229 protein-coding genes, 5 tRNA genes, 13 pseudogenes, 1 riboswitch and 2 other annotated features (1 of these 250 only partly in view) are annotated in these 230,686 nt (G+C 34.9%); of the genes and pseudogenes, 53 read left to right on the top strand and 194 right to left on the bottom strand.

The annotated features are described in order from the left end of the window. Positions 1 to 289 precede the first annotated feature (289 nt). Positions 290 to 1,744 carry a hypothetical protein gene (locus MHB48_RS09395; protein ID WP_342601182.1) on the bottom strand — a complete coding sequence of 485 codons (1,455 nt, stop codon included), beginning with the start codon at positions 1,742 to 1,744 and terminating at the stop codon, positions 290 to 292. Between the two features lie 332 nt (positions 1,745 to 2,076). Between MHB48_RS09395 and MHB48_RS09390 the strand changes: the two genes are divergently transcribed. After that, positions 2,077 to 2,265 carry a hypothetical protein gene (locus MHB48_RS09390; RefSeq protein WP_342601181.1) on the top strand — a complete coding sequence of 63 codons (189 nt, stop codon included), beginning with the start codon at positions 2,077 to 2,079 and terminating at the stop codon, positions 2,263 to 2,265. Between the two features lie 233 nt (positions 2,266 to 2,498). Here MHB48_RS09390 and MHB48_RS09385 read toward each other — a convergent pair whose 3' ends face one another. Together MHB48_RS09385 and MHB48_RS09380 are read right to left on the bottom strand one after the other, a co-directional pair. Continuing rightward, positions 2,499 to 2,657, bottom strand: coding sequence for a hypothetical protein (locus MHB48_RS09385; protein ID WP_342601180.1), 159 nt, complete (start codon positions 2,655 to 2,657; stop codon positions 2,499 to 2,501). A gap of 45 nt (positions 2,658 to 2,702) precedes the next feature. Further along, positions 2,703 to 3,173: a DinB family protein gene (locus tag MHB48_RS09380; protein WP_342601179.1), complete on the bottom strand. Its 471-nt coding sequence runs from the start codon at positions 3,171 to 3,173 to the stop codon at positions 2,703 to 2,705. A gap of 1,002 nt (positions 3,174 to 4,175) precedes the next feature. Here MHB48_RS09380 and MHB48_RS09375 point away from each other — a divergent pair. Continuing rightward, positions 4,176 to 4,712, top strand: coding sequence for an HXXEE domain-containing protein (locus MHB48_RS09375; RefSeq protein WP_342601178.1), 537 nt, complete (start codon positions 4,176 to 4,178; stop codon positions 4,710 to 4,712). A gap of 161 nt (positions 4,713 to 4,873) precedes the next feature. Here MHB48_RS09375 and MHB48_RS09370 read toward each other — a convergent pair whose 3' ends face one another. Together MHB48_RS09370 and MHB48_RS09365 are read right to left on the bottom strand one after the other, a co-directional pair. Next, positions 4,874 to 5,332: an NUDIX hydrolase gene (locus MHB48_RS09370; protein WP_342601177.1), complete on the bottom strand. Its 459-nt coding sequence runs from the start codon at positions 5,330 to 5,332 to the stop codon at positions 4,874 to 4,876. A gap of 202 nt (positions 5,333 to 5,534) precedes the next feature. After that, positions 5,535 to 6,020 (bottom strand): NUDIX domain-containing protein, encoded by a 486-nt coding sequence (locus tag MHB48_RS09365; protein WP_342601176.1) that lies wholly within the window; start codon positions 6,018 to 6,020, stop codon positions 5,535 to 5,537. A gap of 477 nt (positions 6,021 to 6,497) precedes the next feature. On the opposite strand from MHB48_RS09365, the gene hpaB reads away from it, so the two are divergent. Next, positions 6,498 to 7,952, top strand: a complete 1,455-nt coding sequence (gene hpaB, locus MHB48_RS09360) for a 4-hydroxyphenylacetate 3-monooxygenase, oxygenase component (protein WP_342601175.1) — start codon at positions 6,498 to 6,500, stop codon at positions 7,950 to 7,952. 323 nt (positions 7,953 to 8,275) lie between these two features. Here hpaB and trpA read toward each other — a convergent pair whose 3' ends face one another. The 11 genes from trpA to MHB48_RS09305 all read right to left on the bottom strand — a co-directional run bounded on the left by trpA (position 8,276) and on the right by MHB48_RS09305 (position 20,630). Beyond that, positions 8,276 to 9,064 carry a tryptophan synthase subunit alpha gene (trpA, locus tag MHB48_RS09355; RefSeq protein ID WP_342601174.1) on the bottom strand — a complete coding sequence of 263 codons (789 nt, stop codon included), beginning with the start codon at positions 9,062 to 9,064 and terminating at the stop codon, positions 8,276 to 8,278. Continuing rightward, positions 9,057 to 10,262: a tryptophan synthase subunit beta gene (gene trpB / locus MHB48_RS09350; protein ID WP_342601173.1), complete on the bottom strand. Its 1,206-nt coding sequence runs from the start codon at positions 10,260 to 10,262 to the stop codon at positions 9,057 to 9,059. The genes trpA and trpB overlap by 8 nt, the downstream gene beginning before the upstream one ends. Positions 10,263 to 10,266: 4 nt before the next feature. Beyond that, entirely contained in the window at positions 10,267 to 10,881 is a 615-nt protein-coding gene (locus MHB48_RS09345) for a phosphoribosylanthranilate isomerase (protein WP_342601172.1), read from the bottom strand. Next, a complete protein-coding gene (gene trpC / locus MHB48_RS09340) occupies positions 10,878 to 11,669 on the bottom strand; it encodes an indole-3-glycerol phosphate synthase TrpC (RefSeq protein ID WP_342601171.1) in 792 nt (263 codons plus the stop codon). Before trpC ends, MHB48_RS09345 begins: the two co-directional genes overlap by 4 nt. Further along, complete coding sequence (gene trpD / locus MHB48_RS09335; protein WP_342601170.1) at positions 11,666 to 12,697, bottom strand: anthranilate phosphoribosyltransferase; 1,032 nt, start codon at positions 12,695 to 12,697, stop codon at positions 11,666 to 11,668. The genes trpC and trpD overlap by 4 nt, the downstream gene beginning before the upstream one ends. Positions 12,698 to 12,827: 130 nt before the next feature. Further along, positions 12,828 to 13,045: a binding site (T-box leader), on the bottom strand. A gap of 332 nt (positions 13,046 to 13,377) precedes the next feature. After that, complete coding sequence (locus MHB48_RS09330; RefSeq protein ID WP_342601169.1) at positions 13,378 to 14,454, bottom strand: Xaa-Pro peptidase family protein; 1,077 nt, start codon at positions 14,452 to 14,454, stop codon at positions 13,378 to 13,380. Between the two features lie 52 nt (positions 14,455 to 14,506). Further along, complete coding sequence (locus MHB48_RS09325; RefSeq protein WP_342601168.1) at positions 14,507 to 14,875, bottom strand: DUF3899 domain-containing protein; 369 nt, start codon at positions 14,873 to 14,875, stop codon at positions 14,507 to 14,509. Between the two features lie 25 nt (positions 14,876 to 14,900). Continuing rightward, positions 14,901 to 16,877 (bottom strand): ABC transporter ATP-binding protein, encoded by a 1,977-nt coding sequence (locus MHB48_RS09320; protein ID WP_342601167.1) that lies wholly within the window; start codon positions 16,875 to 16,877, stop codon positions 14,901 to 14,903. An 11-nt stretch (positions 16,878 to 16,888) separates the two neighbouring features. After that, entirely contained in the window at positions 16,889 to 17,905 is a 1,017-nt protein-coding gene (gene opp3C / locus MHB48_RS09315; protein ID WP_342601166.1) for an oligopeptide ABC transporter permease, read from the bottom strand. Continuing rightward, positions 17,892 to 18,830 carry an oligopeptide ABC transporter permease gene (gene opp3b / locus MHB48_RS09310; RefSeq protein ID WP_342601165.1) on the bottom strand — a complete coding sequence of 313 codons (939 nt, stop codon included), beginning with the start codon at positions 18,828 to 18,830 and terminating at the stop codon, positions 17,892 to 17,894. The genes opp3C and opp3b overlap by 14 nt, the downstream gene beginning before the upstream one ends. A 111-nt stretch (positions 18,831 to 18,941) precedes the next feature. Beyond that, positions 18,942 to 20,630 (bottom strand): peptide ABC transporter substrate-binding protein, encoded by a 1,689-nt coding sequence (locus MHB48_RS09305; protein ID WP_342601164.1) that lies wholly within the window; start codon positions 20,628 to 20,630, stop codon positions 18,942 to 18,944. Positions 20,631 to 21,153: 523 nt separating this feature from the next. On the opposite strand from MHB48_RS09305, the gene MHB48_RS09300 reads away from it, so the two are divergent. Then, positions 21,154 to 22,257 (top strand): Xaa-Pro peptidase family protein, encoded by a 1,104-nt coding sequence (locus tag MHB48_RS09300; RefSeq protein ID WP_342601163.1) that lies wholly within the window; start codon positions 21,154 to 21,156, stop codon positions 22,255 to 22,257. A 230-nt stretch (positions 22,258 to 22,487) separates the two neighbouring features. Here the strand turns inward: MHB48_RS09300 and MHB48_RS09295 are convergent, their stop codons facing one another. The 12 genes and pseudogenes from MHB48_RS09295 to MHB48_RS09240 all read right to left on the bottom strand — a co-directional run bounded on the left by MHB48_RS09295 (position 22,488) and on the right by MHB48_RS09240 (position 36,467). After that, positions 22,488 to 23,471, bottom strand: a complete 984-nt coding sequence (locus tag MHB48_RS09295) for an ABC transporter ATP-binding protein (protein WP_342601162.1) — start codon at positions 23,469 to 23,471, stop codon at positions 22,488 to 22,490. After that, positions 23,461 to 24,435 carry an ABC transporter ATP-binding protein gene (locus MHB48_RS09290; protein ID WP_342601161.1) on the bottom strand — a complete coding sequence of 325 codons (975 nt, stop codon included), beginning with the start codon at positions 24,433 to 24,435 and terminating at the stop codon, positions 23,461 to 23,463. The genes MHB48_RS09295 and MHB48_RS09290 overlap by 11 nt, the downstream gene beginning before the upstream one ends. A 16-nt stretch (positions 24,436 to 24,451) precedes the next feature. Next, positions 24,452 to 25,309, bottom strand: a complete 858-nt coding sequence (locus tag MHB48_RS09285) for an ABC transporter permease (RefSeq protein WP_342601160.1) — start codon at positions 25,307 to 25,309, stop codon at positions 24,452 to 24,454. Positions 25,310 to 25,360: 51 nt separating this feature from the next. Next, positions 25,361 to 26,326 (bottom strand): ABC transporter permease, encoded by a 966-nt coding sequence (locus MHB48_RS09280; RefSeq protein ID WP_342601159.1) that lies wholly within the window; start codon positions 26,324 to 26,326, stop codon positions 25,361 to 25,363. A 72-nt stretch (positions 26,327 to 26,398) separates the two neighbouring features. Continuing rightward, entirely contained in the window at positions 26,399 to 27,979 is a 1,581-nt protein-coding gene (locus tag MHB48_RS09275; protein ID WP_342601158.1) for an ABC transporter substrate-binding protein, read from the bottom strand. 1 nt (position 27,980) lies between these two features. Beyond that, positions 27,981 to 30,032, bottom strand: a complete 2,052-nt coding sequence (locus MHB48_RS09270; RefSeq protein ID WP_342601157.1) for a prolyl oligopeptidase family serine peptidase — start codon at positions 30,030 to 30,032, stop codon at positions 27,981 to 27,983. Between the two features lie 543 nt (positions 30,033 to 30,575). Continuing rightward, entirely contained in the window at positions 30,576 to 32,066 is a 1,491-nt protein-coding gene (locus MHB48_RS09265; RefSeq protein WP_342601156.1) for an aldehyde dehydrogenase family protein, read from the bottom strand. A 19-nt stretch (positions 32,067 to 32,085) separates the two neighbouring features. Beyond that, positions 32,086 to 32,979, bottom strand: coding sequence for a 4-hydroxy-tetrahydrodipicolinate synthase (gene dapA, locus MHB48_RS09260; protein ID WP_342601155.1), 894 nt, complete (start codon positions 32,977 to 32,979; stop codon positions 32,086 to 32,088). A 78-nt stretch (positions 32,980 to 33,057) separates the two neighbouring features. Continuing rightward, a pseudogene (locus tag MHB48_RS09255) lies at positions 33,058 to 33,252 on the bottom strand (Na+/H+ antiporter NhaC family protein); the annotation flags it as partial. 94 nt (positions 33,253 to 33,346) lie between these two features. Then, positions 33,347 to 34,255 carry a proline racemase family protein gene (locus MHB48_RS09250; RefSeq protein ID WP_342601154.1) on the bottom strand — a complete coding sequence of 303 codons (909 nt, stop codon included), beginning with the start codon at positions 34,253 to 34,255 and terminating at the stop codon, positions 33,347 to 33,349. Further along, complete coding sequence (locus MHB48_RS09245) at positions 34,256 to 35,296, bottom strand: proline racemase family protein (RefSeq protein ID WP_342601153.1); 1,041 nt, start codon at positions 35,294 to 35,296, stop codon at positions 34,256 to 34,258. After that, positions 35,265 to 36,467 (bottom strand): FAD-dependent oxidoreductase, encoded by a 1,203-nt coding sequence (locus MHB48_RS09240; RefSeq protein ID WP_342601346.1) that lies wholly within the window; start codon positions 36,465 to 36,467, stop codon positions 35,265 to 35,267. Before MHB48_RS09240 ends, MHB48_RS09245 begins: the two co-directional genes overlap by 32 nt. Positions 36,468 to 36,632: 165 nt before the next feature. Here MHB48_RS09240 and MHB48_RS09235 point away from each other — a divergent pair, with 165 nt between their 5' ends. From MHB48_RS09235 to MHB48_RS09220, 4 genes are all read left to right on the top strand, one after another. Further along, entirely contained in the window at positions 36,633 to 38,363 is a 1,731-nt protein-coding gene (locus MHB48_RS09235) for a sigma 54-interacting transcriptional regulator (RefSeq protein ID WP_342601152.1), read from the top strand. 78 nt (positions 38,364 to 38,441) lie between these two features. Then, positions 38,442 to 38,711 carry a (2Fe-2S)-binding protein gene (locus MHB48_RS09230; RefSeq protein WP_342601151.1) on the top strand — a complete coding sequence of 90 codons (270 nt, stop codon included), beginning with the start codon at positions 38,442 to 38,444 and terminating at the stop codon, positions 38,709 to 38,711. Then, a complete protein-coding gene (locus MHB48_RS09225; RefSeq protein ID WP_342601150.1) occupies positions 38,708 to 39,046 on the top strand; it encodes a (2Fe-2S)-binding protein in 339 nt (112 codons plus the stop codon). The genes MHB48_RS09230 and MHB48_RS09225 overlap by 4 nt, the downstream gene beginning before the upstream one ends. Then, a complete protein-coding gene (locus MHB48_RS09220; RefSeq protein ID WP_342601149.1) occupies positions 39,039 to 40,265 on the top strand; it encodes an FAD-dependent oxidoreductase in 1,227 nt (408 codons plus the stop codon). The genes MHB48_RS09225 and MHB48_RS09220 overlap by 8 nt, the downstream gene beginning before the upstream one ends. A 453-nt stretch (positions 40,266 to 40,718) precedes the next feature. On the opposite strand, the gene MHB48_RS09215 is transcribed toward MHB48_RS09220, so the two are convergent. Continuing rightward, on the bottom strand, positions 40,719 to 41,729 hold the full coding sequence (locus MHB48_RS09215; protein WP_342601148.1) for a proline racemase family protein: 1,011 nt from the start codon (positions 41,727 to 41,729) through the stop codon (positions 40,719 to 40,721). Between the two features lie 381 nt (positions 41,730 to 42,110). Continuing rightward, positions 42,111 to 45,200 (bottom strand): isoleucine--tRNA ligase, encoded by a 3,090-nt coding sequence (ileS, locus tag MHB48_RS09210; RefSeq protein WP_342601147.1) that lies wholly within the window; start codon positions 45,198 to 45,200, stop codon positions 42,111 to 42,113. 51 nt (positions 45,201 to 45,251) lie between these two features. After that, positions 45,252 to 45,495: a binding site (T-box leader), on the bottom strand. 168 nt (positions 45,496 to 45,663) lie between these two features. On the opposite strand from ileS, the gene MHB48_RS09205 reads away from it, so the two are divergent. Beyond that, positions 45,664 to 46,089: a hypothetical protein gene (locus MHB48_RS09205; protein WP_342601146.1), complete on the top strand. Its 426-nt coding sequence runs from the start codon at positions 45,664 to 45,666 to the stop codon at positions 46,087 to 46,089. 452 nt (positions 46,090 to 46,541) lie between these two features. On the opposite strand, the gene MHB48_RS09200 is transcribed toward MHB48_RS09205, so the two are convergent. Further along, complete coding sequence (locus MHB48_RS09200; protein WP_342601145.1) at positions 46,542 to 47,105, bottom strand: GNAT family protein; 564 nt, start codon at positions 47,103 to 47,105, stop codon at positions 46,542 to 46,544. A 164-nt stretch (positions 47,106 to 47,269) separates the two neighbouring features. Here MHB48_RS09200 and MHB48_RS09195 point away from each other — a divergent pair, with 164 nt between their 5' ends. Continuing rightward, positions 47,270 to 48,022, top strand: coding sequence for a MerR family transcriptional regulator (locus MHB48_RS09195; RefSeq protein ID WP_342601144.1), 753 nt, complete (start codon positions 47,270 to 47,272; stop codon positions 48,020 to 48,022). 1 nt (position 48,023) lies between these two features. Next, on the top strand, positions 48,024 to 48,683 hold the full coding sequence (locus tag MHB48_RS09190; RefSeq protein ID WP_342601143.1) for a VC0807 family protein: 660 nt from the start codon (positions 48,024 to 48,026) through the stop codon (positions 48,681 to 48,683). Between the two features lie 100 nt (positions 48,684 to 48,783). Here the strand turns inward: MHB48_RS09190 and MHB48_RS09185 are convergent, their stop codons facing one another. Both MHB48_RS09185 and MHB48_RS09180 read right to left on the bottom strand, forming a co-directional pair. Further along, positions 48,784 to 48,915 carry a hypothetical protein gene (locus MHB48_RS09185; protein WP_342601142.1) on the bottom strand — a complete coding sequence of 44 codons (132 nt, stop codon included), beginning with the start codon at positions 48,913 to 48,915 and terminating at the stop codon, positions 48,784 to 48,786. Continuing rightward, a complete protein-coding gene (locus MHB48_RS09180; protein WP_342601141.1) occupies positions 48,916 to 50,217 on the bottom strand; it encodes a helix-turn-helix domain-containing protein in 1,302 nt (433 codons plus the stop codon). 630 nt (positions 50,218 to 50,847) lie between these two features. Here MHB48_RS09180 and MHB48_RS09175 point away from each other — a divergent pair. From MHB48_RS09175 to MHB48_RS09165, 3 genes are read left to right on the top strand one after another with little or no spacing between them, the layout of a single operon-like run. Beyond that, the gene (locus MHB48_RS09175; protein WP_342601140.1) at positions 50,848 to 51,366 is read left to right on the top strand and encodes a sigma-70 family RNA polymerase sigma factor; all 519 of its coding nucleotides are present in this window, start codon (positions 50,848 to 50,850) and stop codon (positions 51,364 to 51,366) included. Continuing rightward, positions 51,356 to 51,520 (top strand): YvrJ family protein, encoded by a 165-nt coding sequence (locus MHB48_RS09170; RefSeq protein ID WP_340920388.1) that lies wholly within the window; start codon positions 51,356 to 51,358, stop codon positions 51,518 to 51,520. Before MHB48_RS09175 ends, MHB48_RS09170 begins: the two co-directional genes overlap by 11 nt. 9 nt (positions 51,521 to 51,529) lie before the next feature. Beyond that, positions 51,530 to 51,727 carry a hypothetical protein gene (locus MHB48_RS09165; protein ID WP_342601139.1) on the top strand — a complete coding sequence of 66 codons (198 nt, stop codon included), beginning with the start codon at positions 51,530 to 51,532 and terminating at the stop codon, positions 51,725 to 51,727. Between the two features lie 337 nt (positions 51,728 to 52,064). Here MHB48_RS09165 and vanY read toward each other — a convergent pair whose 3' ends face one another. The 3 genes from vanY to MHB48_RS09150 form a co-directional block, all read right to left on the bottom strand. Beyond that, positions 52,065 to 52,946 (bottom strand): VanY-A/VanY-F/VanY-M family D-Ala-D-Ala carboxypeptidase, encoded by an 882-nt coding sequence (vanY, locus tag MHB48_RS09160; RefSeq protein ID WP_342601138.1) that lies wholly within the window; start codon positions 52,944 to 52,946, stop codon positions 52,065 to 52,067. Positions 52,947 to 53,105: 159 nt separating this feature from the next. Then, positions 53,106 to 53,783 carry a M15 family metallopeptidase gene (locus MHB48_RS09155; protein WP_342601137.1) on the bottom strand — a complete coding sequence of 226 codons (678 nt, stop codon included), beginning with the start codon at positions 53,781 to 53,783 and terminating at the stop codon, positions 53,106 to 53,108. Between the two features lie 1,147 nt (positions 53,784 to 54,930). Continuing rightward, positions 54,931 to 55,551 carry a cyclase family protein gene (locus tag MHB48_RS09150; protein ID WP_342601136.1) on the bottom strand — a complete coding sequence of 207 codons (621 nt, stop codon included), beginning with the start codon at positions 55,549 to 55,551 and terminating at the stop codon, positions 54,931 to 54,933. Between the two features lie 783 nt (positions 55,552 to 56,334). On the opposite strand from MHB48_RS09150, the gene zwf reads away from it, so the two are divergent. Beyond that, a complete protein-coding gene (zwf, locus tag MHB48_RS09145; protein ID WP_342601345.1) occupies positions 56,335 to 57,780 on the top strand; it encodes a glucose-6-phosphate dehydrogenase in 1,446 nt (481 codons plus the stop codon). A 178-nt stretch (positions 57,781 to 57,958) separates the two neighbouring features. Beyond that, complete coding sequence (gene gndA / locus MHB48_RS09140) at positions 57,959 to 59,374, top strand: NADP-dependent phosphogluconate dehydrogenase (protein WP_342601135.1); 1,416 nt, start codon at positions 57,959 to 57,961, stop codon at positions 59,372 to 59,374. Between the two features lie 137 nt (positions 59,375 to 59,511). On the opposite strand, the gene MHB48_RS09135 is transcribed toward gndA, so the two are convergent. After that, positions 59,512 to 60,042 (bottom strand): dihydrofolate reductase family protein, encoded by a 531-nt coding sequence (locus tag MHB48_RS09135; RefSeq protein ID WP_342601134.1) that lies wholly within the window; start codon positions 60,040 to 60,042, stop codon positions 59,512 to 59,514. Positions 60,043 to 60,462: 420 nt separating this feature from the next. On the opposite strand from MHB48_RS09135, the gene MHB48_RS09130 reads away from it, so the two are divergent. Continuing rightward, entirely contained in the window at positions 60,463 to 60,879 is a 417-nt protein-coding gene (locus tag MHB48_RS09130) for a DUF1284 domain-containing protein (RefSeq protein ID WP_342601133.1), read from the top strand. 110 nt (positions 60,880 to 60,989) lie between these two features. Here the strand turns inward: MHB48_RS09130 and MHB48_RS09125 are convergent, their stop codons facing one another. The 5 genes from MHB48_RS09125 to MHB48_RS09105 all read right to left on the bottom strand — a co-directional run bounded on the left by MHB48_RS09125 (position 60,990) and on the right by MHB48_RS09105 (position 63,700). Next, positions 60,990 to 61,250 carry a hypothetical protein gene (locus MHB48_RS09125; protein WP_342601132.1) on the bottom strand — a complete coding sequence of 87 codons (261 nt, stop codon included), beginning with the start codon at positions 61,248 to 61,250 and terminating at the stop codon, positions 60,990 to 60,992. A 31-nt stretch (positions 61,251 to 61,281) separates the two neighbouring features. Next, a complete protein-coding gene (locus MHB48_RS09120) occupies positions 61,282 to 61,515 on the bottom strand; it encodes a hypothetical protein (protein WP_342601131.1) in 234 nt (77 codons plus the stop codon). A gap of 92 nt (positions 61,516 to 61,607) precedes the next feature. Further along, complete coding sequence (locus MHB48_RS09115) at positions 61,608 to 62,594, bottom strand: NAD(P)-dependent alcohol dehydrogenase (protein ID WP_342601130.1); 987 nt, start codon at positions 62,592 to 62,594, stop codon at positions 61,608 to 61,610. A gap of 161 nt (positions 62,595 to 62,755) precedes the next feature. Continuing rightward, entirely contained in the window at positions 62,756 to 63,088 is a 333-nt protein-coding gene (gene csaA, locus MHB48_RS09110) for a chaperone CsaA (protein ID WP_342601344.1), read from the bottom strand. A 369-nt stretch (positions 63,089 to 63,457) separates the two neighbouring features. After that, positions 63,458 to 63,700: a penicillin-binding protein gene (locus tag MHB48_RS09105; RefSeq protein WP_342601129.1), complete on the bottom strand. Its 243-nt coding sequence runs from the start codon at positions 63,698 to 63,700 to the stop codon at positions 63,458 to 63,460. Positions 63,701 to 63,869: 169 nt separating this feature from the next. Here MHB48_RS09105 and MHB48_RS09100 point away from each other — a divergent pair, with 169 nt between their 5' ends. After that, positions 63,870 to 64,049, top strand: a complete 180-nt coding sequence (locus MHB48_RS09100; RefSeq protein ID WP_342601343.1) for a tyrosine-type recombinase/integrase — start codon at positions 63,870 to 63,872, stop codon at positions 64,047 to 64,049. A 75-nt stretch (positions 64,050 to 64,124) separates the two neighbouring features. Next, positions 64,125 to 64,330 (top strand): annotated as a pseudogene (locus tag MHB48_RS09095) (winged helix-turn-helix transcriptional regulator); the annotation flags it as partial. Positions 64,331 to 64,452: 122 nt separating this feature from the next. Here MHB48_RS09095 and MHB48_RS09090 read toward each other — a convergent pair. From MHB48_RS09090 to MHB48_RS09060, 7 genes are all read right to left on the bottom strand, one after another. Continuing rightward, positions 64,453 to 65,019, bottom strand: coding sequence for a DUF4256 domain-containing protein (locus tag MHB48_RS09090; RefSeq protein ID WP_342601128.1), 567 nt, complete (start codon positions 65,017 to 65,019; stop codon positions 64,453 to 64,455). 276 nt (positions 65,020 to 65,295) lie between these two features. Continuing rightward, positions 65,296 to 66,018 carry a UDP-N-acetylmuramyl pentapeptide phosphotransferase gene (locus MHB48_RS09085; RefSeq protein WP_342601127.1) on the bottom strand — a complete coding sequence of 241 codons (723 nt, stop codon included), beginning with the start codon at positions 66,016 to 66,018 and terminating at the stop codon, positions 65,296 to 65,298. Positions 66,019 to 66,244: 226 nt separating this feature from the next. Further along, positions 66,245 to 67,030, bottom strand: coding sequence for a DUF4085 family protein (locus tag MHB48_RS09080; RefSeq protein WP_342601126.1), 786 nt, complete (start codon positions 67,028 to 67,030; stop codon positions 66,245 to 66,247). Between the two features lie 125 nt (positions 67,031 to 67,155). Then, entirely contained in the window at positions 67,156 to 67,416 is a 261-nt protein-coding gene (locus MHB48_RS09075; RefSeq protein ID WP_342601125.1) for a hypothetical protein, read from the bottom strand. An 85-nt stretch (positions 67,417 to 67,501) separates the two neighbouring features. Further along, on the bottom strand, positions 67,502 to 67,858 hold the full coding sequence (locus MHB48_RS09070) for a hypothetical protein (RefSeq protein WP_342601124.1): 357 nt from the start codon (positions 67,856 to 67,858) through the stop codon (positions 67,502 to 67,504). A 783-nt stretch (positions 67,859 to 68,641) separates the two neighbouring features. Continuing rightward, complete coding sequence (locus MHB48_RS09065; RefSeq protein WP_342601123.1) at positions 68,642 to 69,529, bottom strand: hypothetical protein; 888 nt, start codon at positions 69,527 to 69,529, stop codon at positions 68,642 to 68,644. A gap of 66 nt (positions 69,530 to 69,595) precedes the next feature. Next, the gene (locus MHB48_RS09060) at positions 69,596 to 70,108 is read right to left on the bottom strand and encodes an HAD-IIIA family hydrolase (protein ID WP_342601122.1); all 513 of its coding nucleotides are present in this window, start codon (positions 70,106 to 70,108) and stop codon (positions 69,596 to 69,598) included. A 233-nt stretch (positions 70,109 to 70,341) separates the two neighbouring features. Here MHB48_RS09060 and MHB48_RS09055 point away from each other — a divergent pair, with 233 nt between their 5' ends. Continuing rightward, positions 70,342 to 70,785, top strand: a complete 444-nt coding sequence (locus tag MHB48_RS09055; protein ID WP_342601121.1) for a carboxymuconolactone decarboxylase family protein — start codon at positions 70,342 to 70,344, stop codon at positions 70,783 to 70,785. Positions 70,786 to 71,014: 229 nt separating this feature from the next. Here the strand turns inward: MHB48_RS09055 and MHB48_RS09050 are convergent, their stop codons facing one another. The 7 genes from MHB48_RS09050 to MHB48_RS09020 form a co-directional block, all read right to left on the bottom strand. After that, entirely contained in the window at positions 71,015 to 71,251 is a 237-nt protein-coding gene (locus MHB48_RS09050; protein ID WP_342601120.1) for a hypothetical protein, read from the bottom strand. 100 nt (positions 71,252 to 71,351) lie between these two features. After that, positions 71,352 to 72,362: a DUF4179 domain-containing protein gene (locus MHB48_RS09045; protein WP_342601119.1), complete on the bottom strand. Its 1,011-nt coding sequence runs from the start codon at positions 72,360 to 72,362 to the stop codon at positions 71,352 to 71,354. Next, positions 72,359 to 72,934, bottom strand: a complete 576-nt coding sequence (locus MHB48_RS09040) for a sigma-70 family RNA polymerase sigma factor (RefSeq protein WP_342601118.1) — start codon at positions 72,932 to 72,934, stop codon at positions 72,359 to 72,361. The genes MHB48_RS09045 and MHB48_RS09040 overlap by 4 nt, the downstream gene beginning before the upstream one ends. A 309-nt stretch (positions 72,935 to 73,243) precedes the next feature. After that, a complete protein-coding gene (locus tag MHB48_RS09035) occupies positions 73,244 to 73,741 on the bottom strand; it encodes a hypothetical protein (RefSeq protein ID WP_342601117.1) in 498 nt (165 codons plus the stop codon). A gap of 106 nt (positions 73,742 to 73,847) precedes the next feature. Next, entirely contained in the window at positions 73,848 to 74,351 is a 504-nt protein-coding gene (locus tag MHB48_RS09030) for a hypothetical protein (RefSeq protein ID WP_342601116.1), read from the bottom strand. 180 nt (positions 74,352 to 74,531) lie between these two features. Beyond that, on the bottom strand, positions 74,532 to 75,368 hold the full coding sequence (locus tag MHB48_RS09025; RefSeq protein WP_342601115.1) for a DUF4037 domain-containing protein: 837 nt from the start codon (positions 75,366 to 75,368) through the stop codon (positions 74,532 to 74,534). 93 nt (positions 75,369 to 75,461) lie between these two features. Beyond that, complete coding sequence (locus MHB48_RS09020; RefSeq protein ID WP_342601114.1) at positions 75,462 to 76,229, bottom strand: GNAT family N-acetyltransferase; 768 nt, start codon at positions 76,227 to 76,229, stop codon at positions 75,462 to 75,464. Between the two features lie 325 nt (positions 76,230 to 76,554). On the opposite strand from MHB48_RS09020, the gene MHB48_RS09015 reads away from it, so the two are divergent. Next, complete coding sequence (locus tag MHB48_RS09015) at positions 76,555 to 77,493, top strand: sigma-70 family RNA polymerase sigma factor (RefSeq protein WP_342601113.1); 939 nt, start codon at positions 76,555 to 76,557, stop codon at positions 77,491 to 77,493. 129 nt (positions 77,494 to 77,622) lie between these two features. Continuing rightward, positions 77,623 to 77,913 carry a VOC family protein gene (locus tag MHB48_RS09010; protein ID WP_342601112.1) on the top strand — a complete coding sequence of 97 codons (291 nt, stop codon included), beginning with the start codon at positions 77,623 to 77,625 and terminating at the stop codon, positions 77,911 to 77,913. Between the two features lie 290 nt (positions 77,914 to 78,203). Here the strand turns inward: MHB48_RS09010 and MHB48_RS09005 are convergent, their stop codons facing one another. From MHB48_RS09005 to MHB48_RS08905, 21 genes and pseudogenes are all read right to left on the bottom strand, one after another. Next, positions 78,204 to 79,070, bottom strand: a complete 867-nt coding sequence (locus MHB48_RS09005; RefSeq protein ID WP_342601111.1) for an RNA polymerase sigma-70 factor — start codon at positions 79,068 to 79,070, stop codon at positions 78,204 to 78,206. Positions 79,071 to 79,087: 17 nt separating this feature from the next. After that, a complete protein-coding gene (locus MHB48_RS09000; RefSeq protein WP_342601110.1) occupies positions 79,088 to 80,251 on the bottom strand; it encodes an FAD-dependent oxidoreductase in 1,164 nt (387 codons plus the stop codon). Between the two features lie 942 nt (positions 80,252 to 81,193). Beyond that, on the bottom strand, positions 81,194 to 81,988 hold the full coding sequence (locus MHB48_RS08995; RefSeq protein ID WP_342601109.1) for a hypothetical protein: 795 nt from the start codon (positions 81,986 to 81,988) through the stop codon (positions 81,194 to 81,196). Between the two features lie 68 nt (positions 81,989 to 82,056). Further along, positions 82,057 to 82,632: a hypothetical protein gene (locus MHB48_RS08990; RefSeq protein WP_342601108.1), complete on the bottom strand. Its 576-nt coding sequence runs from the start codon at positions 82,630 to 82,632 to the stop codon at positions 82,057 to 82,059. A 184-nt stretch (positions 82,633 to 82,816) separates the two neighbouring features. Further along, positions 82,817 to 83,536, bottom strand: a complete 720-nt coding sequence (locus MHB48_RS08985; protein ID WP_342601107.1) for a hypothetical protein — start codon at positions 83,534 to 83,536, stop codon at positions 82,817 to 82,819. A gap of 16 nt (positions 83,537 to 83,552) precedes the next feature. Continuing rightward, complete coding sequence (locus MHB48_RS08980; RefSeq protein WP_342601106.1) at positions 83,553 to 85,004, bottom strand: LXG domain-containing protein; 1,452 nt, start codon at positions 85,002 to 85,004, stop codon at positions 83,553 to 83,555. Continuing rightward, positions 85,001 to 85,303 carry a YwqI/YxiC family protein gene (locus MHB48_RS08975; protein ID WP_342601105.1) on the bottom strand — a complete coding sequence of 101 codons (303 nt, stop codon included), beginning with the start codon at positions 85,301 to 85,303 and terminating at the stop codon, positions 85,001 to 85,003. The genes MHB48_RS08980 and MHB48_RS08975 overlap by 4 nt, the downstream gene beginning before the upstream one ends. Before the next feature lie 21 nt (positions 85,304 to 85,324). Further along, entirely contained in the window at positions 85,325 to 85,684 is a 360-nt protein-coding gene (locus MHB48_RS08970) for a DUF5082 family protein (protein ID WP_342601104.1), read from the bottom strand. 18 nt (positions 85,685 to 85,702) lie between these two features. Next, entirely contained in the window at positions 85,703 to 86,209 is a 507-nt protein-coding gene (locus MHB48_RS08965) for a type VII secretion EssA family protein (RefSeq protein ID WP_342601103.1), read from the bottom strand. After that, the gene (gene esaA, locus MHB48_RS08960) at positions 86,199 to 89,054 is read right to left on the bottom strand and encodes a type VII secretion protein EsaA (protein ID WP_342601102.1); all 2,856 of its coding nucleotides are present in this window, start codon (positions 89,052 to 89,054) and stop codon (positions 86,199 to 86,201) included. Before esaA ends, MHB48_RS08965 begins: the two co-directional genes overlap by 11 nt. Continuing rightward, positions 89,051 to 93,529, bottom strand: coding sequence for a type VII secretion protein EssC (gene essC, locus MHB48_RS08955; RefSeq protein ID WP_342601101.1), 4,479 nt, complete (start codon positions 93,527 to 93,529; stop codon positions 89,051 to 89,053). Before essC ends, esaA begins: the two co-directional genes overlap by 4 nt. Before the next feature lie 50 nt (positions 93,530 to 93,579). Continuing rightward, positions 93,580 to 94,962 carry a type VII secretion protein EssB gene (gene essB / locus MHB48_RS08950; protein WP_342601100.1) on the bottom strand — a complete coding sequence of 461 codons (1,383 nt, stop codon included), beginning with the start codon at positions 94,960 to 94,962 and terminating at the stop codon, positions 93,580 to 93,582. A 13-nt stretch (positions 94,963 to 94,975) separates the two neighbouring features. Further along, positions 94,976 to 95,215, bottom strand: a complete 240-nt coding sequence (locus MHB48_RS08945) for an EsaB/YukD family protein (protein ID WP_093494092.1) — start codon at positions 95,213 to 95,215, stop codon at positions 94,976 to 94,978. A gap of 78 nt (positions 95,216 to 95,293) precedes the next feature. Then, entirely contained in the window at positions 95,294 to 95,587 is a 294-nt protein-coding gene (locus MHB48_RS08940) for a WXG100 family type VII secretion target (protein WP_090565261.1), read from the bottom strand. 723 nt (positions 95,588 to 96,310) lie between these two features. Continuing rightward, a complete protein-coding gene (locus MHB48_RS08935) occupies positions 96,311 to 96,652 on the bottom strand; it encodes a hypothetical protein (protein WP_342601099.1) in 342 nt (113 codons plus the stop codon). Between the two features lie 241 nt (positions 96,653 to 96,893). Further along, positions 96,894 to 96,967, bottom strand: a tRNA-Cys gene (locus MHB48_RS08930). An 11-nt stretch (positions 96,968 to 96,978) separates the two neighbouring features. Then, positions 96,979 to 97,053, bottom strand: a tRNA-Gly gene (locus MHB48_RS08925). Positions 97,054 to 97,060: 7 nt separating this feature from the next. After that, positions 97,061 to 97,132: transfer RNA gene (locus MHB48_RS08920), tRNA-Gln, on the bottom strand. Position 97,133: 1 nt separating this feature from the next. After that, positions 97,134 to 97,209, bottom strand: a tRNA-His gene (locus MHB48_RS08915). Positions 97,210 to 97,243: 34 nt separating this feature from the next. Then, positions 97,244 to 97,319: transfer RNA gene (locus MHB48_RS08910), tRNA-His, on the bottom strand. 29 nt (positions 97,320 to 97,348) lie between these two features. Further along, positions 97,349 to 97,516: pseudogene (locus MHB48_RS08905) on the bottom strand (alpha/beta hydrolase); the annotation flags it as partial. 914 nt (positions 97,517 to 98,430) lie between these two features. On the opposite strand from MHB48_RS08905, the gene MHB48_RS08900 reads away from it, so the two are divergent. From MHB48_RS08900 to MHB48_RS08885, 4 genes are all read left to right on the top strand, one after another. Further along, positions 98,431 to 98,661 carry a hypothetical protein gene (locus MHB48_RS08900; protein WP_340921061.1) on the top strand — a complete coding sequence of 77 codons (231 nt, stop codon included), beginning with the start codon at positions 98,431 to 98,433 and terminating at the stop codon, positions 98,659 to 98,661. Positions 98,662 to 98,819: 158 nt separating this feature from the next. Continuing rightward, a complete protein-coding gene (locus MHB48_RS08895; RefSeq protein ID WP_340921063.1) occupies positions 98,820 to 99,023 on the top strand; it encodes a hypothetical protein in 204 nt (67 codons plus the stop codon). Between the two features lie 19 nt (positions 99,024 to 99,042). Further along, a complete protein-coding gene (locus tag MHB48_RS08890; protein ID WP_342601098.1) occupies positions 99,043 to 99,330 on the top strand; it encodes a spore coat protein in 288 nt (95 codons plus the stop codon). Positions 99,331 to 99,754: 424 nt separating this feature from the next. Beyond that, positions 99,755 to 101,115 (top strand): IS3 family transposase gene (locus MHB48_RS08885; RefSeq protein WP_342598924.1). Its coding sequence is split into 2 segments (ribosomal slippage): positions 99,755 to 100,211 and positions 100,211 to 101,115, totalling 1,362 coding nucleotides; the frame shifts between segments, so codons are not numbered across the junction. A 90-nt stretch (positions 101,116 to 101,205) separates the two neighbouring features. Here the strand turns inward: MHB48_RS08885 and MHB48_RS08880 are convergent. The 7 genes and pseudogenes from MHB48_RS08880 to MHB48_RS08850 form a co-directional block, all read right to left on the bottom strand. Next, positions 101,206 to 101,757 (bottom strand): hypothetical protein, encoded by a 552-nt coding sequence (locus tag MHB48_RS08880; RefSeq protein WP_342601097.1) that lies wholly within the window; start codon positions 101,755 to 101,757, stop codon positions 101,206 to 101,208. A 98-nt stretch (positions 101,758 to 101,855) separates the two neighbouring features. Further along, on the bottom strand, positions 101,856 to 102,944 hold the full coding sequence (locus tag MHB48_RS08875; protein WP_342601096.1) for a M50 family metallopeptidase: 1,089 nt from the start codon (positions 102,942 to 102,944) through the stop codon (positions 101,856 to 101,858). 162 nt (positions 102,945 to 103,106) lie between these two features. Next, entirely contained in the window at positions 103,107 to 103,307 is a 201-nt protein-coding gene (locus MHB48_RS08870; RefSeq protein WP_342601095.1) for an ATPase, read from the bottom strand. Positions 103,308 to 103,424: 117 nt separating this feature from the next. Next, positions 103,425 to 103,634: pseudogene (locus MHB48_RS08865) on the bottom strand (HIT domain-containing protein); the annotation flags it as partial. A 150-nt stretch (positions 103,635 to 103,784) separates the two neighbouring features. Continuing rightward, on the bottom strand, positions 103,785 to 104,087 hold the full coding sequence (locus tag MHB48_RS08860; protein WP_342601094.1) for a hypothetical protein: 303 nt from the start codon (positions 104,085 to 104,087) through the stop codon (positions 103,785 to 103,787). A gap of 797 nt (positions 104,088 to 104,884) precedes the next feature. Then, positions 104,885 to 106,156: an MFS transporter gene (locus MHB48_RS08855; RefSeq protein WP_342601093.1), complete on the bottom strand. Its 1,272-nt coding sequence runs from the start codon at positions 106,154 to 106,156 to the stop codon at positions 104,885 to 104,887. A 112-nt stretch (positions 106,157 to 106,268) separates the two neighbouring features. Continuing rightward, complete coding sequence (locus MHB48_RS08850) at positions 106,269 to 107,207, bottom strand: YafY family protein (RefSeq protein WP_342601092.1); 939 nt, start codon at positions 107,205 to 107,207, stop codon at positions 106,269 to 106,271. A 109-nt stretch (positions 107,208 to 107,316) separates the two neighbouring features. Between MHB48_RS08850 and MHB48_RS08845 the strand changes: the two genes are divergently transcribed. After that, positions 107,317 to 107,922: a type 1 glutamine amidotransferase family protein gene (locus MHB48_RS08845; protein WP_342601091.1), complete on the top strand. Its 606-nt coding sequence runs from the start codon at positions 107,317 to 107,319 to the stop codon at positions 107,920 to 107,922. Positions 107,923 to 108,218: 296 nt separating this feature from the next. Here MHB48_RS08845 and MHB48_RS08840 read toward each other — a convergent pair whose 3' ends face one another. The 11 genes from MHB48_RS08840 to MHB48_RS08790 all read right to left on the bottom strand — a co-directional run bounded on the left by MHB48_RS08840 (position 108,219) and on the right by MHB48_RS08790 (position 117,896). After that, positions 108,219 to 109,421: an IS110 family transposase gene (locus tag MHB48_RS08840; protein ID WP_342598258.1), complete on the bottom strand. Its 1,203-nt coding sequence runs from the start codon at positions 109,419 to 109,421 to the stop codon at positions 108,219 to 108,221. Between the two features lie 646 nt (positions 109,422 to 110,067). Further along, complete coding sequence (locus MHB48_RS08835; protein WP_342601090.1) at positions 110,068 to 110,547, bottom strand: hypothetical protein; 480 nt, start codon at positions 110,545 to 110,547, stop codon at positions 110,068 to 110,070. 458 nt (positions 110,548 to 111,005) lie between these two features. Beyond that, on the bottom strand, positions 111,006 to 111,167 hold the full coding sequence (locus tag MHB48_RS08830; RefSeq protein WP_342601089.1) for a tRNA U-34 5-methylaminomethyl-2-thiouridine biosynthesis protein: 162 nt from the start codon (positions 111,165 to 111,167) through the stop codon (positions 111,006 to 111,008). A gap of 126 nt (positions 111,168 to 111,293) precedes the next feature. Next, positions 111,294 to 111,674, bottom strand: coding sequence for a hypothetical protein (locus tag MHB48_RS08825; protein ID WP_342601088.1), 381 nt, complete (start codon positions 111,672 to 111,674; stop codon positions 111,294 to 111,296). Positions 111,675 to 111,822: 148 nt separating this feature from the next. After that, positions 111,823 to 112,191: a DnaD domain protein gene (locus tag MHB48_RS08820; RefSeq protein ID WP_342601087.1), complete on the bottom strand. Its 369-nt coding sequence runs from the start codon at positions 112,189 to 112,191 to the stop codon at positions 111,823 to 111,825. Positions 112,192 to 112,821: 630 nt separating this feature from the next. Next, positions 112,822 to 113,316: a DinB family protein gene (locus MHB48_RS08815; RefSeq protein ID WP_342601086.1), complete on the bottom strand. Its 495-nt coding sequence runs from the start codon at positions 113,314 to 113,316 to the stop codon at positions 112,822 to 112,824. A gap of 185 nt (positions 113,317 to 113,501) precedes the next feature. Further along, a complete protein-coding gene (locus tag MHB48_RS08810; RefSeq protein WP_342601085.1) occupies positions 113,502 to 113,948 on the bottom strand; it encodes a hypothetical protein in 447 nt (148 codons plus the stop codon). Positions 113,949 to 114,164: 216 nt separating this feature from the next. Next, positions 114,165 to 114,545 carry a hypothetical protein gene (locus MHB48_RS08805; protein ID WP_342601084.1) on the bottom strand — a complete coding sequence of 127 codons (381 nt, stop codon included), beginning with the start codon at positions 114,543 to 114,545 and terminating at the stop codon, positions 114,165 to 114,167. A 339-nt stretch (positions 114,546 to 114,884) separates the two neighbouring features. Next, positions 114,885 to 115,199 carry a hypothetical protein gene (locus MHB48_RS08800; protein ID WP_342601083.1) on the bottom strand — a complete coding sequence of 105 codons (315 nt, stop codon included), beginning with the start codon at positions 115,197 to 115,199 and terminating at the stop codon, positions 114,885 to 114,887. Positions 115,200 to 115,589: 390 nt separating this feature from the next. Then, positions 115,590 to 116,363: an HAD-IIB family hydrolase gene (locus MHB48_RS08795; protein ID WP_342601082.1), complete on the bottom strand. Its 774-nt coding sequence runs from the start codon at positions 116,361 to 116,363 to the stop codon at positions 115,590 to 115,592. 618 nt (positions 116,364 to 116,981) lie between these two features. Further along, positions 116,982 to 117,896, bottom strand: coding sequence for a DMT family transporter (locus tag MHB48_RS08790; RefSeq protein WP_342601081.1), 915 nt, complete (start codon positions 117,894 to 117,896; stop codon positions 116,982 to 116,984). Between the two features lie 140 nt (positions 117,897 to 118,036). Between MHB48_RS08790 and MHB48_RS08785 the strand changes: the two genes are divergently transcribed. Together MHB48_RS08785 and xerA are read left to right on the top strand one after the other, a co-directional pair. Then, the gene (locus MHB48_RS08785; protein WP_342601080.1) at positions 118,037 to 119,371 is read left to right on the top strand and encodes a PLP-dependent aminotransferase family protein; all 1,335 of its coding nucleotides are present in this window, start codon (positions 118,037 to 118,039) and stop codon (positions 119,369 to 119,371) included. A 1,002-nt stretch (positions 119,372 to 120,373) separates the two neighbouring features. Next, on the top strand, positions 120,374 to 121,213 hold the full coding sequence (gene xerA, locus MHB48_RS08780; RefSeq protein ID WP_342601079.1) for a site-specific tyrosine recombinase/integron integrase: 840 nt from the start codon (positions 120,374 to 120,376) through the stop codon (positions 121,211 to 121,213). A 100-nt stretch (positions 121,214 to 121,313) separates the two neighbouring features. Here xerA and MHB48_RS08775 read toward each other — a convergent pair whose 3' ends face one another. The 3 genes from MHB48_RS08775 to MHB48_RS08765 form a co-directional block, all read right to left on the bottom strand. Continuing rightward, on the bottom strand, positions 121,314 to 121,877 hold the full coding sequence (locus tag MHB48_RS08775) for a hypothetical protein (protein WP_342601078.1): 564 nt from the start codon (positions 121,875 to 121,877) through the stop codon (positions 121,314 to 121,316). A 244-nt stretch (positions 121,878 to 122,121) separates the two neighbouring features. Next, positions 122,122 to 122,442 carry a hypothetical protein gene (locus MHB48_RS08770; protein ID WP_342601077.1) on the bottom strand — a complete coding sequence of 107 codons (321 nt, stop codon included), beginning with the start codon at positions 122,440 to 122,442 and terminating at the stop codon, positions 122,122 to 122,124. A gap of 98 nt (positions 122,443 to 122,540) precedes the next feature. After that, positions 122,541 to 122,696 carry a hypothetical protein gene (locus MHB48_RS08765; protein ID WP_342601076.1) on the bottom strand — a complete coding sequence of 52 codons (156 nt, stop codon included), beginning with the start codon at positions 122,694 to 122,696 and terminating at the stop codon, positions 122,541 to 122,543. 619 nt (positions 122,697 to 123,315) lie between these two features. Here MHB48_RS08765 and MHB48_RS08760 point away from each other — a divergent pair. Genes MHB48_RS08760 through MHB48_RS08750 form a run of 3 tightly spaced genes read left to right on the top strand, consistent with a single transcriptional unit; the run spans position 123,316 to position 125,064 of the window. Beyond that, positions 123,316 to 123,786: a hypothetical protein gene (locus MHB48_RS08760; protein ID WP_342601075.1), complete on the top strand. Its 471-nt coding sequence runs from the start codon at positions 123,316 to 123,318 to the stop codon at positions 123,784 to 123,786. Between the two features lie 16 nt (positions 123,787 to 123,802). Next, the gene (locus tag MHB48_RS08755; RefSeq protein WP_342601074.1) at positions 123,803 to 124,855 is read left to right on the top strand and encodes a serine/threonine-protein kinase; all 1,053 of its coding nucleotides are present in this window, start codon (positions 123,803 to 123,805) and stop codon (positions 124,853 to 124,855) included. A gap of 23 nt (positions 124,856 to 124,878) precedes the next feature. After that, positions 124,879 to 125,064 carry a hypothetical protein gene (locus MHB48_RS08750; protein ID WP_342601073.1) on the top strand — a complete coding sequence of 62 codons (186 nt, stop codon included), beginning with the start codon at positions 124,879 to 124,881 and terminating at the stop codon, positions 125,062 to 125,064. Positions 125,065 to 125,896: 832 nt separating this feature from the next. Here MHB48_RS08750 and MHB48_RS08745 read toward each other — a convergent pair. The 7 genes and pseudogenes from MHB48_RS08745 to MHB48_RS08715 all read right to left on the bottom strand — a co-directional run bounded on the left by MHB48_RS08745 (position 125,897) and on the right by MHB48_RS08715 (position 130,766). Beyond that, positions 125,897 to 126,217, bottom strand: a complete 321-nt coding sequence (locus MHB48_RS08745; RefSeq protein ID WP_342601072.1) for a hypothetical protein — start codon at positions 126,215 to 126,217, stop codon at positions 125,897 to 125,899. 614 nt (positions 126,218 to 126,831) lie between these two features. Then, positions 126,832 to 127,269: a hypothetical protein gene (locus tag MHB48_RS08740; RefSeq protein ID WP_342601071.1), complete on the bottom strand. Its 438-nt coding sequence runs from the start codon at positions 127,267 to 127,269 to the stop codon at positions 126,832 to 126,834. Positions 127,270 to 127,426: 157 nt separating this feature from the next. Continuing rightward, a complete protein-coding gene (locus MHB48_RS08735) occupies positions 127,427 to 127,678 on the bottom strand; it encodes a hypothetical protein (protein ID WP_342601070.1) in 252 nt (83 codons plus the stop codon). A gap of 405 nt (positions 127,679 to 128,083) precedes the next feature. Further along, positions 128,084 to 128,470, bottom strand: a complete 387-nt coding sequence (locus MHB48_RS08730) for a hypothetical protein (RefSeq protein ID WP_342601069.1) — start codon at positions 128,468 to 128,470, stop codon at positions 128,084 to 128,086. Between the two features lie 159 nt (positions 128,471 to 128,629). Then, a complete protein-coding gene (locus MHB48_RS08725; protein ID WP_342601068.1) occupies positions 128,630 to 129,349 on the bottom strand; it encodes an SDR family NAD(P)-dependent oxidoreductase in 720 nt (239 codons plus the stop codon). 155 nt (positions 129,350 to 129,504) lie between these two features. Continuing rightward, positions 129,505 to 130,013: pseudogene (locus tag MHB48_RS08720) on the bottom strand (hypothetical protein). A gap of 264 nt (positions 130,014 to 130,277) precedes the next feature. Further along, the gene (locus MHB48_RS08715) at positions 130,278 to 130,766 is read right to left on the bottom strand and encodes an Lrp/AsnC family transcriptional regulator (RefSeq protein WP_342601067.1); all 489 of its coding nucleotides are present in this window, start codon (positions 130,764 to 130,766) and stop codon (positions 130,278 to 130,280) included. Positions 130,767 to 131,007: 241 nt separating this feature from the next. Here MHB48_RS08715 and MHB48_RS08710 point away from each other — a divergent pair, with 241 nt between their 5' ends. Beyond that, a complete protein-coding gene (locus MHB48_RS08710; RefSeq protein WP_342601066.1) occupies positions 131,008 to 131,925 on the top strand; it encodes a DMT family transporter in 918 nt (305 codons plus the stop codon). 404 nt (positions 131,926 to 132,329) lie between these two features. Here the strand turns inward: MHB48_RS08710 and MHB48_RS08705 are convergent, their stop codons facing one another. From MHB48_RS08705 to MHB48_RS08685, 5 genes and pseudogenes are all read right to left on the bottom strand, one after another. After that, a complete protein-coding gene (locus MHB48_RS08705) occupies positions 132,330 to 132,905 on the bottom strand; it encodes a MepB family protein (protein WP_342601065.1) in 576 nt (191 codons plus the stop codon). A 79-nt stretch (positions 132,906 to 132,984) separates the two neighbouring features. Further along, a complete protein-coding gene (locus MHB48_RS08700) occupies positions 132,985 to 133,758 on the bottom strand; it encodes an HAD-IIB family hydrolase (protein ID WP_342601064.1) in 774 nt (257 codons plus the stop codon). A 438-nt stretch (positions 133,759 to 134,196) separates the two neighbouring features. Beyond that, positions 134,197 to 134,616, bottom strand: a complete 420-nt coding sequence (locus tag MHB48_RS08695) for a VOC family protein (protein WP_342601063.1) — start codon at positions 134,614 to 134,616, stop codon at positions 134,197 to 134,199. Positions 134,617 to 134,706: 90 nt separating this feature from the next. Beyond that, positions 134,707 to 135,123, bottom strand: a complete 417-nt coding sequence (locus MHB48_RS08690; RefSeq protein WP_342601062.1) for a flavoprotein — start codon at positions 135,121 to 135,123, stop codon at positions 134,707 to 134,709. 189 nt (positions 135,124 to 135,312) lie between these two features. After that, a pseudogene (locus tag MHB48_RS08685) lies at positions 135,313 to 135,444 on the bottom strand (DNA mismatch repair protein MutT); the annotation flags it as partial. 78 nt (positions 135,445 to 135,522) lie between these two features. On the opposite strand from MHB48_RS08685, the pseudogene MHB48_RS08680 reads away from it, so the two are divergent. Continuing rightward, a pseudogene (locus MHB48_RS08680) lies at positions 135,523 to 135,673 on the top strand (MFS transporter); the annotation flags it as partial. A 122-nt stretch (positions 135,674 to 135,795) separates the two neighbouring features. Continuing rightward, positions 135,796 to 136,140: an ATPase gene (locus tag MHB48_RS08675; protein WP_342601061.1), complete on the top strand. Its 345-nt coding sequence runs from the start codon at positions 135,796 to 135,798 to the stop codon at positions 136,138 to 136,140. 296 nt (positions 136,141 to 136,436) lie between these two features. Here the strand turns inward: MHB48_RS08675 and MHB48_RS08670 are convergent, their stop codons facing one another. The 11 genes from MHB48_RS08670 to MHB48_RS08620 all read right to left on the bottom strand — a co-directional run bounded on the left by MHB48_RS08670 (position 136,437) and on the right by MHB48_RS08620 (position 145,007). Then, positions 136,437 to 136,850, bottom strand: a complete 414-nt coding sequence (locus MHB48_RS08670) for a VOC family protein (RefSeq protein WP_342601060.1) — start codon at positions 136,848 to 136,850, stop codon at positions 136,437 to 136,439. Between the two features lie 73 nt (positions 136,851 to 136,923). Then, entirely contained in the window at positions 136,924 to 138,030 is a 1,107-nt protein-coding gene (locus tag MHB48_RS08665; protein WP_342601059.1) for a hypothetical protein, read from the bottom strand. 129 nt (positions 138,031 to 138,159) lie between these two features. Beyond that, positions 138,160 to 138,720 carry an AAA family ATPase gene (locus MHB48_RS08660; RefSeq protein ID WP_342601058.1) on the bottom strand — a complete coding sequence of 187 codons (561 nt, stop codon included), beginning with the start codon at positions 138,718 to 138,720 and terminating at the stop codon, positions 138,160 to 138,162. 231 nt (positions 138,721 to 138,951) lie between these two features. Beyond that, a complete protein-coding gene (locus MHB48_RS08655; RefSeq protein ID WP_342601342.1) occupies positions 138,952 to 139,620 on the bottom strand; it encodes an HAD family hydrolase in 669 nt (222 codons plus the stop codon). A 297-nt stretch (positions 139,621 to 139,917) separates the two neighbouring features. Then, positions 139,918 to 140,268 carry a VOC family protein gene (locus MHB48_RS08650; protein ID WP_342601057.1) on the bottom strand — a complete coding sequence of 117 codons (351 nt, stop codon included), beginning with the start codon at positions 140,266 to 140,268 and terminating at the stop codon, positions 139,918 to 139,920. Between the two features lie 493 nt (positions 140,269 to 140,761). Then, positions 140,762 to 141,007 carry a hypothetical protein gene (locus tag MHB48_RS08645; RefSeq protein ID WP_342601056.1) on the bottom strand — a complete coding sequence of 82 codons (246 nt, stop codon included), beginning with the start codon at positions 141,005 to 141,007 and terminating at the stop codon, positions 140,762 to 140,764. A gap of 178 nt (positions 141,008 to 141,185) precedes the next feature. Beyond that, positions 141,186 to 141,797 (bottom strand): hydrolase, encoded by a 612-nt coding sequence (locus MHB48_RS08640; RefSeq protein ID WP_342601055.1) that lies wholly within the window; start codon positions 141,795 to 141,797, stop codon positions 141,186 to 141,188. 98 nt (positions 141,798 to 141,895) lie between these two features. Beyond that, complete coding sequence (locus MHB48_RS08635) at positions 141,896 to 142,825, bottom strand: aminoglycoside phosphotransferase family protein (protein WP_342601054.1); 930 nt, start codon at positions 142,823 to 142,825, stop codon at positions 141,896 to 141,898. Between the two features lie 219 nt (positions 142,826 to 143,044). Beyond that, positions 143,045 to 143,281, bottom strand: coding sequence for a hypothetical protein (locus tag MHB48_RS08630; RefSeq protein WP_342601053.1), 237 nt, complete (start codon positions 143,279 to 143,281; stop codon positions 143,045 to 143,047). 88 nt (positions 143,282 to 143,369) lie between these two features. Beyond that, positions 143,370 to 143,936 carry an NADPH-dependent FMN reductase gene (locus MHB48_RS08625; RefSeq protein ID WP_342601052.1) on the bottom strand — a complete coding sequence of 189 codons (567 nt, stop codon included), beginning with the start codon at positions 143,934 to 143,936 and terminating at the stop codon, positions 143,370 to 143,372. Between the two features lie 12 nt (positions 143,937 to 143,948). Then, complete coding sequence (locus MHB48_RS08620; protein ID WP_342601051.1) at positions 143,949 to 145,007, bottom strand: LLM class flavin-dependent oxidoreductase; 1,059 nt, start codon at positions 145,005 to 145,007, stop codon at positions 143,949 to 143,951. 282 nt (positions 145,008 to 145,289) lie between these two features. On the opposite strand from MHB48_RS08620, the gene MHB48_RS08615 reads away from it, so the two are divergent. Beyond that, on the top strand, positions 145,290 to 145,658 hold the full coding sequence (locus MHB48_RS08615) for a helix-turn-helix domain-containing protein (RefSeq protein ID WP_342601050.1): 369 nt from the start codon (positions 145,290 to 145,292) through the stop codon (positions 145,656 to 145,658). A gap of 720 nt (positions 145,659 to 146,378) precedes the next feature. Here MHB48_RS08615 and MHB48_RS08610 read toward each other — a convergent pair. The 3 genes and pseudogenes from MHB48_RS08610 to MHB48_RS08600 all read right to left on the bottom strand — a co-directional run bounded on the left by MHB48_RS08610 (position 146,379) and on the right by MHB48_RS08600 (position 148,388). Then, a complete protein-coding gene (locus MHB48_RS08610; protein WP_340920263.1) occupies positions 146,379 to 147,005 on the bottom strand; it encodes an FMN-dependent NADH-azoreductase in 627 nt (208 codons plus the stop codon). Positions 147,006 to 147,076: 71 nt separating this feature from the next. Beyond that, complete coding sequence (locus MHB48_RS08605) at positions 147,077 to 147,661, bottom strand: DUF3238 domain-containing protein (protein ID WP_342601049.1); 585 nt, start codon at positions 147,659 to 147,661, stop codon at positions 147,077 to 147,079. A gap of 142 nt (positions 147,662 to 147,803) precedes the next feature. Next, positions 147,804 to 148,388: pseudogene (locus MHB48_RS08600) on the bottom strand (DUF3238 domain-containing protein). Between the two features lie 151 nt (positions 148,389 to 148,539). Between MHB48_RS08600 and MHB48_RS08595 the strand changes: the two are divergent. Further along, positions 148,540 to 149,013, top strand: coding sequence for a MarR family transcriptional regulator (locus MHB48_RS08595; protein WP_340920257.1), 474 nt, complete (start codon positions 148,540 to 148,542; stop codon positions 149,011 to 149,013). 198 nt (positions 149,014 to 149,211) lie between these two features. Here MHB48_RS08595 and MHB48_RS08590 read toward each other — a convergent pair whose 3' ends face one another. The 7 genes from MHB48_RS08590 to MHB48_RS08560 all read right to left on the bottom strand — a co-directional run bounded on the left by MHB48_RS08590 (position 149,212) and on the right by MHB48_RS08560 (position 156,717). Beyond that, on the bottom strand, positions 149,212 to 150,000 hold the full coding sequence (locus MHB48_RS08590; protein WP_342601341.1) for a lipid II flippase Amj family protein: 789 nt from the start codon (positions 149,998 to 150,000) through the stop codon (positions 149,212 to 149,214). A gap of 284 nt (positions 150,001 to 150,284) precedes the next feature. After that, positions 150,285 to 151,046 carry a glycosyltransferase gene (locus MHB48_RS08585; protein ID WP_342601048.1) on the bottom strand — a complete coding sequence of 254 codons (762 nt, stop codon included), beginning with the start codon at positions 151,044 to 151,046 and terminating at the stop codon, positions 150,285 to 150,287. 174 nt (positions 151,047 to 151,220) lie between these two features. Then, the gene (locus tag MHB48_RS08580; protein WP_342601047.1) at positions 151,221 to 151,355 is read right to left on the bottom strand and encodes a hypothetical protein; all 135 of its coding nucleotides are present in this window, start codon (positions 151,353 to 151,355) and stop codon (positions 151,221 to 151,223) included. A gap of 440 nt (positions 151,356 to 151,795) precedes the next feature. After that, a complete protein-coding gene (locus tag MHB48_RS08575; RefSeq protein WP_340920253.1) occupies positions 151,796 to 152,236 on the bottom strand; it encodes a cell wall hydrolase in 441 nt (146 codons plus the stop codon). Positions 152,237 to 152,652: 416 nt separating this feature from the next. After that, the gene (locus tag MHB48_RS08570) at positions 152,653 to 153,594 is read right to left on the bottom strand and encodes a ring-cleaving dioxygenase (protein WP_342601340.1); all 942 of its coding nucleotides are present in this window, start codon (positions 153,592 to 153,594) and stop codon (positions 152,653 to 152,655) included. A gap of 184 nt (positions 153,595 to 153,778) precedes the next feature. Beyond that, the gene (locus tag MHB48_RS08565) at positions 153,779 to 154,375 is read right to left on the bottom strand and encodes an NADPH-dependent FMN reductase (RefSeq protein WP_342601046.1); all 597 of its coding nucleotides are present in this window, start codon (positions 154,373 to 154,375) and stop codon (positions 153,779 to 153,781) included. Between the two features lie 1,088 nt (positions 154,376 to 155,463). After that, positions 155,464 to 156,717 (bottom strand): MFS transporter, encoded by a 1,254-nt coding sequence (locus MHB48_RS08560; RefSeq protein WP_342601045.1) that lies wholly within the window; start codon positions 156,715 to 156,717, stop codon positions 155,464 to 155,466. 919 nt (positions 156,718 to 157,636) lie between these two features. Here MHB48_RS08560 and MHB48_RS08555 point away from each other — a divergent pair. Next, positions 157,637 to 157,915, top strand: coding sequence for an integrase (locus MHB48_RS08555; RefSeq protein WP_342601044.1), 279 nt, complete (start codon positions 157,637 to 157,639; stop codon positions 157,913 to 157,915). Positions 157,916 to 158,247: 332 nt separating this feature from the next. On the opposite strand, the gene MHB48_RS08550 is transcribed toward MHB48_RS08555, so the two are convergent. From MHB48_RS08550 to MHB48_RS08420, 27 genes and pseudogenes are all read right to left on the bottom strand, one after another. After that, positions 158,248 to 158,706, bottom strand: coding sequence for an SAM-dependent methyltransferase (locus MHB48_RS08550; RefSeq protein WP_342601043.1), 459 nt, complete (start codon positions 158,704 to 158,706; stop codon positions 158,248 to 158,250). A 350-nt stretch (positions 158,707 to 159,056) separates the two neighbouring features. Next, positions 159,057 to 160,334 (bottom strand): MFS transporter, encoded by a 1,278-nt coding sequence (locus MHB48_RS08545; protein WP_342601042.1) that lies wholly within the window; start codon positions 160,332 to 160,334, stop codon positions 159,057 to 159,059. A 730-nt stretch (positions 160,335 to 161,064) separates the two neighbouring features. Next, positions 161,065 to 162,060 (bottom strand): phosphotransferase, encoded by a 996-nt coding sequence (locus MHB48_RS08540; protein ID WP_342601041.1) that lies wholly within the window; start codon positions 162,058 to 162,060, stop codon positions 161,065 to 161,067. A gap of 602 nt (positions 162,061 to 162,662) precedes the next feature. Next, positions 162,663 to 163,254 (bottom strand): annotated as a pseudogene (locus tag MHB48_RS08535) (GNAT family N-acetyltransferase). A 251-nt stretch (positions 163,255 to 163,505) separates the two neighbouring features. Continuing rightward, positions 163,506 to 164,018 carry a GNAT family N-acetyltransferase gene (locus tag MHB48_RS08530; protein ID WP_342601040.1) on the bottom strand — a complete coding sequence of 171 codons (513 nt, stop codon included), beginning with the start codon at positions 164,016 to 164,018 and terminating at the stop codon, positions 163,506 to 163,508. Positions 164,019 to 164,226: 208 nt separating this feature from the next. Continuing rightward, on the bottom strand, positions 164,227 to 164,409 hold the full coding sequence (locus MHB48_RS08525; RefSeq protein WP_342601039.1) for a PspC domain-containing protein: 183 nt from the start codon (positions 164,407 to 164,409) through the stop codon (positions 164,227 to 164,229). 224 nt (positions 164,410 to 164,633) lie between these two features. Then, entirely contained in the window at positions 164,634 to 165,071 is a 438-nt protein-coding gene (locus MHB48_RS08520; RefSeq protein WP_342601038.1) for a hypothetical protein, read from the bottom strand. 17 nt (positions 165,072 to 165,088) lie between these two features. Beyond that, positions 165,089 to 165,910: an aminoglycoside adenylyltransferase domain-containing protein gene (locus MHB48_RS08515; RefSeq protein ID WP_342601037.1), complete on the bottom strand. Its 822-nt coding sequence runs from the start codon at positions 165,908 to 165,910 to the stop codon at positions 165,089 to 165,091. A 395-nt stretch (positions 165,911 to 166,305) separates the two neighbouring features. Further along, positions 166,306 to 166,725 (bottom strand): DUF1131 family protein, encoded by a 420-nt coding sequence (locus MHB48_RS08510; protein ID WP_342601036.1) that lies wholly within the window; start codon positions 166,723 to 166,725, stop codon positions 166,306 to 166,308. Positions 166,726 to 167,070: 345 nt separating this feature from the next. Beyond that, a complete protein-coding gene (locus MHB48_RS08505) occupies positions 167,071 to 167,838 on the bottom strand; it encodes a DUF817 domain-containing protein (protein ID WP_342601035.1) in 768 nt (255 codons plus the stop codon). A 68-nt stretch (positions 167,839 to 167,906) separates the two neighbouring features. After that, positions 167,907 to 168,185 (bottom strand): annotated as a pseudogene (locus MHB48_RS08500) (DUF2975 domain-containing protein); the annotation flags it as partial. 386 nt (positions 168,186 to 168,571) lie between these two features. After that, entirely contained in the window at positions 168,572 to 169,027 is a 456-nt protein-coding gene (locus tag MHB48_RS08495; protein ID WP_342601034.1) for a GNAT family N-acetyltransferase, read from the bottom strand. A gap of 33 nt (positions 169,028 to 169,060) precedes the next feature. After that, a complete protein-coding gene (gene fosM / locus MHB48_RS08490; protein ID WP_342601033.1) occupies positions 169,061 to 169,483 on the bottom strand; it encodes a FosM family fosfomycin resistance protein in 423 nt (140 codons plus the stop codon). Next, entirely contained in the window at positions 169,480 to 170,211 is a 732-nt protein-coding gene (locus MHB48_RS08485; RefSeq protein ID WP_342601339.1) for an alpha/beta hydrolase, read from the bottom strand. The genes fosM and MHB48_RS08485 overlap by 4 nt, the downstream gene beginning before the upstream one ends. Positions 170,212 to 170,554: 343 nt before the next feature. Beyond that, positions 170,555 to 171,100, bottom strand: a pseudogene (locus tag MHB48_RS08480) (histidine phosphatase family protein); the annotation flags it as partial. Positions 171,101 to 171,116: 16 nt separating this feature from the next. Next, positions 171,117 to 171,647, bottom strand: coding sequence for a GrpB family protein (locus tag MHB48_RS08475; protein WP_342601338.1), 531 nt, complete (start codon positions 171,645 to 171,647; stop codon positions 171,117 to 171,119). A gap of 170 nt (positions 171,648 to 171,817) precedes the next feature. Next, positions 171,818 to 172,834, bottom strand: a complete 1,017-nt coding sequence (locus tag MHB48_RS08470; protein WP_342601032.1) for a S66 peptidase family protein — start codon at positions 172,832 to 172,834, stop codon at positions 171,818 to 171,820. Beyond that, positions 172,827 to 173,663, bottom strand: coding sequence for an MBL fold metallo-hydrolase (locus MHB48_RS08465; protein ID WP_342601031.1), 837 nt, complete (start codon positions 173,661 to 173,663; stop codon positions 172,827 to 172,829). Before MHB48_RS08465 ends, MHB48_RS08470 begins: the two co-directional genes overlap by 8 nt. A gap of 148 nt (positions 173,664 to 173,811) precedes the next feature. Then, complete coding sequence (locus MHB48_RS08460) at positions 173,812 to 174,456, bottom strand: alpha/beta hydrolase (RefSeq protein ID WP_342601030.1); 645 nt, start codon at positions 174,454 to 174,456, stop codon at positions 173,812 to 173,814. A gap of 410 nt (positions 174,457 to 174,866) precedes the next feature. After that, positions 174,867 to 175,775 (bottom strand): homoserine O-succinyltransferase, encoded by a 909-nt coding sequence (metA, locus tag MHB48_RS08455; RefSeq protein WP_342601029.1) that lies wholly within the window; start codon positions 175,773 to 175,775, stop codon positions 174,867 to 174,869. A gap of 80 nt (positions 175,776 to 175,855) precedes the next feature. Continuing rightward, positions 175,856 to 175,964, bottom strand: a riboswitch (SAM riboswitch). A 532-nt stretch (positions 175,965 to 176,496) separates the two neighbouring features. Then, positions 176,497 to 177,036, bottom strand: coding sequence for a 5'-3'-deoxyribonucleotidase (locus MHB48_RS08450; protein WP_342601028.1), 540 nt, complete (start codon positions 177,034 to 177,036; stop codon positions 176,497 to 176,499). Then, the gene (abc-f, locus tag MHB48_RS08445) at positions 177,033 to 178,901 is read right to left on the bottom strand and encodes an ABC-F type ribosomal protection protein (protein WP_342601027.1); all 1,869 of its coding nucleotides are present in this window, start codon (positions 178,899 to 178,901) and stop codon (positions 177,033 to 177,035) included. Before abc-f ends, MHB48_RS08450 begins: the two co-directional genes overlap by 4 nt. 113 nt (positions 178,902 to 179,014) lie before the next feature. Further along, the gene (locus MHB48_RS08440) at positions 179,015 to 179,149 is read right to left on the bottom strand and encodes an RAxF-45 family protein (protein ID WP_342601026.1); all 135 of its coding nucleotides are present in this window, start codon (positions 179,147 to 179,149) and stop codon (positions 179,015 to 179,017) included. Between the two features lie 70 nt (positions 179,150 to 179,219). After that, positions 179,220 to 179,447 (bottom strand): hypothetical protein, encoded by a 228-nt coding sequence (locus MHB48_RS08435; protein WP_342601025.1) that lies wholly within the window; start codon positions 179,445 to 179,447, stop codon positions 179,220 to 179,222. Positions 179,448 to 179,543: 96 nt separating this feature from the next. Next, positions 179,544 to 179,939: a sporulation protein gene (locus MHB48_RS08430; RefSeq protein ID WP_342601024.1), complete on the bottom strand. Its 396-nt coding sequence runs from the start codon at positions 179,937 to 179,939 to the stop codon at positions 179,544 to 179,546. A 5-nt stretch (positions 179,940 to 179,944) separates the two neighbouring features. Beyond that, complete coding sequence (locus MHB48_RS08425; RefSeq protein WP_342601023.1) at positions 179,945 to 181,138, bottom strand: AI-2E family transporter; 1,194 nt, start codon at positions 181,136 to 181,138, stop codon at positions 179,945 to 179,947. 71 nt (positions 181,139 to 181,209) lie between these two features. Next, positions 181,210 to 182,151 carry an LCP family protein gene (locus tag MHB48_RS08420; protein WP_342601022.1) on the bottom strand — a complete coding sequence of 314 codons (942 nt, stop codon included), beginning with the start codon at positions 182,149 to 182,151 and terminating at the stop codon, positions 181,210 to 181,212. 118 nt (positions 182,152 to 182,269) lie between these two features. Between MHB48_RS08420 and msrA (MHB48_RS08415) the strand changes: the two genes are divergently transcribed. Together msrA (MHB48_RS08415) and MHB48_RS08410 are read left to right on the top strand one after the other, a co-directional pair. Continuing rightward, positions 182,270 to 182,788: a peptide-methionine (S)-S-oxide reductase MsrA gene (gene msrA / locus MHB48_RS08415; protein ID WP_342601021.1), complete on the top strand. Its 519-nt coding sequence runs from the start codon at positions 182,270 to 182,272 to the stop codon at positions 182,786 to 182,788. 341 nt (positions 182,789 to 183,129) lie between these two features. Continuing rightward, positions 183,130 to 184,725, top strand: coding sequence for an ATP-binding cassette domain-containing protein (locus MHB48_RS08410; protein WP_342601020.1), 1,596 nt, complete (start codon positions 183,130 to 183,132; stop codon positions 184,723 to 184,725). A 387-nt stretch (positions 184,726 to 185,112) separates the two neighbouring features. Here the strand turns inward: MHB48_RS08410 and MHB48_RS08405 are convergent, their stop codons facing one another. Both MHB48_RS08405 and MHB48_RS08400 read right to left on the bottom strand, forming a co-directional pair. After that, on the bottom strand, positions 185,113 to 186,393 hold the full coding sequence (locus tag MHB48_RS08405; RefSeq protein ID WP_342601019.1) for an S-adenosylmethionine decarboxylase related protein: 1,281 nt from the start codon (positions 186,391 to 186,393) through the stop codon (positions 185,113 to 185,115). Between the two features lie 182 nt (positions 186,394 to 186,575). Then, positions 186,576 to 187,064 carry a DUF1232 domain-containing protein gene (locus MHB48_RS08400; RefSeq protein ID WP_342601018.1) on the bottom strand — a complete coding sequence of 163 codons (489 nt, stop codon included), beginning with the start codon at positions 187,062 to 187,064 and terminating at the stop codon, positions 186,576 to 186,578. Positions 187,065 to 187,168: 104 nt separating this feature from the next. On the opposite strand from MHB48_RS08400, the gene MHB48_RS08395 reads away from it, so the two are divergent. Then, positions 187,169 to 187,816: a hypothetical protein gene (locus MHB48_RS08395; protein ID WP_342601017.1), complete on the top strand. Its 648-nt coding sequence runs from the start codon at positions 187,169 to 187,171 to the stop codon at positions 187,814 to 187,816. Between the two features lie 201 nt (positions 187,817 to 188,017). Here the strand turns inward: MHB48_RS08395 and MHB48_RS08390 are convergent, their stop codons facing one another. Together MHB48_RS08390 and MHB48_RS08385 are read right to left on the bottom strand one after the other, a co-directional pair. Beyond that, complete coding sequence (locus MHB48_RS08390) at positions 188,018 to 188,218, bottom strand: cold-shock protein (protein WP_340919961.1); 201 nt, start codon at positions 188,216 to 188,218, stop codon at positions 188,018 to 188,020. A 190-nt stretch (positions 188,219 to 188,408) separates the two neighbouring features. Beyond that, a complete protein-coding gene (locus MHB48_RS08385) occupies positions 188,409 to 188,684 on the bottom strand; it encodes a DUF1033 family protein (protein WP_342601016.1) in 276 nt (91 codons plus the stop codon). A 160-nt stretch (positions 188,685 to 188,844) separates the two neighbouring features. Between MHB48_RS08385 and MHB48_RS08380 the strand changes: the two genes are divergently transcribed. The 3 genes from MHB48_RS08380 to MHB48_RS08370 all read left to right on the top strand — a co-directional run bounded on the left by MHB48_RS08380 (position 188,845) and on the right by MHB48_RS08370 (position 191,032). Then, entirely contained in the window at positions 188,845 to 189,126 is a 282-nt protein-coding gene (locus MHB48_RS08380) for an acylphosphatase (protein ID WP_342601015.1), read from the top strand. Between the two features lie 72 nt (positions 189,127 to 189,198). Continuing rightward, positions 189,199 to 189,870, top strand: coding sequence for a 5-bromo-4-chloroindolyl phosphate hydrolysis family protein (locus MHB48_RS08375; RefSeq protein WP_342601014.1), 672 nt, complete (start codon positions 189,199 to 189,201; stop codon positions 189,868 to 189,870). Then, positions 189,848 to 191,032 (top strand): toxic anion resistance protein, encoded by a 1,185-nt coding sequence (locus MHB48_RS08370; protein ID WP_342601013.1) that lies wholly within the window; start codon positions 189,848 to 189,850, stop codon positions 191,030 to 191,032. The genes MHB48_RS08375 and MHB48_RS08370 overlap by 23 nt, the downstream gene beginning before the upstream one ends. Positions 191,033 to 191,045: 13 nt before the next feature. Here the strand turns inward: MHB48_RS08370 and MHB48_RS08365 are convergent, their stop codons facing one another. From MHB48_RS08365 to MHB48_RS08355, 3 genes are read right to left on the bottom strand one after another with little or no spacing between them, the layout of a single operon-like run. After that, a complete protein-coding gene (locus tag MHB48_RS08365; RefSeq protein WP_342601012.1) occupies positions 191,046 to 192,929 on the bottom strand; it encodes a VWA domain-containing protein in 1,884 nt (627 codons plus the stop codon). A gap of 14 nt (positions 192,930 to 192,943) precedes the next feature. Beyond that, a complete protein-coding gene (locus MHB48_RS08360; RefSeq protein WP_342601011.1) occupies positions 192,944 to 193,804 on the bottom strand; it encodes a MoxR family ATPase in 861 nt (286 codons plus the stop codon). Between the two features lie 48 nt (positions 193,805 to 193,852). Then, entirely contained in the window at positions 193,853 to 194,050 is a 198-nt protein-coding gene (locus MHB48_RS08355; RefSeq protein ID WP_342601010.1) for a DUF6501 family protein, read from the bottom strand. Between the two features lie 491 nt (positions 194,051 to 194,541). On the opposite strand from MHB48_RS08355, the pseudogene MHB48_RS08350 reads away from it, so the two are divergent. Both MHB48_RS08350 and MHB48_RS08345 read left to right on the top strand, forming a co-directional pair. Beyond that, positions 194,542 to 194,830, top strand: a pseudogene (locus tag MHB48_RS08350) (transposase); the annotation flags it as partial. A 181-nt stretch (positions 194,831 to 195,011) separates the two neighbouring features. Then, positions 195,012 to 195,196: pseudogene (locus MHB48_RS08345) on the top strand (IS5/IS1182 family transposase); the annotation flags it as partial. A gap of 126 nt (positions 195,197 to 195,322) precedes the next feature. Here the strand turns inward: MHB48_RS08345 and odhB are convergent. The 5 genes from odhB to MHB48_RS08320 all read right to left on the bottom strand — a co-directional run bounded on the left by odhB (position 195,323) and on the right by MHB48_RS08320 (position 203,388). After that, positions 195,323 to 196,549 (bottom strand): 2-oxoglutarate dehydrogenase complex dihydrolipoyllysine-residue succinyltransferase, encoded by a 1,227-nt coding sequence (gene odhB / locus MHB48_RS08340; protein WP_342601009.1) that lies wholly within the window; start codon positions 196,547 to 196,549, stop codon positions 195,323 to 195,325. Between the two features lie 29 nt (positions 196,550 to 196,578). Continuing rightward, a complete protein-coding gene (locus MHB48_RS08335; RefSeq protein ID WP_342601008.1) occupies positions 196,579 to 199,383 on the bottom strand; it encodes a 2-oxoglutarate dehydrogenase E1 component in 2,805 nt (934 codons plus the stop codon). A 265-nt stretch (positions 199,384 to 199,648) separates the two neighbouring features. Beyond that, the gene (locus tag MHB48_RS08330; RefSeq protein ID WP_342601007.1) at positions 199,649 to 201,022 is read right to left on the bottom strand and encodes a HAMP domain-containing histidine kinase; all 1,374 of its coding nucleotides are present in this window, start codon (positions 201,020 to 201,022) and stop codon (positions 199,649 to 199,651) included. After that, positions 201,019 to 201,693: a response regulator transcription factor gene (locus MHB48_RS08325; protein ID WP_342601006.1), complete on the bottom strand. Its 675-nt coding sequence runs from the start codon at positions 201,691 to 201,693 to the stop codon at positions 201,019 to 201,021. Before MHB48_RS08325 ends, MHB48_RS08330 begins: the two co-directional genes overlap by 4 nt. Positions 201,694 to 201,720: 27 nt before the next feature. Then, a complete protein-coding gene (locus tag MHB48_RS08320; RefSeq protein ID WP_342601005.1) occupies positions 201,721 to 203,388 on the bottom strand; it encodes a diguanylate cyclase in 1,668 nt (555 codons plus the stop codon). 359 nt (positions 203,389 to 203,747) lie between these two features. Between MHB48_RS08320 and MHB48_RS08315 the strand changes: the two genes are divergently transcribed. Further along, a complete protein-coding gene (locus tag MHB48_RS08315) occupies positions 203,748 to 204,293 on the top strand; it encodes a GNAT family N-acetyltransferase (RefSeq protein ID WP_342601004.1) in 546 nt (181 codons plus the stop codon). Between the two features lie 140 nt (positions 204,294 to 204,433). Here MHB48_RS08315 and MHB48_RS08310 read toward each other — a convergent pair whose 3' ends face one another. Next, on the bottom strand, positions 204,434 to 205,510 hold the full coding sequence (locus MHB48_RS08310) for an undecaprenyldiphospho-muramoylpentapeptide beta-N-acetylglucosaminyltransferase (RefSeq protein WP_342601003.1): 1,077 nt from the start codon (positions 205,508 to 205,510) through the stop codon (positions 204,434 to 204,436). 45 nt (positions 205,511 to 205,555) lie between these two features. On the opposite strand from MHB48_RS08310, the gene MHB48_RS08305 reads away from it, so the two are divergent. After that, the gene (locus MHB48_RS08305; protein ID WP_342601002.1) at positions 205,556 to 206,917 is read left to right on the top strand and encodes an MATE family efflux transporter; all 1,362 of its coding nucleotides are present in this window, start codon (positions 205,556 to 205,558) and stop codon (positions 206,915 to 206,917) included. Positions 206,918 to 206,965: 48 nt separating this feature from the next. Here the strand turns inward: MHB48_RS08305 and MHB48_RS08300 are convergent, their stop codons facing one another. From MHB48_RS08300 to MHB48_RS08270, 7 genes are all read right to left on the bottom strand, one after another. Then, positions 206,966 to 207,811, bottom strand: coding sequence for a CAP domain-containing protein (locus MHB48_RS08300; RefSeq protein WP_342601001.1), 846 nt, complete (start codon positions 207,809 to 207,811; stop codon positions 206,966 to 206,968). Between the two features lie 1,037 nt (positions 207,812 to 208,848). Further along, positions 208,849 to 209,673 carry a CAP domain-containing protein gene (locus MHB48_RS08295; RefSeq protein ID WP_342601337.1) on the bottom strand — a complete coding sequence of 275 codons (825 nt, stop codon included), beginning with the start codon at positions 209,671 to 209,673 and terminating at the stop codon, positions 208,849 to 208,851. A 163-nt stretch (positions 209,674 to 209,836) separates the two neighbouring features. Next, the gene (locus MHB48_RS08290) at positions 209,837 to 210,097 is read right to left on the bottom strand and encodes a hypothetical protein (protein ID WP_342601000.1); all 261 of its coding nucleotides are present in this window, start codon (positions 210,095 to 210,097) and stop codon (positions 209,837 to 209,839) included. Then, complete coding sequence (locus tag MHB48_RS08285) at positions 210,090 to 210,995, bottom strand: GTP-binding protein (RefSeq protein WP_342600999.1); 906 nt, start codon at positions 210,993 to 210,995, stop codon at positions 210,090 to 210,092. The genes MHB48_RS08290 and MHB48_RS08285 overlap by 8 nt, the downstream gene beginning before the upstream one ends. Positions 210,996 to 211,140: 145 nt before the next feature. Beyond that, positions 211,141 to 212,628, bottom strand: coding sequence for a S41 family peptidase (locus MHB48_RS08280; RefSeq protein ID WP_342600998.1), 1,488 nt, complete (start codon positions 212,626 to 212,628; stop codon positions 211,141 to 211,143). Positions 212,629 to 212,722: 94 nt separating this feature from the next. Further along, complete coding sequence (deoD, locus tag MHB48_RS08275; RefSeq protein WP_342600997.1) at positions 212,723 to 213,427, bottom strand: purine-nucleoside phosphorylase; 705 nt, start codon at positions 213,425 to 213,427, stop codon at positions 212,723 to 212,725. 71 nt (positions 213,428 to 213,498) lie between these two features. Continuing rightward, positions 213,499 to 213,720 (bottom strand): YozE family protein, encoded by a 222-nt coding sequence (locus MHB48_RS08270; protein WP_342600996.1) that lies wholly within the window; start codon positions 213,718 to 213,720, stop codon positions 213,499 to 213,501. A gap of 223 nt (positions 213,721 to 213,943) precedes the next feature. Between MHB48_RS08270 and MHB48_RS08265 the strand changes: the two genes are divergently transcribed. Then, the gene (locus tag MHB48_RS08265) at positions 213,944 to 215,668 is read left to right on the top strand and encodes a methyl-accepting chemotaxis protein (protein WP_342600995.1); all 1,725 of its coding nucleotides are present in this window, start codon (positions 213,944 to 213,946) and stop codon (positions 215,666 to 215,668) included. 223 nt (positions 215,669 to 215,891) lie between these two features. Here MHB48_RS08265 and msrB read toward each other — a convergent pair whose 3' ends face one another. The 10 genes from msrB to MHB48_RS08215 all read right to left on the bottom strand — a co-directional run bounded on the left by msrB (position 215,892) and on the right by MHB48_RS08215 (position 223,160). After that, entirely contained in the window at positions 215,892 to 216,302 is a 411-nt protein-coding gene (msrB, locus tag MHB48_RS08260; protein ID WP_342600994.1) for a peptide-methionine (R)-S-oxide reductase MsrB, read from the bottom strand. After that, the gene (msrA, locus tag MHB48_RS08255; protein ID WP_342600993.1) at positions 216,292 to 216,783 is read right to left on the bottom strand and encodes a peptide-methionine (S)-S-oxide reductase MsrA; all 492 of its coding nucleotides are present in this window, start codon (positions 216,781 to 216,783) and stop codon (positions 216,292 to 216,294) included. Before msrA (MHB48_RS08255) ends, msrB begins: the two co-directional genes overlap by 11 nt. Positions 216,784 to 216,831: 48 nt before the next feature. After that, positions 216,832 to 217,404, bottom strand: a complete 573-nt coding sequence (locus MHB48_RS08250; RefSeq protein ID WP_342600992.1) for a YpmS family protein — start codon at positions 217,402 to 217,404, stop codon at positions 216,832 to 216,834. Between the two features lie 12 nt (positions 217,405 to 217,416). Then, complete coding sequence (locus tag MHB48_RS08245; protein ID WP_342600991.1) at positions 217,417 to 218,223, bottom strand: GDSL-type esterase/lipase family protein; 807 nt, start codon at positions 218,221 to 218,223, stop codon at positions 217,417 to 217,419. Positions 218,224 to 218,280: 57 nt separating this feature from the next. Next, the gene (locus tag MHB48_RS08240) at positions 218,281 to 219,120 is read right to left on the bottom strand and encodes a DegV family protein (protein WP_342600990.1); all 840 of its coding nucleotides are present in this window, start codon (positions 219,118 to 219,120) and stop codon (positions 218,281 to 218,283) included. 471 nt (positions 219,121 to 219,591) lie between these two features. Beyond that, positions 219,592 to 220,083 carry a dihydrofolate reductase gene (locus tag MHB48_RS08235; protein WP_342600989.1) on the bottom strand — a complete coding sequence of 164 codons (492 nt, stop codon included), beginning with the start codon at positions 220,081 to 220,083 and terminating at the stop codon, positions 219,592 to 219,594. Positions 220,084 to 220,106: 23 nt separating this feature from the next. Next, positions 220,107 to 221,057 (bottom strand): thymidylate synthase, encoded by a 951-nt coding sequence (locus MHB48_RS08230; protein ID WP_342600988.1) that lies wholly within the window; start codon positions 221,055 to 221,057, stop codon positions 220,107 to 220,109. 35 nt (positions 221,058 to 221,092) lie between these two features. After that, positions 221,093 to 221,668, bottom strand: a complete 576-nt coding sequence (locus MHB48_RS08225) for a YpjP family protein (RefSeq protein WP_342600987.1) — start codon at positions 221,666 to 221,668, stop codon at positions 221,093 to 221,095. 278 nt (positions 221,669 to 221,946) lie between these two features. Continuing rightward, the gene (locus tag MHB48_RS08220) at positions 221,947 to 222,726 is read right to left on the bottom strand and encodes a class I SAM-dependent methyltransferase (protein ID WP_342600986.1); all 780 of its coding nucleotides are present in this window, start codon (positions 222,724 to 222,726) and stop codon (positions 221,947 to 221,949) included. Beyond that, entirely contained in the window at positions 222,723 to 223,160 is a 438-nt protein-coding gene (locus MHB48_RS08215; protein ID WP_340919886.1) for a BrxA/BrxB family bacilliredoxin, read from the bottom strand. Before MHB48_RS08215 ends, MHB48_RS08220 begins: the two co-directional genes overlap by 4 nt. 405 nt (positions 223,161 to 223,565) lie before the next feature. On the opposite strand from MHB48_RS08215, the gene MHB48_RS08210 reads away from it, so the two are divergent. Continuing rightward, positions 223,566 to 223,829: a hypothetical protein gene (locus MHB48_RS08210; protein ID WP_342600985.1), complete on the top strand. Its 264-nt coding sequence runs from the start codon at positions 223,566 to 223,568 to the stop codon at positions 223,827 to 223,829. 181 nt (positions 223,830 to 224,010) lie between these two features. After that, complete coding sequence (locus MHB48_RS08205; RefSeq protein ID WP_342600984.1) at positions 224,011 to 224,649, top strand: cupin domain-containing protein; 639 nt, start codon at positions 224,011 to 224,013, stop codon at positions 224,647 to 224,649. 279 nt (positions 224,650 to 224,928) lie between these two features. Here the strand turns inward: MHB48_RS08205 and MHB48_RS08200 are convergent, their stop codons facing one another. The 3 genes from MHB48_RS08200 to MHB48_RS08190 form a co-directional block, all read right to left on the bottom strand. Further along, entirely contained in the window at positions 224,929 to 225,312 is a 384-nt protein-coding gene (locus MHB48_RS08200; protein ID WP_342600983.1) for a hypothetical protein, read from the bottom strand. A 185-nt stretch (positions 225,313 to 225,497) separates the two neighbouring features. Further along, positions 225,498 to 225,935, bottom strand: coding sequence for a hypothetical protein (locus MHB48_RS08195; RefSeq protein ID WP_342600982.1), 438 nt, complete (start codon positions 225,933 to 225,935; stop codon positions 225,498 to 225,500). A 106-nt stretch (positions 225,936 to 226,041) separates the two neighbouring features. Beyond that, entirely contained in the window at positions 226,042 to 226,743 is a 702-nt protein-coding gene (locus MHB48_RS08190; RefSeq protein ID WP_342600981.1) for a DUF421 domain-containing protein, read from the bottom strand. A gap of 202 nt (positions 226,744 to 226,945) precedes the next feature. Between MHB48_RS08190 and MHB48_RS08185 the strand changes: the two genes are divergently transcribed. After that, on the top strand, positions 226,946 to 227,416 hold the full coding sequence (locus tag MHB48_RS08185; RefSeq protein WP_342600980.1) for a DinB family protein: 471 nt from the start codon (positions 226,946 to 226,948) through the stop codon (positions 227,414 to 227,416). Positions 227,417 to 227,527: 111 nt separating this feature from the next. On the opposite strand, the gene MHB48_RS08180 is transcribed toward MHB48_RS08185, so the two are convergent. Further along, positions 227,528 to 227,779: a hypothetical protein gene (locus tag MHB48_RS08180; RefSeq protein WP_342600979.1), complete on the bottom strand. Its 252-nt coding sequence runs from the start codon at positions 227,777 to 227,779 to the stop codon at positions 227,528 to 227,530. Positions 227,780 to 227,936: 157 nt separating this feature from the next. Continuing rightward, a complete protein-coding gene (locus MHB48_RS08175; RefSeq protein WP_342600978.1) occupies positions 227,937 to 228,686 on the bottom strand; it encodes an alpha/beta fold hydrolase in 750 nt (249 codons plus the stop codon). A gap of 135 nt (positions 228,687 to 228,821) precedes the next feature. Between MHB48_RS08175 and MHB48_RS08170 the strand changes: the two genes are divergently transcribed. Next, entirely contained in the window at positions 228,822 to 229,709 is an 888-nt protein-coding gene (locus MHB48_RS08170) for a LysR family transcriptional regulator (protein WP_342600977.1), read from the top strand. A gap of 591 nt (positions 229,710 to 230,300) precedes the next feature. Here MHB48_RS08170 and MHB48_RS08165 read toward each other — a convergent pair. Next, positions 230,301 to 230,686, bottom strand: the end of a protein-coding gene (locus MHB48_RS08165) for a nitronate monooxygenase (protein ID WP_342600976.1). The gene runs 694 nt beyond the window's last position; 386 of the gene's 1,080 nt are visible here — the last part of the coding sequence; the start codon falls outside the window, past its right edge — the gene reads right to left on this strand; the stop codon is at positions 230,301 to 230,303.

The raw sequence follows: 230,686 nt of genomic DNA, 5'->3' as shown, positions 1-230,686 counted from the left end.
TAGTTGTTGTCTAACATTTACGGGGCAGTTCAAAATGATGGTCTTGTTTAACTTAAGCACTAGTTAGTTAAAGAAGAATTACTAATCATTTATCTCTAAAAAGATATTTGCCTCATTGTTAATCCTTGATCTTACACAGTCTTCATTAAACTCTATAGGTATATCATCATATCGTATGGGGAATCCCACCCGCTATATTAAACGATCTAGGCTCGGCCGCACAAGCACTCCTTTAGTTGAAGTAAAATGTTTCACAATATATTTTTTTATGGATATACACTTGAAATTTTTATCGTCTCTGCTGAATCGTCATTTCTTCCCACGAATAATTTGGTATGGTTGCAATCCATAACGTATCACCCGTGATATCCACATCCATAACGATGGAATCCCTCGCATCAAACACTTTTTCAGATTTTCTTTCATCTTTCGTGTTGATGGAATAAATAGCCTCATCTCTATGTGTGTATCCGAATAATTTCTCTCCTTTTTTTATAAGTTTAACTACCATTTCATCAACTTGAATTTTTCTCCAATTTCCCTCTTGAAGATTTCGGGTCCAAATTCCACTTTGTGTGGTAATGAATAGCCTATTATTGATCACTTTCATATCCTTAGGTATATCATTACTATTCGGCATGGTTATCTCGTTCCACCCATCAATTGTCTTTTGCAAAATCTTGCTTTCTTCTGTGAGTCCTACCAAATCACCATTATCCGATATTTGAACCACATAAAATGGTTTAGGAACAATAGCTTGCTCCCAACTCTCCCCTTGATTGGTCGTATAGTAAATATTTCCATTTGATACCACAGCTATATGGTTGTTGATTGAATAATCGATGTTCTCAATCATATGATCTAATGAAAGAATTTTCGTTCCTTTACTTTTTGAGGTAATACCTGCCCATAATTCTTTTTCCGTAGCTACATATAATTGATCCTTCCTATCAAACCACGCGTGTGTTACATAATCATTTGCTTGGAGCTCTGTCCATGTTTTCCCATTATTCTGGCTCCATTCAATAAAAGGATGCTTGGTTGTACTAAATTGTGTTGGCTTTTTGTCTCCCCATACCACTAAATTGTTGTTTTCAGCGACAACCCCCGTAATCGCCATCCCTTTTTTGGTAAGGTTATCGGTACCCATACGTTTGGATATTAATCCTCCACCGTATGGTAATTTATGAATGGCACTGACCACATCTCCGTTTTGAGCATTGAATGAAATTCGAGTAAAACGATTATCTCGATCATTTCCAACCACTGTTAGAATGGGCTTACCATCGATATTATCAAGTGTAAAATGATATCCTGTTGCCCAATCTTTTCCTTGTTTTAGTCCGTATTTATCCTTTGCTAGTTGGAGAACATCAGAGCTATCCAACTTAATCTCATCGTAGGGTATTGTTGGACCCGGAGTTTGCTTACTCGGTCTAAACACGGTAATTTTCTTTTCTGAGATACCAATTAGCACATAATCTTCTGTACCTGGAACTATAAAGATCATAAACCATTTAAAGCGTTTCCCAGTTTCTCCTCTCGAGCCTACCATCTTTTCATCCACACTGTTTACACTTGTAAGTGTTGCGTTTACATTCCATTCTTTTGCTCTCTGGAGTCCAATGTTAATCGCTTCTTTTAGCGTAATTTCACCATCTGAAGCGATTGTTTCATCACCAATCAAATTTACAAAAACTAAAAAAATAACTAACAAACAAGAGATTTTTTTTAAGAAGCTCAAAATTCCCACCATCCCATAACTAAGTAAGCACATTAATCACAGGATTAATGTGCTTATTTAGGATGGAGTAAATACTTCGCTATATTCTCTCTTAGATCCAATATAACAAACAAAATACCCCTTTTATCAGAGAATCCTTCTTCCACTAACCTGATGCGTCAGTGGAAGAGGCATCTTTTCTTCTACTGTACATTTTGGTCGTACTATGTCTTAAACTAACCTCTTTGCAATCTCAAACAATTTCTATTTTCAATAGACTAGATATAAATTACTTTTAATTTATCCAACCTAGCCATATAATTAAGAAACTAATTGTAAAGGAGGTTAAAAAAATGAAACCTAATCCTTTGCACCAATGGGAAAAAGATCATAATAAACGTGTATTAGATTTCCATAAAAATCACGCATTAGAATTAGAGCGTGGCGAGAATGGAAACGGGTTGTTAGCTAAATGGGAAAGATTTGTCTACAACAAGGGAAAAGCTCTTTTTAAAGCTGTCAAAAAAAGTTTTATAAATTAACTGTTCCTCTTGGGACAGTTCTTTTTTTCCATTATTGTTGTATGAATTGTTACGCATTTTGTGTCAAAAGCGACATAAACATTCGTTCTCTTATAGCACTAATCCGCCCTGTTAGCCATCCATGAAGCTCAGCTTCACCATAAAATATGTAAGAAAATTACGTTCTTCCATGGTAGTCAATAAGAAAGGGTGCTATTTCTTCTTGAAGGAATGCACAATGTAGCCCCTCTTTTTTAACTTTCATCTTCTACACCTTCAAACTTGGCGCAGTAATTACTCTTGTCAAATTCTAAAAAAGTTATATCTTCCAGCCTTTCACCGCCTACAATTACGTCTACATCTGTTTCTGGTTCCAACATACTTAGTTGATCGCATATACATTTATCACACATATTTCCGTTACTTCAACAAGTTTTTGTAAATATGAATACTTCACATCATACCTGTCTCTGCCTATACGCCTTCTTCAAAAGTTCAATCTGTGCAAGGTGTCCTCGTATATGCTCAACGCGGTATTCCAATAATTGCTTGAAGGTGAAGCGTCCAGCGTCAGCATATACCCCTACTCTTTTTACTTGTTCAGTTGTTAACTGGGCAAGAATTGGCAGCATACTGGAACGAAGCAATTCGAACAGGAGTAGATATTGTTCACGGTCCAACCGGTCATACCCTAATGCATTCGCCCAGGCGTCCTGGTCAGGAGATGTCAAAAGAGGCTCCTCCTCTGATAAGACCTTTTTCAATCTCTGTGTTGAAACTAATTCAGAATCCGCTATGTGGATTAAAACTTGATGGATACTCCATTTATTCGGTGCAGGCTTAAACCTAAGCTCTTCCTCAGATAAACAATTTATGGCTTCTCGCAACATCTTATATCCAAGACCATACTCTTCAATTAACGCTTCCATATTGGGTTCCTCCTAATAAATTTATTACTCAGAAGTATATGTACTTCTTTTTGCAAATATCATTTTATCCTTCACTTATACAATATTGAACTAGTCGAGTAGAAGGGAACCTCTCTACCTTACGGTAGATTGTGTTCCTCCCCCTCACAGAACCGTGCTTCCACTATTTACGCACACGGCTCCTCCAAGTCATCATTCACAAAATGTAACTAATCACCTTTTTTCAGCCATATATATTCACCTTAACTCTTCGTGAAGGGAACGAATATTTATGAATAAAGAGTCTGAAGTTATCCCGAGTAAGGGATTTCCTTTTTGCTTATTCTGCTATCCTCAATAGTTTTGTTTACGTTTATTTTCTCTACCTCTGTGTGTAATGTGTCCCTAGTAAGGGTGATAACGAGTGCACTGAAAAACTCTATTACAGAATTTTTTATGAAAAATATTTGATGTGACGATACTGTGTACTATAGGATTTAGCACGGCGGAGTGAGACTCCTGTGGGAAAGCGAGACCGCCGAGACCCCGCACGAAGCGTTAAAGAGGAAGGAAGGCTAAGTACGCCTCATCCAATGGAAGGCAATCTAAGTTCGCCGCGTCCTGCGGCAACGATTGCATGACCCACATCCTGTGGGCCTCAAAGCCTTCATGACCAACATCGTGTTGGCCCGAGGAGGCTCGGCGCTCGCCCACGGAAAGAAAACAGAGCCGTGCTAAATCCAATTAGCGGATATTTATTAGGAATTTTATTAGAATACCACTTTTTCAGTGCCCTCGATGATAACTGGTAGCTAGCCCTCGACGGGAATTCCACCCGCTATATGATACGACCTAGGCTCGGCCGCACACCTGCTTGTTAGTTGAACAAGAACTTTCTCTTCTATTACACATTTTGGTCGTAGTGTTCAGTATATAATTAACCTAAATAAGTAAAAATTGGTATAATAGTTATAAAACATCATATTTTAGACTAAGAAAAATAATATTGAAAGAGGTAGAAGTATGGATATATGGATAAACGTTCAAACACTTATTTGGTTGTTTCCTATTTTATTTATTTTTCATGACTTCGAAGAAATTATTATGGTAGAAAATTGGCTAAATAAGAATAGGCACGAAATTTTTAAAAGATTACCCCAAAAATTAGCCGATCGAGTAGTTAAACAATTTTCTATGTCCACTGCACAATTTGCTTTTGCAGTATTAATTATATTTTTATTTGTTAGCATTTCTACAATTATGGCCAACCAATACTTAACTCACGGAGCATTTGCTAATATCTATCTTTTTACAGCAGTAACATTAACTTTTTTCATCCATGCATTTACCCATATTGGACAAGCAATATTTTTCCGTTCCATAACTCCAGGAGCGATAACGTCGTTAATAATCATACTTCCATACAGTTTAGTGTTATATAAAGCTTTGTTAGTAAATGAAGTCATAACGTGGAAGATTATTATGATAAGTCTACCTTTTGGTTTTCTTATAATTCCTCTTGTTTTATTTGCTCATTGGTTAGGGAAAAGAGTTATATAAAATATATAATTATTATAAAGTGAATTAATTCTTAAAAGTCACCTTAGAGTGGCTATTTTATTTAGAAAAATTATTAGTTTTCATATACCTACCCTACTGCGTTAGTTCAATAAGAAAATAGAGCTGCATTGCAACTCAATGATCTTCCGCTAAAGCATCCGTTAGTTGAAGAAACACTTTTGAATATATTCTTGAATTATTGGTAAATCGGGCGGACTAATGTTCGAGGGTATTTCGGTAAAGTGAAAGAAACATAGTTCTTGAACTTCACTTTCTTCTTTTTTCAACTCTCCTTCAAAATCATTACATATGTAAGCTGTTACCACATTATAAACCTCATCCCCATGCGGATATTTATAATAGAATTTTTCGCCAGAATAGACATTGAATAGCTCTAATTTATTTGCGACCAAACCTGTTTCTTCAAATAATTCTCTTTTAGCTACTTGTTCTAAAGATTCACCCATTTCTAAAGAACCACCAGCTAATCCCCAACAGTTATTATCCTTGCGAAGTTGCAATAGTATCCTATTATCTTTATTTAATACAATTACACACGCCCCAGCCATAATTAGCGGACTACTGCCTACTATCTTTCTTAAATCCATAATATAGCCCATATATTACCTCCACAATTAAGTTATCTAATTAATTTTGCATCTTATTCATATCTCTTCACACTTCTTAAACTATCCTGTTGCATTAGCTGAACAAGAAAAAAGTGCTGTTATAACAACGCATCGATCTTCCTACTAGAGCCAACGTTAATTCTATAAAAAAATATCACTTGACTTAAGAAATAAAAATCGTGGATTTTAATTATTATTTCATTGGAATAATCTGATTTAGTTTATGTTCTTCAATCAAATCAATATTTCTCTTGTTGAGAGTATAATCCTGTAAATAAATTCCGATATTGGCATAAAGCTCAACAGTATGTAACTCTGATATTGGTAGCCATTTAACCCCTATTTGATTGGGGTCTGGTTTTTCAGGAAGTCTTGGAATAGAGTGGTTAATTAATTTACATTCAAACATCATAACTAATGTGTGCGTATTCCCGAACTTTTCAAAATTAAGATGTGGTGTATATTCATATACAAAGGCTAATGGACCAACCTCTACATCAATACACGCTTCTTCTTTCGCTTCTCTTATTACTGCTTCCATAATAGATTCATTTGGTTCGGTTCCGCCTGCAGGTAAATCGTAGACAATACCCCTAACAGGGTCATTATATTCTGTTAATAATATTTTATTATCTTCAATGATTATTGCACCTGCACGTACCCTTATATGAAATTGCATTTAGTCTCACTTCCTATGATTGTTCTTCAATTTTTTGCATCTCAAATGTAAAATCTATTGTTTAATTAATAAAATTCAACGTTATTTAATAATATCCTTTATTTATTCATTTCTTATTGAACTAACCTGCCCCGTTAGCCATCCATGAAGCCCTGCTTCAAAATTTGCAAGAAAATTATGTTCTTCCATGGTAGTTCAATAAGAAAGTATGTTTTAACTCTTTTCGAAACCATCCGTTATCTTAAAATTACTTTCTAATTTTCTAAAGTCCCCCCCTACATTATGTGAAATGTGTGGTGGTTTTGCTCTCATACTACCAATCTTCTACAATCCCTTCATTTAATTTATTTGCTGCTTCATCAGCTTTAGGTATCTCCTTAATTATTAAATAATAAATTTTCCCTTTTTAAGAACAATAGAACCTCCTAAGCAATAATATAAAAATAATTACTTTATTCTTTATAATGGAGTGTGAACATGGGCGCTATAGATGGAGAAAATTTTATTAACCGATTAAATGGTTTAAATTCTGAAATTTGGTTTGACGGTGAAAAAGTGGAGGGAATGATATCTGAACACTCAGCCTTCAAAGGCCTTATTCATACAAAAGCTTCTCTTTATGATCTGCAACATGACCCAAAAATAAAAAATGAGATGACTTTTAAATCACCAATATCAGGAGAACCGATTGGACTTTCCTATTTGCAACCCAAAACGAAAGAGGACTTAATTAAAAGACGGAAGATGTTCGAACACTGGGCAAGACAGACCAACGGTATTATGGGAAGAAGCCCTGACTATTTGAACTCTGTTTTAATGAGTTTTGCCTCTTCAGCATCTTTTTTGGAAGGCAAAGAAAAATGTTTTCCAAATAATCTCCTAGCACTTTATGAAATGGCAAGGGAAAAGGACCTATCGTTTACACATACATTTATTTCTCCACAAGTGAATCGTTCTCAAATCTATTTTGAAAATTCCAACGAGGAACCAATCACTGCAAAGGTTATTGATGAAAATGAAGAAGGAATCGTCATTAAAGGTGCACGGCTTCTAGCTACGCAAGGTGGTTTAACCGATGAGGTATTAGTTTTTAGTGTTGCTCGATTTCTCTTTAAAGTCGATGAAGCTTTTGCTTTTTCGATTCCGTCTAATACAAAAGGGTTAAAGTTTATTTGTAGGGATACCCTAATCGGAGGCGAATCTTCTTTTGATCACCCATTAAGCTCACGATACGAGGAAATGGATTCCATTGTTGTCTTTGACAATGTATTAGTTCCTTGGGATCGAGTTTTTTATTATAACAACGTTGAAGTAGCCGAAGACTTCGTCACGCAAAGCTCTTTCCACCCTTTTGCTAAACACCAAGTATTGACTAGACAAATTGAAAAAACAAAGTTTATTTTAGGGATTGCTGAGCTACTTATTGAAACGATTAACATTAGTGAGTTTCAACATATACAAGAAAAAATGTCGGAAATCATCATTGGTCTTGAAACAATGAAGGCTTTGTTAGAAAAATCGGAGAATGACGCAACATTAGACGAATGGGGCTATATGCGGCCCGATATTGTTCCGCTTAAGGTTGCCAGTAATATTTTCCCGAAAATTTATCCTCGTTTCAGTGAAATTGTTCAAATATCGGGAGCAAGCGGAATGATATCTTTACCAACAGAAAAAGCATTTCATTCTAGTATTAGAAAAGAATTAGATCAGTACCTTCAAGGTGCAACTAAAACAGCCGAGGAACGAGTGAAAATATTTCGATTGGCCTGGGATCTAACAATGAGTTCATTTGGAACAAGACAAACCCAATATGAGAGGTTTTTTTATGGCGACCCGGTTCGATTATCAAGCGATTTATATAAGAGCTATCCCAAAAATGATTATGTAAAAACAGTTAGAAATTTTTTAGATTCAAAAGCGAAGGACTAACAGAACAAAACCTGAGTACCTAAGATGTTAAGAATATCCCATCTCAAAGTGTTTCCTCATTTCCTCAATGGACCCATTTAATCGCAAAAGAGTCGTTCAAAAAGTAAATTTTGAACGACTCTAATGTTTTATTCTTGTATACTAAAAACAACTTGCCCGACGGCTTTTGCTGCAACTAAGAGTGCATCTTCTTCAACATCAAATTTTGGGTACATTCCAAAGCAACCGGAAACGTCTGCGAACAGTTTTGCACTTAATGGACGCTATATGCTTACCTTACAGTATAGCCATTTAGTTTTGGACGCCCAATTTCACTTAACTTATTAGTTAAATACTTTCTTTTTGGAGGCTTGAATAAGCTCTTGGATTTTATTTAAATCATTTTGATGAAAAGCATCAACAATGGCACTACCTACGATTACCCCATCTGTTAATGTAGCAATACTTTCTACTTGTTCTGGAGTAGAAATACCGAATCCAGCAAGCACTGGTATAGTACTATGTTCTTTTAACTTTGTTAAATGCTGCTCTAACTGTTCATCAAAACCAGCTCGAACACCTGTAATGCCATTTACAGTTACTGCATAGATGAACCCTTCACCTGCAGCGGTAATTTTAGCAATACGTTCAGGAGGACTTGTCAATGAAACAAGTGGAACTAACGCTACATCTGTCTTTGCCAGTACAGCTCGAAGAATATCACTTTCCTCCAATGGTAGGTCTGGTACGATTATTCCGGCAATTCCAATACGCTCACAATCCCCTACAAACTTCTCTATCCCATAACATAGCACTGGATTATAATACGTCATGAGAACAAGCGGTACTTTAACCACTTCATGAAACGATTCAATTTCCTGCATAATTAAACGAAGTGTTGTTCCAATTGCAAGTGCCCGTTCTCCTGCTTTTTGAATTGTCGGCCCATCGGCGACTGGATCTGAAAATGGAATCCCTACTTCAATAGCCGTAGCTCCCGCTTCTTGTAGAAAAAGAATGTTCTTTTTTAGCGTTTCAAGTCCACCATCTCCAGCCATTATATATGGAATAAATGCCTTATGCCCATTATGAAGTACAGATTCTATCGCATCGGTTAATTTAGTTTTAGCCATTTATCTTCACCCCTAACGCATCTCTTACTGTTTGCACATCTTTATCCCCGCGCCCTGATAAGCAAATAACTAAAATCTCCTTTGGACGCATCTCTTTTGCCAAACCGACTGCAAAATGGATTGCGTGGGCACTTTCCAAAGCAGGAATTATACCTTCTTTCTTCGACAGTAGTTGCAAACCTTCTAGTGCCTCTGAATCTGTAACCGATGTATATTTCACTCGGCCAATATCATGTAAATAACTATGTTCAGGTCCTACCGCAGGATAATCAAGTCCGGCTGATATAGAGTGAGCCTCTTGAATAAAGCCATTGTCGTCTTGCAAAATATACATATATGCGCCGTGGAGAACACCTTCTTTTGCCTCAGCAACAGCAGCTGCATGTAAGCCCGTAGAAATTCCACTTCCTCCAGCCTCTACCCCATACAATCTAACCTCTTCATCTTCAATAAATGGATGGAACATACCGATTGCATTACTTCCTCCCCCTACACATGCAACAACTGCATCGGGCAATCTGCCTTCTTTTTCAAGGATTTGCTTCCTTGTTTCTACACCAATTACTCGCTGGAAGTCGCGGACGATTCGAGGAAATGGGTGAGGGCCAAGCGCCGAACCTAAAATATAATGCGTATCTTCCACATTGGATACCCAATAACGGAGTGCTTCATTAACAGCATCTTTTAGCGTTCCTGAACCCTGATCTACAGAAACAACTGTTGCACCAAGAAGCTCCATTCGGAACACATTCAATTCCTGTCTTCGTACATCTTCTTTCCCCATGAAAACAACACATTCCAGGTCAAATAATGCACAAATAGTTGCTGTTGCCACTCCGTGCTGACCTGCTCCAGTTTCCGCAACAATTTTCTTTTTGCCCATTCTCATCGCTAGTAAGGCCTGACCAATCGTATTATTAATTTTATGTGCACCTGTATGGTTCAAATCTTCTCGTTTTAAGTAAATTTTCGCTCCGCCAAGTTCTGCTGTTAAGCGTTCTGCAAAATACAAAGGAGTTTCACGACCAACATAGTCTTTTAAATAGTAATTTACTTCCTCGATAAAAGCAGGATCAGCAATTGCTTCTTCATATGCCTGCTCCAGTTCAATAAGTGCTGTCATCAATGTTTCCGGCACATACTGACCGCCAAATCTTCCGTATCTGCCAGCTTTTGACTCATCGATTGTTTTTACCATATGCTTATCTCTCCCCGTCTTTGACAGTACGAATAAACGTACGAATCAATTCTTTATCTTTTCTTCCATCCACTTCTACACCACTGGATACGTCTACCATATAGGGTTTAACACGTTGTATTGCTTCTCTCACATTTGTAGAATTCAATCCCCCAGCTAAAATAACTTTATCTGCTGGAATGCTGTGCCCTTTCATTAACTGCCAATCGAACGTTAGTCCGCTGCCCCCCTGGTAATCTGTACCTGGAGCATCGAATAAGTAATAATCCGTTTGGAACTGCTTAGCATGCTCTACATCGTCTTCACTCTTTACGGATAATGCTTTAACGGATGGATAAGCATTGGTTTGGATAAATGCTGGCGTTTCATTGCCATGGTATTGCACTAAATCTAAAGGGACTTCTCGAAAAGCTGTTTCTATCTCTTGTTCACTTGGATTTACAAATACGCCTATTTTCAAAACAGTAGGAGGGACTTCTTTTGCAAGCTCCTTGGCTTGTTCAACGGTCAATTTCCGTTTACTCGGTGCAAATACAAAACCAATGGCATCTGCTCCAGCATCGACTGCCATTTGTACATGTTCTTTTTCCATCAGCCCGCAAATCTTTACTTTTGTCATAAGGTGATGGCACCTCGCTTCACTTGTAATGCACGCAATGCAGTCTCTACATCTCCACTACGCATGAGTGATTCTCCTACCAGTACGCCACTTGCTCCATATTCTGCTACACGAGCGGCATCTTCCGCATTCCAAATTCCACTTTCACTAATTAATACACGTTCCTCCTGGAAAGGGAAAAGAGCCGCAATTTCAGCTGTACGAGCTAAATCCACTTCAAAGGTTCTCAAGTCGCGATTATTAACACCTATTAATTTTGCATTAAGTTGTAAAGCACGATCTAACTCTTGTGCATCATGTACTTCTACTAACACTTCTAAGCCTTGGTCTGTAGCATACGTATACAATTTTGTTAGCTCTTCTTGAGTGAGCGCAGCAACAATTAATAAGACGACAGATGCTCCCGCATGTTTTGCATGATCAATTTGAATGGTGTGTATAACGAAATCTTTACATAGTATTGGAATTGGAACTGTCTGAGCAACATCCTGTAAGTCGGCAAATGTTCCCTGGAAAAACGGAGTGTCTGTTAATACCGAGATACAAGCTGCTCCAGCTTTATAATAGTTCATTGCTTGTTCTACAGGATTGACTCCATCTGCGATCAATCCTTTGGAAGGAGAAGCACGTTTTATTTCCGAAATGATTTGCAAGTGCTCGGAATGAAACATTAGGTCAAAAAGGGAAGGTCTTTGATAAGTTGTTTCATGTACCAGTAACGGCGTACTCAACATCACTTCAATTTGACTTTTTTTTGTCTGAAGTATTTTATCTAAAATCGTTGTCATGATACTACCTCCTGACCAATTGCTCTTTTACTAAAATTGATCACTGCTTCTAATTTCTCTAATGCTTTTCCAGAGAGTATAGAATCTGTCGCTAGTTTAACTCCTTCAGGAATGGAACTGACGATTCCACTTGCAAATAAACCAATTCCACTATTAAAGATGACAGTATCAAAATAAGGACTTCTTTCTCCATTCAGGACTTTTCGCATGATTTTTGCATTTGCAACGCTATCTCCGCCACGTATTGCAGAAACGGGAGCAGCAGATAGACCGACTTCATCTGGTGTCAACGTGAAAGGAATAAGATCTCCCTTCTCCACAAGAACAAGCTTATTTTTACCAGCAAGAGATGCCTCATCCATTCCTCCAGCGCCACATACGACTATTGCTCTATCTCTTCCAAGTAATCGTAAAACTTCTCCATATTCCATTGTAAAATCTATTCTATTTATACCCGTATATTGTGTTGTAAGGGATACTGGATTTGTTAGTGGCCCGACTATGTTAAAAATAGTTGGTTTGCCAATTTGTTTTCTTGCTAAACTAATTCGTTTTAATTTAGGATGCACATTTGGTGCATATAGGAAAGTAAGACCTTCTTGCTTCAGCAAATCAATCGAAGCATCCGGCCAAATAGAAGTATGAATCCCTAATGCTTCCAATACATCCGAACTCCCTGCTGCACTTGAAATTTTCCGATTTCCATGTTTAGCAATGGTTACGCCAGCACCTGCAAGCACAAAAGCGGATGTTGTACTTATATTGAAACTGTTTACTCCGTCTCCACCTGTACCGCAATTGTCCATATAATTACCAGCTGGTTCATTCAGCTTGATAGCAAAAGACTTCATCACTGTCGCAAGTGCAGCCACTTCATTGGCAGTTTCTCCTTTTTTCGATAAGGCTACCAAGAAATCCACGATCTGTTGAAAATCTGTTTTGTCATTTAACAAGAGCAGTGAAGCTTCCACCATTTCGTCATACAATAAATGCTCGTGCATCTCTACTTTTCCAATAAACTCTCTCATCTCAGCCTCTCCTCTGCTCATCTCAACTATTTTCTTTATGCCATAGTATCTAGGTGACATCCGCAGTAGCCTTTGATTTCTAAAAGAAATAAAAAAAGCCCTCTTCAAAGGAATTCAGAAAAATCCCTTTGAAGAGGACGGTATCGACCGCGTTGCCACCTCTTGTTGGAGTGTATCCACTCCCACTTCATATCCTGTAACGTAGGAAACACGTCTATCTCTAAAACGACTCATCGTTCTCAAGATAGCTCTCATAAGTCCATTCACATTAGCTACAAATCAGTTCTCACCAACCACTGACTCTCTTCCTTGCATACTAATGCTACTCTTCTTATTCAAACAATTTCTCAGCTATGCTCATCTATTCTCAGCTCGTCTGTTCAATGGGCGAAACCGCTCTCGGTTCCTTCTACCCGTATCCGAACATAAAAGTTACTACTATGATAGTAGGAAGACTTCTAATTGTCAAACTATTTTTATGTGTTAGTTGTTATTGTTTTGGTGGCTCTTATTTAGGGTCTAAAGCGGTAATTGACGCTTTATCTACGCCTTTTCAGAAACCAAATGAATTAGAAGTAATTTTTGCTGGATATTTTGTTAGTAGCTTCTATCCTTTGAAGCCTTACTTTGATTCTTTCAGAAGAGTTACAATCATCATGGGCTTATTTTGCAACTTATACTTACAAAATTACCAATTCTTTCGTTGATGGTGATAATACCTCACAACCTTCTTCCGTGATAATTAGCATATCTTCTAAACGGGCACCTCCAATGTCCTTCAAATAGACACCTGGCTCAATTGTAACAACCATGTTTGGTAACAAAATTTTCTCAGAGTCTACTGAAAAGAGTGGTTTTTCATGAACTTCCAACCCAATTCCATGTCCTGTGCCTGTTCCAGAAACTTCATTAAATCCTGTTTCTATTAATATATCCCTCATATATTTATCCACTTCCTGATCCGTCATTCCGGCTTTTATATGATTGGCACAGTTAGTAAACGAACGGTAGACAGCTTGTTGAACTTCTTTCATTTTTTCGTTAGGTTCTCCTAATGCTACAACTCTCGAAATGTCAGACCAATAGCCATTGTAGTTTGTCCCAAAATCGATGGTGATCATATCGCCCTTTTCTAAAATCTTATCACTAGCCCGACCATGCGGTAGGGATCCCCTAGTTCCAGATGCCACAATCGGGCTGAAAGTCGAAGTCATTCCACCATTCTTTTTAATAAAGTTTTCCAATTCCCCTGCTACCTCTAATTCAGTCAACCCTGGGCGGATAATATTCAAAATATATACAAATGCATCATCCGTAATCTTAGAAGAAATTCTTATGCTTTCTATTTCATCAGGAGACTTTACCATACGCATATTTTCCACTAAATCATATGTCGGAATCAGCTCCGAGTTAATAAGGGCTTTCAATTTGACGTAATTTCCAAAATTGAGATGCTGTTGTTCAAAGCCAAGACGTGTAATACCCATATCTTTGATTTGTTTCGCCACTTCATCATAAATTTTATGCTTATGTCCAGTATGATCCTTGTGCAAAACAACAGCCATATCGGTTTGAATAGTCGCCTGCTCAAAATAGCGGTAATCAGTGATGAATCTCACATCTTTTTTTGTTATAAGGACAATACCATTACTTCCAGTAAAGCCAGAAACGTATCTTCTATTCCAATCTCCGTTAATCATCATTCCATCAATATTTAATTCATCTAATTCTTTTTGTATTTTTTCTACACTATTCATTTTTCTCCTCCAATGTTTAAGTATTTTTTTATATTTCAACATTCATAGTTACTTAGAAAAGATAGTATGGAAAAATCGTTGAAACAATTATGATCACGATACCTGTTAAAAGTATAAATAAAGTGAACGACGATTTCTTCAAAGGTTGCCCTTTGTAGTTACTCTCTCTATTCACTTCTGACACAAACCTTTCAACTTTTGAAGATATTTGCAAAAACTTTCTAAAACTATAAAAGAAAAAATTGAACACTCCATTTTCTAATAGAAGAAGCACACCCCCAACCATAAATAATAGTAAACCAATGAGAAAGAAAACATCCCAATAAGCAACACCTACATTTAAGATAAAAAATAGCATTACCACTTGTGCAATTAGCAAAATAGTCCATGAATATCCTTTATTCACTTCAATTGCTCTCACTTTCACCAATCCTTTCCTAGAATAGTTAAAGGACATGCAAATGCTTTAATGCAAACTTTGTATACTTCTTATATTGTGCTTCATTGCATGCAACCCAATGTCCCTCAGTCACCTCTCGTAACTGGTAATCTTCTGAGGTAGTATCCCATTGTTCTTTCTCTATTTTTTTTCTAGTTTTCTCCACTTTCGGATCCGGAACTGGGATGGCAGATAATAGAGATTTCGTATAAGGATGAAGCGGATTATTATACAACTCGTTGCTCTCTGCTACTTCAACCAATTTCCCTTGGTACATGACACCAACACGATCGCTAATATACTTGACCATTGACAAATCATGGGCAATAAATAAATACGTCAGATTTTTTTCTCTTTGCAGCTTTTTCAGTAAATTTGTAATTTGTGCTTGAATGGAGACGTCCAAAGCTGAGATTGGTTCATCTGCAATAATAAGTTCAGGGTCGACGGCAAGTGCTCTTGCGATACCAATGCGCTGCCTTTGACCGCCACTGAATTCATGAGGATAACGGTTTGCATGTTCTTTTGATAGACCGACAGTTTTCAATAAATCATAAACTTTTTCCATCCGCTCTTTCTGGGAAGTATATAATCCGTGAATATCCATCCCTTCTGCTATAATGTCTGTAACAGTCCATCTAGGATTTAGTGATGAATAGGGATCTTGAAAAATCATTTGGATATTTTTATTCAGATTTAGTTTATTACTTTTTTGAATATCGACACCTTTAAAGTAGACTTTACCGTCTGTCGCATTGTATAAACGTATCAACGTTCTTCCGGTCGTTGATTTCCCGCAACCTGATTCTCCAACTAGACCAAATGTTTCCCCTTTGTAAATTTCGAAAGATACCCCATCTACTGCTTTAATAACCTTATTTTTTCCACTATTAAAGTGCTGTTTTAACCCTTTCACTTCCAATAGTTTTTCAGTAGAAATTTCTCGAACAATATTGCTTGTCTTTTGCTTTTTTTCCTTGTGATTAACACGAATTATTGCTGCCGTTGGTGATGCTTTTTCATGTAATAGCCATGTAGATGCATAATGTGTATCTGATACCTTGAACATCGGAGGCTCATGAATGAAGTCAATTTTTAATGCATTCTCATTCCGCTGTGCAAAAGCATCACCAGCAGGTGGGTAAAGTAGATTCGGAGGAGAGCCCGGAATCGTATGCAACTCATCTTGACTTGTGTTTAAATCAGGCATTGCAGCCAACAACCCCTTTGTATAAGGATGTTGTGAATTATAAAAAACTTCTTCCGTTTTCCCAATCTCTACTATTTTACCTGCATACATAACAGCTACTCGGTCAGCTATGTTAGCAACAACCCCAAGATCATGCGTAATAAAAATAATCGATGTCCCCATTTTCAATTGAATATCCTTCAACAAGTCCAAAACTTGCGATTGGACTGTTACATCAAGTGCAGTTGTCGGCTCATCTGCGATTAATATTTCTGGATTACAAGCAAGGGCCATTGCAATGACAACACGCTGTTGCATACCACCAGAGAATTGATGTGGGTACTGCTTAGCTCTTTCCTCTGGATTTACAATGCCAACTAAACCAAGCAATTCTATCGCTTTCTTTCCCGCTTCTTTTTTCGAGAGTTTTTGATGCGCCAAAATCCCTTCAATGATTTGATTTTTGACAGTCATTGTAGGATTCAGAGATGTCATCGGATCTTGGAATATAATCGAAATATCTGATCCCCGGATGTTCATCAACTCTTTTTTCGAAAAAGTAGTAATATCATGTTTTTTATACCAGATATTCCCCTTTACTACTCTTCCAGAAGGTTTAGGTATAAATCCCATGATGCTTTTAGACATAACCGATTTACCAGATCCTGATTCCCCAACAATCGCCAAAGTTTCACCTTTATATAAATCGAATGTAACACCTCTAACTGCTTTTACTTCCCCATCATACGTATCGAATGAAATATGCAAATCGTCTACGGATAAGATTTTTTCCACTATATTCACCTCTATTTTTTCATTTTCGGGTCAAAGGAATCTCGTAGACCATCGCCTAGTAGGTTAAAACTAATCATGGTTAAACTGATAATAATTGATGAAAACAAAAGCATATGTGGATATATTTTCAGCATCTTAAACCCATCATTTACAATCGTTCCTAATGAAGCGATTGGAGGTTGTAGCCCTAATCCAATAAAACTCAGAAACGCTTCAGTAAAGATTGCTGTTGGAATAGTAAACATTGTCGTGATAATGATAGGTCCCAATGAATTTGGAATAAGGTGACCCCAAATGAGCCGCTTATCATTTGCACCCAAGGTTCTGGAGGCAAGAACAAATTCTTGACCTTTTAATTTTAAAACCTGGCCTCTTACAATCCTGGCCATATTGACCCAACCGGTAATTACCATCGCTAATGTAATAGATAATATTCCTGGCTTTAGTACTAAGATTAATAGAATTACTACTATCAAGTTAGGAACACCCATAAGTACTTCTATAATTCGTTGCATTATATTGTCAATTCTTCCACCGTAATAGGCAGAAATACTGCCGTATGCAACGCCAATTACTAAATCCAATGCAGCTGCTAAAAAAGCGATGTATAACGAGATTCTCGTTCCTTGCCAAATACGAGTCCATAAATCACGCCCCAAATCATCCGTTCCAAACCAATAGTATTCAGAAACACCTTTTGCTTCGTATTGATCTGTCCCTCGGATGTCGACTCCATTCATTCCTAAGAATGAAACGTGTTCCAACACAGGAATTTTTGGTGGTAAGTTTGCTCTTGTTAAATCTTGATCGTCGAATCCGTGTGAATTCATCATTGGGCCGAATATTGCGAGAGTAATGATGGTAATAATAAGGATTAAGCCCATAATGGACCCATTATTTTTACGCAAACGAGTCCAGGAATCTTTCCAAAAAGTTGATGAAGGGCTACTGTCGTTTTTCTCTACTATAAATTCATTCCCAGCTTCTTCAAATAAGTCATCGGACAGTTCAAATTCATTTACCTTCACGCTGCCCACCTCCTGCAAGCCGGATTCTCGGATCTATAACGGTATATAGTAAGTCCACTATTAGGATAACTAATATAAATAAAAAACTATAAAAGAGCGTAACACCCATAATAACTGGATAATCATTTGTTAAGATAGATTTTACAAATTGGTCACCTAAGCCAGGAACACTAAATATTTTTTCTACAACTAATGTTCCAGTCATTAATCCAACAGTTAATGGGCCCAATATCGTGACTATGGGAATCATGGAATTTCGTAAACCATGCTTCCAGATAACTGCAAAATCACTAATACCTTTCGCACGGGCAGTCGTAATGAATTCATGCCCTAGTACTTCAAGCATTTCCGTTCGCATAAATCGAGCCATCGTTGCGACAACAAATGCAGATAAAGCAATTGTCGGTAGAATGGAATATTCAAATCCTTCCCAAAATGCAACTGGTAACCATTGAAGGCGAACTCCTATCCAGTATTGGAGCAAACCAGCTAGTACAAAGCTAGGTATTGACAGTCCTAAAACGGCTATCACCATAGCTCCGTAATCAATCAATGTGTTATGCCTCAGTGCTGCAACAATTCCTAAAAAGAGTCCAATAATTGTACCCACAATTAGTGATTGTGCTCCGAGTATTGCCGACACGCCAATTCTTTCTCCAATAATGCTTGAGACAGATCTACCATCAAATTGAAATGATACTCCGAAATCACCTTTAACTATATTTCTCAAATACTTAAAGTATTGAACAGACATTGGCTCATTTAAGCCATATCTTTCATACATTATTTCTTTTTGTTCTGTCGTCATTCGTTCATCATTGAATGGGGAGCCCGGTAACGTTTGCATTAAAAAAAATGTGAATGTTGCAATAAGTAGGAATGTAAATAGCATATACATGACTCTGCTTCCAATATATTTTTTCACGCAAGTCACTACCTTTTTCATGATTTATATTGTCATTAAAGTAATCTGCTATATCTCGCATAATTAATTCTCATATGGGAGACATAGCAGGAAGATTTTATTAAACATTAATTACTTTTCGATTGATACCCACTGATATGAAGATGTCGAATTGGAATGTGCTGTGAGGCCTTTCACATAAGGCTTGATGAGCCGCGCTGAACCTGCTTGGTACATTGGAGATATTGCCGCTTCCTGTCCAATCAATATATCCTCAGCTTCCTGTAATTCCTTGATACGTTGTTCATTATCCGAAAAATCAACCATTGCTTTCTTTACAAACAAATCAAATTGTTCGTTCTTGAAACTTTGCCAATTATAAGGTCCATCTGATAAAAACACAGATAAAAACTCAACGGGATCTGCAACATCATTTCTCCAACCGGAGTGGGACAAATCATAGTCCTGTGCATCTTCCAACGCCAATTTTTGTTTATTCGGTTGTTGGTTAATAGTAATCTTTAATCCAGGTAGATTTTTTTCCAATTGATTTTTCATAAACTCCGCTACTGATTTTCGTTGACCGTCATCGTAACTAAGTAGTTCTAACGAAATTTCACTTACCCCAAGTTCTTTAAGACCTGTATTCCAAAGTTTTTGCGCTTCTTCAACTGTTCCTTTGTTCAATTCACCGAAGGTATCTCTAAAATCCTCACCATTTGGTGTATCAACAAAACCAGGGAATACTAGCCAATGAGCAGCTTTAGAACCGTTCTTTAAGATGGCATTTGCAACTTGTTCTTTATCCCAGCCCATATCTATTGCTTTACGGATATTAACATTTGCTAATTGTGGATTTTTTTGATTCATACGTAAAAAATATACTTCTGATTTGAGTGTAGTTGTATATTCCTTATGATCCTTGTATACATCCACAAACTCTGAAGACAAGTTGACAACGTCAATTGTGTTAGTCTCATACAGGTTAACTTCAGTCGCAGTGTCTTTGGCCACTTTGAAATTGACTTCATCAAGTTTTACATTGTCTGCATCCCAGTATTTCTGGTTCTTTTTCAAAATCCATTTTTGATCATGATCCCAAGTTTCCAAGATGAATGGTCCATTAAAAATCAAATTCTCTGGCTCTAGGGCATATTGATCACCTTCTGCCTCTACAAATTCTTGATTTTGTGGATAGAAAACAGGATTTGTCAAGAGTTCTACGAAATAAGGCACAGTATTGTCCAATTCCACTTCTAAAGTAGAGGCATCAACTGCCTTAACTCCTAGTTCATCTACTTTTCCATAAAGGGCATTTTCAGGATCTTGGATAGCAGAGGCATTTTTCATAGGACCCATTAAATAGGCATGTGCTGAAATAGTATCCGGATGTAAATTTCTTTTCCACGCATAAACAAAGTCATCTGCTGTCACTGGTTTATCGTTACTCCATACTGAATCTTTTTTCAAGTGGAACGTGTATTTTTTCCCATCCTCACTAATGTCATAAGTATCCACAACACCTTCGATAATATTGTCATTAGCATCCATTCTGAATAGACCCTCAAAAATATTCTGAATTATTGTTTGTGAAAGTCCATCCATCTGACCGTTTGTTTTAAGTGTCGGAATTTCTCCAGCAACTGCTAGATGAAGGACACTCGGATTTGCAGTTTCTTCACTCGTATTTGCAGTTTCTTCACTCGAATTCTCACCTTTTTTCACTTCTGTTGTTTCTTTCTTTTCACCGCCATAGCATCCAGCTAATACAACTAAAATAGTTAACATGAATGTTAAAAGTAGTTTCAAATTTCTTTTCATTGATTCCGCCTCCTAAACTATTAGTATGGTTTACAAAAGACAAAGAATATTAATGTTAAAATTTAGCACAAACGTTAATATAGTGTATATTTTTTACCGAATGTAAAATTATTTATACAGTTGATAAAAGAGTGTATTTTTTTTATTAATTGTATAGATATTTATACAGTTATTACTTGTAAACTAGAAATGTTTTTTGTCTTCAGAATGGAGTGCCAAAACACACTACATTTATAAGGTGTAATAAATCGAAAAACACCTTTACACACAAGCAGAGCAGATTTAAATTTCCGATACCCCTCTCATCCTTGTTACTTCTAAATCAACTTTCTACGAAATTTCCTTAAAAGAACTCACTATGCCTTCTTATCTTCCCCCTTCTTCTTTAGTAATATTTAATGCAATATCCATGCCAACTTAACAGAAAACTCAAAATTATCCGAACTAATGAATTGTCGTTACTATATTATTGGGCACGATTCTTGCAAGTGTATAAGTATTACATCTCTAGGAGGCCATCATTATGAACAAACTGTTTGAACAAAGACGAACGCTTTTGAAAAATTATCTCCTTGAACAGGAGATATTTGCGGTGATGATTACCGATCCTGCAAACGTCTTTTACTACACTGGTTTTAAATCTGACCCACATGAAAGATTCATGTCTTTAATAATGAACACACTTAGCAATAATACTTATCTATTCGTCCCTGCTTTAGATAAAGAAGCGGCTGCACAAGCATCCGATATTAAAAGTATTATTCCTATTTCCGATGAACAACTTCCTTTCGAAGTAGTAAAAAATACAATCGGAAATATTTCAAAATCAATTGGCATTGAGGCCAAAGCACTTAGTTACTACCGATTCAAGAGTTTTAGTGATCATTTCCCATTTGTACAAGTCGTTGACGTACAACCATTTATTAATAAACAACGAAAGAAAAAATCAACCGAAGAAATTGGCCACTTAAGAAAGGCAATTGAGATTATAGAAAAAGTGTTGGAGGAAGGCATTAAGAAAGTAAAAGTAGGCATGACAGAAGCGGAATTAACTGGGGAACTAGAATTTCTCATGCGAAAATTCGGAGCAGATGGACCATCCTTTTCAACAATAGTCCTATCAGGAGAAAAGGCTGCATTACCACACGGTTCTCCAGGCGCGCGCAAAATTCAGAAAGGCGACTATCTTTTAATTGATTTCGGGGTTATCAAAGATGGCTATTGTTCTGATATTACAAGAACATTCATCATCGGCGAAGCATCTGAAAAACAAAAAGAAATTTACGATATCGTTCTCAAGTCAAATGAAGCGGGAATAAATGCAATTCAAGCGGGGATACCAGTAAATGCATTCGACATCGCAGCAAGAAAGGTCATTATTGACCATGGTTACGGGCAATACTTCAATAACCGTGTTGGCCATGGCTTAGGAATAGAGATCCATGAAGAACCTTCGATTCATGAGAAGAATATGGAGATCGCTGAAACAGGTTTAGTATTCACCATTGAGCCTGGTATTTATATTCCTGAAAATGGAGGTGTACGCATTGAAGATATCGTGTACATCAATGAAGAAGGTAAAGTAGAAGTATTGACTTCCTTTCCAAAACATTTGAAAATCTTATAGGTTTCTAATTGATAAATGCCTTTGAATGTAATGGGAAACAGGAATGGATACCTGTTTTCTTTACAATCAAAGGCATAATTATTTGTTTAAAATTATCTTCATCTCTAAATGAAATATTGATTAATAAATTTGTCAAACTTAACACGAGGAACAATTTCTAACCGTGTGTTTACAAATAGAACTCAAAAGAGACAATAGTATAATTTTAACCAGATTGAAAAAATAGATTATTAATAAAAACAACTATAGATATGTTCATTTTCCTTTTCCACATATTCTGGATATGATTCATGACATTTACCTGTAGCTTTGAAACACCTATTTGCGAAATAACATCCTGGTCCTGGATTAACCGGTGTTGGCGGTTCTCCTTCGATTTTGATTGGCTCATCGTTCTCAGTAATATCAATTGAGGAGCAATTCGAAATTAATGCTTGAGTATATGGATGTTGAGGATTTTGAATTAAGTCCTCGGCGTTACCCATTTCTACAATTCTACCTAAATACATTACCGCAATTTTATCTGAAATATACCTAGCAGCAGCGATATCATGGCTGATAAATATCATAGCAGTATCACTTTCCTTTGTTAACTTTTTCAACATGTTGATAATATCTGCTCTAACAGATAAATCTAGCATCGAAACCGGCTCATCTGCCACTAGAAAGGAAGGATTTAATAACATTGCTCTTAAAATAGATATCCTTTGTAATTGGCCCCCAGAAAGTTCATGGGGGTATCTATTCATAAAATCTTCTCCTGGTTTTAATCCTGCTTCCTCAAGGGTAACTTTACAAAGTTCAAAGCGCTCTTTATAGTTAGATCCTATTTCATGAATCTCCAATGGTCTTATCATTAATCTGCCTATTGTATGACCAGGTGGAAAAGTATCGAAAGGATTTTGGAATATCATCTGTAAATTTCTTTTAAATGATTTTTTGTCTTTTTTAATTAATTCAGCTGCAGAAAATCCATTAATAAGAATATCCCCATTTGTTGGCGACTCCAAATTAATCAGTACCTTGCCGAGCGTGGATTTTCCACATCCGCTTTCACCTATTATTCCAAGAACCTCTCCTTTTGCCAGTTTAAAACTCACCTTATCTACCGATTTGACCCATTTTTTAGATTTAATATTAAACATTGATGACCTTTGTTCAAACCACTTGCTAATATTATTTACTTCCAAAACATTACTCTCATCATTTTTCATAGTATTCACTCCCATGCATGTGGCAAGAAGATCTATGCTCCTGACCAAGTTCATAATCTTTCGGCGAAGTAGTTTGACAAATACTCTTAGCGAATTGACATCTCGGAACAAAAATACATCCTATTTGCTTTTCTGACAAATTAGGTAGAAATCCCTTTATACCACTCAGTTGTTTTTTCTCTCCTTTTAATGAAGGAAATGAGTTCATTAAACCTTGTGTGTAAGGGTGAGCAGGGCTCAATAATACATCTTTAACCTTACCTACTTCCATAACTTTCCCTGCATACATTACTGCCACTTTATCGCAAGATGTTGCGACAACAGAAATGTCGTGTGTTATCATCATTCTGGTCATGCTGATTTCACTTTCAAGCTTTTTAATTTCACTTAAAATCTGCCCTTGTGTGACAACATCCAATGCAGTTGTTGCTTCATCTAAAACAATAAAAGAAGGTTGGTGGATAAGGCTTAGTGCTATGGAAACCCTTTGTAGCATTCCCCCGGATAATTCGTGAGGATATAGACTGTAGACTCTCTCAGATAAGTTAACCATTGCAAAAAGCTTAAGGATTTCTTCCTTAATTTTTTTTTTGCTTTCATTAGGCTCATGGACTCTATATATATCCTCCAATTGACTACCAATTTTGTGTATAGGGCTAAGTGCGTTCATTGATTTTTGAAACACCACTGATATTTCTTTCCATCTAATCTGCTTATAATCTTTTGAACTCATACTTAGGACGTCAACGCCATTAAATTTTATATCCCCTGTAACATTTGTCTTTTTTTCTGGCAAAAGACGTAAGACAGCCATTGCGAGTGTTGATTTACCAGAACCACTTTCACCCACTATTCCTATAGACTCTCCTGCTTGGATTGTTAGAGAGACATCATTTACTGCATGAACATCTTCATTTCTTCCGGTATAAACTACATTTAAGTTTTTGATTTCTAAAATAGACAATATAAGCCCCTCCTAATTATTCACCTTTTCGCTTAGGGTTCAGTAATGTATTTAAACCATCACCAATCAAATAGAAGCTAACAACTAGAATCACTGTAGCGAGACCGGAAAAAGTAGAAATCCACCATGCTGAAGTCATGTATGCCTTCCCGTCGTATATCATTTGTCCCCAGCTTATTAGGTTTGGATCACCCAATCCTAAAAAGCTTAACCCTGCCTCTGTCAAAATAGCCCCTGCTACACTTAGTGTAGTGTTTGCAATTACTGGGAATATACCATTTGGAATAATGTACTTGAATAGAATAGACAAATGAGTTTCACCAATAGTATCAACACTTTGAATAAACACTCTTTTTTTCAAACTAATTGCTTGAACTCTCATAAGACGGGCGTTGCTAGGCCATGAAGTTAAACCAATAACTATCATAACGTTCAATAAATTACTCCCAAATAATGCTACAACAATTAAAATTAGGAAAAATGATGGGATCATTAAAAAAATATTAATAATTTCTGATATAATCCTATCCGTTCTACCACCGAAATAGCCAGCTACCGCACCTACAAGAGTGCCAATAACTCCTGAAATGAGTGCAGATACAAGTCCAATCAGAAGCGATGTCCTTGCACCATAGATGATCATACTGTAAATGTCTCTTCCTAATCCGTCAGTTCCTAACCAGTAATCTTTTCCAGGCGCTTCTAATAAATCATCACCAAGTTGATATGGATCATGGGTCGCAAACAATGGTGCAAATGCAACTATTATTAATAATAATATTAAAATGATACTTCCTGATTTAAGAAGTGAATTGTTGTTAATTACAGAAAATGATCTTTTAGTAAAAATACCGCTTCTTTTTATAAGTTCCATTAGTCATTGCCTCCTTTGAACAGATGTAAGCTCATTTAATAATGTCCATAATCACTTGTATCTAATTCTTGGATCGATGAAGGCATAAACTACATCTGTGACTACCATCATTACTGCAATCGAGATGGACATGATCAAATAAATACCCATTAGTAATGGATAGTCCCTGCGCATAATAGCATCTAACATAAGTCTTCCTGTACCTGGCCATGAAAAAACTATTTCAATCAAAGCAGATCCTGAAACTATGTAAGCCAAAGTTAATCCGAACACAGTTACAGTTGGAAGCAATACATTTTTTAAAACATATTTGTTGAAGATTTTTTTTTCACTCATACCAGTAGCTATAAATGTCGTAACGAAATCTTCCGATTTTACTTGTAATACCGTCGTTTGTGCTATTTTAAAATAGGTTGGAATTTGAATTAATGATAGTGTAGTAACAGGTAGAATCAGATGTTTAAATAAATCAGTATAATAAGGTAATCCCGTATAATTGCTTCGCAAATCCATCATTCCTGAAGTTGGTAGAATATTTAACCATGATGCAAATATCATGATAAACATAATTGCCAACCAAAAAGAAGGCATGGAATTGAAGATATATGCCAATCCAGTAATAACCTTGTCTCTTTTTGACCCATAATGTTGACCGGCGTATAGTCCTAAACCTGTTCCAATAATAAGTGCTAGAATTGCTCCGGTTAGCGCTAATAATAAAGAAGGTCCCATAGTCGCAACTATAAGATGCATGACAGGTTCGTTATAAAGTATTGATTCCCCAAAATCTCCCTTTGCTACGTTTTTCAAATAGGACACCAATTGAATATGAACTGGCTGATCAAGTCCATATTTTTTTTGGAGCTCACTTATCATTTCTTCAGACGGATTATCTCTTCCAGCTAAAATTCTTATAGGATCCCCAGGAGCTGCATGCATTAAGAAGAAACTAATAATCATAACAACAATTACAGCCAAAAGACCGGTTGAGAAACGTTTTATTATAAATTGTTTCAAAATCACACCTTCTTTCTAAATAAAGGCCAATGGCTACTTTCAATACATTGCCATTGGCAGCTTTTTATATGATTACTTAGCAGTATCTAGAATGTAGTACTCTGCTGCTCCTACTTTTCCGATCCCGTCATCGATTGGATGACCAGAAATATAATCCTTCATCACAAAGATATACATCCATTCAGTTAAAGGTATGACAGGATATTCTTCTGACATAATTTGTTGTACTTCTTTATAAATAACAGCACGTTCGGCTTGATCCGATACTCTCAAGCCTTCTGCTAAAAGTCTATCGATTTCTGGATTACTATAGTTCATTAAGTTCATTGAACCTTCTGTGCCTACCCTAACAAACAACCCTTCTGGGTCAATACCATGGTTACCACCCAGAATCGTAACATCATAATCACCGCTTCGAACCTTTTCATCCCAAGCAGAGTATTCAAGTGACGTAATAGTAGATTCAATACCAATCTCTTTTAAATTTGATTGAACAATCTTTGCTATATCTGCGAATACCGGAAACTGAAAGATTGAAATTTCAAGATCTTTGATTCTAACACCGTTGCTATCTGGTTTTAGTCCTGCCTCATCAAGTAACTGCTTTGCTTTTTCTATATCTCTTTTGGGCATGACATCTGTGTCATTATAGGCCCACTCAACGGCAGGTGTATAAAATCCTTCAGCTGGCCAGCCATAGCCTTTATGTGCTTTTGCGACAAGCTCATCTCGATCAATTGCATATGCTAAGGCTTCTCGTACTCTTACGTCATCCCAAGGCTTCTTAGAGGTATTTGCAATCATATATTGCCTTGAATTTGACAGAGCTTTCACTACTTTTACATCGTCCCTTTTTTCCAATCCTGGAACTGCAGCAGGTGAAATCGCAGAACTATAATCAATTACGTCAACTTCACCATTTAAGAAGGATTGTACGACCGTGTTTTCATCTGGGATTACCGAAAATACTAACTTATCAATTTTAGGTGGACCTTCAAAATAGTCCTTATTTGCCTCCAATACGACACTTACACCACGGTTATGTTTAGCCAATTTGAAAGGGCCAGTTCCTATCGGGTTTTTATTAGCAGGATTTGTAACCCAGTCAGTACCCTCATAGAGATGGGAAGGCATGATTTTAGCACCCGATAAAATACTTAATATGGCTGCATTTGGCTCAGTAAGGTTGATCACCACTGTGTTATCATCGGGAGTTTCAATACTTTCAACCGTCCCAAGCTGATTCACGATGAACCCTTTTTCTTTTATTATCGTATCAATCGTCCATTTAACATCCTTGGACTTAAACGGCTCATTATCGTGCCATTTTACCCCTTTGTGCAAATGAAAAGTATACTTTTTTCCATCCTCGGAAATGTCCCACTTTTTAGCAAGATCCGGTAATATATTAAAACCATCATCAATTTTTACCAGAGAATTCATTATATTAGATGTTACGTACCCGGATCCTCCATCCCCTACATTGGGATTAAAATGTACTGGATCTGATCCCAATGCGATTACGATAGATTTTTCACCCTTTACAACTTTTTCACCTGTCTCTCCACTGGTCTCTACTAGTGGATTTGATGAGCTGCACCCAGAAATAACTAACATTAAAGCAATCAATGAAAATATTAAAATTTTTTTCATATTAGTTCTCCCTTAAAGTTATTTTCAGTTCTTTAAATAAAAAAGTGTAAAAATCTGTTTCTTCCTCAATTAGTTTTGATAATGGCTTTCCTAGACCGTGTCCAGCATTATTTTCAACCCTAAGTAGAATTGGATTATCTCCGCTTTGGGCCTCCTGCATAGTTGCAGCAAATTTCTTCGCATGCATCGGAACTACCCTGTCATCGGTATCTGCAGTAGATATTAGTGTAGGCGGATACTTCACACCCTCTTTTACATTGTGTAATGGAGAGTATTTATATAAAAATTTAAAGTCTTTTTCGTTCTCCTCTGCATTTCCAAATTCTGTTGTCCAAAAGCGGCCAACGGTAAAACGATGAAACCTTAACATATCAGTTACAGGAACTAAGCAAAGGGCTGCACCAAATAACTCCGGGCGTTGTGTTATGCAAACCCCCACGAGAAGTCCCCCGTTACTTCCTCCCATAATCGCAATTTTACTAGGTTGAGTATAGTTTTCTTTGATTAACCATTCGGCTGCAGCAATAAAATCGTCGTAACTATTTTGGCGTTTCTCAAAAATTGCTGCTTGATGCCATTCCTCACCATACTCACCACCGCCACGTATGTTTGCGACAGCATAGATGCCCCCTTGCTCAATCCACAGTCTAATAGAAGGGGAAAAAGAAGGTGTCATGCTTGCGTTGTAACCACCATATCCATAGAGTAATACGGGATTTTCTTGGTTCAATTTTATTCCCTTTTTAAATGTTAGAAACATCGGTACTTTTGTCCCGTCTTTTGAAGGGTAAAATACTTGTAGTGTTTCATAGCTCTCCGATGAATAATCATTTTTTTTCACAAAAATATCGCTCATAGATTGGCTAATGAAATCATATTTTACAATTTGCAAAGGTTGGAGAAACGATACATAGCCAACTAGCATTTCCGAAGAGGTACTTTTTCCTGTTACTTCACTTATAGTGATTAAATCAGGTAATGAAAAATTAGAGATAAAACTTCCATCTTTTTCATAAATGTTTAATCTATAGCAAGCATTATGCATTGTACACACCACAAACTTACCATTAACAATTTTGGTAAAGGAAATAGCATCCTCTCCTTCAGGTAAAATCTCTTTCCAATTTTTACGTTCAGGTTTTGATAAGTCTACAGAGATAATCTTTCCTTTTGGAGCGTTCTCATTTGTTTCGAAATAAAAGATGGAATTATCATTTCCTAAATAAGTAAAATACGCATTTATTTTTTCAATTAAAGGTACGAACGAATTGCTTTCAGCCAAGCATTTATAATAAATTTCATTTATCGGTTCAGTTCCATTATTTACATTCAAGATAAGATATTTATTATCATCAGATCCTATCGGGTAAAATAAACGCTCCTTTCTATTTGACTCTTCATAGATTAATTTATCCTCTATTTGCGAAGTATTCACTCTATGCCAATAAACTCGATTATAATAACTATCCTCTGTAGGTCCCATCGTAGAGGGATCAGGATACCGGTTATAAAAGAAACCAGTCGAATCTTCACTCCATGCAAAACTAGAAAATTTACACCATTTCAATACTTCAGGATAATCTTCCCCTGTTTCAAGATTCTTGATTTTAACATCCTGCCAATCACTTCCATTATAGGAGATGGCATAAGCTATCATAGTCCCTTCTTGATTAAATGCAATCTCTGTAATAGCAGCTGTTCCTTCACTATTTAATAGATTGGGATTAAGGACAACTTCAAATTCTTCTTCTAGAGACTTACCTCGATAGTATACCGGTTGGTTTTGAAGGCCATCATTCTTAAAAAAATAATAATAATCACCCATTTTTTTTGGTGTTGAATATTTCTCATAATCATAGAGTTCTATTAGTTTATTTTTTATTCTTTTCCTTTGTAATTGATTATCTAAAAATTCACGAGTTATTTCATTTTGATACGCGGTCCATTTTTTAGTATCTGAAAGGTCTTCATCCTCCAACCATCGATAAGGATCTGCTACATCTACACCAAAAAAGTTTTCAACGATTGCGTCTTTTCTTATATTTAATGTCAATAGAATTCTCCTCACTTTATTGGTGACCAAAATTACAAGTTAGCCCCAATTTTTTAAAAATGCTTTTTTTCGCTTTCACTACTGTAATATTTCTTTTCCGCTCCAATTTCTTCTTAAAATGACTGTAAAAATATTTATACAATTCCCCTGAATTTAAGCAACCAAATGTAAAATTAACTAAACAGTCATGCGGAAAAAATTATGATATTATTGCAATTAATAAAATTAACAGTTAATAACTCAATTAATTTAATTAATGTAAAAAGCATTACTCTAAAAATATATAATTTTCTGTTTAATATACCGTCTATATATCCACAAACATCCCCTTCCTCCTAATAGTATGATTAATCTTTAGATTCATCATTAACGCCCCCTTCCTTTACATAATGCAAGATTCATGCCATTTAAAATGCCTCAAACTTATATCCTGATATTTATCCTATTGAAAAAAACGCCTACCATTCTAGGCAAGGCGTCTTCTTCTATATTATTGGAAATTATCTATGCTATGATTCTCTTTTCTAGAAAACAAAATTGGAGTTATTGCTTCATATTCACGAATACACTTTTTACTTCTGTATAGTTTGCTAATCCGTATTCTCCGCCCATCTCGCGACCAACACCAGATTGTTTATAGCCACCGAATGGCATTGTTTCCCATTCAAGTCCAAAATCATTGACCCAAACGGTTCCAGCTTTAAGTTTGCTCGCGATGTAGTGGCCTTTTTTAATGTTTTCTGTCCAAACGCTTGCAGCTAGTCCATACTCGCTCTCATTTGCACGTTTAATAACCTCTTCTACTGTGTCAAAAACAAAAAGAGAAAGGACAGGTCCAAAGATTTCTTCGCGTGCAATTGTCATATGGTCTTCGACATCAGCAAATACAGTTGGTTGGACGAAGAACCCTTTATCAAATGCCTTTTCACCACCTGCTACGAGGCGTGCACCTTCTGCTTTTCCTTTCTCGATATAATCGAGTACTGTTTTTTGTTGTTTAGCAGAAACAAGGGGCCCCATATCAGTCGTCGGATCCATTCCAGCTCCAACTTTTAATGATTTTGCCTTTTCTGTAAACGCATCAACGAAACGAGTGTAAAGATTCCGATGAACGAAAACGCGTGTACATGCACTACAGTTTTGGCCATGGTTGTACATTGTTCCCGCGAATGTGCCTTCAATTGCTTCTTCGATGTTCGCATCTTCTAAGACGATTGAAGGAGATTTCCCACCAAGCTCTAACGTAATTCCTTTCACTTGCTCAGCGGCTATTTTCATAACTTCTTTACCGACAGCCGTCGAGCCGGTAAAAGCTAGTTTATCCACATCTTTGTGTTTAATAATTGCTTCTCCTGCAATACGACCTGCTCCTGGAACAACGTTAACTACACCATCTGGAAAACCAGCTTTTTTGAAAAGTTCTGCTGCATATAGGAGTGATAAAGGAGTTTCACTAGCTGGTTTAATAACTACTGTACAACCTACAGCTAATGCAGCTCCAAGTTTCCAAGCAGCCATCGCAAGTGGGAAGTTCCAAGGAATGACTTGACCGACAACCCCAACAGGCTCGTGAACAATATAGTTCAAATAATCTGGTGATACTTGTACCGTTTGACCAGTAATTTTCGTTGCCCATCCTGCGTAATAGCGGAAATGTTGTACCGTTCCGTCTACGTCGTCAGCAAGTGCGACTTCGTAGGGCTTTCCGTTATCAAGTGTCTCTAGTTGTGCTAGTTCCTCACGGTTAGCTTCCAATAAGTCTGCAAACTTATAGATAAGACGGGAACGTGTCGCTGCATCCATTTTTGTCCATTCGCCTTCGTCAAAAGCTTTACGAGCCGACGCAACTGCAATTTCAATATCTTCTGCTTGTGCTTCACTAACCTTTGCAATGATTTCCTCTGTTGCTGGATCAATAACATTAAACGTTTTTCCGCTGATTGCCTCTACGTATTCACCGTTGATGTAAAGACCTTTTACACCTTCCAAAAACGCTTTAACTTTTGGTTTCAATTCATAATTTATCGTTAGCATAATAATTCTCCTGTCTTTATCAGTCTCTTAGTACACCTAGACCAGCCATTAATTCCTTTAACTTTGCATCTTCTTCTTCACTCAATGGTAGACGCGGCAAACGACAGGGACCTCCTGCGCAACCTTTCAACTCCATAGCCCTTTTCGCAATTTGAACATATTTCCCAGAGCCCTCGAGATATTCGCAAAGCGGCAATAATTGATCATAAAGAGCCCAAGCTTTATCCATTTCACCATTTTGTACATGATTGTACATTGCAGTTACAAGTCCAGGAACAATGTTACCAGAAACGGAAATCCAACCTGTTGCCCCAACAAGGAACGACTCCATGGCAAGGTCTTCAGAACCACAGAATACTTTAATGAAACCTTCCCCTTGTCTTGCGATATCTCGTACTTTACCAATACCACCGCTTGATTCTTTAATATGTGTAATATTTTCAACGTCACGACCGACTTGTAAAATTGTTTCTGTGCTAATATCAACACCTGATGTGAATGGGTTGTTATAAATCATAATCGGGAATTTTACAGATTCCGCAACTGCTTTAAAATGTGCATAAATTTCATTCTCTTTTGGATGTGCATAATACGAGTTAATTAAAAGAGCAGCATCTGCTCCTGCTTGTTCTGCTTGTTGCGTATATTCAATTGCATCTGCAGTCGTTTCAGCAGCTGTTCCAACTATCAGTGGAATACGGCCGTTTATTTGGTTAACCGCAACTTCAACTGCTTTAAAACGCTCTTCTTTCGTCAAGCTGACAAACTCTCCTGTACTACCATTAATCGCAATCCCTGCTACACCTTCTTCAATAAAATGTTCAATATTATTACAGAAACCATTCCAATCAATTTCCTCTTGATTTAACATTGGTGTAACAAGTACCGGAAAAACGCCTTCTAATTTTACCATCTGTAATTCCTCCAATTAAAATTATGATTTTACCAATATTTTATCTTTTACTAGTTTTGAATTATTTTTCACTTCTATTTATTTGGGCTTTGTATACCAAATAAATTTATTCGTATATCCATGAATAACAGATATAATGAGAACTAAAAAGTTAAACCAAAGGAATGGTAAGTAACTCATCGTTGAAACCCCAAGTGCAGCCGCCATAAATACTCCGTTATCTGACCAAGGCACCATTGATGTGGTTATTGTTCCGCTCGCTTCCGAATTCCTTGGCCCCATATATTAATATAGTGAATCTTACTCGCTCTTTGATTTACTTTGCATACAACTCATTGGTGTCCATTCGATTTCTAGTTGTTGGTCCTCAAACTAAGATAAATCCTTCTTTTAATGGATCTTCGGTATCAAAAATGAATTCATGTGACCCAGTGACAAAGGGTACTGCTTTAATGGAAAAAATAGATTCATTCTCACATTGCAACTTTGTTGTTAGTGAACTGCCAAAAATGCTTTCATTTTCAATTTCATACTTTGATTCAGTTAAATTAATTGAAGTATGAATTGCACATGTACTATCAATTCCAGGTGAACGCAGTATATAACCATCTTTTTCAAAAGTAACAGAACGAACTTTATCCGAAAATTCTTCCACAAGAATAACTCCATTAAAATCGATATTTTCTTGAATTAGTTCTGATGTCTTAGCAATACCCCAATTACTGATAGCTGCCAATTGGTCTAACTCAATTCCCGATATGGTATTAGGCAATGGATATATCAGATATTTTCTTGAAGCGTCCAATGAAACTTCTATCGAATCTTGACTGGATGCGATTACAGAACAGGAAATGCCCTCTAAATAAATGGAAATCACTTCTTGGTTTTCAACATTTGCGTGTATTGTATAAATCCCATTCATCGTTTCTACATTATAGGAATCATTCGCAGTTCTTTTGAGATTTCCAGTTTCAATTAGAGCGGTTGTAGCTGCAAATAATGCCTCATACTTAAAATCGTTAGCACATTCATGGTTGAAAAATAATAATTGAAAGTCCGCTGCTTTTGATGGAGCTATGATACAACCATTCATGCCTCGGTGGCCACGAGGTTCGTTTAATAGAAGTTTTTTTTCATTTTCAAAGTTATTTGCCAAATCTTTTTGATTGGACTGAACATTATTCCCTATAAGAGCTATCGAAGATTGAATAACTATCCGAAATGCTTCTCCCCCTACATGTGTATCAATAGAACAGAACAACTTTTCAATGTTCACTTAAACACCTTCTTTCGCAAATGAATGGTCCATTGGGGGAATGAGAAGAAACCCTTCACTTAAAGGATCCTTTTTATTGTAAAAGAAACGATGCATCCCCATAATCCAAGCGGACCCAGTTATTTCTGGAATGACTGCATCTAGATCTTTCACCTTCGTTTCCTCGAGAACACGTGCCTTGAACAGTGTGCCTACAATACTTTCGTAGACAAATAGTTCATTAATATCGAGTTCCTTTTTCTTATAAAGTGTTGCTAACTTGGCAGAGGTCCCTGTTCCACATGGTGAACGGTCAATTCCGCCAGGTGGTACAATTACAGTATTTTTCAAGTCTGCTTCAGGGTGACTAGGATCCGTGAAAAATTCGATATGTGTCAAACCATTGATAAACGGAAACTCTGGATGCACAATTTCCTCTACAGCATTAATAGCATTACGGATGTCAATTCCTTTATTAATAATATTTGTTGCATTTTTCTCAACGAGTGGAATACCAAGTTTTCGCGCATCGATAATTCCATAAAAATTACCACCATAAGCGATATCGCATTCCACGTGTCCAATGCCTTCAACCTCAATTTCAATGGATTTCAATAAAAAGGAAGGTACGTTTACAAACGTCACTTCTTTCACTTTTCCGTCGACTACTTTTATATCCACATTAATAAGTCCTGCCGGGGTGTCCACTTTTATATTGGTGATAGGTTCAAATACTTCGATTAATCCAGCCTCCACTAGTGCAGTGCAAAAACCTATCGTATCGTGACCGCACATTGGTAAATAACCACCCGTTTCTATATAAATAACACCTACATCTGCATCTGGATGACAAGGATCTGTCATTAAAGCACCAGACATGACACCGTGACCACGGGGCTCGTTCATTAAAAACTTTCTAATCCAATCAAAATGTTTCTCCATGTACAACATTTTCTCTGACATGGTGTTTCCTTTTAATGATGGTAATCCGCTGATAAGTGTCCTTGTTGGATTCCCTCCGGTATGTGTATCAATAGTTGTAAACACACGTTGGTATTTCATTAGTTTTTCCCCTCTCTTTAAAACGGGCAAGCTGTAGTGGTTCAATTGGAATGCAAGTTTCTCTTTCACTCAGCATTTCTTCTATCAACTTCCCTGTTACCGCAGCTAAACTAATACCATCTCCTTCATGACCTGCTGCGATATAGTAACCTGGTATGTGATCGACTTGAGAAATAATTGGCAAGTGGTCTTCCGTCCAAGGTCTTAATCCGGAATATGTGCGGATAACTGTCATATCCTCTATTTTCGGATAAAAACGGATAGCTCGTTTGGCTATATACTGGATGACTTCATGATTGACTCTCGTATTAAAGCCATCAAATTGACGACTGCTTCCAATAAGAAAGTTTTGGGCTTCTGTCGGTTCAAATACGAGTGCAACCCCATATTTTTCTGTCATCGGATCAACTAATCTTTCTCCTCCGAATTTGGAAATCAGATAACCAAATTCCATCACCTTTCGAAGACCAACTGGCTGCTGTCTCGAAGCCACTATCAATTGTCCTTTTCTAGGGACAATGGGAATGTCCAACTCCAACATTTCTCCGATTTTCGCTGCCCACACCCCACCAGCATTAACTACTTTATTGGCACTAAATGTTCCATTATTTGTTTCAATGGTAAATTTCCCCGAAGTCTCTTTCTTCATATTTTTTACTTCTGTATTAGTGTGAATTCTAGCCCCGTGTTTTTCAGCACTGTAAAACATCGAGTATGTTAGCATATATGGATTGACTGTCGAATCTGTTTTACACTCTAACCCCCCATATAAATCGTCCGCAAAGTACTTGGACTCATTACGAAGATCTTCACGGTCTAACATATTAAAATCTAAACCAGCCGCTTGCTGTCGTTTGACCCATAGATTCGCTGCTTCCATTTCAGCATCGCTCTCGCAAACTAAAATACTACCAGGGTTGCGGTATTCAAATGAGATATCCAAATCTCTGTCTAATTCGTGGACAAGCTGTTGACTTTTTAATGACATTTGACTATCAAAGCCAGGATCTTTATCAATCGCTAGTATATTCCCATCACATCTAGATGAAGTCCCGCTAGCCATTTCGTTCTTTTCTAATACTGTTATTTCTAATCCTGCTTTCGATCCATAATAGGCAATTGCAGCACCGATAATCCCGCCTCCAATCACAACAATATCTCGATGTTGAATACTACCCACAAAAATCCCCCTCTCATTTACATCTTCATATTACTTATTGCAAGTTCCATGCCAAGAAAAAAACTTTCTTTATTTACATTTCTATTGAAAATTCTGAATATTTATGTCAATATTTTTATACACATCAAAATAATTTGACAGTAGGAGGCTAATGAAATGAACTTTGCATATCAACTACTTGAAAAAGTAATGGATAAAGAATTTATTGTCATTGATTCTCTAATCGATTTGATTACATTAACGAAGATAGTTAAACAAACCTCTCCAAAAAAAATTTTTATCAATATCGAGAACACGGTTCAACATATTTACTTTTCAGAATCAACAGGAGAACTGGTTTATAAACCATGTCTAGTCTTACCTGTTACTAGTCACTTGGAAAAAGTAGTATCCAAGCTTACGTTGGATAACTATGTATTACTGTCGAACGACGAAAACACTTTTGTCGGGTATGTAAATACTGAGGTCATCTCTAAAAACCTTTTAAACCAATACGAACAAATACAAGCCTATTTGAACACTATTCTACAAACAATTGATGAGTCTTGTACTGTCATTGATCGAGATGCAAATGTAGTGTTTTGGACAAAGGGAGCAGAAAAAATATTCTCCGTGAAAGAGCAGGAAATTATCGGCAAGCCCATTACTGAATTTTTCAGTACTGAACAATTAGAGATCTTAAATACACTAAAAACAGGCTCATCCGTTTATCACAACCAACATCATGCACGAAATGATCTTGTAGTAATGATTAATTCAAATCCGGTTTATTATAATGGTGAAATTATAGGAGCTGTCGTTTCAGAAACGGATATCACAAGCCAAATTCTCTTGAATAATGAACTGTACCTGACTTCTGAAAGATTATTTACTTTAGAAGAAGAAGTTCGAAAGACTTTACCAACAGCAAATCCTTTCAATAACATTAAAGGAAGTAGCCAAGCTTTAAAACAGACCTTGACGATAGTTGAAAAAGCAGCCAAGACTAATGCAAGTGTCCTTATTTACGGGGAGAGTGGTGTGGGTAAAGAGTTATTTGCGAAAGCCATTCATAACTTACGAGAAGAAGCTAAAGCTCCATTCGTAGCGATCAATTGTGGAGCTATTCCGAGCGGTTTATTTGAAAGTGAAATATTCGGTTATGAAAAAGGAGCCTTTACTGGAGCAGATCAAAGAGGAAAGAAAGGAAAAGTCGAGTTGGCTCGAGGAGGGACTCTATTCCTTGATGAAATTGGTGAGATGCCATTGGATATGCAAGTAAAAATTTTACGCCTTCTTCAAGAAAAACGATTTTACACAGTCGGTGGAACAAAGGAAATAGAAGCAGATTTCAGAGTAGTAGCAGCGACAAACCGGGATCTAAAGGAACTAGTTAAAGACGGGAAATTCAGAGAAGATCTATATTACCGCTTAAATGTCGTTAATATTAAAGTGCCACCACTTCGAGATCGAATTGAAGACATTATTGAATTGACTCACTACTTCCTATTTGAAATTTCAGTTAAATACAACCGCCCTATCCATGGTATTTCTCAAACGGTCATGCAGACACTACTAAAGTATTCTTGGCCAGGAAATATTCGAGAATTGAAAAATGTAGTGGAACGATTGGTCGTATTTTCTGAAAACGGGAATATTAAAACAGAAGATCTTCCAATCGAAATGGAAGGAATCTCGAATTCTTCAAACCCAGTATCAAGTTCTATTCCTATTCAGCTAACAGTTGATGAGAATCTTTCTTTAGACAATCAATTACAACAGTATGAGAAGACCATCCTTTTACGAGAATTAAATAAAGTAAATGGAAACAAACTTTTATGTGCCAAAAATTTAGAAATCACTCGCGCGACCCTTTACAATAGAATGAATAAATTGGGCATTAAATAATAAAGTCATAAATGTTGGCACCCTTCTTGCATATTAATAATATGTACAAGTCATTAGTTTGAATATGGGGTGAGATAAATGACGGAAAAAGAAATGATTATTTGCAGATGTGAAGAAGTAACGTACGGACAATTAGTAGAAACAGCAAAAAAATTTAGTTGTTCGTCAAGAGAATTGAAGCTGCGGACACGTGCCGGTATGGGTTATTGTGGCGGTAGAACATGCCGTATTGCAGTCGATAGCATTGCTCTTTCTACTACTAATAGAGATGTTTCTCAAATTACTTTGAAATATCAACCACCTATTCGTCCAATTAGTTTCGGCAAGTTAGGGGATGTGACAAAATGACAAAAAGAATTATTCATCATCCTGTACTTGGTACAATAGATGAAGCTGATACTGTTTTCTTCACATTTGATAATCATAAGTACCAAGCATTGCGTAACGAATCTATCGCGGCAGCTTTGATGGTAAACGGGGTTCGGACACTTAGACATCATGAGGAAAGCGGAACGCCTCGTGGGATATACTGCAATATTGGACATTGTTTTGAATGCCGTGTCACTGTTGACGGAAAACAAGGGATGAGGGCTTGTCTAACACCAGTCCAAGAAGGTATGGCTGTCACAAGTGGTGGAAAGCTTTTGACATCAGTACGCGACTGGAGGTCACAAAATGAATAAAGTCATCATTATCGGTGCAGGCCCTGCAGGCTTATCCGCTGCAATTACAATTGCTGAAAGTGGACATAGTGTCCTAGTCATCGATGAGTATATGAAGGCGGGCGGAAGGTTATTAGGTCAACTTTACGAAGAACCAAATGGTAATTGGTGGAATGGGATAAAAGAATCTCAAAAACTATTGGATAAAGCAGTAGATTTAGGGGTACAAATTATATTACATACACCTGTATCCAATATCGAAAGCATCAATGGCTTATGGAGAATCTATACAGAAGACGAAGTTTACCTCACATCTCACTTGTTGATTGCTACTGGTGCTGCGGAAACACCATTACCTATTCCAGGGTGGACCCTACCTGGTGTAATGTCTGTCGGAGCAGCTCAAGTTATGACCAATGTACAGCGGGTAAAACCAGGAGATCGGGGAGTCATTATAGGGGTCAATGTCCTCTCCTCCGCAATCGCAATGGAATTGAAACTAGCAGATATTGATGTTGCATGTATCACTTTACCGAAAATGAATACTGTGACTGAAAAATCCGGTAATCCATTAGATGTAATGAATTCACTGTTACACTTGTCCCATATGGCACCATCTACTTTTGTAAAATTAGGAAGCAAACTAATGAAAAATGATTTATTGAAAAAAATGGGTATTACTTTTTATCCGAAAAATGGGGTCAAAATGTGGGATATTCCTATTATGCTTCGTAAAGCTGTCACCGAAATCTATGGAGATGGAGCGGTCGAAGGTGTTAAAATTGCTACAATCAGTACTGCGGGAGAAATTATCCCTGGGACCGAAGAAAAAATTAAAGCAGACTTCGTTTGTATTGCAGGTGGATTGTACCCACTAGCAGAGCTAGCGGCTGTGGCGGGATGTCCATTCTACCATATCGAGGAATTAGGCGGTTATGTTCCTCTTCATAACGAACGGATGGAAACTACTTTGCCAGGACTATATGTTGCAGGCAATATTACGGGAATTGAAGGTGCAAAAGTTGCAATGAGTCAAGGTATCACCGCTGGACTTGCAATCATCAATAGCAAGGATGGCGGTCAACAAGAAGACAAGCTCAAAGAAGCAGTTAACTTCATTGAACAGACACGAAACAAAGCGCATATTCAATTCCATCCTGAAGTTAAAGTAGGTAAACAGAAGTTACAGAAATATTGGAATGAATATTTAATTTCAGTGAAAAATAAAGTGCACAATTAGATTTCGTTTGAATAACAGAAAAAAAGTGATTTCAAAACGATTCTATCGTTAGGAAATCACTTTTTTTGTTATTTGATGTAATTTTTATGGGGAATGATAACTTAGACATTCTACTTACAATTCCACTTGCACTCCTGCTTTATTTGCAATAGCTTTATCGTATAAATATTTTGCGACAACAATATCAGCTTTTGCCGAACCACAGATTTAAAAACGGTAATTTCTTCATTGTTTTCTCTTCCCGATCGCTCCATGCTGACCACTTTTCCAAGCTCGGCGTGTATGCCTGCTTCTGAGAACAAACCTTCTTGTATCGGCACTTGTAAATCACTAGTTTCTTACAGCAATGACTATTCCAATTCCTGCTCCAATTGCCACTTGAATAAAAAGATTCTGCTTTACCCACCACTTTATCACCTTACATTACTCCTTCTAGCTTTAATCCTGGAGTCTCTAAATCTCTTCCAATAAAAAACCTCTTGGTAATGTGTCTTGTGGATCTACTAAAAATTGGTGAAATCCTGTTAAGAAAGCTTCTCCTGTAACTTTTGGAATGATTGCTTCATACCCCGCTACTTTGCTAATCTCCAAAATTTCTCCGATGAATTGGCCGTCTGTGATGCTTTCGTGGACAAAGCTACCCTTGACCTCCAATTCCCCATGTGCATAAAGTGATGCTAGTCTTGCACACGTGCCTGTACCACAAGGCGAGCGGTCGATTTGCTCATCCGCAAAGATTGTAACATTGCGCAAATCTGCATTTTCCGCAACTGGATCATCTGAAAAAATTACACCATAGATTCCGCGAAGACCACTTTCAAGGGGATGAACCACTTCTAATTTGTCTTCAATATATCGCTTAATTTTTGTTCCCCATTTCTGTATTGCTGGTAAATCTTTTGTATTTACTTTCAAATCCAACTCTGTACTTTTAACAACTGCATAGAACGCGCCTCCAAATGATACATCTACAGTAAACTCGTATCCATCAATACTTACCTGCATGTCTTTTTCTAATACAAACGACGGCACGTTTTCAAAAGAAACCGCTTCCACAACAGAGCCGTTACACCTTGCATAAGCTATGATTTCCCCTGCAGGACTATCAATCACAAATTTCTGATTTTCTTCTGTCACGATGAACCGTCCTGTTTCGATCCCCATTGTAATCACGCCCACAATTCCATGCCCACACATTGTACTCCATCCTTCATTGTGCATAAATAGCACACCGAAATCTGCATGAGGACTTGCTGGAGGCGTTATGATACATCCGTACATTCCATGATGTCCCCTCGGTTCAAGCATCAGTACTTCTCTGATATAATCAAGATTTTCCATGCAATAAGCTCGTCGCTCTAATTGCGTATCTCCTTTAATTTCTGGTAACCCGTCAGTAATAATTCGTAATGGTTCACCTGCAACATGGACATCAACCGTTGTGTATACTTTTTTAATAATCATTTAAATCTCTCCATTCAAATTTTTGATTTTAAATTGAATACAATGTCTAAACTAAATAAAAGAAATAAAATCTAATTATTTGATATCAAATACACAATAATTTAAGTGAAATTCCGACATTTTTGAAGTGTCACTTAAATATTAAATTAATGATAGAATTATTTTAATGTTCTGTCAACAACGTTTTTTTATAAAGTGAGAGACTAATATGGATTATGTAAATTGAGACTTCTATCGGATAACTTACTCTTATACCAATAAAAAAGACACCTCCACGTTGATAACTAGGTATACTACCCGTTTTTCAACGCAAGGTGTTTTTATTTGTCTATTTTATTTAGATCATTTCAACTAGTGTCTCAGTAAAAATAGATAGCGTCTTTAGTTTATCGCTTCTATTTGTAATGAAACATGATGATTCCCTATTATGATTTCTGCTCCTTCCACCCTATTTGGAGATATCACTAGGTTTCGCATTAACAAGTTTTGTTGCAACATATGTTTATACTTTTCAATTACTTTTTGTAGTTCTTCATTCGTATTTACTGTTATGTCCACTCTCATATCAACTGGTAGATTTAATTGTTTTCTATTGGATTGTATTGCACGAATTAACTCACGGGCCATTCCTTCTTGTATAAGTTCCTCGGTCAAAGAAATATCTAAAGTAACGGTGTACTCCCCATTTGTTGCAGAAGCATATCCTTCCTTCGCTACTTTTTCCATTAATACATCTTCAACCATCACTTTAACTTTCCCATCTATAGATCCCTCTATAAACCCCAACTCAATGAATTGTTTTACTTGATCCGCGTCCAAAGATTGAAGCCATGTATGCACAGCATTCGACTGCTTTCCAAACTTAGCACCTGATTTTTTGAAATCGAGTTTTATCTTTGTCGATACCAATTTTTCTTGATTATTCATTTTTTCGAATTGCTTTATATTTAACTCATCTTTGATGATATCTTCGTATAGATTCCAGTTTACTCCTTGATTCGCACTCATTAATGACAAACTAGCTAGTGGTTGTTTTATTTTCAATGAAGTCGTATTTCTTATACTCCTCCCTAACTCTACTACTTGCAGAACAGCATCCATTTCTTTTTCCAGTTTTTCATTCCTTAAGAGGTCGTCTGCTAATGGGAAATCTGATAAATGTACGCTTTCACCAGTTAAATTCCTATATACATCTTCTGCAATAAAAGGCGTTAGTGGTGCTAACAATTGGCTAGTTTTAGTTAACACTTCATAGAGCGTCTTATATGCAGCCGCCTTTTCTGGATTCATCTCACTTGACCAAAAACGCTCCCTGGATCGTCTTACATACCAATTACTGACTTCCTCTAACAACTTCGCAATTTCTCTTGCTGCATTTGTAAAATGATAATCATCTAAGTTTGTTCGAACAGTTTTAATCGTGCTATGCAAACGAGATAATATCCAGTCATCCAACTTATTTTTCTTCACTTCATTATCGGCTTTAGGGTTGTAGTTATCTAAATGAGCATAGAGCGAATAAAAACTATTCACATTGTCTAAAGTATCCACTAATTTCGACTTTGCTTCTTGTACAATACGTTCGGAAAAACGTTTCGTATTCCATGGTGCACTGTCAACTAATAAAGCCCATCTTAATGCATCTGCACCATACTTTTGAATTAACTCTACTGGATCCAGAACATTCCCTTTACTTTTAGACATTTTTTGTCCATTTTCATCTAAAATATGACCTGTCGACAAAACACGTTTATAAGGAGCTTTACCTGTAAATAAAGTGGATACTGCGAGTAGACTATAAAACCATCCTCGTGTTTGGTCAATCCCTTCAATAACTACATCCGCTGGGAATTGTTTTGCAAATAGCTCTTTATTCTCAAATGGATAGTGATATTGGGCAAATGGCATAGAACCGCTGTCGAACCAAACATCGATGACTTCAGGAGTTCTTGTCATTGACCCACTACAACTTGAACATTGGAGCTTCACTTCATCTACATATGGTTTATGCAATTCGATCTCCTCTATAGGGTGTATCGAATACTGTTTTAATTCTGCTATACTTTTCGGTGCAATTTGATGATTACAAACCGCGCATTCCCAAACATTGAGCGGTGTTCCCCAATAGCGTTTACGGCTGATGTTCCAATCTACCATTTGTTCTAAAAAGTTTCCAAATCTGCCGTGTTTTATATGCTCTGGATACCAAGTTACTCCTTCATTATTTTGGATAAATTGTTCTTTCAATGCAGTTGTTTGGATAAACCAGCTTTCATTTGCATAATACAAAAGAGGTGAATCACAACGCCAGCAATGAGGGTAGCTATGTTCGTACTTTTCTTTATGAAAAAGTAATCCTTTTTCAGCAAGGTAACGAACAATATCTACATCACAATCTTTGACAAATCGTCCTTCAAAGCCTAAAACCTCGGAAGTATACATTCCTTTTTCATCTACCAAATGGACGAACGATAATCCGTTTTCTTTCACCACCCTATAGTCATCTTCCCCATAAGCTGGTGCAATGTGGACAATCCCTGTTCCACTTTCTCCAGATATATAATCAGCTGTCACGACTTTATGACCGATTTCCACATCTACAAAATCAAATAATGGAGTATATGGTATGTCTCTTAATTCCTCTCCTAGATGTACAGATAGTATTTCATAGCCTTCCATTAATACTGAACTTGCTAATGCTTCCGCTACAATGAAAATGCCTTGCCCTTGTTTTGCACGAACATATTTCAACGATGGATGAACAGCTAGCGCAACATTTGCTAGTAAGGTCCAAGGAGTTGTCGTCCACCCAAGAAAATATTCATTGTCTCGGTCTGTACGTTTGAATTTAGCTGTCGCAGATAAATCCTTCACTGTTTTATAACCTTGTGACACCTCGTGCGAACTTAGGGACGTTTGACAGCTAGGACAATAGGGAGAAACCCTGTGGCCTTTTTGTAACAACCCTTTTTCATGAATAGTTCCAAGTATATTCCATTCGCTTTCAATATAGGCATTACTTAATGTGACATAGGGATCCTCCATGTCCACCCAATAACCAAGCTTTTCCGTAAACGCTCGCCACTGCTTTTCATAGACAAAAACACTTTCTTTACATTTATCAATGAAAGCTTCCACACCGTACTTTTCAATATCACTTTTCCCGGAAATCCCTAATTGCTTTTCTACTCCTAACTCCACTGGTAAACCGTGTGTATCCCATCCTGCCTTACGTATTACTTGATGTCCTGTCATTGTTTTATACCTAGCAACAACATCTTTAATTGTACGACCCAGTGCGTGCCCAGCATGCGGCAATCCATTTGCAGTGGGTGGACCTTCATAAAATACAAAAGATGGACTATCGTTTCTATACTCTATAGATTTTTTAAAGATTTCTTCTTCCAACCATTGTGCTTGAATCCGTTCTTCTCTTTGTAAAACAGACTCTTTTTCGTTCGCTTTAACCATCTGATATCACTCCTATTTTTATTAATAAAACATACAAAAAACCCGTCCCTGGAAAGGGACGGGTTTAACCGTGATACCACCCTAATTCTATTGTATGCTTTCGCTCCACAATAGCACTTAGCCACGTACAAACATACGCGTTCCTATTAACGGTAGACACCCGGTCTCACTTACTCAATTTCAGCTCGACTTCTCAGAGAGGATTTTTGCAAATGGACTGAACACCGAATTTCAGCAACTACCGGCTCTCTTTAGAACAGTTCCATGAACTACTTTTTCTCATCAACGAATTTGTATGGTTTTATTATGGATGAATTTAACATAAATCATTTCGAGTTGTCAAACTAATTAAATATTTTTTATAGGGTCCTTAAATTGAAATATCTGTAAATATTGAAACTTAACTGTCTTGTGAACGTATGTAAATAAAAGTATTTCACTAATTGGAATGGGGTGCGGTGAAGTGAAAAAGAGGTTAGGACTATTATTTTTAAGTATCAGTTTGATCTTTTTATTTGTGGCATGTTCAGAAGAATCTCCTACAAACGAACCAGCATATATTGCCAAAGCCAGTGATTTTGAAGATTCAGGCTTTACTAGCCGCAGTAATCAGTTGATTGTAGTCATTGGAAATGAACTAATGATTAGTGCTTACTATGGACATTCCAAAGAAAAAAGTAGCATTGATAAGATTTTAGAATTAGAAAACGTTAAATCAGGTGTAAGGTTTGAAAAATTATATCAAAATGTCCAAGTTAAAACAAAAGGTGATGTTTATTATATTACTGCTGACGATGGTGTATCATTGGAGTTTAAAAAAATTGGAGAACGCATTATTGTGGATGAAGAAGGTATGGAATATTATACCCAAGAATATTCAAAAGAATGATATTCACTTTAAATGAAGAAAATAGGGATCCGCTCTTTAAAAGCAAAACCTGTTCCCTGAAGTTTCCGGATTCCTTTGAATTGGACTTTAGTTACATCATTACCGCGAGATTTTCAGGAGAGTAGGATCGTGACTAGCTTCACGATCCTACTCTCCTTTTTTGATAGTCTTGTGGCTTTCGTCCTTCCGTCGCCCTCCTGCAGCTTTAGGCAATACTTTAGTGTTGTAAACATTTATCACTTCGTTGATTGAAGCGCCAGGCGGCGACTCCAGCGGGATGAGTGAGACAGTTGTGACATCACAAACGGCACGTTGACTGTGGTGATGACTTATCGCTCACCACTCGGAAAACGACCGCCAATAGCGGAAATCAAGTATACTTTATTCCATGTAAAATATATATTTCTTTAGTTTCCTTTAGCATTGTTCATGCTATTTCATGAAAATTGAAATTATGAAATTGATTCATTAATATGAGAATAAATCAAAAAATCCGTCCATTCATTGTTTTCAAACGAAAATCTTTCTCTCAAACATTCGAACGTAAATCCTGCACGCTCCGCTAATTTTTTGGATGGCTCATTATCCGTATTAATATGTAATTCGATTCGATGAAAGTTTAATTCAGAGAAGAATAATGCAGTTGCTGCTATTACACTTTCAAGTCCATATCCGTTTTTCCAGAACTGATTATGTATCGAGTATCCCATCATTGCCCATTGATAATCCATTCTTAGAATAGTGATCAATTCTACTTTCCCTACATTTACTCCATCTTCTTTTCGAAATACCCCTAATATGTACATTTCATCTCTTTCTGTTGCCTGCTGAAATCCATCAATCCAATTGATAAACCACTCTTTCGTGGAAGTGGCCATATCGGAATGTCCATCATCGTAGGAATACTGCGACGGTAATCGATTATCGAACCCTTCATACCAATTAGCATAATCTTCTTTTTGGAAAGGTCTTATTATAAGTCGATCGGTTTCTATAAATAAGGTTGTCTTTTTCATTATTCTCCTCCTACCCAAGAGCTTCAACGCTTTAGTAACAATACTTTATCTACATTACACTAAAATAAATTTTTAGAAAATATTAATTTTTTTATAATAATTATTGATTCTAACGTTACGTAAGGTTTTATAATGAATAAAAGAAGTTGAAAAGGTGGCATAAAATGTATTCCATAGGCGATTTAGCTAAGTTGAGCAATTCGACAGTAAGAACTCTGCGATATTACGATGAAATAGGTCTGTTAACTCCTTCACATTTAAGTGATGGTGGGCATCGGTATTATTCAGAGCAAGAAGTAATTAAACTTCAATATATAAAAGTGTTAAAGGAGATGGGATTTAATCTAATTGCTATACAACAAATGCTAGAACATCAGCATTTAAGTCATAAAGAAGCTCTTGCCATGCAGTTACGAGTGTTAGAACTGGAGAAAAAGCGTTTGGAAGAAAGGACACGCTCTATACGGCATCTACTTCAGGTGAGTGAATTAGAGGAACTTGCGAATTGGAAAGATGTTTTTGATCATATCCCTATGAATTCCACCCCTACTCCTATAAACGTATACGAAGAGATTTGGAACAAACATTTTTCAAAGGATGAAGTTCAATACTTAAAACAACTCCCAAAGGTTGGAGATGATATGGAAGTGATACAGAGCTTCACAACACTAATAAATGATATTAGAAAAAATATAGAAATAGATAATACAAGTCCTGCAGCACAAAAATTGGCTCAAAGATGGCTTGCGTTAAGTGAAATTATCTTTAACGGGAATAATGCACTAGCTCATAAAGCATGGAATATACAAAAAGAGACAAAAGGAGAATTAGGAATGTATCAATTTGACCCTGCAGTTGTAGATTTTATCGAGAAGGCAATAACTTATTACTTTAAAGTGAAAGGTCAAGGAGACTAATATGAAAACAAATTATATCTTGCTAGATTTACTTGTTTATATGGGACTTCCCTACATTATCTGGACTTACGGAAGAGATATCATGGGAGATTATTATGCTATGTTGTTATCTACGCTTCCAGCAATCGTCTATACTATTTTTCGTTTCATTAAAGACCGACAATTTAATTTGGTTGGTGTTTTCATTATTTCTTCCTTACTGCTTAGCTCCATACTTGATTTACTAGCTGGATCTGCTATTCAGATGCTTTGGAATTCTGTCTGGTTGAGTTACTGCTTTACTTTCATTTATATTATTTCCATGATTATTCAAAAGCCATTAGTAATATATTTCGCAATAGAGTTCATGCATTTACAAGGGTATCCAAGGAAAGATTGTAAAGATTTATATTTCATAAAAGAGAATGTAAAATGGTTTCAGTTGGTTACGGCCATTTTTGTTATTCGGGGACTTGTAATGAATTCCATCATGGTTTGGTTAATTATGAAACACGGGGCTGACGCATTTATGCATTTAATTGTTGTTAGAAAAGTACTTGGGTACGCATTTTCAGGTCTTATTTTTGCTGGATTTTTTTATGCAGGGAATAAAGCAATTCTATTCACGAAGAAAAATAATATTGAATGGTTAAAACCAGTCCAAACAGTTGAACCCAAATGAAAATATTAAAAGAAGAATCAAAGGATTTTAAAAAAAGTAATCCATCTTGTACAAATCGATGGATTACTTTTTTAGTCTCAGGGTAAATTGTTTGCTAGTATCAAATATAAGAATGGTCTATACCAGTTGGTCTAGGGCCTTCTTCTTCCATAGTATTACTTGTGTTAGTTGTCATATGAAAGCTGAATATCACTGCTACACACAACCATAATAGAACACTTTTCTTTTTCATTTATAAATCCTCCCATTGGTTAATAAATTTTTGTTTAAATAATATTTTAATTGATTTTTGATAATACAAATCAGCTGCTTTAAACTTTTTTTGCTTAAAGTAATAATTTGCCAATACAATGGAATACTTTTGTACGTGTCGATCGTCATCGACCATTTCGAAATGGTTTATACTTTTCTTTAATACGAATTCAATGTCATCTGTTGATGAATGGAGAGCTCTATATATCTCTAAGTGACAATAATAGGATGGATTTTCTATATTATGTTTAGTATTTATTTCTTCCATTGCCTTAAAACCTCTTTTACACCATTCAAGGACTTCCACATGGTTATTCTGCTTAGAATACTCCTTTATTATCGAAAGAATAGTTATCAAAGATCCTTCTGCATTATTGTTACCCTCTTTGCTTTTTAAACTAAGCTTATAAAACTCAATTGCCTTCACATGCCTATCTTGTATTGCATGTAATGAACCGAGATTTTGATAAATCACCCCCTCATAATGAAATAGTCTGTAGTCTATTGCCAACTTTTTTGCTAAATAATAGTTCCTCTCTGCTTCTTCATATTTTCTCATTTTTTTATGTGCCATACCTATAACGATGTAACTATCAATTGCTCTTTCAAATAAGAGATTGTCCTTATAGTAGAGCAATGATTTGGATGCATAATTAATGGCGTTAAAAAATTCATTGCAATAAAAATAGGTCAAACTAAGCACATTGTAATAATCTGCCAACTCCCATTCTTCTATTGATACATGATGAATGAATTTTAGCGAACTCTCTAAACGACCTAATGCTTTTGTATAATCTCCATTTAAATAATGATACAGACCTAGATTTAAATTCATCATAAATTTTTGCTTGTTGTCTAAATCATTTTCCATTTGCTTCATTACATGATAAGAGGGCTGTAGGTTATCCATCTCTTCATTAAGGACTAACTGGAGTCGAAACATATATAGATGATAGGTATAGTAATTTTTCAATTGCAAAAAGTAGGTCTTTTGACTAGTGAACTTATGCAACGATGCTCGGATTAATTTCTTATTCCTCTTTATGATTGCGTTTTTATACAATTCATAAAAAGCAACTAGTACCTCGTCTTCATTTGGCACATTTACTATCTCTAAATTTAGTCTTTTTAGCAAAAACATTAGTACTTCTTCACTTGGAACAGTTGCGTTATTTTCAATTTTACTGAGGTAGGATGTTGAACAAATTCCCTTTGCCAATACGTTCTGTTTGATATTCTGGTTTAATCGCTCTTGTTTTATGATATGACCAATACTACTCATTTTTCTCCACCTCTTTGAACGTAGTACATTTAATAATTCTGTAAAAAAGTTAAAATACCTTTATCATTCGTTCGACATCAACCGACAGTTAGTATATAAAATCATATGTATGGCGAAAGAAAATTATCAATTAAAAAAACGCTCTTTATCCTAAAATTAATAAATATTATTAAATTTTCCACATTACAAGAAATCCAAAGAAGTTAGAAGCAATTATATGTAATTATTTTAGGATATTTCCCAACTTATTTATGTTCTAATAGCACAATTTTTTTAGTAATATTTAGGAAAGAAATTATATTTTTTTCCAGTTATACTATCAAAAAGTTTTAATCAATTTAATCGGATTATGATCAAAGAAATACCTACACCTAATGATTCATTAACCTAGCCTAAACTTTTAGGACAAGGAAACAAGCAAGTGGAACAGCTTTCCGCACACATAATCAAAAAATATTGCAAATGTCAATAAAAATTTTAATTTTATTACGATTTAACTGAAAAGTAGTTGTAAAAAAACCTATCAAATCCCCTTTATAGGACAAGATATATCTTAAGCTTAAGAAATAAAACATTACTTTTCACACGCTAAATCAGAACGTAGATTCTTATTTGTGGAGGAGTGATAAAATGAATGGCGAAAAGCAGAAAATAATTCAAGAGTTCCTAAAATGCCCTGCAAACAGATCTCTATTGGATGAGTTTAAAAAAACCAATTCTGAAGAGATAAAATTACTCATTGATTTGGAATTTAAGAAATTCTACCAAAATTTTAGAATCTTATCTTATCTAATAAAGGTTTTACACTTTGAGAGTAAACATTTTGACCAAAAGATGCGTTCTTATCGGGATAGAAACCAACTAACACTTGAAAGTAATTTGGATATGTTTCCAATTTACCATGAGAAAGCTTTTGCAGATTCAATTGGTCTTTCTGGAGACATTGTGGATCATATAACTAGTGAAAACTTATTTAAATGTTTAAGAAAACTTACAGATAGACAAAAGGAAATACTTTCACTTGTTTTCGTTAAGGAAATGACAGATAAAGAAATTGCACAACGGTTAGGAATAACGCAACAAGCTGTTTCAAAGACAAGAAGAAATGTAATTAAATATATTAGAAAGGAGCTTACTTATGCTAGATGAAGGGAACATCGTACAATTAATTGGCAACTTTGGCTTTCCAATTGTCGTTACTATCTATCTCTTACATCGTTTCGAAAATAAAATTGAATCACTTGAAAATGCCATTCACAGTATTACGAATGTTGTGAACAATAACATTGAAAAAAGAAAGTGAGGGGAAAAAATGGACGAAACGCATATTCTGTCAATATTAAAACAGCTAGAACCTAAACTGCGAAGCGTACTATTTCAAACAAGCAACGAATATCGAGAAGACTTAGAACAAGATTTAAAAGAACGTATTATTAAAATAATTCAAAATAACATTTTGCAAGAAGTCCCTGGCTTTTTCGACTTTTTAGGAGAGGAATTGGTTTTATAATTTGAAGTTAAAGTTAACTTATTACATGTATCATAATTAACCCCATCCATATGATAAATGGATGGGGTTAATTTAGTTTTAGTTAGAACAAGAGATAATAAAACGTACCAAAATATGACCGTGTTCACTCACTCTGAGTGGGTAACTTCAAGATAGTGTTTTTTTGATTTCGCAATGTGAGCCGCACGCTAAACAATGGCCGCAACTCTTCTTGCAAGGTATCCAGGCAATCAGGTGAATAAAGCATACACCTACACATACGGCAATAGTACCTGTACCATAATACCGTCCATTAATTTCGTTCAGTTTATACCAGACCCTCACCATCCTTGAGTTTCTACACGTTATCAGGAAATACTGTCACAATCACACCATCCGTATTATTGCCCGATACCTCATAACGAAGATTGGCTGGAACATTAATAGTGGTATTTTCAGTAACAGGATAATAAAAGACCTCATATTTTTGACCATTTACAGTAGCAGAAATATGTTTTTGTTCTTTTAGATATTCTAAATATTCCTCTAAAACAAAATTCTTTTCTTTCATAATCGCACTATGTGGTAAACCGACATAGCGGATATGCCATGGTTCATTCATAATTCCCGTTATGTCCGTTTTATCCTCTGGATAACGTAGAGTAAATCCGTATTTCCAAGCGTTCTCTGCAATCCACTTTCTCTTTCCCTCAGGTGCTACCTCCATCTTACCTTGGGTACTTCCCACATCAAGCGATAAACCTAAATTGTGTTCGCTGTAACCTGCTGGCAAGGCACGATTGGAACCCATATCTTTATAAAGTTTAGTTTGCTCATCAAATCCTCGAAAACCACTCGTAATAAAAAAACTAGAAACTTCATCTTCTTCCGCATCAAGAACCATATCCGAAAATTTACTTTCTATATCTTCTGATAAATATGTCTCGCTATTAAACACTCTGTATCCTTTTACCAATTCTTTGCGAGCATATAAATTGATGACATCTGATTTTATACCTTCATTGTGAACTGGATGCTTACTGTTGACCAAAAGTAAATTTCCTTGATAAATTTGTTCTACTGGAATTTCTACTTTTTTTATATTTCCAGAAGACACCTTACCTTCCACTATACCATTCTCAACTATTACAACTTTTTCACCTTGAAATAACGGTACTATCTTAAAGGCTGTTACACCCAAACATATTGCAAAAATTAATAAAAAGCCCCACTTTTTCATTCTTAACTTCTCCCTTATTCTTCTTTACTTAAAAGATTAAAAAAAGAGCCCCCATTCTTCAATAGGGGCCAACTAAATTAATTTCTCCCACACATATCATTAAAGGAATTTTACCTTTTTAAGATACTTATTGTTATTTTCACCCTCTGCTCACAGGTGCTACTCATAATATTCTTCTAATGTTAACCCTTTATTAAATAACTCAGTGGCTAAATTTACACCAACATAACGAATATGCCATGGTTCATATTGGTAACCGGTAATATTTTCTTTGTCTTTTGGAAAGCGAATGATATATCCATATTTATGGGCGTTATCTTCAAGCCATGCTGCCTCTTCTGTATTCGCGAAACAGTCATCTACTGCACAAGAACCATCGGATCCACTAACGTCAATTGCTAATCCTGATTGATGTTCGCTTGTTCCAGGAACAGCACTATATGTTTTTGCTTTTTCGATTCCATCTTTTTCAACATAATTATTAAATAGGACTGTTTGAGTTTGAGAAGAACGGTAGCCTGAAACACCTGCTAGATGAATATTCTGCTTATTCGCCGCATGGAACATTTTTTCGAGATACTTCGCTGCTTCTTCTCTCATCATTCTTTTTTCTATTTTTTCATTAAATATAAATGGAACATTTGGGTAAACGAGCTCTTTCGGTTCATAGCCTTCCGGAAAAGCATATTGTTTGTTGACAAGAACGGTGATACTTTCAGGATCAGCGACAGTGAGTAATCCCTGTTGTATTTGTTGTTTGTTTTGTTCATTTCCGAAACAGCCAGAAGCAATTAGAATCATCATGAGTAATGCAATTGTGACTATTTTTTTTATCATATTTATATGACTCCTCGTATATTAGTAGTAAAAGCTCTTTCCGATAGAATTTCCTGTTGATCCGGACAACTGGGGGACCTGTTGGATTTCCTATAGGAGATAGTCGCCTTTTGGCTCCCTCACTCTTTTTATGTTGTCCTGGTTTACACGAGGTACCAAGAAGGAAACTTCCATTTTAACCATTCAAAATAGTATAGCTAACAGGTGCTTACCTGCTTATTTATGTTATCCAATTTAATACTTGTAAGCCTCATGAATTCGCTACTACGCAACAGTTTTTATGCTTAGAAGCTTAAGAGTTTCCATTTTCGATGTTTTTTATGGTTGACATATCACCACTGGGCTTTATAACTAAATTACATTATCTTCAAAAAAATCTGTGTTCTTAGTAATGGTTTTTTCATATAACATCTTCCTTTCATCAAGATAGTACTAATTATAAAAAAAAATTATTAATAAAAACTTAGGGGATTTCTTAAGATTTAATGAAATTAGTGAGGTAATTTATAACAAGGATAATGAGGAGTAATTGATTATTTGATGGGGAATTTTCTCAACAGAAGAAAAGGGAATATACCAAAGCTGATTATGGATGTATATGGTCAAGTTCTAAAAGAGGAATCTGTTTCGTTATTTAACCAAACTATATAGGCTATAACGAAAGTGATATTCATCTACAGATTCATCAAAAACTTTTTCCTTATTTGCAGGATATAAATATTCAATTTTATTTGAAGGTGTAGTTTGTGAATAAACAGGATTTTCAATTATATAGAAAGGCTGCACGAAAATATAAACAAATACAAACTAAAGAATGGATTTTCCATTTAGGTTACTCTTTTGGTCCAGTAATATGTATCTCTTTTTGTTATTCTCCAATATAACCTCTTGAACTCTAATAGCACTTCACACTTAAAAATAATAATATGTATGAAAAAAGAGGATATATGCTCTTATATTGAACATAATATCCTCTTATTATTTAGTCTATTTAATAAATTGTAAGAGCCTTTTTTATTTCAGACGGCAACGCTACTGTATCATGTGGAATCATCAATTCGTCTGTGAGTAACGTCCCATCAAGGTCGATCGCAATCATCTTATACATAGAAACGCTCCTTGTAATGTTTTTAAAAAAACAGAAATATTATCTTAGCCCTTCAAATAGCAACACTCTTGCAGGTGAAGCTTCTGTACCTACTAATTTTATTGGTGCTGCAACCATAAAGTATTCTCCTTGCTCTATTCCCTTTAATCGAAGTCCTTCTATTATTATGATGTCATTTGCAAACAACGTTTTATGCGTTGGATGCCCTTCTTGACTTCTTTCGATTCCAAGTGCATCGATTCCAACCCCTCGAACACCTATCTCAGAAAGATATTCTGCTCCGTCTTGTGCGAGATAAATAAAATCAAAATTAAATGTTTCCTCAAATGAATTTTTCGTTTTTAATAAAATAAAATCGCCCTCTTGAATCTCAAAACCTTCTAAGTCGGATTTTGAAACTCCTTCATTTTCCAACTCTGTTAAATCCAATACCTTACACTGCCCTACAAGATTATCTAATGGAATCGTTTCAAATGTATCTCCATCAACAACCATGTGTAGTGGTGCATCAATGTGTGTTCCTGTATGCACATCGAACTCCAACCGTGTCTCAGTAACATATCCATTCGTTATTTGATTTACTTTTGGTTGTTTTTCCGGTTTATTCTTATAAACAGTCATTCCTTCATAAATTGCACCTGTTACATCGTATATTTTCACTCTATCAACCCCTCCATTATTTAATATATTTTTTTATCTAGCTATAAAGTTATCCTCGCACGTTATGAATGATGTTGTCTAGTAAAACTACTTTGTCTCTATTAATATTTAATTGTTCGTGTACTATAAACAAAGTGTTAAATATGCCTGAGTCTAAATAGCTTTCTTCGTCATAGCTCTAGGCTTGGAATCTCACCTGAACCAGACCCACAAGTCCTTCTTTATGGATAACAGGAGTTTTGATTTCCAAAATATCGATATACCCCCCTACTTCTTAATAGCTTCAATGGCTTTTGGAATGTTAACATAATCTAACTCTAATTGTAGTTTCATTTATGTGTCCGCCCTATGCGTTTTTTGGTGAACTTAGTGGAATTACGTGAAAACAAATCAATTTCATCATTTCACTATTGTATCTTAGTCAGATTTCAATATTTTTGATAATAGCACAAAACTCTTTTGGCAAAAGGCGGGATAAGGACGAACCCGAATTCCTATTCCTATTCATATTCACATTAAGTAAGCCAGACTATGGTGATGGCTTTTCATTTTTTTGCTTATGGATTCTTTCTAATTTCTTCCTCTTAATAACGAATAAAAGTATAATCATGAATAAGAGAATAATAACGAATGTAATGTCGGTATACTTTCACACACTATATGATATTAAAATGCGTACTAAATACTGAATATAAAAGTAGGAGGGAATTGAATATGGGTAACGAAAATCCCTCAAGAGGAATTGACGTGAAAGAATATTTAATTGAGTTAGAAGAATGGTCCATGCAAGACATGACCTTTGTATTATTTGGAGCAACAGGAGATCTAGCACAACGAAAGTTATTTCCTGCTTTATATAATTTATATCTTGATGGAAAACTACCCGATACTATATCTTTAGTTGGTTTAGGCCGAAACTATTTTTCAAACGAAGAGTTTCAGTCCAAAGTAGAAAAAGCACTTCGAGCATACTCTAGAAGAGATATTCAAACTTCTGGTTTGCAAGGATTTTTAACCAAATTTCGGTACTGTGCATTTGATGCGACTGACAAAGAATCCTATCAACGTTTGAACGAACTCATTGAAAACAGAGAAAAAGAGTTAGACATACCAGAAAATCGTTTTTTCTATTTGTCTGTTGCACCAAGTTTGGTTGATGTTATTACGTCAAATCTTTATACAAGTGGTGTAAGTCAAACCAAAGGCTGGAAGCGTCTCATTGTTGAAAAACCATTTGGAAGTGACCTTGCGTCTGCACAGCAATTAAATAAGAAATTGAGCAAAACTTTCAGTGAAGAAGAAATCTACAGAATTGACCACTATCTTGGAAAACCGATGGTCCAAAATCTTGAAACCTTAGTATTGGCCAACCCTGCACTAGAATCATTGTTGAATCATAATCAAATTGCTAATATCCAAATTACAGCAAGTGAAACGGTTGGGGTAGAAAATCGGGCTGATTATTACGATAAAGCAGGAGCAATTCGTGATATGGTTCAGAACCACCTTCTTCAGTTAGTAATGATGACAGCACTAGACCTTCCAAAAAAAATAACAGCAGAAGAAATTCGTGTTAATAAAATGGAAATTATGAAATCTATTCGACCAATCCTGAAAGAAAATGTATACCAGAATGTTGTTCGCGGCCAGTACGAATCAGGAGAGATTCTCGATACTCCAGTAGTTGGCTATAAAAAAGAACACGGGGTTGAAAGTTCCTCAAAAAATGATACTTATTTCGCTGCACGCATCTATATTGATAATCCATCTTGGAGTGGAATTCCCTTTTATATACGTACGGGGAAACGAATGAATCAGAAGTCTACACGGATTGTCATTGAGTTTAAGAACAAGGTGAAAGAATCATTCCCAATTGAAGGGATCACTCCGAATTTATTGATCCTCGAGATTAGTCCAGACGAAAGCATTTCTTTAAGGGTGAACATGAAAGATCCTTCTAGTAATCGTTTTGATCCTGTTTACATTAACTTCTCAACCAATTCGGAAGGTCTACCAGAGGCATATGAACTTCTTTTATTTGATGCAATGCTCGGTAATGCCACATTCTTTGCTAATTGGAAAGAAGTAGAATTATCTTGGAAGTGGATTCAACCTTTATTAGAAGCATATCAGGAGGATATGTTACCTTTATATCCTTATCCTGCTGGGTCATTAGGTCCAAAAGAGGCAAGTCAGCTATTGCTATCCGATCAATTTAAGTGGTGGTAAGAAAAACGTTAAAATTAAAAGAAGATACAAATTAAGACAGATTCAGTTCATGCAAAGTAGTGAGCTTCAAAATCTAAGTGAAATTGTAAAACAAGCGCATAACCAAATTCATCAACGATGAACTGGAAAACTGTCTATCTATATTAGGCTAAATAACACGAAGGAATGAGGTAAAGATATGATAAAACAACAAATAGGTGTTATTGGATTAGGCGTGATGGGGATAAATCTTGCGTTAAATATGGAGAGCAATGGCTTTTCGGTATCTGTATATGATTACTGGACTGATCGAACGGAGGAATTCTCCAACAAAGAAGCGAAAGATAAAAATATTCACGGTACATACAATATAGAAGGTTTTGTTGCTTCATTAGAAACTCCTCGCAAGATATTATTGATGGTGAAGGCTGGAGATACAACCGATTCGGTTATTCAAACTCTTATCCCCTACCTTCAACATGGGGATATTCTAATAGATGGAGGAAATACATTCTTCCAAGACACGAATAGACGAACAGCAGACTTAAAAGAAGTTGGGCTACATTTCATTGGTGCCGGAATTTCTGGTGGTGAAGAAGGAGCTCGTAATGGCCCTTCGATTATGCCTGGAGGCTCGAAAGAAGCTTACGAACAGGTTAAACCGATTCTTGATGCAATTTCAGCGAAAGTAGATGGAACTCCTTGCAATGCGTACATAGGACCTGATGGATCAGGACACTATGTGAAAATGGTTCATAATGGAATTGAGTATGGGGATATGCAACTGATCTCCGAAGCATATTTCATCATGAAGCATGCACTTGGTCTTACCGCTAAGGAATTGCATGAAATATTCTCTGAGTGGAATAAAGGAGAGCTTGATAGCTACCTCATCGAAATCACCGCGGACATTTTCACCAAAATGGATGAAGAAACTGGGAAGCCACTCGTTGATCAGATTCTGGATGTAGCCGGGCAAAAAGGAACAGGAAAATGGACAAGTCAAAATGCACTGGATTTGGGTGTTTCTCTTCCAATCGTTACAGAGTCCGTGTTTGCAAGATTTATTTCTTCTGTTAAGGAAGAACGAGTTGCAGCAAGTAAAATACTTAAAGGCCCTGTATTGAACAAGTATGTAGGTGATTCAACTGATTTGATTGAAGCGATTCGTAAAGCTTTGTATATGAGTAAAATTTGTTCCTATGCGCAAGGTTTTTCCCAAATGCGTGCAGCATCTGAGGAATATGGTTGGAAAATTCCTTACGGAGATGTCGCAATGATTTTCCGAGGAGGTTGTATCATTCGTGCGCAGTTCTTACAAAAGATTAAAGATGCTTTTGACCGTAATAACAATTTGCCTAACCTGCTAGTTGACCCGTACTTTCAAGAGATAGTTGGAGAATATCACAATTCCCTTCGCGAAGTACTGGCCTTGGCAATTCAAAAAGGAATACCAACTCCTGCTTTATCAAGTGCTTTAGCTTACTATGATAGTTATCGGACGGAGACGTTGCCAGCTAATCTTATCCAAGCACAGCGGGATTATTTTGGTGCACATACCTATCAGCGTATAGACAAAGATGGAGTGTTTCATACTTCTTGGGCAGCCAAATAACAATAAACAAAAAAGCATCAGGTGCTAAAACAACTCAGAGTCGTTTAGAGCACCGGATGCTTTTTGTTGGTTTGGAACAAAGATTGATCAAAAAGGAGTTAGTTTTCCTTCCTGTATAGGTCTTTTGATGATGAAAATTATTTTTTTATATAATGATGCATAGCTAGTTGGCCTAATTTTTCTACTTTGGTTAATGTGTATTTTTGAGTAATATCATCTCCGTTATATAGGGAGATTCCTTTCCCTAAAATAATAGGTGCAATGGCTAGTTGAAATTCATCAATTAAATTTTCTTTAAAAAATTCACTTGCTAAGATTCCTCCACCAATTAACCATATATCTTTACCAGGCTTTTGTTTAATATTTTTAATGAAAGTTTTGACATCTACATCAATAAATGAAGCATATTCATCTGATCCACTAACAGAACTAGAAGAAAATACATAATTTTTATAATCACTATAAGGATAATTCATATCAAATCCACGAATGACATCATAAGTTCTTTTTCCCATAACAACAGTGTCAATTCTTTCTAGGAGTGAATTGTAGCCAGAGTCTCCTTCAACTTCTATTGATTCTAACCATTCTAATGTACCATCATCATTTGCAATATATCCATCAATTGAAGTACCAATGAATAAAATAATGTTACGCTGTTTTTTCATGTAAATCTCCATTCCTTTGTTTTAGATGATAAAATTAGTATACCAATTAATTAAGACAAAACTTGTCATTATGTAAAAAGGACGAATACATGTCAAAAGTATAAAGACTTTTAGCTATCAGAATGTAAATTATAACCAACGCTACGTTAGTTCAATACACTACGGTTATAAAAACGTTTCCATTTCAATATCTTTTTTGGTAAAACCCATTTTTTTATATAAAGGTATTACATCCTCTGATGCGTGTAACAAAATTCGTTTAACTCCACTTTTTTTCTTTCCTCAATATATACTAAAGCCCTGTTAATAAGTGTGCAACTGATTAGGGGTGATATGTTATGATAATTAAGATTTGTTTACTGGTTAATTGTTTTGGTTAACATATGTATTTAATCGAACATGTCGAAATGGGGGAAAATTATGTATATGCTGCGAGGTCATCATCTTTTTTGCCTTTTGGGCTATCGGGGAATGGGCTATTCACAAGAATACGTGGAAAATATGACACGTCTGCACCAGAGCTTGAGAGACAACCCCAAGATGAGGATTCGAATTGTAAAGGGTCCCGATCAATTGTGTGAAAAGTATCCAAACTCAGGTGAATACCACTGCCAAGCCGACAATATTTATGAAAGAGATGCCGCTATTTTAGAGAAATTAGGACTTAAAATCGGACAAATTCTGATTTGGGAAGACATTGAGTCACTCATCCGAAAGTATATCGTCCCCTCCGACATTCAAATTGTGTGCGAATCTTGTTCCTGGCGGTCATATGGAGTTTGTGAAGAAGGTATTAAAGAGATTCATGAAGGAAAGGGGTTAAGGGAACTGAAATAAGCTCTCCCCTTTTTTATATAGTTCTATTTTGAGGTGAATTGTTTAAACTAAAACACTCGTTTATTGAATAAGAAAAGGTCTTTGGAAAAACGAATTTCTAACTGTTAAAACTATTTCCCACAAAAATCATCAATGTTTGAATGAATATAGTATCCAGACACAATGGCTTTCCCGCCGATGAACAAATTGAAAGTTTTTGTCTCGCCATCACTGTTTTCAAGCGTAGCTCGATGTCCGAAATCCTCGAACTCCATCTCTTCTGTACCTTCTCTCCTTGAACCGTTGATTTCCCTAATTACTTTATTAATGGTTTTCTGATCATCAATCTTAATCGTTTCACCACTTGTACATTCAATTGTGAGTTTAACCATTTCATCCTCTATTATGGGTTCGCTGAAATGGTTACAGGCACTCAAGAAAATGATACAAAAACAATAGAGTAATCTTCTTTTCAATTAATTCACCTCCTAAGGTTTGTTGATTCTGAATTAACCAGCTTATTGAATTAGCCTGCCCCTTTAGTTCAATAAGAAAAAAGAGTTGCCAAAGCAACCCATTTTCTTTAACCAAAGCCACCGGTAGATTAATGATAGCTTGATTTTTATCATAATTGAAAACTCTCTTTTGTGTTTCCATGTTTTCCTAACCAATAAACAGGTTCCATGTTATCAATGAATACATTAAATGAATTTCCTCTATCCTAATCTTTGATACAATAGTGCTATTTATTAGGATTTTTTGTTATGTTCCACAGTTATGACGACATTTCCCTTCTTGTGTCCTTTCTCAACATATCTATGAGCTTCAACTATCTCTTCAATCTCATAAGATCTGTCAATGACCACTATTAAGTTCCCTGACTCAACAAGTTCTTTGAGGAAGTTTAGAGCTTCGGAATTTTCAGGTGAATTTTGACTCAAAATTAGTGTCTTGCTGCTTGTCAATTTAGTCCATAACATATTAATTCCTGGTAATGGTATAGTGACATTTAGATAGGTTCCGTCCTTTTTTAGCGATTTCATACAAGCTGAAAATGAACTCTTGTTTACCGCTTCAAAGATCACATCATAAGTCTCCCCTTTAGTAGAAAAATCTTCTGCAGTGTAATCAATTACCTGATCTGCGCCCAGAGATTTTACCAATTCTAAATTCGTCGTACTACATACCCCAGTGACATTTGCTCCAAAGAACTTTGCAATCTGTACTGCATAAGTTCCTACACTTCCTGAAGCTCCATAGACAAGGACCTTTTGGCCACTCTGAATATTAGCTTTTCTAAGATAATACAATGCCGTTCGTGCCCCAATGGGAATAGCTGCTGCTTCCTCGTAAGTTATATTGGATGGTTTAATAGATACTGGTCCATCTTCAGACAGACACTTATACTCAGCATATGCACCAAAACCCGCCTGGGATGCCGCAAAAACCTGATCACCTTTCTTAAACAGCTTGACATCTTTCCCTACTGACTCAACTTCCCCAGCTAACTCCATCCCCAATATAGCTTTTTGTGGTCGTCTAAAACCAAGTGCTATTCTTGCGGGCAGCCAAAAAGAGAGAGGAACTGTAAAACTCCTTACCCGAATATCTCCTGCTGTTACGGTTGTCGCTTTTACTTTTACCAGTATTTCATTTTCCTTAGGAATAGGTTTTTCTACCTCTTTCAGTTGAAGAACATTGGGGGGGCCATACTTTGTGCAAACAATTGCTTTCATTAGTTCTCCTCCAATTCGTTATATTCATTAATATCTACGGATACGAATAAATAGAACAACGGCTTCACTCTTCAACAACTGTTCTCTAACTATTCTGCCCCTTTAGCCACCCATGAAGCCACCAATTACTTTGTTAGAAATTATTATGTTTTTTAATGACTCTATGCAATCGGTGTACCATTTTCAACAGTTTCATCTGGCTTTAACAGAACTACGTCACCTTCTTCTTGAACACCACCTATCACCAATATTTCAGATTTGAATCCAGCGATTCGACGTGGAGGAAAATTTACAACCGCTACCACTTGGCGACCTATTAATATTTCTGGAGTGTATCTTTTTGTTAATTGTGCACTAGATTTTTTTATTCCTAATTCTTCACCAAAATCAATCCTTAGTTTAATTGATGGTTTACGTGCCTCAGGAAAGGATTCAGCACTTATTACAGTACCAATGCGAATATCTAGTTTTTGAAATTCTTCAATCGTTGTTATGGTCAAAATAATTACCTCCTAAAAAAGTTAAAAAAATATTTATTTTCGGTTCAAGACATTTGGTTCAATTAGGTTATTATTTCTACAACATGGTTTGTTATTCCTTCTTTAGGTAAACTGCCCCCGTTTGCCACCTATGCAGCACAAAATATTGCTGCACCACAGAGAATGAAAATGGTTAAGAGTAGTCAATACATAGTCACCGAAATCCATAGACTTGTTAATGCACGCTCTACTCTTTTTTTAAATAATTGAGCAGGGCAGTGTTGTCATTTTTCTTTTCTTGAAGAAACTTATTTTCATGGTAGTTCAAGAAGAAAGGGTGCTATTTCTTCTTGAAGGAATGCACCCTTTAGCCCCTCTTATTTATCATTCTTCTTCTATAAGGAGCGCTTGAATATCACGGCAATCTATAAAAATAGTTAAATTAACCATTTGACCCTCTTCTTCTTCTACACCTTCAAACTTGGCGCAGCAATTACTCATGTCAAATTCTAAAAAAGTTATATCTTCCAACCTTACACCGCCTACAATTACGTCTACATCAGTGCCTGATTCCAACATACTTAGTTGATCGCATATACATTTATCACACATATTTCTAATCCCCATATAAAATTCACCTCTTTTCATAAAGAAAAATACTTGCATTTTATCTTATGAAAGGAGACCTTTAACAGTTGGACAAAAAGAATGGTACATATGCTTTTATTTATCATGGGGAAAATTTGTTGCTAAATAAGTATGTTCTTTCTTCCACTAACCTGCTGCGTTAGCTCAAATCAATAAAGAGATTCTCCCACACCAACTTAGACACAGCTACGTAACTAATTTGTTGAATAATGGGGCTTCAATTGACGTCATACAAAGTCTTATGGCGTATGAAAAATCTGAAACCGGAAGGAAATACGCTCAATTAATCGGGAGGATAAGGAAAGAGTATTATCAGAAGTACTTTTAAACGTAAAAGGAGCAACATCTTTATAGACGTTGCTCTACTTAACTAAAGCCTCATAGTTGAACAAGAATTTCTCGACTTACAACCCAATTAAGAGAATTAGAATATCACAATATTATAAATCGTAAAGTATATGCACAAATACCCCCAAAAGTTGAATACTCAATTACCGAATACGGAAAAGGATAAATGCCAGTTTTAATGCAATGCATGAATGGGGATTAAAACATTTACAGCACTTGGATGAGCTTTACGGGAAAAAGCAAGAATCTAAAGGAAAGTAAAAAAGAGCCGTCTATGCAGCTCATTGATCTTTTGCTAACGCCTCCGATAGTGGAAGAATGAAATTAAAGCCTTTCCCCAGTTAATCCGTACTCAAATTCAAATTTAACTGTCTATGAAAAATTTAGACCCTTAGCGAGCCACGGAAGCCTCTTGCAGCATAGTAGGAATCTGCTCCATTGTGGTACACAAAGACAGTGTCGTAGCGAAGATCACAAAAGATTGCCCCGCCGAGTTTTCTAATATTAGCAGGTGTTTGCACCCAGCTCGACGTTTTCATATCGAAATTTTCAAGTTTCTGTAGCTCCCGGTATTGTTCTTCCGTTAAAAGTTCTATGCCCATGGCAGTTGCCATATCAATAGCGCTATTTTCTGGTTGGTGTTTTTTCCTTGACTCCAGTGCTTCACGGTCGTAACAAACACTTCTGCGACCTTTAGGACTTTCTGCTGAACAATCATAAAAAATGTATTCGCCCGTCTTTTTATCATGGCCAACAACATCCGGTTCACCGCCAGTTCCTTCCATTTCATTGAGCGACCACAGTTTTTCAGTATTATCTTCGAGCTTAGATTGTACTTTAGCCCATTCAAGACCTTCATGTCGGTCCATGTTTTTCTCAAAACGGACTTTCAAAGTTCTGAGTAGTTCCTCACGTTGTTCTAGTGGCAACTCCTTATTTCTCTTTGTCATATTAGTTTCCTCCTTATTATTTTTACTCATATTGACAATTGCTATAATACTATAATCAAAAAGTATATTGGTTTCTATTGGACCTGTTCATAAAAATTTTCACCTAATATTACTTAAGCTTCCTTTGACTACCATACTCCTAATTTTACCATTAATCTTCTTAAACTAACCTGGTTCTTTAGTTGAATAAGAAAAATGGCTTCACTCCTTCTTAAAGTAAAGCACCCGTTAGCCATCCTTAAAGCCCTGCTAAGATTAAGTAATAGAATTTTGTTTCTAAATAAAGCGATACTTACGAGAAAATTGCATGATAACCAAAATACCAGTTAACCCAACAACAAGAAACCATAATATATTAATAGGAACTACAAACATTAATACGCTAAAGAAAATAGCCGTTAAAGAGCTAATTGTAATTGATTGTACGCTCGTAAATTTATTGTGAATTAAATAATATAAAGCAAATGGTAGTGCTAATGTAAATATCGGAATATAAATTGTAACAATAGATGTTTTAAGTAAGGACAGTGAAAGTACTGCTATTATATAACCTATTGACGAAGTAAGTGTTCTTCCTACAAATACTTTACCTGAAAAATAGCCATATAGCAGAACAAACATAATCATTAAACTAGCACAAATTCCCATAATTGAAACAAATGAATATCCCATGTTGGAAGCCGATATGGAAAGACAAACTAAAGAAACACATGGTAAAAGTAATATTAAAGAATTTTGCTCTTTTTCCATATTCATCACATTTGTAAAACTAATAAGAAATAATAAAGAAATTGGAATAGTCAAATACCCTAACTCAATCAGATTCCCATAAATCGGATAATGAATAATACTAATATCAAGTTTACCGACCATTATTATCACAAGTGAAGCACCAATTTGACCAAGCAACATCCAAATGTTTGATAATTTTAATGATTTATTGAGCTTGGTTGTAATTACAATTAAAACCAGTCCAATAAATAAAGCTAAATATAACAACTTTTCCCTCCTCAATAATTTTAAAAAAACTACCCTAGATTTGAAAATTCGGATCCCAACATTATCTCAATTTAATATACAGTATATGGAAATAAAACACAAATCCTATTATTTTGCTTCTTAAACTAACCTCCCCGTTAGCCATCCATGAAGCCTTGCTTCACCACAGAATATGTAAAAATTTCACATCCTTCCATGGTAGTTCAATAAAAAATAAAAAATAAGCTCATGAATTATAATTGGAATCTTTATTACTTTTAAAGAGAATTTGGTCAGCTGAAATAATAAATTCAATTAAACCCATCGTGATATTTTGAAGCAAGACACGAAACTCGTACTTGTCATTTGACTTATATATTTCCTCATACAACCACCATGAACCTTGCAACAAACCATCCTGTTGAATTATAGTAACATTTTCAAAAATGACTTCATCTATATTTGTAAAACCACCTGTATTGTCAAGAAGTAATTTTAAGGACCTTTCGTTCTTAACTGATTTTATAATCGTACAATCATGGAAGCTGAAGTTCTTAATGATTTCTTCACCCAATGATGCTGAAGCTCCATTGATATATCTTCTGTAATCCTTACTTGTCATTGTTACATCCTTTTCATTTTTCTCGCAAAATTGAGTAACAGCATTTATAACATTACGACTCGCCTTATATAAAGCATAAACCCTTATATCAGCTATCTGATTTAAAATTGGTTCTGATAATTCCTTTTTTAAATACTCTTGATTATTAATAAAAGATAAATGAAATTGTTCTATTGCCTTATCTCTATTAAAGGGCTCATAGTTAGTATTTTCATCTATGTTTGCTGTTTCGTTGGTTTTCAATATTAAAGCAATTTCTTCTTGTAAAGTAATCCAACTATTTAATTCGTTGTTGTAAAGCTGTTGAAAATAATCTTCTGAAAATGTTTCAGCTTTCTTTTCTTCTTCTAAAGGTAGATGGAAACTTGTTCTTTGGCAAAGTTCATACCATTCTTTAGTAAAATATTTCATTTAATTTTCTGTCCTTCTCTATTGGCGTTTTAATTCCCTTTGTCCTATATTCCTCTATGAGCATAAAAACACCCCTTTTGAAATAAAATCCTGTTTTACTAAACTGCCCCTGTAGTTTAATAAGCTTAGTAAAACAGTAAATATCCCAAAGAAATAAATATAACAATTGATCCTATCGCCCTTATCCAAGTTATTTTATTACTAATTCCCGCTTTTTTCTCTAAATAATTTATGTAATTAATAATAAAAATAAAGCCAAAAAAAAGCATAAAATTTGAAGAATTATCTTTGAGAGAGAAACTACTCATAGCAGCTAATGCAACAAGTAAAGTTCCAGCTGCACCTAATATTACATTGATATATAAGGAACTATGATTTTCTTTCACCTTTCTAACCTCCATTGAGAATAGTTTTAAAACCCTTAATTTTTCTGAACTAACCTGCTTCATAGTTTAATAAGCGAATTAAATCTTAAATAAGTTGTACTAACTCTGGATTTAATACAACTTTATGAAACCTCCAACAATCAGAGTATTCTGTACCAATTTCGTGATCATGTAAGCAAACCCTGTTCATTCCATCACAGCCGTCAAGACCACAACAACCATTTAATCTACTGCTATCTGAATGACGGTTTGAATTGATTAAATCCTTGATGTTTATAACGATTGAACCTTTTAATAGTTCGTAAGTTGTTTCTTCTTGAATTAAATAAAAGCCTCTAGGAACATAATCTTGACCATCGTTTTTACTAATCAAATTCAGGTCTTTTAATTCCGATAATGATTCAGAAATTTCTAAATTACATGCTTTACAAATCAGTTTCAACTTGTCGGTTCCTCCTTTTATATGAATATGTGCTCCAGTTAATGCTACAAATCTGTTTTTCCTCAACTAAAGAACTCGTTAGCTTAATAGAACCCCTCTAATGAAACATAAAAAGTAAACATTGAAACAATGATGCACAAAAACGCCCCCCTTATCCACCAATTAATCGCCGCCACAAATAACCTTTTCTTCAACTAACCTGCTGCGTTAGTTTAACAAGTAACATCTTCTATCGAATAAAACGTATAAACTCTTGTGCTTTGAACACATCACTTTTCTTTTAATGTTCTCTGGTTCATAAATATTTTCAATATGCTTATAAAGAGCAGAATTAATGGTATTGTTTGAACAGATAAAAAACCCCTAAGGAAATCAAAATTATCTCTGTCAGGGGAGTCTATTGCCATTCCGCCTACTCCCAAAATATTTCTTTATTAAATTAACCTGCTGCTTTAGTTTAACAAGAAAAAAGAGCCGTCTATGCAGCTCATTGTTCTTAAACTAACGCACACGTTAGCCATCCATGAAGCCCTACTTCACCACAGAATATGGAAGGAAATTACGTTCTTCCAAGGTAGTTCAATAAGAAGTACATGTTAATTAGATATAGTCGTACTTCTATTTCTAACAAATTCGAGTAATAGAAATTAATGAATGTAATTATTGGATTAATGTGCGCCATCCTCTTTTTTTTTACAATTGAGCAGGGTCTTCTTAACTATTTTCATTTTTCTTTAAGATACTTATTTTCATGGTAGTTGAAGAAGAAATCATTCTCTTTTGCTATTTTTGATAAGTAATCCAAGTTGGGCATGGAGCGAATGGTAAGGTACTTAATACTTCCATTGCATATTTATCAGTGGTATCAAACTCTCCCACAATAAATTGAATATCATGTTTAATAGCATATTTTATTTGTTGGAATGTTAATTGAGGAATCAACTCTTTATTTTGACTTTCAGATGTACCACACCAACCTAATTCTAAAGCATCTTCCCTATCTGATTCATGAAGAAAAGAATAAGCTATTATATCCTCTTCATCGATGTCTAAGTAAATATAACTTCCATTTGGTACTACATCGTCTGCGAGGATCATTTCTTTCCATTCTTCCAATCCTTTTTCTACTACTGGATTTACTACGTGTGTTTTTTCATAGTTTCTTTTTACAACAAGAGTTAGCTTTTCAACAAGCACTTCGTTTGATATAACTTCCTCTAAAGTTTTCATTACATGTTTTTCACTATTATGGGGACTATCGCCTTTAACGTCTGTTACCTTTAATTTTGGCATATACGTTCTTCTAATTTCAATAAAGCCGTTCTTTTCATAAACTTTTCTTAAGTTAGTTGAAGTTTCCCAAACTGAAGTTTGTAAAGGAAAGTTAATTGTTTCAAGTTTTTCAATATTAGATAACAATTTTTCTTCAATACTTAACCTTTTGTAAAGCGGATTACTTAATATTCGAAAGTAAGTACAATACGGATGGAAACTACTTGTCCAAGCAATCACAATGCCTATTAACTTATTTTTAAAAAAAGCAGAGTATGCAAATTTCAATTTAGAGCTATATACAACACTTAGTAAATATTCTTCCTCAAAACATAAATGTAATAACTGGGCAAACTGTTCTTCGTCTATTCTCTCGTATTTTTTAATTATAATCTGCATATATAATCTCCTTCTAAGTGTTTAAAAAGAAAAAGAACTCTGTGATGGCAGAGCAATAAACTAATTTTAAATATAAAGTGGTAAATCCTTTACACTGTTCAATTGATATATTTTTTCTTCCTTGTAATTAGAACCTACTCTTATTCCAAAACCTTTAATTCCTATATTTATTGCTAATTCTACATCAACTGCTGAGTCACCAATCACAAAGGACTCTTCCAAATTAATTTCAGGATATTTATGAATAACCTGCTTAATCATTCCAATTTTAGGCTTCATGCAAGTACACCCCTCATCTTTACCATGGGGACAATAAAAGACATCAAGCAGTTCAACACCTTGGCGAGTTAACTCTCTTTTCACTTGATTATTTATATCATGGTATTGGTCAACAGTAATGTATCCTTCGTTAATAATGTATTGGTTGGTAATAATTATAATTTTATAACCTTTACTTATAACTTCTTTTAATGTGCTAATTGAACCATCTATAAATACTGGATGCTCTATTCTAGTCCATTCATGGTCTGAATAATCTTCAATTATAGTGCCATCTCTATCAAAAAATGCAACTCTCAATTTCTACCCTCCTTACAGATTGATTTTTCATTTATTCTTCTTCAACTAACCTGCTTCGTTAGTTAAACAAGCACCTTCTCTTTTACTACACATTTTGGTCGCACAGAGTAGTAACTCATTACACTTTACATCTAAATTACAATTAATTTGAATGTCATACAACAAAAAACTCGCACAAACGTTCGCACAGAGTTATAATTACCCTATCTTAAAAATCAAAGGAGTTTTGCCTTATGAGTCAAAGAGTTGCCTACTACGATGTTGCACCTGATGGTATGAAAATTATGATGGATATGGAGAAATACACTAAGAAGTCTACTATTAATCGAACTACTAGAGAACTTATCAAAATTAGAGTTTCTCAAATTAACGGTTGTGCTTTTTGTATAGATACTCATACATCCGATGCTCGTAAGATGGGTGAAACCGAACAGCGAATTTATTGTTTAAATGTTTGGAATGAATGTACTTTTTATACACCTGAAGAGAAAGTTGCTCTCGAACTATCTGAGCATATTACTCTAATTCCTACGAAAAGAGTTCCTGATGACCTATATAAGCTAGTACGTGAACATTATAACGAGAATCAATATGTTGACCTTGTTCTAATCATCAATCAAATCAACAGTTGGAATAGAATTTCTATCGCAATGGGGAATACAGCCACTGAAAAATAACTACTCTTTAACGAACATCTTATGGTGTTCGTTTTTTCCTCCATTTATTTCGCAATTTGTGTCAAATGCGACGTAAAAACTCTCCATCTTTATTCAACTAAACTGCTGCGTTAGTTCAATAAGAAAATAATTTATGATCTTCAAGTAAAGTACTTGTTAGTTAAATAAGACTCTTATTATTGCTTCAGAACTAATACCCCATGGTAGCTAATAAAATATGCTAATAACTTTAACGTCCAGATTTTTGTTCTTGCGACTTACTTAGAAGAAAAATTGTTGTTGCAAAGATAAAAATTCCTGTACATAACCACATTGTAATTCCATTCCAACTACCGTCTAATAAAGTAATATTCGTTAAAATAATTAGTTGCATTAAAACAATAGCAATATACAAAATTATATTGTAACGGATAAATCTCCCCCCTTTGCAGTCAAATACTTTGCCTGATACTTGAAAATTACACATACTATACCTACTTCAACGCTTTTCTTAAAATACCTCCTCTTTCTCTAACTAACGCACTCGTTAGTTGAATAAGACCTTCATAATTGGTATTAAACTCTATTTACGGAATCGATATTTTAAAGGGCTCCAACTTATGTTCCTTCCGTTCTATATGACCATCTCCTCTTTGAATATCAAATTTAGCATAAGGGGTGATTGTCAATTCAGTCACATCATTTTCGACCGGTTCAAATAATTGCTTACCGTACTTCCCACTAATCTCCTTTAATCGTTTGTTAGAAGAGTCGACCACCTCAAATTCAAGTTTAACGTCTCTTCCATAATTTTCTTCCTTATACTGAGCATCATACGCAATGAGAACGCCAGGAGTACCCCATTTAATATCATGTATCTCGTATTTCAAGTTGTCTATTTGTTGAGATTTTGCAATATCAATCTTATTTTCATACTGTGCTTTAACTACTTCCTTCGTAAACTCAAATAACTCCCCTTGCTTACCTTCAAAAGTCATACCCAATTTAAGTGTATCAGGGTTAAAACTATAGTAATTAATATTTAGAATTCCAGTCCAATTTGTCGGTGAACTTTCATCCGTTGTAAGTCCAAAATTCGATAAAGGCATTCCACCTTTATAATTATGTTTAATGTTAAAATAATCCGACGTTATAGGTTTTTTAGAATCGACGGAAAAGCTAGCTGTTACCCGGGCATCATCGTAATAGATTTCCCCGAGTGTTATCGTAATCCCGTTGATTGTTTTAGATTCCCCGGAATACTCACTCAACCCTGCTTCTGAAACATTTTTCAAACCGATATCACCTAAGTTCTTATATATTTGACCAATTAATGGTATAGAAGAGACGACCTGTGCCATAGCTGGAGACACCGTCGCAGAAGCGACTAACAATCCAAAAGCCAAAACTGCTGCCCCAATGCCATAACCCCATTTTTTTCGAGTTGATTGTTTTCTCATCTGATGTGACTGCTTCTTGTCTATTGATTGCTTTAATTTTGCCTTTACTCTTGCCTTTTCGACTTCGCTTACTTCCATCTCTTTAAAATCTTCATCATCCAGCTTGAGATTATTTAAATGCTCAAAGATATCTTTCATGCAAAAGTCCCCCCTAAGTTATTATTAGTCCGTTGTTGTTTTAGTCTTTTCTTTCCACGGTAAATGCGATTATCGACTGCAGCTTTCGTTATACCAATATTTTTTGCAATTTCTTCACTTGTCATGTCCAAGAAAAATCTCATCATAAAAATATCTCGGTCAAGCACTTCAAACCCACACATTAACTTTAATAGTTCATTTTTATTTTCAGTAACAAGAACTTCGTTTTCTACAGAAGGACTACTACCTACATCTAAATCATTTGTACCAACAATTTCAACTTCAACACGTTTATTTGCTATCCGATAGTTATCAATTGCTTTAAATTTTGTGACCACACAGAGCCATTTCCGAAAATCATCAGTGTCCCCTTCAAACTGATTTGCGTGATGCCAAATAGTTAAAAAAACATCATTTATACATTCTTCAACTAGACCAGGGTTTCCTAATGGTGACAATACTTTATAGGTAATGCCCTTAACTAACGGTAAATATTTATCAACTGTATATTCTAAAGCATCTTCTTTTTGACGTTTAAGCCGTTTTATAAAATTATGGTGGTTAGATTTCATAAGATTTGTCTCCTTACTTTTTGTAAAATCCCTCACACTATATACAACGTAATAAATAGACTTTTTTTCTCACATATAATAAAATTTGATTTTTAAAAAAATATAAAGCCGAAATACCTTTCCCTTTGTTTCTTAAACTACAACAAAAAAACCTGCCAAAGACAGGTCTTTTCGGTTTCAAAAACATTAATTATATTGGAGTTCATTAGAAAATTCTTATTCAACTAAACTGCTTCGTTAGCTACCCTTACTGGCAGCCACTTGTTTAACTAAAGCACCTCGTTAGTTGAAGAACTTCTGAGAAACTTTTCACCATTCCGATAAAGAACGTTTAACAATATTAGAATCCTCTAATAAAATTTCTTCTTTATCAAATCCATCTTTATTAAACTTGTATCGATACATCATTAGGCTTTGCCCATCGCTAAACAGTATAATCTCATTTCGATTTTCTTTTTCAATAATCCAAAAGTCTAATGTACCACGAACATCGCCATTAAATAAGGCGTATGTTTCTTCTTCGTCCTTTACTAACAATTGCCAAATATGAGTGTCATCCCAAGCAGCATTTCCATTATCATCAAAAATCGGAGGTGGCGAAATATACAGAAGAATTTGGTCCTCTTCACCATCCCCAGTAACGTCTACTTCAATATCTTCAGCTAAATAAGCACCCTCTAAAATTTCTACCTCTTCGCTTACAATTCGAGTCTCAAATGATTCGATTTCTTCTGATTCAACTTTCTGTTCTTCAGGTTCACAGCCAAATATGAACACTGTTAATCCTATTAAAAAATACTTTTTCATAATTATACCCCCTTATTATTCTCCCTATCTTCAACTATCCTGCTGCGTTAGTTCAATTAGAAAAGAGTTGCCTAAGCAACCCTTAATCTAAGCACCTATATCAAACTTAATTAGTTGAAATAACTCCATCCTTAATTGTTATAAAGTTTGCGTTAAATCCGATAATACAGATTATATAGTCTCCATCCTCTTCTACATAAAAGTCTGTCCTGAGCTGATCAGTAACGGAAGCAGAAAAAATCTTCGTATAATTACCATTCAATATGTAACCAACTCCAGTAGCACTTGTTCCATCTGGGATGATGGATAGGTCTATCTCAACACTATCTCCTTTTTTTAATGCCAAACCCGTATTTTCTCCATTTAATAAGAATAGATCCCCGTTGTGCAATTTCATATTTTTAAAAGAATAAATATTTGGAGAATCCTCTTTCAATGCAACGTTAATTTTATTAAAGCTGTTTAGAAATTCATCATCAATTTCAACTTCGGTTATTTCTTTGGCTTTTGTTTCAGAAGTGTCATTGTTTCCTAACACTATAGTCAAAACAGATATTCCAATAAGAAGTGCTACGATTGTGATGCTAAAAAGGTAAATTCTTTTTTTCATAAACTAACTCCCTTTCACCAAGTCTATTTTTAAAATTTTTTTATAAATTACTATTTCTTCTTCCAATTAATAACTCCTGCTTATTTAACTAAACTGCTGCGTTAGTTCAATATGAAAAAGAGTTGCCTAAGCAACCCACGATCTTAAAATAAAGCACTCGTTAGCTTAACAAGGTTTCTATTATATTTCACTTTTTGGTCTCAAAAATAACGATTTATCAAGAACTAAAGATAAATCTATTTGAGGAAGTTCACGTTGTATTAGTTCGTACATTTCCTCAATTATTACTTCTAATTCTCTTATAGAAACCTTTGGGTCATCAAGAAAAATAGACTCTAAGCGATTTGATATATTTTTAGGAGTGATTTCCATTGAACTGAGTGTATGTTTTTGCCACTTAAAGGCTGGATGGTGTACGAATTGACGGTTTAAACCGAATAATACGCCCATCAAATTGGTTTGAACGGCTACCATTACTTTATAAAGCATTAACCAATCTTTACGCTCAAGTAAAGCCTCACGATTAGTCCATCTGTTTCCTAAAAAAATATTCTCCTTTACCATAGCCACACTTAATTCATAAGGGTATTTACTTACTTTCTCCTTCATGCAATTAATAACAAAATCACCGCTAAGGGTAACTCCGTTATAAACCGTAGCTACAATACATTGCTTATCTAAATCCGTATCATAAGATATAATTACATCTCCTATAACTTTGTTAATTGTATCTGTTAGAAAATTGCTTATTTCTAATTTAACACCCTGAGTTATGTAAGTTTCTGACCATTCCTCTTCTTCATATGGGTGAAAGTCAATAATATTACCATTTAATTCTACGATTGGAGCCTTCCTTTCCTCGTCAGTAGGAGCTCCTTTCCAAAAAACAAATAGTTCAATATCCGAATATTCATCATGCCAATTTCGTGATACAGAACCTCCTAATAAAACGGCTTCAACTTTTGGATTTTGTTCATATATATTTGCTATTTCTGATGCTAATATTTTTAAATCCACATAATCTCTCCCTTTCGGAAACCTTTTTTGCTTCTTCCACTAAACTGCTGCGTTAGTTCAATAAGAAAAGCCACCCGTAAAAGAACTATTGGCTTAATTACCTATATATTTATAATACGATTCTGTTTCGGCCCTAATTGAACACCCATTTTTTAAAAATACTTTTTGCATTTTTTTATTGGTCTCATGTGTAATTCCTATGTAATAGGTTGCTCCCAATTCTTTTAGTAAATTCATGGACTGATAGTGAATAGATACACTATGTCCTTTCCCTCTCTCTTCAGGTAAAATCTCAAAATAAAATAACCTTCCTTCGTCCACAGTGCCACGTTCTATATGGGGGATAGATATTCCAATGGGGTTGTCTTCTAAGTAAATGACATTACAAGATTTACTCCAATTCTCCCCTATTTCATTTTTCACTGAGTTTAGATGTTCATCCATAGTAAGTGAAGTTGGGGAGTTTTCAGACGCATACATACATTTCTCCCAAATTTTCTTAAACTCATCTTCCGATATATTATAGTCACTTAATGATTGCCAATCATACCCTTTTATATTGTTATTAATATCATTTAAGTCTCTAACTACTTCAACTTTTGAAGTATACTTTTCAAATCCTAAATTAATTAACATTTGTGAAAGAAGCAAATAGTGTTCAGAAGATCTGTTAATTAAAGCACTAATTCTGCTAAGTTTATTTTGTATAGCAAAGTCATTTAAAGTATTTATCTTATCTTTCCAGTTATTATGGTCAAAGTCCGCCCTCTCTATTTCTTCTATTCCAATATACTGAGGTGTGCCATCTAATACTTTAAATGATTCTTTTAAAAGGTTTTCCACCATAGAAATTTCAGACAATATACAATCACCCTTTCACCCTTTATTCTTATTATTTCGATATTATTCTATATACCTTCTTCAACTAAACTGCTACGTTAGTTCAATAAGAAAAAAGAGTTGCCTAAGCAACCCATGATCTTTAACTAAAGCACTCGTTAGTTGAATTAGGCCTTTTTCTATTGCACACTTTGGTCGTAATGTGTATTAACACCCTCCCTAATTTAGTCTTTCTTGCTATTGCTTTGGAACAAATTTTAGTATCTTTAATTTTTTTTTACTAAGCCGTATAATTTTTCTATTCTCAAACGTCTATTTATTGTAAGTACATTAGGAGGGAAATTATATGGAACTAAGTAATAACATTAACAAAGTTTTTTTGGATGAAGCTCGAAAATTAAGAGATGAATTTGAAGAAATAGTTTCAGTATACTCATCAGACCTGTGGAACTATTGTAAATATGTAACTGGTTCCCCTTGGGATGGCGAAGATCTTTATCAAGAGACAATGATAAAGTCTTTTGGATTGCTACCCCAACGTTGGAGTGAGATTACTGATAAAAAATACTATCTCTTCAAAGTTGCAACAAACACCTGGCTGGACCAATGTAGAAAGCTTAAACGTGAAATAGGAACTTTAGATGATGTACCTGAGCCAAGTCTTGATTTTTCAAATCGTCTATTATTGGAAGAGATTCTAATATCGTTGGAGTCGAATTTGACAATTAAACAAACAGCAGCATTTCTACTATTGGATATTTTCCAGTTTAGTGCAGATGAAGTAGCTGGGATTGTCCAAAGCACTCCAGGTGGTGTATATTCTTCAGTTCAACGTGCGAGAAGAAAAATAGCTTCTATGGATTTTTCAAAATCAAGAACTAAAATAGGTACACAAAGTCATAACGTAACCATTCAAGCATACTTAGAAGCCTTTAATAATGGAGATTTAAATAGTATGTTAAGATTATTTAGTGAGCAAGCACAAAATGAAGCGTTCTTTGGATTCCAGGAATTCTCTAAAGAGGAGATGCGAAAAGGTTCCCTAAGATTTGGATTGCCTGGCCATACTGCTAAAGAAATAGAACTTTGGGGTAAACCAGTTATTATTGTGCTAACTACTAATGACCATAGCCCTGAAATACATGACATTCAGATACAAGAGATTGAAAACGGTAAAATAGTAAGCCATAAAAGTTATTTCTTCAGGAAAGAATTTATTTTAGCTGCTGCCGAAGAACTTGGAATAAAGGCACAATTAGTAAAACCACCAGTAAATTGGAATTAATTGAAATAACAAATGACCTCTTCGGTTCTTTCTTTCAAAGTTTGTTCATACTGCTACATAATTTTTAAATTTTTTTCTTACGATTTGTTGAATTAGTAAAAGAAAATTAAAACAAAGGGTGGAATGTTAATGAATTCAATCGCTTCTCCAATCGCCTGTAAGGTAAATAATGTTTTTATCCATGTTAGTAACTTAGAAAGTTCTGCAGAATGGTACAGCAAACTACTTGGAATACCCTTTAATAAGGATAATGTTTCATCTCCTGTTTACAATATCCCTATTACAGCTGAGACTGGACTTACTTTAGACGACCACACTTTCGATCCGAGCTTTACACTAAATCCTTCAAACCATGCTTTATTTAATTTCTTCGTCAAAGATATTGATGAAGCATACAAATTTATCAAAACAATGGAATAACAGTTGTTAGAGAAATAGAGCGTATTGGTGATTTTGCCTATTTTAACTTTCAGGATTTAGATAGAAACGTATTAATGATCTGCAATTGTAGATATTTTTGAGCAAAGGTTAGATTTATCTACCATTGCTCTTTTTTTATTGCTCAGTTTGTGTCAAATGCGACATAAAAAGAATGGAGTTTCATTTCTCTTGTTCAACTAACCTGCCTCGTTAGTTCAATAAGAAAAAAGGCTCTACTCCTTCTTGAAGTAAAGCACTCGTTAGTTGAATTAGATGCAAATTTAGTGAGCTTATAGATATACATGTTGTAGTTTTTCTGGATTCCTCACAATATAGATTTCAGCAATTTGATCGTTTTTTACATGGAAACAAATAACCATTTTGACATTGTCAACTCCCTTTACCAAGAGTCCAGTGTCACCATTTACATTAACGATTTTTACAACGGTTTGTTTCTTATCGTTATGTGACAGTAAGTTTCTAATAAAACGGACAACTAAATATTTGGAATGTACCGGCTTTAAGGCAGCATATACTTTTCCGCCACCATCGGAATATAGCGTAACATCTTGACGCAATAATTCTTCAATCTTCTGTATGTTTCCCTGATTTAATGCTAACACGAATGTCTGTATAATTTTATCTATTTTCGGATCATTCGGTGCTTCCACCTCTTCTTTTATCATTGGAAATTTATTCTTTACCCGGCTGAATACTTTTCTGCAATTAGATTCGGTGCGATTCAAAATTTGTGAAATCGCCAAATAATCATAATCTAGCACTTCCCTAAGGATGAAAACAGCTCTCTCTACGGGTTTCAGTTTTTCCAGCAGCATCAGAATGGCAAATGATATCGCTTCTCCGTTCATCACTTCAGTAATAGGATCGTTATCGTTTAAAATCAATGGTTCTGGCAGCCAGGGACCAGTATAAACTTCACGTTTATACGCGGCAGATTTTAAATGATCAATACATTTGTTTGTAACCATTTTACAAAGGTATGCCTTCTTATTTTCCACATGCTCAATCGTTTTTTCTCCTGCCTGCAAGTACACATCATGAACAATATCTTCTGCATCAGAAACAGTGCCGAGCATCCGGTAAGCTATCGAAAATAAAAGTGGCTGAAACTGAGAATATAGTTTCTGAAGCTCCATACCTTTACCTCCTTTCTTTAGTGAGTAATACTGGCAACATTCCATGTATACTCTCTTATTTTTTCTGCCAATTTACCTGAAAGTACAAAATCAACTCCCCATTTTTGCGCCCATACAAAACCATCGTTCGGACCGAGTCCTATACAAAGAAAATCAGGGTAGGTTTGATGGGAAATTGCTTGTAATCCCTGAAGATGTGCCTTCATAATTTTAGAAAGTCGTTGAGCTTGGGAAATAGCTTCTTTGCAGCTCATTGCTGCAGCTTTTCCACTTATAGGGTCAACCACATGGACACAGTCTCCAATGGCATAAATATTCTCACTTTCTACTAAACGATACCATGAATCCACTTTTATTTTTCCTTGTACTGTAAGAGAGAGACCTAAATCGTAAAGGCTAGGATGAGGCTTTAAACCGACTGTCCAAACACACGCATCCGCTTCAAGTTCGGATTTGTCAGAGAAAACGACTTTACCGTTTGAGAATTTATCTACCTTTTTATTGTGCATTAATTGTATACCATGTCTCGTTAGCCTGTTCTCAAGCCGTTCACTGATTTTCACTGGAGCTTCATCTAATAATCTCTGTTTATTATTAATAAGGAATATTTCAATACTCTTCTGCTTCATCCCTTCTGTTTTAGTTTCATTTTTCAACCATGATCCCACTTCTGCAGCGGTTTCAATTCCTGTAATCCCACTTCCTACTATTGCCAATCGAAGTTTACTCACTGGTGATTCCATCATCCCCAATAAATGCTGCCGAATACATTGTCCATTTTGTAAATCATTGAGCGATATTCCTCCACATTCTGAATTCACTTCACGTAGTACACTGCCCATGGCAAGCACCAAACAATCAAAATCCAGATGAATCAATGTTCCATCCTCCCTGAAAATGTGAACGGTTTGCTCTTTAGGATAAACTGCTGTTAACTCCCCCTGAATAAACTCAATATCAGAGCCGCAATAATGCTTTAAAGGAACATTTAAATTCGACAAATTTTCATTAACAATCCCCTTAAATAATTTAACCTTTTTAAAATGGAAAGTATTTTTATCAACCAGGATAATCCGAATGCTTCTTTTTAGCTCCTCACGAAACTCTTTCCTAAGTGCTTCGATGTGGTTAATCCCAGCATACCCGCCACCTATGACCACGATTGTTTTCTCATTCTTCATTTTAATCGTCTCCTTTTCAACGTCCTAATCACATGACGATTAAAGAAGCCAATTTGTGACAGATGAGACCACCAAAAAGATATCAAATAGCTGTATTCTACTTTCCGTCACTACACCGTTTTGTCGAGTATGACATACCGATAAATATCTCTGTTGTTTAATTAACCTGCTGGGTTAGTTGAATAAGAAAAAAGACTTGCCTAAGTAACCCATCATCTTCAACTAAAGCACTCGTTAGTTTAAGTACAATATTTCACAAACTCTATATTTGATATTTTGTAGCATACATAATATTTATAACTTTTCATTTCTTAATTCATAGTGAAAAGCTATTATTATTGTCCTGTTTAATACAAGACCAACTTTTTGAAACCATTAAAGAGTTGCAAGGTAAATTTATTTCCAATTTAAGACAAGGAAATCGAGAAGTAATGATCAGAGATTTTTCCTACTTAACATATAGGCATGGCTAGAGGTGATTTCGTTTACAGTGGTGTAATCATATTCTTTTTATTTCATTGCTGATAATCTAAGAAAAGTTCAAGTGCTCTTTAAGTGTATCTCCTTGCTTATTGTTTTCCGAAGCTTACCGCGGGCGAGGAATCGAGCCTCCTCGCACTTCGTGCTCTGGGGTCTCGCTTGCTCCGCTTTCCCGCAGGAGTCGAGCGGACGCTTCTCCAAACTGCCCCCACTAATCACATTGAATTGGCAGCCAAAACATATAGAAATAGGCAACTCCCTGTTCGAAAATAAACAAGAAGTTGCCTTTCTTTTTCAAACACAGACAGAAGTGTTCAAAGGTTCACTATTTGAATTTACTATATAATCCCACACTTTTCCTACTATCTTTCTAAATTGAAAATACATAAGAAATACCATTTTATATACATCAAGCACTCTATTCGATTATACGAAAAAAGTGCTTGATGTCCATTCTGTCATTTATTTAATTGTTGCTTTCTGTTTTTGCATCCTTACTAAAACCTCTAAAATCTCCGAAACAATGTCCAGATTGGAACTTTGTTTACCTTCCAATAATTCCTTATTGTCCTTCTGAATCATTTTGAATGTCCAATTATTATTAGGAGATGTCAAAACATGCATACCTTCAATAACCCAATGGGCATCCTCTTTGAAAAATACCATTAACCGATTATTGTGTATCATGCTTTTTAGTGCAGCATCTAATTGACTGCTTATACGGTTCCAGTTTTCTTTTGAATTGATGGCTTCCAAGCTCTGCACATCTGTCACAGCCCCAGCTTTTACCCAAGCATTATATGCAGCAGTAGGAACAAAAATAGATTCATCTACTTCGACAGTGTGACTTTCAACACCTACAAGCATCCGAGGGTAAATGACATTATTCCATACATGATCAGGAGTTCCATGCACGTATAACGTATATTCACTTTCTTCGTTCTCTTTGCATTCCACTACATGGTCTTTGCTAAAGTAGAAATAACTTTTCTGATTCCCATCTTTTATAATCTCCACAACCATATTAGTACGCGACATGATCCATAGGGCATTTCCGAAGTTTTCTTCTAATTTAATTTCCTTATCTATTAAATCAATAAGATTAAGCTTATGAAGTTTTTTATAGGTTTTCTCCCATTCTCTTTCAATTTCGTACTTTGTTAGATGTTCGAAGGGATTTGAAAAGCCTATTAAAGTTTTCGTATTTAACGTTTGCATCATGACAAAAATATCATGCACTGTAAATGTTGGAATCATTATTTTCCCTTCTTTCTCTTTTTCTATTAGAATTCTCCTCTAACTACCTACAACTCAAAATAAATCGTCTATTTTTTCTTATTCTTTCTCTTCCTATTCGTATCCCTTTCACTCTTTGATAATCCAAACTCAGGAAACATTTCCTTTACTATATCCATATTTTTTTGGATGAAAAAGTATCGATGAATATTGATTGAAAGAAATGCAGTAAATAAAGATAAAACGGAGAGACAAACAATGATTAATATACTTATTCCGGAGTCTGTATATACAACTGATAATATTAATTGTCCCAATATATACGAAGCCCCAGCTAGAGATGCCCAACCTACGGGAATAGAACGTTTTTGTTGCAGCTTATAATATGTCTCACTATAAAGAGCCTTCCAATTCATCCAGTTCATACCACTAATTAATAGGATGAATAATGCGGTATTACTTAAAAAAGGTCCCCAGCTAGTTATTCCAAGATTAATGAATATCAATTTCTGAGTACTAACGAAATAGACGTAAGTATTGACAACTCCATATACACCTAAAAATAAATAATAGGATTTTTCGTATTTATAAGGGGCTATTATATATAAAATTCCCCATATGTTACTAGAACAGTAGGAACAATTACAGCTAAGAAAAACGACCATGAGAATGGTTCCCCCAAAAGGGGAACCATCCCAATTAAATATAAAAACACGAGAAAATTCCCAATAATACTCTGCTTGTTTTGTTTCGGTGAGTCTAATTTTAAGTAAGACGAAAAAATTTTAGTCATTCTATTTTTTTCTATCGGAATTCTCTCCTAATAAGCTTCAACTCAAAATAGACCGTTTATTTTTTCTTATTCTTTTTCTTCCTATTTGTATCTCTGTCACTCTTTGGTAATCCAAAATCTGGATATTTTTCTTTCACAATATCTAAATTTTGTTTTATAAAGAAATATCGATGAATGTTAATCGAGAAAAATGTAGTACAAATAGATAAACATGATATACCAACTATTAATAATATATTTAGAGCAGAGTCTGAGTAGATAAAGGATAAGATAAATTGACCTATAATATAAGAACCACCGCCAATAGCTATCCAACTTACAGGTATTGTTCTTTTTTGCTGTAATTTATGATATGTCCCACTGTATAATGCTTTCCAATTCAACCAATTGAATCCACCCAATAAAAGTATAAACAAAATTAAATTAATTACAAAAGGAGTGCTCCCTTTCCAATCCATATTTACGTATATCAATTTCAAAATAACTATAAAAAACACGTACGTATTTACTACTCCGTATATACCAAAAAATAAATAATATGATTTTTCGTATTTATATGGATCAATCAGATAAATAATTGCCCATATTTGAATTATCAAGACTGGTATAATTGCAGCTAGGAAAAATGGTAATGAGAACGGTACACCTAATATTGGTATCATTCCAATTACATATAACAGTATTAAAAAATACCCTATAATACCATTCCTGTTATCTTTCGGTGATTCTAGATTTAAATAAGATAACTTTATATTCTTTATTCGATCCTCTTCCATTTTTAATCTCTCCTATCTATTTAAACCAAGACGATACAGAATCAATTAATCCTTTTGTTCCTATCTTAATTGCATCACCTATAGAATCATCACGGCCATCATTATTGACATCCATAATTTTAAACTCACTTAACGCAGCAGTTACAATTACTCCAGCCACTAATCCTACTGCTGCTCCTGCTACTACTCCTACAGGTCCTCCTAGTGCACCTGCTGAAGCCCCTACTTTCGCACCTAGCCAAGCCGAAGCCGCCATAGAAGCACCAGCAACTGCAACATCACCAGTAACGTTACCAGCTATTTGACTGGCTGACTCATTATTTTGTACACCATGTATAATATCTCCACCCGCTGTAGCAAATACGCCAATATATCCAAGTTTATTTGCAGAGAAGCGAAAGGTAGATTTTACGTTTGTCGCTGGGTCTACTCTTTTGTAAATCTTTTCATAGTTTGTAGCGTTAGCTCCAGAATAAGTTTTCTTTTTTACACCAATCAATTCTGGTCTAGTAATCTTAATAACTGTTTTTGTAACATTCTGTTTCGTTGTTCTTGTAGTTCTAGTAATGCCGAAGCCCTTGGAAGCCAATTTTACATCTTTATATGTTGCATTTCCCGCAGCAGCAAATCCTACAAAATTCGCAGCAGCGTTAATTGGCTTACTTTCCCAATCGTTTATATCTAATCCAACAGTGATCATAATACCTTCCCATAAATTCTTCTCTGTATATGCTGGGGCTGATACTTCTACATTATTCTGCTCTACTCGTGGATCAGCAGCAAGCATGTCTATTTGGTGCTGCAAATAGAATTGACCAATCGGCGTTGCATCCTGCACATAATTCCAATCCTCTGCCGGGAAGTTAACATCCGTTAATCCTTCTTCCATTAAATATTCAATATCTGTTAACCAGACTTCCATATTTAAAATGGCAGCTTCTATTAGAATTAGTGCATTTGTTTGAGTCAAATCAAATTCATTTAGATCAGTTACGGTGTTATCCCTTGAAGTTCTAGCACTAGTTACACCTTCCTGCACACCACTGTCATCTAAATGTGGCAACGCTACTATATCGGAAACAGAATCCATGATGTTATTGGATTCATCCGTCAAATTAGTTGTTACTTGAGAAATTTCCGTCAATCCCTCTTCTACTTCCCCTTCCAGATACGCTTGTCGAATATAGCCATTGGCATCTGGCTCTAAAGCCTCGAGTGCGGAATTCATCGTAGTAAGGGTAGTATTGTATAAAGATTTAAACGTTAAGAAGAAATGTAGAAACGGTGAATGGCAATCATTGTAGAACGATCTTATTGCATTCCCACCCTCGCCTTTAAGATTTTCCTCCATAGCTACTAAGCCTTGGACTGCAGTTTGAATGGCATTTATTTCCCCTTCTAGGCGAGTGAGCATATTAATATTACGCGCTAGACCATCATGGAATGGTTGTACGTCTAGTATTTTCATCTTGCCACCATCCTTGACCCATTTACAGTACACTGCATAGCTGCCGATACTTTTTGATCGGACTCTTCCATAAAGTCTACTGAAGCGGATGTAGTTTGAATATTTTTGGTTGATAATGTTTGATATTTTACTAATAATTGGTCCAGCTTTACGGATAATTCATTGAACTTTGTAACGACATCTAGGGTATTACCCGTAATAGGCGGCTCTGCTTTTGGGTTTAGCAGGTCAACTGCACTAGTCATTTCTCCAAGTTGATTTTCCACATCAGCATATACGATTTTAACCTCCGTAGACATAACGCTTCTCCCCCTTGCAAGTTAGTTTGCTTTCGCTTGACGTTGACGTTCTTGCTCCGCTAAAATATTGGCAATTGTTTGCTCAATAGATGCAATTTCCGCATTCAATTCACTAATTTTAGTTGTGATTGCACTAAATACATTGGAAAATTGATTTCCTGAGATATCCACATAGCTAGTTTGAATACCAGCTTCCCTAATATCGTCAAACTTATCTGCATGAGTTCCCTGCCAGGTAGCGGCAGTTAACTCAGGCTCTAAACACTTTGGTTCATTCGTATTAAATTCGGATTGTTTCCCTTGCAAGGAAGACTGGCATGTAGTTAATCTCTGCAGTTCTTCCTTCTTTTTAGCTAATAAAGCATAATAATATCCAGGCATATACATTCACTCCCTTTTTCATTTGGCTGGTTCAGTAGATTCTGAGGTACTTACTAACCTCGGTAAGAAAATGACAAACAAAGTAAGAATACCAATCCCTATTACCCCTAAAAATATGATTGTCCTCACGCTATTACTAGATGATTTCTCTTCTATTTTGGATACTGATTCATCTGCTAAAGTAATATCTTTTTCAGAAAATAATTTTAGCTCAGAGGATTTTGCTGTTACTGTACTTTTCTCCCCACGTTCAGCCGTTTGAAACAAATACGAAGTGTCTCCTCTGTTAGGAAGCTTCTTTCTCCCATCAAAATATATATCAACTTGCTTCTTAGGAATTGTATTCTTCATTTCGGTTTTTTTCTTATCATGTAGATAATCTGTATTTTTCTTAAATTCTAGTTTTTCATAAATAACAGGATCTAAGTCTTCTACCTTTTTTGGTTCTTCCGCAAAAACAACAAAACCATTTCCAACTAGTATTAAAAACAATATTGAAAACAAAAGAGGCAATTTAACTTTCATACGCTTCATCTGCCACAGATGCTTTTGATCTATTATTTTTGTTTTTATTCATAAAATAAGTGGTCGCTAACATCACTATTGCTATAACCGCTGTGATTACTGCTCCCCATATAAAGCTAGTTTCCGGTTCATACTTAATAGACATATAAACGGTAGACAAAACATCAGGAATATTAATATCGGGCACTGCAAGTATTAGTAATGGAATGATATATAAGCACATCAACGCAACGCTAGCAAGCCACCCAACTGATTGGCCGAATTCTAAAGCCACACGAATGATGGCTGCGCCTGCAAGCAATAAAAGAATAGTAAAAATTGTCCATTCTAGCGCACGATGGTCATTTAAAATATACATATAGATACTGTAGAAACTGATAATTAGTCCAACAAGTACGGACAATAAAGCTGTCATAGCTAATTGGAGCCCAATAGGGCCATCTTTCATCTGATAAGAGAAATATCCGATCAACAAACTACTGATTAATAGAATGATAAATAAAATAACAGGAGGAACTTTCTCCATTTCATCAGAAACTGCTGCTTCTCCTTTAACATCAAGAGGGTTCACAAAGTGATTAAAGGCATATCCGTTTTCCTGACCATCAACATATGTATTGGCAAGAAAGTCTTGAATATCATTATCGAATTCAGACATGGCAGCTACATTCGTATCCCATTTACCACTAAATTCATTGGATGTCTCTTTTATATTGTCTGCTTTCACAGTTAGGTCTTTTGCATAATCTACTAAACTGCTTTGTTTTTGTGATAATGATTGAATCATTCCACTTAACGTTACAAGCTGATTAGTCACATTTTGTTGACCTGCCATTACTTCCCCTTCAGAAGTAGTTGCCACTGGTTCACCAGACGGAATCATGTTCGCTGGATTTTGAATTTGTGCAAGCAAGACATTTGCTTGTTCATCAATGGAATTTAGTTCATTGATTAACGATGCATGCTGCTGTTCCGCAGTTTCTTTATAACCAGACATGATGGCTGCAAACGTTGTACTAAGGTCGGACATTCCTAGTTCTGTTTCTGGAATAGTCTCTGATACAGAATCCCAACCCTCTAATTCCAATTCGTTAATATCCACTACATTTTTCAGCAAAGCTGTTAAAATTTCATCCTTTAAAACAGCATCCTTATTGGCACTATCTCCGCCCTCATTGAGAGTAAATTCAAATTGTTCTAACGTAGCATAGTAGGATATCAAAGAACTTGTATCTGTTTTAGCTACACCTTTTGCAAAGAGCTTTTGTAATCTAGCTCGCTGATTTTTCGATAGGTGAGTATTAGCTAACAAGTCTTCTTCTTTTTGTATTATTTCCATTCCTATACGTGCAGTATCTGTTGGATAAGTATTAACAATCTGTTGGACAGAATCATATTCTCTATAAATAGAGCTATAGTTCTCTAATAGTTTTGCATACTCTGTAGAAGCTTTTGAATAGTCAGCAGTTCCTGTTTGTTTTGCATTAACCCATGTTGTTTCCCTTTCAGCTAAGCCGGCTTTAATCGAACCAAGTTCTGCTTGAAGCTTATCAATTTCACTTATAAAAGTAGATGCAGGATCCGTTTCTGCTACTTTTGTTTTTAAGGAAGTTAATGCTGATAATATACTATCTATTTTCCAGCGTTCTTGTTCTAATCCAGGTAAAGTAGCAGAAACTTTCTCCGCTGCTTTTTGTTCCAGCTGTTCTTTAATAGAAGTAAGCTGATTTGGCTCTGTTCCTAAAAAAGCTGCAGAAAGCACTGCATTACTACTTTTTCCTGTCTCAATACCTTTTTCAAGGTTATCTAAAATTGTATTATTATAACGGTCGATTGCAGTGCCTTGTACTACTATTAAATCCTTTAGTTGACGATCTACTTCTTTTTTTCGTAGTTCTGATAATGTATTAAATCTTTCTTTATTTGTCTCAACAATATTATTTACTTTTTGAATTTCTTCATTTAATTTGTTATTACTATCCTCCAGCATTTGTACAGACTTATTGAACTGCTCTGATTGTGTTGCTGCAGCTGCATGAATTTTGGCTAAACTATCATCCTGCACCTGTTGTAGTATTTGTCTTTGTGTATTCTGAAACTCCTTATATTGCTGTACATAGGTGATGAAGTCGTTCATTTGTAATCCAAACGAATCAGCATTTTCAATACGGCTAGTATGTGCATTATTTGCAGATCCGATAGTGGTTTGCAATAATGCCATTTGGTCCTTTTGTCTTTGCATCTGTTCAGCCAAGGTTTCTGATTCTGGCTTATAATAGGCAGACATGGCACTAAGGAATTCTGTTTCTTTTCCTAAAATACTCGTAAACTCTTTTTTAATATGATTCATTTCCTGCGCTATATAGCTCCAGTACAAAGTGGAAATTTTATCATTTACTCGATCTGTCGCTACTTCTATTTCATGTAAAACCTGTTCTTTACGTAATCCTGTTTTCTGACGCTGTACTTGATATGCAAACTCTGCTTTTTTCGGGTTTTGTTCGTCATAAGACATTATATTTTCTGAGAAATTGGAGGGAATATATACAATTGCGTCGTACTGGTTGGATTTTAGTCCATTCTCCGCAGCTCCACGCCCCATTACTTCCCATCCGTAATCCGAGTCATCCGCTAAAATGGATACTACTTCTACACCCATTTGTACCTTTTCTGCATCCTTCGTTAAACCCATATCTTCATTTACGATAGCAATCGTACGTTTATTCGCGTTATTCAAATCGAGAATATTAACACCCATCAGCTGGAAGAAAATAATGGGAGCAGCTAATATAAATAGAATTCCAACACCGTATTTTAATAATTTGGTATTTTTAGTTGATTTCATTGTACTTTCGTCCTCTCCAACTCACTTAATGGAATTTTTACTTTCGTTGCGTTCCCATTCAAAATATAATGCGCAAATCCAAGTGGAAGCTCTGCTTCTTTGCGTTCATACGCTACAGTAAACAAAGTTTGCTCCGATTTTTTCATGTACACGAGCGCCTGACGGACAAGCTTCAACTCATTCGTAAAGGCGTCATAACCCTTCGTGATTTCTGCATTATTTCCTGACATAACGACATTAAAGCCTAAGTGAGCGTAACGCTTCATCAATTTTGCTAGTCTATCCTGCAGGCTAATATCAGCTACTTGTAGGAATCTTGTATATCCATCGATGACGAAATAAGAAAGTGTAATTTCTACAGATTTCCCTTGTTGAATATTTTCGAGGTAAGTTCGCTCTACTTCTGCATAATATTGCTCTGTTCGAGTAATCCATTCTGCCAAATTCTCTTTAGTTTCCAGATAGTCAATGGCATCATACTCAGCGAATCTTGATAATCCTCGGTCAAACGAATCAAATATAGAAATGAATCCTGTCTTCTGTTCTAAAAGTGTGTGAAGCATCCAAGTAATCGTATTTGTCTTCCCTCTTTGAACCTGTCCAATAAGTAGACAATGACGATTTTTCTTAAAGTCAATAGAAATTGGAAGCACTGTATCCTCATCCAACCCAATCGGAATGACTCCATCTTTTTTCTTTCCATCCAAGTAGAAGGAGAAATTTGTAGATGTAAGCTCGAGCGGGAGCATCGGAATTGGTTTCGGAAGATTTTCTTCCAAGTATCGCTTTCGTAAATTACTCACTTTTACCTTAATGGACTCCAATACTTCATAGTCATCTGCTCCACTAGCAGGTAGGTAAATTTGCGCAAAGTAAGCATCCTCTTTTTTCAGAATGGCTCTACCTGGAAATGGTTCTAAGTCAAACGGTACACGACCGATTACTGTAAATGACTCCGTAGTATCCATTAAATAATGAACAATCTTCGTTTTTAAGTTATTCATTAAGGACTGTCTAACTGATTGAACTCTTGTCGCAGCCACAAACAAATAAATTCCAAGTGATTGACCATCTCGACCAAATTGAATTAGTTGAGCCTCTAACTCTTCCATTTCTTCACGGACAATATCATAATTATCTACGACAATATACAGAAGAGGTAACGACGAAGTTGATAGCTTATTGTACATATGGATGTTACTAACCTCTGATTGCTGGAAGGCAATTTTTCGCTTAGCAATCTCTTCTTTTATAAGCTTAACTAGTTTATCTCTTTTCAGTTCTTCATCAATCGTGAAATAATCCGCGGTATGCGGGAGCTGTCTAAGTGGTAGTAGTGATCCATTTCCGTAATCGAGCAAGTAAAAGTTCGCTTCTTCTGGAGATAGGTTTTCCGCAAGTCCCAATATTGTAGTAAGTAATGTATAGGATTTTCCATAGCCTGAGGAACCAAACACTCCAAGATTTCCATCCTTCGTCCAGTTATAAGTAATTGGTGTCTGACTTTGTTTATCTGGTTCGTCAATCATTCCTATAGGAAAACCAAATTGACTAGTAGATACATCTAATTGCTTTTCAAGACGGAATCCTAATGGCTCTAACCAAGGACTGGCTACTTTTCGAATATTCAAATCAGCAGTTGTCTCCGCAATTTTCGCTGTCACTGCTTCCATTTCTGTCATTCCTCTAGATTTCTTTTTCACATTTGTTGCTATACCAGAAAGTGGGTACAAGCCGAGATCTGTGACAATTGCCACGTCATCTTCTCCCTCTAGCACTTCTTCCTTGTAAGGGGCCCCGCTCCATGCAGATTGGAATAGCTCATACACTTCATTATTTCCAACCTGCAGATAACCGCGACCCGTTACGGTGATAGATGCGGCATCCCCGTTTTTCAGGATTTCTTTACTATCCGATGCATCCTGTACCTTTAATGCAACTCGGAATCTTGCATTACTCCAAATTTGTTCGTCTATAACTCCTCCGGGCTTTTGAGTAGCTAAAATTAGATGTACTCCTAAACTTCTTCCAATGCGAGCTGTACTCACAAGCTCTCGTATAAATTCAGGTTCCTCTCGTTTTAACTCCGCAAATTCATCAGAAATGAGGAATAAATGAGGAAGTGGTTCCATCGCCCTTCCTTCTTTATATAGTGTCGTGTAATCATCAATATGCGTAACGACGTACTGATCAAACAGTCGCTGCCTTCGTTTAAGCTCACTATTTATAGAAGCAAGTGCTCGCATACTAAAGTTTTTACTGCCTTCAATATTCGTAATTGTTCCCAATAAATGCGGGATATGCTTGAAAGGCTGTGCCATTCCTCCACCTTTGTAGTCTATCAATAAGAAAGCTACTTCATGTGGATGATAATGAACTGCAAGTGATAATATATACGTCTGTAAAAATTCACTTTTTCCCGAACCCGTTGTACCTGCTAATAAACCATGAGGACCATGCGCCTTCTCATGCAAATTTAATGCAACAAGTTCATTTTTTCCTTTAAAACCAATCGGAACAGCAAGTGATTTAGCTGACTCGTTCAATGCCCAATTTCGGGCTATTGGAACATCCTCAATATCCTTAACGCCGAACATCTCTAGAAAACTAACCGAGTTAGGTATAGAGTTTTTTATACCTATTTGATGGTTCAAAGTTCGAAGCATTCGTGTAAATCGTTCGTTGGTCGTAGCATCAAATTCGTCTAAATTGAATGCAATATCTACCGCCTTGCCTGCCTCAATGAGGATATCCCCTTCGCGTTTGTTTACGTATCGAATAAGTGTGTGCACATTCTCAGTCATTCGTTCCTGAGCAGATTCTGCGAAAATAACCGATATTCCAAGGTCTTTTGTATGTTTGCTTTCTAAGTATTCCAAGATGACATGCTCTGCAAGCAATGAGTAATCCGAAACGAAGAAAACTAAATGTGGGGCAAATATTGTTTTACCCTTCTGATCATCTATATCTCGCTCGCGAATAATTTCATATAACGAAGACAATAATTGATCTCTTGTTTCCTCGTTATGTATCAAACCTCTAGCATGCATATGCGGCAGCTTAAAATGGGGTAGCCATTTCATCCATTCTACATCGGCATATTCCTCATGATTGAAAATATATATAAATCTTGTATCATGGTAACTTTGAGAAAATGCCAACTGACCAATTATTTGCTGTAGCTCGCGCTTAATAACTGATTCTTTGCCAGTTAAGCCTAAAATACCTTCGGATAATTTCGTTGTAATTGGCGCAGAAGGAATCTCTTTGTAAACCTGTTCCATTCGCTGGGCTTGTTCGAGCAAATCATCTATTTCTCTATTAGCTAAATCACCAGAGGATAGTTTAATATCATAGCTAGCTTTTACACTTCCAGTTCCTAATCTGAACTCTAAAAAGTCATGGCTCTCAAGTGATCTTTCCCAAATTCTACTGGATAAATCATTGGTCATTTGTTTCATTTCTTCAAAACTAGGGAAATGATAGTTCAACACTTTCTTTTGTTTCTCGGCAAGCTCATAAAGCTCTTCTCTCATGTTCTCTAAATATGCTTTATACACCCGGCGCCTTTTCTCCGCATTCTGCTTATGCTTCTTTTTGTCACGGAAATACTGAACAGTAGAGGTAACTAGTACTGTTAAAAACATTGTAATTGAAATAATAACGAAAATTCCTCTTGGTATAAAAATTGCTACAAGTGCCATAACAACGAGCATCACAAGTGGTGGAGCTATAATGAGCCATAATCCTCTTCCGGAATCATCTGTTTCTTGGGTCGGAAATGTTAATGAAATTTTGTCATCTGGAAGGTCATAAATCATTCTTGGCGTACGACGATAATCAGGATACATCTGTAGAATTTCCGACTCAGGAACATCTATAATAGATAATTTCGTATCATAAGGAATTGATGCAGTTACCTCTAGTAGGTCTTTTTGGAGTAATTTCATTTCCATGAATGCCCACTGAAGTATATCTCCATCAGCAAGAACCGTGTTAGATTCCACTAACTTACCGTTTACATATAAAGGACAGCCGAAGTCTTTCTTTATAATCCATCCATCGTTTATTTTATTTAGGGAGAAATGTCCAGACTCTACTCTTGGAAAACTTGTTTTCAGTCTTTGAAATGTCGCGATTTCTAATTGGGTATCAAATGAAACTTCATTGTCAAAGTCTATAAAGTAAGTTTTAGAAGTTATTGGAGTAGACGAAGTATACAAATGAAGCACTTTTTCTTTCTGTTCAATCGTAAGACCCTCATCGTCTGTGATCCTTCCAAAAGATTTATCTCCACTATAAACAACGAGCACATTATCCTCCTTTTTTAATGTAAAAGGACCATTCCCAAAAGGAAATGTCAGTATCGTAATATCATGTTCTATGGCAGAACCAATAGTTAAAGATGTAATGTCACTTTCTGGTAGAGTTATCCGCTGATAATTTTCGTCGTAAAACAACCATAGTTGTTGCAATAGCCACACCTTCTTTCAACTACTTTAGAATTTTAACTATCCATAATTTCTTACTTTGTTTGATCTGTTTGCTGCTGTTTTTCTTGTTGTTCCTTTTGCTTCTTTTCTAGCTCTTGTTGTTCTTTTTGTTTTTGTTCCAGTTCTTGCTGTTCTTTTTGTTTTAGTTCCAGTTCTTGCTGTTCTTTTTGTTTTTGTTCCAGTTCTTGCTGTTCCTGTTGTTCTTTTTCTAGTTCTTGCTGCTCTTGTTCTTCCTGTTCTTGTCGTTCTTGTTCTTCCATTTCTTCCATTAACTTTTCGTATTCCTCTACTTCTTGATCAATTTCGTTTAGCTGTTCTTGCATTTCTTCACCAGTTAAATCTTTATCTGCCTTTACTTCTTCTCTTAACTTCAACAAAGCATAGGTGATTAACTCGCCATCTTCCATTGCTCTTGCAATATCTACAGCATTTTCCGCCTCTCCACGACCGAGATAAATCCAATATCTTAAATAATCTGCATCGGTTTGCAATGTAATATTAGAAAGCACATTTTCTTTTTGTTCTTCATCCAAGCGTTCGTTGGTAACAGATGAGTACGCAAGTTCGTAAAGAACAATATATGGCATGGACTTAACGCTATAAGGGCTTAAAGTTGTTACTACTTGGCTGTAGTTTTGACCGAGGAAGGATGCTTGACTATCTATATAGCTTTTCGTTTTTGGCTTTTCATGTACAAAATATATGATTGTAAATATAATTGCTGGAATGATAAGTACCGCTAGCCCAATCGATAGCCATTTGGTAACTTTCCACTTTTTTCGAGGGAGCTTCACATTTTCTAGTTCTTTTACTTCTAGTTGCTCCATTTGCTGACTTATGAAGTCCAGTAAAGAGTCACTTTCTTTCATGGACATAATGGTAGCGCCCATTTCCTTTAGTTCAAGAATCTCAGAATACTTTAAATACTCTTCAAATGTGAAAGAGCCGTCTATTGCGGCTGCAACTACGGCTTTTGTTTCTAACCAGACACGCTCAACATTTGTTTCAAAGGGCGGTAAACTCCCTAACACTCCATAATAAAGAAAAATAGGATCCATCCCTCGGCTATACACAATGTTTTCCGGGGACACGATTAAATTTAAGCGAGGATAAGGATGCGAATAAACCTTTTCCACCAGTTGGTAAGCAAACATCCAACGAGATTTTTCATCCTCTGATTGAATGACATCAAAACGCTTAAAGGACGCTGGGATATCCGCTTGAATAATTAGCTCGTCATCGGTTATTACTATGTCTTTTTTTATTTTTGGATTAACTTCCTTCAGAAAAATAATTTCTTCAGTTCGCTTGAATCCTACTCTCTCTTTTTGAAAGACAAAAGTAGTTTTAAGCGGTTCTTCATTTATTTCTGCACCTATTCGGTTTTTTAAGTATGTATGTGAACGTTTGGCCATCTTTGTAGCTCCTTCAAATAATTTCAATTCGGTCACCAGTCGTTATCCCGCAATGGGCTAACGTCAAATGTCCTGGGAATATTTTATCTTTATTCACTACGCGTACCCAATGGCCTTCGCGTGGAGTTTTGGAAATAGAATTGGCCTGCCAGGCGATATCAATCATTTTTTTCATTGTATAATAATCAGAAAGTCTTAGATCTAAGACTTTTCCATCGTATTTAGAAAGATCTACTGTAATTTCTATATACATTCTCTCACCCCAATTAAGGAAAAAGCGCCTTCCTGAGTGGGAATGACGCTCTACTATTTTGACATGCGGAACTATTGATTATCCGCGAATTTGACTAGCAACTTGTTGGTCTGCATCTTGCAACGCTTGACCAGCACGGCTTAATTGAATACCTACTTCACTTAATAACTCACGCATTTCATTGAAATGAGGTTTAAGTCTCTCATATTGCTCAGCGAAGGCAGCACTAGAAGATCCTTCCCACATTGACTGCAATTCTCCGATCATGCCATCTAGGCGACCAATTTGAGAAGCAACCTCCCCTGATTCATGGTTGTAGCGAGAAGCCATAGCATCTAACTCAGCTGGTGTTACGCGAATAATTCCTGACATTCCATACATCTCCCTTATCTTGAAATTTTGTGGCATTTATAAAATAACTGCGTTGTGCTTTCAAAAAGCCCTCACAGATACTTCCTAGATTGACATAATAGAGTAATTCAAAGTTCAACTAATACCCGATACCCTCTACCTACTAATTTATAAACCTACTTTTAAATAAATTTACAAATTTTTTTGAAAAGTCATAAATCACATAATATGGTAGAAGTATTAGTAAACTTTTCCTTTAATATAATAGATACCACTACATATTCTTATAGTCAAAATTCCTACAAAAACCCAAAAAATTTAATAGACCTATAAACTCATAGACTTTTGTCACGTAAACTAACTACTAAATTTATATAACATTTTTTTGTTTTTAATTTTGCACAAAATAGAATATTTAAGCGTAAAAATATCAAATAGAATTTTTTTTTATTACTTTTCACTCATTTTTTCAGTATTGCGCCACAAAAATACTTCGATATGAAGATACATAAAACTATGATTTTTTCCAATACTAACTAATTAGAATTCTTTTAGTGTTATACATTTTTAGAATAGAATTAATTTCATAAAAGTCTGTTAGATAATGAAAGTAGAACAACGTTGATTTCTGCCTGATGACCCAAAAGAGCAGCTAATCTAAATGCTAGAATATTTCTTTTTGCAAACGTATGTCGAAATATATGAGAAGATAGCTTATACCTGTATCTAACACCACTAAAAATATTACATAATCTCTAATTCCAATAAAGCGTTTCTGATTTTTATATGTGCTGCAAGGAGTTCAAGCTCCTTATCATCTAAAGTTTCAATAACCCTTGCTCGATCGCGTAACTGTTTGATATTTTTCATAGGATTAGGCATCACTAATTTATTCTTATATAAGAAGTTATAAAATGATTTTAAAGCTCTTATCCTAGTGTTAATACTTACAATCTTAATTTTAATTTTCAGATGAAGAATTATATCTTCTATATCTTTCTGTGTAAGTTCTACAAGTTGCTTATAAATTTTCATTTCTTTTAAAGTGTTCTTAGTAGCTGCAAACTTGTCCTTATAGTACCTCAATGTCTCAGCCTATGCATGGGATTCGAAGCACGGGATTTTAGCTTATTTCAGTCCTTTTATTTAGACAACAAAAAAGACCTCTAACAAGTAGTTAAAAGTCTTGATATGTATGACTTTAAGTCATGATTTTGATACCGTGGTCGGGGCCGAACCGACACTCTCGAAAGAACGGGATTTTGAGTCCCGCGCGTCTGCCAATTCCGCCACAAATAGAAGAGTTGCAAACTATAATTTTAAAAATTGGAGGCGGCAACCGGATTTGAACCGGTGATAAAGGTGTTGCAGACCTTTGCCTTACCACTTGGCTATGCCGCCTAAATAAAATTTGGAGCGGAAGACGAGGTTCGAACTCGCGACCCCCACCTTGGCAAGGTGGTGTTCTACCACTGAACTACTTCCGCAAAAATACTGGGGAACCTGGATTCGAACCAGGGCATGACGGAATCAAAATCCGTTGCCTTACCGCTTGGCTATACCCCAATGGGGCGACTGATGGGAATTGAACCCACGAATGCCGGAATCACAATCCGGTGCGTTAACCACTTCGCCACAACCGCCACAAATAAAAAAAGAGTTAACAACTTAGGAATATGGGGCGACTGATGGGAATTGAACCCACGAATGTCGGAATCACAATCCGATGCGTTAACCACTTCGCCACAACCGCCATTATTCAAGTTAACTTTATAGTTGGCTGGGCTCGGAATGCCCCATACCTGGTAAGTCTATGTATATTCTCTTCCAACCGCTTCGTTTCTCGAATACCGGTTCCATTGCATGTAACATCACTTGATGGTCAAGTGTCCAACCATGCAACATAACTATGGGATATCCTTCTCCAATTACTTTATGGTAAATCGACATGTATTTGTTTCCCCTTTCCCTGTAAACCAGATGTATCGACATGGCCATTTAATCCTCTCATACATATATCACAATTTTAACAAACTTCCTTGTTCAACTAAACTGCTGCGTTAGTTTAAGTGAACACTTTCACAATCTTGCATACCTTAACATAAATATCCAGTAATAATAGGGAAACCCATTTTCCATACTCATTAACGACTAATCAATCAACCTTTTCCTTTAACAAAGCCAAATAAAAAGCAACATTTAAATAAATGTCACTTAGATAATCTTATTAATGGTTAGATCCTTAATCGTTATATATAGGTGCCTCGCAGAATCCATTATTTGAGATCTAATCGTTTGTATTTCATTTAAACTAAAAATCTGTATTTGAAGTACTACTACTCCTTTTAAATTACTCATATTTATATTCTCTACTTCTCCCATCCATGTAGCGCAAAACCAACGCTACACCACAGAGGATGAAAATGTGTACAGAATGAGTATAGGATACTACGGCTGGGAGAGGAAGGTCGATGAACTATGGTGCCATAGAGCCCAGCCGTTAGTCTGACTCCAACGACCACGGTTCATCACAGACTGTCGCACATAATACGAGTATCACTCATGGGAGATTAATCCTACTATAGTTATTGCACTAGCCTTGCCTTTATTCTAGAAAGAATAGAGTTTGTTCGTGATTTACCTAGCATCTCAATCTAATCTTTCTGAGTGCTCAGCTTTTTTTTAAAAAGCATTTTCTGAGTCACTTTTGTTATGCAATTTTATAGAGTTTGAGCGTTTTTAATTTTCATATGAGTTTAATAACTGTTCACACAAAAGTTATTTAGTAATGTATTAATAATCAAGTTAGATACCGAATTTTTCTCCATTTTTGTTTCATACTGATAGTTAAAGGAGTGAAAAGGATGAAAAAAGAAGAGTCTTTAGATATGGAAACAGCTGAAGCAAACATTGAATTGAATAAACTAGTGAATGAGGACAATAAAATTACCTACAAAAAAGGAGCTAGCTCTTCAGCTGAGGCAAATATTGCCATCCAAGAAGAATTCTATACTGAAAACAACCAGGAGGAAGTACTGCCAACATACGTCAATTATAACACCCTAGGTTTTAAAATCACTGATAAGGATAGCTAATCAGTCAAGCCTAGAGGAACTTCAGAAAAATATACGGAAAATTTTGAAGTAATTAATCGGAGACGTTAATTAAAGAGTTAAAAGACTTTTATAAAGGATAAAATAGATCAATACAAACAAACTAACTTTACGTACCATTGTTTGGGAGGAGAAATGAAATGACCGTTCTAACGATGAAAGAATTGGCATTTATTGAAGATGAAATACGTGCAGAGGAGATAATCGCAAAAACGATGAACTGGTGTGCAACACAATGCAAAGACCAAGAGCTAAGAAAAACACTCGAAGAAATAGCGGAAAAACACCAGTTAAAAATTGGCAGCCTCTCCCAATACTTCAATCGAACTAACAACACACAATAACTGCAAAAGGTGGATTCATATGCCAAATAATATCGCAGGACGTGGTTTAACAGACCGTGAAATGCTCCAGCTTTGTCTAGAGCTGGAAAAGGGACGCTGTCGCAGCATTAGCAGTACAATGTTAGAGACCACACATCAGCAGCTACGAGAAATTTATGAACAATGTTTTGAAAATGCGAGCTCAAACCATTATCAGCTTTTTAAGATAATGGGTAACAAAGGCTGGTATAAGACGGAGCTTGCATCTAAGGAGCAGGTTGGCAAAGTACAGGAACTTATGCAAAATAACCTGAATCCAGATGACTAGTTTTAGAAAAACCTAAAAGCATATATTTAACTACAGTCTTTTTTGTTTTAAAAATAGAAGTATAAAAATCTTGAGGTGATGACGATGAATTCGAAACACTATTTTATTCAACAAATTGAAATGATTGCTCTAGATTAACTTGTACCAGCGAACTATTTTGTTAGTATATAATTCCAATTGTCATGTTATTTAGATATATTAATGAATAGTCATTAGCAAATCTTGTCTCCTTTAATACAGATTTTGCATTATCTTATCTACTTTGATGCTTTTTAGACTTTCAACTAACCTGCTGCGTTAGTTTAAGTGTAACATTTCACATTGGATGTCGACATCTACTTGATGTTTTGGACGTAAAAATAGACCATCGAAATGAACTGCCCCGTAAATGTTAGACACCAACTAACATTTACGGGGTGTTTTTATGTCTAAATATACAGTAGAAGTTAAATTACAAGCGGTGGAACGCTATTTAACTGGAAACGAAAGCTATCAAACTATTGCAGAAAGCATTGGCGTAGCTAAATCTCAAGTCATTACTTGGGTGAAATTATTTGAAGCACATGGTGAAAAAGGGTTTAAGAAAGGCTATACAAGCTACTCATCTGGGTTTAAACTAGACGTACTTAATTTTATGAACGAAACAGGTGCGTCTTTTCTAGAAACGGCAAGCAAATTTAATATTTCTTCTCCGAGTACTATTTATCAGTGGGAGGAGTTGCTTAAGACAAAAGGATTGGACGCGCTAAAAACAAAGAAAAAGAGGCGTCCATCCATGAAAAAGGAAACCAAATCGAATGACAAAAAAACAACTCCAGATGAAGGATCTATGGAAGCTCTACGAGCTGAAAATGAACGTTTGCGTATGGAGAATGCCTACTTAAAAAAGTTGAAAGCTTTAGTTCACGAACAAGAAAAATTACAAACAAAATCAAAGCGCAAGTAATTTTTGAACTAAAGAAACATTATGAAGTCGTGGATTTAGTTCAAGTCGCTGACATTCCACGCAGTACTTATTACTACTGGGAAAAACGATTGAATCAAGTAGATAAATATGAAACAGTAAAAGAAGCGATCAAGAACATTTATCACGAACATAAGGGTCGTTATGGCTACCGCCGCATCACGAAAGAACTGAAGAAATACGGATTTAGGTATGACCCGAAGACCATCAATCGCTTAATGAATGAAATCGGTTTAAAATGTGAGGTCCGTATAAAGAAGTATCGCTCTTATAAAGGAAACGTTGGGAAAATCGCTCCTAATGTATTACAACGTGATTTTAAGGCGGAGAAAATGAATCAAAAATGGGTAACAGACGTGACCGAATTCCATCTCTTTGGAGAAAAACGTTATCTGTCACCTGTTCTAGATTTATGTAACGGTGAAATTATCGCATATAAAGTCATGAATCGACCGGTCTATCAACTTGTAGGAGATATGTTAGACGAAGCTGTTCAGCGCCTCCAGCCAGGAGACGAAGTCATCCTTCATTCTGATCAAGGCTGGCATTATCAAATGAAAAAATATCAACAGACATTACAAGCACATCAAATTACGCAGAGTATGTCTCGTAAAGGGAACTGTTTAGATAACGCAGTCGTTGAAAATTTCTTTGGCCTATTAAAGTCTGAACTGCTTTATTTACAAGAGTTTGAGAGCATGGAGCATTTTGAAAAGGAATTAGAAGAATATATGGAGTATTATAATCACAAGCGAATGAAGGCAAAATTAAAAGACTTGAGCCCGGTAGAATACCGAACTCAGTTCTTAGAAGCAGCCTAAATTATTTGTCTAACTTTATTGGGTCAGTTCAAAAATGTGGTCTTGTTTACTAAAGCACCCATTAGTTGAATAAGGAACTATTAACTTTATTTAATTTGTTAAGAAATTAGAATTAGAAATCCCTTCTCCCTCACATCTGATTTGGAAGAATTTCATCACCAAGGGGTGAGTACCCGAATTAAATTCCAAATTTTCCAATCTCCTTTTACCCAGCCTTTTATCAATCAATGCAAGAGCTTGAACAATAATATCTTTGGAAATTAAAGCATCTTCAATTGAAAAATTAGAGTATTGAACTAATGAATCGTATACAAGGTTAACATTAAAAATATTACGCTGTTCTAAAATCATCAGTGAATAGTCTAAATCATTTTCCTTCCCAACTAACTCTGGGAAACATTCATACAAACAATCGGGAAAGGGTTTACTTGTTCTATTACGAACTTCATCCCAAAGTTTATCGTGTGCATTTAAAAAATGTGCTGATGAAGCATTAAAGATCTCTTTCTTATCTAGAGTTATCCAAATTCTTCTTTGTTCACCTAGAGAGGTATTGTAACTTGTTGCATTGACTTTTAACCGTTTGTTAAGTTTTTCGCATATTAAATTTTCTATTAACATTTTTGTCTTTGTCCAACGCATACTCTACCCCCTATTTTACTTCTATTTCTACACAATTATTATATCTCTTCTTCAACTAAACTGCTGCGTTAGTTCAATAAATTTATAAAACTGAGTGTTTATCCTTCCTCGACCATCGACAAAAGTTTATCAATGTTAAACAGATATTTTTTTTCAACAAGTTCTGTTAACCTTTTTTCAGCCTTAAAAAATCCATATAATGCTTCATTTTCTTCAATGATTTTTTTTACTTTCTTTAAATTTTCTAAAGCTGAATCTTTATCATTTTCCAGATAAGCAATAATCGCTTTTCCTCTAAAATAAGAGACAGGTTCCAAACTAGATAGTAACCGTTGGAAATATACCATTTTTTCAACTGGAACATCGTCCATTAAAAAATGTGATAGCTGCTGCATGTGTATGAGGAATCCTACTGAAAATTTATTCTTCGCTGTGACAGGAATCTCTCTGTATTCTTTCATCGCTTCTACTGCAGACTTAAAACCGTTTTGTTCAATTTCGAAATAGTATATCATCATTGCGTACTGCAAATTGTCGATGCTAACGTCCTTTTGTTTTGCTAGCTTTATATATGTTTGATTCCATTCAACTGGTTGTTTTCTACCTAGGAGCTCTTTCATAATGAGCAATTCTTCTACTAACAAGATTGATTCTTCATTATTTCTTAGCATAGAAAATAAGATATACCCATCTGTTTTCATACTTGTTTTAAATGGAATTATTGTCGCTAGCAAAATACCTCCATTCATAATTGCACAATTCAGAAGAAATGCATCAGAAAAATTACCATATAGAATATAAAAGATGCTCTCTAATAATAAAGACATTACAGGACCACCCACTACAAAAATCGCCCACTTTTTAGTAAGAGATTCCTTCTTCATCTGTGGTGGCAACATCATTGCTACTCCACCAAAAAATAACCAATGTTTGTTCTCTTTCATTTTGATTCCGTCTATTGTTTTTTCAATTTGGACTGGTCCAAATGCAAAGAAAACAAATTCAAAACCACTCAAGTATCCGAAAATGACATGACCAAGTTCATGCATAGCAATTGCTACCCACATTGCTAACAAAAGACTCCCTATCATGGCTGTCATTTCATATGTATCTTTAAAACTAAGTCCAACTAAAATTAGAAGGAATCCAAAAAAAGATACCCATTTAGGCGTTAAAATAGATTTCATTTCCATTCTCCCTTTTTACTCACTCAGTAAATAATTATAGATAAATATTATCTTTCTTCTTCAACTAACCTGCTGCGTTAGTTCAATAAGGAAAAAGAATTACCTAAGCAACCACATGATCTTGAACTAATGCACCCGTTTCTTTTAGTATAATGTTTCACATTATTGAGATTTCGATTTGATAATACGTTCACTAATAAACCCCACTAACATCCCAACAGCGATTGGTAGTAGAGCAATCTCAGTATCCGAGAGTGAAATTTTAAATATAAGAAAATCTATATCAGCTATATAGCCTATTATATATAGTAATATCATCGTTCCAAATGAAGCCATTAACGGAATCCAAAAGGACTTACTCACAACTCCACCTCCCATTCATGAAATATTGCTCAACTAATGCACCTCGTTAGCATAAGAAGAATTTTTTACTTCTTTCTCTGTTTCTTACGGTAAAAAAAAACGCCATATATAAACTATTTTAATTACTTCGAGGAGTTCAAGTAATAGCTCACTATCACTTTCTTCCAAGGTAATTAAAGAAGATATATTTTTCTTAGGTACAGCAACAATATGTACAGGATAAAAAGGTTTTGTATGATGATAGGCTAAAACATTTTCAGTCTCCAATACTTTATTTACCTCTGTTTTACCACTAAACACTTCTTCACAATAAAAATCTTCAGTCATATCGTTCCCTCCCAAAATATTTCTTTATTAAATTAACCTGCTTCTTTAGTTTAACAAGAAAAAAGAGCCGTCTATGCAGCTCATTGATCTTTAACTAACGCACTCGTTCATCAAGAACGATGCAACAAAAAAAGCCAATTAATTGTTGACTTAATTTGTTACTGTTTTTTCTTGTACTTTCTGAATTTTTTTCTTTTTACTTTGATGTTGTATTGCGACTATAACTATTGCCTGTACAGACATCGCAAGAACTAGGAGAAACAAATGTGTAGAAAAATGTTGTAGCAATGAAATAACATAGAGTATTGGTGCTGATGAAAGATAAGAAACATATTGGTTTTTAGTTAAAAAAAATATAATCGTCGAAATACAAGAAGTAACTAGTAAAAGTTCCAGTATTAATCCTAATGAATTAAAGTCTAAGTAATTTTGAAATTCATTTATATATGACATTTAGAAATCCCCCTTTTTATCCATATATTCAACATTATTCCTCAAGTATCCTGCTTGCGTTAGCACAATAAGAAAAAAGAGCCGTCTAAGCAGCTCAATGATCTTTCACTAAAGCACCACGTTAGTTGAAGAAGCACCTTCTCTTTTATTACACATTATGGTCGTAATGCGCATCATAGTATAGTTTTCTTCATACGATTACTTGAGGTGAATAAAATGGAATTACTTTCTGAAAAGGATGCATTGAACTGGATACTTTATGTTCTTTACTTCGGATTTCCTATTCTAATAGTAATAAATTTAGGTGTATTAATAACTTTAATCCAATTAAAGAGAAGAAATAAAAGATAAAATATAACCCTAAAGGAATAGAGTAATTGTTCCTTTTTTTGAACACTAATTTTAACCCCGCATTAATTGCGTCACATTTTGTTTCAAATACGACATAAAACTTTTCCTTCTCTTATTGAACTAACCTGCTGCGTTAGTTCAATAAGAAAAAAGGCTTTACTCATTCTTGAAGTAAAGCACTCGTTAGTTGAATAAATATTCTGCTATAAATATAGAATAAAAGAGTCTTATCTCTTTCACTAAAAGTAAATTAATGATTTTTTTAATAACTGTTTTAACATCAGTTTCATTAGTAATAGTGAATAGGTGTTCACTTCATCTTCAGTGGGAGAAAAATAAAAGCCTTGCTATAGTTTTACGTAACAAGACTTTTACTGTTGTCTCATTTTTAATTTATATAATTAATTAATCCTTAATGAATAATAAGTAATTTTTTTATTACTTTATTATGCTCTGTCTCTTCGCGACCAAATTATAATAGGTATGAGAACCAAGGATAAAAGTCCTCCACTCAAAGACAATGTAGCATAACTTGTATTAGCTACTACCATTCCCGAAAGCGCACCGCCAGAAGCTCCTGCTAATGCAATAAAAACATCAAGTGTTCCTTGAGTTTTTGCACGTGTTGAAGGCTCTGTAGAATCAACTATTTGAGCAGTGCCACTAATTAAGCCAAAGTTCCATCCCAATCCAAGTAAAGAAAGAGCAATTACTAATAGAATCATTGAATCGCTTGGTGCGAATGCTGCTAATAAACCAGCGAATAACAATGTAATGCCCGAGGCTATGCTCATAGCTGTTCGACCCACTTTATCTACAAGGACTCCTGTGATAAGTGAGGGAAGATACATTGCACCTATGTGAAAACCAATAACAATTCCAACTTCGGCTAGATCATGACCATGATGTTTCATATGTACCGGTGTCATAGTCATAATTGCAACCATTACAATCTGGGTAAGAACCATAACCGTGGCACCGACCATTAGACCTCTTCTATTTATTGCTTTATCAACAGAATCCGTTTGATTTACATGTTCATATTCTTGTTTATAAGCCGCAATCCTGTTTGCAATATCTAACGGGTCGGGACGCAACATAATAAAAAGTATAAGACCTGCTAAGATAAATGCAGTAGCTGATAATATGAATGGACCTGCAAGTGACGGAACACCAATGAGACTAGCAAATTCACCCATAACTTCTACTAGGTTTGGGCCAGCAACTGCCCCGAATGTCGTCATAACCATCGTAGTACTAATAGCTGTTGCTCTTTGTTTTTTGTTTGCTAAATCAGTTCCTGCATAACGAGCTTGTAAATTTGTCGCAGTACCTGCACCATAGATCAGTAGAGAAGCAAATAATAAAATTACACTATTCATCATGGCAGCAATCACAACTCCAATTGCACCGAGTCCCCCTACAATAAAACCTGTTGATAACCCTGTACGGCGTCCATATCGTTGTGAAACTTTTCCTACAATTAAAGCAGCTCCTGCCGAACCTAAAGTAAATAAAGCTGCCGGCACTCCTGCATAAGCATCAGTCCCAAGCATTTGTTGAGCCATTAGGGCACCTACAGTAACTCCTGCTGCAAGCCCTGCACCACCGAAGATTTGTGATAGACTTACAACGAACAACACACGTTTATACAAGCTCTTTAGTTTTTCTGGTGAATCTATATAACTCTCGATTGAATCTTGTGGTTTACCGAACACTTATTAACACCTTCTTTTATTTTTTTATCTCGATGATTAAAAAGTAACTAGTCCAGGTTAGTTGATTAAGTTCAACAAAATGAGTATAGATGAATGACTTTATTATTGTTTCCTATACTAAATCACTGTATAAATCACTCAATACTAAAATTTTCTTTTTTATTTCAGCTCTTAACTCTATGGGTTCAACTACTTTTGCATGCTTTCCCATTTGTATGAAATAATCAGCCAAAAAGTCTATTTCTGTTTCATTTATTGAACCCTTTATGACTCCATGACCTTTACTGTCTATTGATATTTGATAATATGGCGAAACATTAGATTTATATGTTTCTACTCCTTCTGGTGTTAATTCCACAATAAGCTCATACTCTTTTTTGGTTGATATAATGTTAATAATATCATTTAAGTTGGTTTCTTTTAGATTCATCTTGTCATTTCTTGCACTTAATCCGATTTCTGATATTCGATCGCAACGAAAAAGTCTAAATTCCTTCCTAAGATAACAATACGAAGGACAATACCATCTTCCATACTGAGAAAATAATCCAACTGGTTGAATGTCTCTTTTAACCCCCAAGTAAGAAATCCAAAGCGGCTCATTTCCTATTGCTGCCATAAATAACTCTTTTAATAGTGGACTTTCTTTACTCTGATTATCTATTTTGAAATCAATCTTGTTTTTGATTAAATCAATTTCATCTTTCATCTTTCCGTTTAAGTTCAGATAGAATTTTTTTATGATTGAATTATATTCCGATTCAAAAGGTAAGCTAATAAAATGTTTTAAAGATAAAAGAGCAAAAAAGATAGAGAAAGTTTCCTCTTTTGTAAAAGAAACAGCAAGTAGATTTTTTTCTTCCAAAACTTGATATCCACCATTAGCTCCTACCTCTGAAATTAATGGAACCCCTAAAATACTTAGTTCTTCTAAATCCCTAAGAATCGTTCTTCTTGAAACATTAAATTCTTTTGCTAAATCATCTACCTTAAACTTTTTGACTCGATTAATATACAATCTTAACTCATTTAATCTAATTGCCTTACTCAAAATTTTCACCCTTTTGCTAATTGTGTCATCATTTGTCACTATTACATTATATACTGAAGACAGTAACAAATTAATAGAATTTCCATAATTTAATTAGGAGGAATTAAGAATGAACCAAACTGAGAAAAAAGAGATTTTAATTGTAGTGTTGGAGGAATTCGCTGATTGGGAAATGTCTTATGTAGCAGCTTTTTTAAATAATACAGACAAGTACATCACTAAGATAGTTAGTGTAAATGAGGGTGTTATAAAGTCCATCGGTGGATTAAAAGTTCTTCCGGATTACACCTTAAAAAGTATACCTGAAATCTTTTATGGTTTAATACTAATTGGGGGACACTCTTGGCGTAAGCCACAAAACATTAACGTCATTCCAATAATGGAAAAGGCGCTTACTATGGATATTCCAGTAGGGGCAATATGTGATGCAACAGTTTTTATGGGAGCCAATGGCTGGTTAAATGAAATAAAGCATACAAGCAATGATCTTAATGATTTGAAAACTTATGCAAAAGATAATTACCGAAATGAAATAAATTATGTACTAGAGCAAGCAGTTTCTGATGGAAAAATTGTGACCGCAAATGGAACAGCTTCATTAGAATTTGCAAAAGAAATTCTTGAATTATTAGAAGCATATCCTAAGGAGCATATTAATCAGCTTTATAAATTTCATAAATTAGGATATTATGAGGCAGAAAAGACAAATTCATAAATATCAAATATTCACAATGCACATAATCCTTAAGATAGGAATTTATGTGCATTTTACCTTTACAATATTTACTCTCAAGCACCTTTCTAAAAGAAAATTATTCGAAATCTTATTCTCACCACTTGAATTGTGAATTTTGATGTTTTTCATCAAGAACATCTTTAACTAAACCAGCTAATAGGATGTCAATATTTTTCTCTAAAATTCTAATTAACCTTATGTTATACTATTTTGAGCATGACAAATAGCCCTCCAAAAACCTGGAAGGTTTTCTCTTTATTACTTATAACCGTTAATTACGCTATATCCAGGAAAGCTTCTTTTCTATTTAATAAAGCATAAATCCAATGAAGCAGTTTGTTAATGCAGGCTACTATCGCTACTTTGGCAGGCTTACCTTCTGATTTCTTTTTATCATAGAATTCTTTTAGCTTTTTGTTTCTTGAACTTCTGATACCGCACAATACGGCAAGATACAAAGCATGGCGTAATCTACTTGAACCTCGTTTAGTAATACGATTGGTTGTGGCAGTAAACTTTCCTGATGAGTGAACACTGGGATCTACTCCTGCAAAGGCAACTAGTTTTTTCGGATGACTAAACCGATCGATTTCACCAACCTCAGAGATTATCGTGGCAGCGATTTTTTCTCCGATTCCTGGAATCGATTGGACAATCTTGTAGTCTTCCAATTCATTTGCCAAGGTCACTATACGAATTTCCAACTCTGAAAGGTGTCCTTGGTACTGAAATAGCATTTCAATATACATTTGAAGATTGATTAAGTGACTATGATACACCACTTTTTGAAATGGATTTCGAGACGCGGAATCCATTAACTTTTTTGCCTTATCCAACGCCCATTGACTAGATCGTCTTGGACAAAACTCCATAACACACTCCGCTAGCTTACTTTCCCCAGCCGCTATTACATCTTCTGAAGTAGGATATTTCTTTAACATCAATAAAGAAACCTTCGAATAAAGATCACCAAAAACCTTACGGTATTCAGGAAACACTTGATCTAAAATAGTGTGAAACTGCAGCTTAGCCTCCACATACATATTCGTCACAATCTCCTGTTGTCTTGAAAGATTTCTAAGATTTAATAGTTGAATTCCTCTGTTTTTATGAGGTTCAAAATCTTCTTTGTAATAAAGCACACACAACTGATACGCATCAATTGCATCTGTTTTTACCTTTCGTAAACTGGATCTCTTAGCCTGATAAGAAATAATAGGATTAAGCAAGATATACAAAACCTCGTGCTCCTCCAAGTATTGAATAACAGGAGAATGATAATGACCTGTAGATTCTAAAATGACCATAGGCATTTGCCCAGTCATCAATTCAATCTCATTTAAAAAGCTTATAAAACGGTCTAACTCCTCTCTTGTATGCTTCATCGAAAAACTCTTTCCAAACGGCTTCGATTTATCTAAAAATGCCTGAACTTGGCTCTCTCCTTTTGCCACATCCAGACCAACTACTGGATTCATTTTGCTTCCTCCTCTGACTCACTCACCAGTACCCCTATTCCTCCATGTAGTATCATAGCTTCGCTTGTTATACGAGATCTACGTCCCAACCAGCCTCAAACATGTTTCTACAAGTAGGGGGTGGACAGTTTAATTCACGGGATCATTGTCCCACGCACCCGTACGTCCTACCCTGGCTACTGATATATTAAATTCTATAAAAATAAGGTCAACCAGTAAAAACTGGTTAACCTTATAATACGAACGCACCCGTTAGAAAAAAACTCAAAGTGAATTTGATATACTTAATAAACCATATAGCATTAGTAAAAGTCCTAAATAAAACAAACTTGATAATCCTGTAAAAGGGTCTATAACAAAATCAAAAAACTCCATCCACTTTTCCTTAACAGAATCGGCTTTCTTTATCTCAGATATGTAAATACACAACGTAATAACTATACAAATAACTCCTGCAATCAAGGATAATACACCCATCATTAAACCTACCTTATTAATGTTTTAAAGCTTTATAATTTTAACTCAAGCCAATAAAGTTTACTATCGCTTCTTCAACTAAACTGCTGCGTTAGTTGAACAAGGAAAAAGAACCGTCTAAGCAACTCATTGAACTTTTACTAACGCACTCGTTAGTTCAATAAGCCATTTATTTCTTATGAACTTTTACATAAACACTTCCAAATAGTCTATCTCCAATATAAGCATCTAACTTCCACATTCCACTTTTAGGGAGCATCATATTTGTTGGAAAGTGCTGATCTGCACCATTATTAGGGCTAAGAAAAGGATTTCCTATTTTTGGTACAATTATTAGTTCCTCATTACTGTTTTCGTGAGTTCCTAAAACTTCAAAGTCACCAATCAATTCATCTTCATTTCCCCAAAAATGCCACATGTACTTTTGTGTTTTATTTGGATAGAATCTATCTACTTCTCTATCATCGTAAAGAAAACCCAAACGTCCTTCTTCCCCAATCATTGTGTAACTGCCCGATTCAAAAAGAGGACTTTCATTCCAATTGTGTTGAATAACTTCTTCTTCTTTTATTGGCTCTTCGTCATTACAGCCCGCAATTACTAATGATAAAATTACTGCGCAGATTAAAATTAATCTTTTTTTGAACATAAACACACCCTACCATCTTTTTATGTTTATTCCCGCTAAACTGCTGCGTTAGTTCAATAAGAAAAAAGGCTTTACTCCTTCTTGAAGTAAAGCACCTAAGAAGTAATCCATGCTATTACTAACAATATCAATGAAACATAATTATAGGTGGGAAGCTTCCTATAATAATATATGGCACTGCGATATAAAACCATATTCTTACTTCCTTGTTTTTAAAACTTAAATTCAGTTCTTTCACTCATATACTCCACCCCTTTTATAACTTTCTTCTAACCTTTCCTTTAATACGTTTGAAACAAAATTAAGGTTCAAATTTTACGTAATTTTTCCATTTTAATTAAACAAAACCTATTTCTCTTATTAAACTAAACTGCTTCGTTAGTTGAATAAGAAAAAGCTACCCTTACAGGCAGCCACTTGTTGAACTAAAGCACTCGTTAGTTGAAGCAGTTTTGTATTTATTCTGTTGCTTCTTTTGGATTACGTCTGCCAGTTAAGAATCCTAAAATGAGTCCTATTAAAAGTAATCTAAACCTATCCGCAGAAAAATCCTTTGTAAAAACTCCCCATATAAGCCATCCTATCAATGAACCCAATATTAAATAAATTAGATGCTTCATTCTCCTACCTCCTGAATATATTTATTAGTTAATTTCTCCAATCTTCTTCTGAACTCCTTCTTAAACTAAACTGCTTCGTTAGTTCAATAAAAAAATGCTTTACCCCTTCTTGAAGTAAAGCACTCGTTAGTTGAAGAATTCTATTGAAAACTTAAAAAGGATAACTGCAATAAGTATTCCAGAAAGAAAGAGTCTCTCTAAATAAGTTTTTACTTTCTTATCTCTAGTAGTTTTTTTAATAAATTTTTTAACTAAATAACCAATTCCATAAGTAAATGCAATAATTATACTAATGGTTAGAATAAATTGAAACCCAGATAATGGTGCTTGTAGCGAGTGCATTATAGATTCTATTGAAATATATAAAAACAAAGTAAGAGCGAGAATAAACGTAAAAACAATAACAATAATATTTTTCCTATCAAGGTCTTCTCTCAGTTTCCAAAGCCCTAAAGTTATTATATATAGAAAAATTATTCCAACTACTACAATTAAAATTTCATCCATTTCCATCCCACTCCTATACCGTTAATCCCCAGTTTCCTTCATCCCTTGTTCAACTAAACTGCTGCTTTAGTTCAATAAGAAAAAAAGCCTTACTCCTTCTGAAAGTAAAGCACCTCGTTAGTTTAACAAGATTTTTTCGTATTTATATCTATCTTTCAGGCGACTCATTAAGCTTCTTTCTATCCTGTTCCTTCATAAATTTAATAGCCCTTTCAACTGTTAATATATCGTTTTTTACCCAATTCTTTCCCATGTCCAAAACTAATGATTGAACAAAACCTTTGCCATTTAAAACAAATATATACTCCAATAAGGCATTTATTACACCATTATTAAGTCCCAAGTCTTGCAAATCTTTCACAAGTGTTTCTTCATCCTTAGTTGCAAAGTAATATGCTTTAATCAATTCAAATGGTGTTATAGTTTTATATTTGTTAAGAAGCCATTCATCTACTGTCATTCCTGTTTTTTCTTTAAATTTCACCTCATGTTTCGCATTCAATTCGTCTATTGTCATTCCTGTCCTCCTTAATCCAATAGTTTTAATTTGTATTTCGATACAAAATTTGATTTTCCCCTCTAATTTTCTTATTGAACTAACCTGCTGCGTTAGTTTAAGAAGAAAAAAGAGATCCCTAAGAAGCACTCGATAGTAATAAGAAAAGTGTTATATCCTGTTAATGTATCACAATTACTTTAGTTCATTTATTTAATTTCATCTTAGACTTTAAATTTAAGATAAACTCGTACCCCAAAAATACTATCAAACCAGTCCAAAAAATTACAAAGGAAGTGAAAAGCTCGGTTCCATAAATTAGAGAGTAAGTATAGTTAAAAAATAATAGCAACATATAGGTGAAAAAACCAAGTATTGCTGCTTTTCTTGAATTAATCGACTCTATTCTAGACATTTTTCTGAAGAATATCATTTTAACCCTCCACATTATAAATTTACTTACTGTTCCATTAAAGCTCTTTATTCACCCTATTATATCTGAACAAATTACCATTATTTTACCACAAAAATTATGATACCTACTTTCGCTAACCTGCTGCGTTAGTTCAATAAGAAAAAGAGTTGCCTAAGCAACCCCTGTTCTTTCACTAAAACACCCTTTTGTTCAAGATGGTCTAGTGTAACTTTTATTTATTCATCTTCTCCAACATTTATTTTCCAACTATTTTGAAGTTTTCGGATATAAATGATCTGACCAATGTGATATGCGTTATGAGTAGACACATTTCCGAGAACTTCCCACCATTTCACATGTCCAGAAAAACCATTAACTTCACTCTCAACTTTTTCTTCGGATAATAACTCTTGCCAAAGTAAAAGCACCTCTAATAGTTGTTTTTTTAAGTCAGTAAATGAATAATTTTCAGGAATAATAAAGCTGTTATTATTATTTCCTATGGAAGGCACAGCATCAACGTGAGATTTTTGGTACCTTGTTTGCCATGTTTGATTCCAATATAATAGATGTTGCACAATTTCAGCAATGCTATTACTTTCCTCGTTTGGCTTCCAAAATGCTTGTTCCTCAGACAATCTTTTTATCGAATCTGAAAATGTTATGTACCAACTAGGGTCATTCGCATTTGCCAACAACTGATCAGATAAAACATCTTTTGCATGAACCATAACCAACACTCCTAATATAAATATACTTTTTCTCTAAACAATGTCATCTTATTTATATTCTACCTAGTATATTGATTCTCCTGTTCTTATTGAACTAAACTGCTGCGTTAGTTCAATAAGAAATAAGGCTTTACTCCTTCTTGAAGTAAAGCACCACGTTAGTTGAACAAGATAATACAACTTCACTAAATTCTCATATCCCCAATTTTTTCACAAAGGGCTTTAGCTCTTTTAGACAATAGTATCTTCTGATACAAATATTTAGCCAATTTAGACCTAAGAAACTCATCAATACAGTAGAACAGAAATGAAGATAAAAGAGAAATAATCAAATAAAAGTTGAAAATTTCGCTACTTGAAAATAAAGCTGGGATTACAACAAACAAAGCGGCTAGGAATAAGTGCACTATTAATGCAAGAATTACTCTAGGAAAAGATATTAGTTTTTTTGTAACGAAATCAGAGAGAATAGATGCTGGCACTCCATAAATCAAAAGAATTGGAAATAGATAAATACCTACTATGATTGCAAAATCGGTCTGCCCTGTGAGGAAAAAACTTAACATAACCAAGACACAAGCCATTACCGCGGAAACAAACTTTCTAATAATTATGTATTCACCCCCAAACAAAATAATCTCCTTCTGAATCTACTTATTGGTTATTTCACCAATTGTCCTCAGAACTCCTTCTTGAAGTAAAGCACCCGTTAGCCTTCCATGAAGCCCTGCTTCACCACAGAATATCGAAGAAAATTACGTTCTTCCATGGTAGTTGAGTAAGCCGTTTATCAATTGCCTTTACCTTTAAAATACAGACTTATCTTACTTACCATTCATGAATTCCACTTATTTTATTTCTAATACGACTTTTTCCGTTTTACCATCCCAGGAAAATTCCGCCACGATAATTTCATCTTCTTGCATCCTTGCTCCGAGTTGAATGTTGGTTTCTTCGAGAATTCCTCTTCCTTTAAAACTCGCCCCTGTTCCTGCATGTTCACTCCTAGCTATGCTAGCAGAGACAACGTAGTCGAATGATTCTGGGGGTTCCCCTTCACCGATATAGTCTATAATGTAGCTTGCAACTTGACCAGAATCCCCGTTGTCCACCGCTGTATACTTCACAAGCCAATTGTCACTTTCTCCTGCAAAATACAATGTTCCGCCGCCGATAACGTCACAACCAGCAAGTAGCATGAACAAAAATCCCATCGCAATCTTTTTCACTATTTTACCCACCTCCGTTCATTTAAATTTTATACTTTACCAACTGACTATAAGTAAAAACTTGATGCAAATTCTTTTATTGTAACTAAAATATTCCCCTACTTTGTATTGCCATCTTTAACATTTCATTTTTTTTACAAAAATGCCTATTTACTTAAATACGTTAGAAACGAAAAGAGGTTCCAATTTTAAAAAAATTTTCCATTTTAAATTATTAATAATCCATTTTTTCTTATTGAACCAAACTGCTGCGTTAGTTTAATAAGAAAAAGAGTTACCTATGGCAACCCCATGATTACTAAAGCACTCGTTAGTTGAAGATGAAAACGGAATACTATTTCACCAATTTAATATCAACATTAAAATGCTTGAAATGAGGAATACAACAAAAAAGGCAAGGATGTAATATGTTTTTCCTTGTTGCTGTGTCTTATGTTTCTTTTCATAATCCTTCCAACCAATAAACAAACCCAAAAACATTCCTATAATTCCAAAACGTAAAATCGCTATAAAATAATCAAGAAACGGTTTATACGTAATTAGGCGACCACCGTTATCTACCTCTTGAATTTCTTTGTAACTAACAAATAGAATGGAAACAGCCAATCCGAACACTAACCCATACAGACCTGATTTTCTTAATACTTTTTCCATAGTTCTCCCATCTCCCTTCTCCACAAAATGGCCCAATTGTTGAACAAAATTTATACCACACTCTTCAACTAACCTGCTTCGTTAGCTTAAAAAACAAATACTGCAATTGCTATAAGAAATAAAATTATCATCACGAGGAAAGACACAAATGCATGCCTCATTTCTTCTTCACCTTTTGCTTTTTCAAGCTTTTTCCTAAAACCTTTCCAAGCAGAAAAAACGCTATATACAATCATAAAAAATATAAGTATCCTCCAAAAGTCCAAATTAGAACTCCCCCAAACGCCTAATTTTTCTAATGCTCTTCTTCAAGTAAACTGCTGCTTTAGTTCAATAAGGAAAAAGGCTTTACTCCTTCTTGAAGTAAAGCATCCGTTAGTTGAATAAGAACTATACTTGTATTGGTCTATATTCCTTTAAAAGAGTAAGTATTTTTTCTGCGATTTCCTGTTCGTAATCCCCACTCAATGAAATAGTCTCTTTTGCAAAAGGAGCTAACTGTTCGTGATAGCCAATCATAACTGTATGCAATGCGTTTTCAAACATTGATATATCATTCGCATCGTTCCCAAAAGCAATATATGCATTTTCTTTTACCCCAAGAGTCTTTAATGCACTCCATTTATTTATCCCACTTGGGCTGATATCAAGAACATTCTCGTTACTATGTTTATTTACATATACATTAAGTTTTGAAAGTTTTTCTGCTAATTCATCCATATTATTTGAGGTTAGAAACAGAACTTTAACTACCGAATCAAGAGATTCTAAACTAACCATTTTCGCTAATTTTGCAGGGTCTAAGTTTTGAAGTATAGGGTGTGTTTCTGAGCCAGTATAAGCATAGTCCCAATCACCATCTATTAGATAAGTAGCATTATATTGATTAATAAAATTCTTTATTTCATTAATTTCATTTGTTGAAAACGAATTGGATTTGATTACTTTTCCTTCTTTTGATATTAAAGAGCCATTTCCCCCAACCATTGTATAATAATGAAACGCTTCGTCTATGACAGGTAGCATATCTCTAATAGGTCTGGCAGATGCGAAAATGACTTCAATACCCGCTTTCGTCAACTCTGACAATGAATGAAGTATCCTGTTAGATATTGGTTGTCCTTTAAAACAAATTGTTCCATCTAAATCAAAAACAAATCTCAAAAGTCTCACTCACTTTCATATTAAGTGTATAAATTATAATTTAATTATACTGAAAAAAGAAAAGTAATTTTCTTCTTATTCAACTAACCTGCTGCGTTAGTTCAATATGAAAAAAGAGGCGTCTTAGCAGCTCAACGTTCTTTAAGCTAAAGCACTCGTTAGTTTAAGTGAAACCCTTCACAAACCCAAGGATATTTTTAGTTCTAAATCCATAATCATTCAATTATTCATTTCACCTGATGCTTTAAAGTAACCCTGCTCTTCACGACCTCATTTTTTCGGTTTCAGTTTTTTTGTAGAGACTTCAATGTATTAATATATATGTTGTACGATTGTTGATTGTATTTTACTCATATTGATATTTATCCGACTATCAAAAAATAGTAGCACAAACCATGGATATGATTTGTACTACTATTTTTATATGTTCACATGCCCATTTTAACGAATTGGTTCATTAATACCACTATTTTTATTCTTTTGTAGTATATAGATTATTAATTCTATAAAAACAATTACTATTAACTATGAGCCAAAAAGCGGCTTAATTTTCAGCGAACGAATCATTGAGAACTATTCTGGAATGAATACCTGAAAAATTAGATATCTATAAATTCGTCAACCTTTTTCATGAAGAACACGATTATTATAATGTGTTTCTTTCTTAGTTACAGGTGTATTTTTTCCAATTATCACACACATTACAATAACAATAGCTAGGACAATAGTTAGCCATGTAATCGATTCCCCTAAGAATAATACAGAAAAACCAATCATTAAAAATGGCTGTAAATATTGCATCTGTCCTACTCTTGCAATTCCCCCTAATGACATCCCGCCATACCAAGCGACATAAGCTAAAAATTGGCTCACAATGGCTAAGTATAATAAACTAATCCAAGCTTCTATAGGTGCTTGTAGCATATCAATGGATATACTTAATCCCACAGGAATCACAAAAAACGGAGCGCCGATTAAAATTGCCCAAGCGATTACTTGCCAACTGCCAAGCTCTTTGGACAGCTTTCCGCCTTCTGCATAACTTAATCCAAGTATTAAGACAGCTATAATTAGTGCAATATCACCTTTTTGTAATTGACCTAAGCCTAAATACACAGCATAAAAAATCACGGTTATTGTACCAATAATACTCGCAATCCAATAGCGTTTCGAAAGTCGCTCACCTCCACGCCACATCGCAAATCCAGCTGTCGCAAGTGGTAGTAAAGCCAGTTCAATTGCTCCGTGTGATACTGGTAATGATTTCATCGCAAAGGTTGTTAATAGCGGAAAGGCAAGTACAGCACCAATAGCTACAATCCCTATACTTTTCATTTGTTTCTTATTAGGTAATTTTTCTTTTTTTATGATGAAAATAATTCCGACAATAATGGCTGCGATAACTGTCCTACCTAAACCAACAATTGTCGCACCAAAGTAAGGTACAGCGATGCTTGTTGCTGGCAATGTAAGACTAAAACAAACAATACCAATAAAACCCAGGATCATCCCTTTTTTCACATTTTCTTTCATTTAAATTCTCCCCTTCACAAGTACATAAATATATTCCATAATCATAGTTAGACTATATACATGATTGTAATTGATATCGACTCTTTTCCATACAGTAGAATTTCATATCTGTCATGGTACAGATGACGAGGAGGATATAGATGATAACAAAATATAAAGTTATTTTAGAAAGTATGAAACAACAGATAGAGGATGGACAGTTGAAAGTTGGAGACAAATTGCCTTCAATTAGGACGCTAGCTGAACAATTTCAATGTAGTAAAAATACGGTTGTAAAGGCATTACTGGAACTGGAGAAACAACATATTGTCTATGCTAAGCCCAAAAGTGGCTATTATATTGTTGATGATTACCGAGTACCTCGTCCGAATGAAAATATTGACTTTTTATCTGCAGGCCCAGATGAAAGAATCATGCCTTATGAGGACTTTCAACATTGTATAAACCAAGCAATTGATCATTATAAAGTACAGTTATTTAAGTACAGTGAGCAACAAGGACTCTATTCGTTGAGAAAAGAACTGGTGATTCATTTGCAAAATCTACAAGTATTCACGAAACCTGAGCGACTCGTCATTACTTCTGGATCGCAACAAGCTTTACACATACTATCGATGATGCCGTTTCCAAATGGTAAAAAGAAAGTATTGATTGAGCAACCAACTTACTTTGGGATGATAGATACTTTACAGTTAAATCAAAGCGAAACATTAGGAATTGACTTAACAATGGATGGGATTGATTTTGAACGACTAGAATCTTTATTCCGTAGGAACGATATTAAATTCTTTTATATTATACCAAGGTATCATAATCCACTTGGGCATCACTATACAAATGAAGAGAAGAAAAAAATCGTTGCTCTTGCAGAAAAATATGATGTATACATTGTAGAAGATGATTACTTAGCAGAATTAGATGTGGATTCTAAAGCAGATCCTTTATTTGCATATGAGCCTAATGGAAGAATCATTTATGTTAAAAGCTTTTCAAAAGTATTTTTACCAGGGTTGCGCATTGCGACTGTTGTACTTCCTGAAACAATGATTGATTCCTTTGTACACTATAAATTTAGTGCTGATTTTAATACATCAACACTTTCACAAGGCGCATTAGAAATCTATTTGAAAAGTGGAATGTTTCATTATCATTTAGAAAATGTAAAACCATTGTACCTAAACAAAATGAAGAGGGTATTAAATGCTTGTTCAACATATATACCAAGCTATATATCATTTACAAAGCCCAAAAGTGGTTTTTATCTCACTATCTTCTTGCCTTCACATATAGATGTTGATCAATTGATTTATTTATTACATGAAAAACAAATTTATGTAGACAATGCTTCTAGAATGTATTTAGTTGGAAACAAACAGAAAGCAATTCGATTAAGCATTTCACAAGTAGATGAAAGTAAAATAGACCTCGGTATTCAACAATTAGCAGCTTGTATAATAGAAATGTGTGAGAAGTAGAAATATAATCCACTGTCGTTTAAATTATATCTTTAATTTCAAGGCGTCTAACCACTTTATAAACAACTTTATAGTCACTCTTCATTAAGGGGTGAACTACTGAAAAGATTAATGAATGAGCATTAAAACCGAAATATTATGTGACCACTAAAGAACCATTTTATAATGGAAAATTCCCCTCTCCTTTATATTACTTATTGGTATTAACAACATTTTATCCAGTTCTTCTTCAACTAGTCGAGTAGAAGGGAACCTCTCTACCTTGCGGTAGATTGTGTTCCGCCCCCCTCACAGAACCGTGCTTGCGCTATTTACGCACACGGCTCCTCCAAGTCACCATTCACAAAATGTCTCTTTTGATCAGACTTTGCTGATTCTGCTATCCTCAATAGTTTAGTTTACATTTATTATCTCTACCTCTGTGTGTAGTAAATGTGTCCCTAGTGAGGGTGATAACTTGGTAGCAGCCTTTCCTCCATCGGCATTACCCAACTTCATTGGTACTACGCTGCTATCCGACTCCCTACAACGGCATTTGGTTTCCTTACTTATTATCGCTTGTACGCCATACTCTTCTGTAAGAAGAGACCGGTAGGGTCTCCCGAGTTGCCGTATCATATCCATGTGTGACGTGCCAAGGTCTCTGACCCCAGAGAGGTTTTATCCTTCTTGCCTTTAACGAAGAATAAAATGTAGTTTTCTGCCGCAGGTAAGGCATCAACCCTCTCGATTTACTAACATTATGGGGCTCAATCCCTTCAACCATTTGGCTTTCGGCCCGCCACCTAACTGTCTACGCTTAAAAGCTAATGTTACCATTAGCCCTCCAAGACTCGCTACGAGTGAATGGCTAGTTCTTTCTCGACGGGAATCCCACCCGCTATATGATACGACCTAGGCTCGGCCGCACACCTGCATCGTTAGTCAAAACACACCCTATGTCTATAATTCTATTAAATTGGCAATAATCCTTTTAATATAACTATTTTAGGGGGAATCGAATTGTTACTGTCAAAAGCATGGGCTTCGTTTGAAGCTGATAAGCGAATAGAGGGCTTTTCGCCACAAACGTTGAAGGCCTACCGGTTACAGTCTTTGCTACTAACTGATTATTTTAAGGATATAGGGATGGAATTACTGGATACAAATCAACTGAAAGAATATCTCGCTATATCCGGCAAGCATTTAAAACCGGCCAGTCTTGCACATCGTATCCGCTTTATGAAATCATTTTTTCGTTGGTCCCATGAAGAAGGCTATCTGAGTAAGAATCCAACCTCCAAAATTAAAGAACCTAAAGTAGGGAAGCGGATACCCAAGTATTTAACCGAACGGGAGATTGAACACCTTCGTGAATCCTGTCACTCTCCAATGGAAAAAGCGATTTTTGAATTCATGTTTTCTACCGGTTGTCGAATTGGAGAAGTAGTCGCGTTAGAAAAGAACCATATTAATTGGTCCAATCAATCTGCGATCGTGAGAGGAAAAGGCGACAAGGAAAGGGAGGTTTATTTTAATACACGTTGCGACATATGGCTTAAACGCTATATAGAAAGCCGTGATGATCATAACCCTGCTATTTTTGTAACAGCCAGACAGCCACACAAAATGAGTGTCGCCCAAATGCGATACATCATCAAACGGATTTCCAATCGTGCGGAAATTAATAAAGAAATACATCCACACCAACTTAGACACAGCTACGCAACGCATTTGTTGAACAATGGAGCTCCTATTGAAGTGATACAAAGTCTTATGGGGCATGAGAAAAGTGAAACCACAAGGATCTATGCTCAGTTAAGCGGAAGGTTAAGGAAGGAGTATTATCAGAAGTACTTTTAATGTAAAAGGAGAAACGTCTTACAAGACGTTGCTCCACTTGACTAAAGCACCTCGTTAGTTGAACAAGGAACGGCTTCTTCTCTCGTTCACTTATTGGTTACTAACGAATAAATAATCCATTTTCTTCAATAATTTTCTTGCACTTCATAAAACCTATTGACGTCTTAGAATAAATAGGAAAAGATAAATCCCAATTCCCCATTATTACTGTATCAAATGATGGAAAGAAAATATCAACAAAATAAAGTTCATTTACTGAAAGATTTGCTAAAAAAGTAAGGGCTTCCTCATCCCCTATTTTATAAATCCCCTTTTTATTGGAAAATAATTTACGAAAGAGGTTAGCCTCTCCTCGATTTAGGCAACTTAAAACATATTTAAGACTTGGTTTACTCAAGCTTTTATTAATGTGTACATAAACTTCATTCTCTGCCAAATGAAAAAGGCTATTAAATGTACTAACAAATTTTGCGCCGTATTTTAGATTATGGTTTCTGCCCAATAATTCGCTTGCCTCTTCTTCTGTTAAAACTCGATTAAATACATCCATATTACCAATATGATTGTATAACTTACTAGGTTCATCAATAAGATTTGTATTAAATTTTTTAAACTTTGAAAGCAGTTTATTTATCTCTTCGTCTGTTGCCAAAATTAGCTTCATATTTTTACCCCTTAGTTATTTTTGTACTAACAATATTTTATCATCTTATCCAACTATTCTGCTTCTTAAGTTCAATAAAAGGCTTTACTCCTTCTTGAAGTAAAGCACCCGGTAGTTCAACAAGAAAAGTAGCTATTTAATCCGCTCAACTTAAACCATTATAAGTTTAATAACAATATTGCCCAAAATTAATTTAATTTATTTTTAGTGAAATTCGCCCATTGTTCATTAGGTCCTGTGTTATCTATTTGAATAAACTACCGTCTTTCTTGTAAAGAAAAATCTCATTCCCAAATTCAGCACCATCTCCTAATGCTGTTAATGCGTTTGTTGAGACAATTTGACTCATATCCACTTCATCTTTTGGAATAATTCTGTTAAAAACATATTTCTCCCCACCATAATTTATCCACTGCAGTGGAAGAGGACCACCTGAGTTTATGGGAACTTCAGCGGTTTCTTTCAATGAATCTTTTCCACTTTCTTTAATTTCTGAAGTCGGTCCACATCCATTAATGACAATAAGAAAGAATAACGATAACCACAGTTTTAATAGATGGTTCATATGCCACACTCCTTATTAGACGTACTAACTCAAATGTTACGTTCCTCAACTAACCTGCTGCGTTAGTTCAATAAGAAAGTTCTTAAAATTTGTTAGGTTTAAAGCTTATCTTCAGTTTGTTTTCTAGTAATATATCCAATAACTATTTCTATGATAAGAATCCTAAGCCCCTGTTGGTCCCAATCTTTCAAAATAAAGCTAAGACCTATCCAACCTATGACTGCCCCTAAAATTGCCAAGAACAAATACTTCAAATATAATCCTCCCTCTCTCTGTATACCGATATTATGTAGGATGTTTAAAAACCTCGGTTTCTTATTATAAATTCTTAATAGCTTATTCAACTAAACTGCGTTTTTAGTTGAATAAGAAAAATGAGCTGTCTAAACAGCTCAATGATCTTCAAGTAAAGCACTCGTTAGTTGAACAAGTTTTTTTGTTTATGTTCTTTAATTGGCATGAAATTAGAAGAGGTTAATTCTTCGGATTCAATTACAATTGCAGTTAGTCCAGTGGCGGTGTTTTGTTTATGGTAACTTATAGTCGGGCTAATAGTCGTATAGTTAGAAAGCAAGAAAAGCAAGAAAGGATTAACCAGCGTAAACTCGCAGAAACAACTACCTTCCGTAAGTTCGTTGACGCAGTACGTTTAGGTGAGATAATCTACAAAATCCTAGACAAGCTGTAATCTTCAGGAAATATCGTCCTTAGGTTTGGGACGTTGTTTTTTTTTACCACCCTCATGCCCACATGATCTCAGTGAGATTAATTAACTGTATTTTATCCTATAAATATATTAGTAATAGTTTTGTAGACCTATATTAATCCCGTATAGTACAATTGGGACATGTGAAAAAAAGGTAGGTATGAGATATGCATACAATAGGAATAAGGATTTCCCCAAGTAAAGCTTCCCCCAAAGTTTATTATGCGGTAATTTATGATCAAGACTCTGAATTTGAAATTATTAAATGTTCGTATTTACACATCCCACTATCTTTAGAAATTCCTGAGCAACTTGCTTATATCCGAACAAATTTACTAGCTATTATTTTGCAACATAATATTACACAAGCGGGACTTAGAATTTCAGAAACAACCGCCAAAACTCCATCAGTTTATAGGATGAACATAGAGGGAGTTGTTCAAGAATTATTCGCAAATAGCACAATTGAAAAATATTCTGTAATGAAAATTGCTCAGATGTCGAGACTTTTAGAAGATGCCAATATAAAAAAATATATTGAGACCGATGAGGTATTTGCAGAAATTGACGAATGGGATTCATACAAACTTGAAGAACGTGAATGTTTAATTGTAGCTTGTGCATCTACAGTTATATGAAAGGTGTTTGATTAATATGCTAATTGTGGATACATTATTAAAGTTAGAATTTGGAGAAGAGATAGGCCAAGAAGGAAGAAATTCAACTGTAAATTTGGCGTATGATCCCCAGTTAAATACTGAATTAGTAGTTAAACGCATTATTAAATCGGAATTTACTAAAGAAGAGGACTTTTTTATTGAAGCTCAAATGTTATATGCAACTGAGCATCCAAATATAATGGGTGTAAAATATGCTACTCAAGATGAGCATTATATATATATATCAATGGACTTTTATAAGAATGGATCTTTGAACTCCTTATTGCAGAAAAGATTCTTAACGGTAAGAGAGATTATTAAATATTCCTTAGAGTTTCTTTCTGGTTTACATTTCATGCATACAAAAAATTTAATACATTTTGATATAAAACCAACAAATATTTTAATAAGTAATTCAAATAAAGCAGTGGTCACAGATTTTGGCCTAGCAAAATATTTAAATGAGAGCGGATTTGCCCAACCTAATAAGTTATATCCATTACATATGCCACCTGAAGCATTTGAAACAGGAAAGTTTTCATTCTATACTGACATATATCAAGCTGGTTTAACTATATATAGGATGTGTAATGGAAATTCCTATTTTACACAGCAATTTCAAGAATTAAATATACAAAATAATGTTGAACTTGCTGAAGCAATAAAGAAAAATAAGTTCCCTAAAAAATCCAATTTTTTACCACACATACCTGATAAGTTTCAGCAAATTATTAAGAAAGCCTTAACAAATGATGTGACTATGAGGTATGAGACTGTATTGGATATGATGAATGATATTAGCAGTATTGAAGTTAATTATGATTGGGTGTATACTGAAGATGAGAACGGACATTCTATTTATTGCAAAGAAAATGAAAGCCATACTTTTGTGTTAAAGTTAATACAGGATAATGGTAAATGGGAAACAACAGGATCTAAGAGAAGAAAAAGTGATGGTAGAACTATTCGAGTAACTAATTGGTGCTCATCTGGATATAATAATAAAGAAGATGCATTTGTGGTAATTAAGAAAATGTTGAAAGAATGAAATAAGGAAGAGGAGGCAACGTTGTGAAAAAATTTAAGGCTAAAAAAACGAAATTAAAAAATCACACAACTCCTTTTCCGATTGATACGCTCCATGAACGTTTAATAAGAGATAAAGCAATTGATCTAAGAGATAATTTTCGAATTGTGGAACTTCTTGATGGTTATATTCGTGTATTACCTATTGATGAAACTAAGTTATATAAATAATAATTAAAGCATCCAATAAGGATGCTTTTTTTGATAGCACTTTTTCTTAATTAAAATTTTATATTGAAAATTAATTACTGCTTGGACATTCTTATAATAATGTCAAATTAATAAAATCAGGAGTAAAGAAATGATTGGTTATTTTCCAAAACCTTATAAAAACGAATTATATTGGAAGCAGCAGGTGTTAGAGAGTATATAAGAAAAGGTGGAAGAGAAATTGGCGAATATATAGAACATTTATTAAGCCAACATAACAAGGGGATACTTTGAAGTGCATTAGCAAAATTATCTGTACAATTACTAATGTAGAAAAATACATATACGTAAAATTCCAATTATTATCAAGGCAGTATACAACATTATTGTATTAAAAAAAACATATCTCAAAGGAACATATCAAATTTAGTATACAACTTTATTGTCTCTTATTAGATGATTTTATGAAATAAATGCATGTTCGAGAGTCTTTTAGTATACATCTTTTTTGTGGCGTTACAATTTGTGTTCAATGACAACTTAGATGTACCCCGCACAACTCGATCGTACCCGGTACAACTTAAGTGTACCCTGAGCAACTTAATGGTGTTGAAAAACTGGTTAGTTATACTAACCAGTTTTTTTTTGCCTTGTTAGTTAGTATTGTAAATATTAAAAAAATAGAAAGGCCCTAATTAAGGCCCTCTTTGTAATGTACTAGTTCAACTAAAGCCAACGTATAAGTGAAACGTTGCACAATAATTCGTCTCAAACGTAGTAAAGGGAAGGTTAGTTAAAGAAAGTTATAAACGAGGTGGATTATATGAGTGAACGATTTGAATTAAACAGGAAACTAATATCCTACTTTTTTCTTCTGTCGATATACAATAAAAGTAAGTGCATTTAATATAAATGTAAAAATGAGAAGAACTGCTGTGGCTATCACTACTGCACGTGTTGTGTCCATTAGTGCCGACCAATCCTCAATTTTTACTAAATGATAATTAGAGAAAATCTGAAAACTAAGTGAAATAGCACAGGCACTGATGCTGATAACGGAAAGGACGCCCCAATTCTTATGTTCATGTTTTTTATTTCGCATGAGATTAATAATAGGAAGTATCCAAGCGATTAGTCCAAGTAAGAGACTGCCAATATTAAGCAAACCAATCATATCTAATCCCTCTTTCTATTTTTTATTGTTGTCTAACAATACTTAACGGTAAATTGTGGGAAAGGTTTCAAATATAAACACTAACCGTATTTAATTAACCTGTATTATTCAACAATATGGCCCGATTGTTGAACACAAGTTAAACAACACTCTTCAACTAACCTGGTCTTTAGTTCAATAAGAAAAAAGGCTTTACTCCTTCTTGAAGTAAAGCACCCGTTAGCCATCCATGAAGCGCAAAATCAGCGCTTCACCACAAAGCATGAAAATGGATTCCCCTGTCTATACTGTTTCTACGGCTGGCGAAGAAGGTCGATACACTATGGTGCCATAGAGCCCATCCGTTAGTCTGACTCCAACGATCTCGGTGCATCACAGACTGTCGCACCCTATATGGGTAGCACTTATGGGAGATTAATCCTTTTTGATTGGTTGCACCAGCCTTGCCTTTATTTTAAGAAGAATGGAGATGTTTCTTGATTTACCTATTAACTCAATATAATCATTCTGAAGGCTCAGCCTTTTTTTAAAAAAGCATTTTCTGAGTCTTTTTTGTTATGCAATTTTATAGATTTTGAGCGTTTTTTAATTTTCATGGGAGTTGAAGAAGGATATTAATTTGTTGTTTCACTAATAACTGATAATGCAACTTTGTTATTAGGTTCATTCTTAAGAATTTCATTAGCAATTCCTAATGCTTCTTCGTTCCCCAATAATTTATCTGGAATCGCATTAAAGAAAAGTATGTATTCTTTATAACTCATATCATTAGGAGATAAATCCGTTGCTTTTTTTGCATGGTGGAATGCTGTCTGATAAGCACCTTCTAAATGATTTAGTGCCATACTAAAAAGGTACGAGGCTATATAGTGAAATTCGGAAGTTTCTTCTTCAAGTAATAAATAGCTTATAAATCCATACGTAGCAATGTTTTCATTGTCATAGGCTAATAGGAAAAGGGTTTCTCTCAAAGAATCCATATCCATCTGGGAAGCTAATTCTTTGGCTTTTACAAAATCACCTAGAAGTATCGCATCATTAAATTTCATCAAACAAATTCTCCTTATAAATATTATTCAAAACCCTTGAAATCTTCACTATTCATTATAGCATTATTCAACTAACCTGCTGCGTTAGTTCAATAAGAAAAAGAGTTACCTCTGGCAACCCCATGATTTTTTACTAAAGCACCCGTTTGCTCAATAAGAATTACTCATTTGAATTTTTATTTTTCACTTTCCAATCATCGTATTCTCCCCAAGCTATATACGCTATACCTATTAATAAGGATAAAAGACTAAACGTACTTAAAGTATTCCCAACATAACTTAACATTGCTTCATATAACGAGTTATCCCAACTAACAACGCCCGAACCAAAGATTGAAGCACTAATATATTTTGCCGATATTAAAAATGCTGATATTGCTATAAAAGCAACTCTAGTTCCCCGTTTATTCATTTTAAATCCCTCCGACCTTAAATATATTTTACCATAAAAATCCATTATTTAATTTGAAAAAACCTGCTGCTTTAGTTGAATAAGAAAAAAGAGCAGTCTAAGCAGCTTAACGATCTTTCACTAAAGCACCCGTTAGCCATCCATGCAGCACAAAATTAGTGCTGCACCACAGAGAATGAAAATGGTTAGGAAGTGTCAATACTGATACTGACCTTAATCCAGTTCTCAGTATTCCATAGGCTTATTTACGCTCTCCTCTTTTTTTAACGATTAATCAGGGGTCTTCTTAAGTATTGTCATTTTTCTTTTCTTGAAGAAACTAATTTTCATGGTAGTTTAAGTACAATGCTTCACATAGTACTGATTATTGGTATGGATTTTCACCAGTTAAGCATATTCAGTGACTTAAAAACTCTTTTCTACATGGAAAAAGGACTTTCTAACATAAAATGTATAAATTAAAACGATTACTGACCAAATAAAATTCCCAGTAAACGGTTGTTGATTATATGAGAATAATAGAATATAGCTTATTAGACCAAATCCAAATGAATATAAAATCATTAACCAGAATCCCCATCTTTTTAAACGCATATAACCATATATGATGATAAGGGAAACAACTGCCAATATAATCCTAAATGGCTGTTCTGGAAAGTTTGGTAAACCAAACCTATCCGCTATGCCAAATTCATCTGCATCTGGATTAAAAAATACGGCTGTGAAAATCAATACAACTGCACCGAAAATGTAAAAAGAACTAATAAAAGATACTCCTAAAGGTCTTTTCATTTTTTCGCCCTCTTTACACTGTTTAAATTTAATCCTTATTCCTTATCTTATTCACCCGACCTGCCCGTTAGTAAAAAGGCTCTACTCCTTCTTGAAGTAAAGCACTCGTTAGTTGAATTTGAACTAAAAACACTATTATCTTTCAGAGGAATTATGAAATTAATTAGAGAGTGAATGAATTTTTAATACCCAAGCAATAATACGCCATCGTTTAGAAACATATACTGTCTTCTTTTTCCTTTTTACACTATCGTAAATTTGCAGAGCAGCTGTTTCTGGAGAAGCAACCCAAAACATTTTATCTTTATCACCTTTAGCCATATTCGTATCAACGAACCCACATTTAACATCTGTTACTAAAACGTTTACCTTCTGCATCTTTAACTTTTGGCGAATACTGATTAGATAATTAGAAACAAAGGTTTTTGAAGCATTGTAAGCAGGTGCAGTAGGATTCGCCATTAAAGCTCCAATTGACGATATCCCTACTATGTGTCCAGAATTTTTTGATACAAAATATTTATAAGCAACATTAGAGATTGCTACAAATCCTGAAACATTTACATCGATTGTCTCTTTTTCAAAATCTAAGTTCAAATAAGGGTTGAGATGCCCCACACCAGAGCTAATAATAATTAAATCCATTCCTTCCATCTCTTCAATAAGTTCTTCTAGTAGGTTCTTCGCTTCATTAATGTGTGAAACATCGATACATTTGATAAATGATTTATGCGGTAAATTTTTTTGAAGTGCAAGTAGATTATCTGTTCTTCTAGCAACTAATCCAACTATATACCCCTCATTTGATAAAACCTTTGCAAGTTCTTCACCAATTCCAGAACTTGCACCAATGACTATTGCCTTTTTCAATATTGTCATCCCTTTTCTCCTAAAAAAAGTCGTAGTAATACCTTTCTATATTCTTCCTAACGAGATGATATTCCTTATTCAACTAAGCTGCTGCGTTAGTTAAATAAGTTCAACAAAAAAAGCGTTAATCCTTCTTGGATCAACGCAACCATTAGTTGAAGAAACTATTTACAATATTTAATACTGTTTGTTAGAACACTTGGTCCTAACTTACCTGTTTTGGTATTTGAGAGACGCACCTGAACTTCGACATTCTTCATTTCTGCTGTAATTAAATCAAATCGTCCAGCCCAACTTGGACCATTCTCCTCTGGGGTTGGATAAAGCTTAAAACGCCAATTATTTCTTTTGGAACAAACGCAAAACCTTCATAGCTATCGAAGTCTCCATAAGAAGACGGTTCAGGAAGATGAACAGCAAGAATACTTATATTAGTTCTTGCAAAACTTGGTGGGTTTAATTGCACTTTATAGACTAATGCTACACCTTTTGTATTCGTCAGACTTTTATCAACAGACTCCAATGTTAGGCTACAGGGCACTGAAATCACTTCGAATAATTCCTCATTTTCTTCATTTATTGCCTTTGCTTTTGGTGGTCTTTCCCAAGTTACAAATATTAAAGTTGTTAAACCTAATAGCAATAGCAAAAATATAACTGAAATTTTTTCCATCTAATCCCTACCTAATTTTAAAGGTAGTATTTCCTTATGATAAGACAATATTCTTGTTCAACTAACCTGCTTCGTTAGTTTAAGTGTAATACTTCACAAACTTTCAACTATAAAGTAATAAAGCCTTTCATATAAAAACACAATATTTATTTATTATATGAAATTGTGGTTATACAAACGGTGACACTATATCTGAATATGGAAAAGGCTGTCCAATAGTGAAAATATTGGACAGCCTCTTTCTATTCTTGTTTGGACCTATTATCAATTTTGGTGATTTGGGGAAATGGGTAAAACTGTCGAATACTTAATTTCCCTTAGTACTAAGCTAGTTTGAATACGTGTGATGCCAAGTTTATTTAATTTTCTTATAAAGCTCTCCAATTCCCTGCGGTTTTTATTTGCCACCTTTAGAAGATAATCATATTCTCCCGTTAAGCAATGACACTCCAAAACCTCTGGCATAGACTTTAATGCTTCCTCCAAGAATTTCAGCTTCTCAGATTGGTGAATGTTCGTACTAATAAAAATAATAGATAATAAATCAAATCCAAGCTTCTCTTGATTTAATATCGCCACATGCTGATTAATATATCCTTCATTTTCTAATCTTTTGATCCGTGCGTGAGTTGCGGGTGGAGATAAATTAACCCGTTTAGCAATTTCAGAATTGCTTATCTGTGCTCCTTTTTGGAGAATATCTAAGATTTTAATATCAAGATCATCAAGTATTTTACTAACGATTGATTCCACTGATTCTCACTCCCCTTCTATTCTTCAAAAATTCAAAAGAAATAAACATGAAAACGAAATAAAATTTTGTAAGCACCTAAGAATTATTATCATTATTTCGAATTTACCTCATTATACAGAAAGAAATACTGATAATGAAAGGAAAATGTTAAAATTATTTATAGCTCATTAAAACTCATCGTGCATACGGCTTAAAGGGCAGTACCTGGATCGGTGAAATTTGAAGAAGGAGATAAAGGATATGTCATTTAAGTATTATGTCTTATTACTTTTAACATGTTTATTTTGGGCAGGGAATTTTGTTGTTAGTAAATCTCTTGTTGAACATTCTTCACCGATGACCTTAACGACTTTAAGGTGGATCATTGCAGTCCTTTGCCTGTTCCCTCTTGTTTGGTGGAAAGAAAAAAAAATTCTGCCGCCACGAAATGCAATACTTCCTTTGTTTTTAATGGGATTAACAGGTGTTGTTCTATTTAACATCTTGCAATTTTTAGCATTAGAGCAAACAACTGCGACAAATGTCAGCTTAATCTCTACGTTAAATATGATTTCAATCGCTGTTTTTTCTATTTTATTTTTAAAAGAAAAAATTAATTTCCTGCAAATTATTTCAATGATATTTTCACTTTTAGGTGTGATACTTGTACTTTCAAATGGGAAAGTAGTCTATTTGCTTTCATTGGATTTTAATACAGGAGATTTATGGATGATTGCTGCTGTATGTGTATGGGGAATATATACGATTTGCAGCAAGTGGGCAATGACAAAGACTTCACCTTTGATGTCTATTTTATACTCAGCTATTTTTGGACTAATGGTACTACTGCCTCTGAGCTTTCCTGATTTTACTGTTTCAAATATTAATCTTTCTTTTATAGGTGCAATGTTATATACAGGCGTTATCTCAACAGTAGTATGTATGGTCCTTTGGAATATTTGTATTCAAAAATTAGGCTCCACTACTTCAGGTGTTTTTTTAAGTTTTAATCCGATTTTTACAGCAATTTTAGCTTTTTTATTTTTAGGAGAACAAATGACCTGGATACAAGGAATAGGAAGTGCAATTGTAATAACAGGTTGTTTTTTATTCTCGTACCTCAAAAGAAAGGTTCATGCAAAACAAAATGTATTCGCTAAACAAAGCTTTCAAGCTTGATCAACTTCTAATAGGACCCCTATTAGAATAACAAAATCCAATCTTGCCAAAAAGGGTTTCGGAATGTGGCCATTCCGAAACCCTTTGTCGACACTCTGCACCTAACAATCATCTTTCCTGTCATTAATAGTAATATGTATTAATTAATAAAAGAAAGGACATTTGTCCATTCTATCTATTAAACGAAATAAATCATTAATCCCACTTAAGATTAATGTTCTCTATACCTGCTAGTTGAACTAAACTGCCCCGTTAGCCTTCCATGAAGCCCTGCTTCACCACAGAATATGGAAGAAAATTACGTTCTTCCATGGTAGCTCAATAAGAAGAAATATATCTTCATACTTAGAAAGTCCTCTTTTTATAAACCAAATTTGTATATAATAATAATGAAAAACATGAAATTACGATTGGTTATAATAAAGTTTATGAGCACGAACACAATCTATTTCTCTATTTACAGCTGTCTCAAGGAAATATTCCAACTGCCATGTCTGAGTTTTTTTAGCCTGACGGCTTGTAGGCTTGTCCCAAGGTGGATAAACACGTATTGCGCGTTTACCACCTTTACCTTCATTGGATAATATCCCCTGATCAGAAAGTACAGTTTTAGGAAATATAAACTGACCAAATATATCATCATTACGTGTACTAATAACGTAGAAATCGACTGGTTCTGAAATGTCATATGGTTGGATTGAGCCATCCCCAATTCTTTCCCATAAAGTCACAAATTGTCCAACCTTTTTAGGGGTGATTTTAGCTACACGAAATCTAATGGATAAAGAATTCAAATTAAATACATATGCCCCATATTCAGCATTTTGTGATTCTAAAACTGGTAGTGAGCAATCAAATCCGCACGGATTATAGACAATATCTTTAATGGTAAGTAGGTCACAATGGATTGTGTCTGTGGATGACCAATAATTTTGATTGCTAGAGTATACTTCTGTAAGGTTGATATTTTTTTCATCCATCTTTTCAAACCTCCCTTAATTCTCGCATGAAAACAATGAGATAGTTATAGAACTAACGCACTCGTTAGTGAAAGAAGAACTATACTTGGATTGGTCTATATTCCTTTGAAAGAGTAAGTATTTTTCCTTCGATTTCCTGTTCGTAATCCCCACTCAATGAAATAGTCTCTTTTGCAAAAGGAGCTAACTGTTCGTGATAGCCAATCATAACTGTATGCAATGCGTTTTCAAACATTGATATATCATTCGCATCGTTCCCAAAAGCGATATATGTATTTTCTTTTACCCCAAGAGTCTTTAATGCACTCCATTTATTTATCCCACTTGGGCTGATATCAAGTACATTCTCGTTACTATGTTTATTTACATAAACATTAAGTTTTGAAAGTTTTTCTGCTAATTCATCCATATTATTTGAGGTTAGAAACAGAACTTTAACTACTGAATCAAGAGATTCTAAACTAACCATTTTCGCTAATTTTGCAGGGTCTAAATTTTGAAGTATAGGGTGCGCTTCTGAGCCAGTATAAGCATAGTCCCAATCACCATCTATTAGATAAGTAGCATTATATTGATTAATAAAATTCTTTATTTCATTAATTTCATTTGTTGAAAACGAATTGGATTTGATTACTTTTCCTTCTTTTGATATTAAAGAGCCATTTCCCCCAATCATTGTATAATGATGAAACGCTTCGTCTATGACAGGTAGCATATCTCGTATGGGTCTGGCAGATGCGAAAATGACTTCAATACCCACTTCCGTCAACTCTGACAATGAATGAAGTATCCTGTTAGATATTGGTTGCCCTTTAAAACAAACTGTTCCATCTAAATCAAAAACAAATCTCAAAAGTTTCACTCACTTTCATACTAAGTGTATAAATTATTATTTAATTATACTGTAAAAAGAAAAAGTAATTATCTTCTTATTCTACTAACCCGCTCGTTAGATTAAGTACATTTCTTCATTGCATTTCGCCATCCATTCCATTTGTTCTTTTACTTTGTGCTCTGCATTTACTTGTTCAAAGCCATCATCATGAGTAACCCAATTCATGACTGGATCCACAAAATGAACTAATTCTATATCAAAAGGTTCTAATGCGGTTTCTATTTATGCTATATTGGAATGATGGGCGTGTAAGCAATCTAATTTCATGTACATCCTCCATAGTTTGTATAAATATTTTAAATGCTATTTCGAACTACTTTACTTGGTTAATGGATGTCTCTTGAATTCTCCAATTTTAAGAATCAATCCATTGTCACAAACCAACACCTTTACTTCCTATTCAAATATCTGATATTTTTCTTTGAAAGTTGGACTTAATTCGCTCCATATGTCAAATTTATTGCCATCTAAATCGTAGAATACAAAGTTCCTTCCAGCATGTCCTCTATTTTCTATTTCTCCAATTCTAATATCTTTATCTATAAACTCTTTATGTATAGCTTCTAAAGCATGTATTCCATTAACTTCAAATGTGATAGAAAAACGCTCTACACCGTGAATATCATAAAAATTGGCACTTTGATTATCATTAGCTTTAACAAGAAAAACACTTTGGTTTGCAAGATCAAGAATTGCTTTGTCTTCGTCTTTATAGCTCAATTCTGCTCCCAATTTGTTCACATACCAGTTAGAAGATAGTTCTACATTGACTACTGGAATATAAGTAGTTCCAACCCTCCATAATTTTTCACTCATTCTATTCTCTCCTTTTAATAAAATTAATAATTATTGATTCTCTATTTATTTCTCTCCTTCTAAAATCCCGTCACAATGTAACTTACGCCACTAGTTGATTAGAAAGCTCTTTATATTAACATTAGGAATTCCTGCTTCTATATAACTTCTTATTAATTTCCAATCATTTGTGCCATATCTTTTGAACGTTTGAAAGAATAAATTTGCTGTTTCTAAACTCTTTCCTTGAATGAGGATAGTGGCTGATAAAATAACCATAGTTTCATCTTCTCTCAAAGGAAGAATCGAAATTACCTCTATATTCCATTGAGCATTGTTTCCTTTAACAAAATTAAAACCCTGTTCCCATCCATTTACTGATTCTTCATAAGCAAAGTCAACGATATCTCCACTTGTTATCTCTCTTGATTCATAGTTTTGAGATATCAAGTCTTTTAATTCCGCTAAAGATGAGCTTCTCCAAACATCTAAATACGTATCAAGAAACGTTCGAAATGAGTTGTCCATTTAAGAACCTCCTAAGATATATTTTTAGTTATATAACAAGAAATAGACCTTATTTAAGTAACACGTTCGTTAGTTCACAGACAACATCCATGTGTTATTTAAACAAATTTGGAATATGAGGACCAAATTATTGACCGATTTTCTCTACTTCAGTCATTACACGTCTTAATTCATCTTCGGACATAAACCAACTCCCCATAGTCCATCTGCTCGTTTTTGTAATAAGAATTCCCCACTTTCATTAACAACAGCAACCGCTACTCCGACTAATATCAGAGGTTGATTTCCAACAAATTTGGGTAAATCCTCTATATACCTCATAATTACCTCCTAAAAATTATTTTTTTAACCTAAACTTAAATTATTCAGTTCGACATTTAGATAGAATTTCCTCCTTAGCTTTCGGATCAGTTGATGACAGATTTTAGTGTGACAGCATCTACTATTAGATTACTAACAAGTATTCAGTTTTTGGCTTATGCCAGTTTGCAAATTCCATTAGAAATCTTTCTTGTCTGACCGTTTTGGCCCTAATATTTTTCAAATTGCTTCGATTTACACTAATTTACAACAAATTAATTAATCTTGTTTAGAGCATGAATAGATTAATGAATACAATGATTAGATAATCTGCAGATTATAAATCTTGCATTACGAGGAGGTGTATTTTAAATGCCTTTAACAACTGGACCAATTGAAAACACAGGAAATCAACCTGCTAATGCAACTAACGTTCGAGTTAAAATCCTCAATCGTACTGGAGGTGTACTTTCAGGAGTAGCCAGAGTTTTTAGACTTAATGGTACCAGACAATTAATTTCATCGGCAAACTTTATCGTAGGTGCTAATGCTTCTGCTTTTGTAACCCTTAGTTTACAAATAGGAGCTGCTCAATATGAAGTTGAAATTGTTCCGAATCAAACCGGTGGGTTATATTCTTCATATGGAAGAACAGCATCAGGTGTTGTCATTACTGCTCAACGGGTTTTGCACTCAGAATTAGTACAGATACTTTAGTCTCTTATATGAGTTATTAGAAGTTAAAATAGGTATTAAAGGGCTGTTCCTTTGCCAATCAATTTATCGACATTTGGGACAGCCCGCTTCTTATTTTTGTGAGTACCCATATACTCTCACCGTGTATGACGGTAAAAACCGGGAATTGATCTGCATCAATATCAGTAAAAATAGCGTCTACTTTTTCTTTTTTTCCCGTATTACAATGGATAAAATGTAAATAAAAAAGATGATATCTGTTAAGACATCATCCCTTAGAATAAAAGCCTGCATAAACTAACTCTAAAACCATAATTTTATCCCAGATTCATTGCGCTTTCATCCATATAAGCGACTTCCCATAAATGACCGTCCAAGTCTTGAAATCCCCATACATACATAAATCCATGATCTTGAGGGTCACTCGAAGATTTACCACCTGATGACAGTGCCTTATTTACCAACTCATCCACTTGAACCCGACTTTCAGCTGATAAACAGAAAATCGCTTCTGCCGAAGTAATATCAACAATTTCCTTCTTACTAAACTCTTTGAAACGTTCTTCAATCATTAACAAAGCAAAGATATTGTCACTGATAATCATACTAGCTGTGTCCTCAGTAGTGAATTGTGGGTTGAACTCAAAACCTAGCTCCTTGAAAAAGTTAGTGGACTTGTTCACGTTTTTCACTGGTAAATTGATAAAGATATTTTTGGATTGAAATGCCATTTTTTTATCACCTCAAGTTGACATTATCACAGGCAAGAAAGCCAAGTCAAAATTATAGTTTTTAAATGGAAAATTAGGTTCTTTCATTGTAGTTGAATAAGGTGAAGGAATTATCTAAAGATAAATTTTCTAATTCGTTTAAACATAATGTTAATCTATTTCTAATCATGTCCTTATCACCCATTTGTTGCAGTGTCTTAGGGTCCAATACACTTTCTTCTAATGTTTCAAAGTGTTCATGAGCCTCTAATAATATCCACAAGATGTATTCGTCCAGTAAACATTTATTCAAATTCACATTATCACTTATGTACCCGCATATAAATCCGTCTGCAATTCTATTTAAAATATTAGAATTTTGATTATAAGCATGATTTCGGTATCTTGCTGCATTAGAATAGGCTGGGAGAAGGAATTTGTAACAAAAAACAAAATACCCAGCATATTTCAAATCAAAATCTAAGCTTGGGAATGGGTCAATTAAAGAAACATTATCTACATTAAATATAATATTTTCTGGTGTTACATCTTGATTGACTAATGATATCTTTTGCTGGTTTTCCCGCCTGTTTTCAATTAATTTTAAAATCTTTTCTACAACTTTTTCACGATTAAATGTTAAATCAGTACTAGTCAAACTATGTAAGATACTTAAATAAAAGTCGTTATCATTTTGCCAAATATAGTGAGCTTCTTGTTGCACCTTTCCTTCAAGAAGTTTACCGTTCCATATAATCTTACCAAATCCCTGTATATCGGGATTTTTCCTGTGCATAACCTGAAAGAATTCTCCTAACTTTTCTCCAATTGTAAACGCTTCATAATGGCTTAGGCATTGTAGTTTTTTTCCTTCACCCATAAAACTTTCTACGGTAAATGCTAATGATTCCTCTTGAAAATAGTCAAAGACAGGAGGACAAATGTTAAAAGAACACTGATTAGCCTGATGGTAATAAACTTTTGAAGATTCATATTCAGTAATCAAGTCAATTTCTTTATATGCTTGTAATTGCCCATAAGCATTCTTTTTCCTAATTCTTAGTACAAGGTCCTCTTCAAAATTCCTTTCTATTCTATAGACATTATGCCAAGCACCTTCACCAATTTTCCAAATATGTTCCATCTTTAAATTTTTTATTTTTAACTTCTCAAAGGCATTCTTAAGATCCTCATCTTTCATTTCTGATTATCCTTTCTTAAAACGATTTGTACTTAAACTAACCTGCCCCTGTAGTTCAACAAGATAACAGAGACGTATAAAACAGCTCAATGTTATTCAAATACAGCTCCAGTTAGTCGAAAAATAACACTATAATTGAAACTCTTTTTTTATTATTTGAGCGACTGCTTCAGCACTTAAATAAGTGTTATCTATTCTTATATAATTTTCTTTTTCAATTTCACCAATTTTAGAATTCAACCTACTACTTTCTAAAGTACTCAGTAAATGTTGTTCAGATTGTTCAATGTTTCTTTTAGTTGGTTTATTTTCAAGTCTATGTGGTGTCTTGTTTCGTTTTAACCTTTCTTCAACGTTGGCTTCTAATTCAACGAAATAAATATCAGCCCCTTGAGAAGATACAGTTTGACATATATTTTCTATATCGTCCCAATCCTCTTTTTTATTAAAATACCAGACCTTAGTAAAAATCATCCCATAATGATCACTTTTAGAAAATGAATTAAATATTTCCTGCCGAAATAGGTGTGTTAATCGCCACATTTCTGGACTAAATCCGAAGAGTGGCTCTAGTAAATCAATAGTCATGTGGTTATGAAATAACTTTAAGCCTGTTACCTTTGCTAATTCTTGTCCGACAGTCATTTTTCCAACTGCTTGTGGACCAAATATAAAAACAAACTTTTTCATAGTACCTTCCTCCAAACAATAATGAAAAAATCCTCAAAAAATAAACATATTTACAAGATAGTAGTGAACCAACTTCCTTCGTTAATTGAAGAACCATTAGCTACCAAATTCCATATAACTAATAAACAACAATATACAAATTAGTAATCCAAGAAATAAAAACAGACATTAATCTCCATTTCATCTCATCCCATACTATTTCGATAAACTTTCAAAAATCGTTATGGACCACTACTTTTCATGTAATAAATTTTCACCATTACCGATTTTGAAGGAACTTTTAAATTCATTTACACTTTTTATTATTAAATTTGGTTGTTCGCTAAATCTAGTTGTTTGGTATTCTGGTAACCAATCTACACCAATAGTAAAGACGTTAGCACGTATTCCCGCAATTACATCAGCATCACTATCTCCAAAATAAATTGCATCAGAATTATTTACTTCTAAAAAAGATAAGGCTTTTAACAGTCCCTCTGGGTCAGGCTTTGGATTTATTACATCATCACCAGTTATAATAACGTCAAACAATCCATCCTTTTTTAATGCTTTTAGCGAGATATCTAAGCTTCTTTTTCCCTTTCCAGTAAAAATCCCTGTTCTAATATCTGCCTCTTTCAAGGACTTCAATAACTTAAGAATCTCAGGATTGATTTCCACTAAACTTTTATGTTGTTCAGAATATTTTTCGTAGTAAAATTTGATTGCCTCCTCCTTATTAGGATTCGTAAGGTTTTTCCTAATAATACCTGTTTCAGAAGGACCAAACATTCCCTCTATTTCTTTTGAGGTAAGATCCTTTTTATCAAATTCTTTAAACACATTTTGAAAAGCATAAAAACAGATGGGTAAAGTATCAGCCAATGTCCCATCAAAATCAAATATTACTGCTCTCATAATTAGCCCCCTTAAGACGGTAAAAATATCCATCATTTCCCTGTATCCATTTCCATTAATAGTCTAAAATTATTATCTTTAATTATTTCTACACTTTCCTATTAAATCCTTCTACTTCAAACCTACACCTTTTGCTTAAGTAGGTTTTTAATTTATTTCTTCTGTTTCCTCCTGTAAAGAAAACGCCATAAATAAAAGGTAATCAATTCTATTACAATCTAAGAATAGCCTCCAGCATAATAAATAGGACTTTCTATTTTTTAGAAAGTCCTTAGTAAGTCAAATTGTATTACTATATGTTTATTTCTCCCAAACTTCAATCCATCTTCCTTCTGGATCAGAAATCCAAATAAATGTTCCATACTCGCTTTTTTCAGGTCCTTTTAGCAGTGGAACTCCAATTTTGCTTAAATGCTCCATCCAAGCTTCGATGTTTTCCACTTGAAAATTCAACATCACAGATTGTTCCTTTGGAAAATAATCACTATCGTTATGAAACAAAGAAAAGATAGTCTCGTTGTCAGCATCTGGTTTAATAACAGTGCCATTCCATTCTCCCATCGAAATTCCAAGTGTTTCTTCATACCAATTCCCTAATGAAACCACATCTTTTGATCTCAAAAAAATCCCACCGAAACCTTTAATTTTCATAGTACTGACCTCCAATTAAATATATTTCAAAAATTTTTATTGCAAACAATCCTGCTTCTTTATTTCAAGAAGAAAAGTATAAATACCTTTTAAAAGGATACATTTTATCAACTTATTATACTAATCTTATCACGCTAGTAAAATAAATTAAGTTCTATTTCAAACTTCCTTACTGTTTAGTTACTTTATTAAATTGGAAATGGCTTAGCTAAACACAAATAAACTAATTTCCTTTTAGGGGAGTATGTTTGGATGTATTCTTAAACTTGTTCATCAAGTTCAATAAAATATGATGCTTTCGATATGACACTGCATCCATTGTTGCTATTAGATTTTGCTCATGTAAGATGTCGATTCTATAAAAACCTGTGCGATAGTTTCGTTTTAATTCTGTTGTACGAGCGACTATTTTGTCTCCAGGTTAGCTGTTTGAATAAAATGGATAGTAGTTGAGAGTCCTAAAGATGTTTTACCGTATGCATTACATAATACACTATTCTTCTTGTATGAACTTCACTTCATTATGTCCGCAATTAATACAGATCATTAAATGAGGACAAATCTGATTTTTAGCTGTATTGGGATAGCCATCACCCATTTTTACAGTTTCTTCATCATTATAATGACCGTAAGGATCTAAAAAATCGGATGCCTTACCTGAGTCTTTTAGTCGATCATTACATTTTGGGCAATTTAGTTCTAATACTTTTAATGAGTTACATAAAGCACATATAGCCATAAGTATCACTCCTTTTTACTTTCAAATTTAGTATTCATGTTTTTATCGATACTATGTAACATACAAATTTTTAACTTTACTAAAAAGATAAGTAAAAAAAGTACTAACTCAATTACGAGAAGACGCAACTATTTTTTTCTTCATTCGTTCACTTTTTGTTTATGATCATTTTCAAATCCTATGTAGTAAGTATAGGTTTTATATTCGATAACCCCTGATCAACTGATGTCTCTATATAACCAACTATTTGATTAAACGTAAATACATTAAGTTTTTCATTTATTACTTTCTTATCGTACTCCATATCACCTAATACATAAGGAATGAATTCTTCAACATCTTTGGACTTAACCTCTTGCAAATCAAAGATTGTAGGAAGATAACGGAGCATTTTTCTTAATTCATCTGTAAAGCCATAGTGTTCTAATAATTTCCCATTCAGTAATTGGAAATCATTATGATATAAATTAAATATTTCTTTATTAGCTTCCATTCTGTTTTTCAACCAAGGAAGATAAAAACCTTTCAGCCATATATCATCAGCGATTAAATGTGTAAAATACCCCAATATATAATGACTTTCTGCTTGCAAACTATATTTATGTAAAAATCCTTTGTAATCAATGCTTCTTGAATAATCTTGTACTTCACCTTTAAAGAAATGTGATGAGTCTTTCGGTGAAACAGCATCTGGTGCAATGCCTCCAAGTAAAAACGGTGTTCTATCTTCTATCGACAGACACTCTGCAATTCTATTAGCTATTATCAAGTGCATTATTCTTGAACCCATAATTCCCCTCACCCTTCTATAATTTCTTTAACTATTCTGCAACTTTAGTTGAACAAGCAAAAAGAGCTGCAATGCCTGTTCTTCCCCGAAAGTCTCCGTTAGCTTAAAAACATGTTTGGCTCGTACCATGCAGGTTTTAATATTTCAAAGTTTTTGTGATCTTCTAATATTACGTATAAGCGTTCTATCATTTCATCTAATTGCTCGGGCGAAAATCTTAAACACCAAACAACAGATGAAAAAATAACCATTCCAACATATACGGAATAAAGCTGCCAAAAATCTTTTGGAACATTATGATCAAAATATCCTTGAACTTGTCCGATTGAAAATGGAACACCTAACCCTCTTTGAGACCAAGCTACTTTTACAAAATCGTGAAGTGGGTCTCCCCAATCACAGTTATTAAAGTCAATAACCCCAACATACCGCTTATTCTTCACAATGATATTTTCTAGATGAAAATCATCATGCTGAAAATGATTAGGACGATTTTTTAAACTGTGCTTATTACTCTCAATAAAATCAATTATTTTTTCATCATTTTTAATTTTTATTCCACAAGTCTTATATGCCTCCAGGTACCTGTAATGCTTTTTCATTGCTCGAGTATACCAAGTGTCCATTGTAGGAGGGGCTTTATATAAATGCATCCTAGTTAGTTGCTCCCCTGCCTCCATTCCAATTTTATATTGTTCTTGTTCCGTAAGAGTAGGTATGGCCTCTTTTGCATCTATCCCATCAAGATAAGAGTAAATCGTATAGCAAACACCCAAATCATCTATAACACCTATATTAATCGGCTTGGAAGATTGAACATTATACTGCTGCAATTCATTTAATATGTTAAATTCTGACTTCTTCTTTTCAAATCCTTCTATTTTGCCTACACGCAACAAGTATTTTTTATCATCTACATGAACCACAAATTTCTTATCAGGTGAGTAGCCTTTCGTCAGTCTTTCTATTTTAGAAGCATTCTGAAGCAGTTTTATCTTTTTTTGAAGAGTTGGTATGTGATCGATCATCATAAACCTCCAGTATTTTCTCTATATTTACTTTTCTATAACACGAACAAAAATTCCTTTAAAGAAGCTCTTCTATTTCAAGTGCTTGTGTAATCTTTAAGGAACTTTTTTGGACAAAACTAGTAAGAAAGCAGTTAGAAGCAATGAGAGAATTGGAATTTGGTGAACTTAACATCTTTATAATGGAAGTTAATAAGACATAAAAAAAACTTGGTTTTATCAACCAAGTTTTTTTTGGTACCTATTTACATAAATTCTTTCCGCAAAAAAACTGACAATTAAACCGATAATTAAAGGAACGAACGAACCAGTACTGATAGTGAATCCATTTGCATTACCTGTAAATTCGTGTTGAAACATTAACCAAGGAATTGTAAACAGATGTCCAATTAATAAAAGCAGACCAGTAGTTAAGACAAGTGATGAGAAAGCGATAATAAAACTTTTTAATTTCATTTGAGCACCTCCTACTAACAGTTTATACCATAAATCCCAGCATGTTAAACTATTCCAAAAATTAAATTTTCATGCGAGTATTTAACCTTTAAAAATCATAATTTGCTTCTTTTTCTCCTCGAATTTTAGTATATGTTTCTGTCAGAACAATTGTATCTTCCACTAAACGGTCAATTCGGAAGAGGACATCATCATTCACAATTTCTTTTCGATGGAAATCCTTTTCCTCGATAAATACGTATGTTTGAACGATCTGTGCTTTCATATAAGCTAAAATCGGCTTTAACTGTGTCTCAACAATTAAATAGTGTTTAGGTGAACCAGCTGTTACAAGCAAACTCACGACTTTATCGCGAAAAGCATTGACCGGTAGTAAATCAAAGATATTCTTTAACGTCGCTGGAATAGACGCTTGGAAAATAGGTGTCCCAATGATAATAGCATCCGCTTCCATAATTGTTTTTGTTACAAATCCTGTATCCCCTTCATATTCCAAATAACTGCGTCCATCACTAAATGAAACGTCATAATCAGCTAAGTCTATTAATGTCACTTCTGCGTCTCGATAATTTTCAGTGACTTCTTTTACCATATAATCCATGGCAGTACGTGTTTTGGACCCTACTATGGATCCTGATATTCCAACAATTTTCATGTTAGAACCCCCCTATTTTTTGGCTGTATATTTTTTAATCGCCGGTAGGATTTCAGTACCGATCAGTTCAATATTTTTTACTAATTTTTCATATGGTACTCCACCAAAATCCATTTGTGCAATATAACGTTGGTGACCAAATAATTCATGCTGGTAAAGAATCTTTTCAATTATTTGTTGTGGACTACCGACATTCATGACATCACGTGTATCTGCCCCCTGTGCAAAGTGTTGCTTCGGATAGCCACGTCCATTAATTAGCTGCATCCCTTGGTTAACATGAGGATATGCCTCGCTCTGCGCCAGTTGTGTTGTTTCGGCAGCATAGAAAAAGCCTGCTGTAGCAATTGGAAGAGACGCTGGATCAAAACCGCTACTTTGTGCAGCGTCACGATAAGCATCAATAGAATACTTAAAGCTCGAAGCTGGTCCACCCAATGTAGCTAGCATCATCGGAACTCCAGCATAACCTGCCTTAATCGCACTGGCAGGTGGTCCACCTACTGCACGCCATATCGGCATGGAGCCCTTTTGCGGACGCGGAATAACTCTCGCATTGTTTAATGGAGCGCGGAATTGCCCACTCCAATTGATTACTTCCTCTTCATTTATTTTCAGTAATAGTTCAAATTTCTCTTCAAACAACTCTTCATAATCGCGAAGATTATAGCCTAATAGATCAAAGAGCCCTACCCGTGATGCACGACCGGCAATGATTTCCGCGCGTCCCTTGGAAATCAAATCAATCGTCGCAAAATCCTCATATACACGTACAGGATCTGAAGTACTAACGATCGATGAAGAGCTTGAGAGTTTCATTTTACTGGTTGCTTGAGCAATTGCTGCTAACACAACAGAATGTGCCTGCGTTGTAAAATACTCTTGATGACTTTCCCCAACACTAAAAAAGTCTATGCCTGCTTGCTCCGCTAGCTTCGCTAAATCGATGATTTCATGAATGCGCTGCTCTGCAGAAATACGTTCTCCTGTAAGTGGATTTGGAATATGGTCCCCTAATGTATAAAGTCCAAATTCTAGACCTTTGCTTTGATCGATACGATATTTTTCCATTTTTATCAACCCTTCTATCAATTAGTGTGTGTTCACTATTTCATTATTGCTCTACTATTGGTGCTTTGTAGAAACCTTATACTCTGAAACGAATCGGAGGTGCATTAGGATAGTAGATTCTTCGAAAAGTCCATACCTTTACGTGCAATTAAACGATATTCTTCCATGCTCCTACTTTTCAAGTTGCTGGGTATAGTGTTAGTATAAATCGTATAGAACATTAATATAAGAACGCACTTTAAAGTGGTATAGTATACAAAATGATACCAAGGGGGAAGTAAGATGGAAGTACAACCGGAATTATGCCGTGTAGAAGATGCTCTAGGTATATTAGTAGGGAAATGGAAACCAATTATATTATTAACTATTTTGAATGAAGGTACACAAAGATTCAGTGAGCTCAAACGAAGAGTACCAGGAATCACACAAAAAATGTTAACCAACCAGCTCCGCGAATTAGAACAGGAGGATATTATCACTCGTAAAGTATATCCACAGGTACCACCTAAGGTAGAGTATTCGATTACGGAATACGGAAAGAGTTTAGAACCCATTTTAGAGGCAATGCATGAATGGGGAACGGCACATACACTTCATAAAATGAATAAAGCCCAGAACAATCCGTCTGACAAAGAACAAATGCAATCTTAATAAAACAAATAGTGTTTACTAATCAACTCTAGAAACTGCTCCTATGGAAATTGCTTACAACTACATCAAAAACGTAGCTTGCGGCATATACAATATGAAATAACTTGACGTAGTAATCTTTGAAAGCCAAATTGCAGAGCCACACAAAGCAGGAGTAATCATCACTTTTGGTATAGAAATATTTAAAACTGCTGCTACAATTTAGCTATTGTAACTGGAAAATATGGAAACAAATGCTGTCGAAACCTGGATTTCCCTCGTTTCGATGGCTTCTTTAGTTAAGCTAGCTTTAATAATTCTTCCCTTTCCGGCAATCTGATTACTGTTGGTTTGGAATAAAGATTGATTAAAACACAGCTACAAATGCTGATTCTAATAGAAAATCATAGCCCCTATGACTACGATAAAAAATAAAATTATTTTAAGCATATAATCCTCCTCCTGCTCCGTAACTTTAATAACCTCAAAACCAACTTCAGTTCCATTATTACTTAATTTCACCATTTATAATTATAAACAGTCCATTGCTGCTTATTGAACAATACTGCTCCGTCAGCTCAATAAGGAAATAGGCTTTACTTCCTTCTTAAGTTGCATAGTATCAAATATTGCCATTCCAATCATTGCCCAAAAGAAGTGAGATAAGAGAATAAAAAAAAAGCAGTTCCACCACTATAAAAGTGTTGGTACTGCCATACAGAGTGACAAGCATTTTGTTAATTAGAACGTACTTGCTACTTTAACAGCCTTTTCAAGCCCAGCAGCAATAATTTCTTCTGCTTTATCAGGGAATTGGCTGTGACCTTCAATCACTACTTTCTCCATATCTTTTACACCGAAGAAGTTCATCATACTTGCTACATATTTAACAGCCATTTCTACTTCAGCTTTTGGTCCTTCAGAATATACACCGCCACTTGCGTTTAATAATGCTATTTTTTTATTTCCAATAAGACCTACTGGACCTTCTGGCGTATATTTAAATGTTTTGCCCGCACGGTTTAAGTAATCAATATATGTGTGTAGTACAGCTGGGATTGTTAAATTCCATAAAGGGAAACCAAATACAACTTTATCAGCTGCAAGGAATGGATCTAAATATTTATCAGCAACAGCTACTGCTTTTGCTTCTTCTGCTGTTAAATCAAGTCCTCTACTTGCCTTAAATGTACCGTTAATCATATCTACTCCTACATATGGCAATTCTTCCTTGTATAAATCAAGCTCTATCACTGTATTATTTGGATGTGATTCTTTGTAGCTTGCTAAAAAAGCCTCATATAATTTCACACTAACGGCTTGGTTTGCTGGGCGATTGTTTGCTTTTACAAATAAAATTGTTGTCATTCTCTGTTCCTCCTGTTGCTCACTCTTACGTTGTTATATCTTTATTCACTAAAAAGGGCGTTATATTATCTTTACAATGTCTTTTTAAAACTATACTCCATTTCTCCACCTAGTGCTTCAGCTGTATCACCAGTTTCTCTGAAATCATGTGTATGAATTTCTTCAAACGGACCAAAATTTACTTGCTTATAAAATTCATAACAAGGGAATCCATCATGTGCACCTTGAATATCGACAGTACCATCTTTTTTGACATGTACAGTTAATAGATAGTCAACAGGGGGTGCATATACATTTAGTGGGTTGCTAGCACAAGCACTCATTTGAAATTTGACGCCATCTCCCCCCCATACAACATCCATGCACAAAATACCTTCTGTACTAGCTTTTCCTGTTCTTATATTAACGGAACCATCAGGAGTTGTGATTCTTTCTGATGTTATTCCAGTATTCGCATATGTGAAAATTTCTTTTTTATAAAAATCTACAACTACTTCTTGTTCAATTCTGGAACGCATAGCGTTTACAGCATAAGGTGTAAATTCACGTGAGTCACCTTCGAATTGGATTACGTTTCCTGTTTGAATATCCTTCTTTGGTTCAGTCCAAGACATTGGAATAAATACACTTGCTCTAATTTTAACGATATTAGTCATGAGACACACCTCTATGATTTTTAATTTTATTTTGGATAATAATATTGAAGCATTGAGCAAAACAGATCACAATTTCTTTCGTATAAATTATTGCTTTTCCTTTAATATTTGCTGCTTGTAAACTTCTACTTAGTATTTATATCTAGATTGTTGTTTTAAAACTGTATTCCATTTCCCCAGCTAGCGCTGCTGGAGTGTCACCAGTTTTTCTGAAATCATGTGTATATATTAATTCAAATGGACCAAAATCTGTTTGTTTATAAAATTCATAGCAGGGGAATCCATCATGTGCACCTTCAATTTGTGCAACACCACTCTTGTTAACATGTATAGTTAATAAATAATCAGCAGCAGGTGCTGCTGCATTTAAAGGATTGCTTGCACTTGCCCTCATTTCAAAAGAAACTTCATCAGTGCCCCACACAACATTAGTACATACAATATTTTCTGTACTTGTTTTTCCTTTTTTATAATCAATAGAACCATCTGGATTTGTAACTTTTACAGTTACGATACAAGCATTTGTATATGTGAAAATTTCTTTTTTATAAAAATCAATGATCACTTCTTGCTCTTATCTTGACCGTGTAGTGTTTACAGCGTTTGGTGTAAATTCACGTGCATCACCAGTGTATTCGAATATCTTTTCTGTTGCAGGATCTATAATAGGTTCCAACCAAGCATACGGTGCAAATACACTTCCTCTAATTTTAACGATGTTAGCCATGAGAACCCTCCATAATGTATTAATTTTGTTTCGGTTAATCCTATTTCTTTTATAATTGAACTATGGTCAACTTGATTGACTACATGGTGTATAGTACAATGGGTTTCAAATAAAGTCAACTTAATTGACTTTATTTAAGGAGGTTTTATGTATGAATCATGAAGTATTTAGTGAATTGGATCTTACATCACTTTTATCATTATCCTTGAGTACATCAATTAATGAACTACATGACAGACTGAGTGAATTGGGATTTGGAGATATTAGACCTGTACATGGTTTTATGTTTAAATGCATCACTCCCAACGGAGCAACAGGTATAGAACTAGCCGAATATTTAGGAATTACAAAGCAAGCTGTGAGTAAAATGGTGGATTATCTTGAGAAAAGTGGTTATGTATTGCGCAAAACTCATCCCACTGATAAGAGAGGAAAAATTATTGTTTTGACCGAACGAGGTTGGTTAGTAGTGAAAGCAAAAGAGAAGATACTAACTGAGATTGAGCAACGTTGGATTGAAAACATAGGTACCGAACGACTGCAAATGCTCAAAGAAGATTTAACAAAACTAGTTTATGAAGCAAATGATGATAAATTACCAACGAGATTAAGACCTGTCTGGTAATCATAGAGATTATAAATGGGACTATTTGTACATTAATCAACATAAAAAATACATAGTCCCCCTAAACAGTAAAAGTAAGCATTTTTCTATCAAAATGGAAACAAAATCTTCAATTTTATGAGATTTTAAAAGTATATTTCTTCACAATTTCTCATTATTATCTGAGGTTTGATAGTGTTACATTTGTAATTTCTTAAACTACATAATGAACTGCGTAAACCAAGCAATATATTTTGCACCCGGAATGAATAACACTTGTGCTAAAAGTGTTCCTAATAATCTTGATGTCACCATCATAATAGATGTATTTTTTAAAGTGACATAGTTCCCCTTTTGGTTGATTACATCATCCGCTAGGATTGAAATTTTTGGGTCAATAAAGACAATAAGTAAGATTGTAGCTACACCATTAATTAAACCAGATGCCATAACAGAAGTTGTTGCTCGTTCAGGTGCAATCAACGCTGCATATAGTGCAGATAAAACTCCTATTGTATAAATTGCTGTAATCAACATATTAATGCAAAATAATTTAACCGGTATATCTCGCCAGTTCATATTTTTTAAATAAGCATATCTAGGTAGATGAATATGTTTTTTTGCACGTCTTAAATAAGGTAATGATAACCCTTTTTTCAATAACGCTGGAATTGACCCTCGTTCCTCCGCTAAATGAATGATCGCCCTTGAAAAAATAGCAATAAATGTCGGTAACAAAAGTAAACCGAGTATTGTTCCTAATGTAGCAGAACCAATTAGAATACGATATTGACTCTCGACAAATTCTAATGCATTTTCTTTTGGTGCATTATCAATCAAACTTCCTGTAAAAGGTTGTTGCATCATATTCGCTAACCTTGAAACCATTACCATCACATTAAAAAGAGAAAGTGCGGATGCTAATAGTTTCACTCTTGCCCCTGATAAACGTACTGAATATGCTAATGTTTCAATTGAATGAATGATTAAAATAAATAATCCAATCATTACTAATTGTGTTGTGAAAAATTCCAAAGACATTACCTACTCCAATTTTATTTGTTTTAAAAGGTCTAAACTGCCTTTAGTTCAATTCCGCTCCATATTAGAGCAGTAAATAATCAATAGGCCGCTATAAAAACTATAACCTTTGAACAGTTGAAAAATGTACACAATAAAAAACAGACAATTTTATTTATCGTCTGTTTTATTATCTGCTTTTTGTTTGCGTTATCTTGCCTTCAAGCTGAGAATTATTATCTGGAATATAAGCAATTGAGTTTACTTCATTATCATCTGACTTGATCTTCATAATAGGCTTCATTAGCAGCTTTGTGATTATTGCTCTTGAGATAAGCTAAAATCAGATCAGGCCGTTTAAGTAAAACCCAGTCCCCATAATGGTCAAATCGTCTGCACGAAGTAATCATTCCATTCTTAATCGTTCCATATTTTTTACCATTTTTCTTACCCCATTGTTTTAATCGCTTTGCAAAATCAGCATCTTCTGCCATTAGCATATTCTCGTTAAAACCTTTAATTGCCTGAAAATCTTTTTTATAGCACCAAAAAACTCCTACAGAGATAAAACCATACTTGAACAGTAAGGGAACAATTAGTAGCATGGTAGAAACCACTATACCTAAGGACATTCTTTCGAAATTTCCGTTCACGCCTCCCCCAATGTATTGATTGGATGCTAAATGCTTTTCAACCTCAGATAACAAGTGTTCTGTCATTCGAGTATCAGCATCAATTGTAATCAGGATTTCGCCTTTTGCTAGTGCAGCCCCTGCATTTCTAATTTTGGATAAATTTTTATCGTAATTTTCCAATGTCACGCAATTGTATGACTTTGCAATTTCCTCTGTTCTATCCGTACAACGATTTAGCACAACGATCACTTCGACTTGATTTTTATATGGTTGTGCGGCCTTTGCAATTGATTCTAGGCATTCCCCTATGTACTTTTCTTCATTGTGAGCAGGTATTATAACGGAAAATTTTACATCTTCATCAGGAACATCTTGTATAAATCGTTTGCTTTCGGACATATAAAATCCCTCTTTCCTGTAATAATTGGTCTTTATAAATTTAGTATATCATTTACATATTACTCCGAATTTTCTTTTTTATGTCTATTTTGTAACGATATATTCAAAGTGCATCTAACTTCATCACGCCTAAGCTTTATACGAGCTAATGCTAATTCCGCTTCTTTGATTGTTTTAATGCCACGTTTCATTGTGCGCTTCTGTATAACCAGTTAGAGGATCAATACCTAAATACACTGGAAACTCGTATCTTTTCTCGCCATTTTTTAGCGTATAGCTTTTAACAAGCGATACTTTTTTCTTTGCCATGATAATTCCTCCTGAATCAGTTGCGGGGGCAAATGATTCAAGAGAGGATTTACCTAGTATCTCCAAGCTCATTGTATTCTCTGTCTGTTTTTTTACTAAAGCACTCTTTAGTTAAAGTACAATATTTCACAATCTTGCTTCCTTGAATAAATTACTATTACTAAATGTTTGATATATAAAAAAGGGAACACCTGCTAACCAGGAAGTTCCCTTGTTATTTCGTGAGATAAAAGTACACCAAAACAACGTTTGAGAAAAATAGGCTACGGTTAGGGTTTGAAGCTTTTTTCAACTGATAACCGTTACATTACCTACAAGAGTTGAATCGAATGAATATTGTTGGCTACCAACCAGAACCTACGACTAAAAATGTTGAACTCGTATCATTAAAAGGAAAAAATTCTATAAAACTCCAGAATTAATAATAGCTCCCAGACAACCTATCCTCTATAAACACTTTCACATGTTCCTGCTATTGGTTCATAAAAACAATGATTTTTAAATTGACCAGTAAAAGGTTGATCGTACCATGTTGGAGGACATGGAGCATATGGATTAAAATACCAAAGGGCAAATTTCGCTGGATGGTCTCTCCAATAATCCAAATTCTGTTTTGCTAATCTTTTTTCAGAAGATCTCGCTCTTTGATAAAATAAATTTCCTTTTTGAACAGCTTCAAAAGAATAATTTCCACCTTGTACCTGAAAAATGACATCTTCAATTGTTCTTACATCTTTAAAGTCTAAACAATCTGCTACAGCACGATTAACAATTACATTGCCAACATATAACATCCCTTGGTTTCCTTCCGCCTCGGCTTCTGCTCTCATCATCCTTGCCATTAAATCAATGTCTGCATCTCTGTATTTAACTCTTGGCATTTTTCCACCCCCAAAATATAATATGAAAAAAAGCCTACATTGGTGTCATTCTTTATAAAATTAGACTGCTTACAGTTTTAAGTAGGATGAAAACTATGGCATTCTTTTTTATACCTTTATTCAACTATCCTGCATCGATCGTTAGTACAGTAAGGATTACTCATTTTCCGTTTCTAACTCGGTTACTAACTTACATAGATAGCCGACGATATTTTCCCTTTGTCCTTTCTTCAATGTCCTTATTTCCTTCAAAGTCATCAATTCCCTTATTTATAACAGCCCATAATGGTGTATCCCTGTTTTTTGTTTTTTCATCATTGTTTCCTCCTAATTAGATACATTTCACCAATTCATCTACAGGCTTACGTAACCTCATAACGTCGAATATTTACTTTTTCTTTCCCGATACCCCTCCATTACTCAATGGGTGCTAGCTTTGCCTCAATTTCTGCTCGCTTGCCTTCTAAAAATGGTGGTAAGTCGAGCTCTTTACCTAGTGATTCAATGGGTGAATCTACTGTAAAACCTGGACCGTCCGTTGCTAACTCAAATAAGATACCGTTTTCTTCTCTAAAATATAAACTCTCAAAGTAGTAACGATCTGTGATTTTCATTACTTCAAAACCAAAATTTTGAATTCGCTGTTTCCATGCTCGCAGTTCCTCACCGTCTTTTACGCGAATCGCTAGGTGATGTACACTACCTTTTCCAGGCTTTTCATTTGGACCAGCTTGCTCGACAATTACAATTTCACCAAAAGCTTGTCCTTTTACAGATTGGTAGCGTGCTTCATTTGCTGTACGCAAAGCTAGTTCATATCCAAACAAGTTTTCTAATGTATTTGCTAAGCTATCTAGTGATTGTACGGTCATTTCCACTGCACCCATTCCTAAAATCCGATGTTCCTTTACAACTATTGAATCCTCCCAAGACTGCCAAAATGCCGGTACCTCGTCACCATTATTATTTAGTAAGACGAGACGTAGTCCCTCGCTATCTTCAAAATGAAGCGCTTCACGTCCTGCATACATAGTCAGCTCCCCATGTTTCACGTCGAGTACCTCAAATCGTCGTTTCCAATATATTAAACTATCATATGACGGAACTAAAAGCCCAATTTGTGTAATGGCATTCGTTCCTCGCTTTGTTCTGCCTACCATCGGTATTTCAAAGAACGATAGCTCTGTTCCAGCACTTCCTGTTAAATCACCATAAAAAAGATGATACAAACTTGGATCATCTTGATTTACTGTTTTCTTTACTCTACGAAGTCCGAGCACTTTTTGATAAAATTGATTATTTTGCTGTCCATTTTTTGTAATCATTGAAATATGATGATGTCCCGCTATTTTGTTCATCATGCTTCCTCCCTTTCTTTGAAAAATTCAAGATGAATTAATCATTATCTTCCAAATTCTCAGCAAAACCTTCAATCCGCTTGATAGCGTTTTGCTCAGAATTTGTTCAAATTTTATTAAAAACACAAAATGTGCATGTGCCCACGCACATTTTGCTATTTGTAACGATTTACATACTTAAAAGTTACTTACGTACTGTATTTAATGCAGTTGTCCAAGGAATAACTTGGTCTAACATTTGGTTTACTGAAGCTGCTTGAACGTCAGCTGGTTTGAATACTGTACCGTTTTCGAAGTCAGTAAATAGTGATAATGCTGGATGTACGCGAACATGAGCTACAAGTAATTCGCTTAATATACCGCGTAAATGTTCTGTTGCACGAGCCCCACCCACTGAACCGTAAGATACGATACCAGCTGCTTTATTATTCCACTCGTCACGTAAGTAATCTAATGCATTTTTTAAAGCACCTGTGATAGAGTGGTTGTATTCTTGAACGATGAATACGAAACCGTCCTGTTTGGCAATGATTTCTGACCATGCTGCTGCGCCTGATGCATCGCCGCCTGCTTCACCTAAAAGCGGTAATTTGTAATCTGCGATATCGATAATAGTGTAATTCGCGTCACCACGTTTGTCTGCTAGTTCTTTTACCCATTTCCCAACTTGTGGACTAACGCGTCCCTCACGTGTTGATCCTAAGATAATACCTATATTTGATTTTGTCATTGTTTTTTCCTCCTCTTGTTGTGTTCCAAATAATCTATTTAAAAATCCCATTTTCTTATTTCACCTCCTTATAAGTACTCTTTTTCCATTAAGTGTGCTACGAACCGTGTTGATTGGTCGCACCGATGCCTTAATTTGTTCCCGTAGTGAACCCTCTTTTGCGATTTCGCGCATTATCATTACTTTTTCCAATAGTTCTTTAAAATAATCACATTGTGCGTTACGAGCATGAATGGGTCCTAAACCTATAATCGCGAATTCAAGTGGTACTGTACTACTTTGCCAAGGTGTTCCAGATGCAACACCTTCATTGAATTCAGGAAAGCTGTTTTATAAATCTCGTTTGTACTATACCCTTTGGAAGGCTCGGGAAATCAAAAACGGTCTATCCGTTCTGGCACTTCCTTTATCGTCCGCAAACAATTATTGATATGTTTGTAAATCATCATGATTGAACTAATCGCTTAAATTCGTTTTTTTCTGCAGAACTTGTAATTGTTGTTACGTGGTGAATTCCTTATAAATGATTCATAACTTCCCCTCCTACTTTACCCTTACTTAAAGTATCTTAAGTTCGAGATATTAATTTAAAAAAATTTATATTTCTTTCTGCATGATATCTAATTCGTTTAAGGAGTTCAGTGGTAATATTAATTTACTCATCTGTTAACTGTTCAAAGATTCCCTTAAATTCCTTCATGCCATATATCTTTAATTCGAGATAACTTTATCATAAGTGATTGTTCAATGTCAATCCATTTATCCTAATATTATTGTTTTTATAAATTATAGGAAAGAACCTATTTTAAAGCCTTATAAATAGAGCTCCTCATATAATTATTATTTGTTTAGGTTAAAACTAGTTGATACTTATCTAATTAAAATAGACGTACCTAAGTCGATTAGATACGTCCTTCTATAAATTTATATTTGAAACGGGTTTCTTTACTTGTTTCATTACAAATAAAGCTTTCTTACACTGTTACAAACTGTTTTCATCAACTACGATGTATGAGGATTCATATGGAACTCGACTCATCCTGGAAGGCTCATGCTTATCGTTCGGTTGCGTACATCTCCGTAGTAATCTAAACAAAAAAAACTTGAAACGGCGATCTAACCGTCTCAAGGTTTCATATTTATGATGAAGTTAAATCAGATGACTCTGGAGCAACAACAGGCTCACCTGCTTTTAATAATACTTTGTCTCTTCCTAATAACAGACCAAGTATTAACATAAGTAAACCTGTACCTAATAAAATCCATTCCACTCTCATAACATCTGCCATAGGTCCAAAGATGAGCATCCCTATCGGCATCATGGAAGTAGCAATCATCCCAAATACCCCAAATATTCTACCAAGGTAATCACTTTCAACTCGCTCCTGGATTAGTACAGTTGTCGGTGTATTGAATACCGGCATGGACACTCCGAAAATCGCCATAAAGAGTAAATAAGCCCAAAATATCGGCATAATTCCTAGTGCAATTGTACAAATTCCCATAATAATACTGGCATGTGTCATCGTATGCACCTTGTTGGCAAAACCTCCCCACGTGGCAATAATAGCTCCGCCAACCATCATCCCAATCGAAAAGGCAATTTCAATTGCAGTTAATCGCCATACATCATCACCAAAGCTACGTGTCACTTGCAGTGGCGTCAAAAATGCCGCTGGTGCCATCAAAACAAAAAATAACGCGAAAAACAAAAAGAACTTTTTCAAAAAAGCATGATTATTAATATAGGTTAACCCTGCTTTAAAATCACTAAGATAACTTGTCGTCTGTACCTCGGTGGCCTTCGCATGTACCGGAATTTTTAAAAATAGGAGTAAAGTTACAATTGCAATAGCTGCAGTAATGACATCTATAAAGAAAATCATTTCTAATGTAGCCATCGTCAGCAATGCAGCACTCACCATTGGAGAAACGAACATAATAATAGCCTGTATACTTCCGTTAGTTCCGTTTACCTTCGTCAGTTTATCCTCTGGAACTATCTGCGGCAAAATAGCCCCTACTGCTGGACCTTGAATACCTGTTCCTATTGCTCGAACAGCTGCCATAGCAAACAGTAACCAAACAGCCTCGTATCCCATTAAAAAGACAATTGCCATTACGAGAGTTGCAACAGCAATCAGTCCATCTGATAAGATAATGAGTACCTTTCGATTGTATCGATCTGCCCATACTCCGGCAAAAGGCGACAAAATAAAAGTAGGGATGAATCCACATAATATAAACAGTGTCATCATCATTCCGGATTGTGTAGTAAGTGTTATATGCCACATAATCGCATATTGAACCAGTGAAGAACCAAAAAGCGATATCGTCTGGCTACTTAAGAAAATAATAATATTTCTCTTCCAATTTTCATATTCCGTATTCATCTTCTTCACGACCTTTTCTGTATATTTTCTGCATTGAAAAGTTAATGGCCAAGGTCTTTTTTGCTCGAATCAAAAAAGATTAAATACATTAATTGCCCTCATTCTTTTTACAGAAGTAGTATAATAGTTTACTATCTTAGCTTCATTTATATAATATTGATTTAACAACAACTCTATCTATCGGGAAGTACCACTTATCAACTCACGCCTTTTGACAATACAAACATATTAAACTTTTCTTTTATCTCATTTAGAAATTAGCGAATATTTCCCCGAATAATTCCCCAACGAAATATTTCCTGGGAAACCGCAGAATCTAACAAATAACGCTCTTGATTACCTTAAAACTCACCATAATCCGACATCAATATGTTATGTATAAATTCATTCCTCAACAGTCTTTGATTAGAATACAGCCTATATACCCTCAAGTTCAGTGAAGCGTCAAATAGTTTTTTGAGCTTTCTTGACCTTCAAGTGAGTAAATTCATTTTTTCACTAACGTTGCTCTAAAATGTTCTATTATCACATTAAGTTTATCTACCTATTCAAATAATCTTTTAATTCTTGTTCAATTTCTTCACCGCTTACCTTTTCTATCTCTTCAACTTTACCGTTAAAGTGTTTAGAAATACTTAATAGAATTAGAATATCAATCAGTGCACCTGTTGCAATTGGAATAAACATATCGGTCGGCGGTATTAATGACTGCCGGTGTCAAATCATTGAGTATAAAATACCTGCAACACCAAAAATTAAAGTAAAACGCATATCTAACTCTCCTTCTTTTTACAATTCTTCATTCAGATTTAATTTCCTTCTTCAACTAAACTGCGTATATTAGTAAAATCACTAATTATGTCTATTCTTTTAAGTTGGCAATAATCCATTTAATATTACTATTTTAGGGGGAATGGTATTGTTACCGTCAAAAGCATGGTCTTCGTTTGAAGCTGATAAACTAATTGAGGGGTTTTCACTGCAAACGTTGAAGGCATACCAGTTACAGTCTTTGCTACTAATTGGTTATTTTAAGGATGCAGTGATGGAATTGCTGGATACAAATCAACTGAAAGAATATCTCGCTATATCGGGCGAGCAGTTAAAACCAGCCAGTCTTGCACATCGTATCCGCTTTGTGAAATCGTTTTTTCGTTGGTCTCATCCTGTCATTCCCAATGGAAAAAGCGATTTTTGAATTCATGTTTTCTACCGGTTGTCGAATTGGAAAAATAGTTGCGATCAATATAATCATTCTGAAGGCTCAGCCTATTTTTAAAAAGCTTTTTCTGAGTCTCTTTGTTATGCAATTCTCTCCTTTTACGAGAGTATTTAATTTTCATGGGAGTTGAATTAAGAAATCCTCAATACAATAAGAAATCTAAAAATTTAACGCTACTGAACAAGTAAAGTCGTACTTCTTCAATACAAAAAGAACGCTCCAATCGGAACGCTCTTCGCTGTTGATTTAATTTTTTTCTACTCACTGTAGTTTACTGCAGTTGTTAAAATGAAGAACTCTTTTGCATGCTATTCCCAATAATTAGTCATTAGTTCAGTTGCCCACTGAGGCTGTTTTATATCACCTTTTGGTAAAAATTCTTTCATTACAGGTTTTATATCTACAATTGGGGTACCGTCAATTGCATCTAATCCTTTGACTAATAAAGAGTTCCCTTCCTTACTTATTAGCTCGACAATTGTTACCCCTATCCTATTAGGCCGATTTTTTCCCCTTTGTGCAAAAATACCGACTTTAGGATACTCTTTATTATTTCTAGGATGTCTTGAAGAATATTGAATATCTTCCTCTTGAACAAGGTGAAATAAATAAATTATTTCCAAATGACTAAAAGACTCTATTCCATCTAGGCAACTAACATCCAATGTCTTATCTAACTTTATTTCCGAAATCACTTCTCCCCAATAATCATCTTTTGGATTTTTACGTTCATTATAATTTACTCCTATTGATTCAATAGTAAACATATCCATTTCCCCTCTTCCTCTTACAGGAATATAATAACACTCTATCATTTATGAGAAAATTACAAATTATTTATTAAGAGTATTATGAATTTCTTATGTTTGTATATTTCTATTCGCTTATTTTGTATATTCTTATAGAACACTTTATGTTTCAAGTTATATAAACTTAACTAAGAAAGGATAACAAAAAAATATCAACAAATAAGTTTACATACATTAAAATTAGAATTAAGGTCAATAAGTATAAGTTTTTCTCTAGGGGTCCTACTTAAACAAAGTCTATATTTGAACAAAGTCTATATTTGAACAAGTCATTTGTGATGTTCTATGCGAATTTAAACTTTCGATGATTATGAACTCTTCTGAGACAATGGTTGAGTAAGACCAAGTATTTTGCTTTTTGATAGAACAACTACGATTCCTAATAAAATCATTAATATTCCTGCTATAAGGAAAACACCACCCACTCCTATAAACTTTGTTAAAACAGTTCCTACTAATGGAGCAACAACCATTGATACATTAATCATAGCTTCACCTGTGCTAGAAACTCTTCCTAGATAGTTTGAAGGTGTTCTAGACTGCAATATATACCCGTAGGTAACAGAAAATGAAGATACACCTATTCCAATTAGAAACCAAATTGAGATCCATAATATAGGAACATTAGGCAGGATGCCAAATCCTCCAAAACTTAATACAATAATTAATGAACCGGTTACCATTGCTGCAAAACAAATTAATAACAAATGATTTACGTTCTTTCCCCATTGACCAATTAGTAAGGAACCCACTATACTTCCTAAACCAACTGCGCTTATTAAGAAGCCAAAAACTGTTTCATTTAGACCAACTGTTTTTGCTAACAGTGGCCCTAAACTATTAAAGAGAAAGATGACAAAAAAAGCTGCAGCATTAAAACCAATCATTACAAATAGAATACGTATTGAAAAGATAAAATTTAACCCTTCTTGAAACTCTCTAAAAAATTGCCCCTTAGCATTCTTTTGTTTCTTACTTTCCTTTAATTTATTTGACTGTTGTTCGTTATTAAGATTTAATGGCAAGCTATAAATTAGAATAGCAGAAACAATATAGGTAATAGCGTTAATAATAAATGCTCCCGAAGGTTGCATGACGAGTAATAATAGTCCGCTTATTGCTGGTCCGAGAACTTTTGATGTATATATCGAAAGTTGAGACAATGAATTGGCTTGAAGAAGTAAACTTTCTGGAACGATTAATCGGAAAGTTACTTGACGAGATGAATTGAAAAAAGCATTCAATACCCCTCTTAGAAAAACAAGACTTAGTAAAATATAGATATTAGGGGTCCATATAAAACTACATACAATGACAGCACGAAGTAAATCAGAAAATATCATGACATTTCTCCAATTCATTCTGTCGACCAAAACACCAACAAATGGACCAATAAGTACATACGGCAAGCCAATGGAAATATAGAAAAAAGCTAAAGCAGTTGATCCTAATTCCCATTTATACGCAATGAGGACCAATAGAGCAGTGAAGTCTATCCAATTTCCAAAATCAGAAATAACCTGTGCAGCATAAAGCCTTCGAAAATTCTTGATTTTTAAAGGGGCGGCCATTAATTTATTGAACATAAAATCTCACTCCATTCCAATAAAATCATTTTTCCTTAGATTTAGTCACATTAACATTTGAAGCACACGATGTTATATGACAGTCAAAACCTAAGCTCGGTAAAGGATCCACTGAAATATAAAACCCTCTTATCCAATCAAATATATAAACTACAGCAAGCTCTCTTTTATATGACAAACATTTCAATACCCCTAAATAATACCTACCTCATTAAATACCATTTTTTTGAAATTGGTCTGACCACTAATAGTAAATATACAAAAAAATGTCACACAATTCAATATTATTCTGGCCAATATTAAATTTTGGACTAAAAAAGAGAACGACTAAATGTAAGCCATTCCCTATTGAATCATTATCCAAATGGTCTCATTTTCAACTAAACTGACTCGTTAGCTGAACAAAAAATTCTTTACTCTTATTGAAGTAAAACACCCGTTAGCCATCCATGCAGACCTGCTTCTCCACAGAATATGGAAGAAAAATACGTTCTGATTGTAGGTGAACTAGCACATTCATTAAATATGGATAAACAACGTACCAACTGATTAAATCTTACCAAGGATGTTCAGGAATATTTAGCTTACTCATAATTTGATTTTCCATTTAATCAATCTCAATACACGATTTTTTATTTTATCACTTCTTATTGAACTAAACTGCCTGTTAGTAAAAATTCGACTTTTCATTCCCTATTAGTTAAAGAAATGCGAGTATATTAAAATTAAATCATTCTATTGCTAAAATAAAAGACTTTTTCTCCAGAAGAGATAAACAATAATTTTGGATTACATATGGCATTCTTCTTTGAATCCATTCATGGGATTTTGGATTATTTATATTAAACCCAAAAGAACCAATAATACCCAAGATAAAACCTGCACTTATTAGTTGTTCGTCAGCACTATCAATATTTCTTAATGTTTTGTAACCTTCTAAGACTCTTTCTCTAAGATTAGTATTTAAGGAAGCAAGAGTAAGACCGATATCGAATAGATAAAAACCATAACCAGAGAAACCAAAGTCAATTGGAATTACTATGTTGTTATTAACAATAATATTTCCACCTTGAAGATCTGCGTGAATGATTCCCCAGTTATTTTTGTTTTTTGGTGTATCATCAAAAATAAATCGTATATATTTCAAAGTATCTGAAATTATGTCAAAGTGTTCCGAGTTAAATAGATTTAACTTAATTCCATAATGTAACCTATCCATTAAATTAGTGTACTTATTAATATCATAATTTGGCCGAATAAATGGATGCGGGATTGTCCAGTTGCTTGAAAAATTATGTATATTTGCTAATACAACACCTACTTCATGAGCAATATTCAGAGAATTTAATTCCTCCCCTGTGAATACGTCTCCCTCTTTCCAAGTAAGGAGTGTACTTAATGGGCAACAGTTATTATTGGAATCAATAATTGTTGAAACAAAACTGCCGTTCTTATTTTTAATTGGTTGTTGAAGAGGCAAACAAGTCTTATCTGCTAAACTAATAAGCAACTCCATCTCTGCAGTTAAACCTTCATAAGTATGTTGTACCCCCTGAAGTCCAGGAGTAATGGGTATGTGTATACGCAATAAATATTTATTTTTATCTACATTGTTTATTATTCTTATAGTAATGTTTTCATTATGTCTTATGAAAAAAGAGTTATAATCATAAATCCCATACTGACTTAAAGCATTTTTAATTAATTTTTCGTTATAATTATTCATGCTATCCTCCTCATTTAGATTAACTCCTCTTCGTCAACTAGAGCACCCATTAGCTATCTATGAAGCTCTTCTTCACCACAGAATATGCAAGAAAATTACGTACTTCCATGGTAGTTGAATAAGGACCTTCTCTTCTTTTTTACTATTGGAACTTCATTTTGTTTCCAGTATCTTCTAAGGTTAATTATTAATTATACTGATAAAATTAATTGATTTTATTACTTATAGTTGGAGGCAACATGACTGAATTAGCAGAACAACCGTTGACTACTATACTAGCTCAACTAACATTTAGCCCATTTATCATAATGGTAATCTTAGCTCTTGCAGTATTAATAATTTTTAGAAGTGAAAAGGGTTGCATTATGTTTTTTTATAGGATTTGGGCTGTATTTTATATTATTGTTTATTTACTAGCTATCTATTTTTATCTAACAAAGTAGAAATTTTGTAGATAATAACTGCTTCACAATTTGTGTCATATGCGACATTCCATTTCCACTTGCCTTGTTCAACTAAACTGATTCTTTAGTTCAATAAAAAAAGAGCTGTCTAAGCAGCTCTATGCTGTTCAAGTAAAGCACTCGTTAGTTGAATAAGCACTATATATTATTCAAATATTTTTCATAGCAAACACATTCATAAATTCGTTGATTAGTTGTTTTAAATTGCTCAATTTCATCCCCTACGTAATGTGCGAATGTATTGACTAAGTAGAGTTTAGGTATGGTACTTTGAATCCGATTTTTCATATCACTTCCGTCAAAGTAAATATGGTAGTATGAATCGACTTTATTAAAAAACATTTTTTCATACCAATTCTGTACCCAAAAATCATCTCGAGTCCATGCTTCAAATCTATTTAAACCTAATTCGATTGCTCGCTTTTCCGCTTCGTGAAGTAGTTGCTCGCCAATTCCTTGTCGATAAAAATCTGGATGAACCGCAATATGCCAGACCATACCTCCTAAACCTTCTCCCCTTGAACAAACTGTCTTTTCTTCCTTTTCATACTCTACATCAATGAGACCAATAATTTGTCCGTTTAATTCTGCAAACTAGTTCGATTGCAGGATTTTCATAGCTTTCCTTTTTATTTAAAACATTATCAAAGTAAGCTGTATTTAGAAATGATAGCGTTCTACATCGAACCCAACCTATTTCATCAGACTCTTTATATTCACGAATAAACAATTTATATTTTCTCCCCTCAATTCTAAATTTAAGTTCCTGTTGTTTAAAGTTGAAACCATAATCCCCTTTTTATAATCGATCTCGTTTCTGCTTCAATATATCCTCTTAAATTATTCGACTTAGAAAATCATAATCCTCTATTTGAAATTAGATCTTGTTCAACTAAACTGCCCCGTTAGCCTCCCATGAAGCACTGCTTCACCACAGAATATGCAAGAAAATTACGTTCTTCCATGTTAGTTCAAGAACAATTAATCAAATATATTTCCAATATTATCCCAGCCGTATACTAGTTCATTTATTTTCTTGCCAGCAATCTCTACTATAACTTTGTTTATTTGCTTACCACCAATAGCCTCGTAAAACCACCTTGAATTATTATCTTCTAATACAAGTACAAGCATTGTGCTTATTCCTGAATTTTGAATTTCCTTAATTACTGATTTTACGAGGAGTTTTCCTATTCCTTGTCCCTGATATTCTTTTAAAATATAGATAGAGCTTAGTTCTCCCTCATATTCCTTATACTTGCCACTTCTTTCCTTTCCACCTGATGCAAAACCAACAATCTTTCCTTCATCATTCTCTGCTACAAACACATTACCATTTGGAATATTAGCTTCCCAAAATTGTTCTCGTCTTTTATAGGATAAGTTCATTAAGTATTCATTAGGTAGAATACTTCTGTATGTAATTCTCCAGCTGTCTACATGTACTAAAGCTATTCCATTTGCATCAGATAATTTAGCTTCTCTTACTTTCATAAAGACACCCCTTTTCCTATATTTTTATATACTGTGAATCACACGTTTTGTTAAACTAGCCTACCCCTTTAGTTGAATATCTTTCTAGGTTGTCTCCTGACAGCCCTATCCTGCTAAAGCACCCCGTTAGCCATCCATGTAGCCCTGCTTCACCACAGAATATGGAAGAAAATTTACGTTCTTCCATGGTAGCTTACCAAGTATTGTTTTAATATAATTTATTATCATTTTCTAAAGTCACTGCTAAAAATAAATACACAATAATAGATGCTGGACTTGTAAAGAAAAATATCAACCTAACGATTGTAGTAGATATACCGAAAAATTCTGCAATCCCTCCACAAACGCCCCGTAATAACCTATCTTTTGAAGATTTCTTTAATTTTTGCATAATAATACCTCCTTCATATTTTAAAAATTGGACAGTGTTAAATTGATTTGCAAAGCTGAAAGCAAATTTTATTTCTTATTGAACTAAACAGCTTCGTTACTTGAATAAGAAAAAGGCTCTACTTCTTCTAAAGTAAAGCACCCCGTAGTGAAATAAATTGTTTATTTTTTTAAAAGTGAAGATGGGCGACCCAAGTTTCAGTTTAGATCGCCCTCTTTTTTGTATTATTCTATATTAATATCAAAAACATAAGATATTTTCCCTTCACTCCATTCTGCCATAACTTCATAAATATAATTGCCCTCTTTCGATGGTAGAGTTATTTCATTTTCATTAAGTTCAACAGTCTGACTTGTACCATCTTCATTCCATTGATTTACGATTATTGAAGAAGGATTTTGTTCAACTTCTATTTTTAACTTATCATCTTTTTCAACTTCTAATGTATTGAATTCATCTGCTAAGTCATAAATATTGGAATCATTAAGCTTTCTAGTTTCAAAGTCTTTTTCTTTCCATACGAATTCATCTATCATCATTGAATAATCTTGATTTCCTACAATAACTTTGCCCTGTGCTTGGACATAATCAGTAGAGGTCTGAGGTATTCCATTACAACCAGCAATAAAAATAACAATTAACAATAAAAAAAATTTTTTCATTACTCCCACTCTCACTTTTAGACCTTATTTTTATTCATATTATTACAATAATCAAGTATGTAGTTCATACATTGAATTGTGTCATTAATCCTTTGTTTTTTAGATTCACAGTAACGTATGTTTAATCCTTCTCGAATACTTAACGCTTCATTAATAATCTTATGCCATCTTTCTGGCATATAATTAATTGCATTTTTGCCCGCATCTACTTTTGAAATGATTTCATGTTCTCTAAGTGTATAGAATTGGCGTAACATTCCAGTAATAGACCATTGTACTTCCCAATCCACAAGTTTGTTTGGCAATAGAAGCACTACTCTTTTGAATCTTGAAATTGTATTCATTCGATTCAACCAATAGCTGTTCATATTATTTAGTACGTAATCAGCCAAAGCACTTTCATCAACATCAAAATGGAATGATGTTATCTCAGGACCAATAATGCTGATCCCTTTGTCTCTGAGAATCCACCAAGTAATCGGATTAATAACGTGTTTACTCCAACCTATTCTACCTTCGTTTACGCATAAACATTTTTTTGTTTCAGTCTGTTTCTTACCTATGTCTTCCCAAAGAAGGTAGCATCCGTCCATTCCTGTTTTTTTAAATTTATTTTTTAATTCTCGATGAGTATCAGATAATATTTTTACCTCTTCTTCAGATAAATGACGGTTTAAAATTGCAATGAAATCAATATCGCTAGTGCCATTAATATAAGCGTTAAGGGCAATTGAACCGTGTAAATATAATCCTTCAAGTGTATTGGGAATTCTTTCATGAAATAAGGAAATATACACACTTAATATATTTTGGACTGGTAGGGGTATTTTTGCATCCATAAAATCGCTCCTTTCTTTAAAACGCTAACCAATCATATGTGATATGTCATTGCTTTTTCCTTTGACTATAAAAAGTCAAATGCCTGGACCTGAATTTCATTTTTTGGTGCATCTACATCTGTTGCTTTTTCTAAACTTATATCCATTAAAGCCATCCCCTTTGGCAACATTCTTTTAATACTATAAAATAACCTTGTTCAGTTAAACTGCACGTTATTGAAAAAACGTCTCCACTTAGTGTAGGATGTCAACTCCTTAAATTCTCACTACGAAAATCTGCAAGCAGAACTCCTTCGTTTCGATTTACCGTTGACACTTTGCCATAATCTATCGTTCTCCATTTTGCAAAAAGCCCACCAAATAGGTGAGCTTAGAATAAATTTTCCTTTGATATATTAATTAACCAATGCAGAACTTGTTCCACTGAACGTAGCAAACCAACCATTTAAAGATTTTACAATTTCGATAACTCTATACCAATCTTCTCCACTGTCTTCTTCATAATAATAGGTCTCTGATATATCGGAGTAATTTGTATAAAATACTTCAATTGTTTTGTCCTCTGAAGAAACAGATATAATTTGGCCATCTTCGTAACCTATGTCGTTCCTTGTTAAATATGAGTTGTCTAAAGAATCTGAGACAGATATAATTTGACCATCTTCGTAACTCATGTCGTTCTCGACAGCATATGAGTCGTCTAAAGAATCTGAAACAGAAATAACTTGGTCATCTTCATAACTTTTGTCGTTCTTGACAGCAAAAGAATTTGTTGAAAATGAAAAAATCACAAAGACTAATCCTACTAATAGCAATAATATACTTAATTACTTTTTCATTTACATCACCTTTCTTAACCTTATTTTACTTGATTATACCTTTATATCCATAATATTCAATATAAATAGACTAATTATAATATATGTAATTTGTAAACTTAGATTATATTATTTTTTTTCATATAACCATTCTTCGACAAGAAGTCTCTATCTTCAAACGTGAGTAGGGCAGTAGCCGAATAATTGGCGTTCGATCAAGAACGACTTTAGACGTACTTGGCCGAACAACTGTTATACTCGTCCTATAAAAAGTGAAAAAAAAAGTGACTCGTCCCCTCTCCACCTACGTAAAATCAAGTTCTTAACAGTTATCAAAATTGACTATAGCGGAATTTTTCTTTTAACCTGTTTTAACGTAGCTACAATAAGAAAGCTAACAATAACTAATAAGAGCCATGAACTCACCTTTCCTAGATGAACGAGACTCCATGCATCGGTTTGGTTTGGATATTCCCAAGCTCCAAAGAACGTTGCGATATTTTCGGCTATCCATATAAAAAATCCGATGAGCACAAAAGAAAGTGCTAGTGGCATTCGGTAACGAGTTCCATTAACCTCGTATGTGACCCATGACTGCCAAAAGACGATAATTACAAGTCCAGATAACCACCAACGAATGTCAATCCAATAATGGTGGGTGAAAAAATTCAAATAAATCGTAGCTGCAAGAGGTACAACTACCAAAAACGGTGGCCACCTTACCAGTTCAACATTAAACCTCCTCCACGCCTGGCAAAGATAACTCGCTACACTTGCATACATGAATCCGCTATACAAAGGCACTCCAAATAATTTGAAATATCCTTCCTCTGGATAAGACCAGGAGCCCATATGTACCTTGAAAAGTTCAAGAGAAAGTCCAATAAGGTGGAACAATGTGATAACTTTTAGTTCATCCCGTGTTTCAAGCCCAGAATGCACCATCCACCACTGCATTAGAAGGCAGATGATGAGCAGCCAGTCATACCGTGGTAGAAAGGGAAGTGGCGTAATTTGTGTAAAAGCCAAAGAGGCAAAAATAACGATAGGAAACAAACAGGATAGGGCCTGCTCCCAGCCAAAACGAACAAGTTGTTTTAGTGCTCTCATGATTTGTGCCTCCAAAGGTTTTTTCTGAATATATGTAAGTCCTGCTTAGTATAGTAGCTAAATAGATTTAAATACCTCAATGCTCTAACAGATAATTCCGAGAAAACCTTATTCTTATCAATATAGGTTAAAAGTTTAAATGCTTGATACAGTGCAACAAAAAATGGAATAGCCAATACATACGCACATACTAAAAAGGGATATTGCAAGTAAGCAGTCTCTGGATTCGCTTCTCCATCTCTACTGGCTATCCAAGGCAACCAAAATATACACAAAGCAAGTACCGTAATTCCAATAAGAAAAATAATTACCTTTAAGAAAATTGTTGAACATTGTTTACGTGTCATAAATAGTACCTCACATATTTAGTGTCAATTTTAATTTAACACTCATTTTATCGTTTTGCAATAAAAAAACATTGTTTTTAATTACATTGTTATTGTTTCATAATTATCCTTTTACTTTTAAACAAAATAAAAAGCATTCCTAACTACAGGGAAATGCTCTATAACTTTAAACTATTCAATTTATAATTTGTGCAACTAACCTGCTTCGTTAGCACATAAAAAAAAGCTGCATCGATGGCAGCTAGATCTTAAATATAAGCCTTCGTTAGTTGAAGAAGGTAAGAACAAAAGCACAGCTCATCAGAAGGATTACTTTAAAGAAGTAGGAAATCTGGCATGTCTTTTTCATTGGATATTTAAGCACTTTTTTAGTTCACCAGCATCCTTTACCTATGTCCATCTTTTCTTGCTTGTGTATAGCCATAGTAAGAACAAGTCCCGTTTTCTGATAAATCTTTAACCTCAAATCCACATTTTTCGTAAAAGGTAAAATTGTTGGAAGAAGTATGAGCAAACCAATCTCCGTGAGGAAGTTTTTGCAGACAAAGAGCTACTAGTTTTTTACCAATTCCTTTCCCGCGATATTCAGATAAGACTACCAGGTCCATAATGTTTGCTGCCATTATTTTGTCAGAAAGGACCCTGATCATACCGATCATTTGATTATTATCCCAAACAGTAAACGCCCATGTAGAGTTTTGGAAAATTAATGAGAACTTTTCTTTCTGCCATTCTGGAGTATTTCTTACCCAACCTGCGTCTTTAAACAGGTGTTCTACGCTTTCTGCTGGAACATCCTCTGTACCATCTCTTATAACTAATCCATTGAAATATTGATACATTATTATTCCTCCCCTAAGATGTTAAATCGCTAGCTAATCGAAAAACTCCATATGCTCTTTTGCCTGTTTGTAGTAGTCCATTCTGTTTTGCAGCGTACCCGTATGAAATTCGAATTTATGTCCATCTGGGTCCGTAAAGTATATAGATCTTTTGTCTCTATCATCTCTATCTCGACCTGAAAGTATGTTTACATGCAAGTTATTTAGTTTCTCAAATGTAAGTTCAAAATCAGTTTCTTCTATTGAAAAGGCTATATGTGTATACGACTCTCTAATTTCATTACGAGGAATATCTTTTTCTTCATTCAAAGCTAGCCACATCCCATGTAAATCGAAATAAGCAGTGCTTCTTCCTTTCACTAAAAGCTTTGCATCCAATACATCTTGATAAAACGTAATAGAATTTTCTAAGTTTGAAACGGAAAATAACAAATGATTTAAACCTTTTATAGTCAATTTAAACCCTCCCTTTCATCAGAATTATCCAGCTTTCTTAAGAAAATAGTGATAATATCTATAAATTTCTGTTTATCAGGATACCACAGTTCATGTCCAGACTCTACAATTTCACAAATCGTTAGATCTTTTAAGAAGCGTTTATATTTATCTACTTCTTTCTCTTTTAATAATGAACCTTCTGCTCCACCTTTTATGATTAATACAGGTATATCTAGGGTGGATAATTCAGGATATAATTCAGTTTGCTTGGAATCTATTTGCATACCCGTCACTACATGGTTCCTGTCTTCTGTTATAAATCCCCGAGTAAGAATTCTGTCGGACCAGGTTTCAGGTATAGCTGGGTATGTTGCTGGATAATCACATAATATTAACCCTTTGATATGCTCTTCTTTAGCAGCATACTTGATTGTATATGGAACGCCCATTGAATAAGCCATTAGGCAATAGTTCTGTACTTTACTTTCCTCTATGACAGCAGCTATATCCTGAACATGATTTTCTAGGGCGTAGCCTGTTTGTGGTGCATCACTTTTCCCGCGTCCTCGTAAACTCATGGTGACTATTCTTCTTGGATTAAATGTACTTAACAAGTCAATGGTTTGTTCTGCATAATTCAAAGCACCTGGCACATAAACGAGTGGAGTTGGAAAGCTATGCGCAAAGGCATTATCCATGTAATGCACCTTAATGCCATCAGAATTTGCATATTTATGGAGAAACATCAATAGAAGACCTCACTTTCTATTTAGTTGCTAGGTTTTCATAGTATTCTTTAGGATTACTTATTTTATTATCTATAAAAAATTTGGCCATATTTTTTATCATATCTATATATTCATTTTCCAAATGTTCGTTAGGAATTAAATGGGCAAGATCCATAACAGATCCTTCCACTTCTACCCTATCAGATTGCAAATCCACTGTAACCGTCATGTATACCTTATTTTCAAATGACACTTCCCCAATGACAGTTTCCTTATCAAGATCTACAGAAGGATAATTTATTTTAATTCCAATAGATTTAAAAATTGTATAGCCACTGTTACTTGGGTTCTTTTCATTTTCATCTATTCTTTTTACTTCAATTAAATGCTTATCGAAGAAAGTCAGTTTATAAATATCGGGCATGGCAAGCTGCTCCCAGAAATGAACGTCATATTTTGGATCAAAATAATTCATAATTAACACCATGATGTTACCATGTGTACCAATAACGATGTTTTTACCTTTGTATGTATCAAGCAATTCAACGGTTGCTGCAACGCCTCTTACTTGTGCTACGTTATTTGACTCCCCACCATCTAAAGAAAAATTGAAATCAGACCATACTTTTGAAATGGCTTCGTTAAAATCCGCTACAGGATGTTCCGACAAAGTCCGTTCTTTAAAATCATCGACTAATTCTATTTCACGTTCTATGTAATTAGCAATACCCTCCACAGTTTGAATCGCTCTTTGATAGGGACTAGAAATTACATGATCTATTCTCTCTAATTGCAATAATTCCGTAACTAACTTTGCGTCTTCCATTCCACGTTCTGACAAAGGTCTTCCCAGTTCGTCTGGTGAATAAGTAGAATGTGCATGTCTAACGAAATACAAATTTGTAATCAACATCATTCAGCTCCTATCTTTTTCTTTTTTCGTAAATACTCTTCACAAACGGCTCCTTTAAATCGGTATATTCCGTTATTTTCATATTTTCACGCTCTGCATAAGCTATTTTCAACTTTTTGTATTCTTCTCTCGCACTTTCATTTGCATTTAAATAATCTCTGAAGAAAATTAAATTACTCCACAGTTCTTTGTCATAGTCAACTAAGTGTATATAATGCGTCTTTACTTCGTATGCCTCATCTTGAAATTTGGCAAATACGATTTCACCTGGTCTTTCCACTCGAAGCCGTAAGAATCCAACTGTTTGGAGTCCTTTTATGATGGATGCATCCACACTCGTTATATCATCTACACCAATTAATAGATCGATAATCGGCTTTGCATCCATATCCATAATTGCAGTACTGCCAATATGTTCTATCCGATTTCCTTCTAGATGAGCGGAATTTATTACTTCCTGTTTAACCGTTAAGAACTCACGGTTCCATTCACTTGTATAAGGAACTAACTTGACTTCATCTCTCTTTAAACCTAACTTCATCATCGTTTCCCCTCTTTCTTTCGTTCACACCATAACTATCCAAAATAAACAACCACAGATAATATGAAAAGTAATTTAGTATGTAGTGAAATTCTGGAGGTAATTGAGTTAATTTCATAAATTGTACTTTGTCATTAAAATACGAACATATATCACTTCGTTGAAAATCATTACGGTTTAAAGGATTGCAAAATAGTTCCTTTCCCTTCTTCCAGCTCTACTTCCGCAAAAGCACCATTGATGAACGTCATTTGAGGTGGAACATGGCCACAGTCGATATCATAAATAATAGGAATATTCAGCTCGTCTGACATGTCTTTATAAACATCTTCTACCGAATAATTATCAACCGCGGTCTCCGCGCTACTTCGACCAAACATCAAACCAGAGCATTGATCAAACCAACCCGCTAATTTCATTTGCACTAAAGAACGTCGTAAATCTGTTGTGTTTAACTCACAATTTTCCAAATACCAGATGATTGGCTCGTCCTTGATGTATTTTTCCCTAAAATTTTCTACATCACCGAACGGAGTACCGACTAAATGTCTAATGACGTCTATACATCCACCAAGTAGACGACCTTGCATCTTCACATTCCTACTTGATAATGATTTCCATGCTGTTTGTTCGGTTAAATGAAATAGACAGGCTGAAGGATTCGCATGATCCCATTTCTTTTGATATTTGGGTGAAGAGTGTTGAACGACAGATTCACTAGGACTTGTAGATAAAACAGCCCTCCACATTGCTGTTGTTTCATCCCAAACTTCCCCTCTTAAATCCACTAAATTGGTGCCGTGTGCTGTTGCTATACCGGTCTTCAATGTAATGGCTAGCAGTAGTAAACTTACATCTGAATAGCCTAATACCCATTTATTCTTTATATTTTCGAAATCAATATATTCCAGTGACTCAATTAGTAATTCTCCACCCCAAGGAGGAAGAATTATATCAATTTTGTCGTCAACCATCATTTTATTCCATTCTGCTGCACGCAATTTAGCAGGTGCTGATTTTGCTTTATCCTGAGTCCAAACAGTATCACCACATATAACTGTAAACCCTCTTGCTTCCATACGTTCGCATGCCAATTTGAACATATCATGCAGTTCCGCCTGTACACCAGATGATATTGCAGTTACTCCTATTGTTGCTCCTTTTTCAAAATGAGGATAATTAATCATATAGAGTCTCCTTACTATGCAAAGTGAATTGTTTTATTTCATTGAAAGCCAACTGCTGGTTTTCTACATGAATATCTTTCATCCCTTGAAAGAATATGTATCTACCCTTCAATATTTCTTCCATATTTTCTTTCATATCTATTATTTGATCCAGATATGCTTGTGCAAATTTTAATCGGTCTTCCATTTCTGTTTTATCTTCCGTTGTATGACCATGACCAGGTACATGAACGGAAATAGAATGCAGAGAAAAAATGTCTTTAGCCTTATTCATCGTTTTAAGATATTCCAGATAACTATCAAATATAAACGGAAATTCCACATCTGATAAATAGTCACCTGAAAGGAATATCCCAGCAGGCTCTATCACTGTAAACAAGCCATCATTTGTGTGCCCTGGTGCTAAATAAAAAGTTAAGGTGCTCTTTCCTAGGATCAATTTTTGTCCATCTTTACTTACAACATAATCCACCTGAGGATACTCCGGCTTATAATTTCTCTGTATATAATAGCGCTGATCAAATGCATGCACTTTATTTATTGCTTCATCTTTCTGTTTATGTTCGTTAAACGCTTGAGAAGCAATTACTATTGCGTCAGGAAATGCCCCCGAACCAATAATATGGTCGAAATCACTATGTGTGTAGATGATATATAGGGCTCTATTTTTTCTAATTTGATTTACATAAGCCTTAATTTCATCCACTTCTTGTGGCAGCCAATTCGGATCGGTCATCACAATTGCCTCATTCAGCTCTATTACAGCGGATGTAGTTTTATATAGAGAGCTTTGAAAAACTCTCATATTCTCTTTGTCATATTGAATCATGTTCTTCCCCCGATTCTTTTGTAGCGAGTAAATTGACGATTGTTATTAGTCTCAAATATGTATAGTGAGGACGAAATTCGCTATTCCAATCCATAAAAAAACACCCCTCATGATGAATACTATTCGTCATAAGGGGTGATATATCCTTTTATTCACCTATGTTCTCGTTTAAAAATGCTAATAAGTCTCTGGTATTTTCTGCTGCTACACCATGTGCTATTGGATAGCTTTTAAATGTAACATTCGCTCCCTGTTCGGTGAAATAGTCTTTACTTGCAACTCCCCATTCAAATGGTAGGATATTATCTAATTCACCATGTGAAATAAATGCATTCAATTGATCAACGGGTTGTCTTACATACTCTTTCTTTACAAAGGCTGGAATATATCCACTTAGTGCAACTATTCCTTTTATTTGTTTACCCATTACAAGAGCTAAAGTTTGAGATAATATTGCTCCTTGGCTAAAACCAAGTAGATACACTTGCTCCCTATCTACTGAATATTCTTCTATTGCCTCTTGGATAAATGTTTGAAGATCTTTGATAACTTGATCAAAAACCGTAGGATGTGGTTTACCAAACCCTTCAATTGTAAAAAATGCATATCCAGGTGGCTGGCTAATTGGCCCACGAATACTAAAAATATGACATTCCTCTTTTAAACTCGATACAAGTCCTACTAAATCATTTTCATTGCTACCCATGCCATGGATTAAAAATAGTGCAGGATATTTTTTATTTTCATCGGTCGTTTGTGGTGCACTATGAATATAAGTAAATGTTGTGTTCATATATATCTTCCCTTCTTTTAAATTCAACTAATCATAGCATTTTGTTCATTTACCTAACTAATCATTTGTCTTACAAACTTTACTGCTGACAAACTTGACCAACTGGCAACCTCTATTGTCGTCTTCGCGGTGGGGTTTGTCGTCTTGGCCTCTTGTTTTGTCGCGTTCATACTTAAGTTTGTCTCGTTAAGTGCATCACTTGTCTCATTTAGGATTATTCTTCCAGCAATAAACCTATTACACTATAAACACATTTGAACTTTTTACATTAAATGGCTTAATGAGACCAATTCACCCGTAATCGAGACTAATACCATAAACCCGCAACCAATTCAAATAAAATCGAGACCATTATCAGATTTCACACAAATGAAAAAGAGCTACCCTACATCGGATAGCCCCATTCATCATTATTCCCACTCATATGGTGTTGCTTGGTATACATAATAGTTCAACCAATTCGAAAATAATAAGTGCGTGTGCGAGCGCCATGAATTCGAAGGTTGCTGTGTCGGATCATTTTGAGGGAAATAGTTAACCGGTAAATCTATTTCTATTCCTTTATTCACATCACGTACATATTCTTCTGCCAGTGTTGTGGCGTCATATTCTAAGTGACCGGTAATCATAATATGCTTCTCATCGTTTGAAATAATGAGGAATACGCCGGCGTCGTCAGAAATCGAAAGGAGATTAAGACGAGGATCAGCTTTAATTTTCTCAAAAGAAACGGATGTATAACGTGAGTGTGGCACATAGAAATGGTCATTAAATCCACGAACTAATTGGACGGTTGGATCAGACAAACGGTGACTAAACACACCAGAACATTTCTTTGGTAATTCAAATTTATCAATACCATAATGATGATATAAAGCAGCTTGTGCTCCCCAACAAATATGTAATACAGAAGTGACATTGGTTTTCGACCAATCCATTATTTCTGTTATTTCATTCCAATAATTTACCTGCTCAAATTCTAATTGCTCTATTGGGGCTCCTGTAATGATCAATCCGTCATACTTTCGATGCTTTATTTGTTCGAAGGTTGTATAAAATGTGTCTAAATGTGTTTTACTCACGTTTTTCGATTCATGAGTGGCAGTGTTCATGAATGTTACATTCACTTGTAACGGTGTATTACCTAGTAACCTTAAAAGTTGTAATTCTGTTTTTTCTTTTTCGGGCATTAAGTTCAAAATGATAATATTAAGCGGACGAATGTCTTGCCCAAAAGCACGGTCCTCATCCATGATAAATATTTTTTCCTCTTTCAGTAATTCAGCAGCTGGTAATCGTTTTGGAATATTAATTGGCATAACATTCTCTCCTTTGATTTAAATAATAAAAAACCTCTTTTCTCAAGGATAAGAAAAGAGGGTAAATGAATCGCACTCAGTTCTTATCTTTCAAGACAAAAAATCTTGTAGGAGGTAGCACCTTTCTGACTAAGTCAGAGGTTGCTGAAGCTTCACAGGGCCATATCCCTCAGCTTCTCTTGATAAGAGTATTAGTTTATGTACTGGTTTATTAATCTAGTAAATATTAGCACACTAAACATAATATTTCAACAATTAAAAATAATCAAAACGAAGAAAAAGAATTCTCTAACAGATATTCTACTAGAAAGGTCTTTCTTTTATCTCTATTATTTTCATGTGTTAATTTCCATTGTTTTAAGTGATAGCTCGCTCTTGTACTTATGAAAGTAGTTCAAAAACAATACCATTTCCACTTGGATCTATTGTAGTAAATGACTGTTCCAGTTCATTCACTTCCACATTATTTTGATTTAACTTCTTTTAAAGCTTCTTTATTCGGAAGTACGAGTGTATATACTTTTAATCCAAGCCATCACGAACGACGCGTGAGCCGTGGTGATGAGTTATCGCTCACCCCGCGGAAAGCTCCGCCTATAGCGAGCGGGAATTCAACTATACTTTATTCCTTATTTATGAAATTAACTCATTTTAATAAAAAATCCCTTTCTATAGAATTTCTCTACTAGAAAGGGATATCGTTTGAAGTTTTCTGCTTTTCCTAATTGACTACAAGTTCTGATAAAAAATATTCCTCAATTTCCTCCCAATTGTTTAGTCGGTTGTATTTCGTTTCCGATATATTATGTGGAGCAGTATACAGAATTCTTTTTCCAGTAAATGTATCTAAATTACTTGGAGTGTCATCAATTAAATAATCAGCTAAAATAATGCTTTTATCACCACAGAAAACAAAATTCTTTTCATTCAGGAAGGGAAAGTGCTTTTTCAGCCACTTGTATTTTGGTGCTAGAGAAGCCGGAAATTCCATTGCAGCTGTAACGATAAAAACATCGTATTGCTCCATCAATTTCCTGATGGTTTCTTGGCTTCCCTCCATCACCTCTAGCTCAAGAAAAAAAGATTCTTGGGCTAAATAACAATTTACCTTGCTTTCAAATCGAGGATCAAGTTCCACGAGTAACTTCCCTTGTAAATGCTGTGGTGTATATTCTGTTTGATATTCAGCGTTAAATAACTGTAAACATTTTGAGCTAAATGCAGAAATCACTTCATCCATATCGATTGCAATTCGTTTCATTCTTCATTCTCCATCCATTGTTCAACTAATGCTTCTAATTGTTGTTCTTGTTCGTTTTTAGTTGTAACTAACTGTTCATATTGTTCCCAATCATTTTCCGATTGTATTTGTTCTGTCAGAAGCTTGATTTCTACCTCTAGTTGCGCGATTTTGTTTTCAAGTGATTCATCTTGCTTTGTTTTATGCTTAACAGGTTTCTCTTTTTTCTTTAGTACTACCTCTTTCACTTCCACTTGTTTTAACTGTAACGCATCCCATTTTGCACGAGCCCATTCGTACGGTCCTTCAAAGGTTGTGAGCTGTCCCTGATCTAACCAAGCTGTTCTCGGGAACAATTTGTTTAAAAAATATCGATCATGTGAAACAGCTAGTATGGTGCCTTGAAAGTCATCTAATGCATCTTCTAAAACTTCACGGGAATCAATATCTAAATGATTGGTTGGCTCATCTAACATCAAAAGGTTAATATCTTGGTGCATGAGCTGCGCGAGACGAAGACGCATTCGTTCTCCTCCACTTAAATCCCCTACCCGTTTAAAAACATCTGGTCCATAAAACATGAACTTTGCTAGAATGTGACGAGCATCACCTTCGAACACATTTACCTCACTTCGAAATACGTCGATTAGTCGAGCTTTAGGATTTGAGATTTCAAAGTGCTGGGACAAAAATCCTACACGAACATTACTTCCTAGTCGTGCAATACCTGCGTCAATTGGTAATTCCCCACGTAATATATTTAAGATTGTCGACTTTCCAGTTCCGTTGCGTCCGACAATAGCGAGACGGTCTTTCCAGTACACATGTAAATTTGCATGTTGCAGTAGCATTTTCTCACCGAATGATTTACCCGCTTCTTCCATAACCACTACCTCTTTGCCACTTCTCGGAGCAGCTTCAAAGGATAAATTCATTTTTTTAGGATCTATTAGAGGCTTTCTTACTTTTTCCATCCGTTCCAGCGCACGTTCCATGTTGCGTGCCTGTCTGTGAAGACCTGGATTAGGTGGAACCGCTTCATTTGCCCATATTCTTAACCGTTTAATGGCTTCTTTCATTTTCTTAATCTTTTTTTGTTGTTCCTCATAGTCTTGAAACTCTCGCATTAGCCTTGCTTCTTTTTCCATCATAAAGTAAGAGTAATTACCATGATAAAGCGAAAGCTCGCCTTCCTCTATGTCCGCCACTTTTGAAATGACTTGATCCAAAAAATAGCGATCATGCGAGATGAGAACTACCGTTCCATCATATGCAATTAAATATTGCTCTAACCATTCCACTGCAAATAAATCTAAATGATTCGTAGGTTCATCTAGCAATAGTAAATCAGGCTTTGTTAACAATAATTTTCCAAGCATTATTTTTGTCTGTTCCCCACCACTTAAATTTGAAAAGGATTGATGAACAAAGTTGGATAATTGAAGTCCTTGTATAACCTTTTCAATTTCAGAATCCATCGAATAACCATTTCGATTTGTAAATTCCTCTTGAATATCTCCGTATAGTTGAAGTAACTTTTCCATGTCATCAGGCTTCGCACTTGCTAATTTATTTTCAAGTACTTGCATTTGAGCTTGTAAAGCTATTAACTCGTCAAATGCACTATTTAATAAATCCAAGCCCGTTACTTCCTCTGAAAAAGTAGGGATTTGTGCTAAATAACCAATTTTAGTACCTTTTTTAAAATAAATGGTTCCTGCATCTGGTTTTTCGATTCCTGCAATAAGCTTAAATAAGGTTGTTTTCCCACTACCGTTTCGTCCAACGACTCCTAATTTATCTCCTGTTTTAATAGATAAAGATAAGTTTTCAAAAATCGTATTTCCTCCGAGCATTTTACTAATTTCTTGTATTGTACATATCATAACGTTCGCTTCCTCTCATCTCTGGTATAGCTGGAAGCATTTTTCTGCATAGAAAAAGACTGCTCATATAAGCAGCCTTCTCCATTAAAAAATGGTTCAGAAAGAATGACTTATCAGCTGTGTTGTTGCTCATTTAGTTGACTAAAAATGGACAGACTAGTCCCGTTGTTAGCAATTTCATGAGTAATCGCACAAGATATGGATAAAAATTCCAATATAAATCCATGTGCACATACAGCCTTTTTCATTCTTTCCTCACCTCCGTTCTAATTGGTAATAATACCTTATCACAATAATTCAAACAATTCAATCGATTTTTTATTTAGATTTTTCGATGGTTGGATCGTTGATAGAATTTCCAGTATCAGGAATTCCTATATCATTTTCCTTATTTACTTCTTCATTTCCTGTGTTAGGTAAATTTTTTTCTTGGTTATCTATTTGAGTTTCAGGGGTGGGAGGCTCATTAGAATTCCTAATAGATCCACATGCAGAGAGAATGAGCAACGATAAAACTATAAGTACGACAACAATTTTTTTCTTCATATCTTCACTCCTCATTTTTCATTAGATTGCTCTTCTTTTTTTAAAATAAACATAAAAAAACTCCAACAATAATTTGTTGGAGTTTTTTTGGAACGATTATTCTTCAATGTCGAAGTAAATTTCGTCTTCATCATTGTATTCAAAGCCATTTTCAAATAAAACAGTTGTTCTTAAGATTAACTTTGTTACTTCATCAGTACCGTCTGGTATCCATCTTTCATCCGGCATGATTTCAAAAGGAATCATTTGCATATCTTTAGAAGCCGCTGCTCCGACTAGTTCAATCGAATGCTTGGATACGATCTTGGAATCTTCCCCATTAATTAGTTTAAAAACTTCTAATTTAATATTATCTATTGATTCGTCGTCGTGTACACCATCAATATATATTGTCCCAGAAAGGTTAATACCGTGTTCAATATATGGATGATCAACTACCGTATCAATTTTTATCGTTTGTACTTCTATGGAAGATTCAAACTTCTTTGCCATTACTCTCAATCCACCTTGTGATTTGTATACTCATATCGATTTTCAACAACTGGTTCATACTTATTATAACGCTTTTTAAATAATGTATAAAAGTGGCTTACAAAAACTTTTAATATTGCATACCCTGGTATTCCTAAAATCACACCTGGAACTCCAAATAGTGCACCTGCAGTAATTAACACAAATATTATGGTAATGGGATGAACATGTAGAGATCTACCCATAATTTGAGGGGAAATAAACTTCCCTTCTACTAATTGTACAACGGTCCAAACTATGGCTAATTTAAATAGCATAAATGGCGAAGAAACTAGCGCAATAATTAAGGCTGGTGTAATCGCAATCACCGGACCTAAATAAGGAACAACACTTGTTACCATAGCAATTACACCAAGTAACATAGCATAATCCATCCCAATAATAGAGAATCCAATAAATATCATAAAACCGATACACATGGATACTAAAATCTGTCCTTGTATGTACGAGCTAATTTGTCTATCAATATTAGTAAACACAGATCGCAAATCTTCTCGCATACGGGGAGGAAATAATTTCATTACATAGTTGGGTAATTTTTCTCCATCCTTTAATAAGTAAAAGACGATAAATGGTACGGTAACAATTGCTAATACAAAACCTGTTAATACACCAACAATAGAAGAAATACCTGTTGCTAATCCTGTAAGTGTACTTTGTAAAAACTGGCCGATTTCTGTTGGTAACTCTTTTAAGATGGAGTTAACATCACTTTCAATTTGCAAATAAAAATCCCGGAAAAAGGATGTTCGTAGGAATCCATCCAACTTATCTAATAACACCATCAAATTGCCTGGTAATTCTTCCACTAACTTCAAAGACTGTGCCTTTAAAAATGGAAATACTAAAAATACAAGCAAGGTTACTAACCCTATTAATGCTAAAAAGATAATTAATATACCCCAAATACGAGGTATTTTAATTCGTTCTAACAAACGTAATAAAGGTCGTAATAAATAGTATGCTATTACTGCTAAAATAATGGGCAATATAACGTTACCTAAAAATACAGTTAAAGGAACGAAAATGAACGAAATTTCATCATATATCATTATGACAAGTCCGATTAACAATAGAAGCACTAATGTAAAAACGGTATTACGTCCACCTAAAAATTTTATGTACCTTGTTGAAAAAAAAGAAGGTTTTTCTGGCTCCACTATTATCAAACTTCCTTTCCTATACTATTATTTTACGAACGAATAAAAAGATTAGCAATTTTAAAGCATTATTATTTTTGTAAAAAGTTAGTTATTGCTGCTTTATTTTTCTCTTTATCTATTTCAATGACTGAACCAGCGTGCGTATAACTTTTGAAGGAATATGTACCCTCAACAGGAATGGTCAATTTCTCCATTTCTAACTTCCCACTTATGCCTGCATCGAGAATACGTTTTACTTTATCTGCTCTCGAATAGTCCGTTTCAATATATCCTTCCGCAGCTCCTAAAAATTTTGGCGTCTTGGATAAGTTTTGTATAGAAAGCAGCTCATCCTTTAAGGCCTCCATGACAACTTGTTGCCTTTCTACCCTTCCAAAATCTCCCTCAGCATCCGAACGAAATCGAGCATAACCTAGTAGTTCTTTACCAGATAAGTTTTGTTGACCCTTTGTCAATGAAACACCAATTTTCTCCGACATATCCTTCTCTACATTAATGGGAATACCTTCTGGTGCAATAATATCAACTAACGATTCGAAACTTTTGAAATCGATTAGAGCATAGTGATGAATTGGTAGATCGAACATCCCATTAATCGTATCAGCTAATAATTGAACTCCACCCAGATAATAGGCTGTATTTAGTTTATATGATTGATACTCAGGAATATCGGCATATATATCCCTCATAAACGATATAATTTTTACATCATTTTCTTTTTTATCCCATGAAACAAGCATCATGGTGTCTGTTCGTGATTTTTCTTCACCCCTAGAATCTACACCGAGAACTAATATATTTTCTCGTTCTCCTTCTTGTAATTGTGCCCCTTCAAATTCTATGGGTAGATCTTTCTCATTGTTGGTCAATTTATATCCAGCAGAGTATTGAATAACGGAATAAGTTCCGCTAATTAAAACGATTAGGACAAGGACTAACACTAGAACTCTCCCTAATCTCAATCTTCTTTTACGTGATCTTCTCGATGGTCTTACTTGTTCCTGATCCATTTTGTAATCTCTCCCTTATAATCTTATAATAACGCATTTTCTCTTAATTGGTTTCAGAATTTTGTACATCTCTTGAAGTAATGGTAAAATACATTTTACTATATTAGGAGGAATGACAATGATAGGTAAAGCGACATTTGCCGGCGGCTGTTTCTGGTGTATGGTAAAGCCTTTCGACTCTTGGGATGGCATACATAAAATAACTTCAGGCTATATGGGTGGACATTTAGAAAACCCAACATATGAAGACGTAAAAAAAGGAGATTCTGGACATCTGGAAGTAGTAGAAATTCAATTTGACCCTACTATATTTTCTTATGAACAGCTTCTCGAAATTTTTTGGCAGCAAATTGATCCAACCGACGCAGGTGGTCAATTTCAAGACCGCGGAGAAAGCTACCGCTCAGCAATATTTGCGCATTCAGAAGAACAACGTAAGCAAGCGGAACAATCTAAAGAACAATTAGCTGCTAGTGGAAAGTTCTCTAAGCCAATTGTCACTGAAATTAGAGAAGCGAAAACGTTTTACGAAGCAGAAGATTACCATCAAGACTTTTATAAGAAGAGCCCAACTCATTATAAAGAGGACCGAGAACAATCCGGTCGCGATGAATTCATCGAAAAACACTGGAATTAGGTGAGAGGCAAAATTATTTAGCTAGCTCATTGTTGCTAGCTCTTTTTTTATTTGCGTTGTTATTCTTTTTGATACGTTATTTGGATATAATTTGCGGTAGAAAACACGCAAGATCAGCCGAAAAGGCTTGTCGGTTCGCTCGCGGAAGGCAAGCGGATTCTACCTAATAAAAACCATGTAGTTTAACAGCGCCTTCTTATTATTTTTTTGCCTTAAAAATATTATTGACTATTCAAAATAAAATAATTCATAAAAAACTTGTTTTATTATGTATTCAAAATACCAAGATCCACTAGTTTCGTGCTATAATAAGACCATTGTGAATTTTAGGAGGTACTAGCATGATTGCAGTAAGTAATGTAAGTCTTCGATTTGGTGATCGTAAATTATTTGAAGACGTAAATATAAAGTTTACATCGGGTAACTGTTATGGATTAATCGGTGCAAATGGTGCAGGAAAATCAACGTTTATTAAAATTTTGTCTGGAGAAATTGAGCCACAAGAAGGCAATGTTATTATGAATCCAGATGAGCGTTTAGCCATTCTAAAACAAAATCACTTCGAATATGAAGAATATACAGTTTTAGAAACAGTTATGATGGGTCATAAACGTTTATATGAAGTAATGAATGAAAAAAATGCTATCTACATGAAAGAGGATTTCTCCGATGAAGATGGAATGCGTGCAGCTGAACTAGAGGGTGAATTTGCGGACCTAAATGGTTGGGAAGCAGAATCAGAAGCAGCGATTCTTTTACAAGGATTAGGTATCCCTGATAGCATGCATCAAAAGAAAATGGCTGAGTTAACTGGTTCTGAAAAAGTAAAAGTATTATTATCACAAGCATTATTTGGAAAACCTGATGTACTTTTACTAGATGAGCCTACCAACCATTTAGACATCAAAGCTATTCAATGGTTAGAAGATTTCCTTATCAACTTTGAAAACACTGTCATCGTTGTTTCCCATGACCGTCATTTCTTAAACAAAGTATGTACACATATTGCGGACTTAGACTTTAGTAAAATCCAAGTATATGTTGGAAACTATGATTTCTGGTATGAATCAAGTCAGCTTGCCTTAAAACTGGCTTCTGATCAAAACAGTAAAAAAGAAGAAAAAATTAAAGAGCTACAAGCGTTTATTGCTCGATTTAGTGCTAACGCCTCTAAATCTAAGCAAGCAACGTCTCGTAAAAAAATGTTAGATAAAATCGAGTTAGATGATATTCGTCCTTCATCACGCAAATACCCATATGTTAATTTCTCGATGAAACGTGAAATCGGGAATGACGTATTTCAAGCGCAAGATTTAGGCTATACATTTGAAGGAGAAAAGCTTTTCTCTAAAATGAACTTCACTCTGAACAAAGATGATAAAATTATCCTTCTTGGAGATGAACTAGCAAAATCTGCTTTACTTCGTATACTTGCAGAAGAAGAGGAACCACAAGAAGGCTCCATTCGTTGGGGTGTAACAACTTCTCGTGCGTACTTCCCTCTTGATAATGCAAAATACTTTGAAGGAAGCGAACCTTCACTAGTAGACTGGTTACGACAATATTCACCTGATGATGAAAGTGAAACGTTCCTTCGAGGATTCTTAGGACGTATGCTATTCTCTGGTGAAGAAGTGAAGAAAAAACCATCAGTACTTTCAGGTGGAGAAAAAGTTCGTTGTATGCTTTCTAGAATGATGCTATCGGAATCTAACGTATTACTACTTGATGAACCAACGAACCATTTGGACTTAGAATCCATTCAAGCACTAAACAATGGCTTAACAGCATTTAAAGGTGCCATGATCTTTACATCACATGACCATCAGTTCATTCAAACAATTGCAAACCGTGTAATCGAAATAAATAAAGACGGTTCCATTTTAGATAAGCAACTAACGTATGATGAATTCCTTGAGTGGAAAGAACAAAAATAAATAATAACTTGCGTGATTTTTGTTTACACTAAAAAGCTCGTGTAGATTTATTAAGGGTATTCCATCTCGATTTAATCGAGGTGGAATACCCTTTTTGTCATATAATAATTGTACAAATGTTAAGCGGTTGTTCACTAACTCCTCTTCGCTCGCTTTCCGCGGACAAACTGACAAGTCTCCACAAGGCAACAGGGTATTGGTCACAGCGCCCATTCTACGTAGAAAGGCGCGACCGACAGACGCAAACCCGTGGCCACAGTTTTGTCCCTACATGCTCGTTTCTGGGTCTTGGCAGCCAGTTTTCCGCAGGAGTCCGGCGGATCTGCGTCACAAAATATATGCTTCTAAAAACAATGGCGCACTTGAACAGAGCCTCATTAATAATATTCAGGATGATTTTTTACTCTTTCTTATCCTTTGATGTAAGAGACCGTCTGAATGTTTATTTTCCCCTGTTACAAATTCCGTCATATAATAAGTCAAATATTTTCCATAGTGATTGTTCGTTTTTAACAAAAGCTCATCTACAAAATATGCCCCTTTTGGTACTTGATCTAATAGTAGGACAGATAGGGATGCATAGATACCACAGGCTACTTGAAAATAAGTAGCATTTGTTTTGTATTTCGAAAAGATAGAATCATTTCTTGATACATTATACATATATCGTTCTTTATCTTTATACACGAGAAGGACTCCGGCTAAATCCTCCCCTCTCAATGTCGCTTCAAGAGGATCCAGAACTTTCATTTCAAAATCCCACAATATATCCACATTCTCCAAGTTTGAACGAATCAATTTTGAAGTATGGTCATTTATCTTATATAAAAAACCAAATTCCATGTCATATAACTTGCCTAAAGTATATACCTCTTCATGAGCCATTAAGCAACCATAAAACCTTTTGTCCCCCAGCGTTACCTTAAATTCAACATCATAGACTTTTTCATACAAGAATAGTGGGGTATGATGCTTCATAAACATCGGGTAGCTTAAAATTGCCTCATCCAGAAAACATTCAGGTGCCCAAGTTGTATAAATAACATTCTTTTTAGCTAATTTTTTATTTTTATAAAAAGAGTTATCATGTTCTACAATATAGCAAGCAAGCGGGGTCTCCTCTGATGAATCCTTTTTAAGTAGTTCTATTGCCATCCATTGAACTACACCTGGATTCATACCTGAGTTAATTATTGAAGTTGAATTTAAAAAAGTATTTTTCTTCTTTTCAAAAATTCTCATTCTCTCAATTAAACCAAATCCTTCATATAATTCTTCATTTTCATCAATCATGGTGTTTTCTAATGCTGTGTTTACATATTTGATTCCAAGTTGGTCGCAGCATTCTAGCATTTCAACCGTATCTCCCCAAGAAACGTCTATTACAACAGAGGTTTTTGATTTTTTTAGATACTTTACAAAATTAGTCGTATCTTTTAGATCAAATTGATGTAATTCAATTTGATCTTTCAAATTGGGAAATAAATTAATATAGTAAGTTTTCTTTTTTTGTTTATAATCTATTAAATGAATCTTACTATTATGGATAATAGGATAAATGGGATCCTTTTTATCAAGAACTGATTTATTTAATATAGAAAGTATAGATTTTGCCACCCCTCCAGCACTACCCAGAAGTGTTATAACTGTTTTTTGTTTATCTTGCATTTTGACACCTCATCTATTTTTTAATAATATATGTGATGAGATTCAAAGCGTGTGGACGCTTGTCTTGTAAGATAGATTAACAAAATGCAAACAAAAAGACGGCTTAAATTCAAAGTTCGAATTTATTGCCGCCATATTAGAATATCTATATAAGGTTTAGTTTTTACAGATACTTTAGTCCCTTACTCTTTGTTTGATGTTTTCATAAATCGGCCCAGCAATGACCTTGCCGGAAGTTTACCAAGTAATGTATCACTTGTCTCGGAAATTTTCTTTAAAGCATCTAATAATTTTATATCCCCAGCCCAATGTTCTTCCATAATCTCAGGTGAAAATTTATTAAGCAGCATATTTACTACAAAAGTGGCAACAATAATATCATCGATAAAACCTCCTGGTCCGATTAGCCCCTCTGGCAAGACATCAATTGGTGCAACGAAATACAGTATTCCACTTCCAATTAATGTTTTGCTCTTTGTATCAATACGATTATCTATCATTGCTTTTACTAATAAATGAAATAAATCAGGTGCAAACAGTAAATAAGGAGTAAATTTCCCTACACTTCCTGACTTTGAAGCTAGGTAACTTGTTATATTCGACCGTAATTTCAAGTAAAAATCTTGCTGTTTCTCATAGGAAGGTAACTCTTTCTTTAAATCTTTACTCATAATAATCTCCCCTCTCTTCCTTTCACTATACCAAAAATGAAGCTTTTTGAAACATACTAGCTACTATGTCCGTCTAATTTTAATAAAGAAAAGGAGGGAAAAACATGAAAAAATTGTTACTTCTCTTAATTCCTATACTCTTTCTCTGTGCTTGCGGAACAAACAAAACTATTACAGAAAGTACGGATAAAGTGCCTGTAAAAGAAGAGCCAGTAAAAGAAACATTACCAGTTGAAGAAGTAGTCAATCTAGCTCAATTTTTTCTACCAGATCAATCTACAGCACAATTTAAAGGGGAAGGAAATGAGTATGCTTCTTACAGTTTAAAAACACAGTATATAAACGATAATTACGTAGCTACTTATGAAGACAATGGTGGTACCATTGTCCAAAGAATTTACAAAATTTCAGAAGATAATATTAGCCTACTTGCTGAAAACGGAGAGGCGTATGAAGCAGAAATACCTTCAATTGAAGAATTAGAGTCTATGCCAGTAATCGATATTTATTTGGCTACACCTCTCGAAGTGGGTACTAAATTCAATGGTTGGGAAATCACATCTACATCAGATACTCTTCAAACGGATTTGCAAACCTTTGAAAATGTTATTGTGATAGAAAAAGCGGAAGAACAAGGAAATGTAACCCGGAAATATTTTGCAAAAGATTTTGGGGAAATAAAAAGAGAATTTATTATGAACGCTAATGAAGAAGAATTGATCGTCTCTTCAACGATTGAAAAATTATTGTAAGAAAAGCACATACTGCCATTTAAATGCAAAAACTGTTCCCGGAATTTTCCAGATTGTTTTGGAATGGACTATACATCAGAGGAGGCTTGGACCTTCCCTCCGCGAAAAGCAAGCAGATTTTCTTCAAAACAACATGATTGTTTAACAGACTCTATCATAAAAAAAGAAGCTCTCCAATATGGATGAGCTTCTTTTCTAATATTATAGTTTTGATACGTTTGCAGCTTGTGGTCCGCGGTTTCCTTCAACAACTTCAAATTCTACTTTTTGTCCTTCTTCTAGTGATTTGAAGCCTTCACCTTGGATTGCAGAGAAATGAACAAATACATCGTTTTCTCCGTCTACTTCGATAAAGCCAAATCCTTTTTCAGCGTTGAACCATTTTACTGTACCTAGTTTCATTTGAATACCCCCAAAATAGTTATCAATATGTGAAAAACAAAAATTCACATATTCCATGAAGTACCGATATCACATCGATCACTACATAGGATATGTGAATAATAATTACGGCTTTTCACTTTAAATTGTTACTTAAATTATAACATTTGGGTAAAGATAGTCAATAAATATTTTTATAATTCAAAATCGTTTATCTTGAATTCCAAATAATTCCATGGTAAATTTGTAAATCATCCTCACAAGATTCGCAAAAACATTGCTCTTTAACAGACCAGAAAGCCCAAAATCTATCCTTCTTCACTTGTTCTCTTGGATATCTATTACGAAATTCATCCAATGTTTTATTTAAATAGACTAAAGCATCATCTTCCTGATCGAAAGTAACTTTTTCAACAATATGTTCTTCCCATCCATCAAATTGCCACCATGGCTCATAATCAGCTTTCATATAAATAATTTCAAACATTTTTTATCGCCTCTAACATTTATTGTTAATTCATATTGTACTGCTCACAGAGAAAATGTCTACTTATATGACTTACTAAAACTTTTAAAATTGAAAAAATTTCAAAAATCAGTTACGTTATACATAGTACAATTCGCATAATAGAAAGGGAGAAGATGAGTTGAAAAAACGCGCTCATATTCATATGAATGGTGATGTTGTAGGAGTCGGCTTCCGTTTTTTAGTGAAACAAAAAGCCCAATCCCTTTCTTTAAAAGGGTTTTGTGCGCAAAATGAGGAAAAAGTAATGACGATAGAAATAGAAGGAGATCTCAACCGATTAGAAGAATTTCTGGAATTTATTCAAAAAGGGGTATCCCCTTTTACTCAAAAGAATGCTTTTGAAATTCAATTGTTTGATAATTTAAAAGGTTATACGACAATGGAGTCCGATATTGTCTAAGAACCATTAAAAATGAAACCTTCTTCCCTCTCGTTCGTATAATGTAGTGTAGATAAAAGGAGGTCTGTAACTATGTCTGAAATAGTCCAGTCCATTATTCGCCATTTAATAAATATCCCAATTATGATAGCATCCTGGTTCGTTTTCTTTTTTTCATTTGATACCGGGTTCCTCATAAGTTCAGCTTTAGCAATTGGTGTTTATTTAGTAACGAATTTTGGCATAAAGAAATTTCAACAGCGTAGGATTATGAAAAAACACCAGCTTACTCTTTCCGAGTATTTCCATATACAAAGGCAAATAAAAGAAGCAAACAAAAAAATTCGTACGCTTAATAGTCACTACTTAAAAGTAAGATCGTTAAGCTCTTTCAAACAGTTGTTTGAAATGAATAGACTTGCGAAAAGGATTATTTCATTGGTTAAAACGAATCCACGTAAATTTTATCAAGCAGAAAACTTTTTCTATGCACACCTTGACTCTGCTGTGGAACTTACGTCAAAATATGCTTTATTAGTATCTCAACCAGTAAAGGATAGAGAGATGAAAATGGCCTTAGAAGATACTCGCGAAACACTAGAATCGATTAGTTTAGTAATGGAAGATGATCTAAAAAACGTACTTACATCTGATATTGAACACCTTAAAATGGAATTAGATTTTGCGAAATTATCCGTTGGAAAAATGGAACAACCTTTATATTTAAAAGGAGAATCAGAAGATGACCGAAAAACATATAAATGATGATATTTTAATGGACGAATTATTAGGAAACCCCTTCGAATTAAATACCGCAACAACTCAAACAGTTCCCAACGAAACGAACGAACCTGCACCTACCAAGCTATTGGATCGTTTGTCACAAGCTGAGCAACAAAAAGCACGACAATTAGCAGAGCAAATTCCTGCAGGAAATTATGAAGCCATTTTAACATATGGAGCAAATGCGCAAACCGAACTAACTCGATTCTCTCATCAAATGTTAGATCATGTTCAGAAAAAAGACATTGGACCGGTTGGGGATATTTTAAGCGATTTAATGAATAAACTTTCCGAAATTAATCCAGAAGAGCTTTCGACAGAAAAAAAATCAAAAATAAAAAAACTTTTTAGTCGTGTCAATCGTTCCGTACAAGAACTAATGACCAAATACCAGAAACTCAGCACCCAAATTGATCGAATTGGTATTCAACTAGAACACTCCAAACGTGGTCTTGTGGAAGATGTCCAAATGCTAGACAAGCTGTATGATCAAAACAAAACATACTTTCAGGCACTAAACGTCTATATCGCTGCTGCTGAATTAAAAAAAGAGGAAATTTTGACTGTTACAATTCCAGAACTCCGTCGCAAAGCAGAATTATCCAATGACCAAATGGCGTTCCAAGAAGTGAATGATATGGCACAATTTGTCGATCGTTTAGAAAAAAGAGTATATGACTTACAATTGTCTCGTCAAATTACCATACAAAGCGCTCCACAAATTCGTATGATTCAACAGACAAATCAAACACTCGCAGAAAAAATTCAATCGTCTATTATGAGTTCAATTCCTCTTTGGAAAAATCAGATTGCGATTGCATTAACATTAAATCGGCAGCAAAAGGCTGTTGCTGCACAAAAACAAGTAACGCAAACAACAAATGACTTATTGCTAAAAAATTCGGAAATGCTAAAAGTTAATAGTATCGAAACAGCTAAAGAAAATGAACGCGGAATTGTTGAAATTGATACATTAAAGAAAACACAAGAAAACTTACTACAAACAATTGAAGAAACAATGCGTATCCAAGCAGACGGTCGTATCAAACGAAAAGCTGCTGAAATTGAAATTGGACGAATGGAAGAAGAATTAAAACAACGCCTCCTTTTAATAGCAGATCAATCAAAAAACCGCCCTTCTTAACGAAGGACGGTTTTTATGTACTTTTTAAGACATGATGAAGCATTTTTCGAAGTAAGCGAAGTGTCTCATCTGAAAACTTCTCTAAAGATGAAGCTGCAGCTGTTTTTTTACCAAAAATTAAACGGAACAACTCTAGTTGTTCTTCCGTTGCTTCTGCATCATTTAAAAACAAATGCAAAACCGAAATATGTTTTCGTTCTAATTCAATGACTGCTTCTGCAGTATCCATTATGCCATTTTGCGCATATCCAAATGCAGATGGCTCCCCATCAGAAAATATAAGTAAGAATTTATGGACTTCTGGGCGATATTCTAACCTCTTCCCCATCCACCTCAATGCAAATCCATCTCGATTATCCTCATGAGCTTCCATAGCCAATATGTTTATTCCACTATCTTTGGTACCGTCCTCTAATTTGTGAATCCACTCAAATGTGTTCGGTTGAATAGTTTCGGAAGCTTCAAAGGCATCTTCGTAATGAAGAACAATTTCATGCGCAATTTTTAGCTGTCTTAACACATCGTGAAATAGCAACACAGCTTTTTTCGTTTCTTCCATTTTATCCTGCATAGAAGCAGATCCATCTACAAGAAGTCCAAACACCGCATTTAAATTTGTGCTTGGTGCATTTTTTTTATAAAAAGGTTTCGGTCGCTCTTCTGTCCAAAGTACAGTCTGTTTAGAAGATAGCCTTCCTTTCGACAGATTCATTCGCTTCTCTACTTTTTTTAATTCCATACGTCTTTTCATTTCTTGCACGAAGGCTTTCACAAATGGGGCTTGTTCTTGTCGATATAACGGAAGCTGCAGTTTATTAGGGCTACTAAAAGACCCTTCCATACGGTTTTCTTTAAAAACTACATTTGTATGCTCTTTCCCGAATAATTTTCCTGCTTTTTTCATCGAATTTGAATTCTCAGTGTTTCGTTCTACTGAAAGACCTTCTTTACTATTTCCAGCTGATTGTCCTCGACCAATTTCAGTGATAGCATGTCCTTCTTTACCTTCTTCTGCATCCATATTCTGTTCTGCTTTTCCGTCTCGTCCATGCTCCAGTTCATATTGGAGATGTAATCCGTTTTCCTGCTCATTTTCACGATGCCACGTTCTAAATACTTCTGCAATGGTGTCCTTTTCTTCCTCCACTCCAGCTTCAGAGTCTTTCACACCTTGGTGATAATGAAACTCTTCTGTAGGCAAAATAGATTGCGAAATTAATGCATAATAGTGAAGAAGCGTATCCGCATTGATATAATCATTTAGTAAATAATAAAGCTGATATACAAGATTTATAGAGGTCTGTGTGGAAGTACTTTCGTACACTTTTTGAATAATTTCATTAGCTTGTTGAAAAGCTTCTGGGCCTTTTACATGTATCGTACCTTCATAAAGACTAATGTATAAATAGCTAATAAACGCATCCGCTAAAAATCCTTTTTGTGTATTGACTAGTAGCTGCTGTTTATGAAAAGCCAAATAGGTTTGTACTCGGATATCAAAAATCTTTATCGTACCTACTCGTTTTTTCTGAATAATCTCCATCAAACGAAATTCTTCGATACAAAACAATAGCTGATCCAATAATTTAGGTAGATCCGTCGATTTTTCTTTATCAAATACTCTCCATGCTTGTACATTAAAATGCTGCCAAAAACCCTCTGCTAACAAGTAAATATCTGATAATCTTCCTGCATGCATAATCTTATCTTCTCTATGTCTCCAAAAGACACTTAGAGAGATGGCTTGATCTGCAGGTTGAAATTCGATTAATTTTCGTTCGTTAATAAGTAACAATGTGTTTTGTGTTAATGCTTTTGCGACGTTTTCATAATGCATTAACTGTCGTGCATCTATTGTTTCATTGTTAAACTGTATAAAACGATTGACCGAAGTCATTTACATCACCTCACTTACTTTATCCAAGAAGCTGCCAATTCTAGTACAAGTTTCTTTTCTTGTTCATCTTCTAATTTCTCGGCAATTGCATAATTTATAGCTCTCAGAGGTTCCATATACAGAGCTAGTTCAGTTGCATAAAGTAAACTTCGTATAGATGCTGCTTCTTCCGAAAGTAAGCCTTGTTTTACTTGTTCCATTAAATCATTAGCTAAGTTCAAAATAAGTGTATGTAATTCCTTCGGTGCAGCTGGAAATAGTTCTTTCCAAAGCTTTCGAAGATGTTCTCCTGAGATATAAGGAACTGAAAAAGAAACAAATCGATTTTTTAATGCTTCATTCATCGGTGTAGTGCCAATATACCCTTCATTAATTGCCGCAATAACGGAGAAATCTGGATGAGCATGGATTACTTCCCCTGTAAAAGGATTGGTTAACATTCTTCTGTAATCGAGCACACTATGTAATATAGGTAATGTTTCAGATTTCGCCATATTAATCTCATCAATATACAAGATATGACCTTTTTTCATGGCTTCAATAACTGGGCCTTCTACAAATGAAATTTCATTCATTCCGTCTTTCAAAACAATTGTTTTAAATCCGAGTAACGCCTCTGCGTCTAAGTCGACCGAGCAGTTAATGCTCTGCACTGGCTGTGAAAAGAATTGCGATACCGTTTCGGCAAGCTTCGTTTTACCTGCACCAGTAGGACCTTTTAACAATACTGGTTTTTTCAATGAAATAGCGATTAATACATCCGTCCATAAATGGTCTACAGGGGAAAGATAACCACCAGCTCCAATCAATGCCTTGTCTTCTTCACTATGCGTTCTACCTAATCGAATCTGTTGTTCTCTTTCAATTAATTCCATGCTATTTCGTCTCCTTATGAAAAAAAACCGATGATAGTCATCGGTTTTTTATTGAAAATATTCTTTGTAAAAACCGCCGACTTTACCAGTGTTGTCGACAACAAATAAAAACTCTTCTGTTTCGTTTTTTACTTCGTAAGTTTTACCAACAGTTAGTACATTGCTTACTAAGAATTTTTTAGCATCTGTATGCACACAAGTAACTGTTTTAAGTGTTGGTTTTGTTGCCCAATTTGTATGTATCATGTTAGCACTTCCTTTCTTTTAGTATACGAAAATCTACTGTATTTTTCAATGTTTGAAAAAGGTTTCATGAAATGCTTTCAAAATAAAGCTCTTATTTCAAAAATGGATTCACTTTATTTTGATTAAATATAACATCTAGGTGATTCCGTTGCAGGCGGACGCTTTCCACGGGCGGTCCGTGAGCCTCCTCAGGCCAACAGGATGTTGGTCACGAAGGCGTTGCCACACGAGGTGGCGCTCTTAGCCTTTGTTCCTATCTGCGCTCCTGCGGGGTCTCACCTGGACGCGCTTTTCCCGCTGGAGTCGCCGCCTTCCACTCCCATCACTATAAAATAAATTCGCTTTAAACTAAAAAAGTCATGTTTTCTTTATAATAAAAGGAACTAATTTAAGTTGGGTGGCCAATGATTTCAAATCAAGAATTCCTCTACTTAAGCCCTTACATGGCACTCGTGCCAAAAGGGAATATGCTTAGCTAAATCAATGAACTGATGGATTTATCGTTTATCTTGGAAGAATTAATAACAAAATACTGCTTAGATAATGGACGCAATACGATTCCACCGATTCGCATGTTTAAATGATGTATCAGATGTGTATGTAGTAGAGAGTTCGAAATATGATATATCGTTTAATTATTTCTTAGAGATGGCTCCAGAAGATCCAGTCATTGATGCCAGTTCATTAACGAAATTCCGTCGACTTTGTATACAGGATGTTGGCTTATTAGACATGCTTATTGGGAAAACGGTAAAAATAGCATTAGAAAAGAACATTCTCACTCACTTTGTTGATTGAAGCGTCAGGCGGCGACTCCAGCGGGATGAGTGAGACCAGATAAGACATCACAAACGACGCGTAGCGGCGGTGATGGCTTATCGCTCACCCCGCGGAAAGCGTCCGCCTATAGTGGAAATCAACTATACATTATTTCGTGTAAATATATATTTCTTTAGTTTCGTTTAAAGAGCTTGCTCGAAAACGCTATAATATCGAATTGGAAAATAGTGAATTGAAGAATCCTCACGGATAAATATAGCATCTTTTGCGGGTTTATTTGGCATGGAAATACAAGGTACCACTACGATATTCGCCGTCAATCTGAAACGGGTTTTGAAGATACTGAACGAAAAAGAGGAGAAATAGACAAAGAAATCCGGCACTTCCTGTTCAAACTTGAACAAGAAGTGCCGGATTTTGTTTAAAAAGAATTTACTGTTTTAAAAAACGTAGTTTTTCAGTGGCCTCAAATTGGGAGCCTTCTTTTTTTTATTAAGAATTTAACATTAGGTCTTCTGGGTTTTCAAGAAGTTCTTTTACCATTTTCAAGAAGCCTACCGAATCTTTTCCATCGATTACGCGGTGATCATATGATAATGCCACGTACATCATTGGACGAATTTCAACTTCGTTACCAACAGCGATTGGACGTTTTTGGATTGTGTGCATTCCTAAAATACCAACTTGTGTACCATTTAAAATCGGAGTTGATAATAAAGAACCGAATACTCCACCGTTTGTGATTGTAAATGAACCGCCAGACATATCAGAAAGAGCTAATTTATTATCACGTGCTTTTTTAGCTAGTTCGCCAATATTCCCTTCTATTTCTGCAAAGTTTTTACGATCTGCATCACGAACGATTGGCACTACTAATCCACCTTCTGTTGAAACTGCGATACCGATATCATAGAAATTATTTTTCACAATATCCGTTCCATCAATTTGTGAATTTACATATGGATATTTTTTCAATGCTGCAACAACCGCTTTTGTAAAGAACGACATAAATCCAAGACGTACATCATGATCGTCAAAGAATTTATCTTTTTTACGTGCACGTAAAGCCATCACGTTTGTCATATCAATTTCATTAAACGTTGTTAACATTGCAGTACTTTGTTTAACTTCTAAAAGACGAGTCGCAATTGTTTGACGGCGACGTGACATTTTTTCGCGAGTTGTACGGCCATCATCTTCTTTTGAAACAGCTACAGGTGCTGGTGCTGCTTTCGCTGGAGTTGGTGCTGAACCGTGAGCCGCAACGTCTTGTACACGTACACGACCCATTGGATCAACCGGTGAAATCTCGCTTAAGTTAATGCCTTTTTCGCGTGCTAATTTACGAGCTGCTGGGCTAGCAATTGTACGGTCTTGTTCATTTGTAGATTCCACTGCAACTGGTGCTGCTTTTGGAGCTTCTACTGTTTTTTCTGCTTCTGGAGCTTTCGTTTCTGCCGCAGGTTTTGCTGCAGGTGAGCCTGAACCAGCTCCAACAATAGCAATTACTTGGCCAACTTGAACAGTATCGCCTTCAGCTGCTAATAATTCACTTACAACTCCAGCTTCCTCTGAAATAACTTCTACGTTTACTTTATCTGTTTCAAGTTCAACAATGAACTCACCTTTTTCAACCGTTTCACCTGGTTGTTTTAGCCATTGTGCAATAGTACCCTCTGTAATTGATTCTGCTAATTCTGGAACAATAATTTCTGCCACTTGAATTTCCTCCTCTAATCTATCCTTACTTAAATGCTTTTTACTGCTTCTTCAATAATGCGTGTTTGCTCAACTTTATACGTATCCATATCGCCTTCAGCAGGGCTTGAACGATGTACTCGACCAACGTAAGAAATATCTTTTCCATTTGCTAGTTCTAACAAGTATGGAAGTGCAAAATTCCAAGAGCCCATATTTTCTGTCTCTTCTTGTGCCCATACAAGCTGTTTCACATTTGGATAGCGGTCAATAATAGCTTGAATCTTTTCAGCTGGGAAAGGATAAATTTGTTCGATACGAACAATGTGCATATAGTCATATCCTGTGCCATCTTTCACTTTATCTGCCAAATCAATTGCCAATTTACCGCTAACAAAAACAATCTTTTCTACCTTATCAGCTTGTTGTCCAAGACCAGGTTGTTCAATCACCGTTTCAAATTGACCAGTTGTTAATTCTTCTACATCTGCTCCTACTAACGGGTGACGTAATAATGATTTTGGAGAAACAATAATTAATGGACGAATTGCTTCTTCTTTTAACATTCTTGCTTGTCTGCGTAGAATATGGAAATAGTTTGCTGCACTTGAAAGATTCGCTACTGTCCAGTTATTCTCAGCTGCAAGTTGCAAGTAACGCTCTAAACGAGCGCTTGAGTGCTCTGAACCTTGGCCCTCAGACCCATGAGGCAATAGCATAACTAGACCTGATTTTAATCCCCATTTTGAACGAGCAGAACTAATAAAATTATCAAACATTACTTGTGCCATATTTGCAAAGTCACCATATTGCGCTTCCCAAATAGTTAAAGAATTAGGATTTTCCAGATTATAACCAAATTCATAACCTAAAATTGCAGCCTCAGTTAATGGGCTATTGTGTACGGTGAACGAAGCTTTTGCATCACTAATAGAATGAATTGGCATTAGTGCTTGCCCAGTTTTTTCATCATGCAAAATTAAATGTCTATGCGAGAACGTACCACGTTGTGCGTCTTGACCAGTTAAACGAATAGAATTTCCTTCTTGGATAATCGTCGCAAAAGCAAGTGTTTCTGCATGCCCCCAATCGATTTTCCCTTTACCTTTAAACGGTTCTTCTCGACGTTTTAAAATTTTCTCTAATTTCTTGAATGCAGTAAATTCTGTTGGCCAAGTAAGAAGCTCTTCGTTTATTTTTGTAAGCTTACTTTTTTCAACTCCTGTTTGCAATTCGGGCATTCCCTTTAACACTGCATCTGGAATAACAATCTCATGAACAGTAGATTGTGGAAGCTCTTTCACACGATCATATGCTTCTTGCATACCACTGAAAATAGAATCATCTAATGATTGAATGTTAGCCGACTCAATTAGATTCTCTTCTACTAATTTTTGTCCATACAACTTCCGAACTGTTGGATGCTTGTGAATTGCGTGATACATTTTTGGATTTGTCACTAATGGCTCATCCATCTCATTATGGCCATATCGACGATATCCTAATAGGTCAATAACAATATCTTTACCAAATTTTTGGCGGTATTCATGCGCGAATTTAGCTACTCCAAGTACCGCTTCCGGATCGTCTGCATTTACGTGGATAACTGGTACTTCATAACCTTTTGCTGGGTCAGAAGAATAGAACGTTGAGCGTGAATCATAATGTTCTGTTGTAAATCCAATCATATTATTAGCAATAATATGAATAGATCCACCCGTTTGGAATCCACGAACTTGACTATAATTTAATACTTCGGTAACAACACCTTGACCAGGGAATGCCGCATCCCCGTGTATTAATATAGCAAAAGATGCATTTTTGTCTTGTACTGGATATCCAGCTGCATCTGTTGTTTCTTGTGCTGCGCGAGTTTGTCCAGTAACAATAGGACTTACAACTTCTAAGTGTGAAGGGTTATAAGCTAGTTTTAGTGTTAAGCCTGATTTTGATTGATATGCAGCACCTTTATGATACTTTACATCCCCATACCAACCTTCTGACATTTGTAATGAGCCATCTTTTGGTAAGAAAGATTCACTTGGAACATGTGCAAATTCTGCAAACATCATTTCATATGGCTTTTGCAATACATGTGTCAAAACATTTAAACGCCCTCGGTGAGCCATTCCAATGTTTACTTGTTTTGTATTTGTTACCTCTGATTGACGAACTAATTCGTCGATTAATACAACTAATGTGTCTAATCCTTCTATAGAAAAACGTTTTGCTCCAACAAATGTACGGTGAATGAATTTTTCAAACCCTTCAATTTGTGTTAAACGCTTTAACAATTCTTTTTTATCATCGGAAGATAGGTTTTGTATAACAGAGCCTTTTTCAATTTTATCTTGTAACCATTTGCGTTCTTCTGTATTTACAATATGTGCAATTTCAAATGCAATTTTATTTGAGTATACTGCTTTTAACTGTTCAATTGCTTGTAAACCATTTTCAATTGTGTTTGAAGCATTGCTAATTAGGAAAGAAACAGGTACCTCACGTAAATCTTGATCCGTTAATCCATAGGTTTTAGGATCTATTCTAGGATCTTCTTTAGGTCCATCGTTTAATGGATAAATATTAGCCGTTAAATGACCATGAGTACGTATTGCATCAGCCAGTTGAATAGCACGAATAACTTTTTCAAAATTATTCGGTTCTACATGTGGCTTAGCATCATTTGTACTCGATGATGTGGACATTGGAATGGTTGGTGCACCGTACTGTTGAAATAAATTTACTAATTCACGATCTACTTCGTCGGGAGATTGTAAAAATAAATCATATTGCTCCATAACATAACCAAGGTTAGGTCCAGAAAAAACGGACCACGGTGATTGATTGTTCGACATTTAAAAAAACCTCCAACATTTTGTGCCTTTTAGGCATTAATGGAAAAAATACATATAAATTAAGTAGAATAAATCCTAATGTAAAATTGTTTAACATACACAAAATATACACAATTTTAGTTTACCACTCTTTTAAAAGGACTGAAAGTGCACTTTAAAAAGAACAATTTTTCCATATCCATCTTACTACTCTTGGAGAAAATTACAATGCTTTTTCCGAAATTAAATATTAAATTTAAAAAAATTTTATTCTTGATTAATGAATTTAAATTCTTTTGTTAAATTTGGGAAATATAATGTCAAATTTTGTGCCATTTTCGTTACTTTCCACTAATATTGACCCTTTATATTCAGAAACTAGGCTTTTTACAATACTAAGCCCTAAACCTGACCCTCCATTTGGTTTAGTCCTTGCCTCATCAACTGTAAAGAAACGATCAAATATTTTAGGTAATAAATTTTCGGGTATCCCAACCCCATTATCCATAATGGTTATTATGGTCTTTAATTCATTATTAGTGACCTTTACGTAAATATACGGTTTGTTCTCATTGTATTTGATTGCATTTTCTATGAGATTTCGTATTATTTGTTCTAAAGTAGTTGCTGGAACTGCAACTTTTACCTTTTCATCTCCAACAAATTCAATGATTGCTTCCGGTGCTAAAATACGGTACTTATTTTGTAAACTAAGCACGATTTCGTATAGAAGGGACTCTAGTAATTCATCTGTACGTTCATTTTTCGCAAGCTTTAACATCTCATCTATTAACAATTTCATTTTCCTTACTTCTGTTAAAGAAATGTCTAGCGATTCATCAAGTACCTCTCGCTCGTTTTTCCCCCACCTATTCAACAATGCCAAATGTCCTTCTACAACTTGAATTGGCGTTCGAAGCTCATGGGAAACATTTTGAATAAACTCATCTTGCCTAGTAATCGTTTCAGATACTTCGTTCATTAGCTCTTTATAGATTGTTAATAGCTCTCCAATTTCATCTTTTGTGACATATTGAAATTTCACTTCTTTTGAAAATTTCGTGCGTTTTGCTTCTTGCATCTCGTTTCGAAGTTCCTTTAATGGCTTCAATAAAATAGAAGACAATGAATAACCAATTAAAGCCGAGAGAAAAAGTGCTATTAAGGCAAAGATAACCATAGCAATGAATATATAATCCATTAAATGAGAGAAGTTTTCTAAGCTATGGGAAATTTCCACATACCCAGTAAACAAGCCAAAATCTATTTCAGCAACTTTATGAAACAAAAGTTGACCTTCCACTCGTTCTCTTTGGAATTCTTGTAATACTTCAGGCGAAAAATTAGGAAAAGGACTTACATCATTAATCCGTAATACTTCTATTCCATCTGCATTTAAAATACGAACGGACTGCTCTTGATTAACCAGTTGGTTAAGGAGCGTTTTATTTCGTTGAATGTCTTGAATGGATATAATAGGTCCTTTTGATTCAAAAAAACTTACTAATTCATTTAACGTATTTTGCGCTATTTTCTTTTCAGATATTAGCATCCAATTATATAGAGAAAAATATAAAATAACACACATCATGAGAAAACTTAAAAAAATAGAAATCGCTGAGGCATACGTCCATTTCCTTTGTAAAGTCCATGTTTTCATCCGCGCATCACGTAACCTACTCCTCTTACCGTCTCAATTAATGACGCTATCTCTTTTGGAAGCTTCTTTCGTAAATGACGAATATACACATCCACTACATTTGTTTCTACTTCTGTCTCATATCCCCATACTTTTTCTAAAATTGTATCCCTCGTTAACACCAAATTAAGATTTTGCATAAAATAAACAATCATATCGTATTCCGTCTTAGTTAAGTCTATTTCTTCGTCTTTATAGAAGACTTGATGTGCCTGAAGGTTAATGCTTAGTTCTTGAATGGTTAGTGTTTTAGTCGTTTCTTTTGGAAGTTCTACTCTTCTTAAAACCGCACGTATTCTTGCTAACAATTCTTCGATAGCGAACGGTTTTACGACATAGTCATCCGCTCCAGCCTCTAAGCCAGATACTCTGTCGATAATTGCATCTCTAGCAGTAATTAATATGATAGGAGTTCTTTTCTTTTTACGAACCCTTCTACAAATTTCTAGACCATTTAAATGGGGTAGCATTACATCTACTAACAATAAATCATATGTGTTAGTTAATGCCAGTTCTACTCCTTCTCTCCCATCATGGGATACAGTGACTTGGAAATTTTCATGCTTTAATTCTAATTCCACAAATTTTGCTATATTTTTTTCGTCTTCAATAATTAAAATATGGCGATTCAATACTTACACATCCTTTTAAAAAACCGTTCATGAAATATGAACGGCATTAGTGTATATATACTTGTTCTTTCCATGTTTTTTTGCAGTATATAATGCTTGATCAGCATTATATAGGAGCTCTTCTAAAGAAACACCGTCATTTGGAAACATGGATATACCGATAGACGAAGTAGGTGTGAAAGCAATTTCTTCTATTACCCACCCCTTACTTAACGTGTGTTGAATGGACTGCACAACCCTTTCAATGGTTGGACTTATATTGTCTATATAATCTTTCACTTGATCAATTACTATGACAAACTCATCTCCACCAATTCGGTACACTTTATACTGAGAATTGACACTTTCTTGGAGTTTTTCTGCAAAATGCATTAAAAACTGGTCCCCGACTTCATGACCAAATTGATCGTTAATTTCTTTGAAATTATCTCCATCGATGTATAGTAAACCAATACTTGGATATTCGGAACAGACTGAACTAAGAGCAGCAGGAAAATCATCTTGGAACAACCGACGATTTGGTAAGCCAGTTAGACTGTCATGAAAAGCCATATATTTTAATTGATCTTCTAAGGCCCTTTTATCTGTAATTTCTCGTGACACAAAAACAAACCATTTTTCTTTTTGATCATCAACTGTATTTTCTACTGTTGTAATAGAAGTGTCTGTCCATATAGTAGAACCATCTTTCGCTTTCAATGAAAGTTCAGTACGAAATTTGTTTTGTTCACCAGATGAGAAGAATTCTTCGGCATCTAATAGCTTAATAGAAGAATCAGCGATTAAATCTAAATAATACGTTCCAAATAACTCTTCTTTGTCATACTTTAAGATAGTTTCATGACCAGGAGAAGAATAGAGTAAATAACCTTCTGCATCGGTAATTGCGATGAGATCATTGGAATAATCCGTTATGAGTTTAAAAGAACGTTCGATATTTCTTAATTCGGACATTATTCGTTTCTTCTCTGTATTATCAAATTGAATAGTTAAGTATTTTTCAATTACACCCTGTTCATTTGTAATAGGAATTATATGAGCATCGACCCAAAAGAAGGAACCATACTTTGTCCGATTACGAATTTGACCTCGCCAAGTCTCCCCTTTTTGAATAGTCTCCCACATTTTCTCAAAGAAATCTTCTTCGTGAAAATGAGAGTTAATCATTCGAAATGATTTTCCAATTAACTCGCTCTTATTAAATTGAGAAGTTTCTTCGAATAATTTATTTACCATTTCAATTATTCCAACTTCGTTCGTCATTGCAACTAATGCAGCATCGTTTACTCCTTTACGATAGCTTTCTAAAATATACGTTGCTTCTTGCATCTCTTTTGTACGCGTAACTTCTCTAGTTGTAGCCAAAATATATACTTCTTCACCATTAAAAATAGGAATAACGGTTGTTTCGTTCACTATGGTTTCATTGTGTAGAAAATGGTTATCTTGGTAAAAAATTGAGTGTTTTATTTTACATGCTCTATTATAATGAAAGAGAATCGTTTTGTAATGAAATTCATCTAAGCAATGTTCCATTCTTTTCCCCGTTGGACATTCCAAGAAGATTTCTTCCGCTTTTTTATTAACATACTCATATATAAAAGAGTCTCCATCTTTTTTCATAAAAAAAACATAATCTTCCGTCAAATCATATAATAAATGGAATTGGTTTTTGGTAATAATGTTTTGAGACATTTCTTAAACAATCTCCTATCAAGTTCTAAACTATATCTTTTTATCATATGTATTTACAGGAAAACATACAAGTATTTAAACTAAATATTATACTAATATTTTTTTTACAAACATTTAATAATATTGACAAGATTTTATACTATGCAAAACGAGCAAAACGAAGTATATTATTAATGCAAATAATTTTATAAGGCAAAGTTCACTTTGCCGAGGGAAGGCAAATGGTGCGCCACCAGTTTTGAGCTGGTCCTAGTAGGTTCGATTCCTACCCCGAAATTTTTTATGCAATTCGAAATGAAAAATTTCAGGGAAACTAGGATGACTATGCTCATTTTTGGTTCTTTTAGGAGGCGCTTTTTGTGATTAAAAAACGAGATTTGCATGAATGTACTTCTCTCTATGAACTTATGTCCGATTCAACCATACTGCCATATGTACGTCAAAAAGCTTATTCAGCAGACGAGTATTGGTTTTTAACCAAACAACTAATGGAAGATGAAGAAAATGGGAAGGTCATTTCCCGAACAATTGTGAGTGATTTCGGTCAACCAATTGGTACGATCAATTTATTTGATGTGGAAGATGGCGCTGGTTTTTTAGGCACATGGATAGGTACTCCATTCCAAGGACTTGGCTATAATAAAAAAGCAAAAGAACAATTTTTAGAGGAACTGTTTTTTGAGCTAAACATCCACACCGTATTTTTACGCATTCGGAAAATCAACACGAAAAGTATTCGTGCCACGGAAAAACTTCGTTACGCATTAAAAGCGAACGATTCCCACCATTATATCTACTCAGAAATCAACAAAAAACAGGAAGTATTTGATTTATACTATATTCCAAAAGATTTGTTCCATTTAGTTATGATGCAACAAGATTTAGATGAAGAACAAGCTATGTAAACATAAACTCCCGCCAAATAGTTTATTTGACGGGAGTTTCTTATTTTTTGGTGCTGTTATTTTTTACTGTTGTCCTTGTCGGTTCGCCCGAAGAAAGCAACTGGATTCTACCAAATAACAAAAATGTAGTTTAACATCCCTTATTTTTTATACGTTAGTAACAGTTCAGTAAATTGTTCCGGAGTTTTGGAAGAGGAAGCAGAACATTGTTTATCTATTATTTCTTCTTTATTATCAACTAGTTTCTTCATAAATTCCATAAAAGTAATTGGAGTTAGATTCTCTTCTTCCAACATGAGAGCATATCCTTTTTCCTCAAAGAATTTTGCATTTAATATTTGATCTCCTCTACTCGCTTGAATAGATAAAGGAATGAGCAGCATCGGTTTTTTTAGTTCTAAAAACTCAAATATAGAGTTAGAACCCGCACGAGTTATTACATAATTAGCCATTTTTAATAAATGTGGCAATTCGTCTGTTACATATTCGAAAGCAACATAATTAGGTTTCCCAACTAAAGTTGCATCTAAATTCCCTTTACCACAAAGATGAATAATCTGATATCGTTTCGTTAAAACATCTATATTTTCCTTTATTACTTCATTAATTTTGGCGGAACCTTGGCTACCACCCATAACTATGATTGTTTCTTTTGTTGCTTGTAATCCTGTTATCTGCTCAGCAAGTTGTTCATCACCATGAAATAAATCTGTACGAATAATTGCGCCGATCGATGTAGCTTTTTCTTTTGGTAGATATTTCAACGTTTCTTCAAAGACAGTAAAAATTTGTTCTGCAAAATTTATCGAAATTTTGTTCGCAAGTCCTGGTGTTATATCAGATTCATGTATCACAACTGGAATATTCATGAGTTTAGCGGCAAGGACGACTGGAACTGAAACAAATCCACCTTTTGAAAATACAATCGAAGGCTTTACTTTTCTTAATACGCTTAGTGCTTGTAATGTTCCATATAACACCTTGAACGGATCAGAGAAATTTTTAATAGAAAAATATCTTCTTAATTTACCATTGGAAATCGCATGGTACGATATGAATGGAAAGTTTTTTTGAATGATGGATTTCTCAATGCCATTGTGTGACCCGATATAATGGACGGTATAATCTTTTTTTAGTAATTCGGGAATAATTGCTTCATTTAATGAAACATGACCAGCGGTTCCTCCACCTGTCAATACAATTGTGTTATTATTCATTTATAATCTCCTAACTATTTTAAAACTTTAAAGGATGAATGCCAAATGCACGAAACGAAAACACTCCCAGAAAAAAGCAAGTATATGATTAAAATTGTAGCACCCATTTTAATCACACAGGTTGCGCTCTATTTAATGACCTTTTTTGATATCTTAATGACGAGCAAATATAGTATTGATCATTTAGCAGGTGTTTCTATTGGTTCATCTATTTGGGTGCCTGTTTATACTGGACTAACCGGTATTTTAATAGGCATTACGCCAATTGTAGCACAATTAATCGGTGCAAAAAAGAAGGAAGATGTACGTACTTTTGTTCAACAAGGATTTTATATTGCACTATTATTAGCTTTTCTCGTATTTATTGGTATTGTTTTTCTAATTGATCCTGTTTTACATCTTATACCTCTTGAAGATAGTGTACGCATTGTAGCGAAGAAATATTTATACATGATGTGTATTGGTCTAATTCCTTTATTTCTATATAGTGTACTCAGATCGTTTATTGATGCTTTAGCACGAACAAGGGTTTCGATGTTTATTACGTTATTATCTGTACCTATTAATATTTTCCTAAATTATGTATTTATTTATGGTAAATTTGGTTTTCCGGCTCTTGGAGGAGTCGGTGCAGGTCTTGGTTCTGCTCTCACCTATTGGTTCATTTTAGTCATCGCCGTTATAATTGTTGCTCGGAAAAGGCCATTCGTGGAACTATCTATATTTAAAGGTTGGAGCAAGCCTTCCCTTTCCAAATTCGGCGTATTAACAAAGATTGGTTTACCGATTGGATTATCTCTTTTTGCGGAAACTACCATTTTCTCTGCAGTTACAATTCTCATGAGTACCTATTCTACGGAAGTTATTTCAGCCCATCAAATTGCAATGAATTTCACTTCCTTGCTTTATATGGTTCCGTTAAGTATATCCATGGGTGCAACTATTTTAGTTGGACATGCAATAGGAGCAAAACGCTATAATGACGCAAAGACTTATAGTTGGTTAAGTGTCGGATCAGCAGTATTTTTTAGCTTTATTTCTTCGTCCATTCTTTTATTGCTTAGGGAACCTATTGCCTCTTTATATACGGACGATCCATATGTCATCACTTTAACCGTTGAGTTTTTCTTCTTTGCAGCATTGTTCCAGTTATCAGATGCTATTCAAGCACCTGTACAAGGAGCATTACGAGGATATAAAGATGTAACAATTACGTTCATCATGGCAATTATTTCGTATTGGATAATTGGTTTACCAACTGGTTATTTAATTGCTACATATACATCTTTTGAGCGGTTTGGATACTGGATTGGATTAATAGTAGGACTCACTTTAGGAGCGTTGACGCTTGGTACTCGTCTTTTCTATTTACAACGTAAAATTGCTAAATCATTTGGAGATGAATAAAAGAAGAAAAGTCATGTCAAGTATAAAACTTGATATGACTTTTCACTATTATTTACCGATAAATTGTTGTGTCCAGTAGTATCCACTATCAGATAAACCTACTCCGATATGTGTATATGATGGATTCATAATATTTGCTTTATGTCCTGGTGATGTCATCCAAGCATTCATTACTTCAGTTGCACTACGTTGTCCCATAGCGATATTTTCTGCCGCTGAACTATACGTAACTCCAAATGCTTTCATTTGGTCAAAAGGTGATCCGTATGTTGGACTCGTATGATCGAAATAGTTTTTATCCTTCATATCTTGAGATTTTGCTTGTGCAGATTGTGTAAGCTTTGTATCCAATTGTAATGGTTTTAATCCAGCTTTCGCACGCTCTTGGTTTGTTAAGTCTACTACTTGTTGGATAACTGAAGAAACTTTTACCGCTTCATTGTTTTCTTTTACTGGTTCCTTCACTACTGGCGGTGTTACAGGAGTAGCTGGAGTAGATGGTTTTTCTGCTACTGGTTTTTCTGCTACTGGTGCTTTTTCTTTTTCTTTTTCTACCGGTTTTTTAACTACTGGTGCTTTTTCTGTTTTTACTGGTTTCTTATACTCTTGGACTTTCTCAGTGTCGATAGATTTCTGAGCTCCTTGTAGTTCTTTCATAATAATAGGTTTTAGAGTCGTTAAGCTCTCATTGATGAGATTTTGAATATCTATGTTATTTAAATTGTAATTATTTATAACTTTATACGGAGACTGCCCTTGATAAATAACGGATGTATTTGCCTCAGAAGTAGTATTTGAATTACTTGGTGCCATAGAAGCTGCATCTGCTGTATTAGTGGAGAGAAATAAGCCACCTGCAAGTATTCCAGCTATTATCGTATGTTTTTTGTTCATTTTCATTTCCTCCTTCTTTTGTGCACCCCTATTGTAAACATAAAATTAGAAGAAAAATTTCCATAAAATATCCCATTACGACCATTTCGAATGAATATATTGATATAAACGTATATTTAACAAACGATTATTGGAGATCATAACCATTCTGCTTAGATATTAGATATCAAACTCTGTTGACAGTTTTGTATTTTCATAGATATACAGATAAAAAAGGCTTTGTTAAACGATTATGTTGTTACCTGCCGAAAATCCGCTCGATTTCCGCGTAAGACCTGCTAGCAAGACTACCGTGCGATTTTTAGAAGAGAGGGCTGTCCCTAAAGTCATACATTGACTGAGAGATGGTCCCCTTTTTCTATGTTTTGATTTTAGTTCCAGACGGACGCTTTCCGAGGAATGGCTTCAGTCTCCTCAGACCAACACGATGTTGGTCACAAAGGCGTTGAGGCCCACAGGATGTGGGTCATGCAATCGTTGCCGCAAAAGTTCTTTTGCGACGAGCTTTGCGCAGGAGCACAGAACTTTTGCGACGAGCTTTGCGCAGGAGCACAGAACTTTTGCGACGAGCTTTGCGCAGGAGCAGGACGCGGCGAACTTAGATTGCCTTCCATTGTATGTGGCGTTCTTAGCCCTTGTAACTTTGTTCGCTCCTGCGGTGCCTTCAGCTCACACATGCCGCTTCGCTTTCGGTGCAGAAAACATCTGCTGTTCCCGCTGTCTTTCACTACAATCAATTGCCTACAAAAAACAGATGTAGAAAAAGACTCGTTTTTCTACACCTGCTTCAATTTATGAGCTATTGGAAAGCCCTCTCTCCTTTTTCGGTAATCTAGTGGCTTTTATCCTTCTGTCGCCTTCCTGCAACTTTAGGCAACAGATTAGTGCTGTTTTGATGTGACTAAAATCCATTCCAGAGCTACCCAGAAACGTCTGTGAACAGCTTTTGCAACTAAAGAGTGCTATGCGCTTCTCTTAAGCCTTAATAATAAAAATAGCCTATCTAGTTAAAAAATCTAGATAGGCTATTTACTATATTATTTACCGATAAATTGTTGTGTCCAGTAATATCCACTATCCGATAAACCTACTCCGATATGTGTATATGATGGATTCATTATGTTTGCTTTATGTCCTGGTGATGTCATCCAAGCATTCATTACTTCAGTTGCACTACGTTGTCCCATAGCGATATTTTCTGCCGCTGAACTATACGTAACTCCAAATGCTTTCATTTGGTCAAATGGTGATCCGTATGTTGGACTCGTATGATCGAAATAGTTTTTATCCTTCATATCTTGAGATTTTGCTTGTGCAGATTGTGTAAGCTTTGTATCCAATTGTAATGGTTTTAATCCAGCTTTTGCACGTTCTTGGTTTGTTAAGTCGACTACTTGTTGGATTACTGAAGAAACTTTTACCGCTTCATTGTTTTCTTTTACTGGTTCCTTCACTACTGGCGGTGTTACAGGAGTAGCTGGTTTTTCTGCTACTGGTTTTTCAACTATAGGTGCTTTTTCTTTTTCTACCGGTTTTTTAACTACTGGTGCTTTTTCTGTTTTTACTGGCTTCTTATACTCTTGGACTTTCTCAGTGTCGATAGATTTCTGTGCTCCTTGTAGTTCTTTCATTATAATCGGTTTTAGAGTCGTTAAACTCTCATTGATAAGATTTTGAATATCTAAGTTATTTAAATTGTAATTATTTATAACTTTATACGGAGACTGCCATTGATAATTAACGGATGTATTTGCCTCGGAAGTAGTTTGTGAATTTCCAGTTGTCATCGATGCTTCAGCTGTATTTGTAGAAAGTAATAAGCCACCTGCAAGTAATCCAACCATGATTGAATGTTTTTTAATCATTTTCATTTTCCTCCTTCTGTTGTGCCCCCCTATTGTAAACACAAAATTAGAAGAAAAAATTCCATAAAATATTCCTTAACGACCATTTCGATCGATTTTATTGATAGTAACGCATCTTCCACAACCGATTATTGGATAACATAACCACTATGCATAAATATTAGATCTCATACTCTGTTGACAGTTTTGTATATTCATCAAAATAGGCGTCTAAAATCATTTGTTTTTGATTTATCGATAAGTTGCTATTTTTAATTCGCTCTTGAGCAAGGGCATACTTTTTTTCAATAGATTGCCTTGCTCTTGGGTGAGTAAATTCATCTAATAGCTCTGATTTGATTACAGTACGTATAGCTTCTATTGTTTGAATTGCATCCATTGACTTTCTGTCTTTATACAATAGTCTAAATGCTTCAATCATTTGACGTACCTCTGATTATTTCTACTTTATCTACTTGATCCCCGATAATCACAATTTGAGAAGGCATCTTCATATATTCTGGTAGCCATTGTACCATCCCATATGCGTACTGAAATAGATATGGATTCTTATGGCCCTTCAGCGGAACATACCCTTTCATTCGATACACAGTGTCAGGAAGGCCTTTTACCCATTCCTCAAATTCTTCTTGATCGACTGCTTCTTTAAACGTATGTAGTCGAGAAGATAGTGAGAGCTGTTTTCCTATAGCCGCTTCTTGTACTTCTTTTTCATGAAAGGTTGCTTCCAGTTGTGTTATTAGCTTGAGAGGTATTTTACTATTGGAAGTTTGTATGATCGACGCATTATTATTAAGTGCTTGAATTTGCATGGTAACGGTTGCAATTTCTGATTCAGTTAATAAATCTACTTTGTTTGCTATTATTAAGTGAGCATGTCTTATTTGCTCTGTGAACAGCATTCTAGTTTGAGGCGTCATTTTGTCGCGGTCCAACCATCTCTTACAATCTGCTACTGTAATAATCCCCTTCATATTTAATTTACTTGCAAACAAAGGAGAAAATACAGCATCCATCGCTTCCACTGGATGAGCTGCTCCAGTTGTTTCTATTAATAAAACATCAAAAGGTTCACCTTCTAATAGCATCTGCAGCTGCGCTTCCATTTTTTCTGAACCTGTGCAGCAAATACAGCCTTCTAGCATCTCTTTTAATGGTACATCACTATCTACAGCTCTACTATCGAATGGTAGCTTCCCTAATTCATTCATAATAACTGCTGGCTTTATACCATCTGCTTTAAATTGTTCAATCATATTTGATAATAAAGAAGTTTTTCCACTTCCTAAGAAACCACTTAATAAATATACATCTTTCATCGACTTTAACTCCTTTTATTCATGTGGAAAAAGCTGACCATATCGGCCAGCTCTTCGTATTTTTATTTATTTGGCTCTGTTAAACGATCATGTTGTTATAGAAGAAAATATATACTTCTAAAAAATTACAGCGTATTTATCAGAACTACTTATTTAATAACTCTTTTACGACTTCTTGTGCTTTTACTAATTGTGGATCTTCTTTTAGAATTTTTTCACGAAGTTTATCCATCAGAATGAATGAGGTGTCCCCAGACAACTCACCAGTAGCTTCTAACTCGTTATCAGTTTGGAATTTTTTAACTGCCGCTGTCATTTGCGCATCAAAATTTACATCCACTTCTCCTACTTCGTAACCAATCGCTTTAAGCATCTCTTTCGCATTTTGTACAGCTTCAGAAGATTGATTCTCTTTTAAAGTAACGGTAGGATCTAACGGCGTTAAAGTCGCATAGGAAGGATATTCCACAACATAATCAGGAACAATACCTTTCTCATGAATCCAGTTTCCATCAGGAGTTAACCACTTAGCAGTTGTAATTTTAATATTCGAGCCATCTGGCAGATCATTCACTGTTTGTACTGTACCTTTACCAAATGAATTTAATCCAACTAATGGGACATTAGCTGATTCGCTTAAAGCACCTGCTAATATTTCAGAAGCAGAAGCGCTTCCTTCATCTATAATTAACGTCACAGGTACATTCACACGAGGACCTGGTGAAGCAGGATAAACCTCTTTTTCTCCCTTATCCTCCACTTGCAGAATCGTTTTACCATCTTCTACAAATAAGTTAGAAATATCAATAGCTGAATTGAGAAGCCCACCTGGATTTTGTCTAACATCCAGAACTAATGCTTTCATACCTTTGCTTTCCATTTCATCTATGGCTGCTAATAGTTCGTCATACGTATTCTGTGAAAAACTTGAAATGATTATGTGAGCAACTTTATCCTCAAGCATTTCAGCATAAACGGTTTCAATTGGAATATCGTCACGAATAATAGTTACTTCCATTAAAGCGTTATTACCACGTTTAATAGATAAGGTAACCTCTGTACCTTTATTTCCTCGAATTAATAAGACTGCTTCTGACGCGCTAAAGCCCTGAATATCTTTTCCATCAACAGACATTATCTTATCGTTCGGTAATAACCCCGCCTTTTCAGCTGGAGAGTTTTTAATAGGAGATACTACTGTAATTACACCATCTCGTTCTTGGATTTCAGCTCCAATTCCTTGGAAACTAGAAGAAATACTTTCATTGAACTGAGAAGCTTCATCTTGGTTCATATAATCAGAATAAGGATCTTCTAATGCATCAATCATTCCATTAATTGCACCATTTATAATAGCTTCTTCATCTATAGCTTCATAGTATTCTGCTTCTAGTTTATCATAGGCCATATATAACTTAGAGAACTCAGATCGCTCTGCGTTTGTATTAGTATTTGTAACATCTACTATCTTTTCGTCTCCCCAAGTTAAAGATATCATCGTAATAGCTGCCGTAGCTACTACTAGGGCAAAAATCATTAATAGAAAAATAAACGGCTTTATCTTAATATAACGTGAGGCTGGTCTTGAATCAGTAGTTTCTACCTCTTCATTATTATGCTTTTGTTCGTCCAAAATCTTCACCCTTTTCACACTTAGCTTCTTTCAAAAATAGACTGTCATCTATATGACAGTCTATTTAGACATTGGTTCTTTCATGCTAACTTTTTTATTCTTGGATAGCTGCTTCTAGTGCAACAACGATCATGTCATTAAAAGTTGTTTGACGCTCTTCAGAGGAAGTTGCCTCACCAGTAATAATGTGATCGCTAACAGTTAATATAGATAGTGCCTTGCGTCCAAATTTAGCTGCTAATGTATACAATGCAGCGGTCTCCATTTCAACTGCAAGAATTCCGTAGCTAGCCCATTTTTCATTTTGAGCATTTTCATTGTAGAATAAATCTGCAGTGAATACGTTCCCTACTTTTAGGTTTAGCCCCGCTTCTTTACCTGCATTGTATGCTTTATACAATAAATCGAAGTCTGAGGTTGGAGCAAAACTAAGGTCATCCAATAATACTTTATTTAAGCTTGAATCAGTTGAAGCACTTTGTGCAAGAATTACGTCACGTACTTTTACGTCTTTTTGAATAGCCCCACAAGTACCAACACGGATTAATTTTTGCACATCATAGTCGTTCATTAACTCATGAACATAGATAGATATCGAAGGAACACCCATTCCAGTACCTTGGACAGAAATTCTCTTCCCTTTATATGTACCAGTGTAACCAAACATATTACGAACCTCGTTATATTGTACAACATCTTCTAAGAAATTTTCTGCAATATATTTCGCACGAAGTGGATCTCCTGGAAGTAATATTGTGTCCGCAATTTCACCTTTTTTAGCACTAATGTGTATACTCATTTAATTACCCTCATTTCTAAAACTTATCTTATTAATAATACAATTTTTTCGGCAAAATAGCAATGATGATGCTACTTCCCATGTTCCATGTACAGTTCCCAAATTTCATCAAAAACAATCGCAGGCATATCTGGATGGGCTAATTCTTCAATATATTGGGAAAGAACATGAAAAGATGTTTCTGCTTTTGGAAAATCATGTAGATGAAACATATTGTCCGCGAATTGTGCCTTTTTATCCTTCTTTTGTCCTCCACGGAACTTTAATGCAAATAAATAAAACGATTGATTCATAGTTTTTTTCCTCCTTTAGTCATGAAGACTTAGAAAATTCAAAAATGTGTAGATAATTTAATCTAAAACAAGTAAGATTAAAAATATTAAGAAAAAATCATAAATATAGAAAGGGTTGTTAAATTTGTTGAAAAGCGGAAAAAACAAGAAAAAGAAAATGGATTTCCCTAAAAAAACCCCTTCTTTTTCCTTCCTTAAAAAGAGTAAGAAGAAAGACAATAAAATGTCCACAACATCCAAAACGAATATTTTGAACTCCATTCGTGGACGAGTTCTCTTAATTTTTTCAGTACTTATTGTTATTTTAATTTCAATGCTAGTATTAACTTCTGGAAAGATGTTTTCTTCCCAGCAAGCATTGGAAAAGTTCATAAATGTCGATATTAAAGAACAAATGATGGTCAATCAATTATCAACAGAAATCTCACAACTTGCAAATGTTGAACAGAGTTATATCATAACAGGTAAATCAAATTATATGACAAATTACAGACATTATAAAGATAGAATCATAACCCACTTTAAAGAATTACAAACTACTTATAAAGGTCGCCCGGAAGAATTAAAAAAAATTCAATCTATCAATCAGTTTTTTACCACTTATCTTCAGTACTCTGAACGTGTTGTTAAAATGCGTGAAGATCAGGGAATAGAAGCTGCTCAAAAATTAGTAAATGCAGGAAATGGTAAAACCGCAATGAACCATATGGATGTCCAGATTGAAGCAATGAATGCACTATTAGCGGAAAAGAATGCAGAGCAAATTGCATTGTTAAAGAAAGAAAATAGCACCTCATTGTACTTATTTATTGCCCTAACTGTATTCTCCGTAGCATTAACATTAACTTTTGGAATATACTTATTTAATTCCATTAAACGAAGTACTTACGCAATCAATCGCTCTATATTAGACATTGCACAAGCAGGCGGAGATTTAACTAGACGAGTGAAAGTTCGATCTAAAGATGAATTCGCTGAGATTGCAGTCAGTACAAACGTTTTAATCGCCTCAATTGCTGACTTAGTGAAACGAGTAAGTGTACTAACTGAAAACGTAACTGCAAGTGGACAGGAGCTTATGGCTTCTTCAGATGAAACAGCAGTAACAATCCAGTCCATAGCAGACTCTACAAATGAAATTGCTGCTGGTAGTGAACAAACTATGCGAAGTATGACAGTTGCTATTCAAAAAATGAACTCACTGGAAGAAGCAACCAGATATTTAAATAATGACGCACAGGCAGTTAAAGAGGCAACAGACCACATGATAGAAGCTGCTCGAAAAGGTGGAGAATCTGTTCAGCACTCATCAAACGTAATGATGAGCATTGAGGAAACAATGGCAAACACGACCCAAACGGTAGAAGCATTAGGAACTAAATCGTATGAAATTACTTCCATTATTAAAACTATTACTACAATTGCTGAACAAACAAACCTTTTAGCATTAAACGCAGCAATTGAAGCTGCTCGTGCTGGAGAACATGGGAGAGGTTTTGCAGTAGTCGCAGACGAGGTTAGAAAGCTTGCGGAACAATCACAAAATGCTGCGAAAGAAGTTACAGGCATCGTCACTTCTATTCAAACAGAAGTTACATCCATCGTGAAGCAAAATCATGAAGGCGTAGAAAATGTGATTAAAGGTGTTGAAGTCGCGAACGAAACAAACGCTTCGCTCGAGCAAATTGTGAAACAAACCAATGAAACAATTGCGATTATTGATAAAATGGTGAAACAAATTGGAGATACTCTCGGCTTTAGTCAAGAAGTTGCTGCATCTTTCATTGAAGTAACACAAATTGCAGAAAACACTGCTTCGAACACGGAAACTTCCGCAGCTGCAGCCCAACAAGGTTCCGCTGCAATGCAAGAAATTAATGCATCAGCTGTTGAACTTTCTAATCAAGCTGATGAACTTAGAAAAGTAGTGAATGAGTTTAAATTGTAAAAAGTGCAAGTGCTGTCCTGTATAATGAAAGAATGAATACTTTCCTATTCGTAAATTTAGCTCCCGAAGATACAATATCCGGAGCTCCTGTCATGCTAGGTAAGCTAAATACTTCTTATTTTTCTGTTGTAATATGTATTTGCTTTGATAGAGAAAAACTTAAATTCTGTAATAAAAAAGCACGGTAGAGGGAAAGTCCTCTTCCGTGCTTTTATTATGTAACTTAAAATAGTTTTACGTAATCTTCATAGCCTTCTTCTACAAGCTTATCCTTTGATACAAAACGCATCGATGCAGAATTGATACAATATCGAAGGCCAGTTTCTTCTTTAGGACCGTCTGGAAAAACATGTCCTAAATGAGAGTTCGCTGTTTTACTTCTAACTTCTACCCGTCTCATTCCGTGTGTATCATCAAAATGCTCTGTCACTTCATGTTCTTCAATAGGTCTAGTAAAGCTCGGCCAACCACAGCCTGCATCATACTTATCCTTTGAATGAAATAACGGTTTACCAGATACAACATCCACATAAATTCCCTCTTCAAAATGCTTATCATACTCATTTTGAAATGGTGGCTCTGTTCCATTTTGTTGTGTGACATAATATTGCATGTCAGTTAGTTTATCTTTCATTTTGAAACCCCCTACTTTTCTCTACAAATGCAGCTCTTCCTGATCCAACGAAGTATCTTTTATAATGTGCAGGATTTTTCTTATAATAATCTTGATGATATTCTTCCGCAGCATAGAATTCAGATGATGGTAATATTTGCGTTGCTATTTTCACATTGAATTTCCCTGATGCATCCAACGTAGCTTTTGAATTCTCCGCTTTCTCTCGTTGTTCTTCTGAATGATAAAAAATGGCAGTTTGATAAGATGAACCACGGTCAAAAAATTGCCCTTGCTCATCTGTCGGGTCGATATTTACCCAGAAAATATCTAACAAACGATCGTATGAAAACTTCTCTGGATCAAATGTAATTTGAACTGCCTCATAATGGCCTGTTGCATTGGAACAAACCTGTTCATAAGTTGGGTTAGCAACATGTCCACCTGTATAACCCGATTCTACTTTTTCAATTCCTTCATAAGAATCAAAGGGTTTTACCATGCACCAAAAACATCCTCCTGCAAAAGTTGCCTTTTCCATTTTATCCCCTCACTTTGATGGTATGATTATCTCTAATATTATTCTATCTTCCACTAAATTCAACTCTTTAGCTCGAACACGAAATCCAGAAGTCATTGGTATATTCGCTAATTGGATCAGGACTTGTTCTTCTTCTGGCATTACAATCATCCATGGAGGTAAGTCAATCGAATCCTTTAATAACTTTAACACTGTTTCAGGAGGAAGTTGTAATTGACCTACTTCAAGGGAAGATTGCTCCAACCGAATATTCCCGTCTTCTTCAACAAAAGGCTCAAAATACATTTTGACTGGTAAAGTTAACGAGAAGATGGTTAACTCCGATGTTAACACTATTTGGTCATCTACTAATAATTGCAGTGGAAGTGGTTTATCATCCATAGCTTTTTCAATAAATGTATTTGCAATTCCTTGAAAATCTTCTTTTGTAGCATTTACTGTCAACACATTACCTGTTGGATTAGCCTTCATAGGTTCGACTTTCACCGATTCAGATGGAGCTGTTATCCAGTAAACGAGCGCACTTGCGCTTCCGATAAGTATTAATATTAATAAAAAGAATGCAATCTTCCACTTATTCATCTCACCAACTCCTCAAAACAACAATTCCCTATTTTGCACATCAATCAAACCACAATCTTGTAATGAATCCATCACAGCTTCATTAATCAATTGATAGCCTTTACTATTTGGATGGAAAAAATCCGTATGATAAACTAAATTATCATTGGAAATAAACAATTTATCTATTGGAACAAAACAAGCATTTCCATCACTGTATGCAACTGATTCAATGGTATTATTCCAATCAGATACTATTTGATCGAACTCACTCTTCTCATCTGTCACAATGGTAATAGGATTATAAATACCAAGAAGAACAATAGGGGCAATGCTATTAATCTCTCGAATTTCCTCTAATATATGATCATAATTACGTTCAAACTTCTCCAATTCCTTTTCAAAAGCTTCTACTCGTAAATCAAACAAATCTTTCTTGACAACTTTCATCATATCATTACCGCCAATTGTTAATACAATGACGCTGGCCTTTCGAATTTGATGATCTATGTCCCCATCTTTAAGCATTTTCAACAGTTGATCGCTTCGCCGACCTCTTTTTGCAGTATTGGTTAATACTACACCTTCTATTCCTTTATATTGTAAAATTTCTTTTTGTAATCGCCCGATATAACCATCTCTTTTTAATTCGTCCCCTACCCCTTGCGTTAACGAATCTCCAAGTCCAACTAGTTCAATTGTTCTCGGAAAAAAAGAAAAGGGAATTACATACTCTTCGAAAAGGACCGCTTCTCTTTCTGAAAAACTAACTTCTTTCATTTCATTGGATACACAACCGGAAAGAAACAAAATACATAAAAGACTTATTAAATATTTCATCGTTAACTCCTTATCTATAAAACAAAGCAGGGAATTATTATCTTCCCTGCCTCTACACTAGTCTGTCATATACATAAATCCTATTGCACCAGGACCTGTATGAGTACTAATTACAGGCGATGTAAAGGAAACTTGAGTATGTTTAAAACCCGATTCTTCTATTAATTTCATTAATGGAGTAGCCATCGAGAGTCCATTTGCATGAGCAATCCCGACTGCTTTAACAATTTTCCCTTTTGTATCTTCTAAGAATTGATTATACAAGTAGTTAACGACTTGTTTATGGCTACGTACTTTTGCAACCGGTGTGTACTCTCCACCTTCAAGGCTAGCGATTGGCTTAATGGAAAGTAATGAACCAATCATAGCTTTTCCTTTACCAATGCGTCCGCCTTTCACTAAATTTTCTAGTGTATCTACTACTACAAATAAATTAGTATTCGAACGAATATCTGCAAGTTTTTCCATAATCGCTTCTTTCGTTTCACCTTTCGCAGCCATTCTTGCTGCTTCCTCTACTTGGAAAGAAAGAGCAAAAGATATAAATCTAGAATCAAACACCGTAACATCTGAATCTGTCATTCCAGCAGCTGTCTGTGCAGATTTTACTGTCCCACTCATGCCACCAGTCATATGAATAGAAATGACCTGATCTCCATTTTCACCTAATCTATCGTACAACTCTTTGAATACACCAACTGCGGGTTGAGATGATTTTGGTAATTCTATTGATACAGCCATTTTTTCTAAAAACTCTTCAGGCTGAATATTAATTCCATCTATATATGACTCTCCATCAATTTGAATTGTCAAAGGTACAACGTGTATATTAAACTGTTCCATCAGCTCTTTTGTTATGTATGCTGTAGAATCTGTTACTATGTGAACTTTAGGCACGATATATCTCTTCCTTCCTCAATAGTTCTATTATAAGAAGAAGTACATTATTCTGTAAACTATTTGCTTACAGTTTTCATTTCCTTAATCTTATGAGTAATACTTGTTGTCAATTCTTCTAGAACTATTTTTGCGTCATTCATTTGTATGCTTCCTATACTATATGAAGGCAAAATACTTATTTGAACATACCCAGAGCGAATTTTGTTATTTTTTTTTCAAAATGTCAGATGTGCCAAAGATCGCGATTGGAATAAGCTCCACACCTTCCAATGTAAAAGTGCTCTTTGTTCTTTTTAAATGCCCGCAGCCCATTATTGCGGGACTGTATGTACAAGCTCGTTATATCGCTTGATTTCTGCTATATGCGGACACATTCCGCGGAGTGAGCGATAAGCCATCACCACAGCTCACGTACTATTTGTGATGTCTTATCTGCCGCTTCAATCAACAAATTGAGTAAAGAACAACCTATTCACTAACTTTTCTATCAAAAACCAAATACACATATATATGACCTTCTGGTGTCTTCATTTCTTCTGTTGTTTCTACGAGCACCCAGTCATCATCACTGTATGTTGGAAAATATGTATCACCATTAAATACATGTTGAATTAATGTGATGTACAGTCGATCAGCATTCGGCAACACCTCTCGAAATATTTGTTCTCCACCAATGATCATTACTTCCTCATGGTGAGCTTCTGCAAGTGCAATTGCATCGACGAGATTAGTAACTACTTCTGCTCCTTCCACTTTATAAGAAGGGTTTCTAGTAACAATAATATTTTTTCGTCCTGGCAATACTCGACCGATAGATTCATACGTTTTTCTTCCCATGACAATTGCTTTATTCATTGTTTTTTCTTTAAAATAAGCAAGGTCACCTGGTATATGCCAAGGCATTTTATTGTCAAGTCCAATAACGGAATTTGTATCATGTGCAACGATTAATGAAATCATGTGACGCCTCCTATGTTTCTATATTATACCGCAATCGGAGCTTTAATTCTTGGATGAGGGTCATACCCTACCAACGAAATATCCGATATCTCAAAGTCAAATATAGACGCTTTCTCTGAAGATAATAAAATGGTAGGTAATGGACGTGGAGATCGAGTTAATTGCGTTTCCACTTGCTCCATATGATTTGAATAGATATGTGCATCACCAAGAGTATGGACAAACTCTCCAACTTCTAACTGACATTCTTTAGCGATTAAATGCGTCAGAAGCGCATAGGAAGCAATATTAAAAGGCACTCCTAAAAAGACATCCGCACTTCGTTGGTATAGTTGACAAGATAACTTCCCATTTGCCACGTAGAATTGCATAAAGCTATGGCATGGTGGTAAAGCCATTTCGTCTACTTCTGCAGGATTCCATGCCGTAATAATATGTCTTCTAGAATTAGGATTTTTCTTGATTTGATCAATGAGATTTTGCAACTGATCAATCGTCCCTCCGTCTTTGTCTGGCCATGATCTCCATTGTCTACCATATACAGGTCCTAGATCACCAAATTCCTTGGCAAATGAATCATCAGACAATATAGTTGAGCAGAAAATATCCATTTGGGCATCCACTACTGCCTTAAACGCAGGATCATTTGCTGCACGCACACCAAAGTTGGTCATATCAGGTCCCGTATATTGGTCACTTTTCACCCATTTTTCAAACGCCCATTCGTTCCAAATATGATTGTTTGCTTCAATTAAGGTTTTTACGTTTGTATCCCCTTTTAAGAACCATAATAATTCACTAACAACTAAACGAAATGCTGTCTTTTTTGTCGTAAGTAAAGGAAATCCTTTTTCTAAATCAAAACGCATTTGATATCCAAAGACACTCTTCGTTCCTGTTCCAGTACGATCCCCTTTCACTACACCATTATCCATAATATGTTTACATAACGTTAAGTATTGTTCCACTGTCATTCTCCTTCTATTCGCTCATACAAAAAAGCCCTCAACTAGGAGAGCCATTTTGGCGGTGTATTTTTGGACCAGAAAATCTCGCCTAAAGCATAATGTTTTGCGTATTTATCTTCTGCTATGTGATAATGAAAATTAAAATAAAACCCGTCTTGCGGTTTTTTATCCGTTCTTACGTGGAATCTGATTAAATCTTCTTTGGTCGTTTCGTTGTAGATATGAAATATCTTTTCATGATACTCACCTGATGGTTGCTCCGTAATAGATAAATTAGAAGCTTGGTCTCCCTCAACTTTAGCAACTGTTGCATCAATTGCTTCTTGTATTCTTGGGAAGATAACATCATCAAATTCATTTTGAATAACTGGACCAATCCTATTTCCAAATTTTATGTAAGATTGCTCTCGAGCTGCCATGGAAATACTTTCAACTGGGTCTAGAGTATCAATAAGACTTACTTTTTGAAATTCGGTCGTATTTGCATCCGACGAAATCGATTTCGTTGGAGTTTTGTTATCTAATAATTGTTCCCAAATAAAATGGTTTGGAGATATAAGCCCAAAGGTTAATAAAGCAACCGCTATAATGATTGTTTTTTGGAACCACTTCTTCATCTTTTATCACCTTCAATTTCGACCAATTTAGTTAAGCTTACTATAAACTTAAACGTATTTCATGAACAAAAGGTTTCATCTTCTATGTATTCATTGTACAATAAAAAGTGTAAACATTCAGTAGCTTTTTTAACTTAAGGAGGAAAATCACATGGGCGTAGAATTAATCATTGGTATCGGATTTTTATTTTTATTAGGATATTTAACATCTCTAAACTTCACAAACTAAATTCAACTGTATTTCCTAGCTAAAAGCTGTCGTTATTGACAGCTTTTTTTTATTTCTTAATAATACCATAATGAAATTTTGAAGTTAATCTCGTTTGTTGTTGAAACCCGAATTTCTCAAAAAGAGACGAGCGGAAATGAGCCTTTAACACTACCCTTTTCCTTGCAACGCGTTTTGCTTCTTCCACCCATTCATCCGATAACGATTCATGCACACCCGCTTCTCTAAGTGATTGAAAATTAGAAGACTCTACAATCACTTCTTCAAACATCGGATCGATATAGACGACGTCATAAGAGCCGGAGTCCACGCTTTTTAAATAGTCTACTGCATCTTGTTTGATTAAATAAATTCTACGCATACTCTTCTGTAAATCTGCAATTTCTGTTTCATACGTTTGTAACCCTTGCCCTACAACGTACGCAATCATCTGATCTTTTTCGCAGGCATCGACAACGCCCTTATCCCCCACTGCATACGCAGCGATTAAACTGTCTGAGCATAAACCTGCAGTCGTATCTAAAAAACGGTCTCCTTTTGCTAAACCCACAGCTTCTAGAAATAAGTCTTGTTCTCCATTTAATAAACGTTTCATCCGAAAAGCCGCAGAATTGGGATGAAAGAAAAAAGGAGCAGAAGAACCGTATTTGTACAGTTCTAACCTCTCCTTACTAACGACTAATACGTGAGCATTTTGCTCTTGTTGCATTTTTTGAACAGATTTCTTCTGTCTAGTCACGTATGCTATACATAACTCACTTGCAGTTTTTTTTGCTTTTTCAATGTACTCTTCGTTTGTTCTCCCTGCAGTAGTAACAATTGTTTTCATGCAGAAACAATTTGCGAAAGAACACCTGCAAGATGATCTTTAATTGTCTCCATCGAATTACTTTCGATTTGTTCTCTAGGAATGAAATAAGCCAATTGCCCATCTTTCCAGATAGCAATAGAAGGTGAACTTGGAGGAACATCCTCAAAATACTCTCTCATCGTTGCAGTAGCTTCTTGATCTTGCCCCGCAAATACCGTCACTAAATTCTCCGGCTTCACTTCTAATTCATCCACAGCAGAAATAACTGCTGGTCTCGCTAGTCCTGCCGCACAACCACAAACAGAATTGATTAAAACTAAAGAAACACCCTCTGCATTTGCCATATGGTCTTGTACATCCTCAGGAGTTAATAACTCTTTAAATCCAGCATCTGTTAACTCACTTCTCATCGGTTTCACTATTTCTTTCATGTATTCATCGTACGCGTTCATCTATTCTCCTACTTTCGTTCAATTCATTTACCCTTTATATTGCAGGTTATCTATTTTATATTCTACTCATGTTTTTATATAATTTCACGTAATTAGAACTCTTGATGTTAGTTTTTAAAACCGTAAGTTAAATAAATGAAAAGCAAATAGCCATAATTCGGATGTTAACGCGATATTTATTACATAGCTCTGTTAATTTTGGTTGTTGTTTGAGTTAATTTCAAAAAACTTGTAATGGAAGATTTTCCATATTAGATAAATGAAAGTACACTTATACTAAAATATGTTTCATCTCTTTTGTTATGGACCTAACCCTACTTATTAAAAGTGTAAAATACTTTCACCAAAATGTATATGTAGCATACCCTAAATCAAGAATGAAATTAAGTACTGGGGGCTATTAGTTTGAATAATGATAAAAACAATGGCCATGATGATCAAAACACCCAAAATGTAAGTCAAGCCGCGAAGCTTGCCGTCATTGGTGCAGCAATAGCTACAGTTGGCGATGCCATTAGCACTATTGCAGCCATACTTGCATTAGAAGACGAGCGGCAAGAACAAAGTGATAAGGCGGATATGCAAAAACAGATCGATTATTTAACCACTGAATTAGAAAAACTTAAAAACCAAGGAAATAACACAAAAAAACAAGGTTTGTGGTTTTAATAAATCCTTCGCATTAGTCAATTAGCTTAAGCATCTCTCGGGGTGCTTTTTTGTGTTTCATACCATAAACGAAATGTGAAATGAACAATAATTGGCTCATCACACTAAAGCAAACTTATACATATTCTGTATAACATGTGCTAATCATGCACGTCACAATTTGTTAAGGAAGGATGTACTCTTGAGCTCTCATATGGTTTATACTTCGCCTAATACGCAGTTCGCTTTTGATGTAAATAACAGTCCACTTGTTCAAAAAGATAATCGGAATTTTATTAATATACTAAGTATTAATCAGTTAAATACATTAGACAATGTGTCTTTACTTGATATTTTTCTTAGCACCGGTAATGTTATTGAACCTCATTACCATCAAAATGCTGCAGAACTAGTGTATTGTGTTTCTGGAGCAGCTACCGTTTCATTACTGAACCCTTTTACAAAGCAATTACTGAATTTTCCCATTAAACCAGGTCAGGTAGCAAACGTTCCTCAAGGCTGGTGGCATTATGAAATTGCTACTATAGACAATACACATCTACTCGCTATTTTTAATGCATCAACACCTGAGGTAATTCTAGGTTCAGATATTTTAACTCTAACACCCTCTAATGTCATGGCATATACTTATTGTATGGATGAAAACCAATGGAAAAAAGCGATTGCTCCCGTTAAGAGTTCCACCTTTATCGGTCCTCCCAAGGACTGCAATAAAGCAAATGAAACCGTTTCTTATCAATACCCCCAATATACGACTCATTACAATAACCAAATATATCCACCTCAAGCGTACTTTCATCCAAACTTACCTAATCCATAGGCGCTGTTTTATTTCACTGTTGTTTTTTTGCATATCATTTGCGGTAGAATCCGCGTAGAGTCCTGCGGAAAGCAAGCGGATTCTACCAAATAACAACCATTTAATTTAACTGCTCTAATCCATAAAATCACCATGTTTAATAGCAAATCTTCTAATCGTTTATGATGAGTGTATAAAAGGACACGAAACAAGCGTAAAAAAGTGCTTGTTTCGTGTCCTTATTTTATGAAAGATCGTTTATTCTGAAATCCATGAACATAGTCAATTAAAAGTTATCGTTTAGTTCCTTTTTGTTGCAGCACTCCGAATATAACCATAAGACATATTCAATTCATCAGCGATTTGTTTATAGGTTTTGTTTTCCATGTACTTCATCCGAGCAATTTGATAATTCAAGCCTTCCAGCTTGTTTATTTTATCTTCGTTCTCTTCCTTAATATCAAGATAAAACGAAAGCATCTTTTGAAATCGATGTTTTTTATCATGTAAATCATAAATGTTACCTTTAGAAGCATTTACATCTAAATCATCTGTACATGTTCGTGAAAAAGGAATCTTACCATTACCAAACCAATAATCTAAATCGTTATCTACCTGTAATAGTTGAGTCTCGATCATATCAATTTTTCTACATAGATCCACATAATCTGTTATTATTTTCATTCGATTTCCCCCAATCCAGATTTTTTATTTATATTCTGGTTGGACTTTATTTGTGCTTGTTCCAATCCACGTCTTGGTCCCTTAATGACAACATGTTATCCAGACACTAAAAAGCACCTTCCAATTAATCGGAAGGTGCTTACCTAAACTGCAGGTGGAACAATATTTTCATATATTTAGGACATCTACTGTTTAGACAATTCCTTATAAGCAAGGACCTTCAACGCAAGCATTTCTTCTTCCGTTAAAGTACTTTCGAGCTTATTAAAAATTTCTTGTTTTTCTTCAGCAGTCATCCCATTTTGGGCTTTTGTTTGTATTTCTTGTAATTCACTTATATTAAATTTTTTTAATAAAACCTTAGTTGCTTCTTCTTTCGTTTGGAAAGGAAGCTTACTACTATCTACATTTTTACCTTCTTCTATAAACGCCTGTAATTGCGGATCATTATTGATTTCTTCTTTAATACTTTCCAACTGACCACTATCTTGAAGTTCAACCGCTACCTTCTCCATTACTTGGTCCGCAACTAGTTTAGGTCCAAAATAATATGCAGCAATTCCTATTATCACGACAATAACAACCAAACTCAGAAGTACTTTAAAAAATTTCAATTTTTCCACTCCTTTACACATTCTATTAAGAATACTACACAATTGAATAGTAGTATGCATGAAAACTTTCAAAAACCATTTCTCAAAGCTCATTTTACGTATTTAAAAAGCTGAACTACTTATAAAAATATACTTTTAATTCATCCTGTTCGTCAACTGTTGCTAAAAGAATATCGTGTATATTAACATTCAAGATGGACGTTTTATTTTCTAACCAGCTAATATCTTTTCCCGACTGCTGTAATTGACTATAATCTACTTTACCATCTTTAATAATCGTCATCGGAAGATAAAAAGGTTTTTTAATCATTTGCATATCCCCTGGGGTTAAAGCTTGTAATTGGGGAGATAAAAAAAACGATATCGATCCATCAGGCTCCCATAATGCTAGTGCAACCTTCTGAATTTCTTCGATGTTTGCCTTTCTAGCTTCTGATAACAAATGATCAACCGTTATTCTTGCTTTTGATATGCCATTATAATGAATTTCTCCATTTTTGATTAATGTGTAAGGAGATGGCTCAAGCCAATTTTTAAATATATTCCATTTTAAACTTAAAAATACGCAAGCTAAATATAAAATAACTAATACGCTTGTTGTGATAAGAGATCCCTTTAATCCTAATCCTTCGTCTGATAAAGGATGTGCCAGAATATTTCCGAGGACTAAAGCAATCGTAAAATCGATTAGCCGTAACTGTGCAATTGATCTGCGTCCCATAATTTTAGTTGCTAATAATAAAAAGGAAAATGAAACAATCGCCCGCATTATCCATTGAATAGTTGTAAGAGTTTCCTGCGCATAAATAAAATCCATCTATATTCCCACCCCAGTTCAGCCTCCATCTTAAACAATAGTATCTCCGCGAAAACGAAAACCATGAATGAAAACTGAATGAAAGAATATGTACTCATTTCCAGTCTTTTAAAGTCTAATTATTAGGATTTATTTCAATATTAAAATTCGTTTGAATGCAGAACATGCATTCTGTTATTCTGTTTTCTAGGAGGTGGAGAATTTGAACTCGACTGATATATTAATAATTAATTTTGAGGAAATTCGCAGAAGAAGTATACTAGCCTGGGATTCTATTCCCGAGGAATTATACAATTGGAAACCAGATGAGAACGCACTTTCTTGTTTAGAAATGGTTCGTCATGTATTAGAATCCGAATACTATTATCATTTAGCAGTTAAAAATAGAGGTAGTATCGCCAACTTTATTTCTCCTTTTGAATCTAGAAAATTAATATCTGTTCAAGAGGAACTCAAGTTTGCCCAAGAATATAGAAATAATTTTATGAAGATGATCCAATCATTTAGTGAAGATGATTTGAAAAATATTCAAATCGATCGCTCAGATGTGGGTTATATAAGAATTCTTGGGGACATGTTATTAAGAATAGCTTATCATGAATCTGTCCATACAGGACAAATGCTAGACTACCTACGAACAGCTGGAGTACATCGACCTAATATTTGGGATTGATTAATTTTCAGAGTATTAATTTACCATTAATACTCTTTATATCTTTTAGATCATTCATGATACCTTCTATTTAGAAGAACTATTCTTGAGTTTATTAATGCTATTCCTCCATCATATAACTTTTCTGTTTTTCAATTTGTATTCCGAAACTTTGTAATCGATAAATGCACCTATAATTCCAGTAGGTAATCCTCCCGCTGATAGGGAAAGTATAATAATAAATAAACTTAGCTTCTCCACTTTATGACTTAAAAAATATAGGATTAAAAGAGTTCCTATTATGGTAAAAATTACGGTGAAATAATATGTTATATGAATTTCTTCGTTTATTTTTGATTCTTCTTTCGCTAATTCATTACTCATTGTATTCCCTCGATTCCAAAACACTGCGATTGTCTTTGTATTATTCACATATAATCTACACTTTACACATTATTTTTCCATTAATAATATATAAAAAAACACCGTCGATTTAAGTGCTTTTTAAACGCACAAAATTCGAAGGTGTTATAAGTGATTATTAAGACGCAGCCCACTCTACTTGGTTTAAGAATGTAAATACATCTTCACAAACTTTATCTTTTTCTTTCCCTAATGTAATAATATGGCCAGATTCTTTATACCATATGATTTCTTTTTCATCTGTTTCCACATGCTCTAGAATAAAAGATGCACTTTCTTGATAAATTGCATCATCTAAAGCTCCTTGTAGCACAAGTGTTGGAGAGGTAATAGAACTCAATTCTTCACATGTATTTTCGGTGATAGCTTGCACACCTTCTAAGGAATCTTTTGGTGTATTTTTTAATACGTCCAGTTCTTCTATAATTTCTTCTCTTGATTTTCCTTCAAAAGATTTATAAATTTTCGCATAGTTATATAATCGGTCAAATAAACCATCTGTGCTATTTCGTTTAATTGGAGCGCACATGGATACGACTGCTTTTACCGGGAATTCTTCTGCAACTCTTAAAGAGAATACACCACCAAGAGAAATACCTGCGACTGCAATTTCCTCATACCCCTGGTTTTTTAAATGATGGTATCCATCTACAACGTCTTGCCACCAGTCAGTTGGACTCGTTTCGAGTAATTCTTCGGGAGTTACTCCATGCCCTCTATACATCGGTGCATGACAAGTATAGCCTCTCTTTTGCAAATACTCTCCTAATTTTTTTACATCTTTCGTGCTTCCAGTAAAACCGTGAAGTAACAATACTGCTCGTTTACCGCCTTCAAACGTAAAAGATTTAGGTGCAACTACTTTCATGTGAATATCCCCTTTATTTCTCTAAAGTATTAGTTTAATGACCTAATACTATCATTGACAATTCATAATGTATAATTTATTATTTTTATCATTATGATACATAAAATGCATAGATTAAATTAAGGGGGTTACTAATTGGAATGGCAGCGACTAGAATACTTTCAAACACTAGCAGAAGTTCAGCATATGACACGGGCAGCTGAGCTATTGTCTATTTCACAGCCAGCATTGAGTCGCTCAATTGCAGGGTTAGAGGAAGAGATTGGGGTACCATTATTCGATCGACGAGGCAGGTCCATTGTTTTAAATCGATATGGCCAGATGTTTCTTCAACGTGTTAATCGAATTATTAAGGAACTAAACGATGGTTTAGAAGATATTCACCAATTAATTAACCCGGAGCAAGGAGAAGTGACTCTAGGCTTTTTACACACACTTGGGACAAGCTCTGTACCAAATATTATCCGAGCATTTCACCAACAATATCCGGATATCACTTTTCAATTTAAACAAAATCATACACATACTCAATTAAAGCAATTGAAATCAGGTGAATTAGACCTTTGTCTTCTCGCTTCTACTGAAGATGAAAAACTCATTGAATGGACAGAATTATGGCGGGATGAATTATATGTGATTGTTCCAACCAATCATCCGCTTGCTATGGGTAAAAGCATCTCATTAACAGAGGTAGCAGAGGAATCCTTTATTTCAATGAAAAAAGGGTATGCACTCCGTAAAACAACTGACGAGATTTTCGAGGAAGCTGGCGTCACGCCAACAATTTCTTTTGAAGGGGATGAAGTTGCCACAGTTGCGGGATTTGTTGCTGCAGGGCTTGGTTTTTCTATACTTCCAGATGGCGGTGAAATCAATTCAAATAAAATAGCTAAATTACGAATTGAAGATGTCACGTGTGAACGTGTAATCGGTATGGCAGTCGTGAAAGATCGCTATCTATCTCCAGCGGCAAAACGATTTCAGCAGTTTGTCCTTGATTACTTTTCGCAAGAAAAGGCTTAAAGATTATGCTGTTATGTGCCGAAGATTTGCTCGCTTTCCGCGGACGAACTGAACTGCCAATCCTCCTCGGAGCAACAGGATGTTGATCATAGTACCCCTTCTGCGTCGAAAGGCGTAGCCGACAGATGCAAAATCGTTGCGGGGACTTGCTAGTCCGTTTTTCCGCAGAAATCTAATATATGCTTCTAGAAAACAACAGCATAACTTAACCGATCCAAACTTTAAAAGATTCAATTAAAGCAGCTTCTTTATTCCGATTATCTACGTAATTCTGGGGAAATATGTATGAACGAGGTAATTCCCCGTTACTTCATGTGTTTAAAGAGGTATTTGGTGATTAACTCAATAAAAACATGATTCTGTTCTGGTTTTAGAATGGGGTCATGTTTATTTAACTTTTAATGGAAAATACTTCACTATACTTAAAAATTGCTAACAATCAAGTCAATTTAATCTAAGTGTTATTGCTTAAATGCGCCATTTTCTGGAATATCTAAAATAGGATCTCAGTCTTAAAATCAATTAATTCTTTTTGCACTAACGCTCCCTTAGTTGAAGAGGTGCTCTGACCCTAAATAATAAATACTTCACTTATCCCAAGATTTTCTCAGCCTCGTCCATAAGTTCCTTTATAATCATTTCTGCATGACTTTCATGATGAATTAATCGAAGACCTTGACCAGCCCAGAGTGCCATATACTCAATTTGATTTTGTTTGAAGGCTTCTTTTCTAATGTCACTGGTTGCTGTATTTTGAATAGGATAGGCTAAAGGATGAACGCCTGTTCGATCAAATTCCTCGATAAATTTATTTTTTATTCCTCTCGCAGGCCTTCCTGAGAAGTTTTTCGTAATGACGGTATGTTCTTCTGTACTCTCAAACAGAGCCTTCTTGTAGAGAGGATGAATGCCTGACTCTTTCGACCCCAAGAACTTTGTACCCATCTGAACACCTTGAGCTCCTAAGGCAAGCGCTG

The organism is Psychrobacillus sp. FSL H8-0483 (assembly GCF_038637725.1).
Taxonomy (GTDB): domain Bacteria; phylum Bacillota; class Bacilli; order Bacillales_A; family Planococcaceae; genus Psychrobacillus.
This window is presented reverse-complemented; position numbering and strand designations above follow the sequence as displayed.

What these genes read in the sequence shown, in the direction of transcription:
- MHB48_RS09390 (WP_342601181.1), top strand. Translation starts at nt 2,077, where the DNA reads ATGAAACCTAATCCTTTGCACCAATGGGAAAAAGATCATAATAAACGT.
- MHB48_RS09385 (WP_342601180.1), bottom strand. Translation starts at nt 2,657, where the DNA reads ATGTGTGATAAATGTATATGCGATCAACTAAGTATGTTGGAACCAGAA.
- MHB48_RS09380 (WP_342601179.1), bottom strand. Translation starts at nt 3,173, where the DNA reads ATGGAAGCGTTAATTGAAGAGTATGGTCTTGGATATAAGATGTTGCGA.
- MHB48_RS09375 (WP_342601178.1), top strand. Translation starts at nt 4,176, where the DNA reads ATGGATATATGGATAAACGTTCAAACACTTATTTGGTTGTTTCCTATT.
- MHB48_RS09370 (WP_342601177.1), bottom strand. Translation starts at nt 5,332, where the DNA reads ATGGGCTATATTATGGATTTAAGAAAGATAGTAGGCAGTAGTCCGCTA.
- MHB48_RS09365 (WP_342601176.1), bottom strand. Translation starts at nt 6,020, where the DNA reads ATGCAATTTCATATAAGGGTACGTGCAGGTGCAATAATCATTGAAGAT.
- hpaB (WP_342601175.1), top strand. Translation starts at nt 6,498, where the DNA reads ATGGGCGCTATAGATGGAGAAAATTTTATTAACCGATTAAATGGTTTA.
- trpA (WP_342601174.1), bottom strand. Translation starts at nt 9,064, where the DNA reads ATGGCTAAAACTAAATTAACCGATGCGATAGAATCTGTACTTCATAAT.
- trpB (WP_342601173.1), bottom strand. Translation starts at nt 10,262, where the DNA reads ATGGTAAAAACAATCGATGAGTCAAAAGCTGGCAGATACGGAAGATTT.
- MHB48_RS09345 (WP_342601172.1), bottom strand. Translation starts at nt 10,881, where the DNA reads ATGACAAAAGTAAAGATTTGCGGGCTGATGGAAAAAGAACATGTACAA.
- trpC (WP_342601171.1), bottom strand. Translation starts at nt 11,669, where the DNA reads ATGACAACGATTTTAGATAAAATACTTCAGACAAAAAAAAGTCAAATT.
- trpD (WP_342601170.1), bottom strand. Translation starts at nt 12,697, where the DNA reads ATGAGAGAGTTTATTGGAAAAGTAGAGATGCACGAGCATTTATTGTAT.
- MHB48_RS09330 (WP_342601169.1), bottom strand. Translation starts at nt 14,454, where the DNA reads ATGAATAGTGTAGAAAAAATACAAAAAGAATTAGATGAATTAAATATT.
- MHB48_RS09305 (WP_342601164.1), bottom strand. Translation starts at nt 20,630, where the DNA reads ATGAAAAGAAATTTGAAACTACTTTTAACATTCATGTTAACTATTTTA.
- MHB48_RS09300 (WP_342601163.1), top strand. Translation starts at nt 21,154, where the DNA reads ATGAACAAACTGTTTGAACAAAGACGAACGCTTTTGAAAAATTATCTC.
- MHB48_RS09295 (WP_342601162.1), bottom strand. Translation starts at nt 23,471, where the DNA reads ATGAAAAATGATGAGAGTAATGTTTTGGAAGTAAATAATATTAGCAAG.
- MHB48_RS09285 (WP_342601160.1), bottom strand. Translation starts at nt 25,309, where the DNA reads ATGGAACTTATAAAAAGAAGCGGTATTTTTACTAAAAGATCATTTTCT.
- MHB48_RS09275 (WP_342601158.1), bottom strand. Translation starts at nt 27,979, where the DNA reads ATGAAAAAAATTTTAATATTTTCATTGATTGCTTTAATGTTAGTTATT.
- MHB48_RS09265 (WP_342601156.1), bottom strand. Translation starts at nt 32,066, where the DNA reads ATGCTAACGATAAATTATGAATTGAAACCAAAAGTTAAAGCGTTTTTG.
- dapA (WP_342601155.1), bottom strand. Translation starts at nt 32,979, where the DNA reads ATGGTAAAATTAGAAGGCGTTTTTCCGGTACTTGTTACACCAATGTTA.
- MHB48_RS09245 (WP_342601153.1), bottom strand. Translation starts at nt 35,296, where the DNA reads ATGAAATACCAACGTGTGTTTACAACTATTGATACACATACCGGAGGG.
- MHB48_RS09235 (WP_342601152.1), top strand. Translation starts at nt 36,633, where the DNA reads ATGAACTTTGCATATCAACTACTTGAAAAAGTAATGGATAAAGAATTT.
- MHB48_RS09230 (WP_342601151.1), top strand. Translation starts at nt 38,442, where the DNA reads ATGACGGAAAAAGAAATGATTATTTGCAGATGTGAAGAAGTAACGTAC.
- MHB48_RS09225 (WP_342601150.1), top strand. Translation starts at nt 38,708, where the DNA reads ATGACAAAAAGAATTATTCATCATCCTGTACTTGGTACAATAGATGAA.
- MHB48_RS09220 (WP_342601149.1), top strand. Translation starts at nt 39,039, where the DNA reads ATGAATAAAGTCATCATTATCGGTGCAGGCCCTGCAGGCTTATCCGCT.
- MHB48_RS09215 (WP_342601148.1), bottom strand. Translation starts at nt 41,729, where the DNA reads ATGATTATTAAAAAAGTATACACAACGGTTGATGTCCATGTTGCAGGT.
- ileS (WP_342601147.1), bottom strand. Translation starts at nt 45,200, where the DNA reads ATGGTTAAAGCGAACGAAAAAGAGTCTGTTTTACAAAGAGAAGAACGG.
- MHB48_RS09200 (WP_342601145.1), bottom strand. Translation starts at nt 47,105, where the DNA reads ATGAAAAAGACAACCTTATTTATAGAAACCGATCGACTTATAATAAGA.
- MHB48_RS09195 (WP_342601144.1), top strand. Translation starts at nt 47,270, where the DNA reads ATGTATTCCATAGGCGATTTAGCTAAGTTGAGCAATTCGACAGTAAGA.
- MHB48_RS09190 (WP_342601143.1), top strand. Translation starts at nt 48,024, where the DNA reads ATGAAAACAAATTATATCTTGCTAGATTTACTTGTTTATATGGGACTT.
- MHB48_RS09185 (WP_342601142.1), bottom strand. Translation starts at nt 48,915, where the DNA reads ATGAAAAAGAAAAGTGTTCTATTATGGTTGTGTGTAGCAGTGATATTC.
- MHB48_RS09180 (WP_342601141.1), bottom strand. Translation starts at nt 50,217, where the DNA reads ATGAGTAGTATTGGTCATATCATAAAACAAGAGCGATTAAACCAGAAT.
- MHB48_RS09175 (WP_342601140.1), top strand. Translation starts at nt 50,848, where the DNA reads ATGAATGGCGAAAAGCAGAAAATAATTCAAGAGTTCCTAAAATGCCCT.
- MHB48_RS09170 (WP_340920388.1), top strand. Translation starts at nt 51,356, where the DNA reads ATGCTAGATGAAGGGAACATCGTACAATTAATTGGCAACTTTGGCTTT.
- MHB48_RS09165 (WP_342601139.1), top strand. Translation starts at nt 51,530, where the DNA reads ATGGACGAAACGCATATTCTGTCAATATTAAAACAGCTAGAACCTAAA.
- vanY (WP_342601138.1), bottom strand. Translation starts at nt 52,946, where the DNA reads ATGAAAAAGTGGGGCTTTTTATTAATTTTTGCAATATGTTTGGGTGTA.
- MHB48_RS09155 (WP_342601137.1), bottom strand. Translation starts at nt 53,783, where the DNA reads ATGATAAAAAAAATAGTCACAATTGCATTACTCATGATGATTCTAATT.
- zwf (WP_342601345.1), top strand. Translation starts at nt 56,335, where the DNA reads ATGCAAGACATGACCTTTGTATTATTTGGAGCAACAGGAGATCTAGCA.
- gndA (WP_342601135.1), top strand. Translation starts at nt 57,959, where the DNA reads ATGATAAAACAACAAATAGGTGTTATTGGATTAGGCGTGATGGGGATA.
- MHB48_RS09135 (WP_342601134.1), bottom strand. Translation starts at nt 60,042, where the DNA reads ATGAAAAAACAGCGTAACATTATTTTATTCATTGGTACTTCAATTGAT.
- MHB48_RS09130 (WP_342601133.1), top strand. Translation starts at nt 60,463, where the DNA reads ATGTATATGCTGCGAGGTCATCATCTTTTTTGCCTTTTGGGCTATCGG.
- MHB48_RS09125 (WP_342601132.1), bottom strand. Translation starts at nt 61,250, where the DNA reads ATGGTTAAACTCACAATTGAATGTACAAGTGGTGAAACGATTAAGATT.
- MHB48_RS09120 (WP_342601131.1), bottom strand. Translation starts at nt 61,515, where the DNA reads ATGGAAACACAAAAGAGAGTTTTCAATTATGATAAAAATCAAGCTATC.
- MHB48_RS09115 (WP_342601130.1), bottom strand. Translation starts at nt 62,594, where the DNA reads ATGAAAGCAATTGTTTGCACAAAGTATGGCCCCCCCAATGTTCTTCAA.
- MHB48_RS09105 (WP_342601129.1), bottom strand. Translation starts at nt 63,700, where the DNA reads ATGGGGATTAGAAATATGTGTGATAAATGTATATGCGATCAACTAAGT.
- MHB48_RS09090 (WP_342601128.1), bottom strand. Translation starts at nt 65,019, where the DNA reads ATGACAAAGAGAAATAAGGAGTTGCCACTAGAACAACGTGAGGAACTA.
- MHB48_RS09080 (WP_342601126.1), bottom strand. Translation starts at nt 67,030, where the DNA reads ATGAAATATTTTACTAAAGAATGGTATGAACTTTGCCAAAGAACAAGT.
- MHB48_RS09065 (WP_342601123.1), bottom strand. Translation starts at nt 69,529, where the DNA reads ATGCAGATTATAATTAAAAAATACGAGAGAATAGACGAAGAACAGTTT.
- MHB48_RS09055 (WP_342601121.1), top strand. Translation starts at nt 70,342, where the DNA reads ATGAGTCAAAGAGTTGCCTACTACGATGTTGCACCTGATGGTATGAAA.
- MHB48_RS09050 (WP_342601120.1), bottom strand. Translation starts at nt 71,251, where the DNA reads ATGTGTAATTTTCAAGTATCAGGCAAAGTATTTGACTGCAAAGGGGGG.
- MHB48_RS09045 (WP_342601119.1), bottom strand. Translation starts at nt 72,362, where the DNA reads ATGAAAGATATCTTTGAGCATTTAAATAATCTCAAGCTGGATGATGAA.
- MHB48_RS09040 (WP_342601118.1), bottom strand. Translation starts at nt 72,934, where the DNA reads ATGAAATCTAACCACCATAATTTTATAAAACGGCTTAAACGTCAAAAA.
- MHB48_RS09035 (WP_342601117.1), bottom strand. Translation starts at nt 73,741, where the DNA reads ATGAAAAAGTATTTTTTAATAGGATTAACAGTGTTCATATTTGGCTGT.
- MHB48_RS09030 (WP_342601116.1), bottom strand. Translation starts at nt 74,351, where the DNA reads ATGAAAAAAAGAATTTACCTTTTTAGCATCACAATCGTAGCACTTCTT.
- MHB48_RS09015 (WP_342601113.1), top strand. Translation starts at nt 76,555, where the DNA reads ATGGAACTAAGTAATAACATTAACAAAGTTTTTTTGGATGAAGCTCGA.
- MHB48_RS09010 (WP_342601112.1), top strand. Translation starts at nt 77,623, where the DNA reads ATGAATTCAATCGCTTCTCCAATCGCCTGTAAGGTAAATAATGTTTTT.
- MHB48_RS09005 (WP_342601111.1), bottom strand. Translation starts at nt 79,070, where the DNA reads ATGGAGCTTCAGAAACTATATTCTCAGTTTCAGCCACTTTTATTTTCG.
- MHB48_RS09000 (WP_342601110.1), bottom strand. Translation starts at nt 80,251, where the DNA reads ATGAAGAATGAGAAAACAATCGTGGTCATAGGTGGCGGGTATGCTGGG.
- MHB48_RS08995 (WP_342601109.1), bottom strand. Translation starts at nt 81,988, where the DNA reads ATGATTCCAACATTTACAGTGCATGATATTTTTGTCATGATGCAAACG.
- MHB48_RS08990 (WP_342601108.1), bottom strand. Translation starts at nt 82,632, where the DNA reads ATGGTCGTTTTTCTTAGCTGTAATTGTTCCTACTGTTCTAGTAACATA.
- MHB48_RS08985 (WP_342601107.1), bottom strand. Translation starts at nt 83,536, where the DNA reads ATGGAAGAGGATCGAATAAAGAATATAAAGTTATCTTATTTAAATCTA.
- MHB48_RS08980 (WP_342601106.1), bottom strand. Translation starts at nt 85,004, where the DNA reads ATGAAAATACTAGACGTACAACCATTCCATGATGGTCTAGCGCGTAAT.
- MHB48_RS08975 (WP_342601105.1), bottom strand. Translation starts at nt 85,303, where the DNA reads ATGTCTACGGAGGTTAAAATCGTATATGCTGATGTGGAAAATCAACTT.
- MHB48_RS08970 (WP_342601104.1), bottom strand. Translation starts at nt 85,684, where the DNA reads ATGCCTGGATATTATTATGCTTTATTAGCTAAAAAGAAGGAAGAACTG.
- MHB48_RS08965 (WP_342601103.1), bottom strand. Translation starts at nt 86,209, where the DNA reads ATGAAAGTTAAATTGCCTCTTTTGTTTTCAATATTGTTTTTAATACTA.
- esaA (WP_342601102.1), bottom strand. Translation starts at nt 89,054, where the DNA reads ATGAAATCAACTAAAAATACCAAATTATTAAAATACGGTGTTGGAATT.
- essB (WP_342601100.1), bottom strand. Translation starts at nt 94,962, where the DNA reads ATGGCCAAACGTTCACATACATACTTAAAAAACCGAATAGGTGCAGAA.
- MHB48_RS08945 (WP_093494092.1), bottom strand. Translation starts at nt 95,215, where the DNA reads ATGTATATAGAAATTACAGTAGATCTTTCTAAATACGATGGAAAAGTC.
- MHB48_RS08940 (WP_090565261.1), bottom strand. Translation starts at nt 95,587, where the DNA reads ATGTCAGGAATTATTCGCGTAACACCAGCTGAGTTAGATGCTATGGCT.
- MHB48_RS08900 (WP_340921061.1), top strand. Translation starts at nt 98,431, where the DNA reads ATGAAAAAAGAAGAGTCTTTAGATATGGAAACAGCTGAAGCAAACATT.
- MHB48_RS08895 (WP_340921063.1), top strand. Translation starts at nt 98,820, where the DNA reads ATGACCGTTCTAACGATGAAAGAATTGGCATTTATTGAAGATGAAATA.
- MHB48_RS08890 (WP_342601098.1), top strand. Translation starts at nt 99,043, where the DNA reads ATGCCAAATAATATCGCAGGACGTGGTTTAACAGACCGTGAAATGCTC.
- MHB48_RS08880 (WP_342601097.1), bottom strand. Translation starts at nt 101,757, where the DNA reads ATGCGTTGGACAAAGACAAAAATGTTAATAGAAAATTTAATATGCGAA.
- MHB48_RS08875 (WP_342601096.1), bottom strand. Translation starts at nt 102,944, where the DNA reads ATGAAATCTATTTTAACGCCTAAATGGGTATCTTTTTTTGGATTCCTT.
- MHB48_RS08860 (WP_342601094.1), bottom strand. Translation starts at nt 104,087, where the DNA reads ATGTCATATATAAATGAATTTCAAAATTACTTAGACTTTAATTCATTA.
- MHB48_RS08845 (WP_342601091.1), top strand. Translation starts at nt 107,317, where the DNA reads ATGAACCAAACTGAGAAAAAAGAGATTTTAATTGTAGTGTTGGAGGAA.
- MHB48_RS08840 (WP_342598258.1), bottom strand. Translation starts at nt 109,421, where the DNA reads ATGAATCCAGTAGTTGGTCTGGATGTGGCAAAAGGAGAGAGCCAAGTT.
- MHB48_RS08835 (WP_342601090.1), bottom strand. Translation starts at nt 110,547, where the DNA reads ATGTTCAAAAAAAGATTAATTTTAATCTGCGCAGTAATTTTATCATTA.
- MHB48_RS08830 (WP_342601089.1), bottom strand. Translation starts at nt 111,167, where the DNA reads ATGAAGCATCTAATTTATTTAATATTGGGTTCATTGATAGGATGGCTT.
- MHB48_RS08825 (WP_342601088.1), bottom strand. Translation starts at nt 111,674, where the DNA reads ATGGATGAAATTTTAATTGTAGTAGTTGGAATAATTTTTCTATATATA.
- MHB48_RS08820 (WP_342601087.1), bottom strand. Translation starts at nt 112,191, where the DNA reads ATGACAATAGACGAATTGAATGCGAAACATGAGGTGAAATTTAAAGAA.
- MHB48_RS08815 (WP_342601086.1), bottom strand. Translation starts at nt 113,316, where the DNA reads ATGGTTCATGCAAAAGATGTTTTATCTGATCAGTTGTTGGCAAATGCG.
- MHB48_RS08800 (WP_342601083.1), bottom strand. Translation starts at nt 115,199, where the DNA reads ATGGAAAAAGTATTAAGAAAATCAGGTCTGTATGGGTTAGTGTTCGGA.
- MHB48_RS08790 (WP_342601081.1), bottom strand. Translation starts at nt 117,896, where the DNA reads ATGAAAGAAAATGTGAAAAAAGGGATGATCCTGGGTTTTATTGGTATT.
- MHB48_RS08785 (WP_342601080.1), top strand. Translation starts at nt 118,037, where the DNA reads ATGATAACAAAATATAAAGTTATTTTAGAAAGTATGAAACAACAGATA.
- MHB48_RS08775 (WP_342601078.1), bottom strand. Translation starts at nt 121,877, where the DNA reads ATGAAGCTAATTTTGGCAACAGACGAAGAGATAAATAAACTGCTTTCA.
- MHB48_RS08770 (WP_342601077.1), bottom strand. Translation starts at nt 122,442, where the DNA reads ATGAACCATCTATTAAAACTGTGGTTATCGTTATTCTTTCTTATTGTC.
- MHB48_RS08760 (WP_342601075.1), top strand. Translation starts at nt 123,316, where the DNA reads ATGCATACAATAGGAATAAGGATTTCCCCAAGTAAAGCTTCCCCCAAA.
- MHB48_RS08755 (WP_342601074.1), top strand. Translation starts at nt 123,803, where the DNA reads ATGCTAATTGTGGATACATTATTAAAGTTAGAATTTGGAGAAGAGATA.
- MHB48_RS08745 (WP_342601072.1), bottom strand. Translation starts at nt 126,217, where the DNA reads ATGATTGGTTTGCTTAATATTGGCAGTCTCTTACTTGGACTAATCGCT.
- MHB48_RS08735 (WP_342601070.1), bottom strand. Translation starts at nt 127,678, where the DNA reads ATGAATAAACGGGGAACTAGAGTTGCTTTTATAGCAATATCAGCATTT.
- MHB48_RS08730 (WP_342601069.1), bottom strand. Translation starts at nt 128,470, where the DNA reads ATGAAAAGACCTTTAGGAGTATCTTTTATTAGTTCTTTTTACATTTTC.
- MHB48_RS08725 (WP_342601068.1), bottom strand. Translation starts at nt 129,349, where the DNA reads ATGACAATATTGAAAAAGGCAATAGTCATTGGTGCAAGTTCTGGAATT.
- MHB48_RS08710 (WP_342601066.1), top strand. Translation starts at nt 131,008, where the DNA reads ATGTCATTTAAGTATTATGTCTTATTACTTTTAACATGTTTATTTTGG.
- MHB48_RS08705 (WP_342601065.1), bottom strand. Translation starts at nt 132,905, where the DNA reads ATGGATGAAAAAAATATCAACCTTACAGAAGTATACTCTAGCAATCAA.
- MHB48_RS08695 (WP_342601063.1), bottom strand. Translation starts at nt 134,616, where the DNA reads ATGAGTGAAAAATTATGGAGGGTTGGAACTACTTATATTCCAGTAGTC.
- MHB48_RS08690 (WP_342601062.1), bottom strand. Translation starts at nt 135,123, where the DNA reads ATGGACAACTCATTTCGAACGTTTCTTGATACGTATTTAGATGTTTGG.
- MHB48_RS08675 (WP_342601061.1), top strand. Translation starts at nt 135,796, where the DNA reads ATGCCTTTAACAACTGGACCAATTGAAAACACAGGAAATCAACCTGCT.
- MHB48_RS08670 (WP_342601060.1), bottom strand. Translation starts at nt 136,850, where the DNA reads ATGGCATTTCAATCCAAAAATATCTTTATCAATTTACCAGTGAAAAAC.
- MHB48_RS08665 (WP_342601059.1), bottom strand. Translation starts at nt 138,030, where the DNA reads ATGAAAGATGAGGATCTTAAGAATGCCTTTGAGAAGTTAAAAATAAAA.
- MHB48_RS08660 (WP_342601058.1), bottom strand. Translation starts at nt 138,720, where the DNA reads ATGAAAAAGTTTGTTTTTATATTTGGTCCACAAGCAGTTGGAAAAATG.
- MHB48_RS08650 (WP_342601057.1), bottom strand. Translation starts at nt 140,268, where the DNA reads ATGAAAATTAAAGGTTTCGGTGGGATTTTTTTGAGATCAAAAGATGTG.
- MHB48_RS08645 (WP_342601056.1), bottom strand. Translation starts at nt 141,007, where the DNA reads ATGGCTATATGTGCTTTATGTAACTCATTAAAAGTATTAGAACTAAAT.
- MHB48_RS08640 (WP_342601055.1), bottom strand. Translation starts at nt 141,797, where the DNA reads ATGGGTTCAAGAATAATGCACTTGATAATAGCTAATAGAATTGCAGAG.
- MHB48_RS08635 (WP_342601054.1), bottom strand. Translation starts at nt 142,825, where the DNA reads ATGATCGATCACATACCAACTCTTCAAAAAAAGATAAAACTGCTTCAG.
- MHB48_RS08630 (WP_342601053.1), bottom strand. Translation starts at nt 143,281, where the DNA reads ATGAAATTAAAAAGTTTTATTATCGCTTTCTCATCACTTGTCTTAACT.
- MHB48_RS08625 (WP_342601052.1), bottom strand. Translation starts at nt 143,936, where the DNA reads ATGAAAATTGTTGGAATATCAGGATCCATAGTAGGGTCCAAAACACGT.
- MHB48_RS08620 (WP_342601051.1), bottom strand. Translation starts at nt 145,007, where the DNA reads ATGGAAAAATATCGTATCGATCAAAGCAAAGGTCTAGAATTTGGACTT.
- MHB48_RS08615 (WP_342601050.1), top strand. Translation starts at nt 145,290, where the DNA reads ATGGAAGTACAACCGGAATTATGCCGTGTAGAAGATGCTCTAGGTATA.
- MHB48_RS08610 (WP_340920263.1), bottom strand. Translation starts at nt 147,005, where the DNA reads ATGACAACAATTTTATTTGTAAAAGCAAACAATCGCCCAGCAAACCAA.
- MHB48_RS08605 (WP_342601049.1), bottom strand. Translation starts at nt 147,661, where the DNA reads ATGACTAATATCGTTAAAATTAGAGCAAGTGTATTTATTCCAATGTCT.
- MHB48_RS08595 (WP_340920257.1), top strand. Translation starts at nt 148,540, where the DNA reads ATGAATCATGAAGTATTTAGTGAATTGGATCTTACATCACTTTTATCA.
- MHB48_RS08590 (WP_342601341.1), bottom strand. Translation starts at nt 150,000, where the DNA reads ATGATTGGATTATTTATTTTAATCATTCATTCAATTGAAACATTAGCA.
- MHB48_RS08585 (WP_342601048.1), bottom strand. Translation starts at nt 151,046, where the DNA reads ATGTCCGAAAGCAAACGATTTATACAAGATGTTCCTGATGAAGATGTA.
- MHB48_RS08580 (WP_342601047.1), bottom strand. Translation starts at nt 151,355, where the DNA reads ATGGCAAAGAAAAAAGTATCGCTTGTTAAAAGCTATACGCTAAAAAAT.
- MHB48_RS08575 (WP_340920253.1), bottom strand. Translation starts at nt 152,236, where the DNA reads ATGCCAAGAGTTAAATACAGAGATGCAGACATTGATTTAATGGCAAGG.
- MHB48_RS08570 (WP_342601340.1), bottom strand. Translation starts at nt 153,594, where the DNA reads ATGAACAAAATAGCGGGACATCATCATATTTCAATGATTACAAAAAAT.
- MHB48_RS08565 (WP_342601046.1), bottom strand. Translation starts at nt 154,375, where the DNA reads ATGGGATTTTTAAATAGATTATTTGGAACACAACAAGAGGAGGAAAAA.
- MHB48_RS08560 (WP_342601045.1), bottom strand. Translation starts at nt 156,717, where the DNA reads ATGAATACGGAATATGAAAATTGGAAGAGAAATATTATTATTTTCTTA.
- MHB48_RS08550 (WP_342601043.1), bottom strand. Translation starts at nt 158,706, where the DNA reads ATGTTTACTATTGAATCAATAGGAGTAAATTATAATGAACGTAAAAAT.
- MHB48_RS08545 (WP_342601042.1), bottom strand. Translation starts at nt 160,334, where the DNA reads ATGTTCAATAAATTAATGGCCGCCCCTTTAAAAATCAAGAATTTTCGA.
- MHB48_RS08540 (WP_342601041.1), bottom strand. Translation starts at nt 162,060, where the DNA reads ATGAATAATTATAACGAAAAATTAATTAAAAATGCTTTAAGTCAGTAT.
- MHB48_RS08530 (WP_342601040.1), bottom strand. Translation starts at nt 164,018, where the DNA reads ATGAAAGTAAGAGAAGCTAAATTATCTGATGCAAATGGAATAGCTTTA.
- MHB48_RS08525 (WP_342601039.1), bottom strand. Translation starts at nt 164,409, where the DNA reads ATGCAAAAATTAAAGAAATCTTCAAAAGATAGGTTATTACGGGGCGTT.
- MHB48_RS08520 (WP_342601038.1), bottom strand. Translation starts at nt 165,071, where the DNA reads ATGAAAAAATTTTTTTTATTGTTAATTGTTATTTTTATTGCTGGTTGT.
- MHB48_RS08515 (WP_342601037.1), bottom strand. Translation starts at nt 165,910, where the DNA reads ATGGATGCAAAAATACCCCTACCAGTCCAAAATATATTAAGTGTGTAT.
- MHB48_RS08505 (WP_342601035.1), bottom strand. Translation starts at nt 167,838, where the DNA reads ATGAGAGCACTAAAACAACTTGTTCGTTTTGGCTGGGAGCAGGCCCTA.
- MHB48_RS08495 (WP_342601034.1), bottom strand. Translation starts at nt 169,027, where the DNA reads ATGTATCAATATTTCAATGGATTAGTTATAAGAGATGGTACAGAGGAT.
- MHB48_RS08485 (WP_342601339.1), bottom strand. Translation starts at nt 170,211, where the DNA reads ATGTTTCTCCATAAATATGCAAATTCTGATGGCATTAAGGTGCATTAC.
- MHB48_RS08475 (WP_342601338.1), bottom strand. Translation starts at nt 171,647, where the DNA reads ATGAAGTTAGGTTTAAAGAGAGATGAAGTCAAGTTAGTTCCTTATACA.
- MHB48_RS08470 (WP_342601032.1), bottom strand. Translation starts at nt 172,834, where the DNA reads ATGATTAATTATCCTCATTTTGAAAAAGGAGCAACAATAGGAGTAACT.
- MHB48_RS08465 (WP_342601031.1), bottom strand. Translation starts at nt 173,663, where the DNA reads ATGATTCAATATGACAAAGAGAATATGAGAGTTTTTCAAAGCTCTCTA.
- MHB48_RS08460 (WP_342601030.1), bottom strand. Translation starts at nt 174,456, where the DNA reads ATGAACACAACATTTACTTATATTCATAGTGCACCACAAACGACCGAT.
- metA (WP_342601029.1), bottom strand. Translation starts at nt 175,775, where the DNA reads ATGCCAATTAATATTCCAAAACGATTACCAGCTGCTGAATTACTGAAA.
- MHB48_RS08450 (WP_342601028.1), bottom strand. Translation starts at nt 177,036, where the DNA reads ATGAAACGAATTGCAATCGATATGGATGAAGTGATTTCTGCATTTAGC.
- abc-f (WP_342601027.1), bottom strand. Translation starts at nt 178,901, where the DNA reads ATGATATGTACAATACAAGAAATTAGTAAAATGCTCGGAGGAAATACG.
- MHB48_RS08440 (WP_342601026.1), bottom strand. Translation starts at nt 179,149, where the DNA reads ATGAAAAAGGCTGTATGTGCACATGGATTTATATTGGAATTTTTATCC.
- MHB48_RS08435 (WP_342601025.1), bottom strand. Translation starts at nt 179,447, where the DNA reads ATGAAGAAAAAAATTGTTGTCGTACTTATAGTTTTATCGTTGCTCATT.
- MHB48_RS08430 (WP_342601024.1), bottom strand. Translation starts at nt 179,939, where the DNA reads ATGGCAAAGAAGTTTGAATCTTCCATAGAAGTACAAACGATAAAAATT.
- MHB48_RS08420 (WP_342601022.1), bottom strand. Translation starts at nt 182,151, where the DNA reads ATGGATCAGGAACAAGTAAGACCATCGAGAAGATCACGTAAAAGAAGA.
- msrA (WP_342601021.1), top strand. Translation starts at nt 182,270, where the DNA reads ATGATAGGTAAAGCGACATTTGCCGGCGGCTGTTTCTGGTGTATGGTA.
- MHB48_RS08410 (WP_342601020.1), top strand. Translation starts at nt 183,130, where the DNA reads ATGATTGCAGTAAGTAATGTAAGTCTTCGATTTGGTGATCGTAAATTA.
- MHB48_RS08405 (WP_342601019.1), bottom strand. Translation starts at nt 186,393, where the DNA reads ATGCAAGATAAACAAAAAACAGTTATAACACTTCTGGGTAGTGCTGGA.
- MHB48_RS08400 (WP_342601018.1), bottom strand. Translation starts at nt 187,064, where the DNA reads ATGAGTAAAGATTTAAAGAAAGAGTTACCTTCCTATGAGAAACAGCAA.
- MHB48_RS08395 (WP_342601017.1), top strand. Translation starts at nt 187,169, where the DNA reads ATGAAAAAATTGTTACTTCTCTTAATTCCTATACTCTTTCTCTGTGCT.
- MHB48_RS08390 (WP_340919961.1), bottom strand. Translation starts at nt 188,218, where the DNA reads ATGAAACTAGGTACAGTAAAATGGTTCAACGCTGAAAAAGGATTTGGC.
- MHB48_RS08385 (WP_342601016.1), bottom strand. Translation starts at nt 188,684, where the DNA reads ATGTTTGAAATTATTTATATGAAAGCTGATTATGAGCCATGGTGGCAA.
- MHB48_RS08375 (WP_342601014.1), top strand. Translation starts at nt 189,199, where the DNA reads ATGTCTGAAATAGTCCAGTCCATTATTCGCCATTTAATAAATATCCCA.
- MHB48_RS08370 (WP_342601013.1), top strand. Translation starts at nt 189,848, where the DNA reads ATGACCGAAAAACATATAAATGATGATATTTTAATGGACGAATTATTA.
- MHB48_RS08365 (WP_342601012.1), bottom strand. Translation starts at nt 192,929, where the DNA reads ATGACTTCGGTCAATCGTTTTATACAGTTTAACAATGAAACAATAGAT.
- MHB48_RS08360 (WP_342601011.1), bottom strand. Translation starts at nt 193,804, where the DNA reads ATGGAATTAATTGAAAGAGAACAACAGATTCGATTAGGTAGAACGCAT.
- MHB48_RS08355 (WP_342601010.1), bottom strand. Translation starts at nt 194,050, where the DNA reads ATGATACATACAAATTGGGCAACAAAACCAACACTTAAAACAGTTACT.
- MHB48_RS08335 (WP_342601008.1), bottom strand. Translation starts at nt 199,383, where the DNA reads ATGTCGAACAATCAATCACCGTGGTCCGTTTTTTCTGGACCTAACCTT.
- MHB48_RS08330 (WP_342601007.1), bottom strand. Translation starts at nt 201,022, where the DNA reads ATGAAAACATGGACTTTACAAAGGAAATGGACGTATGCCTCAGCGATT.
- MHB48_RS08320 (WP_342601005.1), bottom strand. Translation starts at nt 203,388, where the DNA reads ATGTCTCAAAACATTATTACCAAAAACCAATTCCATTTATTATATGAT.
- MHB48_RS08310 (WP_342601003.1), bottom strand. Translation starts at nt 205,510, where the DNA reads ATGAATAATAACACAATTGTATTGACAGGTGGAGGAACCGCTGGTCAT.
- MHB48_RS08305 (WP_342601002.1), top strand. Translation starts at nt 205,556, where the DNA reads ATGCACGAAACGAAAACACTCCCAGAAAAAAGCAAGTATATGATTAAA.
- MHB48_RS08300 (WP_342601001.1), bottom strand. Translation starts at nt 207,811, where the DNA reads ATGAACAAAAAACATACGATAATAGCTGGAATACTTGCAGGTGGCTTA.
- MHB48_RS08290 (WP_342601000.1), bottom strand. Translation starts at nt 210,097, where the DNA reads ATGATTGAAGCATTTAGACTATTGTATAAAGACAGAAAGTCAATGGAT.
- MHB48_RS08285 (WP_342600999.1), bottom strand. Translation starts at nt 210,995, where the DNA reads ATGAAAGATGTATATTTATTAAGTGGTTTCTTAGGAAGTGGAAAAACT.
- deoD (WP_342600997.1), bottom strand. Translation starts at nt 213,427, where the DNA reads ATGAGTATACACATTAGTGCTAAAAAAGGTGAAATTGCGGACACAATA.
- MHB48_RS08270 (WP_342600996.1), bottom strand. Translation starts at nt 213,720, where the DNA reads ATGAATCAATCGTTTTATTTATTTGCATTAAAGTTCCGTGGAGGACAA.
- MHB48_RS08265 (WP_342600995.1), top strand. Translation starts at nt 213,944, where the DNA reads ATGTCCACAACATCCAAAACGAATATTTTGAACTCCATTCGTGGACGA.
- msrB (WP_342600994.1), bottom strand. Translation starts at nt 216,302, where the DNA reads ATGAAAGATAAACTAACTGACATGCAATATTATGTCACACAACAAAAT.
- msrA (WP_342600993.1), bottom strand. Translation starts at nt 216,783, where the DNA reads ATGGTAAAACCCTTTGATTCTTATGAAGGAATTGAAAAAGTAGAATCG.
- MHB48_RS08250 (WP_342600992.1), bottom strand. Translation starts at nt 217,404, where the DNA reads ATGAATAAGTGGAAGATTGCATTCTTTTTATTAATATTAATACTTATC.
- MHB48_RS08245 (WP_342600991.1), bottom strand. Translation starts at nt 218,223, where the DNA reads ATGAAATATTTAATAAGTCTTTTATGTATTTTGTTTCTTTCCGGTTGT.
- MHB48_RS08235 (WP_342600989.1), bottom strand. Translation starts at nt 220,083, where the DNA reads ATGATTTCATTAATCGTTGCACATGATACAAATTCCGTTATTGGACTT.
- MHB48_RS08230 (WP_342600988.1), bottom strand. Translation starts at nt 221,057, where the DNA reads ATGACAGTGGAACAATACTTAACGTTATGTAAACATATTATGGATAAT.
- MHB48_RS08225 (WP_342600987.1), bottom strand. Translation starts at nt 221,668, where the DNA reads ATGAAGAAGTGGTTCCAAAAAACAATCATTATAGCGGTTGCTTTATTA.
- MHB48_RS08220 (WP_342600986.1), bottom strand. Translation starts at nt 222,726, where the DNA reads ATGAAAACAATTGTTACTACTGCAGGGAGAACAAACGAAGAGTACATT.
- MHB48_RS08215 (WP_340919886.1), bottom strand. Translation starts at nt 223,160, where the DNA reads ATGAACGCGTACGATGAATACATGAAAGAAATAGTGAAACCGATGAGA.
- MHB48_RS08200 (WP_342600983.1), bottom strand. Translation starts at nt 225,312, where the DNA reads ATGAAAATAATAACAGATTATGTGGATCTATGTAGAAAAATTGATATG.
- MHB48_RS08190 (WP_342600981.1), bottom strand. Translation starts at nt 226,743, where the DNA reads ATGGATTTTATTTATGCGCAGGAAACTCTTACAACTATTCAATGGATA.
- MHB48_RS08180 (WP_342600979.1), bottom strand. Translation starts at nt 227,779, where the DNA reads ATGAGTAATGAATTAGCGAAAGAAGAATCAAAAATAAACGAAGAAATT.
- MHB48_RS08175 (WP_342600978.1), bottom strand. Translation starts at nt 228,686, where the DNA reads ATGAAAGTAGTTGCACCTAAATCTTTTACGTTTGAAGGCGGTAAACGA.